The sequence below is a fragment of the Brevibacillus sp. NRRL NRS-603 genome, from assembly GCF_003013445.1.
Lineage (GTDB): Bacteria > Bacillota > Bacilli > Brevibacillales > Brevibacillaceae > Brevibacillus > Brevibacillus formosus.
Genome location: NZ_PXZN01000012.1, coordinates 403,701 through 634,386, shown reverse-complemented (window position 1 = coordinate 634,386; position 230,686 = coordinate 403,701). Strand labels below are relative to the sequence as shown.

The window sequence follows — 230,686 nt, the reverse complement described above, 5'->3', positions numbered from 1 at the left end:
AAGACGCACTTGCAACGGTATCCGATTTAGATAATATACAATCGGTATCGATGGAAGGCGCTTCGCAGGTTATTCTCATGTTTAACTGGGGGACAGACCTTGATCAGGCGACTCTCGACATGCGGGAGAAGGTAGATCAGGTTCGTGGCTCTTTGCCTGACTCAGCTAGAGCGCCACGCGTACTGCGCATTGACCCGAACAGTACACCGATTATTGAGTTTGCGGTGACGGGTGAGCAAGATATCAACAAATTGAAAAAGATGGCAGAGGATATGATCCAATCACGCCTGGAGCGTATTGATGGGGTCGCATCTGCTTCCATCAGCGGCGGACAAAGCCGGATCATCGATGTTACAGTCGACCCAGCCAAACTGGCGGCATATGGATTGTCACTTGACCAAGTTCAGCAAGCTCTACAGGGCAGCAACTTGTCAGGTTCTGGTGGAGCGGTACGCGAGGGTGATGCCAAGCTCAACATCCGTGTACAAGGTGAGTTTGCCGATGTCGAACAAATCGCGCTGACACCAATCTCTGTTGGAGGAAACTCCATCAGGCTAAGCGATATTGCCGAAGTAAAAGACACGCATCAAGATGTAACACAATTGAGCTACGTCAATGGAACACCAAGCTTGGGTATTAAAGTGACAAAAGCTTCTGGCGGAAACACCATTGAGGTAGCAGATGATGTAAAAGCTGAGCTGGAGAAAATCAAAAGCGAGCTGCCAGAAGGCGTAAAAATCATTACGACTCTGGATACATCCACTTACATCAAGGATTCTGTTTACACGACCGCTGAACATGCCCTGTTGGGTGGCGGTATCGGTATGATCTTGCTGTTCTTCTTCTTGGGCAGCTTGCGATCCATGGTAATTGCGGTCATCGTTCTCCCTGTATCGATCGTTGCTACGTTCTTGCTGATGTACATGTCTGGACAGACGATCAACCTGATCTCCCTTTCTGGTTTGACATTGGGATTGGGATCATTGATTGACTTTGCGGTTGTTATGCTCGAGAATGTTTTCCGTCATCGAGAACAGGGAAAAGGTATGATGGAAGCCGCATTGGATGGTTCCAAAGAAGTAGGTACGGCAGTAATGGCTTCGGCTTTGGCGCAAATTTGCGTATTCTTGCCGATTGCCCTCACGGAAGGTATTGCTTCTGAGTTGTTTGGACCACTTGCATTGACGGTTGTTTACTCACATATTGCAGCGCTTGTATTCTCTATTTTGCTCGTGCCGATGCTGAGTTCGAGAATTTTAAACAAAATTCCGTCGCATACGCATCATGAGAACTATCGTGGAATTAATCCAGTTACTTGGTTCAACATTGGATTTAGCAAAGTAGAAAAAGGCTACCAAGGATTGTTAAAATGGTCATTGGGCCATCGTAAAACAGTCATGATTTCTTCGGTTGTCCTGATGGTGGGCTCTCTCGCATTAACGCCGATGATCGGGGCAGAGTTTATCCCGGCCATGGACCAGGGTCAGGTGAATATCTCCATCAAAATGCCGAATGGTACTGTTCTGGCTGAAACAGAAAAAGTAACGAAACAAGTAGAAGAAATTGTCAACACTATTCCGGAGAAAGATATTGTTGCGACTTCGGTTGGTAGCAATGTTTCACCAATCGCTAGTACCTTGTCTTCCAATCAAGGAACGATCACCCTGATGCTTGTAGACCTCAAGCAGCGAACTCGTTCCTCCAATGAAATTGTGATGGATCTCCAGGAAAAACTGAAGCATATTGCTGGACCGGAAATTAAGGTAAGCGCACCATCCGGTATGTCTACTGGTTCCCCCATTCAACTGAAGGTTAGAGGGGATGACTTGACCGTACTGAAAGACATCAGTGGTATCATTAAAGGTGAAATTGAGAAGGTACCTGGTACGAGTAACGTAACAACCAGCTTGGAAGAATCAAGACAAGAGCTGGAAGTGAAGATCGATGCTGAGAAAGCGAGCCTGTACGGATTGACGACAGGACAAATTCTCTCCAGTGTTCGCACTTCCTTCCAAGGTCAAACCGTAACGTACTATCGCACGGGTGATGATGAGATTGACGTCAACCTGAAGCTGCCGAAAACGTATCAGGAAGATATCAACTTCTTGAACAATATGCGAATTTCTGCTCCTGGTGGGGCACAGATCGCACTCACCTCGGTTGCGACTATCAGTAAGGTAGATGTGCCAGTGTCGATTAACCGTGCCGACTCAAGCCGTGAAGTTCAAGTAACGAGTGATTTGGCAGGGCGTGACCTGAGCTCTGTTACACGGGAAGTGCAAGAGAAAATTGCGAAGCTGAATCTCCCGGATGGTTACACAGTCGATTTTGGCGGGCAAAGTGAAGAAATGATGGAATCATTCGGTAGCCTTGCTCTCGCGATTGTACTGTCAGTCGTGTTGCTTTATATGGTAATGGCAGCGCAGTTTGAATCGTTATACACTCCATTTATCATCATGTTTTCCGTGCCGCCAACCGTTACAGGCGTTCTGCTTGGACTATTGGCGACAGGCACAACGATCAGCGTTGGGGTTTTGATCGGGTACATCTTGTTGATCGGTCTGGTCGTGAACAACGCGATTGTATTGATCGACTACGTGAACCAACTGCGTGCAAAAGGTATGGAGCTGTATGATGCGATCCTGCACGCTGGGCCGATTCGTCTTCGTCCGATTTTGATGACGACACTCACCACCATTCTGGCGATTGGACCGCTCGCATTCTCTGGCGGTGCCGGTTCTGAGACGAACGCACCAATGGCCGTGACGGTTATTTTCGGTCTTGGATTCTCTACATTGATTACCCTGGTTCTGGTTCCTGTCGTTGCTTCTTGGTTTGATGATGCAGGGAAAAAGAGACGCTTGAAGCGCAAGTTGAAACTGGAAAAGAAGCTTGAAAAGAAACAAAAGAAAATCAATCCCGCTTTGGAATCGTAAGACGTTTGTGGGAAGAGGAGGGACATACATGAAACTAAGTAAAAAACCCGTCATTTTGGCATTGCTGGCCATCACGCTAGTGGCAGGGTGCTCCAGCCCGCAAGCAGAAACGCCGCCTACGGAAACGGTGGAAGCGGCAACCCCTGTACAGGTTGAAACGGTTGCTACGGGCACAGTAGTATCAGATTCTGGTCTCACGGCAAAGCTGGCGCCGAGTGAGGAAGTCCAAGTCTCCCCGAAAATGGGTGGGAAAATTTCTTCCCTGCCAGTGAAACTGGGCCAATACGTGACAAAAGGTCAAGTATTGTTTAAGCTCGATGAAAAAGATCTGGTGAACAGTGTCAAGCAAGCAGAAGCAGCCTACAACGTATCAAAAGCCAGCTTAAACCAAGCAGGCAGCAGCTCTGATCAAGGCTTGGTTCAAGCAAAAAATAGCCTGAAGCAGGCAGAAACTGCCCTTCAGGATGCAAAAGTAAACCAGCAGCGGATGCAACAGCTCTTTTCACAAGGAGCGATCTCCGCACAGCAGATGGAACAGGCAAACTCCCAACTGACAACGGCACAGACTTCTTATGATAACGCGCAGCAGGCATTGCAATCTGCTGGGCAAAAAACAAGTGTGCAAGTGTCCGAAGCATCTGTGCAGCAAGCACAAGTAAGTCTGCAAAATGCTCGTGAGCAATTGGCGAACGCGACTGTGACGTCTCCGATCAATGGTTATATTTCCAGCGTAAACGGCGCAGTTGGTCAAATGACAGGTCAGCAACCGGTTGTGGTTGTCGTTAACACGAACCCACTTCTGGTAAAAGCAAATCTGTCAGAAGCAGATATTACAAAAGTAAAAGTAGGAACGGTCGTAAAAGTAAACGTACAATCGACTGGAAAAACAATTGATGCCAAGGTAACGGCGATGAGTCCAGTCATGGATACACAGCTGAAGGCATACCCAGTGGAGATTACGATTCCAAACCCATCCAATGAGCTGAAGTCCGATATGGTTGTGAACGTAACCTTCCCATCGGTTGGGGAAAGTGGAGCAAAATCAATCGTTGTAACGCGCGGTGCCGTTTTTGATCGCGATGGTAAGCAGTATGTATTCAAGCTGGAAGGTGACATTGCAAAACAAGTCGAGGTCACTACAGGCAAATCCTCCAGTGATCAGATCGAAATTTTGACAGGCTTGTCTGCCGGCGATAAGATCGTGGTAAAAGGGCAAACACTGCTTCAAGATGGCGGCAAAGTTACTATTCAATAAGAAGAGAATAGCTGGAAGGGGCGGAGTACATCCGCCTCTTTTTTTTGTGTACAATGGAAGTATTCGTGAAGGTGATCTGAATGAGCTATTATCTAAAGTAAAATGTCACGGATTTAAGACAAAGTGTCATTGCTACTTTTGAAGGGGGAAAAGATTCGATACAATGAGAAGATAGTGGAAAAAATACCCACCGGAGGTACATATGACTGGCGATATTACTGTGTTTTTGGCTTTTGCAGCAGGTTTTCTCTCGTTTATTTCCCCTTGCTGCCTGCCGCTTTATCCGTCCTTTTTGTCTTACATAACTGGGGTTACAATTGATGAAGTAAAGAAAGGGAGAGCGGTTTTTCGCAAGGAAGCCTTCTTGCATACCTTTTTCTTCATTGTCGGGTTTTCGATCATTTTCATTGCGCTGGGGTTGTCTACATCTTGGATCGGAAGCTTGTTCACTGACCAGCAGGACTTGATTCGTCAACTAGGCGGTATTTTGCTTGCTGTTATTGGTTTGGTTATGCTTGGCGTGTTTAAAATGGATTGGATGATGCGTTCTTTTAAAATCGATTTAAAATCGAGGCCATTGGGGTATACTGGGTCCATACTGGTGGGAATGACGTATGCGGCTGGATGGACACCTTGTGTGGGACCTATTCTTTCAGGCATTATCGTCATGGGCGTATCCAATCCTTCAAGCGCCTTGGCTTACACATTGGCGTATACACTCGGTTTCGCCATTCCATTTTTTGTCATGACGTTCTTCATCAGTAAGGTGAAAGCGATTGTGAAGTATTCCGACCTGTTTATGAAAATCGGAGGAGCCATTATGATTTTGTTCGGTGTTCTTCTGTATACAGATAAACTGACGGATATTACACGCGTTCTCATTCAAATGTACGGAGGCTTTACGGGATTCTAACTCAGTAGGGCAGAGGTGACAAAATGAAAAAGTTGTTGCTCGCGGTGATCGTATTGTTGGGGGTCGGACTTGCTGTTTGGGAAAAGCCTCAAGAAACAGCCGCAATCGTAGCAGAGGTTCAAAAACCGGAAGTTGGCTTTGCGGCTCCTCATTTTACACTGACCGGATTGGACCAGCAGACGTACAAGGTAGAAGGAAAAAGGGCCAAACCATTGGTCTTGAATTTTTGGGCTTCGTGGTGTGGACCATGCAAGATGGAGGCACCTGATTTACAAAAAGTCTATGAAAAATATGGCGGACAGGTTGATCTGTATGGTGTGAACGTTACGAGCAATGACAGCCCGGAAGCAGCCATGGCCTTCGTCACCAACTACAAGCTGACATTTCCGATACCGATGGACGTAGCTGGAACTGTGTCGAACCGTTACAAGGTGTTGGCATTCCCGACTACTTACTTGATTGACGCGGATGGGATCGTACGAAAGAAGATAATTGGCATGGTAGATGCTCCTACACTAGAGCTGGAACTGCGCCAGTTGTTAAGTCCAAAACCATAATGAAGACATGTAAGTCGCTGGGGTAGAATTCTCCCGCGGCTTTTTCTATGTATTGACACGTATGACAAGGCCCATTTTGCAGGTACATATCTTGATTTTGTATGCTTGCCTAAAGAGCGGGGCTGTTCTCCTTCATAGACTGGAGTGATCTAGGGCAAAGGGAGGCAAACGGATGGCCAAGGGTAAAAAGATCAAGAAGAAGGACACGCGGCAGCACCCGAATCAAATGCAGCTGAAAATCGTAACGTCCCATACATGTCAAATTTGCAAGCAGCAATGCGCGCGAGGATTGGCATATCTGGAACAGATGTCTCGGCCCGGTGCGATCGGCTTTGGTGTACCGTGCATTCTCACAAGGCAGAAGCCATAGTCCGTCCTTTCCATGTGCGGAATATTCTGTTCACGAGAGATAGCGCTCCGCGTGCAGTGAGAAGGGAGCCACTGCCAGACTCTATTTTGGAGCTGCCTACCGGTGGCTCTTTTTTAAATTTTCATTAAGAATGTAGCCGGAGTACATGTGAAAGAAGGAGATCACTAGAGCCAACATGCTACAAAGTTCCAAGGCTACCCAGTGCCAGGCTTGTTTGCTGGCAGGTTTAACGGCTGTGTATTATACTGAAGAGACTGATGAAAGCAAGGGAAAGGAGCAAAAATGACATGCGTCCATTACAAATATCACCGGAGACGGCTGTCAAGCTGGCGGAAGCGCTTCAGGTACCCTTGGAGCGTCTCATGCACATGCCGCAGCACATCTTGTTGCAAAAAATGATGGAGTTGGCTAATCAAGAAAAGGAAGCAAACGAAGTAGCGCATAAAAACCAAGAATAGGCGAGCGATACAAAAGGAGGAGAAAAGATGGGGGCAAATGTAGCACATAAATTCCGTACGGGGCTCAAGCCACAAGCGTTTGTGGAAAGCATGACGAAAAATCAGGATACATACCAAAACTGGTCGGATGCATTTTCATGGGAGGATGAACAAGACCGTGCGTTTTTTGCCTCTCTCCAGCATCGTGATGACCTTAGATGCTTGATTTTGGCTGCGGACTGGTGTGGCGACGTCGTTCGCAACTTGCCAGTCGTCTTGCATGCCCTGAAAGAAACAGACATGCCAGTGGAAATTATGGTAATGGAAGAGCACCTCGATCTCATGGATGAGTTTCTTACTATGGGCGGTCGGGCGATCCCTGTTGTTATCTTCGCGGACACGGGTGGACATGTTCTTGCCAAATGGGGTCCAAGACCAAAGCATGTCCAAGCTGTCATGACGGCATTCAAACAACAAAACCCGGACCGAAACGCACCAGAATATGAAGACAAAATCAAAGTGGCGCGTGCCGAAATGCTCGAGCAGTATGGAGATGGCACTGGCTACCAGCAAGTGATTGTCAAAGAACTGAGAGAGCTGCTTTCCTCGATCTAATCTATCACATCAATAACAGGGCGGAGTCACGGCTCCGTCCATTTTCATGCAGAAGGGCTGAATAACATGTATTACTACGGGAATGAAACGATCATGTCTTTGGAGCAGGTGCTTCGCTTAAAAGCATCGGAAGTTCGAATTTTGGAGTGGGTACGTACCTACGAGTTTTTAGAAAACAGTTATGGGATAGATGAAGCTGTTCCCTACTTCTTGGAAATAAAATGCGAAGAAGGGCAAGTGAAGATTCGCAAAAACCGCATATTAGACTTCCCAGAATACTCCTGTGAGGGAGAAGCAACCTATCAAGAAGTAGACGAAGCCCTGCGCGTTTTTCACGAGTGGGCACAGGAGATCTTGGCAAAAAAAGAGAGTCAATCTAAATGAATATATTGACGTCAAACGAAGTTCATGATAGATTAATAAATGTCGCTTCTGCTTGAAGATAGTAGACACAGAAGATCGACAGCACATATTGTGGGGAGATAGTGAAGTGGCTAAACACGGCAGACTGTAAATCTGCTCCCTCCGGGTTCGGCGGTTCGAATCCGTCTCTCCCCACCATTGATTTTATATCGATGATGTGCTATTGTATTCATAGTTTTACTTGCCGGTGTGGCGGAATGGCAGACGCGCGCGACTCAAAATCGTGAGGGAAACCGTGGGGGTTCAAGTCCCTTCACCGGCACCATATCAAAAACGAATGCACACTAACCATGTTGTTTACAGATACATGGGAGGTGTGCTTTTTTAATTTACGGGAAAATAATTCAAACAGCGGCGACCTAAGACTTGATATTCATGTCTTAGGTCGCCGCTGTTTCATTTTTGGGTAACGAAAATTCGCTTAAAAGTTCAATTCGGCAATCGTCTCGCCAAACAGAACCATACCATTTTTTTGGAATCCGAGTGAAGCGTAAAGGTTTTCAGCTGCGACGTTTGCCGGGGCATAACCAATGACAATTTTTTGACAATCTTCCTTTGCTTTCAGGATATCAATAACTTGCGCAATCGCAGCACGTCCGTAGCCTAGTCGTTGGTACTTCGCATCAATTAAGAGTCTGTAAATCCAGTAGTTGCCATCGTCAGGGTCAAGCCCATACATGACAAAGCCAACCATTGTGTCATCATGGTATATGGCCAAAGGAACAAATGTAGTTTGAAACTTTGATTCAGCGATGGAGTAGAGGTTCGGGGCAACAAACTCGCTCTGTTCGGGAGTAGGCTCCAGTTCAATACACTCTTCCCAGTTTTCCAAAGTTACTTCACGAAGTGTCACAGACATCTAATCACATTCATCCTTCCGGGTGCTTGTTTTTACCAATATATTACATTCATCCTACGTGAAAAGACAGCCAAAATCAATAGAGTTCATAAATTTTTTTCTGTTCTAAGCAACGCTCGAGAAAGGGGGGAGAAATAGAATTCATTAAATTTTCATAAATAACATTTTATGGAAAATTCATTTGACACTATAGAAGATACATCTATATAGTTGGTGATGGAAGTATTTGTCATCAAGAATATTTTTTACCATGCACGAGTTGTGATTACATCTGCACAATTCCGAAAGGGGGGATATGCATTGCGCCAGGATAAGAAGCAATCGAAGGTCGGATACCCTTTAAGTCATCCACAAAAGCGTATCTGGTATACGGAAAAATTGCATCCACAGCTTCCTATCCATACGTTAGGTGGGGTGGTGCGGATTCAAGGAAAGGTAAAACTGGATGTATTGGAAGCGGCCATTCACCTGTTCATTCAAAAGAACGATGCTTTGCGACTCAACTATCGAGAGGAAGAGACAGTCCTTCAGTTTGTTGGAGAGTATGAACCGCAGCCATTGCAGGTGTTTGATTTCAGCCAGGAACCGAATGCCCCTGATCGGTGCAGACAATTCCTGCAAGCTTTGTTTGCAAAGCCATTTTCGATCGGACAAGAGCCTCTGTTCTACTTTTGTCTGATTCAACTGAGTGAGGAAGAAGCAGGGTATTTTGTAAAGCTGCACCATTTGATTGCTGATGGTTGGTCCATCTCAATCATGACAGAGCAAATTGCTCACTATTATGACACGTTGCTGGCTGGCGGTACCGTTCATGTTGGAGATGAACACCCTTATCAAGCTTTTGTCGAAAGGGAGCATGCCTATTCTCTGTCTGAGAGATTTGAAAAGGACAAGCGGTACTGGCGGGACAAGTTTCAGAGCTTGCCTGTGATTACGACATTACAAAAGGCAACAGATACTACCGAAGGCAAGCGCAAAGTTTATGCATTTAACCGGGAAGATTCGATAAGAATACGCCAGTTTGCAGACCAGATGAAATGCTCGCTAAATTCCTTGTTTGTGGCTCTCGTCAGTCTTTACCTTCAGCGCTGTACGAGGCAAGAAGAAATTGTGATCGGTACTCCGCTTTTAAACCGTTCAGGAAAAGTGGAGCGCAAAATATTCGGGATGTTCACCAGCACTATGCCATTTCGTCTGGCAGTTCCGATGGAAATGGATGCCTTCGATTATGTTAAATATGTCAACAGGGAACTCACCTCCTGTTTTTTTCATCAGAAATATCCGTACGATTTGCTGGCTCAAGAGTTAGAGCTGAAGAAACATGGCTATGACAGCCTGTTTCAGATTTGTGTGAATTATTACAGCACGCAGCTGCCCTTCACCCTCGGCGGGTACTCCGTGACCAATGAGGAGTTTTACAACGGTCACCAATTGTATTCGCTCCAAGTGATTATCAGAGAATGGGCAACAGATGAACGATTGACGCTGGAATTGGACTATAAGATAGCCGAGTACACGGGAGAGGATATTGACCGAATAGCGGATCATCTCATAAGGCTGCTCAATCAGATGATTTCGAATCCAAAAGTTCCGCTCTCCAATCTGAACTTCCTAGCTGACGAAGAGCTGGCACTACAACTCCATACGTGGAACGATACAGCGGCTTCCTATCCTAGGGAGAAGACAGTTGTCCAGTTGTTTGAAGAGCAAGTAATACGGTCGCCACACGGGGTGGCATTGGAGTCAGAGGGGCGTACGCTGACATTTCAGGAACTGCATGATCAAGTGAATCGACTCGCTCAATCGTTGCGAAACCGAGGAGTTGGCCCTGACGTAATTGTGGCGTTGTTGGCAGATCATTCGCCAGAGATGATCATCGGGCTGTTGGCCGTCCTAAAAGCGGGCGGGGCTTACCTTCCGATTGATCCTCAACTCCCTTCTCAGCGCATTGAATATCTGCTGTCTGATTCTAAAGCGGACTTGTTGCTTCGTCACACTTCGCGGACAGAGGATATTTCGTGGTCCAGAGAAATCCTGGAGCTTGGTGACTCGTCCCTGTATCTAAATGATGGCGCAATCCTGGAATCGGTCAATCAGCCAGATGATTTAGCCTATGTCATTTATACTTCAGGCTCTACAGGAAATCCGAAGGGAGTCATGGTTACTCATCGGGGGCTCGTCAACTATATTTCGTGGGCGAAAGACCGCTATCTCTCTTGTCCTGAAGAAGCGTTTGCTTTCTATTCCTCACTGGCATTTGATTTGACAGTTACGTCCATTTTCTGCCCGTTGGTAAAAGGAAATCGGATGGTTATCTATCCGCACTCCGATTCAGAGTTTGTCTTATCGCGCATCTTTAGCGACGGACGATCCCATGTTGTAAAGCTGACACCTGCCCATCTGTTTTTGCTACAGGAAATCGCGCTTCCTGCTACCACGGTGAAGAGAGTCATAGTGGGCGGCGAGGACTTGAAGGTGAGTCTGGCTGAGGCGATTCATGCCAAATGGAACGGACAAATCGAAATCCTCAATGAGTATGGCCCTACCGAGACAGTAGTCGGGTGCATGATCTATCAATACGATCCAGAGATCGATGTCGAAGGTTCTGTGCCGATTGGACATCCGATCAGTAACGTGCAGCTCTACGTTTTGGATTCATATGGGAAACCAATCCCAATCGGATCGACAGGAGAGCTATTCATCTCGGGAGATAGTGTGGCACGGGGGTATCTTAACCGCGAGGAATTGACGCAAGAGCGTTTTCTACCCGATCCATTTCAGCCAGGTAAAGTGATGTACAAGACGGGCGATCTGGTTCGCTATCGGCCCAATGGAGTCATGGAGTATTTGGGGCGGGCTGACTATCAGGTGAAAATTCATGGTTACCGCATTGAATTGGGTGAAATTGAACAGCAGCTCCTTGGTCATTCTTCTGTGCGTGAGGCAGTGGTGATTGATCGCTTGGATACGTGGGGGCGTAAATATCTTTGTGCTTATTTGATCACGGAAACATCTTTCCGGGAAAAAGAGCTCCGCGAAGAACTGGCAGGTCGATTGCCCGCATACATGATCCCTTCGCAAATCGTGCAGCTTGAGCAGTTTCCGCTGACCTCAAATGGCAAGGTAGATCGAAAACAGCTTCCGGAACCTATCATGGAGCGAAAAGGTGCGGAGGATGAAACCAGTCCTCGTGACGAGTTTGACAAGCTATTGGTTGAAGTGTATGAGGATGTGCTTGGTCGTTCACCATTTGGTCTACATGACCCGTTTTCCCAACTAGGGGGGGATTCGATCAAGGCGATTCAGGTTTCCTATCGATTGCATCAGCGAGGACTCAAGATTCCGGTAAGAGACATCTTGATTTATGACACGATTGCAGAATTAAAAGCGAGAAGTGACTGGAGCTGGGGAGTGGAACAGATCTCACAAGAGCCGTGTACTGGCGAGCTGCCGTCATCTCCCATCGTTTCTTGGTTTTTGTCACAACAGTTCCGCAATGCTGATCATTGGAACCAGTCTTTGCTCCTTGAAAGCAAGGAAAAAGTAACGCTGGAGGAGTTTGAAGCAAGTCTGTCTGCACTGGTTAACCATCACGATTGTTTGCGACTCAATTACTCGGCAAAAGAGGGGAAGCTCTTTTACAATGAGCGCCACCTGACGAATCGAGTGTTAGTATCTTACATCGACCTCTCTGCTGTACCGCAAGAGGAACAGGAGAGCAGAATGCTTGAGGCGATGAGAGCTTGCGCTGTTAGCTTCAAGTTGGAAGAATCTTTGCTGTTTACCGGTTGTCTCTTTGAGTTTGGTCCCGATCGACCTCAGCGATTGTTTCTGACGGCCCATCATCTTGTTGTGGACGGTGTCTCTTGGCGGATTCTCCTGGAAGATTTGATGAGCGCCTTGGCTAGTCTGAAACGCAATGAGCCAATTGCCTTGCCGGATAAAACACATTCGATGCAAGCGTGGATCAAGGAAGTCTCCGCCTTTTACCAGTCAGATCAGGCAAGCAAAGAAAAAGCTTATTGGGACATGTTTTCCATCCCGGAAGACAAACTTCCGACTGACTACGATTTTGGCGAAGACTTGGTAGAGTACAGCGCTACATCTACACGCACACTTTCAGCCGAGATGACGTCGCGACTGTTGACATCGGCCAACCGAATGTTCAACACGGGTCCCCAAGACCTATTGGTTGCAGCACTTACCTGGACATTGTCTGATGTGTTTGATAGGAAGCGTCTCTTGCTGGTAATGGAGTCGCATGGGCGTGAGTCTTCTATCCATACGATGAACGTAACTAGAACAGTAGGATGGTTTACCAGTATGTATCCTGTTCTGTTCGAAACGAATCCATCGAATCGGACTGATCACCTAAAAGCAGTAAAGGAGAAATTACGTCAGATTCCGATGGGGGGGCTTGGGTTTGGCTGGCTAAAGCCTCAGCTACTCGCGGCCGAGGAAAAGTCCCATGTTCGATTCAATTATCTAGGGTCCGTTGATAATCAACTGAGTGATGATCTGGTACTAATGGGAGGAAACTTGGCGGTTGATGCCGGGGTGGGTAATCATTTGACAGCACTACTTGACGTGGCGGCTCTCATTCGTCAAGGAGAACTTCAGGTTTCTGTTACGTTCAGCTTGCGAAAGTATCGCGAGGAGACTATCGAGAAGTTACTTGCGTTGTTTTTCAATGAATTGGAGCAGCTCATTGATCATTGCTGCTGTCAGGAGGACCCTGAATTTACTCCATCGGATTTTGAAGATGTGGAATTGACGCAAAAAGAGCTGGATTTGCTGTTTGGTTAACAATTCAATCTCATGCTTGACCGAGTTTTCCGAGAAAACAAAGATGACGAGTGTTTCATAAATGACGGGAGGGATTACATTGAGTGTCAAGGTGTTAATGGGAAAAAAAGGATTTGAGGAGTTCGCAACAATTGTCGGCTTTACAGAAGCTGAAAAGGAAGAACGCGGTGCATTGCTGGAGCAGTCTTATATGCCATTCAAGGTGACTCGCTATTATGCCGAGTTGATTGCGAGTCAATCAGAGCCTTATCGTACCCAGATGATCAATATCGTGCTTCCGCCACCAGGAGAGAAACCCTATAAAGGCCGCTTTGATCCATATGGAAACAAGTCGTACCGTCAGGATGAAACAGCTTTCCTGCAACACAAGTACAAAAAGACATTGTTACTTCACATCGACGACTTTTGTATTGCCAACTGCCAGTTCTGCTATAAAGTGAATGAAATTCGCCATGAGGATATTGGATATACCAATATTATGGAAAAAGCAGAAAGGGCTGTGCAGTATTTGGAGGCACATCCGTACATCGATAATGTCCTTTTTACCGGTGGAGATCCAGCTTCCTTCCGTAAAACCTCTGACTTAATCAAGCTGATCAGCACGCTATTGAGTGTGAAGAGTATTCGACTCGTTCGTTTTGCAACCAAGGCTTTGGCCTATGATCCTGCTCGTTTTCTTGATGGAGAGCTGCTCGCGTTTTTTGACCAAGTAAGACAGACGCCCGGCAAGCAGGTAAGTGTGATTTCCCAGTTCAACCATCCTGGAGAAATAAGTGACGTTTCGATCCAAGCAACGCAAGCGCTGCTATCCGTCGGTGTACAGATTCGCGGGCAGCCTGCCATCATTCGTGGTGTTAACGATTCTGTCGAGACGTTGATCGACTTGCAGCGCAAGTTCCTGGATAATCGAATCATTTCGTATTATTTGACGGTGTTTATGCCAGTCAGGGGAGTCGAGCAGTATGCCATTCCGTTGGACGAGGCGTTCCGGAATGTGGCCGAGTCCAAGCGCAATCTGGGTGGCTTGGAGAAAAAAGGGGTACTGCTTACTTCACACGACTTTGGAAAATTAGAGATTTGTGGCTTTTATCCGACAGCCGAGCGTCCTGAAAAAATTGTTTTGAAATGGCATCAAGCAGTCGGACCAGACTATCTTCCAGAGCGGTTGAAGGAATTAATCCCAACTCGTTCAGAAGACCTGATGATTTTGGACTACAAACAGGGAGAGATGTACTGCCTCGACCATGTATTCGAACACAATGGCTTGCCGTACGTGAATGCAGATGGGGAGATCGTGGAAAACCTGCCGAGTGAAGCGGTTCGGTAAGGGAGTCAGGAGAGAAAATTGTGATGAACAAGATCGACAAAAACAATGTAGCTGACATTTTGCCGTTAAGTCCAACGCAGGAGGGCATGCTGTTTTACTACCGACTCCAAAAGGATTCCAATCTGTATTTCGAACAGCATCGGCTAACCCTTCGTGGCAAGTTTCAGCTGGAGTTGTTTACGCAGGCTGTTTTGATGGCATTTGAGGCCAATGAAATGCTTCGTACGGTTTTTCGCTGGGAGGGGCTTCAAGCCCCTGTCCAGCTCATTCTCAAGCAAAAGACATTGGAGATTCCTTATTTCGATTGGAGCGAGTTACCATCTGGAACGCGTGAAAGAAAACTGTCTGCCTTGTTGTCACAGGACAAGCAAACACCTTTCACGATTGAGTTGGGCAACACCATTCGCATTCAAGTAGTAAGGATGGAGCTGTATCGCTATGAAGTCATATGGTCATTTCATCACATTCTCATGGACGGATGGAGCTCCGGCATCCTCCTAAGAGAGATATTTACAGCATATGGACAATTATGTTCGGGGCTGACCCCTGCGATCAAACAGAAGGCGAAATACAAGGAATATCTGCGTTTTCTCAAAGAAGCATCGATAGAACAATCGTTATCGCATTGGAAAGATTCCTTACAAGGAATTAGCTCTCCTACGCCGCTTCCATATATGCGGGATCGTAACGAAGAGCGGCGGTATTCTTCCTATCATCTTCGGCTCAGTCGAACGCTTACGGAGACATTGGAGGAAACATCCAGGCGTAACCGAGTGACAATCAGTACACTGTTGCAAGCCGCTTGGGGTATTTTACTGCAAAAATATGGCGATACGCGGGATGCTCTATTTGAAGTGGCATACGCCGGACGGCCTGCCCATCTCACTGGAGTAGAGGAAATTGTCGGCCTCTTCATCAAGACGTACCCACTGCGGGTCAAACGGACTGAAACGACAACAGTCAAAGATCTGCTGAGTGTCATGATGGAAGAACAGCACCAGATGGCTCCGCATTTGTACGTGCCATCGGTTGAGATGAAAAACTGCTCTGAGATGGACGCACAAACCCCTTTGGCGCACAGTTTGTTCGTTTTCCAAAACTATCCAATCGACAAGACACTGGCCGGATTGCAACTTGACTTCGAGCTGGAGAATATCACTTCACATGAAACAACGGATTATCCAATGGTGCTAGAAGTAACTCCAGGTGATGAATGGACAGTCCATGTCAACTACCAGGCATGGAAGTTTCAAGCGAAGGATATCGAACGCCTAGCGCTTCACTATCAGAGCCTTCTCGAGCAGATTGCGGCTGATCCGGATCAAGAGATTCGTGATCTTACCCTGCTCAGTGATCATGAGCGGCACGAGATGATTGAGGAACAGATGAAGGTCGTGCCAGTTCCGAGTAACTACTGTGTGCACGAGTTGATTGATCAAGCGGCAGAAAAAACACCGGATGCAGTTGCGCTTGTACAAGGAAAGCAGACTGTGACCTACAAGGAGTTGCAAGAACAAGCCAATCGCCTGTCTTGGGCTCTGCAAAAGGAGGTGACAGATGCAGGTAAACCGATAGTTATCATGTGTGATCGTTCCCCTGAAATGATTATTGCACTGCTGGCTATCCTCAAAGCTGGGTGTTACTATGTCCCGCTTGATCCAGACTTGCCGAAAGCACGAATCGAACAGATTGTAAGCCAGATTCAGCCTATTCTGATTGTGACTGAGGGCAGCTATCTGGAGCTCGTCGCTGACTTGCAAACAAGGGTGTTTCGTCTGGATGAACAAGCATGCTGGGCACAGGAATTAACGCAAACACCACAGCGAAAAGCGGCACCTTCGAGTACGGCGTATGCCATCTTTACTTCTGGTTCGACAGGTACGCCAAAGGGTGTGCGTGTAAAGCATGATCAATTAATCAACGCACTTTGGTGGCACATTGAATTTGTCGGGTTCAAAGAGCAGACGAGAACGTTGCAGATCGCCACGTTAACTTTTGACGCATCCGTTGTCGAGATTTTCTGCACGCTGATCAGCGGTGGTACCCTTTGCTTGTTGCAACGACACGAAAACAAGTCCCCGCAAAAGCTCGCGGCTGCCATCGAGAGCCAACAAGCAAACGTGATACTCGTCGTCCCTACGATGTATCACGCTTTGCTTGACCACGCGGCTGATGGCTCGCTGGATTCGATTCAAAAAGTGTTGTGTACAGGAGAGATGCTGTCTTCTTCATTGGTGGAACGACATGCAGCCTTGCTCCCTCAAGCTCAGATGTACAACTTGTATGGCCCAACGGAAAATAGTATTTCGGCATCAGGGTATTGTGTACCGCAACAAGGGCCTTTTGAAAACCCGCTTCCGATTGGACATCCGAGTTACAACGTTCGTGTCTTTCTTCTCGACCAAGATTTTCATCTGTTGCCCAAAGGGGTAATAGGGGAAATGTACGTAGGCGGGATGGGCGTAACGGAAGGTTACATCGCTGATGAGGAAAAGACCAGAGCGTCCTATATACTGACCCCGTATGGCAGACTTTATCGTACAGGAGACTTGGCTTGCTGGACGGATGAAGGACATCTGCAATATTTTGGGCGCAAGGATTTTCAGATCAAGATTCGCGGCAACCGTGTTGAATTGGAGGAAATTGAAGCTGTCCTGCGCCGTCAGCCTGGTGTTCGGGAAGCAGCGGTAGTGGCCATTCAGGAGTCAAAGCGCGATCCTTATCTGGTTGCATGCTTGGTTGCGATGCATCCCATTGAGGAACACGTTCTGCGTGAAGCAGTGCTGACTTATCTGCCTGACTATATGCTACCAGCCTTTTTCGTCCATCTTGATGCCTTGCCTCGGACACAGAGTGGAAAAGTAGACAAGACTGCCTTGCAACGTCTGGATTACAAACAGTATCGCAAGGGCAAGGAAGAGGCCCCGGCAGATGAACTTGAGCAGCAATTGGCACAAATATGGCGAGAGCTTTTGGCAATCGAAAAAATAAGCGTGCACGATCATTTTTTCTCGCTAGGAGGCCACTCGCTGAAGGCTGCTCAACTCGTGACCAGATTGCAAAAAGAAAGAAAAACAGACATTACGATCAAGGATGTATTCCAGAATCCGACCATTCGACAATTAGCGGACCGCATCAGGGGTAGACAGCCGATATCCTACGCGCCGATTGATCGGGTCGGTCAAGCCGAGAGATACAGGGCTTCTTCCTCACAGAAACGAATTTTCGTGATGCATGGGATCGAAGGCGAAAGCACCAGCTACAACATGTCGGGTGTAATCGCGGTGAACGGTCATCTGGATGTAAGTCGAGTGAAACGTGTATTTAAGGAAATCATCCAAAGGCATGAAGCATTCCGTACTTCGTTTGCGGTACAGGATGGAGAAGTGTACCAGTACATCAGCGACAAAGTGCCATTTGAGATCCAAACCATTCATAGCGACGGCAGGACATTGGACGAACTGATGGAAGACTTCCGGCAATCCTTTGATTTGACGAAAGCACCTCTCCTTCAGGTTTACTTAGTCGAGGTCACAGCTACTCAGCATTATCTGCTCTTCAACTCTCATCATATTATTTTGGATGGCATTTCACTGAATGTGTTAATGGAGGACTTTGCCAGGCTGTATATGGGTGAAGAGCTGCCTGCACTGCCTATTCAATACAAGGACTACGCCGACTGGCAGTGGCAGAAGCGGGGTAGTGAGCAGTGGAATCAGCAGGAAAAATACTGGGTGGACACTTTTAGTGACCGAGTCCCGCTCATGTCTTTTCCACTGGATTACCCGCGTCCTTCTGTTAAGACATTTCAGGGGGATCACCATACGTTCTTCATTAATGATTCAACGTACGGTGATTTGCATGCATTTGCCAAGCAGAACGAAGTGACTGTCCATGCTGTTCTGATGTCGGCTTATTACGTGTTGTTGATGAAATACACGTCTCAGGAGGATTTCGTTGTCGGTTCACTGGTAGCTGGACGAAACCATCCCGATTTGGAGCGAATCGTCGGTGTCTTTATCAACTTCCTTCCGATTCGAAATCGTCCTCGTGCCGAGCTAGTGTATACCGATTTTGTACAAGAGGTTCAGCGCAGTCTGTTACTTGCCTACGAACATCAGGATTATCCGTTTGAAGAAATCGTTGCTCGTAGCGCCGCAGGCATCCAGCAAACGCAAAATCCACTGTTTGATACGATGCTGATCTTCCATAACCAGCGTGAGCAAGAAGTCAGGTTTACCCTTGGCGACGTGCAATTTGAAGAGGTTCCGCATGAATCGAAGACGTCGAAGCTCGACTTTAAGCTAGATATTACACCACTCGCTGATCAATTCAGGTGCGTGCTTGAATACGATACCCAGTTGTTTAAAGCGGAGACAATGGTAGGCTTTGCTGACAACTATTTGCGTGTACTCGCAGCGCTTCTGAAGCATCCAAAACAGCGATTGGATGATGTCGACATCGTACATCACCAAACAGAAAAAGAGGGCGTAATGAACCGCCTTCACCATGTCGGAGTTGCAGTTCCAGAATTGGGCCCGGCTCAAATCATGTATGGCACTCTCGGATTTGATGCGAGCGATTCCCTTCATGATCCCGAACAAAATGTCTATCTTTCGATGTGCATGAAACCGGGCTGTGTGCCAATCGAGCTGATTGCACCTGTGGATGAAACGTCACCTTGCGTTCGTTTGTTGGAAGAGAAGGGGACGGGTCCGTACCATTTATGTTATTCTATTTCCAATATTACTCAATTCTTGAAAAGGTTAGTTGATTCTGGCTTCCGATATGATTTGGTCAGCGCTCCTAAGCCAGCAGTACTTTTCAATGATAGACTCGTTGCCTTTCTCTTTGTGGAATCGGTAGGCTTGATTGAACTTGTAGAGAGCGAGGATATGAAGCATGACGAATGGCAAAGCAGTGATCAGCGATCTGCTATCCGGTTGCTTACACCAGATGCTGATCAGGCAACGTCGTTCTTTACCTTCCTGGGCTACCGTGTTCACGAGAAATATCTGGATCGGCAAACGCAAGCCAGTATCATCACACTAGGCAAAGCGGAAGAAAGCAGCATCCAGTTAGTTGAGCCTCGAATGGAGCACTCGCAAGAACAACGGGAGCTCATGAAAAGTGGTTGTGGTGTTTACCAAATCGAGGATCGGGTAGCGAATCTGACCGAACGAATCGACACTTTGATAGCGTGCGGCATCCCTGTTTCTTTTGCAGACAGAACAGGACGTAATCTGCAACTGACAGATGCCCCCTACCTACTTTTAACCGACGGAAAATCAGCCGCCCAAAGATCTAAGCCGATTCTAGGCGAGTTTCATTCGGAAACAACGCCCATCTATTCCTTCGTTCAGGAACGTTTGCTGAAGCAGGAACAAGAAAATGGGATTGTGGCTATCAGATGTTTTGACATCGAGCTCCGGAGCAGAATCGAACTGTCGTATATGCAGCAAGCATGGCAGGCTCTCGTACGACGATTTCCTCTGCTGTCGCCACAAGGCTTATCCGAACCGATTCCGCTTGCACTTTATGATTTACAGGAGAAAAGCGAGGCAGAGGCAACGGTATGGTTGCGAGATCGATTGACTGCCGAGCAGAAGAGGCCGTTTGTGGACAGAGCAGGAAGTTTGGCTCGATTTGAACTGGTAAAGCTGGCTGCTGATCGCTATCGGTTGATTGGAAGTCTTCATAGCTCCTTGAGTGATTGGCGAGGTCTCGGACTTCTCCTGGAGGAATGGGAGGCTCTATATCAGGCGATTGCAGAAGGGCATGCACCAGCTGTGGAAGAACAGCCTCGCTACGAAGCATTCGCAGTTTGGCAGAAAAAAATGCTTTATTACGGACATCTCGAGGCCCAGCGTCACGAGTGGGAGACAGCAGCGAATCTACATTATGCTCAACCATTTGGTACGGGTGGGGTAGCGAAACGACAAGTCGAGCAGTACATTGACCCGACCGGTCACGCCGATTTACTGCATGTAGCTGCTCATTCCAATCAGGAGCTGGGAGATATCTTGCTTGCCTCTTATCTGTTGTTGCTTAGACAGGTCACCCAATTGCCTAGCTTGACGCTTGGGGTAGTGGCGACGAATCGTACGCAAGATGTGCTGGAACAAATGCTAGGCAACTTTGACAATATTGTTCCGCTCACCATCGATATGCAGACGATCAGTTCGTTCTCACAATTACTGGAGCAAACGAAGCAAGTACGTGCCCGAATGCAAACACTCGCATTGTATCCGTCAGAGCACTGGCAAGCGATGACGCACATGGGATGGCCAACACTTTTTGTCAACCAGACGATACCGTTCAAAGCTCAGTCAGCTGTTTGGAAACGTGAAGTGAAACGATCTGTCGAGCCAGAAATGGCCGGAAGTCCGCTAGTTCTTCAGGTAGCGGAAACTTCGGAAGGTATCCATGTCGTTTTTACCTATGATCCATCCATGCTTCAGGCGGCATATGTTGAATCGCTTTCGGATCGCTATGTGAAAATCCTAAAAATGTTAGCAGAAAAATCCAAAATAAAGTAAAAGGGGTAGGAGAATATGGAAATCAGATCCTCAATTAATTTTCACGACGAGCGCTTTTTGATGTTTGTACTGGACCAGATGGCAAATGAGCTTGAGAGAAACGGTGGAGAAGCGATCCGTATGACTCTTGGGAAGTCAGAAATGCCGCTGCATCCCGAAATTATCAATTCCATGCAACAGGCATTGAACAGCTTTGAAAAATATTCGCTCGTTTATCCAGGTGGTCTGCCGGAGCTAAAAGATAAGCTCGCGACCCACTATAAAACAAAATACGATGTGTCAATCAAACCAGAGAATTTCGTGATTAGTGTCGGTACGAGCACACTCTTCCGCAACCTGTTCTACCTCCTGCTTAAAGAAGGCGATGAAGTGCTGCTGCCACTTCCGTATTACTCGCTTTACCATTTCTGCGCGCTCTTAGTGGGTGCGAAAGTTCGTTATTACAAAATTGATCTGGATACGTTGAGACTTGATGTGGAGTCATTTAAAGAGAATTTCACAGACAAGACGAAAGTTGTCGTGATCAACACGCCTGGCAACCCGTTGGGAAATATTCTTACAAAAGAGGAATTGTATACGATCGACAGCATCGTAGACGGCCGTGCGGCTATTATCAATGACGAAATTTATGCGAATACCTACTTCGATGACGAGTGCGAATCCGTTATGCAGTTGAAAAATACTAAGTCTACCTTCATCACAACGGATGCGTTTTCCAAAGCGTATCGGATGTATAGCAGACGTGTCGGATATGCGATCGTACCAGATGAGCTGGTGCAGCCACTGACGGTCATTCAGCACCACACACTGCTCACAGCTGACCCAGTCGTACAGTTCGGAGCAATGACTGCGCTTGATTACCAGCATGAGGTTGATCATTTGGTTCAACTGTACAAAGGTCGTCGGGACTACACGATAGATGCTTTCCAAAATGTACCGGATGTGCGTGCTCTGCCAGCGAGAGGCAGCTTCTACTTTACGATTGATTGCGAAGCCTTTATGAAAAGAAAAGGCATCAGCACCTCGCTTGAGTTGGCTACGCAAATTTTCGAGGCGACACATGTGGCGACCGTACCGGGTTCTGACTTTGGCATCCCGAACACACTGCGCCTCTCATACTCTGCCGCGAAGTATAACGAGGGAATTAACCGCTTGCGGGAATTTTTCACCACCACCTAAAAAGGGGAAGAGTCGCAATGAATGGACGTATGGAGCTCGATCTGGATCTGAATGAGTTTAACCTGCTCACTGATGATGAAGCGAACTTGTTAAGCCGGGTCAATCAGACAAACAAACCGTATCGCAACAAAGTGACAATCGCTGAACTGTTCGCCCAGCAAGCGGAAAAAACGCCTGATAGAGTCGCTGTGGTAGAGGCGGATCGAGAAAGAACATACGCAGAACTGCACGCGGAAGCAAACCAGCTAGCCCGTATCTTGAAAGATGCGGGTGTAGTTCCTTCGCAACTCGTAGGAATTCTCGCAGACAGGAGCTCCCGTATGGTAGCGGCAGTTCTTGCAATCCTCCAAGCAGGTGGGGGATACGTCCCGGTTGATCCGCATTATCCCCGAGCTAGAATTCGGTATCTTTTGCAGGATAGTCGCTGCAAGGTGCTTGTAACAGAATCCATCTATCTGGATGAGATCATACCGGATCTCCCTGACAGCATCGAAACGATCATTTGTTTGGACGATACTTCCTTCCATCACGAAGGATACAAGGTCTATACAGCGTCCGACATTCGCCGCCAAAAGGATGAAGCGATAGCCCCGGCAGGTTCAGAGGATGATGTTGCGTATGTCATCTACACATCTGGTTCGACCGGTGCACCGAAGGGCGTCATGATTACGCACAAACAGGTATTGAATACGTTGTTTTGGCTAGAGGAGACTTTTCCACTAAGCGAGACAGACGTGGTTGCCCAAAAAACCTCGATTTCTTTTACGGACTCGGTGTGGGAATTGTTTTGGCCGCTGATGGTTGGATCAAAGCTGTCTATTTTGAAAGAGGAAGACGGCAAAGATCCGGGAGCGTTGTATGACTGGCTGCGAGAGCAACGCATTACAGTCACCCAGTTCGTTCCAGCGATGATGAATGTGTTTCTGGCTCATGTGCGTTCTCGTAATGAAGAAGATCCGTTGCCCAATTTGAAGTGGGTATTTAATGGAGGAGAAGCACTGACAGCTAATCTAGTTCGCGAATGGAATCGTCTGTTCCGTGTCGCCCGAATTGCCAATATTTACGGGATGACAGAATCAGCGATATACGCTTCCGTCTATCTTTGCACAGAACAGCCTGCTGAAGAAACACTCAGAATCCCTATTGGTGTGCCCATTGCCAATACGCATATGTTCATCCTTGGCCAGACGGGGGAAATTTGTCCCCCTGATGTTAAGGGCGAGATTTGTATCGGAGGAATTGGCATCACCGACGGATATTTGGGCAAGCCTGAGTTGACCGAGAAAGCTTTTACGTATCATCCCATTACCGGCGAGCGCCTTTACCGCACTGGAGATGTTGGATTACTCAGCGAAACCGGAGTATTTGAATATCTGGGGCGAATGGACGATCAGGTTCAAGTGCGGGGCTATCGTGTGGAACTGAAAGAAGTTGAGCGTGCCGTCCTTCAGCATCCTGCTGTGAATCAGGTAGCTGTATTGGCTATCACTGATCAGATGGGCTTGACCGAACTGGCTTGCTACTATGTCGTGCAAAAGGACGGCGTTCAGCCAGATGGGCTTCGTGCGCATCTGCTGGAGTGGCTCCCTGGATATATGATCCCGAGTTACTTTATGAAGCTGTCCGAGATGCCGCTTACCCCGCATGGAAAAATCGATCGCAAAGCTTTGCCGGCCGTAAAGCCAAGCGTTAATAGTGAATATGTGCCACCGGCAAATCCAATCGAAGAAAAGCTGGCTGAGCTGTGGGCGGATGTTTTACAGATTCCAACGCCTGGTGTACTCGATCACTTTGTTGGACAGGGAGGACACTCGCTGAAGGCCATTCAGCTTTTATCGAGGATTGAAAGTGACTTTCAAGTGAAGCTTTCCATTCGCGACCTGTTTGATGCTCCTACGATTCGCGGTTTGGCGGATCGGATCACGGGCAGCCTTCAAGAGATGGAGCAAAAACCGATCGCTTTGCTCTCTGATCAGGAATATTACCCGGTCACGCGTGCGCAAGAGCGGCTTTACCTGTTGTGGCAGTTGGAAGAAGCTGCTACCAGCTATCATACACCGGGAGTTATGCGAATCACCGGTTCCCTTGATTCAGAGCGTCTTCAAGACGTTGCGGATCAACTCGTCGCACGACATGAGGCGCTGCGCACATCGTTTCATCTGATGGAAGGTCAGGTAAAACAAAAAGTACACAGTGACCTGTCTGTACCGATCGAGACATGGAAAACAGACGAGGAAGCTGTGGAAAAGACAATCGAACGGTTTTTCCGGCCGTTCGATTTAAAGCAAGCTCCTTTGCTTCGTATTGGCTTAATTGAGCTCTCATCAGAAGAGCATCTGTTGATTTTCGACATGCACCATATTATTTCCGATGGCATTTCCAAGTCCATCTTGCTTGAGGAGTTTTGTAACCTTTACCAAGGACAGGTTTTGCCGGAATTGACGGTACAGGCCAAGGAGTTCGCTGCGTGGCAAAGAGAACAAGCTGCCGAGATCGGCTGGGCAGAGCATGAAGCCTACTGGTTGGAAGCATTTTCCCAGCAGCCGCAACCGTTGGCAATCCCGACCGATTATCCTCGCCCAAAAACCATGACATTTGATGGAGACGAGTTGCTGACCGAGCTGTCTGGAGAATGGCTGGAAAAACTCGACTCGTTCACCCGTCAGAGTACTACGACCCTGTACATGCTTCTGTTGGCCGCCTATTCTGTTTTGTTATCCAAATACAGCAATCAGGAGGACATCGTCGTCGGCTGCGACATGGATGGAAGACAACGAGCGGAGTTTGCCCCTGTTGTGGGAATGTTTGTTAACACCTTGGCCTTGCGAAACTGGCCGAAGAAAGAATTGACCGTCCAGGAGTATATCGGGCAGGTACGCCAAAACGTGCTTAGCGGTTTTGAGCATGGAGACTACCCGTTCGATCAACTCGTAAGCCAGATTCAATTCCCTCGTGATCCAGCAAGGAACCCGTTGTTTGACGCCATGCTGACCCTGCATCATGCAGCGGAGCAGCAAAAGGTCACTCTCGATCAAATCGAGTTTGCTCCGTACGAGTTCAGACGCAAAGCTGCCATGCTCGATCTGGCTTTGGAAGTGGTTAAGGCTGAGGATCACATAGGCATGCACTGGCAATATAATACGAACCTGTATCACAGGAGAACAATCGAGAAGATGGCTCAAGACTTTGTCATTCTTCTGGAGCAAATGGTAGCCCACCCGAACCGAACCATCGGACAACTTCAGATCGGTCATGGAATAGTACAAGTAGCACAGGGACAAGTGGACGACGATGACTTTGCTTTTTAAGAAATACATGACGGACAGAAAAGAGGGATTGGCTTGACAACGATAACGGCACAAAACATCTTGCTGGCCAGTGGGCAGTTTGATCGCGAAAAAGACTATTGGATGGAGAACCTCTCTCGAGAGTTTCATTCACTCGACCTTCCAACAGACTCTCGGGCCTCGTTTCAGCGTCAGTCTGAGCTTCGTGAGCTGACCATCAGGTTCCCGGACGAACTCAGCAAGGCGCTGATTCATTTGAGCAATGGCTCGGATCAACGTTTGTTCATGGCTTTGCTGAGTGGATTTGGCATCTTGTTGTCCAAATACACGGGACATCAGGACATATGCGTTGGAACGGCTATCTTTCGTCAAACAGAGCCGGGTGAGTTTTTGAACAAAGTACTGCCTTTGCGCCATCAGGTACTCCCGGAATGGAGCATCAAAGAGCTGCTGCAAGAGGTTCGTCAGACCTTAAAGGCCGCTGTGGAACATCAGAACTACCCAATCTTGCGGTTGATCGAGGAACTGCAAGTACCGCAGCAGGGGAATAGCACACCGTTCTTTGAGGCCACTTGCTTGTTGGACGTCCTTCATGATCAGGACAGTCTGGAACATGTATCGAGCGAGTTGCAGCTCCTCTTTTCTAAAAAGGGGGACTCGCTCGAATTACTTGTGCGTTTCGCGGGGCAAAGATACCAACTCCCCATGATGGAACGGATGATGGAACATTTGGTCCGTATCTACCAGGTTATCGTAACCCAACCAAATCAGAAGATCGGTGAGATAGCGTGCTTATCTACGGAGGAGGTTCGGGAGTTAGTTCTTTCATTCAACGACAACCGGGTTGCTTTTCCGCGCGATCAGAGCTTTGCTCGCCTTTTTGAGGAGCAGGTAAAAAAGACGCCTCATCGCAAAGCGGTGACAGACGGAAAATCAACTTTCACCTATCAGGAATTAAACGAGCGGGCCAACCGACTTGCGCGCCATTTTATCCAGCAAGGATTACGACCTGGCACGAAAATCGGTATTTATATGAAGCGTAACGCGGATACGCTTGTTGCGATTCTTGCAGTGTTCAAGGCGGGAGGAGCATACGTACCGATTGATCCAGACTATCCGCAGCATCGGATCCTGTACATCGTGCAGAAGAGCGAGATCGCAGGGTTAATCACTCAGCCTGACTTGCTAGATGGATTGGAGTCGATTCAGGCATCCTCACCTGAACTGAAGTATCTCTATGTCTTTGGTCAATCCGACCAATCAGTAGAGTTGCTGTCGGGAGAAGACATCGGTCGGGAGAGTGCGGGAACAGACTTGGCTTACATCATTTTCACATCGGGCACGACTGGACAGCCGAAAGGCGTAATGGTGCACCATCGTGGAATGATTAACCACATTTTCGCTAAAATCAACGACCTATCCCTCTGCGAGGATGATCTTGTTGCACAAACGGCTTCTCTTTGCTTCGACATTTCTGTTTGGCAATATCTGGCTGTCTTGCTGGTGGGTGGCTCCGTGCTGGTGGTCGATACAGAGACGGTAATGGATACACAGGTCCTTCATAACGTTCTGCGATCCAACCGCGTCACCGTAGCGGAAGTGGTACCGTCCCTGCTCTCCGTGCTGCTCGATCTGGTTCAAGAATGGCCCGACTCCGATCGCAGCTTCCCTGATCTGCGGTGGATGGCAGTAACAGGAGAGGAGTTGCCAGCTCCTCTGGTTCAACGCTGGTTTGCCTGCTATACAGAAATACCATTGGTGAATATGTACGGGCCAACGGAAGCATCTGATGATATTACCCACCACATTATTCGGGAAATGCCCAGCGATCAGCAGATTGTGGTGCCCATCGGCATACCGATCCAGAACACCCATATTTACATACTCGATCAAAATCAGTGTATCTGCCCGCGAGGCGTAAAAGGAGAAATATGTGTGGCCGGTCCGGGGGTTGGATACGGCTACTACAAAGATGAGGAACGGACGCAAAAAGTGTTTGTAGCAAATCCGTATGCCAGCTGGGTAGAAGATACTGACTACCAAGTCCTCTACCGAACGGGTGATGTAGGCCGTATCACGGAGGACGGATATATTGAGTACTTCGGGAGAATGGACAATCAAGTCAAGATTCGAGGCTATCGAATCGAATTGAGTGAGATTGAACAGGTGATGCGCAGACATCCAGCGGTTAAGGACGCAGTGGTCTTGGCGCTTTCAGAGGAAACGGGTGCAAAGTACTTATGTGCCTATGTCGTTCCCTTAGAGGAATTTTCCGCACGAGATGTGCGTGATTATCTGTTTACTGTGCTTCCGGAATACATGGTGCCGATGCACTATGTAAAACAAAACGTTTTGCCGCTTACCCCTAATGGAAAAGTGGACAGAGGGGCTTTACCGAAGCCTGGCATACAGGATCGGGTCGACACATCTATTTTTGTGTCAGCTACAACCGAGACGGAAAAAGCTCTCACCCACATCTGGGCGCATGTGTTGCAGCTTGATCCAAACACAATCAGCGCTCGGGACAATTTTTTTGCTCTGGGGGGGCACTCGTTAAAAATCAATGCAGTAGCTGCGCAGATTGCACAACAGTTTGGCGTACAGCTTCCACTGCGAACCATGTTTAATCACCCAACGATTCAGGAGCTTGGCAAGGTGATTGATGGAGCAGACAAGACGATTCTGAAAAAACGTTTCCCAGTCGAAGCCAGATCGTACTATCCTGTTACGCCTGCTCAGAGCAAATTTTTTATTCTTCAGCAGGTGAATCCGACTGACACAAGTCTTCACATTACGGCTGCCCGTTTCATCGAGGGAGCTTTGAGCCGTGAGAAGGTAGAGCATGCTTTTCAAGGATTGATTGACCGCCATGAATCTCTTCGTACCTCGTTCGATTATATTGATGGGCAAGTGGTTCAAATTGTACATGATTCGCTGGTCTTCCATTTGGAAGTGAGCGAATCAAGTGCAGAGCAGCTGGAGGCCAGTCTGGCAACGTTTGTACGGCCATTCGACTTGCGTCAAGCGCCCTTGTTGCGTGCAGGACTAATCAGGATTGCACCGGAAAAGCATCTCTTGTTATTCGATATGCACCATATCGTTTCAGACGGTGTATCCATGGATATTCTTGTAGAGGACTTTGTTCGTCTCTATGCAGGCGTGACACTTCCTGCATTGGAAGTTCAGCAAAAAGAGTTTGCTGTATGGCAGGAATCTGCACTTGATTCAGGGGAGCTTCAAGCTGACCATTGGGCAGAGTTGTTTAGCAGTCCGGCTCCTCTTCTATCGATTCCGACTGATTACGAAAGGCCAGAATCTCTTACGTATCCTGGTTCGACGATCGAGTTCGATATATCGGCAGAGGAACGGCAGCGGTTGCAGGACCTGGCAACACAGGAGCAAGCGACACTTTACATGGTGCTGTTGTCGGTTTACAACATGTTGCTTGCAAAATACAGCGGTCAAGAGGATATCGTTGTCGGAACTCCAGTAGCTGGCCGTAAATTTGCAGAGTTTGATGAAGTGATTGGGATGTTTATCAACACGATTCCCTTGCGCAATTATCCAAAAGGCGAGAAAACCTATCGCGAGTTTCTTGCAGAGGTCCGCGAGCATACGCTAGCCTCTTTTGAACAAGCGGATTACCCGATTGATCTGTTCGTTCAGACTCTTGGGCTTGAGCCGAATACAGGTCGTCAGCCCCTTTTTGATACGATTTTCGTCCTTCAAAACATGGACAATCCGGAAGGGGAACTGGAGCTGGAAGACATGCTCGTCAAAAACTATCCACTGCAAAACAACACGGCTAAACTTGACCTTCATCTGTCGGCTTATCCTGTTTTCGACAGACTTGCATGTAAGCTGGATTACCGCAGTGACCTGTTCCGAAGAGAGACGATGGAGCAGTTTGTGAGTGACTTCAAAAGCTTGTTGCAGCAGGTGATGGAAGATCCTGAGCGCCTCCTGCAAGATTTTGAATTGACCCGTGAGGTAGCCCTTATTCAAGCACAGGGCGTCGATTGGGATTTTGAATTTTAGAGCAAGCGGTGAGTAAGAGGGGGAGGGCATATGGAGACTACTATTTCGCAAAACATTCTGCTAACCAGTCGGAAATTTAGCCGGGAGGAGCAGTACTGGCAAGAGAAGTTACAGGGGGAGTGGACGCTCTCCCTCCTTCCAACCGAAGGGACGGAGAAGGAAGGCGATGGGGAGAAGGAGACAAAAGAAATATCTTTTGTCCTTCCAGATGATTTGAACGCTGCCATTGCGGCCCATTGCGATCTTCATCCGATGAAGCTCTTCCTGTTCCTTCTGTCGACGTATCAAATCATGCTGAATCGGTATAAGCAGACAGACGACATGATCATTCTCACGCCCGTCTTTCAGAATCCGCTTCCCCCTAATGCTTGGAATCGGGTGCTGCCGTTGCGTGTACGGATGCATCAAGAAGCTACTTTTGCAGAAGTGGCGAAAGAGGGTAAGCAGCTGGTCAAAGAGGCAATGGAGCATCAGAACTATCCGTTTTCGCAAATGATGCAATGGCTTGATCTATCCGACACGGACCTGAAGACACTGCTGGATACAGCCTTCGTACTGGAAAACATGCAAGATATTGCTGCTTTAGAAGGTTTGTCTCTGCAAGTGGTATTTGCATTCAAGCAAACAGAAGATGGAATTACCGGACGCGTACAGTATGCGGGCGAGCAGTTCCAACAGGCTGTCATCGAACGGATGATCAGCCATTATCAACAAATTCTTCGCGAAGTGGTCGTCGATCCCAAACGGTTGGTGCACACAATCGATATGTTGACAGAAGAAGAGCGGACAGATCTGTTGTACACCCGCAATCAAACGGACGTTCCTCATTCTGCTCCCAAACCGATCCATCAACTGATCGAGGAACAGGCAGAGCGGACGCCTCATCTAACAGCAGCAGTGTTTGGCAACAAAACCATTACCTACGCTCAACTTAATGGCAAAGCCAATTGCCTTGCACGCATGCTGAAGGAGAGTGGCATTGGAAGAGGAAGCTATGTTCCGGTCTTGATGAATCGTAGCTTGAATTTGGTCATTTCCTTGCTAGCTGTGATGAAAACAGGTGCGGCATTTGTCCCGCTAGACGTGCAAAGTCCGAGTGAACGGAAAAAGCAGCTTTTGGATGAATTGGATTGTCCGGTGACGCTGATTGGGCCAGAAATACGCCAGGAACCGTCATTCGTGCAATGGACACGTGCTGTAATCGTCGATGCGGACGATATCCGGGAAGAAGGGGACTTAAATGTCCAGGTAAATGTGGACGATCCGATCTATGTGATCTATACATCTGGTTCCACTGGCAAACCAAAAGGAGCAGTCGTACCTCATATCGGTATTTTCAATCGGTTTCGTTGGATGGATGAACATTACGGTTGCACGGAACAGGACGCCATTTTCCAGACGACTCCCCATCACTACGACAGTTCGGTTTGGCAACTATTCTGGCCGCTCTTGCATGGTGGCCGTACGGTACTGCCGATACCTGAATTCGAGATGACGCTCGATCAAGTGTTGCAAGCCATTTCTACCTATCAGATTACAATTACGGACTTTGTTCCGTCGGTATTTAACCTGCTGGTGGATCAAATGGAAACACGGATGGACATACATGATTCACTTTCTTCGATTCGCCACATGATCTTGGGCGGAGAGGAAATCACGGCTCACACTGTTCATTTGTTTCTTCAGCGGTTTTCCCACGTTCGTATCACGAATCTGTACGGTCCGACGGAGACGTCTATTGGGGTCATCTACTTTGAGATCGACCATACCCATGAGGGACCGATACCGATTGGAAAGCCGATAGCCAATACGAAAATTTTGCTGCTGGATTCAAATCGCAAACTTGTTCCTGCGGGACATCAAGGGGAGATTTATATAACTGGCTTGTGCTTAGGGCACGGTTACTTGCACAATCCTGAGAAAACGGCAGCCAGCTTTGTTGACAACCCTTATCCTGAAATTGGTTATCAAAAGCTTTATCGGACAGGCGACCTTGGGCGCTATCTGCCGAATGGCAATATCAAGTTCTGCGGTCGCATCGATCATCAGGTAAAAGTACGCGGGCATCGAATTGAGCTGGGCGAGATTGATGAGGTTCTGTTGTCCCATCCGCTAGTTAAAGAGTGTGCGGTGTTATTTCAAGAAGAGAAGGCTCGATTGTGCGCGTACTACGTATCAAATGCTCAGGAATTGACCGCAAGTGACTTGCGTGGTTATCTCAGCGAACGGCTTCCCGATCACATGATCCCATCCTTTTTTGTCAGCATTGAAAAAATGCCTTTGACAGCAGGGGGCAAGATCAATCGCAAACTACTGCCAGAAGTGGATGAGCAACAGGCGTCCGATGCTGAATATGTAGCCCCACGAAACGAGATGGAAGAACAGCTGGTTACCATCTGGAAAGAAATTTTGGGAATTGAAAAAGTGGGGGTACACGACAGCTTTTTCCAACTGGGAGGGAATTCCCTGCTGTTGCTTAAAATGCATGCGCAAATTGTCAAACAAGTGGATAGCGAGATAAGTGTTGCGCATTTGTTTTCCTACTATACGATTGCCATGTTTGTGGATTTTCTCGAACAAAGAAAACAGGACCAGTTTGCATCTATGGAAGATCAAAGCGATGATGATGAATCCCTTCTGGAATTGCTGAGGGAGGTCAAGGAGGGAGTTCTCTCCGTAGACAAGGGTGCCGAACTGATCGATAAAAGGAAGGGGAACTAGGATGAGTTTGCTAAAAAAATACATCTTGGAGCAAGTGGCTGCTCATCGACTGCAAGAGAAGGAAGCACTTCCTTTACTGAAGGAACTGTCCTCTGCCAACGTAAATACGCGCCAGGATATCGCGATCATCGGTATGGCTTGTCGTTTTCCCGGAGCCAGCAGCCTCGAAGAATACTGGAACAATTTGAAACAGGGACACGATTCAATCGGTGATATCCCTGCTGCAAGGCGTCCAGACGTCGAGAGGGTAGCGAGAGAATTTTTTAACGGCAAAGATTTTAAGTATGAGCGAATGGGATATCTCGATCACGTGGATTTATTTGATCATGCGTTTTTCGAGATCTCACCTGCAGAGGCTCGAACCATGGATCCTTATCAGCGGATGTTTCTCGAGTTGGCATGGGAAACATTTGAACATGCCGGGTATAGCGAGAAGATGATCAGCGGTTCACCTACGGGCGTATTTCTGGGATATTGTGACAATGAATCCCAATACCAGCGTGTGTTGAAAAACGTTGATTCGTCTTCGCTGGCTGGCAACGTTGCAGCAATTATCGCTTCACGAATTTCCTATTTGCTGAATCTGTCAGGTCCGAGCCAATTGATTAATACATCTTGCTCTTCCTCCTTGGTCGCTCTGCATCAAGCGTGTCAGGCCATTGGAAATAACGATTGTAGAATGGCTCTCGTAGGCGGAGTTAATCTTTCCCTGTTTCCGATTCAACAAGATACAGACTTTGGCATCGTTTCCGTAGACCGCAAAACCAAAGCATTTGATGACTTTGCTGATGGAACAGTATGGGGAGAAGGTCTTGGCGCTGTTCTTTTGAAATCCTACGAACAAGCAGTCAAGGACAATGATTATATTCATGCGGTGATCAAAAGCACCGCGGTCAATTGTGATGGTCGTTCTACCAGTATTACAGCGCCCAATGCGATTTCTCAGTCTGCTTTGTTGCGAACAACGTGGGAGCGGGCGCGAATCAATCCAGAAAGTATTTCCTATATTGAGGCACATGGGACAGGGACAAGATTAGGCGACCCTGTTGAGATTGAGGGCATCATGCATGCGTTTCAGAAAGTTTCAAAACGTAAGCAATTTTGCGCAATAGGCTCGGTCAAAAGCAATATCGGGCACACGATAGCGGCATCAGGTGTGGCCGGGATCATTAAAACGGTTCTGATGATGAAGCATCGCCAGATTCCGCCGACGCTGCATGTGAAACGGCCGAATACCTTGATTCCTTTTATTGATTCGCCTGTTTATATCAATGATGTGCTAAAGGCTTGGGAGGTGGAGGCAGACCAACCAGTGAGGAGAGCCGGCGTAAGCGCATTCGGTCTGAGCGGGACAAACGCCCACGTCATATTGGAAGAGCCTCCTGGGCCCGAAGCGACAACCGTTTCAGAATCTGGCGATTACCTCATTACGTTATCTGCCAAAACAAGTGAGTCACTATGGGATTTACTCGAGAAATACCAAGGATTTTTATCAACGCCTTCTGAACATTCCCTTCTTGATATATGTGCTACTGCCAATATTGGGCGCGGACACTATCGGTATCGGCTTGCGTTCATTATCAACAGCAAAGAGGACTTTTTGCAGAAGATCCATCGCCTTTGCGCGGGAGAACGAACGCAGGATGGCGCCCCGCTCGTTGGTGACGACCGGGTGTTCTACGGGGAGTTGAAATCCCGAGGCGAAAGCTCTTTGCCGATCAGCATGCAAATGGACAGCTCTGATCCAGTAGAATTGGCCAAACAGTACGTGACAGGGGCGGCTATCAATTGGCTTGAATACTATCGTCCTGTCAAATGGAAAAAGGTACCTTTGCCAACCTATTCCTTTGCCAAAACCCGTCACTGGGTGCAATCAGATCAACCTGCAAACGACACGGTTGAACGGTCCATTGCTGTTGCATCTGAGACCGCTCATGCGGACGAAACAGCTGATGTGCATAAAATTGCTTCCACCTTCTTTACTTTTGGGGAAACCTTACTAAATCAGATGAATGTCAAAAAGCAAACAGGTCTGGAAGAGGATGAGACTTTTTATTCCGGCTTGCTATCGCTTGAATGCTTTACTCAATTAGGCGTGTTCCACAAGCAGGATCAAACGTATACGCTGGAAGAATTGCGTGAAGCTGCGGGGCTTGATGGAAAGAATGAACATATCTTCCAATCCATTCTTGGACTTGTTGTTAAGACCTCTCTGGTTAAACACGTTGAAGGAACATACCGTCTATCTGCACATGCAGAGGGTCTTGATACGGAAGCGTTTTATCGGGATTGTCTGGATCGCTATCCGAATGAGCGTGATACGTTCACCCAGTTGAAAGCGTGTTTTGCCCATTACTCAACCATCATGACAGGGCAGAACGTACTCGTGTCGAATGACGGTTCTCCTGACTTATATAAGTCATATGTGGATCGCATTACTCTTGGAAATCCTTCTGGTCTGATGGCTGTGGAAACAATTGCCCAATATATCCATTCGTTTAGCCGTCCCGTTCGCATTCTGGAGCTCGGAGGCGGTTCCAGCAGTCTTACGCGCTTATTGCTGCCGAGGATTGAGAAAAAAGATGTCACCTATCTGTTTACGGATGGTGCGCAATCGTCTCTCGCAGAGGCAGAAAAAGAGTTCAAAGAAGTGTACCCGTTTGTGCAGTTCCGCTCGTTCAACATGGAGCTGGCCCCAGCCGAACAAGGCTTCGATCTGCACGCATACGATGTGATCATCGCTAATAACGCTATACACAGGGCTAGGGATGTTCGGGCATCCTTATCGATTTTGCATCAGTTGCTTGCAGAGCAAGGCGTGCTATTTGCGATCGAGCTCGTGAAAAATCGTTCAACGGCAAATGTGATCGGGGGGCTTGCCACAGACTGGTGGCAGCACGAAGACACTGATCTGAGACCGCAAGCCAGACTGATGGATGCCTTACGTTGGGAAAAGGCGCTTCGAGATACGAACTATCAATCCGTTGCCATTTATCCGTCGTCAACGTCGCTGGGTGATCTGTCTGATTCAGCGTTATTGATCGGACATTCAGCGTATACGCCACAAGAATATCGGGAGTGGCTTTACCAGATCCATTGGCAAACAAAAGAGCTGACAACCAATTCTCAGACCCAGCGTCCAGGGATCTGGCTGGTGTTTCAAGATGAAGGCGGTGTAGGAGAAACACTGGCTGACGCGATGGCATCGGAAGGACATGAAGTGTTCAGACTTCGCAGCGGTGAGGCTTTTGCCTCCGTTTCTTCTCACGAGTTTATCCTAGATCCCAGCCAGCCAGAAGATCTGCGGCGTGTGTTCGAGAGACTTGGAGACAAAAAGGAAAAGCTGACTGGAATTATCCATTTATGGAGCTTGACCTCGGGTGCCCAGCAGCCGAATGATCTCGGACAGCTTGAAGCTATTGAGGCAGCGCAACACCCGGGAGTTTACAGTCTGTTTCATTTGACACAAGTGTTGCTTGAGCTGGATCTAAATCAGGTGCTAGATTTACGGATCGTCTCGAACTACGCACAAGGAGTAGATGATAACGGACCTGTTTATCCTGAAAAAGCACCCTTGTTCGGTCTAGCAAAGGTTATCTCGCAGGAAAATCCAAAACTGCAATGCTTTAGCCTGGATCTAGCAACAGAGGGGCTGTCAGTCTCGCACTTGGCTGGTCAGCTTCTAGCGGAAATTCGCTGCAATCGGGATGACACATTGGTTGCCTATAGAGGAAATCGCATCGTACCAGAGATGAATCGCTGCGATATCGATAAAATTCCGAAGCGGCCCGTAGAGATACGCGAAAATGGCGTTTACTTGATCGCCGGAGGTACAGGAAAACTGGGACTGGCATTTAGTAAGCATCTGGCTGCTCAAAAAAATGTGACGCTCGTGTTGATTAATCGTTCGCCACTTCCTCCTAACCGCGAGTGGCAACAGCGGTTACAGCATCCAGACTGTAGTGCTGCTGAGGCGCGAAAGCTGAAAGCGTTGCTTGAGCTAGAGGAAATGGGAGCGCAGGTAGTCTGCTATGCAGCCGACGTGTCCAACCGTCAGCAAATGGAGGATATTTCCGAGCAGGTACGAGCCCTTTACGGACCGATTAACGGCATTATCCAATCCGCGGCGCATATCACCTTCGAGACGATTCAGACGAAGAAGTTTTCCGATTTTCAAAATGGTTTGAAAGCGAAGATGGCGGGCACAGTCATACTCGATCAGATAGCTGAACCGGAGCATTTGGATTTCTTTGTGATCTTCTCATCACTTGCTTCGATTTGGGGTGGAGCGACTGGAAGCGACTATGTCTCATCAAACTGCTTCCTGGATGCGTATAGTGCAGCTCGCAGTCGCACGGGAAAACCAACGATAGCTTTGAACTGGTATGCGTTTGAAGGGATAACAGGTCCTGGTTTTATCGGATACATGCCGATGGATGGAGCCATTCAAGCATTTGATGCATCGTTGTCTTGCCAAACTGAGCACCTGATCATTGGGCAATTTGATTTGAAAGTGCTGAAGGAATGGGCACCATCTCTGAAAGTAAAGCTAGGAGATTCGATATTTGCAAGCGGAAAGTCTCATGAAGAACGTGAAGCACCACCCGCAGTGACCATGCAAAACTGTGTTGTTTTGTCTGGCAGGGAGGAAGGCGATCACTATACTTCGCTGGAGCTAGCTTTAGGTCAGATTTGGTCTGATGTGTTGGGTTACACCGAACTGAGCATCGACGACGACTTTTTCAGACTGGGTGGCGATTCTCTTTTGGCAATCGGTATCGTTTCCCGTGTCACCAAGCAGTTGCAAAAGGAGATGACGATCACCGATCTCTTTCAGACACCGACGATTCGTCAATTGGCGGTGTTGATGACTCCGAACGAAGAAACAGCTGTTTTAGCGATTCCTGTAGCAGAGCATCGGGATGCTTACCCCGCCACCTCGTCTCAGCAAAGAATTTATGTGCTGGAACAAATGCAGGAAGGGGCAGTTGCCTACAACATCCCTACAGTCATGATGCTTGAAGGAGAGCTGGACAGAGAGGCTTTCGAACGTGCATTTGTCTCGTTGGTTCAGCGTCATGAGTCGTTGCGAACCTCATTTTCCATCGTGGATGGAGCTTTGATGCAGACCGTTCACCCGAGCGTAGATTTTATGTTGGCGTATAGTGAAGTCGACGAGAACGAGGCCAGAAGAACAGTCGAACAATTCATCCAACCATTTGACTTGTCAAAAGCGCCGCTTGTTCGCGGTATGCTCATTCGCATTGATGTGAACAAACATTTGTTGCTGTTCGACATGCATCACATTGTTTCCGATGGTGTATCCATTAACATTTTGATCCGCGAGTTTTTCCAATTGTATCAGGGACTCGAGTTGCCCGAGCTCCGGATTCAATATAAAGACTACAGCGTATGGCAAACAGAACAACTTGGCAATGGGGTATTGGCAGCGCAGGAGAAATTCTGGCAGGGAGAACTGGGTGGAGAGCTTCCTGTGCTTAATCTGCCTACTGACTACCCTCGACCGTCTGTTCAGAGCTTCGAGGGAGATGTCCTGACCTTTGAGATTCCTCAAGAGATGACAGAGAAAATACTGGCATTGGCAAAAAACAATGGGGCGACCCTGTACATGACGTTGCTCGGAGCGCTCACCATTATGTTGTCGAAATACGCTGGCGAAGAAGACATTATCATTGGATCGCCAGTGGCTGGCCGTCACCATGCAGACCTGGAAAACATCGTAGGTGTCTTTCTGAACACACTGGCGATGAGAAACTTCCCGCGAAGCGATCGAACCGTGTCAGATTTCCTTCAGGAAGTAAAGGGACGGGCATTGGCTGCACTCTCTCATGCCGACTATCCGTTCGAAATGCTGGTGGATCGTCTGACGCTGCCGAAAGATACGGCGCGAAACCCGCTGTTTGATGTGATGTTCATTTTGCAAAATACCGGCGACGCGAAGGGAAGCATGAGTGCGGATGGGTTGACGCTTTCTCCGTATCCTTTTGAACAACGCTCTGCCCAGTTTGATCTGACCTTTGACATCATTGAACGAGAACAGCGCCTGATTGTCGATATCGAATACAGCAGCAAGCTGTTCAGCAAAGAGACGATCGCGTCGATGTCCACGCACTTCCAGAAGATTCTGGAGCAGATGGTGGAAGATCCTGAACAGTTAATCGGCAAGGTGTCCATGCTAGCAGCAGATGAACGCTCGCTGCTGGTTGAGCAGTGGAATGACACGAGTGTGAAATACTCTCGTGAAAAAACAATCGTCCAGCTCTTTGAGGAAGTAGCGGAAGCTCACCCGAACGCGGTAGCTGTATCGTGCGGAGATGAGAAAGTCACTTATGCAAATTTAAATAAGCGAGCAAACCAAGTAGCCCGTTTGATCAAGCAACACGGTGTCACTGCTGATACTTGCGTCGGTCTTTTAATGAATCGCTCTGTGGAAATGATGGTTGGACTTCTGGCGATCTTGAAAGCGGGGGCTGCGTTTGTTCCGATTGATCCGCACTATCCAGAAGAACGTATCTCCTATGTTTTGGAAAACAGCATGACTCGCCTCGTCTTAACCCACGATTCTCTGGCAGAGAAGCGGTGGGGAAGTGTTGTCCGATTGGACGTAAACGATTCTCGGGTGGAGACGGAAGATGACTCGAATTTTCCGCCACAGGCTGCACCTGGCGATCTCGCCTATGTGATTTACACATCGGGTTCTACAGGCAAGCCTAAAGGCGTGATGGTTGAGCACGGCAATTTGATGAACTTCTGCTCAGGGATCGGGGAACACATCGATTTTGCCAGTGAAGATAAAATGCTTGCTGTGACGACGATTTCGTTTGATATTTTTCTGCTTGAAACAATTGTACCGTTGACGAAAGGGATGACCGTGGTCATTGCAACCGAACAGCAGCAAGCAGACCCGCAGGTGCTCAAGGAGTTGATTTTGCAGGAAGAAATCACGTTTCTTCAACTGACTCCATCCCGCCTACAGCTCATGCTGGAAGAGAAGAGCAACTTGCATGCGCTTGACTGCCTGAAAGCGATCCTGATTGGAGGAGAAGCCCTTTCAGCGTCTTTGTTCGAACGGCTTCGTACACAGACCAAGGCAAGACTTTACAATCTGTACGGTCCGACTGAAACAACGATTTGGTCTACGGTGCAGGACTTGACTGACGCAGAGGAAGTATCGATTGGTGCGCCGTTGCCCAATACACAAGTCTACATCCTTGATGAGCATCTGCAAGTACAGCCGATGAAGATCACTGGCGATCTTTACATTGCAGGAGATGGGGTCACGAGAGGCTACTTCGGTCAGCCAACACTGACGGCTGAGCGCTATATTCCTAATCCGTTTCAACCTGGTCAACGTATGTACAAAACAGGTGATCTCGCGAGATGGCTGCCGGACGGGCGTATGGAATACGTGGGACGATCTGACTTTCAGTGTAAAGTACGCGGTTATCGAATTGAATTGGGTGAGATTGAGAGTGCCCTTTGTCAGCATCCGGATATTACGGAAGCGGTGGTCAGTGTGCGAGATACCGCCAGCAATCCTTACCTGGCTGCCTACTATATGGGACCGCAAACGTTGGACAGTGATGAATTGCGAGCGATGCTGAGCAAAAGTTTACCCGATTACATGATTCCACATTTCTATACGCATATGAGTATGTGGCCGCTGACACCGAACGGAAAACTGGATCGCAAATCATTGCCAGAGCCTGATGCTCTCCAAGACAAGCACACCGAATATCAAGCCCCGGCTACCAGATTAGAAGAACAGGTGGCAGGCATCTGGCGGGAAGTGCTTAAACGTGAAACGGTCGGTATGCAGGATAACTTCTTCCAAGTAGGCGGTAATTCGCTTTTACTGGTGCAAGTTCATGCCAAGCTTGAAGAGCTTTACCCTGGACGGGTTCGGATTGCCGATTTGTTCGCCCATCCTACGCTGTTTGGCCTAACCAACTTCTTGAAGAATACCGCTTTAGTTTTGGCAGATGAACAAGAGGAAACCGATACGACCACTTATTGGTTGAAGGAGTTGGATGGTGTCTCGCTGATAGAGTTGCCGCCTCAGTATTGGGCTAGTGAAGAAGCGAATACAGGTATAAACTGGGTGCAATTCTCGCTTACTGATGATCTGTTTGAAAATGTCCAGCAGGTAAGTCAAATGGAGGCTGTTGAGGTGAGAGACGTTCTTCTTTCGATGTATCTATACCTCATGGCGGAATTGACAGGGCAGCAGGATCTTTATGTGGAAGTGGCTGTCGCCAAGGAACTGCAGATGAATGCCTATCCATTCCGGGTGAACATGTCAGCGGTCCACACCTTCTTTGATCTCTTCAAGCAGGTGCAGCAGAAACGACAGTTCCTCGAAATCATGACGGGGGAAGCCTCGTTGTGGCTGAAAAAATTGCGGATGGATCGCAACCACGGAACCATCATTCCATTCTTCGGCAGTGTCAATGAGTTTACCGATGCATCATTCACACACCACGAACATGAGCTTACCTTCTGGATCAAGGAAGGAAAAGACGTGATTGATATCGTGTGTGTATTCGACCCTGATTGCCTCCGCGTAGAAAAAGTCAGGGAGATGACGCAGGATTACCAGCAATTGCTCAGGATGCTAGTGAATGAATACATGACGTAAAGAAGGGTGATCAAAAATGGACAAAATCGCACTCTTATTCCCGGGACAAGGTTCGCAATATGTTGGAATGGGCCAAGCATTATGTGAGGCCCATCCCATTGCGGCTCGCACCTTTGAAGAAGCAAGTGATGCGCTTGGATTTAACCTGCAAACACTTTGTTTTGCAGGGGATGTACAAGAACTGACCAAAACAGAGCACGCACAGCCAGCAATCCTGACGGCAAGTGTCGCAGCCTTCCGTGTTTATTCAAAGGAAATGGATATCGAACCACAATGGGTGGCTGGTCATAGTCTGGGCGAGTTTACGGCCCTGACTTGTGCCGGTGCCATCCAGTTTGCAGATGCCGTCCGCCTAGTCTATCGGCGAGGTCAGTTCATGCAGGCGGCCACGCCGCAGGGTGTCGGAGCCATGTCTGCAATCTTCGGGTTGAATGCTCAACTTGTAGAGGAGATTTGTCGGGAACATTCTCGTGACGGTGCGATCGTCGTGGTCGCCAACCATAACTCCGCTGATCAGATCGTCATTTCCGGACATGCACATGCGGTGCGGCAAGTTGAAGAAGCGTGCAAGCAGCATGGCTCGACTTCCGTCGTCAGCCTCAAGGTGAGCGCGCCTTTCCACTCGCCACTCATGGTGCAAGCAGCCGAACAATTAAATGAGGAGCTGAAGCGATACAAGTACTGCGATCCCAAATGGCCTGTGATTTCCAACGTGACAGCACAACCATATGTCCATGCTGATCAAATTGTTGATTTGCTCACAGCCCAGACAACCAGTCCTGTTCGCTGGCAATCCACGATGGATTACTTGGTAAAACAGGGAGCGAATACCGTAATTGAGCTCGGTCCCAAAAATGTGCTGACAAATTTGGCCAAAGGATATCCCCTTCGCGCCTTTGCCTTTGACAAGCAGGGGGAGATCAATCGTTATCAGCAGGAGTTTCAGGATGCCAAAGCCCGTAATCAAGCAGCCATTGCCCAACTGGTCGATTCTTGCATTGCGATTGCCGTTTGCACGAAAAACCGCGGTCTCGATGAAGAAGCGTACCAGCAAGGGGTGATTGCTCCCTATCAAGCACTACAACAACTGAGGCAACAGCTGGAACAAGGAGAAAAAGAGGGGGGCTATGGGGATGTGCGCGAAGCTGTTTCTCTGCTTCGTTTGATCTTGCAAACAAAAAAAGCTCCAGACGCGGAACAAGCCATGCGCTTTGAACAGCTGACCAGCAAACCGGATCTGCAAGAGCGATTTCCTGAGATCAGCAACGAATGGCAAGCAAGCTAAGCCGAATCAGGTGAGCAGAGGACCCAAGGAGGAAGAATGCAGTGAGCAAGCCATTAGGACTTAACCGAGTCAAACTGAGTAAACAGCAGACGGATGCTCATTCAACAGCTAGCAAACCCAATCAACACGATATTGCGGTGATTGGTGCTGCCTGCCGATTCGGAAGCGCAGAAAACCCGGCAGACTTTTGGCGTCTGTTGCAAGCTGGTCAAGATTGCGTGCGAGAGCTTCCTAAAGAGCGCCAGAACGATTTGATTCCATTGTTACTCGCCAAAGGGTTGACAATGGAACAAATTCAATTTCGAGAAGCTGCCTACCTGAATGAAATTGATAAATTCGATCCGCAATTCTTCGGTCTTTCTCCTAAGGAAGCCAGCCAGATGGACCCAAATCAGCGCTTATTTTTGCTGACATGCTGGGAGGCGATTGAAGACGCCGGGTATGGTGGAACAATGCTGGCGGGCAGCCGTACGGGTGTTTATCTGGGGTTTAGCAGTGATTTTGGTGAAGAGTATAGACGAATGATTCGGGAGATAGAACCAGATGCGCTGTCCACCTCAATCATTGGCAATATGAAATCGGTGATCGCTTCTCGCATTTCCTACCTATTGGATCTCAAAGGTCCAAGCATGCTTGTGGATACTTCATGCTCCTCGTCGCTGATGGCTGTTCATCTGGCATGCCAAGCGATTCGTCGAGGAGAATGTGAGATGGCGCTGGCCGGCGGTGTCAAGCTCATCTTGCTGTCCTTACAAGATGGAAGCAATGATTTGGGAATTTTATCACAATCTGGGCGCACTCGTCCTTTTGACAATGATTCAGACGGTACGGGTGTCGGTGAAGGCGTTGGCGCCGTTTTGCTGAAACCGTTGACAAAGGCTCTTGCAGACGGGGATTCGATTTATGCCGTAATCAAGGGGAGCGCCGCCAATCAAGACGGCCATTCTTTCGGTCTGACAGCGCCAAATTCATTGGCACAAGCCGAAGTGATTCAGCAGGCATGGAAAGACGCGCAGATTGATCCCGGAACCCTTTCCTATATCGAGGTGCACAGCATAGGTACCAATCTGGGCGATCCGATGGAGATGGACGGGCTGGAGAGAGCGTTTCGCCCGTACACAAACCGGCGCCAATTTTGCGGGATCGGCTCCGTAAAGACGAACATCGGTCACACCGATCACGTAGCGGGGATGGCTGGTCTTTTCAAGGTGATCCTGTCTCTTAAACAAAAGCAGATACCACCGCATTTGCACTTTCAGAGCGCGAATCGGATGATTCCTTTTGAACAATCTCCCATTTACATCCATGACACATTGACAGAGTGGGAAGCAGAGCAAAGCGTGCGACGGGCTGGAATCAGTTCGTTTGGGATGAGTGGAACGAATGTGCACCTCGTAGTAGAGGAAGCTCCACTCATACAGCCTCCCAAGCAAGACGAAGGGATTCAGGCTATCGCTCTATCCGCTAAAAGCAAGGCGAGCTTGCTCAACCTGTTGCTCCGCTTTCAAAAGTGGACCAGCAAGCCTGTGGAGGAACTCCCGACTTTGGAAAGTCTCAGTTTTACGGCAAATACGGGCCGCAGTCACTACGGCTACCGATTGCTGCTGATTTGCAGAGACATGGACGATTTTGCCGCAAAAATCTCCAAGTTGTGCACGAACGACTGGACAACACTTTCTGAACCCGATATGTTCTTTGGCTGGCACAAGGTTATCTCGCAGGAAAAAGCTGATAGAGAGCCTGGGATACTGACTGAGGCAGAACAACGAGAGATGAATAAGGCTGCCAATGCGCTTTTGCAAAAGCTTTTGTTGGCGCAATGCAAAGAGTTGTCTGATCTGAAAGAGCTGGGCGAATTGTATGTGAGCGGGGCAGATGTACGCTGGAGTACCATGTATACGTTTAAAAAGCCGCGCCGCGTGCACCTCCCTGTTTATCCGTTTGAGCGGAAACGTTGTTGGCTGAACATCTCTTCTCTTCCTTCCCTTGGCAAGGATGCTGGGAGAGAAAAAGACAAGGTTGCACCGCAAAAATCTGGAGAAGCGAAGCTGCCAAACGTGGTGGTACGTGGGAGAAAACATGATACCTACACGGTTTTAGAGCAAGAGCTTGCTCAGATTTGGGGATATGTTCTGGGGCTTGAAGAAGTAGATGTCCATGACAATTTTTACGAGTTGGGCGGGGACTCGATCATCGCGATTAAAATGATCAGCGAAATTTCAAAGCGGATGAATCGAGAAGTAGAAGTACAAGACCTGCTTACCCATTTGACGATTTCCGATTTTGCTGCCTATCTTGATGCGGTTGGGCATGAAGTAGAACAGGTTGCGAAAGCGGAGGCAGCTGCTACGGCAGTCGAAACTGTTCAACAACGAAGCGCAAAATCATGGCAGGGTAAGCAAATCAAACGCAGCTCGTATGCCGATGTCAGTCATTTATCCTGGCGTCAATGGAATTGTTATGATCGCGGTCTCGCTTTATTAATGGAGGAGCAGGATGCCCATCTGATTCCGTATTTTAAGCTTTTTCTCGGGTTGAAACGCGGCTATCAGCTTGACGCTGAGGGGTACCCCTATTCGTATCGGGAGCATGCTGAGGTTATGGGATATTTGTCGGATGAGGAGATGCTCTACAAATTTGGCTATCGGGTCAAGCTCGTGCCTGTCGCTCATCTGGATGAATTGCATGAGTCGATCATTCGCCAATTGGATCAAGGCAAGCCAGTAATGGTTGCGTTTGACGAGTACTACACCTTTTACACACCACAATACCAGAAGGAACATACCGATCATCTCACCGTCATCACTGGATACGACCATGACAAGCAGGTTTATACGATCATTAATCACAATCATTTGACGCGCGGGCAAGCTCAACGAATCCAGTACGATAAATTTGTCACAACGTATCAAACGCTTGAGGAGATTTATGCAAATCTAGAGCCTCATTCCCGGCTGATCATGGTGCTCGATCGCGTTTCAGATGACGAAGCAAGCTTGCGTGCGAGCGCGGAGCAGGAGTTGCTGCGTTTACTAAAAGCGGTCGAGAGTAAACAGCAAGTTGGCCGTGAGCTTACGCTGCTACTGTCACTCACGGAGCAGCCAGACACCTATTTTGATGAAGCCAATTTAAACGAGCTCTACGTTCAATTAGGCGGGAAAGAACTGTGGATCGAAACATTACTGGACTGGTACATTCCACAGGCGGATCAGTCTGTACGCGAATTGGCGGAAGACATTTTGCAGACATCCAATAACGTGGTGAATCGCTATGCCCTCAGCTTATACAAAGAAAAAATGTTGAAACGATCCGATTTGGAAGCCGCTGGCGATAAGTTGAGGTCTCTCACTAGTCAATTTCTGCAACAAGTATTCGCCTTGCGAGAACGTGATTCGGATATCCGATAGTCGCATGTGTTTACCATTACGATAGACAGGAAGGAGAGTGCTCATGTCACTCGCCGAGATCCAACCGAGCAAGCATCCGAACCTGGATTGCATTGGCGCTTCTATCTTCACGGTTCTGAAATACCTGAACTATTCCGCTTTGGAAACAGCCTGGAAGCAGTGCGGTGCCATCTATCTAAAAACGGAGGATTCTCCTTATGGAGATGTAAACGGTCAATACATGAGAACAGTCGCTGAGCTATCGTGGATTCACAATATCTGCGTGGAAGGCCGGGCTGAGCCGGAGAACGACCTGTTTTTGGCAAATATACAAGAACGTTTGGAACGGGGGGTACCGACAATTGTCCTCTGCAATATGGCAGAGCTCCCGTACAACCCTTATTATCAGGACCTGCCTGAAATGCATAGCATCATTGTCACAGGAAGAGAAGATAACCAGCTTCTCATCGTCGATGATTACTACCGCTACAAAGGTCTGTTGCCCATCAAGCAATTTTTACAGGCGAGTAACTCCTCCTACCGGGATGCAGGCACAGGCGAATGGTATCCACTTCATAATCGATCATTTGAATTGGTACTCTCAGATTCCCTTCATCCGACGCCTGATCAGTTGCTGGAAGCAGTCAGGAGCAATCTTAGCGTACTAGAGGGTCGTTGCGACATAAGTCAAATCAAGCGGGAGTTGGATGTACCTGACGATGTCAGCGTTGAGGTGGGGCTGAAATCCCTCGATCCTTTTCTCAAAGACGTTGAGGCTTTTCTCGCGAGCGGAGTGGAGATTACAGACGATCATCTCGATATCCTTAACCACAGCTTGATCAGCATGGCACAAACACGGGCGATGTATGCCAACGTGCTGCAGGTGATCAGTGAGAAGTACGAAAACATTGCAGATCTTGCCGAGCTGTATCGCAGTATGGGCCACCAATGGAAAATAACGACCAATATGATTTTGAAGGCTTTTGACAGTAATCGCAGTGACATGGTTCATCGCGTTCTGCAAAAAATCAACAGCATAAAAACGCTGGAATTTGAGGCGGCGACAAAAACAAGAGATGTGCTGGAACGGGTTGGCGTTGTTGTGTAAGCATCTACCACATGGAGGGACTCAGATGGAAAAGGAAAACGAAGTATACGAGACGCTCCTACAGCTGTTTTCTGATTACGTGAACGAAAGCGGAGAACTTACGGAGTACATTGATTCATTGACCTTTATCAAGTCGGTCGTAAAGGTTGAAAAAGAGTTTGGCATTGAGTTCGATGATGACATGCTTCATTTGGAAAACTTTCAAGATATGAAAATGCTGGCTGGTTACATCCAGCAAAAAATGGATGCAAAATCTGCCTGATCGAAGAGCCAAGAAGGATACGGTCGATCGGACGAAGACGGGAAAAAACGGGAGAGAGGGCTCACCATGCTAACGAAAATGATGGCCATAAGTCACATGATTGGCAATACGCCTTTAATCAAACTTGAGCATGAGCACATCAATCTGTTTTGCAAGCTGGAGTACAACAACCTCATGGGAAGTGTAAAAGTGAGGCCTGCCTTTTACATACTACAGGAGGCGATCAAAAGAGGAGAGATTACGCAGGAAACGACCGTAATCGAGTCTTCTTCGGGAAATTTTGCTATTGCTTTGGCGACTTTATGCAAGCGAATCGGAATTAAATTTATTCCAGTCATTGACCCTAATATTAATCCTGTATATGAGAACTTGCTCAGGGCGTTTTCCCATGAGGTCGTAAAAGTAACGGACCGTGATGAGACAGGAGGATTCCTCCTAACGCGCATCCAAACGGTCAATCGTCTGCTTAATGAGACGCAGAGCTCGTTTTGGACGAACCAGTATGGAAATCCGGATAGCGCTCGAGCCCATTACTTCGGACTGGGAGCCGAGATCGCAGACAGCTTCGAGACATTGGACTATGCGTTCATCGGCGTTAGCTCTGGTGGTACGATTACTGGAATTTCGCAGCGATTGAAAGAACGATACCCGAACATAAAGATCATTGCTGTCGATACGGTAGGATCAGTGATTTTCGGACAAGAGCCACAAAAACGATACATCCCGGGAATTGGATCGAGCATGCGGCCTGACATACTCAAGGGGGCGCTCATCGATGAGGTCGTTCATGTTTCGGAGGAGGACACAGTCAAGGCTTGCTATCAGCTGTACGCAGAGCATGGCATTTTTGCTGGAGGATCCTCTGGGACTTCCTACTGGGCGATTAAAAACTATTTCAAAGATCAAAAACATGTAGTCAAGCCTAATGTCGTCTTTTTATGTCCTGACGGTGGTATGCCATATGTCAATACCATATACAACCAGGAATGGGTTCAGTGGTTGCATCAGCAAAAGCATTCTTTCGTTGGCAATTAAGCAGTGTCCAATAAATCTACTACGATAAGCAGGGTGGGCTGCACGATGTTATATCTAAATACGAGTGATATTGAAAAGGTCGGCAAGAATTGGAAGGAAACCATTGATGTCATTGAACATGCTGTGCATTCCTTACACAAGGAGGATTATGCACAGCCGATTAAACCTTACTTGCGATACCATGACATGTCAAACCGCATTATTGCCATGCCAGCATTTGTTGGCGGAGATACTTACATGGCGGGAATTAAGTGGATTGCCAGTTTCCCGAAAAACCTCCAAGAGGGTATCCAACGCGCGCATTCGATTACCATCCTGAACGAAGCCAGAACGGGTAAGCCTGTGGCAACGATTAATACAGCCCTGGTCAGCGGAATTCGAACTGCTTCTGTTTCCGGTCTTCTCCTCAAGCATTACGAACAAGTACGTCCCTTGCAAAATGTAACGGTCGGAATTATCGGATTTGGTCCGATTGGCAGACTTCATCTGCAAATGGTAACAGCCACGTTAGGAGAGAAAATCGACAAGGTGGTTCTCTATGACATTGCGGGTATCCAGCAGGAGCACATTCCGGCTGAGATAAAAGAGAAAACGGTTATCGCGCAAACGTGGGAAGAAGCATATTGCGAGGCAGATGTGTTCATTACGTGCACGGTATCACCGCATGGTTTTATTGACAAGCAGCCAAAACGTCATTCTTTGTTGTTAAATGTGTCGTTACGCGATTTTACACCAAAAATTCTCGACTATACCCGCTCCATTATCGTAGATGACTGGACTGAAGTATGCCGTGAGAACACGGACATCGAGATCATGCATCTAGAGAGAGGATTGCAAAAAGAAGATACCAAATCCATTACAGATATCGTCTGCCTTGACCAAATGAAAGAATTTCCACCAGATGAGCCCATCATGTTTAATCCTATGGGGATGGCGATTTTTGATATCGCCATTGCTGCCTACTATTACAAACAAGCACTCTCGCAGGGGATCGGAACTCACTTGCAAGACTAACTGGAGGTTACCATTTTGTACGATGTGCTGGCAAATCTAAAACTGGTAGAGTCATCTCGTATTTGTTTGCACGAGTCACATGAGAACAAGCGACTACACAAGACCAGACAGATCATTGAGGAGGAAGGGATTTTGCGCCATCCTCCGCTGGCGATTCTTATGCAAAACGGCCAGTATTTGATCATTGATGGTGCACATCGGACCTTTGCTCTTCAAGCGCTTGGGTGCAAACATATCCCCGTACAGGTAGTGGAACATGAGGATTTTCACTTGGATATGTGGGATCATATTGTGCCAGTCGCTGCATGGTTGCAGTCAGTGGAGCAGGATTCTGTGTTTCGGTGGGAAACAGAGCGCTTAGGCGAAACGCCTGTGGCAGAAATGAAGATAGGGAACAAGGAACGCTTCTATCTGTATCCAAATGAGAATCGGCAGGATGATGAGTGGCGAATGACGCTATGGCGTCAATTAGTGGACAGTTACAACTATAGCCATCCTGTGCATCGTCTGCCCACAGGGATGCTCGAATGGCCAGAGACAGGAGCAGCCTTGATACGGTTTCCGCCTATCAGTCTGGCGGAATTGGAGCGTATCGTATCGGAAGGGCATGTTTTGCCTGCGGGTGTTACCCGTTTTGAAATAGACGGGCGTTTATTAAACTTGTGTATTCCAATTAACCTATTGAAACAAGAGCAAATCGAGCAAGAACAGTGGGAGCGATTGGTTAAAAAATGGAGAGAAACCTTGCGCCTCTACTCGAAACCCGTGTATATGTGCGATGCGTAATAAGAAACCGTGGCGAGTTTGATTCGCCACGGTTTCTATCCAATCCCAATTACATCACGTACTGGTTGCGGTCTTTCCCACAGACGCAGTGCCTAAAAGGAGTGGATCATTCTGCAAAAGATCATAGATGAGTCGAGACGAAAACTAGCGTTCTTGCTGATGTGTCTGGTTCTCGCACTTTCCAGCAGTATGGCCGTGTACGCCGAAACGAACGATCAACAGGATACGGAAATCGCAAGGGAAATCGAGCACCTGGTCAATAAAACCATGGAGTCGGAAAAAATCCCGGGTGCAGCCGTTGTGGTTGTCAAAGAGGGGAAAACCATATACAAGCAATCGTTTGGTTTCTCTGACACCCAGAAGCAAGAGCCGGTTACTTCTGACACCTTGTTTGAAATCGGATCGAACTCCAAAGCATTTACAGCGCTAGCCGTTCACCAGCTTGTCGAGCAAAAACGACTTTCGCTGGACGACCCGGTTCAGAACTATATTCCGTGGTTTGGCGTTACCTATAAAGGACAACAGGAAACGATCCTGATTAAGCATTTGCTGTACCATACCAGCGGAATTCCGTTTGAAAGTATTGGCTCCATCCCTATTTCTTCCAGTGAAAAGGCGATCGAAGAAACAGTGCGAGCCATCAATCATACTGAACTGGTCCGCAAGCCGGGGACTGAGTATGAATATGCCACCATTAACTACGATATCCTGGGCAATGTCGTCGAGAAAATCACCGGAGAGACCTATGAGCAGTATGTACAGCAACAAGTCATTGCCAAATTGGGACTAACCCATACTTTTTTGAAGGCACAGGCACCCGTGGAGGAGATGGCAAGAGGGCACAAAATCGAGTTCTTTTCCCCACGTGTGTATGATGCTCCGGAATATCGGGGAAATACGCCAGCGGGTTATGTTGTTTCTAATATAAACGATATGGAACGATGGTTGCAGATTCAGCTGGGGGTGGAAGCATCTGCGTTACGTCCCGAGCTTGTGCGTGCTTCCCATCTTCCTGATCGTTCGGTAGCTCCTGCTTCAGACGGTTTCTCGTATGCGTCAGGCTGGATGATTTATCAGGATGGTGGAGGGCAAATTTCGCATGGTGGCAATAACCCTGCATTTTCTTCGTACATGGTATTTCGTCCAGAAGAAAAGCTGGGCGCCGTCGTTTTAACCAATATCAACTCGTTGAACGCATCTGTTATTGCAGAAGGGGCCGTCAATCTCGTACTAGAAAAAGAAGCCCCCGTAATCGTGTCTGACACCAATCTGCAAGCGGATCGACTGGCAAGCATTTCTCTCGTGATCCTTGGTATCCTTTTGTTGCTACTTGGTGGGGGAATCGTGCAGATTTTCGTGCAAGTCTATCGAGGTGAACGCAAACTCGCCGCGAATGCGGGGCGAATTTGTTTTGCTTCCTTTGTTGCATTTGTTGTCATGGGAAGTGTTTTGACTGCCGCCTTATACTATTTGCCGGATGTTTTTTTTATGGGCTTACCATGGCCGTTTATCGAGGTTTGGCTTCCGATCACCATTTTTTACGCCATGTACGCGTTGGTGGCAGGACTCGCTCTGTTTAATGTCTACATCACACTCATTCGCTTGTTCCCGAAATCACAAGAAACGTCCATGACGTCTATTGTCATACAGGGGCTCATCAGCGGATTTGGAAATGCGCTGATTATTTTTATGATTAATCTGGCGCTCACTTCTACGAACAAGTTTCATGCATCGATTTTCCTGTATTTTCTCCTGGGTATCTTGTTGTATATCGTCGGGGAGAAAATGATGCGTAGCCGACTGATTGTGATCACAAATGAAATCGTATACGAAAAAAGAATGGAACTGATCCGCAAAATTTTTCGGACCCCTTATCAAAAGTACGAGACACTCGATAACGGTGAAATATATGCGGGGTTGAATAACGATACGGAAACGATCAGTACGTTCGCCAATAGTGTCGTTGTGGCGTTGACGAGTGCGGTTACACTCTTGTTTTGCTTCATTTATCTGGGCTCGTTGGATCTATACGGATTCTTATTTTGTCTGGCTGTCATTTTTGTAGCTGTAGGCTTATATACGCTGGCAGGTCGCTTTGCAAATAAAGTATGGGAGGAAACCAGAGACATCCAAAATGTGTTTTTCTCCTATATTACCGATATGATCGGCGGCTTCAAGGAGCTATATCTGACGCAGGCGCAACGAAAAGAATTCGAAGCAGACATGGAAAGAAGCTGCTCTGACTATCGACATAAGAAATCAGCGGGCCAATTTAAATTTGTGAACGTGTACTTGATAGGGGAATTGCTTTTCGTTGTGGTAATCGGCACAGTTGCCTTTTTATTCCCGGTTCTTTTCCCTTCGCTTCAAAAAGAGATGCTGATTAGTTATGTGTTTGTCTTTCTGTATATGACAGGGCCCGTTCACGGTATTTTGAATGCAGTACCGGAGCTGATTCGCATCAAGATCAGCTGGCAGCGACTGAATGCGTTGCTTGATTCGTTATCAGTGGAGACGAGAAGAGAAGAGGAAAGCTTGACTGAGCGGAATGCGCAAGACTTTGAGACGTTTTCAACGGAACAAGTGCGTTTCCGATACAAAAACAAGGAGGGCGAAGAGTTTTCCGTGGGGCCGCTGGACTTCTCCTGCCGAAAAGGGGAAATCGTCTTCATTGTTGGCGGTAACGGCAGCGGGAAGTCAACATTTGCCAAGCTGATTACCGGATTGTACGAGCAGGATGAAGGCGAGTTTTTCATGAACGGCCAAAAAGTGAATGCTGATCAACGCTGCGAATTCTTCTCCGCGATCTTCAGTGATTTCTACTTGTTTGAGAAGATGTACGGAATCGATTACCAAGCAAAGAAAGAAGAAGTGAGCAAATATTTAGAGGTGCTGCGCATCGCTGACAAAGTAGAGGTGGATGAAACGGGAACGTTTAGCACGACGAAGCTGTCTACGGGTCAACGCAAGCGCCTTGCCTTAATGCTCAGTCTGGTAAGAGATCGGCCCATTTTCCTCTTTGACGAGTGGGCAGCGGACCAAGATCCAGAGTATCGACAATTCTTTTACGAATCCTTGCTGCCAGAAATGAAAAGACAGGGCAAATGTGTCATCGCGATCACACACGACGATCGTTACTTCCATCTTGCTGATCAAGTAGTGAAAATGGAGAGTGGGCGAATTATTTCGCAGCAAACACTTGCGCATGCTTGATGTCAAAGCAAGTAGAGAAGACCGAACGGGGAATGATGCCCGGGCGGTCTTTTCTTGCATGATTGGCACGGCTCCATTTGATTGGATACGCTAGACAAATAATTCAGACAGCTATATAATTGGAAGCAGTTGGAATGAAATACACGAACATCATGCGGGTGTAGTTCAATGGTAGAACTCCGGCTTCCCAAGCCTGCGGCGTGGGTTCGATTCCCATCACCCGCTCCATACGAGATGGTAGAAAAGCCTTTGATTACAAAGGCTTTTCTTGTTTTTGCAGAAAAACACGATTGGAAGCGAAACTTTTAAGTAGTTCGTGAGTATTTTCATATAGATAAACCCAAAGGAGGGTGTACGATGAAGGAGATGAATTACGGTCATTAACTTCCCAAAAAGGAGGTTAGTGATGAGTAGAAGTTATAAATGCTTGATAGAGTCGATTTTTCTTACTCTCGTTACTAAGTTTCCGAAGTAAGGTTGACGGTAGAATTTTACCCTCCTTGATTGACAGAACTACCTGTAAGAGATCTTTCCAATGGGTTTCAAGTAAATCCCAATCCACAGTATCACTGAATAGTGGATCTATGTGTTCGTATACGGTGTCTTCACTTGGCCTGAAAAATATGAGATCCTTCCAATTTCGAATTCTAGGCATTAGGCTGATCCCTAACAGGTACGCTAATGCGAAAACAGGAGTAGATTGTCCTTGGGTATCAGCGTGCAACGTATCAGGTTGGATGTGTGATTTGTTCTTTAGTAGGCCATCTATTATGTAGACAGCTTCCCATACTCCGCAGGGAATGAAGTGACTAAATAAAGCAATGTAGGTATCTGAAATATGATGATAAGCAATTCCGCCATACCCACCATAACGAATATGATATTCAGATAACAAATTTTCTTTGGCTGCATCGATCTTCTGGGCAGTTACATGTCGGCGGTTTACAAATGAGAGCATATGGGGTGTAACTAAACTTCAGGAAAATGTCCCATGCGTTCGCGCAGGTGTGAGTTATAACGTAAATTGAGACTGTTTATAAGATAGTTTGAGACTGTTTATCTCGGACATTCCGTCGCGGGCAGAGGAAACGGTCGGGGCCGAGATGGCAGCAAGCTGGCACCGGAATAGGAAATTTCCGGTGCCAGCTTGCTGGTGTTCTTAATGTGATGAAGAGCCAATGAGTTGCTCGGCAATGCTTTTGGAAAGAGTCAACGTATTAATTTCAGAAGGCATCGCATTGATATTAAGGGTTTGTACATAATCCCCGCCGCGAGTTCCACCTGCGAACGTTGCGAATCCTGGACAGTTGCCGCCATGCCCCCAAATCGTAATACCATTCGTCAGCTTTGTTCCAACGATCCCCAAGCCGTATTCACCTACTGGAGTTTCAACCCCAGTTAACATCTGATCTAAAGTAGCTGGTTTTAATAGCTTGCCACTAAGTATAGCACTGAAGAATGTATTCATATCATCCGCTGTGGAGATCATAGATCCCGCAGCATCTGCCCAAGAGGGATTCATTTCGGTTCTGTCTATGAATTGACCGTCGAGTACGAAGTATCCTCGTGCATGTTCACCTGGAATAAACGAGTAGTCGTCGGGTACATAAGTGCTCGTTAGGTTAAGGGGAGCTATGAAACGTTTCCTAATATGTTCCCCGTATGTTTCTCCAGTAGCCTTCTTAATAATCATCCCTGCCAGTACCGTATTCGTATTGGAATAAACCCATTTCTCTCCAGGCTTAGAGGTTGCCTTCATGTTCAGTCCAGTACGAACTAATTCGTCAGCAGTAAAGGAATGTAACGGGTTTGGGAGTAATTTATCGAGAATATCCTTGTGTTCTGAATAGTCAGGAATACCGCTTGTTTGGTTTAATAGTTGCCGAATCGTGATATGATCCCCTTCATATTCAGTACCCTTAACAACATCAGGCAGCCATTTTTCTATCGTGTCATCCAGGTTCAGTTTTTGTTCATCAACAAGCTGAAGAACGACCACTGCAGTAAACGTCTTTGTTAGACTACCGATCCGGAAAGTAAAGTTCGTCTTAACCGGGTCAGTACCGTAAATGCTTGCTTCACCGGAAGCATATGCCCATTTTGATCCTTTGTTTGAGGAAGCTACAATTATGCCCGGTATATTTGGATGGTTAGCAGCTTCATCGATAAGTTGCTTGGCTTTGGTCTGCGAATCTTGACTGTAAGTAGTAACGAGGGGATCCGCCTGCTTTGCAAAACCAGTTCCTTGTAATGGCAGTAATAGAGTCGCGGTAATCATTGTCGATACAGTGAGCATAGAAATTTTGTTCATTTCGTTTCTCCTTTTATTAAGGAATCGTATTATTCATTCATTTGTGATGGAGTGACCTTTTTGATATAGAAAAAAATGTCAAATGTCTTACCGAATGCAGCGTCTACAAACAAAGGTATAACCGGCCAAACTTATACTACATATTGTAGTAAGTGCCAGATTTGTTAATAATTTCTTGTTCATTTTTTTCCTCCCCAGGGTTATTGTTTGACATTCGTTGCGAAGCGATTTGTCTCCCCGAGTATTGCAAAGTAATTGTCATACTGCCAAGATGCCATTATGTCACCATGATGCGTTTTTACTGTCATATGACGGTTTATCGCCCGATTAGGACGGGATTATGATTGCAAAGTAATTGTCATACTGCCAAGATGCCATTATGTCACCATGATGCGTTTTACTGTCATATGACGGCTTATCGCCCGATTAGGACGGGATTATGATGGTATCATTAGAGAATGGAAGAAAATCACAGAAAGTTAATGGAGGATCAATTTTTAAGCCTTCTTTCCTACGTAGCTGAACAGGAACGAAAAAAAATAAGCAACGGCAGGCGGAAGGAATAGAAGTTGCCAAAAATAACGGAGTGAAATTCGGACGACGTAAGCACGAGATTAATGGAGAGTTCATTCAGTTGTATGGGGAATGGAAGTCCGGATCAATCACAGTCACCGAATGTATGAAGCGCCTTAACCTAAAATCCAATACCTTTTATCGACGTGTAAAGGAATATGAAAATCAGATAGATCTTATGAGGAGAGGAACACATGGCATCTATTGAACGTACTGCCTACCCGCGATTTAAAAGAAACCCTACTTCAAAAGAGCTCCATAAAGTATATACACCCACATCGGAAGAAATGCAGTTCGCTCATTCAGTAGCCAGTTGATCAGCCCCGGTTATGAGTCTACTGGTCATGATGAACCGCCAAATTTCCTTTCTAAATCACTATATCGACATCAAAGCGCGATCCGAGAATACTTGAAGGTAACTCCTTACGGAAAGCATGCGCTACGCACTGCCTCCAGCGCTATCTATAGAGCTGCCCAAGTAATGGACAATCCAGCCGATCTAATCAATGTAGGTATTGCGGAAATGATTAAAGAACGGTGTGAGCTAAAAGCTTTTAGTACCTTGGATCGTTTAGCACGTCGTATCCGCACAATGGTAAATCACCAGTTTTTCCATGTTGTATTGAATCGCCTCACTAGCGATGATAAAAACACCCTTGATCAACTACTGATGATTCCAGAAGACAACCATCACTCTCCCTATAACGATCTTAAAGATGTACCTAAAAGTCCAACAAAAACTCATTTTCAGGATTTACAGACAAGATTATCCTGGCTATCGACTCTAGGTGACGTCGAGCGATTATTAGAAGGAATCCCTCCTGCTAAAGTCAAGCATTTTGCTGCCGAAGCACGTGCATTAGACATTGCAGAAATAAAGGATTTTTCTCCGCCCAAGAGATACATCATTTTGTTAAGTATGATCTATCGGGCCCGAGTCACTACCCGTGATCATCTTGTTGATATGTTTTTAAAACGAGTAGCTTTGATTCATAAACGTGGCAAGGAAGATTTAGAGTTGCTGAGAGAGCAGCACCGGTCAAAGACGGAATACTTGATTTCAGTTTTTACAGAGGTGCTACAAGCATCCGGTGGAACTGAAAATGATGCACGATTGGGGAAACAAGTCAGAGAACTCTTAGTCATTCGTGGCGGAATTCAATCACTACTGGATGTATGTGATGCCGTTTCCCCCGATAACGGTAATAATTACTTGCCCCTGCTGTGGAAGTTTTGTCGACAAAACAGACATTGGCACGACGAATGTCGACCGAATGAAAGATTGCGTGAAAGAAACACATATTCGCTTGACGCGGGAAGAGTGGTATGATATCTATCGATCTGCCGGAAATGTGTTGCGATAGCTGCTTCCATTTACGAAAATACCTGATCGATCTTAGCTCTGTCATAATCTAAAATCCAATGCGAGTAGCTTTCATAGATCCCTCTGATTGTTTCAGGAGAAGTAGCTAATAAATCACAGCCTCGATCGTCATAGATGTGAAAGATGGTTTGTTTGCTCGTATTGATAAAGTAGACCCGATGACAAATACGTGGTTGTAATCCCATATCCTGACGGCAGATTGCTTTTATCATCGGAACAAATGCAAAGTCTGATGTCTTACACTTCAAGACGAATCGATGCGTTAGATAGGCTTCATTTTCATCGTCTTCTGGAAAAACATAAGGGATAGTATGTTGTTGCAGGTTATACAAAAGGGATTTGTTCTTCACATACTTGGAAAATACGTTCAATTTGCGCTTGAAAGCTCTACCGTCTCCAAAATCGTTTACATCCACTACGATATAGATGTCATCGGTAGGTGCATGTAAAGTCTTACATAAAGTAATCGCTCGCGTATAAACCCCCTGTAAATAGGGGCCATTTTCATAAACGTTATGGTAATTGTAGTCCACACCCAGCTCAAAACGAATTCCGATATCCCAGCTATAAAACAAAGGTGGTCTAAGCATTAACGTTGGAAATGTATGATGTAAATACTCTTGTAGCGTCATCAAAGCACCTCGCTCTACTCGAATGGATTTATCCTATTCCTGTAAAAATTCTTTTTGTTTCCACTCTTTGTATAAAGTAAGGTCGCTGCTCACTTGTCGAAACACCAATCCAATGATTGTCGCGTCATCTAATAAACCAGCAACAGGAATAAAATCTGTGATGGCGTCTATGGGTGAAACAAAGTACAAAATCCCGCCAATTATCATTAAAATGGATTTGACGGGGATTGTTCGATATTTTCCACTCGTCCAATCACCGAAAATTTGAAAGAGTAGCTGTAAATTCTCCCAAACATCTCCGATCGCTTTTTTATCTGCTTTTTTCATTGCTTTTTTTAGGAGATTAGATGCTTTTTCTTTATCGTTCAGATATTCAGAGGCTTTTGATTCATAATTTTTAAGAAATCTCTTTTCATGAATAGCCATAGTACCTCCTATGTTTCGCCGAAGCCAAAAAGGGTAAGGAAACGCTCATTTTTGGCTTCGGTGTTATTAAGTAAACTACTTGTACATCCCTAGAGAACGAGGAGCCGTATAGGCACAGTACCATCTACATTTTCGCTACAGCGAGAGCTTATCATTTATTTTGCTCGTCGAAAAGTAGCGATTAAGACGTACGAATCCATCCAAAGTAATTACACCAAGATGATTTTTCCCGTACGATGACGGCTCTCCGCAAATTGCACCGCCTCTTTTACCTCATGCAGGGCAAATTTCGCTCCAGGCTCTGCTAAAAGGAGCTTCCCACTCTGAACGAGATCGATAACTTTCTCAAACGTTTCGTGCCAGGTAGACACGGAAACTCGTTGATTCCAGTGGCGCAATAAAAACAGTTGAGGGAGAACGCCAAGCTCTTTCGAGATAATCGACCAATCCACTTGAACTCCCGATAAAAGACCTAACGACAAGAAAATCCCGCCGGCACATGTAGACTTCGCCAGCTCTAAACCATCTGGCCCGCCAATGGAATCAATAGACGCATGAGCACCTTGTCCGTTCGTGACACTCATGATGGACTCATAAATAGACACATGCGAACTGTCGATGACATGCCAAGCCCCGAGTTGCATCAGCTCCCCGGTATATCTTGCGTTTCGGACGATGGCAATCACCCGAAAACCGAAAAGAGCGGATAGCTGAATGAACAAGCGGCCAATGGCTGAGTTGGCTGCATTGACTAACAAAACCTGTTGAGAAGACAGTTGAAGAGTCTCATTGCAGATGACCCAGGCAGTGATTGGGTTGATGTACAACTGACAGGCAATATCATCTGGAATGGGATCGGGAACCACAATGGCTAGTTCAGCTGTCGTTTTTACGTATTCTTGCCACGTACCCTCACCGCGCAAAGGCAGAACACGCTTCCCGATAAGAGAGCGGGGAGCAAAAGGACCTGTGTCAATTACGGTACCAACCCCTTCATACCCAGGAATGGCGGGGAGGTTGATACGATGCTTGTAAGCACCACGAATCGGGATGACGTCAGAAGGATTAATTGGACGTGCGCTCATTTTTACCAAAATTTCATCCAGCTTCAGAGGTTCAATCAGCCGTTGTTCAACCTTCAATACTTCACGGGGTTCTCCAAATTGATCGTAACGTACTGTTTGTGCATACATGGTTGTGCACTCCTAACTATGTCAACCATAACTGGCGAAGGAACGTTCTCCGTCATTGTATATGGAATCGGAATGTCTTTATCTTAGGTATAAAAAATAAACCCCGTCAATCAAAACGAGAATTTGGTATGCAGCTACAAAAAAGAACTGATACGCGATAGAAGCGCTTTTCAAAATTATAACAACGTTTCTATGAGGAAACAATTTGACATAAAAAGCGATCGATAAAAGAAAAAAGAGCGCATCTGCGCTCTTTCGGATCATGATTTTGCTCGTGGTGCACTTTCAAAACCTACATTTTTATGCGTGCCATCACAGAACGGTTTTTTCTCGGATTGACCGCATCGACAGAGTGAAAAAGATGAACCGACATCATACTTGTCACCTGCTCCATCCAGCAACTCAACTGCACCGGTAACACGAATTGATCCATTGTCGTTAATCTTGATGGTTACTTTTTCTTGATCCACATGACATCCCTCCTTTTTTACTATCTTTACCTACTATGATTTCGGGCAGAAGGGTATGTGATAAATAATTGCTGCTCTACATGGGAAGAGCTTTCCGAAGCGATCGTGAACTGGCTGGCAGAGCATGGTGAATTCGTGCTAAAATCAGGACAAGGTACCGTCATTTTTAGCAGGGAAAGGGTTTTGTCTCAAGACGATTTCGATGGATGACTTAGAGCAATCCTGCTGGGAATGCGAAGGCAAGGGAGCGATTCTTACCGCACAAGGTCAGACCCTCCTATACTTTATAAAAAAGCACTTGTAAACGAGCGAGCTCGAAGAAAAAGCGGGAGGCCGTCAGATCCTCACCTGGTTACGGGTAGGAACTGGCGGCCTTTTGAGCGAGCCATAAGATTAAGTCGAGGTGGCTTGATTCGGCTGTTTTTTGCTACCACTCTGGCGACCGATCAGTAAGAAAACAAGGAGTAAGACAAATGGAATCGCTACAGTAGTCGTATCTCCGTGTATAAGAAGAGTGATTGTAGCACCAAGCATGATCACTGCGAGCGTAAAGGCGGCGTAACGCGTATACTTTTTTATCAGTAAGCCCAATCCGCCGAGCACTTCGCCTAAACCGATCACAACTTGGAACCAATAGGGAAACCCGAATGCTTGGAAAGCGATTGTGGTCTCTGGATGTCCAATCAGCTTATCAATACCAGCTGAAAGAAACATCAAGCACAACCCTACGATCAATACCCATTTTGCAAAAATACGCAGACCTATCATACTGAAATCCTCCAATCGTTTCGTTGATGGATTCAGTATAAGCCGCCCATTATGACATCTTTTGTCATATAGCAATGACTGAACGATCTGTAAAGGATCGTGTATTTGTGTGACGCAAGCTATATTTTAACTATCTGAACGATGGTTTGAAACCAAAAACTGATGTGAGAACAAGAGATAGTCGGGAGGATTAACATTGAAGGTTTTAGTAGTAGAAGATGACAAGACCATTGCAGATGGTTTGCACTATTCGCTTTCCAGTGAGGGTTATGAAGTCGTTCTTTGTGAAGGAAAACATACGGCCATTGAAACAATCAAGCAACAACGTTTTGACATTTTTTTACTGGATCTGACTTTGCCAGATGGTAATGGCTATGAGATTTGCGAGTATATAAAAGAAAATCAGAATGCACCTGTCATCTTTTTGACGGCGTGTGATGATGAAATCAATGTGGTTCGGGGGTTAGATATGGGAGCAGACGACTATATCACAAAGCCGTTTCGTATCCGGGAGCTGATTAGCCGAATGAAGTCATCCCTTAGGCACTACCAAAAAGAACCCAACCTGACTGACAAAGTGAAGATTGGAAATGTTGTCGTACATACAAAACTGGCTAAAGTGTACAAAGGAAACGAGGAAGTGATGCTGACTGCTTTAGAATACCGTTTGCTGTTGGCATTCATAAATAGCAGAGGGCAAGTTTTGTCCAGAAATCAGTTGTTAGAGGGCATTTGGGATTTAGATGGTAACTTTATCAATGACAATACCCTTTCGGTCTACATTAAGCGGCTTCGAGAAAAGTTGGAGGAGGATAGCCAGAATCCCAAAGTGATAGAAACCGTACGCGGACTTGGCTATCGAATGAGTGGAAGCCATGCTTAAAAACAAAGAAATCCGGAAGTTATGTATGTTCAGTGTGGTTATATCCACCATTGGGATTACTATTCTTTGGATAATCGATTGGAAAGCAGGGATTGTGGCGCTTGCCATGGTATTTCTGCTCCTTTCCTGTTTTTTCTTGTTTACCCGCAAACGTTATCAGGACATCAGTAGGCTCGCTTATTATTTGGCTTCTGTGTATTCAGGCCAACCCACGATGGATATTCGGGATAACGTTGAGGGTGAGTTGAGCATTCTGAAAAATGATATTTATAAAGTGACATTAACGTTGTCCGAGCAGTCTACTCTCCTGAAAAAGGACAAACAATACTTGGCAGAAACGCTTTCGAACATCTCCCATCAACTAAAAACGCCACTTGCCTCCATGTTTGTCATGGCTGATTTGTTAAACAATCCTAGTCTGCCAAAAGACAAGAGGGAGGAGTTCTTGGGCAAGATTATCAATCAGTTGAAGCGTATTGAATGGCTCGTGACCTCCTTGCTCAAGCTGTCCAAAATCGATGTACAGAGCGTTATTTTCAAGAAGGAATTGGTATCTGTCAAAAAAATGATAAACAAGGCATTAGAACCACTCCTTGTCCCTATGGAATTAAAAAATCAGGAGCTTTCTTTCTCTTGTAAAGAAGATCTTCTCGTGTATGCGGATGCAAACTGGACGGTTGAAGCGATTTTGAATGTGATTAAAAACGGGATAGAGCATACACCAGTTGGAGGACGTATTGCTATTTCATGTGAGGAAACACCATTGTATACACAGATTGTCATTACCGACAGTGGCGAGGGGATTAGTCCAGAAGATGCTCCACATATTTTTGAACGATTTTACAAAGGGAAGAATGCAGGAGTGGATAGTATTGGAATAGGGCTAGCGATGTCTAAAACAATCTTGCAAAGTCAAAACGCCGATGTGTTTATGGAAAGCCAAAGTGGTGTAGGCACAACATTCAAAATCAAATTTTACAAGCAAATCATTTAGATGACAAAATTGTAAGAATGAATGTCACCGACGAGACATGTTTGGCAGCTATTCTAAACGTACTAACTTATCTGGGAGGATCATGATGGAGATTTTGCGAGTAGAGAACCTGTCAAAGACGTACGGTGACGGCGAAACAGCTGTTACTGCATTGAACGATATCTCATTTTCCGTACAAAAAGGGGAGTTTGTGGCGATTATTGGACCTTCTGGTTCAGGTAAGTCTACCCTTTTGCATATTCTTGGGGGAGTTGATACGCCCACATCCGGTAAAGTGATCGTTGACCAGACTGATATGTACGCGATGGATGAAACTGCATTGGCCATCTTCAGACGCAGACAGATTGGGCTTATCTATCAATTTTACAATCTGATCCCTGTCCTTACTGTGGAGGAAAATATTACCTTGCCATTGCTGTTGGACGGTAGAGAAGTAAATCAAGATATCTTTTCCGGTATCGTAGAGACTCTAGGCCTTCAACAGCGATTAAAGCATCTGCCAAACCAGCTTTCTGGAGGACAGCAGCAGCGTGCGTCCATTGGCCGTGCCTTGATTAGCAGTCCCGCCATTGTATTGGCTGACGAGCCTACCGGGAATCTAGACAGCAAAAACAGTGCTGAGATTGTGAAGCTCTTGAAAAAACTACACAAAGAACGGCATCAAACTCTGATTGTTATTACACATGACGAAAACATTGCCTTGCAAGCGGACCGTATTATTGGCATTCAGGATGGCCGGATTTCTAGAGATGAGGTGATCCGGCGATGAATATCGTAAATCAGCTTACTCTACGTTATATGAAAAAGAATAAAAGCCGTACCCTTGTTACAATCATTGGGGTTGTCATCTCTGTGGCAATGCTTACAGCAGTATTTTCGATTAGTAGCTCTTTCATGGATATGATGCAGAGAAACGCGATTGCCTACGCTGGTAAATGGCAGGCAGCTTTTCTCGATGTTGCAGGAGAAGATGTTGCGGCTATTACAAATTCAGAAGCAATTGAAAGATACGACATTGACCAGAAACTCGGATACGCACGACTTTCTAACTCTCCAAACAGCGTGCGGCCTTATTTGTATATTACTGGACACAGTAATCATGATGTAATAGGGGTGAGCTTAATTGATGGGCGTTTGCCTCAGAATGAAAAAGAACTCGCACTTTCCTCGCAGTTTATTCAAACCGCCGGGGTAAGCTGGAAGGTTGGAGATGTAGTTACATTAAATTTTGGTAACCGTAGCTTGAATATAGATGGTGAGAGCGAGACATTGGGCACCGATTATGTCTATCAATCAAAGGAAGTCTTTACGCCTACAAAGACAAAAACATACACGATTACCGGGATTGTTCAAGCACCAGCTAAAGAGCAGGAAGCGATGGCTGCATACCGTGCATTTAGTGGTCTTTCCGAGGGGGATTTAGAGGAGGGCTTTCCCTACACGGTAAGTGTTGAATATAAGGATTTTAAAGGTTTAGGAAATAACATTTATGAAACGAGTAACACGATTGCTAGTAAGGTAAGCGGAGTAAAGGATCAAGTTAAATCGAACGGAGTAAAAGTCAAGTACAACCGGGATCTTTTGCTCTATTCCGGGATTTCGAATGATTCCCACTTTCTTAACACCATGTATCTGGCAGTCTTATCCGTTGGAATTATCATTCTGATTGGATCTGTCTCACTAATCTACAACGCATTTGCGATCTCACTTTCAGAGCGTAGTCGCACTTTAGGAATGTTATCTAGCATAGGGGCAACCAAACAGCAAAAAAGGGCTTCTGTATTTTTTGAAGCTGCTGTGATCGGGGTCATAGCTATTCCAGCTGGGTTGTTTTTTGGGTCCATTGGCATCGGTGTTACTCTCCATTTGCTCAGCCCATTCATTCAAAAAATGTTTGTCGTTAGTGAACCGATGCGATTGGTGATAGAGCCGTACAGTATGATTGCTGTCATTTTGTTTTCCATTTTGACATTGCTCATTTCTGCATGGTTTCCGGCAGTGAGGGCATCGGGAATTACCCCGATAACTGCGATCCGCCAGACAAAGGATATCGAAATAAAAGGAAAAGATGTTCGTACATCTAAAATGATCCGGAAGTTGTTTGGATTTGAAGCTGAACTAGGATTAAAAAATCTGAAAAGGAATAAACACCACTATCGCTCAACTGTCTTTTCTCTTGCGATCAGTGTAATCCTGTACCTAGCAGCTTCTTCCTTTTCGTTGTATATGGATAAGTCCTATAATATGGCACAAGCACCGCTACCCTATGATCTGTCCGTATACGCAAGGGGAGCCGATCTGGAAAGGGTAAGGTCATTAACGAATGAATTGATGTCTGTCCAAAACGCAACAACAAAGGTGAAGACCCAACATATCGGTGCTGGCCTATTACTCAACGAAAACGAGGTTACCACAGACATCTCCAGTCGCCATACCCTTGATTCAGAAGGGAAATACTTCATGACTGCAAACATTGTTTCTCTTGATGAGGCCTCTTTTGCAGCGTACCTGCAATTCGTGGGGATTGATGCAAAGAAATGGAAAGGTGACGAGATTTCTGCAATACTTGTCAATCGGTTCACCTTGAAAGAAGAACATAATTTTACAGATATCACTCAACTAACAGTCCAAGAGGGATCAGAAATACCTCTCACGAACACTCTGATTGAAGGAGCTAAAGTCCGAATTGCTTCTATCACGGATAAACGTCCACCGTTTATGCTACGCTACCAAGAAGATGCTCTTTCGGTGACATTTGTTGTTTCTGAACGAGACTTTGATAAGCTGCGAGAACGCGGTAACGAGGAGTTGTCTGAGCAAATTTTCAGTGAGGTTCAATTTACAACAGAGCAGTCTGCGGCATTGGAAAATGAAATAAATCCGATTATGAACAGATATCCAGATCTACATGTCTATACGACCAATCTGATTGAGGAGCGTCAGGATTCAATGAATCGCGCCACAGTCATATCCGTATTCCTTTATGGGTTTGTGGTTCTTATCGGACTCATTTGTATGGCAAATATCATCAACACGATTTCGACAGGGATGGCCTTGAGAAAACGTGAGTTTGCGATGCTGGCTTCCATTGGCATGACGCCAAAGGGCATGAAGAAAATGCTACGCTTCGAAGGATTTTTTTATGGAATGAAGTCGCTTATTTACGGTTTACCCATTAGTTTATGTGTGATGTTTTTCATCTACAAGAGCCTTAGCCGTAATTTTGAATTTGCTTTTTCGTTGCCTTGGGCGGATATTTTCATTGCAGGGATAGGTGTGTTTTTTATTGTGGGTACATCCATCCTCTATGCGACTAGAAAACATAAAGAACAGAATATCGTTGAATCGCTGAAGAACGAAAATATTTAATATAGAGGGTCTGTGAGCACATAATCAACCGGTTACATCAAAGGGTGTAACCGGCTATTTTTATGACGAAAGCTCCTTAGCGTAGAAAAAATTCGTTATTGGGAGATCGACGGCGAGCCCTCGGAAAAAAGGTACAACCTGCTTTCATCACTTGTATTTTTCAGCGTACTCGGCGTAATCTACTTCTTCAATGACACTCGACCAACGGAGAACGGTTCCTACAAGCCGTTTAATGTCTAAACCTTGCATGCCGTATGATTCGGCGGTATTGGTTGTTCCAGTCGCGTCCTTAATGAACGTCACTTTATATCCCCGATCATAGGCTGCGATCGCCGTAAACATACAACAAAATTCCGTCTCAAAACCGATCATAAAAAGATGATCGACCCCTAACTTTTCTAAAGTCTGTGTGAGTTCTGTTTGAAAGAAGGCGCTAGGGGTATGCTTTTCGATTATGTAGTCAGAATAGCCTTTTATTGAAGGGTGTATTTCAGAACCGATAGAGCTTCTATTCAGTGGACTTTCTTCTGTATCATCGATATGTCTGATGAAAATGACAGGACTATTGCTCTCTTTAAAATCTTTGATTACCTGTTCCATCAAAAAAAGTTCCTCTTTGTAATCCCCACAATTCACAATTCCATTTTGCACATCAATGACTAAGAGTGCGTTCATTGCTTCACCTTCCTTTTACCATGTTGAGAAATGATTCGGAAAGAAGGAGTGTACTTCCTGCTAGGTAAAAACCATGAGACATGTTCATCGGTTCAAATTCGCGACGTTGATCTAGAAGCCGCTCCTCTAAAATATCTCTAACGGCCTCGAATGATACAGTTCGAGGCTTTTTATATGCAGTTTGACCTTTTTGTTTTTGATATGATAGAAAGGTGTTAGTTTTGTACGAATACTTGATCAGTAAAGATTTTTGGAGGCTACTATGCGCTATCAAGTCATACTATTCGATGTAGATGATACACTTCTTGACTTCAAAACGACAGAAGAAAATGCTTTGCAAAAAACGTTTTCCCAGTTTGGATTCGCTACGGGATCGTCTGATTATCGAGCGACTTACAAAGAGATCAGTAAAGGATTGTGGGAGGATTTAGAAAAGGGGCGGATCACTCTTGCGGAGCTGGGCGTAGAGAGATTTCGAAGACTTTTCAAAGCTGTTCAGCTGGACATCGATGCAGAGGTGTTCGGCAGCGCTTATCTCGAATCTTTGGGCAAAGAAGTGCATTTGGTCCCGGGAGCGGTTGAATTGTGCAACAGTTTGAAGGATTGCCGCTTGGTGATCATTACGAATGGGTTCGCCTCTGTGCAAACGACAAGAATTGCCGCTTCACCGCTTTGCAACGCTTTTGAGCACCTGATTATTTCCGAAGAGGTCGGGTATAAGAAGCCGGATCGGGAAATTTTTGAATACGCGTTTTCCAAACTGCAATGGACGGAGAAGGCGAGCGTATTGATGGTGGGAGATTCGTTGACCTCTGATATACAAGGGGGAGCCCATTCCGGGATCGATACGTGCTGGTTCAACCCTTTGGGAAAGGAAAATCAGACGAGCATTCAGCCGACGTACGAAATCAGAGAACTGAGCGAGCTTCAAGAAATTGTGCGGAAGGGTAACGTGAATTTGTAGGATCTTTCCTGTATGATGAGAAGGTATTGATCTACAGGTAAATCTAGAATCTAGTGATTGGAGCCCTATAGATATGTATCAGAATTTAGAAGAGTGCATCCTTGACTTGGAAAAGCACGGACATTTGGTCCGTATCCGCGAAGAAGTAGATCCCTATCTGGAAATGGCCGCGATTCACTTGAAGGTGTACGAAGCGGGCGGACCAGCATTGCTGTTTGAAAATGTAAAAGGCTCAAAATTTCGTGCAGTATCCAATCTATTTGGCACAATTGAGCGCAGCAAGTTTATTTTCAGAAGCACCTGGCAAGCCGCTGAAAATATCATCGCCATGCGCAATGATCCGATGAAAGCGCTAAAGCAGCCATTTAAAAATATCGAGAACGGCTTTGCCGCTCTGAAGGCGTTGCCTGCCAAAAAATCGACTAGCATGCCGGTAACTGCACAGGAAATTAACATAACCGATCTGCCACTGATCCAAAGCTGGCCGATGGATGGCGGAGCTTTTGTCACGCTGCCCCAAATCTATTCGGAAGATCCGGACAAGCCTGGAATCATGAATTCCAATTTGGGTATGTACCGTGTACAGCTTACAGGCAATGAGTATGAAGTAAACAAAGAAATTGGCTTGCACTATCAAATTCATCGTGGAATCGGCGTCCACCAAGCGAAAGCAACCAAAATGGGGATGCCGCTGAAAGTAAGTTGTTTCGTTGGCGGTCCGCCAGCACATACCTTATCGGCTGTAATGCCGTTGCCAGAAGGCTTGAGCGAAATTACTTTTGCCGGTTTGCTTTCTGGACGCCGTTTTCACTACAGTTATATAGATGGCTACTGCATAAGTAATGTTGCTGATTTTGTAATCACAGGAGATATTTATCCTGGAGAAACAAAACCAGAAGGACCATTCGGTGACCATCTGGGCTATTACAGTCTGATCCATCCATTCCCTGTAATGAAGATAAAGAAAGTGTACGCCAAGCCGAATGCCATCTGGCCATTCACAGTTGTGGGCCGTCCGCCACAAGAAGATACGTCGTTTGGTCAGTTGATTCACGAGTTAACGGGTGATGCGATCAAGCAAGAAATCCCAGGTGTAAAAGAAGTCCACGCTGTAGATGCTGCCGGTGTGCATCCGCTGCTGTTTGCCATCGGAAGCGAGCGCTATACTCCTTATCAGCAGGTCAAACAGCCGACAGAGATGCTCACGATTGCCAACCGCATTTTAGGGACTGGACAATTGAGCTTAGCCAAGTATTTATTCATTACCGCAGAAGAAAATCGACCGTTGACCACACATGATGAAGTTGATTTTATGACCTATATTCTGGAAAGAATCGATCTTCATCGCGATGTTCATTTTTATACCAACACGACCATAGATACGCTGGATTATTCGGGAACAGGCTTAAACAGCGGCAGTAAGGTTGTCCTCGCTGCTTACGGGGATCAAAAACGAGAGCTGTGCAAAGAGGTGCCGGATGAACTGAAGGATTTGCGAGAGTTTGAGAATGTCCGCTTGATTATGCCAGGTGTGGTGTCGATCCAAGGCCCTGCATTTACCGATTACGCGAGCGCCCAGCAGCAATTACAGAATCTGTGTGACGCGATTCAAGCGAGAGGGCCGATCCCGTCTTGCCCGATGATCATCCTTTGTGATGACAGTACCTTCATGAGCGCGTCACTACAAAACTTCCTGTGGGCAACCTTCACACGCAGCAATCCATCCCACGACATTTACGGCGTGAACAGCTACTACGAGAACAAGCATTGGGGTTGCGATAATCTGATTATTGATGCCCGTACCAAGCCACATCAGGCACCGCCATTGGTACCAGATCCAACTGTCGAGAAAAATATCGAACGACTGTTTGTCAAAGGTGCGAGCTTGGGTGGAATCCTATAAGCAGCTCCTAAAAATAGAGGTCCGTAACCTTCCGTTGCGGATCTTTTTTATATAATGGTAAAATTCGGATGGAGTATCACCAAAAAATGGTTGGAGGGATATGGAATGTTTTTCATGAAGCGAAAGCAGCCTTCGTGGATTTATTTCCCCATGAGTTGGCTTGTAACGTTTGCCTTGCTTGTCACATGGTCACCAGCAGTCACCTTGGCATCCGAAGAAATAGAAGAGTCGATACCTGTTGAACTAAAAATAAGTCCAGACAAAGACAGGTATTCTCCCGGTACGAAGATTCAGATAGAGGCAGTTACGAAAAAAGAGGGGAAATCATTCGAAGCGAAAATCGTGATTAAGGCAAAAATGGATAAAGAGCATACCATAACCATTGAGCCCGAGACGAAAATAAAAGGAAAGAATTATGTGTCAAAGGCGACATTTACACCGGAGGATATCATCGGTAACAATGCGGGAAGCTTGGGTATCGAGTTTGAGATCATTATGAGCGATACAGATAAAAGATGGGTAGGAAAAACGAATAAGAGGATTAATGTAGACAACATGCCGGAAACGGTTCCTTCTGTAGATTCGGAATTTTTTATTTCGCCTGAACAAAAACTTAAAGTTGGTGAAAAAATAAAATTTACTGTTCATACTCCTTATAAGGGAATCATTCGAGAAGACGCGAAGTTTTTATTTTTTTCGTTTAATTCAGTAGATACGACCCAAAAGGTGGAAAAAGTAAGAACCATACATGATCGTAAGAAGGGGATGTATGTAACGACAGGCTATTTTACTCCACGTAAAGAGGGAACATACACTCCTTTCTTTTTCTTGGAAATGTATGATAAAGAAAAAGATGAGGATATAAGTGGAAGTGGAGTAATAAAGTTTGACGTGTTCGCCAACCCCAAAATCGAAACTTCTTTAAGCCCACAAACCGCAACAATCAAATTTGGTGATGAAATCTACTTGCTGTTAAGCTATCAAGCAACCGGAATGGATTCGGCAAAATTTAGCAGAGAGTACAATTATGACGTGACTGAACTCAATGAAGAATACGACGAAGAAAATAAAACGTATAAAGTACTGCTAAAGTTCAAGCCAGAGCAAAAAAAGACACATAAGTTTGAGGCAACCGTGAAAAACATCGAAACGGATACAAAGGCAACCGCAAAAACGACGATCTATGTGAAATAGGTGATAAAGAGAGGATGGCTCCCATTTTTAACCGGGGTCATCTTTTTTAGTGGTGTCGAATCGAACTGATAATTGCAAAAATTGCACGATTGATGGGGAAAGGAATCGTTCTTTACCACCGAGAAAGCGTTTTCTATAATGAATCTCAAGCAAGGACACAGCTTTTTATGGAAAGGAGAAAGGAATGGTCTTTTTAACCACACGTTCCCATGCATTACTGAAGGTGATACTCGACAGCTACTATCCGCTGAAAATTAAGGACGTCGCGCGCGATTTCCAGGTAAGCGAGCGGACCGTCAAGTACGATCTTGAGAACGTCAGGCAATGGCTAAAGGAACGAAATGTCATCCTCCATTCTCAACCGAATAAAGGGCTGTGGATCACGGAAGAACAAGAGCATCGAAATGCTTTGAAGGAAAATTTGCAAAGTGATGACAGCAAGACGCTCATTCTGCCACAAAAGGATCGGGTTAAGCACTTTTTGTTCATTCTTCTGCTGTCGGAAGGGTATCAGCGGATGAACGATTTGGCTGACCATATGGGAGTCAGTCGAAATACCGTCGTTGCCGATGTCAAGGACGCGGAAAAACTGCTCGACGGCTGGCGTCTTGAGCTCGTCACGAAGCAAAGGTACGGTGTACGTGTGGACGGGAGTGAGCGGCATAAGCGGTATGCTCTCGAAAACTTGATTCACGATTTGTTGGATGGAATCGACATGTATCGGATGGTACAGGGGATGTTTTTAGAAAATGGACAAGAAGCGAGAACTGGTCCGCTATTGGAGAAATGGCTGATCAGCCGGACACAATTAGGGGAGATCATTCGCAGCATAAAAGCATGGATGGATGCCGCTGCGGAGACGCTGGCAGACCGAGCGCTGATTAGTTTACTGATACGCTTATGCATTGTCGTCCATCGTGTACAGCGGGGCCAATTGGTCACTGCGGATGATGCCGAGATGGGGGAGGCGAGGCATTGGAGCGGGTATGAGCTGTTTTCACACGAGGTTCGAGCATTATGTCAGCGATTGAACGTCGATATTCCCGAACACGAGATTGCGTATGCGTGTCTTCCGCTGTTAGGGACCGACCAGGTGCCAAGAGAGGCGAGAGCAGGGAGGATTGTTTTGGACGTTTTCCAGGCAACTAAGGAGCTGTCGGAAGCGGTTAGTAGAAGGATGCTGGCACCGTTGTACGAGGATCAGGAACTGGTCAGACTGCTTTTTGCTCACCTGGATGACAGTTTGAACCGTTATCGTCAGGGAGTTCTTTTTGCGAATCCACTGACGGAGGAGATTCGCCGTTCATACGCACGCATGTTTGATGCTGTCAAACGCTCTTGTGAAGAAGTATTTTGGCATCGCGGGGTCTATTGGCTTGACGCCGACATTGCTTACTTTGTCCTGCATTTCCAAGCAGGCTATGATCGCTGGCTGGAGCAGAAAAAGGCAGATGCGCTCGTCGTTTGCGGAACTGGCAGAGGTACTTCACGGTTCTTGAAAACGTATCTGGAAAGCGAATTGCGTTCACTTCGGGTCGTAGGCCTGTGTTCCAGCACAGAGGTAGAGAAGTATTTGGCGAGTCGTCGCGTGGATGTCATCATCAGCGTACTGCCGATCAAAGCCGAGGTGCCAGTTGTGATCGTCAGTCCTCTTCCAACCCGCCAAGATATCAACCAGATTCAGAACTGTCTGGAAGCTTTGCAAGTGGAGGGAGGCAATCGACAGCAGGATGTGAATGCTCGCAAGGAAGCCTGGTTTCCCACGCTGACTGTTGAACTCAATCCGTCAGATTTGCCCGTGGTGGAGAGACTGTCCCAGGATGTCATCTGCAAAGGGTATGAGATCAGTCAAAAAATCGTGACTGCTTTCCGGGAGTACGTAACGGAACAAACGGCAAGCGGACTGACGCTGCACCTGCTGCTGATGGTGAATCGATTAGCTTTTGGTTCGCCCTATCAGGAGGAGTGGGAATCGTCGGCTGAGGCGGAATCAAAAGAATGGAAGGCATGGCGAGAAAAGCTGAACCAATTGATGGCTGAGGCAAACCTCCAAGTTCCGCCTAGTGAAGTGACCGCCATCATGCGCTATTTTTCAGGAAAGGGGACGATAGAGAGTGAAAGTGGATCTACTCATACGCAACGGACGGGTCATTGATCCTTCCCAGAACCTGAACGGGCACTATGATCTTGCTATTCGGGAAGGGCAGATCGTTGGGTTGTATGAGAAAGGGAAGACAACCGATGATCAAGGGATGAATCTGGAAGGCAAGGAGATGATTGATGCAGAGGGATATGTGGTGACACCTGGTCTGATCGATCTGCACGCACACGTTTTTCCGACAAAGACGAATTTGGGCGTACCCGCGGATCAGGTCGGGGTAGAGCAAGGAGTAACAACCGTCGTAGATGCTGGCAGTGTCGGGCTATGGTCGTTTGATGCTTTTCTTGAAGAAGCAGTGTACCCTTCTGTTACTCGTGTTCTGGCATTTCTGAACATTTCGGGGGATGGCTTGTGCACAGGCGGCGGGGAGCTCGCAGACATGTCACGGCTAACCCCGAGAGAAGCGGCTGCCCTCATAAGAAAACAGCCGATATTACGAGGGATAAAAGCCCGCATGAGCGGTTCTGTCGTTAAGCAAAATTGCATACAACCATTGCTCATAGCCAAGGAAGCGGCGAGGGAAGCGGGCGTACCTATGATGGTGCACATCGGAAACGCTCCGCCAAAACTCACGGAAATATTGCCTCTGCTAGACCGAGGAGACGTGGTGACACATGCGTTTCACGGAAAAAAAGGAGGGATGTTCGACGAACGAGGCGAGTTGATTCCAGAGGCGCAAGACGCGTTGGAGAGGGGAGTCTTACTCGATATCGGGCACGGTGAAGCGAGCTTCAGCTTCCAAACACTGCGTCATGCGCAGGCTCAAGGCATCATGCCGCATGTCATTAGCACGGATGTTCACCAGCGCAATATCGACGGTCCTGTGCACAGCTTGACGCACACACTGACGAAGTTTCTCGCCATGGGCTACTCGCTCGAAGAGGTGATTGCGGCGAGTACGCTTGCTCCTGCACGAATTCTCGGGCTGGAAAACGAAATCGGGACGTTGAAGGTAGGGGCATGCGCGGACGTATCCATATTGCAGATCAGAAAAGAGACGACAATGTTGACGGACAGTGAACAAGAAACGTTGGAGACAAAGGAAAGAGTAGCGGCTTATCAAGCGATTACTTCGGGAAAGGTACTGACATGCAAATGATTGATGATATTCTAAAGGAACTGGCTGAGACAATACCGGATTATTTATCTGAAATTTCTGAAACAAGGCAGATTCTCCGGAAGATTGAGGAGGAGTTCCGCCTCATGGAGACTCATATACCGCGAGATCGCTGGCTGGCCATCGGTGCTCATGTGCTAGCATTTGTACGCCGGATGACAAACGGTGAAAAGCTGCCCGTGATTGAAGCGGAGTTATTCGCCGAAATTCATCCTGATATGGTTACGCTCTCGCACAAAGTACTCGCGGAAGAAAAGAGTGCGTGGCAGGCAGATGATACAGAAGCATTTCTATTGGCTGTTCATTTTGAAGCCATCCGTGCCATGCAGATGGGGCCATCTTAAAACATTGCTGTGAATATAGGGAGGTTTTGTATATGTCTAAAGTAAAAATCGTGATTGGTGATCGTCTGGGTAAGGGACAGAATATCGCAAAAGGAATCGAAGCCGCAGGCGGAACCGCGATCGTCATTCCAGGTGTTGGCGCGGATATGAAGGTAGGAGATGTCATGGTCAGTGAGAGTGCAGATCTTGGGCTGTCTTTTTGCGGAAGTGGCGGGGCTGGGGCACTGACTGCCAAGACCAAGTATGGTTTTCCGGTCGAGTATGGCTTGCGCTCAGTGGATGCTGGTATTACTGCCTTGCGCAGTGGCAAAAAAGTGATTGGCTTTGGCTTTATGGATACAGAAGAGCTGGGCAGACGGATGGTGGAAGAATACATCAAGCTGGGAGGGAAGTAATCCATGTACACGGAGATGACGCAGACCTTCCGATTATCCGGCAGTGGCGATACCAAAGAGGGAGCCTTCAACAAGATTTTTTCCCAAATCAAGCATGTAGTGGCGAGACAGACGAATGATTTGGTCGTGAGAATCGAACCTGTAGGAGTTTCCATAGTGTCTGCGACAGAAACAGTGAAGCATGAGCGATTTTTGGGTTTGTTCTTCCCACGCAAACGGACGCGGTATGACATCACCGTAGATATTCAAGTGAGGCTAGGTCTGGTACAGGTAGAAAACATAACGTTTCAGCAACAGACCGAGCAAACTGCGGGTATAGGGCAGTTGGTTCGTCAGCGATAGAAGCAGACAGGGGGTAGGTTCATGGTTACTTTGATGATTGTGTTGAAGTCGATCGTCATCGGGGCATTGGTCGGCTTCGGTGTTGGTGCGGGGGCAGCGAGGATGTTCCATGCACCCAATGTCCAAGGGATGGGAGCATTCCGGACTTTTGGAGAGCTGAACGCGTGTGCGGGCGATCCCATTTCTCACTTTTCATTTGGTCTTGGCTTTTTGTTTAACTCGTGGGCGTCTGTTGTTGGTGCTGGTGCGTTGACGCAAGATGTGGATCATCGCGTCATCCCGAACTGGGCGGCGGCCGTGTTGCTCTGGCGCAACAAGAATGTTGCAGAGACGCTGCACAATCCGAAGCAAATGGCGATTGCCGGAGCAGCAGTTGGTGTCGTTGTGGTTACCGTGTTGAATTCCACTGCAACGGCGATTCCCGAATCAATGCAGCTCGTAGCGACGAAGGTACTGGTCCCGGCTGCGAACTGGTTGATCAACCCGATCATGCCGATTGTGTTCTGGATGGCGGCGATGGATGCAGGAAAACGGACAGGGATTTGGGGAACGGTCTTGGGCGGTTTGTCGCACTTGGTCATGGGAAATGCGGTGCCTGGAATCGTCTTGGGTATTTTGATCGGTAAAGGTCTGGATGACAGTGGTTGGAACAAAATTACGAAATCCATGTTTATTGCAGTCATTCTCTTGTTTGTATTCAGTGGCTTCTTCCGAGGTTTTGATGTCGCGCTCTTGAAGAGTATGTACGTTGAAATTCCACAGTGGTTGATAGAGCTTCACGAAACATTCGGATCGGTGGTGAAAAAGTAATGGGTGAATTGCAGGCAAAAGGATTTTGGTATTCAGAATGGGCATTTCCCCTCTTTGTGGCATGCTTGTCTTCAGGAATCTTTGCGGGTACTCATCTTTACTATGTATATCATGTCGGTGCCTTTAACGATATCGCCATCGTTGCGATGCTGGAGGCGGGGATCAAGGGTGGCGGATACGGTGCGGCAGCCGCGTTTGGTGCGAGCTTTTTGTTTGCTCGTATTTTGGAGGGACCGCTGGTTGGGATTCTCGATATTGGCGGCTCGTTGCAAACAGGGATTGGGATTGGCGTTCCAGCGTTAATGCTGGGGGCAGGCTTTACAGCTCCGTTGACTTCTTTTCCTTTGGCGCTGGCGACAGGTGCATTCTTGGGCTTCATCATTGGTACCGTGATTATTTTGATTCGGAAGTATACGATCAACGCATCGAACTCCACCTTTGGCGCAGATGTCATGATGGGAGCTGGAAACGCAGCAGGTCGTTACTTAGGTCCATTAATCATCATCTCTGCGATCATGGCTTCGATTCCAGTTGGACTCGGCGCAACAGCAGGAGCAGCGATTTTCTACTATTACAATAAACCAATTGCGGGTGGTGCGATTATCGGAGCCATGATCTTCGGTGCCATTTTCCCGATTCCGACACAATGAGGATAGAGAGAAGCGTTTTCACAGGAAGGGTGGGCAAACCATGGGTATCTATCAGCAATTAGGCTTGAAGCAAGTCATTAACGCAAGCGGCAAGATGACGGCACTGGGTGCAAGTGCCGTCCATCCTTCTATCGCACAGGCCATGGGAGAAGCTGCCATGGATTATGTAGAAATAAGCGAGCTGATGATTGTGGCAGGTCGTCATATCGCAGAGGCAACCGGAGCAGAAGACGGTTGTCCTACCTCAGGAGCAGCTGCAGGCATTGCCATCAGTGTAGCGGCGGTTATAGCTGGTTGCCATCTGAGTTTGATCGAGCAGCTTCCTTACTCCGAAGGGTTGAATAACAAGATCATCATCCAAAAAGGACACGCGGTGCATTTCGGCGCTTCCGTTCAACAGATGATTGCTCTGGGTGGTGGGAAAGTCGTAGATGTCGGGCATGCCAATCACGTAGAAGCAGACCATTTGCGAGAAGCCATTGATGATCAAACCGCAGCACTGCTCTATGTTCAATCTCACCATGCGATCCAAAAAGGGATGCAGTCGTTAGACACAATGATTCAACTCGGGCGGGAGTTTGGACTGCCGGTAATAGTCGATGCAGCTGCGGAAGAGGATCTGCGGCGCTATGTAGCGATGGGTGCCGATCTCGTCATCTACAGTGGCGGGAAAGCAATTGGTGGACCAACGTCTGGGTTTATCGCAGGTCGTGCCGATCTGGTTGCCGCATGTCGCGCGCAATATAAAGGCATTGGTCGTGCGATGAAGGTGGGAAAGGAAGCCATTGCGGGTTTGCTTGCAGCGCTTGGGCAGTACGATCCTGAGAAACAAAATGTTCCGGAGCAGCGCAGGCGAGTGGAGTGGCTGACAGGGGAACTGAACAGCTTGCCCGGTGTGAAAGCATTGATCGCACAGGATGAGGCAGGCCGGGCGATCTATCGTGTGCAAGTCCAGCTTGACGAACGAGTGACGGGAATGACAGCTCGGGAGCTTACATGCCAACTGGAGCAAGGAAATCCGGCTATTTTTACCCGTAACCATTACGTGAATACGGGCGTGATTGCTTTTGATCCACGACCGTTTCACGAAGGGCAAGAACACATTATTGCAGCGCGAATGAAGGAACTGCTGCAAAAACAGGGAGAAGGAGAATAACAAAAGTGGGCACACCGAAAATTCGTTTAAACGTTTTGGCAAGGGATGTAGAAAACGCAAAACAAATATGCTCCGTGGCTGATGGCCGCGCTCTGATCGGGATCTTGGTCAAAGGATTTGCGTCCGTAGAAGCAGCAATAGCTGCTGTTGAACAATACCAGCAAGCAGGTGTACCAGTGTCCGTAGGGCTGGGCGCAGGTGATCCTACACAATGGAAAAAGGTCGCTGAAGTTGCGGTGCAGACACAACCGGATCACGTCAATCAGGTATTTCCGGCAGCAGGCTACACGCTCGGCGGGCTTCAAGCAGTTGGCAACACACATACCATCGTGAATGCATTGGTCGCCCCCGGTGGACAATCAGGAAAGGTTCAAGTCACCACGGGACCCATGAGCAACAAAGTGTCTGAATTGCTCTCTTGCGATGCAGCCGCCGCGATGCTGGCGGAGATTGGCGTACATTCGGTCAAATTTTATCCAGTAGACGGGCTGGAAAGGCTGAATGAAATCAAGGCGATGGCAGAAGCAGCCGTACGTTACGGGATTCCCGTTTTTGAACCGACTGGCGGGATTGATGCAGCTTCGATTCGTCCGATTGTGGAGGTATGTCTCGAAGCAGGTGCAAGACAGGTCATTCCGCACATTTATACATCCATCGTCGACAGGGAAACGGGATTGACTCGTTTGGATCAGGTAGAAGAACTGCTGACGGCTATAGAAGGCCTGTAGCTATATTACAAGAAAGGGATAGGAGTGAATCAGATGAGAGAGAGACAGGTCATCGTTCAGCTGGCACAGGGATTACACGCGCGTCCGGCTACAGTGTTTGTGAAAGTGGCCGCTTCGTTTTCCAGTGAAATTGAATTGAACAAGGATGAGAAGAAGGTGAATGCCAAGAGTATTATCGGCGTCATGTCCCTCGCTGTGTCGAAAGGACAATCGGTCGTCTTGACTGCGGATGGTGCCGATGCGGAGCAGGCACTGAATGCGTTGGAGCGCGTTTTGGCAAGCGTGGAATAAAGGGATGAGTGTAAAAGAAAAAGGGATGTCTCAAGTGAAATCTTTGAGATATCCCTTCCTCTATTGTTACGCTCTTTAGCAATAGAATACTCATTTTAATTGGTTACAGAATCCTGTTTCATGGGGTTGAAACCTCTAATGATTAGCCATATAGCCAAAATCAATTGTTGAAAGGCTATTGGAATGTTCAAAACCATATAGGTTGTATCCAGACCGATGAAGCGAATCATAAATAACAAGCTTGCCAATATGGACAATGTAGACCCAATAAGACCCCAGACTGACAACCAGCGTGGAACTAATTTTGTTTGGTAAAATATGTAGTTGAACAAGAACATAGCCAAAACGAATGCCAGTGTCGTTGCGACATGGTTTACCAAATCACGTCCTTCCCGCAACAATCCACCCAGGGTCTGAAAATACGATACATGCAAAGTGCCAACTTTTACAAATTCGTGGCTTACTGTCAATAGCAACAGAAGAATGATTACACCAAGAATAATGAACACACCTGCAATGATGCCAAAAGCAACAGAACCAAGAGCGAAGCCTTTGTTATGCTTACTTAAAATCGGATACAGCAAGATTGGAATACCAACGTATGCAACCACCATCAACAATTGGGAAAATGCTCCGATTAGTACCTGGTTCTCATTTGGAGAAGCCATGACAAGGTAGTCTGCCCCATCTATTACAGGAACAACACTACATATACCTGTAATCAACCCCGCTATTAATAACACCCCAGTCATTATTGCAGACCTTCTACCTGCATTTGTACTCTTCCTCAACATAATTTGCCTCCTTCTTTTACACTGCCGTTAGCGGATGAAGGAATGCTGCCTCCTTCGGCATTTTTTATCGCGTATCAAGTCTAGAGGGTGAAGACGAGTATATTACTCAATAATAGGTACGTGAACGAACGGGAAGGACTGGTTAATGACGCTGTCTATAACATTACTATTCAGTTGAGATCCATGTTTTGCTTCATTTTGACGTTGAGTCTTTTATTTCTGTCTAACTAGTCACTGCACAATGAACATCACTATTTATAGCTTGTTAGTCTGATTCGTTACTGTGTAATGCTGTAAAAGTTTTTGGGAGAGTTTGATTATACGATCCACGATCATCTCTGGCTCTATTACTTTAGCTTCAGTACCTAACCGGAAAAAGTACTGGGAGACGAATTCGATTTCCTTGTGATCAATAACCGTGTCTAGATAACCAAAATCCTCATTCTGCATGACGATATGTGGTTCCAGCCCAGGCTGGCTTCGGCACTGACGAAGTCCTTCTCTGGATAGCTCAACATAAAGCCGTACAGATGTAGCTGGTTCTAGTTCGGTATGGCTAAGCAGCCAATCCTGAAGTGAGATCGTCGGAACAAAAATCCGCTCTAACTTGTTGAGTGTTACAATTCGGTCCGTACGAAACAGTTTTACCTCGTTGGTGTCCATATTGAAGGCAGGCATATACCAAAAGCCATCATAGGCGTAGACGCCAATTGGAGCCACTTCTCTCAAAGAAGTACTGTCTTTTGAGATATATTTGATTTGAACGACTTGGTGCTCGGTGGCCGCTTCCACGATCTCTTTCAGATATTTAGACGGGATGCTTCTCTTCTGGTTCCAAAATGAAAAAACCTCTTCGAGGCGATCGATCTTCTTTCTCGTATCTACGGGCAGGCTCGTATAAAGCTTCTTCGATACCGAGTTGATGTCAATCTCAAAGGGCAGCGATGAGTAATATTTCAGTGATTGAAATGCAAAGAAGATGGAAAATGCTTCGTTCTCGTTAAAGAGAATGGGGGGTAATATCCGATTATCCAGTACGCGATAACCACCGCTGCGGCCAGGTTCTGTATAGAGCGGAACGCCCATCTCACTTAATTCAGTCAGATACCGATGAGCCGTCCGTACAGAAATATTAAATTCGTGAGCCACATCTTGGGCCGTGAAACGGCGACTGGCATTCACATACATAATAAGGTCGAACAGCAACTTGGCTTTGGACATCACTGATACGCTCCTTCTTTATTAACCATGACAACTATTGACATGTTATTATGGTAGATTCATTTATGCAAGATAACATGGGATGATTTGAGGAGGTATTCATGAATAAGGTTCCAGATAAGATGAAGGCTGTAGTGCTGAGCAGATTTGGGGGGCCGGAAGAATTGCGGCTGCAGGAGGTCGATATGCCTAAAATTGGTTCGGAGGACGTGTTGATTCGATTAGCATATGCCGGTGTGGGAGAATGGGACGCATTCGAACGACAAGGCGGATACGCGGAAATGCTGGGTATGAATCCGCAATTCCCTTATATTCTCGGTTCCGAAGGATCAGGCACGGTTGTTGCACGAGGGGAGAAGGTTTCAAATGTTGACTTGGGAGATCTGGTCTATGCACCTGGGTTTCTGAATCCCAAAGGCGGCTTCTATGCAGAGTACGCAGCTGTTAAATCCCAATATGTGTCGCGTATTCCGGAGGGATTAACCAGGCAGGAAGCAGCGGTCATATCCGGGGTCGGGATTACCGCTTTACGCGGACTGGAAGATGTATTACAACTTCAACAAACAGAGTCTGTCATGATTTTCGGAGCAAGCGGAGGGGTTGGTCATATGGCGGTCCAGCTCGCGAAAAGCCTGGGAGCCCGTGTATTTGCGATTGCTTCAGGTGAAGACGGTGTAGCGATGGTAAAGAAGCTAGGCTGTGATGCGGTCGTAAATGGAAAAGATGGGGATATCATTTCGATGGCAATGAAATTTGCCCCAGATGGATTCGACGCGGCTCTGTTCACTGCAGCAGGAGAGGCCGCAAATCATGCATTAGGCTGTATCCGTGCAGGAGGACGCGTCGCTTATCCTTATGGGATACGCCCTGAATTACGGATATCCTCAGGAATCAAATTAGAAGGATATAACGGCGAACCGGATCCTGAAATCATTGGCAGACTTCATAGGTACATTACACGCGATCGACTATCCGTTCATGTCAGCCATTTATTTGCTCTAGAAGATGCCTCTGAAGCTCATGCTACAATCGACAGCCATTACTTGGGGAAAATCTGCCTGAAATTAACGGTAGCTGAATAAAGATAACAAAGGAAGCTGTCCATCTATCATACAAAGGCCGTCCAATCGCATTACTTAGATTGGACGGCCCTAAAACGTGCATTTTGTTGCCCAAACAGTCAATAATTTGCTGGTCGATCTCGCCCGTCTGCCATAATTTCTATAATGAGGGCAACACACGCAGATAAACTAGATTTAGGCAAAAGATTTTCCAAGATGCCCATCTCGAAGTACGTCCAAGCTTTTTGTGTCTCGGTTATTCCCGGCACCCCTTGTACGGTCTTCTTCAAAAATGCTTCCAAGTAAAATCAATACTCAAATACCCAATCGATTTCTCCTTGAAGGTCAGCGGTTCCTTCGTCGCCAATTCCGGTTTGCGAAAACAAACAAGGTCTTTGTGATATCCAAAAGCGCGACACACTTCCGGTCGAGCGCTATAAATGCCACACTGATCTTTTTTCATGTCGTAGAAGATACAAGTCCCAATCATTCTCGGTTGATTCTTCAGATCGTCGCGGAGCTTTGTTGGAAGCGTTTTCAACTTTTTGTTTATCATTTTAAACTCCTTCTCTGTTATGGGAACAGGTCCACAGCACAATCCTTTACAGCCTTGACAAGGCAATGTTTCCATCTCATCTACAACCTTTCGTCATGTGATGTTTGCTAGAAAGAACAAAAAAGATGATCCTCGTTGATTCCGGAGATCATCTTTAGAACTGCTGCATTCAATTGTGTGGGTCATACAAAAATTCGGTAAGAAGTGAATACTGTTCTTTTATTATAACATATGTAGGAAGATTTTGACGAATGCTTTCGAACGAATGGCTTGTTTATTTCGTCAAAACATACAACCACTCACCGTTGCAGTCCTCGTCATCCCCAGATAGGCCCTCTAAGACACGTTCAAACGTGAAGCCGAGCTTCTCAATGATGCGCCGCGATGCTTTGTTGTCTGGGTGTGCTTTTGCGTACAAGCGATCCAATCCGATTACATCAAATGCGTACGCAGTAAGAGCGGAGGCAGCTTCAAAAGCGTAGCCGTTCCCCCAATAATCCCGTCCAATTAAATAATAGAGCTCTTTTTCCGGAGCCAGAAAATCGAGAACGCCAACACCACACCAGCCAATAAACCTGCCAGTTGCCTTTTCCCGTATGGCCACAGAATATTTAAAAGGCTGGTCAAAAGGGGTGTCATAACTGCTTCGTAGCCAGTGAAATAAGCGTTTGTAGTTTTCCAGTGGCATTACGTCCATGTGCAGGTAGGTGAACAACTCTGGGTTTTGCATGAGTTCAAAAGATTCCATTAAATCGTCCTCTGTGTAAGGACGAATGATAAGGCGTTCTGTTTCTAAGTGCATGGCAGATATCGTTGCTTGCATGTAGGATATCCCTTTCCGGTTAATAAATGATCGGCTGCATAAAAAAGAGGAGAGTCGCTCTCGGTAAGCGGCTCTGACCTCATGTGTGTTTGATCAGAATGAGTTCTTCCACTTCTTCGCCTCGTACTTCCGAAAACGCTCGATCGACACCGAACGGCTGAAAACCGTTTTTTTCTAAAACACGAATGGATGCGATGTTGTCATGAGCGACACGCGCATAGACAGGACGTATTCGGAGTTCCTCTAAAAAGAGAGAAAGTGAATTTGTCGCGATTCCTTTGCCCCAAAAGCTTTTGTCAATCCAGTATCCAATCGTAGGCAAGCCAAACAGCTCAAAGCACAAAACATTACCGACAATCTGCCCATTCATGACAATGGCTCTTTTCACAATCGAATCATTGTTTAAAATCATTGTCCAATGAGCGGTGAAACCGTCTATATCTTCAGGGTCCTTAACAGTAAAGGCCGCCATCTCATGAGCATATTTGTCCAATTGCTGAGTGAAAAATATAGGGAGATCTGCCTCTGTTACTTCACGTAAATCAAGGGACCGATCACGCAATGGCTCCAAGGAAAAGCACCTCCGAAAAACATCAGCTATTCTCTCTTCACCAACACTTTGATAATCATCGATAGTACCGTGAGAACCAAAATGACATTAGCGATGAGCATAAAGCTAGGTAAACAAAGCCTAAACAAGATGTACACACTCCTACTCGTTACAACCTTTGAAAGTGAAAAGGACTAATTCTCCCCGGTGACAAGCATGATCGCAAAGCCATCATAGCCCTTGCTGCCAACTGTCTGTACAACAGTTCCACTGACACGCTGCTCTTCAGCTGCCATCTCGGTGAATTGACGTACACCGACAATATTGGGATCTGTGCTTGTTTCGTCCACGACTTGACCACTTCGTACAACATTATCCGTAATAATCACAGTACCTTTGCGAGAGAGCTTTAATGCCCATTGAAAATAGTCGGGGTTCCCTTTTTTATCTGCATCGATAAAAATAAAATCAAAAGGCCCCTGATTTTCTTTGTGCAGTTGGATGAGAGAATCAAGGGCGAGTCCGACCTTCACTTCTACGATCTGATCCAGTCCTGCGCGGGTAATGTTAGATTGTGCAACTTCTGCATGTTTCGGATCATATTCGAGAGTAATGAGACGACCGTCTGCAGGAAGTGCGCGGGCTAACCAGATGGTACTGTATCCACCGAGAGTGCCAATTTCCAAGATCGAACGAGCGCCTTGGATCCGTGCTAACAGATGAAGGAATTTACCTTGATTGGGTGCTACATCAATAGCTGGAAGACCCGCAGCTGTGTTCACTTGAAGAACTGTGTCTAGAACGGAATCGGCTTCCAGTAATTTATCCGTAAAATAGTGATCGACCGCTGTCCATTGCTCTCTATTCATGATCTCAACTCCCTCAAGAATTTACAGGGATATCATAACACGACTAGCAACTTCTGGCTGGCTTTTTTATAACAATTAACACTTTTCAGCCGGAGGTTTCTAAGGTAGATCAACCCTTATAGGTAAGATTTTCACCTGTTACCATTATTTTCGCATAGCGTGATCGTTGAATTTTCATGATAATAGAAAAGTAATCCAAGCTAGCTAGTATAATCCAACCTTGGGGATTCTATTCCACGCGTCCGACTAAATGATGCAGTCTAAGTCGGCGCCATTTTTTTATTCCATCTATAGGCAAATGTACCTATTATTGTTCGTTGTCAACAGAAAACAAGTCCTATATGATTATATCATTCACGTATGACATTACGCGTACTACCCCGTACGCCCCAACCACTTTTTGTTGGTTGGGATTTTTTTTGTTCCATTTCATATCCAGTTATCTCCTATCGCGTTTCGATGCGATTTTTTATATCCTTGTACATAGGACTCGTAATGTTCTTGGGGTCCGCGGTGACTCAAATTATGCAGAGGAGTCACCGCTTTTTTTCTTTACATACTTCCTCCGTTCAAGGTCAAGCTAGTAACAGGTGATTTTGGTCAGGAGGTGTTTTAACGTGCGGGCAACTTTTGTGGTGCTGACACTGGCTTTTGCTTTGACCGTAACGGGATGTACGAAGCAATCTGGTACCGAAACGAAGCAAAAAGCGGAAGCGGAGCCGTTGTGCATGCCTGTACCCGTCAGACATTATCAATGGGAAGAGCGAGCGAGGTCGATTACAGCTAGCGTGAAGGGCATAGACAAAATCGTGGCTGTGCAAATCGATAAAGAGCTCGATGTGGCTATTCAAGTAACGAATTTTAATCGGTTCAAGCTGGAATCGATTCAAAAAGAAGTCGGAAAGAAATTAAAAGAGGCCTTCCCAGACGCCAATATTCACGTGACAGCTGACAAGCGATTGTTAAAAGATTTGCAAAGGCTGAGTGAAGAACAGTGGCCAACCGATGTAAAAGAGGCATGCCAGAAGAAGAAATCCTTAAAAGAAATTGAAAAGAAAATGAAGGGCTAGCCGATCTCCCAAACCTCACACACTACATAGGTAGAGTGAGGTTCTTGCTCTCTTTTTGACTGAACAATGAAAACGAAATGAAAATTCTGTAATTATCAACGAAGAAGAACTCCCTGATTGGGAGTCTATATAGCCTAGTGATGATCATGATCGTAATGATGCGCGCGCTCTCGATCTCGATGGAGGTCAATGCCGCGTAATTCACCCTTGGCCTTTTCCACGAGGACTTGATAATCTCTTACTACTTCCGTCAAGGTTGTAACGGATTCCTTATAGTCGGGATCATTACAGATTCCATCTATCGCTCGATGGAGGTGATACATCTTATCTTCGGTTTTTCGGATAAATTCTACCCAATCCATTCCGTTCATAAAATACCTCCTTTCCGTCATAGGCTTTACCCCCATGTGCGAAAGTATGCAAGGTGAAATAAGAATAAATGATGCGTATGCAATCTAATAATGAACTTTGGTCTTGTAACAATAATCTGTTCATGATAACATACCTCACATTAATAGCATCAAAGGACGAGACTTGAGGTGTATCAAATGAACGGGTTAGCCAAACTGAATCGATCGCTTGAGAAAATCATGCCCATCCTAACGCCGAGCAGTGTTGCTATTGGCGTAATAGCCGGGACACATTTGCAGCCGTATGCTTTTTTGTCTCCTTGGGTGTTTGCCTTCATGACATTTACCGGCAGTTTGGGTTCAGGATTTAAAGAATTTGCTAAGGTACTGACCAGACCGCTGCCATTAATCGTCAATTTGATGATTCTTCATGTACTTATGCCGCTAGTTGCTTGGTCAATGGCTCGGTTGTTTTATCCGGATGATATCCATGTCATCACGGGCTTTTTGTTGGCGGCCTTAATTCCCACAGGGATCACGAGCTTTTTGTGGTCATCGATTTATTTTGGGAACATCGCACTGACGCTATCTATTATTTTGTTGGATACGATGCTCTCTCCATTGATTGTTCCGTTGGGGATGTCCTTGTTTTTAGGGGCAACAGTCGAGATGGATTTGGCTGAACTGATGAAAGGTTTATTTTATATGATCGTGCTGCCGTCACTTGTCGGTATGCTGCTCAATCATTTGTCAAAAGGGAACGTCAAAAAAACGCTGGCACCAAAATTAGCGCCATTTTCTAAGATGGGAATGGGTGTAGTCGTCGCAATCAACAGCTCGATGGTCTCGTCTTACTTTCATATGATGGACGCGAAACTGGTGGGGATGGCGGTACTCGTACTGGTAGTAGCCATTTTAGGTTATTTAATGGGGTGGGGGATCGCAAGGCTGTTCGGATGGGAGCGTGATGTGATCGTCACGTTAACCTTCAACAGTGGAATGAGAAACATTAGCGCAGGGGCAGTTATGGCGATCACGTACTTCCCAGCGCCTGTTGCTCTTCCCGTTGTTCTCGGTATGCTTTTTCAACAAATACTGGCGTCTACCTTCGGGAAATTTTTGGAGCTGGTCGAGAAAAGACCGCAGCATCAAGCGCAGGAACTATCAAGCTAAAAGTAAAAGCCGTTTTCCAACACCAATGGGAAAACGGCTTTTTTCTTACAGATTCTTATGCGCGACTTGGCAGAACGAACCTTTCATAGGCTGTCATGCGGTTCAACTAAAGAAATCGGAAAAAAGAGTTGCGAACTTATGTTCGTATTCACTATAATGTAATTACAATTTCCCACACAGGATGAGGATCTGGATAACAAATGTTCGTAAGTAGGCGGGTGGAAAAGCGTGGCTAACAGCAATCTTGAAGTAACGAACGAAGAAAGAGAGGCATTTATGTATATGCTGCGAGATTCGGCAAGAGAGAATTATCCCTTGAATGTGAGCTGGTGTGTGTCTTTTGAGGGGGAGCGGGGGAATACGTGCAGCATGTGGGGTGTGGTCAAATGGGTAGACCCGAAGGCGAGACGTGTTCAATTAGCAAACCAAACGGGTAGCCAATGGATAGAGATGGAGAAGATTATTAATGTACAAGCATAGGTGTGTGTGTAGAAACCTTACATGAAAACCATTCATCGTAAGGCTTCTTTTCTTTTTTGCACAAAGGAGGAAGTGTAATTGTCATAAAACCTGACATAAAAACACGGAAAATTCGAAAGTTTGATTGACGTTCGTTTTTATTATGTTAGAATATATTACATAGCATGCATTCTCTCCACTTCCTATTTTGACCCAATCATTGGGTCCTTTTTTTTGCCTATGTACCATTCTTCGGATATGGCTTCCCATCTGCTTGAAATAACTTGCTCACCATTCCATAAAGACGACCTGACATGTTAGGAAAAACGAAGGAGTATTCATTCGCTCCTTGATTTAGCAAGACGATCGGTGCTTCCACGGTGTAGGGGATTTTCATTAGATCGAGCATCTTCTTATATTCCTCTACTTTGGAATGGTCGACCGTATAATAAAATGATTTGGAAAAATTCATGCGAGCACGCTCCTTTTCCTTATTGTAGCATATCCATTGTTTACCGTATAAATGAACATAATAAATATTATGTAAACAAAGTGCAATTTCCTTTCTCCTGAGGAAGAGAGAAGAGTAGCTTCACAAAGAGTTCCACCTATGATAAAATAAAGGACCAAAATTTTACCAATAGGAGAAAAAGGATGATAATCAGCCAACAACTACTTTCTGTGAATGGGTTATCCTACACGATTCGCTCTGCAATACAAACAGATGCACAGCAGTTGTCGGACCTGCGACTGCAAATCGATGGGGAGACTGAAAATTTGGACAGAGAAAGAGGAGAGGCTTTCATCGATGTGCAAGGATTCGAACACATCATCAATACGGATGCAGAAAGTCCAAGAAACTTGTTTTTAGTAGCTGTTGTGCAGAAGCGGATTGTCGGGTTTTCCAGATGTGCAGGTGTTTACTTAAACAGATTTGCACACAAAGTAGAGTTTGGTGTATGTGTATCAGAAGAGTTCTGGGGTTATGGCATTGGGAAGAATCTCTTGCAAGAATCGGTTGCCTGGGCAGACGCCAACCACATTACCAAAATGACGTTGAATGTGATGGAAACGAATGAGAAGGCAATTGAGCTGTACAAACGGTTTGGCTTTGAAATCGAAGGGGTACTCAAAAACGACAAAGTTCTTTCCGATGGCAATTACTACAACACCGTTATTATGGGAAGATTCAAAAATCAATAAATCGTTTCGTAGAACTCATGTCTCATTAAATGAAAAAACTCCGCAATCGTTAGCGGAGTTTTGCTGTCTGATCGGTGGTTAAGCTGTTGTTTAGCTGCTGAAGAAGCTACGGCTGGAGTGCTTTCTTTTATAATGAGAGCTGCCGTAATGCGAATGTCCGTACCGATTGCTAGAGCTGTATTTTCTGCGATGTTTGTAATCGCTGCTGCTGTATTTTCGGTACTTGTGCGAAGATGAGTGATTACCGAGTAAATTTTTCAAAAGCTTCTTGAGCATATCAATCACTCCTAGTTAGGTTGGAAGTCTATTCCGTATAAGTATATACGAATATGTTGGAGAACCGTTTCATTATTTTTCTACGTTTTCGTGAAAAGCCGGACCAATCAGATCGATCCGGTTCGTCCATATTCCTCCTGTAAAGCTTTCTGGCACTCGTTTTAAATCAGTCGGAACATCAAAGCCTTGCGACACATCTCCGCTGCCCGCGACTAGGATCACGCGGGTGTCTTTTGCTTCCATTCTTGCCATGAAACGATTCGGCCAACCCCAGAGCCATGGGGCAATTTGATCGGGAATATGCAATTGGGTTTGTGCACAGGCTTCCGGTACATATCCGGACCAACCTGCTGCGATGTACGGAATTAGGCAACTTTTCATTGTCGCCATAGACATCACACGCAGCTGTGGCAGTTGTTGCTTCAATGTCTGGATTGGCTCGTCACCGCCATAAACAGAGAGCTGTGCTAGTCGTTTTGCAGGCAATCTTGCCAAAACATCCGCCAACGCGTTCCCCTCGAGTGGGTCATTGCTTTTGATATGGATAAGCAGCGAGCGATCAGGGAATGTTTGTAGCACGTCATCGAGAGAGGGCATCATGCCAATCCCTTTTCCACGGAAGGGGAAGGTTTTCCCTTCATCCGCTGTATAATGGTAGCCAATGTCGAGCTGTTGTAATTCGGCCAAGGTATAATCTCTCGTGACACCGGTGCCATTGGTCCGACAGTCAAGCGTCCAGTCATGAAACACGGCAAATCGATTGTCTTTGGTCCATTGTACATCCAACTCGACAACGTCCGCGCCTGCATCAAAAGCAGCCTGCATGGACGCAAGCGTATTTTCCAGGTACGGATGCTCTGGTGGGTAAATCCGTTCCGCCGTACAAGTTTCATTGGTGATGTTTTCCATATGGAAGGTTTGTGCCATCCCGCGGTGAGCGAGTAAGAAGGGCTCGCCGTCAGGCTCCTTTGCGAGATACGAGCTGTTGCCCAGAAATAGAAAAGCAATGAAAAGAAGGGGAAGCCAGATGCGTTTTCGCCGGAACCATTTCTTTCGTGGTTGATTTCGTTGTTTTGCCATGATGGAATACCGCCCCTTCATTAAAATGCTCTGTTCATTGTAACAAAACGCAAGGGAGGAGGGTACATCCTTTGGGAGTAGGGCTAGGGGCTTGGCATCATTCGAAAAGACTGGCACAATAGACGGAAGATAAGATGTATCCCATGAAGAGCAAGGGGAGGTTCCATGAAAATAGCTTTACACCAAATCGCTTATCAGATCGGCATGCACCCAACCGAGATGGCGAAGCTTGTCTACGATGGTGAGATAACGGGAGAGGTACCTGACCGCAATCCGCAAGCAAAGGATGCCTGGGTGGATTTGCACTCTCTGCGTAACTTCATTCAATGGCGACATGATCAGGGGCGTATGGACCAGATGTTCTATGATAAAGCTATGCGTCACCTGAACAAAGCAATGCCAAAAAAATAATCGAATTCGGAGGAGAAACATGACAGACTCTATCATTTACTGCATGGTACCAAAAGCATACTGGGAAAAGTGGATGGACAAGGATCACTATTTACCGCGCGATTACGAGCAGGAAGGCTTTATTCACGCGACAAAAGGGGACGAGCTGCTTGAAAAGGTAGCAAACCGCGTCTACGCACAGTTTGACGAGGAGTTGTATGTACTCGTTGTCGATGAAGCGAAAACGACTTCGGAAGTCAAATACGAGGCTGCGAAGGATGGATTGCTGTATCCGCACATCTATGGACCGCTGAATCAAGATGCAATCGTAGATATGAAGCAAATGAATCGGATAGACGGCCAGTGGCGTCTGGGAACGTCCATCCGCTAATCGCTACCAGTTAAACCATTTAAGTAGCGCAAGCACTTCTTGACGCTTGGCCTCAGGTAGCTTGTCAAGTCTGCGCAAGAGAAGATCGATTCGCATGCGCTGTTCCACTTCGGATTCAGGTGCCTTTTGCCCCTTTACCCATTGTCGTTTCAGGCGGACAGGATCGATATCAGAGATGATCCGAAGCAGCTTTCTTTCCAACAAATCTAAGGAAGCCATAGGTGAAACCCTCTTTTTCGTTTAATCCGTGTTTCTTCTATTATAACACGGGTACATAAAGAAACCATGATTGGCGCACAATGGTAAAGGTGTAGAATATAACCCTTTGTAGGAGGCGTATCGATTATGGCGAAGCCGGATGACCGTTCTGACAACGCAGAAAAGCTCCAACAGATGATTTCCAATACGGAAGTGAACATTCGTGAGTCCGAAGATTATCTGACGGCTCATGCTGGAGAGATTTCTGCAGAGGAAAAAGCAACCCTCGAAGCGAAAAATGAGCGTCGTGAAGAAAGCATCGAGGGATTTCGCGCGGAAATCAAGGATGAATCTTCGCAGGCATAACCTTTCAACCAAACGTCTGGCGCCAACTTTGCGTCAGACGTTTTTTCATTCTCTCGGGCAAAAGTGCAACAAAACATGATTTGTTTTGCGAAACATGGTAATCTGTAAGGGTACAAATTGAATAAGAGGAGAAAGACTTATGAAGCGACCAGAAGATACACGCGTCGTTGTCGGCATGTCTGGCGGAGTCGACTCCTCCGTGACGGCTTACCTGCTTAAGCAACAGGGATATGACGTCATCGGCATCTTCATGAAAAACTGGGATGATACCGATGAATTCGGCCACTGCACGGCGGAAGAAGACTTCCAGGATGTCCGGCGCGTCTGTGAACAGATCGGCATTCCATATTACACGGTAAACTTTGAAAAAGAATACATGGACAAGGTATTCCAGTATTTTTTGGATGAATATAAACGAGGACGCACACCGAATCCGGATGTCATGTGCAACCGTGAAATCAAGTTTGGTGAGCTTCTTGCCAAGGTGATGGATCTAGGGGCGGATTATATTGCTACCGGCCATTACGCGCAGGTCAAGTACATCGATGGCGAGTACAAGCTGATTCGTGGTGCTGACAACAACAAGGACCAGACTTACTTCTTGAATGTATTGGGCCAAGAACAGCTATCCAAAACGATGTTCCCCATTGGTCATCTTCCAAAACCTCAAGTAAGGGAGATCGCAGAAAAAGCGGGACTCTATACAGCGAAAAAGAAGGATAGCACAGGGATTTGCTTTATTGGCGAACGCAACTTCCGTGAGTTCCTGCAAAACTATTTGCCTGCCAAACCAGGAAATATCGAGACCGTAGATGGAGCAGTCATCGGTACGCACGACGGACTGATGTACTATACACTGGGTCAACGACAAGGCTTGGGGATAGGTGGAGGTCATGGCACAAGCGGACAACCTTGGTTTGTTGTAGACAAGGATCTGGAACGGAATGTCCTGATCGTTGGCGAAGGCTCTGATCATATCCGTCTGTACTCGAAGAGTCTCCTGTCGACCAACGTTAGCTGGGTGAGTGATAAGAAACCATCCGAAACGTTTACTTGTACAGCCAAATTCCGTTATCGCCAGCCAGATCAGGGAGTAACTGTTCACCTGCTCGAGGATGGCAACGTAGAAGTTGTATTTGATCAGCCGCAAAAAGCAGTGACACCTGGTCAGGCTGTTGTTTTCTACGATGGAGAAGTATGCTTGGGTGGAGGTACGATTGACAAGGTACGCTTAGTCGATAAAGAGAACTAAGATAGACGGGGGAAGCACTCGGTGGATGCTACGAAAAAATCAAAAGTGATTATCGTTTCGTTTTTGGCGGGAGCGGTTCTCTTGGCGATCATCTCTTATTTCGGGATGGCCTCCATGGGTAAAGAGCATATGGCGACGATCCAAAACGTCATCAAGGAGAACGGCGGGATTGTAAACGCGGATGGAGTGACAGCGGTTCCGCTGGAGGAAAGTCCTTTTCCCAACGGCGGAAAAGGCAATACTATCTACCGAATCTACTATACAAAAGATGGGCAAACGTTGACGGCTTGGTATCGTGCTGATAACGAATCCTCCATTAAGAAAGAGCCGGAAGCATGGATTCTGCCGTAAAAACAAGGATAAACCTGACTGGGAGAGTGAAGGCATCACATGACCCAATATGCTGGACTGCGTGAGCTGGCTGAACTGATTCGAAGACTCGAGCCAGAGTTAGCGGGTGCACAATTAAGTATTCTTGCTCATGAAAATAAAGAGGAAATCGCAACAATGCTAGTGGAAGGACTCGGGACGAAGGTTCCTGTCCAACACAGCTCCGGCGAATATGCGAATCATTTGGCGATTTTGCGTGTAGGAGCGAACAAGTACACCTTTGCGCAGGACTGGAGAGAAGTGTACATCAGTGAAGTAAATTACTGCGCGTGTCGCATACCTCCAGGGGCCCATGGATTGTTGGTTCACCATATCGATTATCCAGGCGTGATTTATGATGTCTCACGAAAACTGGCCGAGTATCAAATCAATGTTTCCAAGTTGAATGTATCGCGCGAGCAAAAAGGGAAGAATGCCCTGCTTATCTCTGTGACTGATGAAGAGATTACACCGACGATTGTATCCGCCATCGAAGAGCTGCCCCAAATCACCAAAGTGTTATCTCTCCAGTAAGCGAATCATGCTAAACAAAAACTGCCCGTTTTTAGCGGGCAGTTTTTTTCGTAGCGAATTTGAGTCCTTGGCTAATGAGGACTGGTAAAACGGACGAATGATTTTCGTCAGCAAATTCTTTAAAGGAAGCTTTGATTTGACCGTTGCCCATGGAGGACAATCGTTCGACCAGCGCCAGAGATTTTTCTTTGACCAAGAATCGCCCATCGTTTTCCAGCTCCCCAATGGTGAGGAGCGCATGAACGTCGAGGTCATCTGTCAGCAGCTTCGGCAATTGACTCTCCTTCGCAAGCAGGACACTCTCATTCCAATGAATCGAGGGACTCCCAGCTATATAACGTTGAAAAGCATGTGGTTTGGTCAAAAGTACATGCAAAACAAACAACCCGCCTAGCGAATGTCCAAAAATCGCTTGCTGCGTCCGATCGACGGGGAAGTCGTTTTCGATGCTGGGCTTGAGCTCCTCCTCCAAAAAGGTGAGGAACTGCTCCGCTCCTCCCATCTGAGGCCACTCTGCACCTTTTGGGTTGCCAGGAAGCTCTGAGAAGGGAACTTCATACGTGTAATCAAAGAAACGGGCAGGATGGTACGGTCCGTCCGTTGGATACCCAATCCCGACGACGATAGCAGGATACACGCCAGTTCGTTCAGGGCCACGTGATTGTTTCCGTATCGCTTCGGTCATGGTGGCAAAAACAGAGTTGCCATCTAGCAAATATATGACGGGAAAGCCTGATTCCGGAGGGGGATCGGCAGGTACACTTACGAAAATGTGATAGTCTCGTTCTTGATAAGTCATGATTTTACTGTAAGAACGAGGAATGACGACCGGTTGATAGTCGGTGCTTTTCATGACGGCTACTCTCCAATCTCTCCAAGGCTAACCAACACGCACAAAATCTATTATATGAACGGGAACCAGAGATTGGCAATAGCCGAAAAAGGAGAATAGTTAGTTTTCGAAAAGAGCCCATACTGAGCTTGACTCCTACGATATATTGAGGTAAAGTAAGTTTTACCAACTACATATTGATGCGGTAAGGTGTTTACCAGCTAGATTTGGTAGACTTAATAGGGAAGTCGGTGAGAATCCGACGCGGTCCCGCCACTGTAATGAGAGAGTTCCATTTACGAGTGAATGCCACTGATCTTGAAGGATCGGGAAGGTGTAAATGGAGCGATGATCCAAAAGCCAGGAGACCTGCCTAACCGCTTGCACTGTTTACCCTACGGGAGATAGGGAAGTGTTCGAGCGCTCAATTCGCATTGGCGAATTGCTAGATGGAAGTCATCACGCGCATTCGGCATGTAAACGTCGGATGCGCTTTTACTTTGGCTAAATAACATACATACAGAGTAAAAATAGTAGGATAGGATGAGGGACATGCTAATCGCTTACGATTCAAAAACAGGAAACGTCCGAAGATTCGTCAATAAAATTAATTTGCCACATGTGGAAATTGATCAAGATATGGTGCTGGACGAGCCATTCATTTTGATCACATACACGACAGGATTCGGACAAGTGCCGGAGAAGGTGGCGACGTTCCTGAAGCGAAATCATGTCCATCTGCGCGGAGTATCCGCTAGCGGCAACCGCAACTGGGGAGCCAGCTTCGCCAGAAGCGCGGATACGATCGCGAGCCAATATGGCGTTCCGGTAATTTCAAAATTTGAACTGTCCGGTACCGGCCGGGATGTGGAACAATTTACGAGTGGGGTGGCAGCAATTGCGGCATATTGAATTGAACAACGAACTGATGCAGCGTGGCAACGACGGATTTTATCAACTGGAAAAGGATCGGGAAGCGGTTGCGGTCTTCATGGAAGAAGTGCAGTCCAATACGATGACTTTTGGCAGTGTCAAAGAACGCATGGACTATTTGATCGAGAATGACTTCTATGAAAACGTCTATGAAACATACACTGTTGAGCAGGTCGATGAAGTTTTTCGTTTGGCCTATGACGCTGATTTTCAATTTGCTTCGTACATGGCTATCTCCAAATTTTATAAAGATTACGCTTTGAAAACGAACGATAAATCGATGTACTTGGAGCAGTATCCAGACCGGGTGGCCGTTGTGGCACTGTCCCTTGGACAAGGTGACTTTGAGCTCGCCAAGCGTTTAACAGTCTCCATGATGGATCAACGCTTGCAGCCGGCGACACCTACCTTCCTGAACGCAGGCAAAAGCCGCCGTGGAGAAATGGTCTCCTGCTTCTTGCTAGAAATGGATGACTCACTGAACTCCATCAACTTTATTTTGGGAACTTGTATGCAGCTATCCAAAATTGGCGGCGGTGTAGCGGTGAACCTGTCCAAGCTTCGCGGACGAGGAGAGCCGATCAAAGGCGTCGAGGGCGCAGCAAAAGGTGTCATGCCAGTTCTCAAGCTGCTGGAAGATGCGTTTTCCTACGCAGATCAAATGGGGCAGCGCAAAGGCTCAGGTGCAGCATATTACAACATCTTCGGCTGGGATATCAACGAGTTTCTCGATTGCAAAAAGATCAATGCAGATGAAAAGGCACGCATCAAAACGTTGTCCATCGGCCTGATTGTACCAAACGTTTTCTACAAGCTGGCTGAGGAAAACAAGCCATTGACTGTGTTTGCTCCATACTCCGTGTACAAAGAATACGGCGTGCATCTGGATGATATGGACCTTGATGAGATGTACGAGGAGCTATTGGCAAACGATCGCATTAAGAAAAAGACCGTGATGAGCGCACGCGAGATGCTGACCAAAATCGCGATGATCCAAATGGAATCGGGCTATCCGTACATCATGAACAAAACGAATGCGAACAACAACCATGCGCTGAAAGATCTCGGTTCGGTGAAAATGTCCAACCTGTGCACGGAAATCTTCCAGCTACAGGAGACTTCCACGATTACCAATTACGGCGAGATGGATATCATTCGTCGCGATATTAGCTGCAATTTGGCATCACTCAATATTGTCAACGTGATGGAACGCAAAATGATCCGTGAATCCGTCCACGAAGGAATCGAAGCCATTACAGCCGTGAGTTATATGACGCGTGTAGAAAACGCTCCAGGCGTTCAAAAGGCAAATCGCGAGCTGCACTCAGTAGGTCTCGGTGCGATGAACCTTAACGGTTATCTGGCAAAGAACAAAATCGCTTATGAGAGTGAAGAGGCGAAGGATTTCGCTCGTACGTTTTTCATGATGATGAACTTCTACTCCTTGGAAAAAAGCATGGAAATTGCCAAGGAAACAGGCAAGACCTTCTTGGGCTTTGAACAATCGGAATATGCAAAAGGCACTTATTTTAACAAGTACGTGACGAACGATTATAGCCCGCGAACGGAAAAAGCAAAGCTTCTCTTCGAAGGAATGCACATTCCGACGCCAGAGGATTGGGCGCAACTAAAGCAAAAGGTGCAAAAGCATGGCGTTTACCATGCGTACCGTTTGGCAATTGCACCGACACAGAGCATTTCCTATATTCAGAATGCGACTTCTAGCGTGATGCCAATCGTTGAGCATATCGAAACGAGAACGTATGCCAACTCTACGACGTATTACCCGATGCCATACTTGTCGCAGGAAAACTATTTTTACTACAAATCGGCGTATGTAATCGATCAATTCAAAGTGATTGATCTGATTGCCGAAATTCAAGAGCACATTGACCAAGGAATTTCGACCGTGCTGCACGTGAACAGCAATATTTCAACCAGAGAACTGGCTCGCTATTACATTTACGCAGCGAAAAAAGGTCTGAAGTCACTCTACTATACGCGTACGAAGCATTTAACTGTAGAAGAGTGCATTAGCTGCGCAGTTTAGTGAACTCGATTCATATAAGGAAAAGCATCAAGCAAAAAGAGAAGAGGAACGCCATATGAAAGCAGTCAATTGGAACAGGCCGGACGACGATTTTACGATGACGTTTTGGAATCAAAACATCATGCAGTTCTGGACGGATGATGAGATTCCGCTGTCAGATGACAAGATGGCCTGGATGGAGCTTAGTGAGACTGAACGGGACACGTATAAAAAAGTATTAGGCGGTCTTACCTTGCTGGATACGGTTCAGGGTGGAGTAGGGATGCCGAAGATCATGGAGCATGTCGATGGATTGCAAAGAAAAGCAGTTCTCGCCTTCATGGGTATGATGGAGCAAATCCATGCCAAATCGTACAGCAGTATTTTTACAACGCTGGCATCGACAGAAGAGATTGACGGTATTTTTTCGTGGGTAGAAAACAATCCACATCTGCAAAAGAAAGCGGCCCTCATCTCGAAGCGCTATCAAGAAATTGAGAAACCGAAAGACTTGTACATGGCGATGGTAGCGTCCGTCTTCCTGGAAAGCTATCTGTTTTACAGCGGCTTCTTTTATCCGCTCTATTTGGCGGGTCAAGGAAAGATGACAAGCAGCGGGGAAATTATCGACCTGATTGTTCGCGATGAGAGTATCCATGGACTCTATGTCGGCGTTCTCGCACAAGAAGTCTATCAGGGTCTAAGTGTGGTCGAGCAGACCGCAGCAAAAGAGGAGCTGTATGCTCTTTTGCATGAGCTGCAAGAAAATGAAGAGGCCTATACGACTTCGTTGTATACGGAAATCGGATTGGCTGACGAGGTTCATGCGTACGTGCGCTACAACGCGAACAAGGCATTGATGAATCTGGGGCTGGATCCGCTATTCCCAGAGGAAGAAGTGAACCCGATCGTACTGAACGGTATTCGTACGCAGACGAAGCAGCATGACTTCTTCTCGAAAAAAGGAAATGGCTATGTCCGCACCCTGAACGTAGAACCGTTGACCGACGATGATTTTAGATTTTAATATGACATAAAATGGATTTTGTGTTACTGTATGAACAGTATGCTGCCCTGCTCGTTTATTGGGGCACTTCACAGAACCATGACAATTTCATAGGAGTGGGAACAGGTTCTTTGGTCATCAAGATCGACCAAGGATGAAAAGGGAAGTCGGTGAGAATCCGACACGGTCCCGCCACTGTATGAGGGGAGTCGGTACATTTATTAGCCACTGATCCAAACGGATTGGGAAGGCATGTGCAGATGATGATCCCAAAGTCAGGAGACCTGCCTGTTTCGACGACACTGCTTAACCTACGGGAGATAGGGAGGTGTTAGGATGCTGTGATCTCAGTGCTTATTTGGCATTTCTAACGTTCTTTTTGATCGTTGGAGATGCCTTTTTTTATTGGGCGGATTCAAGTCAAGATCGGATGAAGAATGGAGAGGAAGCTCATGAAAAGCAGCAATTTGGGATATCCACGGATCGGGAAGAACCGCGAGTGGAAAAAGGCATTGGAAGCATTTTGGGCTGGCACCATCGATGAGGCAAGCCTGGTCCAGCAAATGGAGCAAATCCGTCACCAAAACCTGTTGCGTCAGCAGGAAAAAGGGGTCGAGCTGATCCCTGTGGGTGACTTTACGTACTATGATCACATGCTGGATATGGCTGTGATGTTTGGAATGGTCCCCAAGCGTTATGAGTACGAGGGAGGCCCGGTATCATTAGCCACATACTTCGCCATGGCTCGGGGTTCGAAGGAAGCTGTCGCCAGCGAAATGACGAAATGGTTTAACACGAACTACCATTATATCGTCCCGGAATTCGGTGAACGACAACCAGCCATAACCGAGAACAAGCCTCTCCAGGCATACTTGGAGGCCAAAGAAAAGTTCGGCATCATCGGAAAGCCTGTTATTGTAGGCCCATATACGTTTGTCAAATTGTCCAAAGGATATGAGAAAAACGAATTTGAGATCGTCGTGGATCAACTCGTTCCGCTCTACATAGACGTTCTCCGGGAGTTGGAGCTGCACGGCGTGGAATGGGTGCAAATCGATGAGCCTGCATTTGTACTGGATGTCTCGGAGCATGATCGCGCCATCATCAAACGTATCTATGCGCAAATCGGTCAAGCGCTACCGCATCTACAGTGCATGCTGCAAACCTATTTTGAAGCGGTGGATTGGTACGAGGAGCTGGTTTCCTTACCGGTAAAGGGAATCGGTCTTGATTTTGTACACGGAGAGAAGCGCAATCTGGCCAATCTGAAAAGACACGGGTTTTCAGCAGATAAGATTCTCGCAGCGGGAATCATCGACGGTCGAAACATATGGCGTGCGTCCATTGAGGAGAAATGGGAGCTGGTCAAAGAAATTTCCGAGATCGTTCCACTCGAAAAGCTGTGGCTGCAGCCGTCCAGCAGTTTGTTGCACGTACCTGTAACGGTTGAAGCAGAGATCGACTTGCCAGAGGAAGTCATTCCTGTATTGGCGTTTTCCGACGAAAAGTTGGAGGAAGTACAGCTCTTAGTTAAAGGATTCCGATATGGTAAGTATGTCATTTCGAAAGAGATCGCCCAAAATGAAGCGGATTTACTCAAGCTGGCACTATCTCCAGCGAGGAATCGTCAAGAAGTGAAGAATGCTTTACGTCAAATCGCTGCTGCAAAATCTGAAAGAAGTGTTCCTTATCTCGAACGTCGAGAGATTCAACAAAATACGTGGAAGTTGCCACTGTTGCCAACTACCACAATCGGGAGCTTCCCGCAGACGGCAGAGGTTCGCCAAGCCCGACAGCAGTTTAAAAAAGGGAACTGGACAGTGGAGCAATACGATGCTTTCATTCAGGCGCAAATCAAGGAATGGATTGAAATACAAGAAGAGCTCGGTCTGGATGTCCTCGTCCATGGTGAGTTCGAACGAACCGATATGGTTGAATATTTTGGCGAAAAGCTCGATGGCTTTTTGTTCACGAAAAACGGCTGGGTGCAGTCGTATGGCTCGCGCTGCGTGAAGCCACCTATTATTTACGGAGATGTGGAGTTTGTGGCACCGATGACGGTCAAGGAAAGTGTGTATGCAAAATCATTGACCGCCAAACCAATGAAGGGCATGTTAACAGGTCCAGCAACCATTCTGAATTGGTCGTTTGCCCGAGTCGATATCTCCGGGCAAGAAGTGTGCGAACAAATCGCCTTGGCATTGCGGAAAGAAGTAGAAGCCTTGGAAGAAGCGGGGATTCTCATGATTCAAGTCGATGAACCAGCACTGCGCGAAGGGCTTCCGCTCAAAAAAGAAGAGCAGGCCGCTTATCTCGAATGGGCTGTCAGAGCGTTTCGTCTAGCGACCTTTACCGTTGCGCCGAGCACCCAGATTCATACACATATGTGCTATTGCGAATTCCATGATTTCATGGATGTCATCAGCGCACTCGATGCCGATGTGATTTCGATTGAAACTTCACGCAGTCACGGAGAGCTCGTGTCTATGTTCGAAACAAGTACGTATGACAAAGGCATCGGGCTCGGCGTATACGATATCCATAGCCCTCGCGTTCCTGCTGTCTCAGAAATGGAAGATATGGTAGCACGAGGTGTACAAGTACTTCCATCGGATCAATTTTGGATCAACCCGGATTGCGGGCTGAAGACGAGAGGAAGAGAAGAAACCGTTCACTCATTACGAAACATGGTTGCGGCAACGAAGGCGATTCGGAGTCGTTTGACAGCCCAGTAGGGAAGGTGCACACGATGAGAGGAGCCACACAAATGATGACAGAAGCGCGACCGATCCAACAATCGAGAAGCTTTTTGACTGATCTCGTCTTGCCACCGGATACCAATCATCACCATACCATTTTCGGCGGGAAAGTCATGGCATATGTAGACAAGATCGCCTGCATCGCAGCCATGCGACATTGCCGTAAGCCTGTTGTCACTGCGTCCAGCGACTCCTTCGATTTTCTCGCGCCAATCAAGACAGGGGAAGCGATTAACCTAGAGGCATATGTCACCTGGACTCATAAGACATCGATGGAAGTATTCGTGAGAGTGGAGTCGGAGAACTTGTTGACGGGGGAAAAACGCATGACAGCACGCGCGTATCTCACGATGATCGCCCTCGACGATCAAGGAAAGCCGACGAGCGTACCTGGTGTCATTCCTGATACAGAAGAAGAGCGCATACAGTATGAAAAAGCGAAGGAACGTCATGTATTGAGAAGGAAGCGGAAGGTAGAGATGTAAGGAGAACACCCTGCTACAGAGAAGCCTCCGGTAAACTTGCTTGCGACAGGTTACCGGAGGCTTCCTTATTTTATTCGCATACATACCCATTTTCAAAAATTCATCCCTCGCCGTAGCCTTTATCCGTCCAAAGGTACGCGGTGAGCCAGTGTACAAAAAGAGACAAAAGGAGACAAAACGAGACAGGTGTCCACTTTTGTTCCCCGCAAAAAGTAAAGCGGTTACAAAAAACGGCAATGTGACCTGCTTCGGAGGTTGGCATACTTTTTGCGATATCCATTGTGTCAAAGGCTAGACCTCAATAAAACATGTTCGAGGAGGAGACACGTAAATGACGAAAGTGGATCAGCAAGTCAAAGGGATTCCGTTGTCCCGCGAAAAGGCCGCTTGGATGTACCAAAAAATGCTGGAGATCCGGAAGTTCGAGGACAAGGTGCACGACCTGTTCGGCCAAGGGAAAATCCCCGGTTTCGTTCATTTATACGCGGGGGAGGAGGCCATCGCGGTCGGGCTTTGCGCGCACCTGGACGACAGCGACACCATTACCAGCACGCATCGCGGGCACGGACACTGCATTGCAAAGGGGTGCGATCTGAATGGAATGATGGCGGAAATTTACGGCAGAGCCACCGGACTTTGCAAAGGGAAGGGAGGCTCCATGCACATTGCGGATTTGGACAAAGGAATGCTCGGGGCAAACGGCATTGTCGGGGGAGGCTATCCGCTTGCTTGCGGAGCCGCTTTGACTGCCAAGTACAAGCAGACAGGCGCTGTAAGCGTATGTTTCTTTGGAGACGGAGCGAACAACCAGGGTACGTTCCATGAGGGGATCAACCTGGCAGCCATTTGGAAGCTGCCAGCCGTGTTTGTAGCTGAGAACAACGGATATGGGGAAGCCACGCCGTTCTCGTACGCCTCCAGCTGCAAAACCATTGCGGACCGTGCGATCGCCTACAACATTCCTGGCATCCGAGTGGATGGCAAGGATGTGCTTGCCGTTTATCAGGCTGCACAGGAAGCGATCGAGCGTGCCCGCCGGGGAGAGGGGCCGACTCTGATCGAGTGCGTGACGTACCGCAACTACGGCCACTTTGAGGGCGACGCTCAGAAATACAAAAAAGAAGAAGAGAAGAAGGCGCATCTGTCGGAAATAGACGCCATTAGGAAATTCCGGAACGATCTGCTCTCTGGAAAGCTGTTTACGGAAAATGAGCTGGATGAAATCGAAGCTGCGGTTGACAAGGCGGTCGAGGAAGCAGTCGCGTTTTCGGAAAATAGTCCGTACCCGGAGCCGTCCGAGCTGCTGACAGACGTATACGTATCGTACTGAAAAAACGATAGCAAAGGGGGAAGGGAACATGACAAAAAAAATGACCATGTCGCAGGCAATCAACGAGGCGATGAAACTCGCGATGCGCAGAGATGAAAACGTGATTTTGATGGGCGAGGACGTAGCTGGCGGGGCACAGGTCGACCATTTGCAGGATGAAGAGGCATGGGGAGGCGTTCTCGGAGTAACGAAAGGCCTCGTTCAGGAGTTCGGCCGAGAGCGGGTGCTGGATACCCCGATTACCGAAGCGGGCTATATCGGGGCGGCGATGGCTGCTGCGGCCACTGGTCTTCGCCCGATTGCGGAATTGATGTTCAACGATTTCATCGGGAGCTGCCTGGATCAGGTGTTAAACCAGGGGGCCAAGTTCCGGTACATGTTTGGGGGCAAAGCACAGGTGCCGGTTACAATCCGCACGACACACGGCGCCGGATTCCGGGCGGCGGCGCAGCATTCGCAAAGCCTTTATGCGCTATTCACGGCCATTCCGGGCATCAAAGTGGTGGTTCCGTCCACACCTGCTGACGCGAAAGGGCTGCTGCTGGCATCCATCGAGGACAATGACCCCGTAATCTTCTTTGAGGACAAGACGCTATACAACATGACAGGGGAGGTGCCAGACGGTTATTACACAATTCCGATCGGCAAGGCGGACATCAAGCGTGCAGGTTCGGATTTGACGATCGTCGCGGTCGGTAAACAAGTGCATACAGCCTTGGAGGCGGCGGAGCAGCTCGCCAGGAAAGGAATTGAAACGGAGGTCGTCGATCCGCGTAGCCTGTCGCCGCTCGATGAGGATGCGATCTTGGGGTCCGTTCAAAAGACGAATCGGCTGATTGTCATCGACGAGGCGAATCCACGCTGCAGCATTGCGACCGACATCGCGGCCTTGGTCGCGGATAAAGGCTTCGACAGTCTGGATGCGCCAATCAAGCGGATTACGGCACCGCATACCCCGGTTCCGTTCTCGCCTGTGCTGGAGGACCTGTATTTACCGACGCCGCAAATGGTGATTCAAGTGGTATCCGAACTGCTTGGCGATAAATCGCTGTTGAGCGTCTGATTCAGAAAGATAGAAGAAAACGGAGGGAAAACCGATGGCAGTCGAGGTGCTCATGCCGAAGATGGGAATGGCGATGAAAGAAGGAACGGTTTCCCATTGGAACAAACAAGTCGGAGATCTGGTATCCAAAGGAGAAGTGATCGCTAGCATCAGCTCGGAAAAAATCGAGGCGGATCTGGAAGCACCGGCGAACGGCGTTTTGTTGAAAATCGTTGTTTCGGAATGGGAGGGTGTGCCGCCTGGAACGGTCATTGGATATATTGGTCATCCAAACGAGCAAATCGCGGAGGAAACGGCTGCAACGGCGACGTTCGAGACGGCTGCTCCCGATAAAAAGCCGGAGGAGCCCGTGGCTTCGGCGAAGTCGGCCACGATAGCGGCAAGTCCGGCGAATGCGAAAGAAGTGAAAATTTCCCCGGTCGCGCGCAAGTTGGCCGAGGCGGCCGGGCTCCCCATGGAATCTCTCATCGGCACGGGACCGGTGGGCAGGATCACAAAGGAAGACGTAGAAAAGGCGATCGCTGACCGGGAGGCGAAGCAGGCGGTAGCAAGGGAGGATGATCAGCCACCTGCCGTTGCCGTGGAGGAAACGATAGAGCAATTGCCTGTCACAGGCATGCGGAAAGTGATCGCTTCCCGGATGATGGCCAGTTTGCAGGAAAGCGCCCAGCTTACGATCACCACTCGGGCAGATGTTACGGACTTGATCGCTTTGCAAAAGAAAATGAACGAAGTCACTCAAAAAGAGCACGACATGAAGCTGACCCTAACCGATCTCATTGCGAGGGCGACGGTTCTCGCTCTCCAAAGGCACAAGCAAATAAACAGCGCCTATATCGATGACCGGATTCATCGGTACGGGCACGTTCATCTAGGAATAGCCGTGGCGCTCGAACAAGGGCTGGTAGTTCCGGTCGTTCGGTACGCGGAATCAACATCGGTGCTGGATCTCTCCCGCCGGATCAAAGCGCTGGCTGCACAGGCGCGGGAAGGGACGCTCGGCATGGAAGAAATGCAAGGGTCTACCTTCTCCATCACGAACCTTGGGGCATACGAAATTGATTTCTTTACGCCGGTGCTGAATCCGCCGGAGGCAGGCATTCTCGGCGTAGGGGCCGTGCAGGAAACGCCTGTCTTCATCGGTGAGGAAGTGCAGCGGCGGAGCATTCTCCCGCTCAGCCTGACGTTCGATCATCGTGTACTGGACGGAGCACCGGCAGCCGAATTTTTGCACACGCTGAGAAAATACCTGGAAGAGCCGTACCGGATGCTCTTGTGAAGGACGTGATGAGATGAGTGCGATTGCAGTGATCGGAGGGGGACCTGCCGGCTACGTTGCGGCGATTGCCGCCGCTCAAAAGGGCAAGCAGGTCACCCTGATCGAGCAGCGGGTGTTGGGTGGGACCTGTCTGAACGAAGGATGTATGCCAACCAAATCACTCCTGGAGTCCGCCGAGATGGCCGAGAAAATAAAGCATGCGGGCCGTTTCGGTATTCGCGTGCCTGAACAGGAAGTATCGATTGATTGGCCGGGAGTGCAGAGCTACAAAAACAACATCGTGCAGCAGCTCGTCATGGGAATCGGATTTCTCATGAGAAAAAACAAAATCAAGGTGCTTACGGGCAAGGCTCGTTTTGTCAGCCAACGCCAAATAGTAGTGGAGAAGGATCAGGGAGAAGAAATCGTTGAAGCCGATAAAATCATCATCGCTGCGGGATCGGAGCCGATTGAGCTACCGTTTGCGCCGTTTGACGGTCGCTGGATCATCCACAGCGGACACGCGATATCGCTTTCGGCGATTCCCGAGACATTGCTGATCATCGGCGGAGGCGTCATCGGATGCGAGTTTGCTAGCATTTACAGTCGCATGGGGTGCGACGTGACAGTGATTGAAATGGCGGATCAGCTTCTCCCCGGCGAAGATGCGGATATTGCGGGTGTTCTGCAAGATCAGCTGGAACGAACCGGGGTGAAGATCTTGACCTCCACGTCGTTGACATCGGTCGACCAGCAGACGAAAACCGTTCGTTTCAAGAGCCCGGATGGTAGCGGGGAAGTCGCAGCAGAGATCGTGCTGGTTGCCGTCGGAAGGATGCCGCGGACGGCTGAACTGCAACTTGATCGGGCGGGTGTAGCATTCGGCAAGCAAGGTATTTCCGTAAACGGGCATATGCAAACGAACGTGCCACATATTTACGCATGCGGGGATGTTGTCGGGGGCATCCAGCTCGCCCATGTCGCTTTTCATGAGGGAACGGTAGCAGCCTTGCACGCGTGCGGTCTGGACGCCAAAGCCAATTATCGGGCTGTACCGAGGTGCATCTACACGTCGCCGGAAATCGCTGGTGTCGGCCTCACCGAGAAGCAAGCCAGATCGCGGTACGGAGACGTGCGAATCGGAGAATTCTCGTTTTCCGTTAATGGCAAGGCAATGATTCTCGGTGAAGCGATCGGAAAGGTGAAGGTCATCACGGAACCGGAATACAACGAAATACTGGGTGTGTCCATCGTAGGTCCGCGTGCGACGGAGCTGATCGGGCAAGGAACGGTCATGATCCACGGGGAAATGACGGCGGATATGATGGAAACGTTCATTTCTGCCCACCCGACGTTGTCAGAAGCCGTTCACGAAGCTCTGCTGTCTGCCATCGGTCACGCCGTGCACGCATGAAGCATCGGCCCAATCAAAAGCCCCCTGGAACCCAGGGGGAATTTTGATTTGCGGCCATTGTAAACGCTGCCATTATTGATTAGAATTTAGACAAAGAGAGACGACCTCGCATACATTCTGGCAGGAGTTACTTCAGGCGAGTTACTGAGGGAGGGAATGTATCTTGTTTGAATTCGCATTAAGTTCGCAGATGTGGAAGCGGTTCGTTCAGGAAGGCGTACTGGATTCTTCCCGGATTCACCAATCCATCATCGAATCCTGGTATCGCTCCCGGAACGCCCAAGTCAGCCCGTACTTGGATCGGGGAAGGCACATTCTGAGCGGGGAATCTCTTAGGCACCAACAGCAAAAGAATGCTTTGCTTATGGACGTCGCTGCCCCTTTTCTCGAAAAAATGGATCGAATCGCAAGCGAAATGGGAATGATCGCGCTTTTAATCGATCCGGAAGGCTACGTGCTCTGGATGAAGGGAAGCAAAAATGTCCGGAAGGTAGCTGAAAAAATACGATTCGTAGAGGGCGTGCGCTGGACGGAAGCCGAGATGGGGACAAATGCAATTGGTACGGCGTTGTCGCTGGGGCAGCCGATTATGGTAACCGGCTCGGAGCACTATTCCATAGCTTCCCATGGTTGGAGCTGTGCTGCCGCTCCAATACGCAGCGATGACGGGGAGGTCCTGGGTATCCTCGACGTTTCGTGCCCGGTCGATCGAGCGCATCCATACATGCTGGGGATTGTCACCCAGGCCGCATACACGCTGGAGAAAGAAGTGAAGATCCGCTCTCATCGTGATGAGATGGAATTGATTCAGGGTTCGATGGAAGTACTGGAAAAGGAACAGCCGCTCATCATTTGCACCCCACGTCAAAACATTGTCGCGGCGAGCAGGTTGATTCGTCAGAACATTCCGAACTGGCGCGGAATGCGTGCCGAAGAAATATACATACGCGGGTACCGAAATCGGATGGAAGTGCCGATTTACTCTGCGGAGCACGGTGGTTTCATCGGCAAATGTATCTATCTTCTGAATGCAGAGGAGCAACGGGAAAGGCAGACCGTCTATCAGGACAAGGGTTCCGCCAAGCCGTTTCGGTTCCTCGGCGAGGCTGGCACAAGCCGTGTATTTCGAAAGACGCTGGAAGAGCTTGAGCGGGTAGCTTCCGCGGACATCAATGTCTTTATCCTGGGCGAGACTGGCACCGGAAAAGAAGTGATCGCCCGTTCGATTCATGAGAACAGCAAGCGGGCAAGCGGGCCGTACGTTGCGGTGAACTGCGGCGCGATCCCGAGAGAGCTGCTAGAGAGCGAACTATTCGGTTATGTGGAAGGGGCGTTCAGCGGGGCGAAGCGAACCGGAGCGAAGGGGAAATTCCAACTTGCTCACCAAGGAACTATTTTCTTGGACGAAATTGGGGAAATCCCGCACTCCATGCAGGTGGCACTGCTCCGTGTCTTGCAGGAACGTAAAATTACTCCGCTGGGCGGCAGCCAAGAGATACCCGTCGATTTTCGCGTGATTGCAGCCACGCACCGCAATATCCATCGACTGGTCAAAGAAGGTAAGTTCCGAGAAGACCTTTTTTATCGTCTGTACGTATATCCCGTGCATGTTCCGGTACTCAAGCAGAGGGCAGAAGACATCCCGCACCTCGTTCAGCATTACTGCGAAAAGCATGACTGGGATGCTGTTTTCCCTCCAGAATTCTTTGCTGCGCTGATGGATTACACCTGGCCAGGAAACATTCGCGAGCTTATGAATGTGCTGGATAAATTGCGGATTCTTTCTATGAACAGATGCGACGACCTCTTGCATCTTCTGCATTCCTTGCTTTATCAAAACGCAGAGCTGAGCAAAAGCGTCTCCTCCAGTCTTAGCTTTTCTGAACAGAGGATGGAGGAACACCGGGCTTCTCTTTCGTTTCGCGATAAGATATTGCAGCAGCAAATGGTCGAGGCGCTGCAAAAGACGAACGGGAATGTGTCGAAAGCAGCAAAACTTCTGGGAATCCCCAGAAGTACGTTCTACAAACGAATGCATCGGTTTGAAGAAACGGCAAAACCCCCTCGCAGTTGACGGTGTCTGAGGGGAGCACTACAGGATAAGTCTTCCTCTCTGCCAACAGAGAAAATGGAAGAGTAGGTACGCGAGCTTTTCAAGGGATACTAAGACAGTAAATCAGCACTTTTTTTAATCGGGCTGATTTTTTAGACTTAAACAATTGGCATCAACCTGGGTCAGACAGAACGGGCATAGCATTGAGGGGGGATAACTTCTCAAAGCGAAAATTGCGCATAATTCTAGTATGTGTAAGTAATAGATCCGGTTTCATTTAGAATTTATGTTACCTCAGTGCGCACCAAGAAGATGACGGCTGGTTTTATTTTGATGTTTGCAATGTAGAGTGGTTACTTAACACGTCCTCGCCGATTAACAGCGAGGACGTGTTTTTTTAAAGGGGTAAGGGATTATCTGAAAATAATGGAATAATATGTGACACAAACAATTGCCCCTCCGTCTTACCATTGGAGGATAGGTCAAATCGAACTTATCCGCAAATCTGAACACTTTTTGGAGGTGCCCTATGAAACTCAATCCATCCATGATGACGGTTATAGCGGCGTGCTTACTTGCCTCTGCACCTGCATGGACTACCCATCAACCAACGGTACAAGCTGCAAGCAATGTGAAAATGGAAGAGTCTCAAAAAAATGATTATTCCCAAGATGTTCAGAATTCTCTGGACAAGCTACTTGAGGCGATTCCAGAGTTGAAAGAGTATAGGCTAATTAATAAACATTATAAGGAAGACAGCTTTCGCCGTTATCCGGCACCGATCTGGATCTTGAAATTCACCAACATGCCAAAAACTGCTGAAAAAGAAGATTATGACGCATACTCATCCGTTAGGCTTGAGCTGGATGCGCATACGGGCCGACTGCTCTTCATGGATATCCGGAATCCGGCATGGGCTTCAGCCAATTACCCGGAAGAAAAACTTGCCCGAGACAAGGCTGCAACTTTTATCGAGGACTTATTCGGTACGGAAGCAAAACAGTTGAAAGCCGAACAAAAACTCGGCAGAGGAAAAGCAGGATCAGGTGACGGGAAAGGCAACAAGCTGGAATGGGCCTACACCACCATCGACTACCACTCTCTCATCAATAACCTCCCTCTGACTAGCAACTCTCTCTCCGTATCCGTTGATCATGCTGGTCATATTATTAGCTACGAAGCGTATGATTTCATCGATCCTAGTAAAGTGAACTGGCCTGATCCGAAAAAAGCGATAACACTTGAGGAAGCTAGCAAAATCTATAAGGACAAGCTTAAGATGGAGCTGGTATACGTATCGGATCAGCCGATTTCCTATGCTCAAAATGGAAAACCGGCGGATAAGAAACCGATGCTTATTTATCAACTGAATACCATTGGTTGGATCGATGCTCTAACCGGCAAAGTTATAGGGGAAGAAGCCGAACTGGCAGGAGAGAGTGTTAATGTAAAAGGAGAAGGGAAAAGCATCAAAATAGCTTCCCGCGAACAAGGAGAGAAATGGCTGAAAACACAGTTTGGTATTGATGTGTCTGGTGCGACCTTTGAATATGATGATCACAAGGACAATCTTTTAGAAGGAGTTCAGACAATCGAATCCTATCGTTGGATGAACGATTCAAATAAAGGTACCCCTGCATTTGAGCTGGTTAGCCTTACGACAGATGAACAGAGTGATCAGCTCATCGACTTCGATCTGAATTTTCCAGACGAACGAAAAACAGAGCAGAAAATCAGTGTAGAGGAAGCGAAGAAAAAAGCGATTGCAGCACTCGTACCTTATCTTGACCAGGAGTTAACGGAGCTATCGCTTATCGTAGAGACTCCTGAAGAAGATATTCCGGAGTGGGTAGACAAGAACAAGCTAAATAAGGAAGAGGATAAAGAGTATTCATTCAATTTTCTTGGAAAACGCAACGGGATCGAAGTATCTGACGAGTCTTATATGGTGGGTGTAGACAAGGCAACGGGTACGATTACAGAGTTAAACCTCCACCCTCTCAACCCGGGCATTACCCTTCCAGATTCCAAGAAGATTGTAAGTGGAGCAGAAGCAAAAGACACGATCCAACAAGAAATTGACTTGGAACTGGTCTACGTGTGGGAGCAGTATGATGGTCAAAGAGCCCCCGAACCGCAGTTGGTCTATCAGCGCAAATGGAAGAATGGCTATAGCTTTATCGATGCTTCGACAGGGGAGCTCGTCAAGGTGTCCCGCCAATAAATGACGTAACAGCCGATTTGCTCTTGCAGCAATATCGGCCTTTTTGGGTGCGCCTAACATGGGCGTCGTCTCAAGGGTGAACAGCGTGAGGTGGAATCTAATGAAAGGCAAGGTACATATAACCAATTTGATGCTAGGATAGTCGGATGAGCCTTCCAAATTAGACGGACATTGGTCATTGCCGGGATCAGATTATCTCGTCGATTCACAGATAGAGAATGACTAATTTGTCCTACAGAAAAATTCCGTTACGAACTCCAAGAATTTTCTAGCTGCTACAGATAAATATCGTGATTCAAGCCAAATGAACTTATAATTACGTTTCATACTGTGGTCATGAATCTTTAATAAAGTGAGTGGAGAGTCAGAGTTTCGTCCGCACTCACCTACAAGAGCGACACCAACGCCGGCCCGGACAAGACTCGCAATAGCAGAAGGCTCATTTACCCTGCATATATAATTAGGATGAATTCCAGCCTCTCCAAAAAAGATATCGTTCAGTGGTTGATAAAATTGCCCCTCATTGTAACCAATGAAAGCTTCAGTAGCAGCTTCTGCCAAAGAAATGCTCTGTCGGTCTGAGAATCGATGGTTAGGAGAAACAGCAAGGTATACTTCTTCCTCCAAGACATGGGAGGAGCACACTCCAGCATTTTGCGTAGGTAACGCTGTGAGACATATGTCCACTTCTCCACTCAGAAGAAGAGGCTCCAGTTCCATCATAGAAACTTGGGTTATTCGGAAATCGGTATTCGGGTATTGGGATAGAAAGTCAGCAAGTGGCCTAGACAGGAGCTCGACGCTCGTAACCGCTAAGTGAACACTGCCCGAATACAACCCAGAAAGTTCTTCAATTTCTTTCCTTCCATCTTCCAATGCGTTTAAAGCAATTTCTACCTTTCGAAGGAACGTTTTACCAAACGTGTTTAATCTAATATTTCTCCCCTGTCGGTCAAAGAGGGGAACACCAAGATCATCCTCAAGTCGAGCGATTATTTTGCTTAATGCGGGTTGAGCAATTTGCAGTTCTTCGGCTGCTTTGGTCATATGTTGAATTCTAGCGATAGTACGAAAGTAATGTAAATGTGAAGTATCCATGATTACCTCCATTTATATACGATTTAGCATGATACTCATGAAATTTATGTATTAGATATTATTGATATTATGTTATAGTATCAGATTTAACAATGAAGTAAGCAATAAAGGGAGGAATTTCTATGGTATACAAAGAAGAGGAACCATTGGAGCATGATCGCGAGCTTATCAAACATGTAGTTAATGAAATGGAGGCAGCGTTTAATCGGCATGATGCAGATGCGTTAGACAGCCATTTCACACAAAACGCCACTTGGGTGAATGTAATGGGTGAAAAGTTGTCGGGTTGGGATGAAATAAATAAAGTGCACAAAATCGTCTTGACAGGTCCTTTACGTAATTCTTATAGCAAATATACTGTTGACAGCATCTCGTTCATTAATTCCAATGTAGCTGTTGTTCATGTCCGTCAATATTCAACAACTTCCGATGGTAAACGAATTGGCGGAGGGCAAGAAAGCATTGCTATCTACGTAATGGTCAAGGAAATGAAAGTTTGGAGGCTAGCAGCAGGACAAAACACACTTCTAAAATCCGTCCAACTAGATATTGTGAGTTGAGCTAACGCGTTCGATAGCATAAGAAAGCAGCGGTGAGTCTAAGACTTTATTTTCTGGTCTTAGGTCACCGCTGATTCATTTATTGGGGGAAGTAAACATAAATATATTAAGGTAGAGATTTTTTATCTAAGAACTGCGTTGGATCAATAACTCCAGTCTAAAACTTTTTTTACTTAGAACACAAAGCCACTTGTTTAGTTAAGCGGCTTTTTCATATATGGCCTTCATGGACGCATTATATGATAACGGGTTGAACTATACCCACAGATGTGTAGATGTATATAAGCGTCGCAATGAAATTTACGCATAACAACAGTTATGTGAACACAATTCGTTCCCGGCATTCGGATCATGTGGAGTGGTTGCTAGGCTCGATCGTTGATATAGCAGATTAATCTGGTACCTGAGCAAATCATTGAAAAAGACGGGGAGATTGGGATTTTGACCACCGCTTATACAGCAAAAGAGCTAAATGTGGACGCTGGTGATCGCGTAGTCTTTATGCATGAGTGGAATGGATGGAGCTGGTGCGAATTAGAGAGCACAGGTGAATGCGGCTGGATTCCAAATGAATGTCTTCGTACAGAATAAAAAAGAGAGGAAAAGGGGCCTTCCAACTGTGGAGGTCCCTTTTTACAGACTGCCATACACCAAAATGAAGTATATACTACATTTTCTTAGAAGTATTGAAGTGATTTATCGCAAGAGATATACTATTCTCAAAATTAAAACAAATCAGAATGATAAAGGAGCTTCAGGCATGGCACAACTCGTAAAAGAACGGATACGAAAGCAGTATGGAAAGCTGACAGCAAGCCAAAAAATCATCTGTAAGATCGCGATTGAAAAGCCAAGCTTACTTGCGATCCATACCGCCAAAAAAATCGCGGAATTTACGAATACCAGTGAAGCGACCGTCATTCGCTTTTGTTATGCATTGGGTTACTCCGGATACACAGAGCTTCAGGAAGAAATCAAAAAGTCTCTTTTGATAGGAGACCAAAGGAAGGGGCCGATCCAGAAATATCGAGACACGGAGGTTACGCTCGATCTGAGCAATTACGCACACCAAGTGATGGAGAGTGATATTGCGTATCTCCAGCAAGGCTTGGAGCAAATTGACTACACGTTGCTCCAAGAGGTGGTCAAAAGCATCGTGCAGGCAAACCGAATCGTAGTGGTAGGGTTTCGTTGGTGCCATATTCCTGCAAAATGGCTGTTCTCGGCGTTAAATGCGATCAAAGGAAACACACATCTGTATACGGGAGCCGTTGATAACGCCGATTATTTTCTCACCGAACGGGATCAAGAGTGGCTGGTCATCGCGATTTCTTTTCCTCGTCATCCGAGTGAGACGGTTGCAATGGTTCATTCAGCAAAAGAGCTGGGAGCGAAGATTTTGGCGATTACGGAAGGCGAGTTCTCTCCTATCAGCCAAGTCGCAGATCATCTTCTGAAAATCACCACACCCCAACCCGTTGCCACTAGCGGTATGCCCACTTTATTCTCCATGCTAAATGTCTTGATCAAAGGCGTCATGCTCCACGACGCGGAAAATGTCCAGAAACGATTGCAGCACTATGATGAAATTAGTTCGAAGCTATATTCGTTTGTCGGAGAGGAAGAGGAAGACTTCTCGATCTTTTGAAAGCAGAAAAAGGAAAAAAGGTGAAAAGGGAAAGGGGAATCCTGCCAATGACCAAGCCGATTTGGTTCACAGCGACTGGCGACAGCTTCATTACACGCAATCTTCCCTACAGGGACCAAGCTTTTGAAGAGATATCCAGCTTGCTGCACCGTGCGGACATACGCATTGCGAATCTGGAGACGACCGTACACGATAATGAGGGTTATCCCAGCGCGCAAAGCGGAGGCACGTGGGCGATGTCACCACCCTCCGTTTTGCAAGTCATGAAAGATTACGGCTTTAACATGATTGGCTGGGCGAATAACCATACGCTTGATTATTTGTATGGGGGACTAGAAGCAACCGAACGATATCTCAATGAGTATGGCTTCGTCCATGCTGGCGCAGGCAAAAATCTCGCTGAAGCGGGAGCGCCGCGTTATCTCGAATGCGAAGGAGCCAGGGTAGCCTTAATCGCAGCGACGTCAACTTTTCATCCATGGTGGGCGGCAGGAGATCAGCGTTCGGATTGTATCGGCAGACCAGGGATCAATCCGATGCGCTATGTCATGACCCACCACATTACGCAAAAAAAGCTCGCTGATTTGCAAGCCATTGCGGAGTCGACGGACATTAACGCCTTCAACAAGCTTCTCATCGAGGAAGGCTTCATGAACGATCCGGGCAAGGAGATCTTTCTCTTCGGAAATGCACGCTTCATGGTAAGCGACGAAGAAGGGACGACTACCCACCCGCATCCGCGCGATCTGAACCGAATCGTCAAAACGATTGAGCAGGCAAACAGGCGGGCTGATTACGTCATCGTGAGTATTCACGCTCATGAGATGAAGGGGGATGCGAAAGAGGTTGCGGCTGATTTCTTGCCCGTATTTGCAAAAGCGTGCATCGATGCGGGCGCACACGCAGTGGTGGGACATGGCCCCCATTTATTGCGGGGAATTGAAATCTACAACAATCGGCCGATCTTTTACAGCTTGGGAGATTTTATTTTTCAGACAGAAGCCGTTACCAGTCAGCCCGCTGATTTCTACGAGCACTATGGTTTAGACCACACGCATAATGTGGCAGATGCGTTGGAAGCGATGAGTGCCAACTACACACGTGGACTCTGTGTGCACAAAGAGGTGTGGGAGTCGGTTATTCCCTTGTGGAAAATGCAAGACGGTGAACTGCTCGAATTGGAGCTGCATCCGATTGAATTAGGTTTTGATCTGCCCGTACATCGTATGGGATGGCCGAAATTAAGCGGGGATACCTCAATCTTAGAGGGACTCAAAACGTTGAGTGAATCATATGGCACAGTGATTGAGATCACGGATGGAATTGGGCGCGTGAGACTTTCAAAATAATGGAGTGATTCACATGATGGCCAGAATCACCATGATTATGTTGTTTGTGCTCTACATGATCAATTATGCGGATAAAACAATTGCGGGATATTCTGCTGTACCGATTATGTCTGAATTTTCATTGAACGAGAAAGAATGGGGACTTGTTGGGAGCAGCTTTTTCTGGTTTTTCTCCATTGCCGGGATTGTAGGCGCGGCATTGTCGGATCGCATCGGGACGAAAAAAATGCTGGCGATTATGGCACTGTCCTGGACAATCATCCAATTCGGCGCTTATGCGATCGCGGGTTTGCCGATGCTTGTCGTAGCACGGGTATTGCTTGGAATAGGGGAAGGTCCATTTTGGGCAACGGTTGTTAGCCATTTGAACAAATGGTTTCCTGAAGAAAAGCGCGGGCTGGTTTATTCTACCGTGAACTTCGGTGCTTTCGTCGGTGCGGTTGCTTCCGCACCGATGATTGTCGCGCTGATCGATAGCTATGGATGGCGATTTTCCTGGGCGTTTATGGGCGCACTCAGTCTGATATGGCTCTTGGTCTGGTTGTGGATGGGAAAAGAAAAACCACTAGTCACTGTCGCTCCTTCAAAAGTCGCAGCTCCTACCTTGCCAAAAGCGAAATGGTCGGATATATCCGGCGTCTTGCTCTCATCCACGTTTTTATTCTGTTTTTTAATCTATTTCGCACAAATATGGGGGACGACCTTTGCAACCGTATGGGAGCCTGTCTATCTCGTCAAGGTCTTCCAGTTTACGAATCAGGAAATGGCCTATGCGATTGCTGGCACGGGACTATTAGCCGGACTGATGACCATACTGATTTCTTCGATGGGTGATCATTTCTTTAAAAAGCATCGCAGCTATCGCAAATCATACGTTCTGGTTGGCGGTGTTTCGATTATTTTAGGGGGTCTGTGCTTTTACAGTGTTACTCTTGTTCAATCTACGGTACTTGTTTTAATCTTTCTGTGCCTAGGAAAAGGGTTTGCTTTTTCTGTTGGTACAGCTGCCTCTGTCATTGTCAGCAGCTTGTTGCCGGAACGCACGGGACTTATGGTAGGGGTGTTGTCCAGCCTAGTTACATTGGCAGGGATCATCTCACCGCTGGTCACGGGCTCTATCGTTCAGTCAGCCAAAGATATTGGCACAGGTTTTGGCAACGCAATGATTGTTAACGGATTGCTCTTTATCATTTGCGGCGTGCTTTTCCTGCTCTTTGTGAAACGCAATGAACAAGTAACTCAATCAGCACCGCCAATCTCCCATGTTTCCTAAAAGTATTACTTTATAGGCTTGGTTTCAGATGTTAAAATTTTCTGAAAAGGGGGTAGATGTGTGATGTATCATTTGAATGAAAGCCTCATGCAGAGCGCGAAACAGTTTGCAGGGCGTCCAGCCTTCATCTATATGGGAGAAACGACGACGTATGCACAATTCAATCATCAGGTCGAACATCTCGCAGCAGGACTTGCCCGGCACGGGATTGGAAAAGGGGATGCTGTCGCCCTGCTCATGGATAATCGGCCGCATTTTGTTAGCGCTTACTATGCGATACTTCGCGTAGGAGCTGTTGTTGTTCCTATGAATCCGATCTATACGGCGCGCGAGATTAGCTTCATTCTATCGAACAGTAAAGCAAAGGCAGCCATTGCGTTATCCGCATTGCAGCCGGTACTAACCCCGATGAAGGATCAAATAAAAGATTTACAGCTTCTCATCTACACGGAATCCATTGAAAATGAAATAACGATCGATCAGCTTGTACAAGAAGGGCAAGAGTCAGAGGCAGGGTATGCGGAGCCGGAGCGAAACGAAGATGACCTCGCTGTAATCCTGTACACATCAGGTACGACTGGCCAGCCAAAAGGAGCGATGCTCTCCCACCGTAATATGGCATCGAATGCGGATGCGATGGGGATATTGTTCGAGCTGGTGCCAGAAGATCGCATGGTCGCGGTACTTCCGATGTTTCACGTCTTCTGCATGACGGTGTGCATGAATGGCCCGATTCGTACGGGAGCAGCCATTATCATCGTGCCAAAATTTCATCCGGCAGATGTCCTCCAAACGATTCGTGAGCAAAAAGCCACATGTTTTGCAGGTGTTCCGACCATGTACAACTATCTGCTTCAGCTGCCGACTGCGACAAAAGAAGATTTCTCCTCCATCCGGATATACTGCTCGGGAGGTGCATCCATGCCCGTCGAGCTCCTGCACAAGTTCGAAGCGAAATACGATGCCAAGGTACTGGAGGGTTACGGTTTGTCCGAGGCAGCCCCAGCTACAACATTCAATCCATTGCACGGGACAAGAAAGCCAGGATCGGTTGGAGTCGATATCCCGCTTGTGAAGAACAAGGTCGTCGATCCAGAAGGAAACGAAGTCGCACGTGGAGAAGTGGGCGAGCTGGTGGTACAAGGGCCCAACGTTATGCTGGGGTATCTCGGCTTGCCAGATGATACGGCAGCAGCGCTTCGAAATGGTTGGCTGTATACGGGAGACATGGCGCGTATGGATGAAGAAGGATATGTGTACATCGTTGATCGCAAAAAAGACATGATTCTCGTTGACGGCTATAATGTGTACCCGCGTGAGGTAGAAGAAGTGCTTTACCAGCATCCTGCGATTATCGAGGCGGCTGTGATCGGGATTCCTGACGAGGTGCATGGTGAAGCAGTCAAGGCGTTTGTGGCATTAAAGGAAATAGCGGTTTCCCAAGAGGATATCATGGCATTTTGTCGTGACAAGTTGGCGAAATACAAAGTTCCTCGTCAGGTCGAGTTCGTGGCGGAGCTTCCCAAAAACAGTACGGGGAAAATTTTGCGTCGCTCTTTACGCACCTCTTAAACGATCGATGACAGGATATGGGAGGTGTTTGGATTGCTGAGTTTGGTTCATGCAACGGAGGATAATGAATACAAACAAGCACGTGAACTTTTTTGGGAGTATGTAGATTCATTAGGAGTTGATTTGAGCTTTCAAAATATTGCGATCGAATTGCAAAATATACCGGGCGAATACGCACCCCCAGACGGTTGTATTTTGCTGGCGTTAGGTAACGAACAGCCAGCAGGATGTGTTGCCTTGCGAAAAATAGATGAACAAGTTTGCGAAATGAAGAGATTGTACGTGAAGCCTGAATGGAAGGGAAGAGGAGTAGGGAAAAAATTAGCCTTGGCGATCTTAGACGAAGCGAAAATTAGAGGCTATTCACTCATCCGATTAGATACGCTTCCTACGATGGAACCAGCGATTCAGCTTTACCACTCGTTGGGATTCTATCCAATTGAGCCCTACCGTTTCAATCCGATTGAAGGCACGCTGTATATGGAAAAAAAGCTTGAATAAAACATTTTCAAAGGAGCCTCCCAACGATACAAACCTAGAATCTTTAGGGCGTGGGGGCTTTTTTCTGTTCTTTACACTCACCTTTATGTAAGTAACTGAAATAAATGTGCATACTTACAAATTTGCAGCCATCATTTTATACTCATAACACATCAAACCTTCAAGGAGGACCCTACTTTGAAAACACTTGTAATCGTCACACATCCAAGCATCGAAACATCCGTTATCAATAAGCGATGGGTAGAAGAACTCAAAAAATATCCAGAAAAGTATACCGTACACGAATTGCATAAAGCATACCCAGATGGAAAAATTGATGTGGAAAAAGAACAGCAATTAGTTGAATCGCATGGGAATCTTGTTTTACAGTTCCCGATTTACTGGTTTAATTGTCCCCCTCTCCTGAAAAAATGGCTGGACGATGTTTTTGCATATGGGTGGGCATACGGTTCAAAGGGAGGCGATAAATTAAAGAATCGCAAAGCTACAATAGCGGTATCTGCGGGAATTAGAAAAGAGGATTATCAAGAAGAGGGAAGATATCGGTATACTCTTGAGCAAATATTGACCCCTTTTGAAACAACCTTTCGCTACTGCCACGCGGATTATCGTTCGTTCTTTGCGTATTATGGTACGGAGACCGAGTCAGGGGAAAATGTACCTGGTCAAGAACTTGAGCCGACCGGCAGCGTATTGGATAAGAGCGCCCAAGATTATTTGAAGTTCGTTGATAACCTGTAAAAAGCCTCAAAGAAAAAAGAAGTATTTCCTCGTGTTAGGAGATACTTCTTTTCCTGTTAGACACAATCGTTATGCCTGCTGCTTTACATCCTCCTGAGGCGGTAAGCTGTTTTTCTCTCCCCAGTCGCACATCATATTTAACAAGGGGATGAGAGAAAGACCACGCTCTGTTAAGGAATATTCCACTTTGGGAGGGACTTGGGGAAATTCCTTGCGGATGATCAAGTCATCTGCTTCCAGCTCTTTTAACATTAAGCTCAGCGTTTTAAAAGAAATGGTACCGATACTTCGCTTTAGCTCATTATGCCGCATCACCTTATTTTCAGCTAGCCAATACAAAATGATCATTTTATATTTACCGCCTATTAAAGACAATGTATATCCAAAACCAGTGTCTTTCAGCTCCACACCAGTCGGAACACAGGTTTCACGCATGAAGCACACTCTCCTTTGGGAAGTATGGGTTGTAAATGCATATACTTTACCATACAGCATACTGTCATTTTTAGAAAGTGATGCCGAGCAAGAAACCCGTGGACCTTTATGATTCGACACTCTGCTTATGGCGCTCAAGCTTGCCAGGGCCTGCGTATAGTACGGAAAAGAAACCAATAACGGCGAAAATCAACCCCACGATATAACCATGATTGATGGCACTTCCTAGAGAATCACTCAGAAAAGAATGTATACCTGGCTCGATTGTTACAGGTTCACGCATGAGTACTTCAGGGTTTAGCAGATCAGCTGCTTTCTCCAAGGAAATGCCATGTAATGACGCCCCCGTAGATACGATACTCGCATAATTTTGGTTCACAACAGCAGCCGTGATCGAAGCACCGAGTACGCCGCCCATGTTCCGACAAAACCCAACGATTGAGGAAGAAATACCCATATATTTTTTGTCGACCGAATGCACAATCGCGTTTTGTGCAATGCTCATTAACGGCCCGATAGCAGCAAACCCGAACAGAATCATCAAGAGCGTTAAGAAAAAGAAGGAAATGCCAGATGAAACGTACATAAGCAAAATCGAACTTACTACACAAGCGAGCATAGAGAACGCCATGAGAGATCGAAAGGAAAATTTTGTTTGCAACATTCCGAATACCACGGCACCTCCCGTCAAAGAGAGCATCAACGGGGTCAAAACACTATTGGAGTTCGGATACCCAAGTACGGCCACAGCGAAAATAGGCAAATAAGTGATAGCAGCAAACATGATCGCACCTTGAGAAAGACAGGCGATACAAGTCGCGACTACCATACGGTTTTGGAAAATCTGGAACGGAAGGATCGGTTCCTGTGCATGACGTTCTACCATAATAAAAGCGATCCCCACTATTACGGACAGTGCAAACAGCGAGATGATTTGCCACGAAGACCACTCATATGCTTTTCCTCCCCATTCAAGCGCCAGCATGACAGCTACACAAGTGACGATTAACGTAATGGTACCCAAATAATCAATCTTTGGCTTTGTATGAGAACGGGATTCTTTCAGGGAAAACAGAAGAGTTAAGAGAGACAACAAACCGATCGGAACATTGACATAAAAGCACCAACGCCACCCTAAATAATCAGAGAGCAAGGTCCCGACTTGAGGTCCGGCGATAGATGAGAGGCCAAAGATACCAGCAAACACGCCAGAGATTCGTGCCGTAAATTTCGGATCAGAGGAAAGTGTAAACAGGATTGTGAAAGTAATCGGAAAGAGAGCTCCTGAACCAATTCCTTGAAGGGCACGGAAAGCAATTAGCTGTTCGATACTTTGGGCAACGCCGCAAAGTGCCGAGCCAATGAGAAAAATAGTAATGCCAAGTAAGTAAAACAACTTGCGTCCAAAAAGATCGGACATTTTCCCGAAGATGAGCATTGTACTGGTCGCGGCTAATACGTACGAAGTGAAAACCCAGCTCATGCTTTCAAAGCCACCGATATCTTTGATAATGTGACTAATGGCTGCCGAGGTGATGGTATTGTCGAGGGAAGACATCAGTAAGCCCAGTGCCATTGCAAGAATAATGAAGTGATTACGTTTTTCAGATTGTGACATAAAAAGCGAACTCCTATCTCTTTTTCTATTCATCTAGCAAACTTCGCTATAACACTATTATTTGTGTTTTCGTTGCCAAGAAATAGGGAAAGTACAATTGCAAATCAAACTTTACAGAGATTTCTTTGCGTTGACTTTGCCCTTAGGGGAAGGGGTATAAGTAGATTATCGATACAGAATGGAGATGGAGGTGAGCCTGTGCTATCAATCGGAGAATTCTCAAAGATATGCGGAGTGTCAACCAAAACGCTTCGTTATTATGCTGAAATCGGACTAATGAACCCGGACGAGATTAATCCTGAGAATGGCTATCGGTATTATTCTATCAAGCAACTGAAAAAGATGCTCTTCATCAACCGCTTGAAATCGTATCATTTATCGCTGGATGAAATAAAAGACATCATGGAAGGGGAGGAAGATCAATCGGAAGAGAAGCTTGTTTCGGCGCTTCTTCGCAAGCAAAGGGAAATGTATGAAAAACGAAACGCTTTGGACTATACCATAAAACAGCTGAACGATGATCTTTCGAAAATGGAGCAGGGTATCCCCATGATGGCATACCTTGACAACATAGAGGTACAGCTTGTGGAGACCCAGCCAATCTATATTCTTTCGTTACGCAAGATGATGACGAGTGATGATTATGCAACAGGATATGGCAAGTATTTTAGTAAGCTGTATGAAAGAATTGCGACTGAAAAGCTCACCTTGCTCGGTACGCCCATGACGATTTATCACAGCCCTGAATTTAATCCTGCCGGAAACGATACCGAGTTTGCACTCGCGGTCGCGGAGGCTGTAAAGGGAACGAGAAATTTGCCTGACGGACTTTGTGCAAAGTCTGTATGTAAGGGCCCTTATTCAGAATTGACTGCTGTCTATGCCAGATTACGGGAATGGGTAGAAAATGAAGGCTATGAATTGGTGAGATCACCTTACGAAGTCTATGTAACTGCACCCGATCATGCCAACCTTCCTGAGGAGCTTGTTACGGAGGTGTTTTTTCCAGTCAGAAAAAAATGACATTCTCTTGTAGAGGAGGGGATTATCATGAAGAGAAGCGATTTGCCTACTACAGAATGGCCAACAGGAGACCCGGCCCTCTTGAGCATAGATGCTGAAAAACTAGCAGAACTAGATCCAATCATTAAATCTGCGTACAGCAACATAAACGGGATCGTGATTGTGAGAAATGGTTATCTCGCTCATGAAAGCTACTATCATGGCTATGGACCGGAAGATAGGCACCATGTGGCGTCAGTGACAAAAAGTATTTTATCTGCTCTCATTGGTATTGCCATAGAGGAACGGTTTATCAAAAATGTCGACCAAAAGGTGCTGGATTTTTTCCCAGAGGATGCATCCGATCATACTGATAAGCAAAAACAAGCAATCACCATACGTCATCTCCTCACGATGACAGCTCCCTATCCTTTTGAGGACTGGCACGAACCATTGGACAAGATGTGCATGCAGTCCGATTGGGTCAAATATACGCTGGATATGCTCGGGCAAGGGGGAAAGATTGGAGCGTTTAAGTATTCGACGGCTGGGGCGCATTTGCTTTCCGCCATCCTTACACGCAGTACAGGTAAAAGTGCCCGAGAATTCGCCAACGAACGCTTGTTTACACGCATCGGCATGGAAGAAATCCCTGATTATGAAATGAAGGCGTTTGCGTTTGAGGATTTATTCGGGAAAGATGTGAGAGGATGGATAAAAGATCCAAACAATAACTCCACAGGAGGGTGGGGTCTTACGTTAACTCCCCGTGACATGGCACGTTTTGGCTGGCTCTATCTGAATCGTGGCTGTTGGGGCAATCATCAGATCATTCCAGAGGCTTGGATAGATGAATCAACCGCGATGAATCCCAATCAATACGGGTATCTATGGTGGTTGCGTGAAGAAGACGGTGTTTTTGCATACGCTGCACTGGGCGATGGCGGTAATGTTATCTGTTGCTTCCCAGAAAAAAACCTCGTCGTAGCCATTGCATCGGTGTTCATGCCGAATTCTCGTGATCGATGGACACTGATCAAGGAGCATATTATCGGGGCGGTAATCTAAGGCATCGAGTAGAGATTGAAACAATGAACCGGGGAGTTGCAGCTCGCCCGGCTTCACTGTTAAACGATCGTTTAACTACACTTTACTTGGAAGCGTAATTTTCGGCAGCAATGCAAATGTAGTAGCTTAATCCTGTTTGCTGTTCTTCCAACATAGCGCGGTGGAACTCATCTGATAGGAAAAATCTTGACTGCTCGGCAAAAGCTCTCGCATCAATTTGATGGTCTTTTTGTAAAAAAGCAAGATGGCTTTCGATCGCAGAAACTACTGCCTCATCGTCGACACTTCTGTTGTCTTTCAGCGCGTTTGCCATAACCGTCATGAAAGCCTTCGCTTCGGCAGCTTTTTCATTCAGGGAAGCCACGTCGAGATTCTCTGTATCCAATTGAAAATCGTACGCTTTCTGCAAATGCTCATTTTGTTGAGTGAATGCCTGCTTCCATTCTTCTTCGTTCAATCCATCAAACATGTTTTCTGTGGACATATTTCCTCGCTTCCTTTCGTGTTGAATCGTTTCTTCGAGAGTATTCAAGATGCGCTCCAATCGAAGCTGGCGTGCCTTTAACATCGTTTGCTGTTCACATAAGCAACGCAGTCTGTCTGGTTCGTGATCAAGTGCAGCTTTAATACTGTCCAACGAAAAATCAAGCTCACGATAAAACAAGATTTGTTGTAACCGCTTGAGTTCATTCTCACCGTAATAGCGGTACCCATTTTCTGAAACGATTTCTGGCATCAGCAAACCAATCTTTTGATAGTGGTACAGTGTCTTGATTGTAGTACCAGACAATTTTGCTACATCGTTAACGGTGTACAACATGGCGATTCACCTCCTGAAGCTGAGTTTGCGGTCTGACCTTAGGTTGGAGTCAAGCGAAAAAATAGCGTATGATCGATTTATTGAGTTGGGGGGATTCGTATGACGAAGCTATTTCAGTTGAATTCCGAAGATGATATGGAGAAGGTTGTGGCCCTTTTCCAGCAAATCGCACAAAAGGCGCTCCAAGAATACGAATTGGATGGGGAGCATATTCGATTCAACCAACTTTCTGACACTTGCACGTTTGTCATAGAAACGGAGAGGGACGGCAATTATTTACTCCGCATTCACGCAAACAAGAACAGAAACGAAATTGATTCCGAGCTTGCTTGGCTCGGCTATTTGCATGAAAAAATAGAGGTAGAGATTCCAACGGGAATAGAGTGCCGCAATGGTTCCAAGACAGTGAGCATCGATCTTGCGAATGGTGACTGTGTCTTCGTATCCGTCATGCGTTGGATCGAAGGGAAGCATGCAGATGAAAAAATTGCAGAAGACCAAGTGTACAAAGAGGGTGTCTTATTAGCAAAGCTTCATACTGTATCTCAGGGTTTCCAATTGCCCCCTGAATTTACGCGTCCGATTTGGGGAGAGGATAGCTTCAAGCGATCTATGGCTCGTTTGAGGGAGCATTCCCATCGGTTTCTGACAGATGAAGAATTCATGCTGTATCAATTGGCGGCGGATAAAATACGCACTTGTCTTGCCAAATTGGACAAGAATAGCGGCCATTATGGAATCATTCACGGCGATCTGCACCAAGGTAACATCGTTTTTCACAACGGAGATCCTCGGCCGATTGATTTTGGAAGATGTGGGTTTGGTTACTATCTATATGATATCGCCCATACCATTTTGGGGTTATATCCTGCACAAAGAGAGCTAGTCATAAAAGGCTATGAGAGTTTGCGGAAACTAGGAGGAGACTGGCTCCCCGCATTAGAGAGCTTCACGGTGATGGTCATGATTGAAAATTATAGTCATCATTCTCCTGATCCCAGGGAAACCGAGGGGCTAAAAGAAGAGCAGCCCTATGCCATACCAATGATCAAAAACTACTTGAATGGCAAACCATTTCTTTTTCCTTCAACGGCAGAGAAGGAGGGAGGTATTGGTTGAGCTCAGCAAAAAGCCGCCGAAAAAACGGCGGCTGCTTTATTTATTTGAGTGATTCAGCAAGAATTCCAGCGATCTGCTCGCTGTCCTGTTCCCTGTATACAAAATCATGATCATGCGGGTGGTGAATGCCTATCCAGCCGTGCTCAATAGCCTTTTTATAGTAATGCTTTGCCCGGTCCTCTTCACCACTCAGATAGAATAGGCAAGCAGCATTCCAATACAAGGCAGGATCGCCATTCCAATCCCAGCCTTTATCAAGTGCTTGGGCATAACTCCATGCGGCCCGGGCGTAGTCTTTTTCCACGCCATATTTCAGATCGCCACGCATATAGTGGTTGCCGTTGACAAGGAAATTGTTTAACGGAAGGTTCCATCCGAACAGAACCGGAAAATCCGCGAGCAGCTCGAAACCGACAGACAAGGCTGTTCTCTGCGAACCTATATTATTTGACCAGCATTGCCATCCCACTCTTTTCATTCCACGTTGTTTGGCAATTGAGAGAGCCCCCAATGCTGTCTTTCGAGCCCATCCGTTACCCTGATAGTCTTCATCGGTTTCTATACCCAATTCACATTCGTCTTCTACTACCCAATCTGTCATGCACCAACTAATAATGGTCGGCCCCTCATCGGTATCTTGAATCGCGGCACAACCGAAGCCTTTGTTTTCATAGGCTTCAATGGATGGCCAGTTCTCTGCTATTTCATCGATAATATCCTCAAGCCCTACCAATTCTTTCCGCTTCAACAAGGTGCTGTCTATTGGGACAATATGATCGTCAAGAGGAAGGGACAGATCCTGTAAATGGTGCGTAAAGATCATTCGGCCGCTTCTCATGGGAAAAACATCTTTCATTACAATATCGAGAATGTCATCCCACTTCTCATCCGTAGGATAAAACAGGACGTAGTCAAGCTGTTCATCAGCAGCAAGCTGCGGTAATAGCTCCTCTTTTATCAATGTATTGACTTCTTCAAAAAAGAGGGGATTATCAACACTGCCTCCTAGAAAAATACCTTGAGGACTTGTCAGCAGGGCTGATCTCGCGTCATTTGACAGGAATACCCTACCAGGAATAATACCTGCAATGACCCCTTTGATAGATACATGATGCTTCAACGCTTCAAAAAGATTGGCTGCGCTATGGAAGCAATCGGTTGTGAGTTCCGTTCCTTGAACCATTTTTTGAGCAAACATTTCGTTCATTTCCTCCCATAGCATATGAGAGAAGGGGTGAAGTTATCGTTTGGAACCTCTCATATGCTTTTCCATTTGTTTTTGCGAATCCAAAACATCATCACTCCTTTACTAGTAGTAGGGCGCGAGTCTCTGGGGTGTTTAGTGCCTGATGCCCCCATGTTCATTATGGATGATTATCCAAAAATTACAAGAGAGAAAATGATTTACATAATATAATTATGGTAAACAAATATTCGATAAGACGTAAGCAGACTTTGCTAACAAAAAAGGCAGCGGTAGTCTAGGACCTTTTCCCGTTCAAAGCTACTCCTGCCTTTTTCGATTTAACCTTCCTGGCGCAAATGACAAGCGAGCTGTAATTTCAGCAAGTCTTCCGGATTTCGTAAATCGATATGAAGAAGCTCCTCAACTTTGCGCAAACGTTGATACAGCGTATTGACGTGAATGTGCAGTTCTTTGGCGGTCAGTTGAGGGGATTGACTGTATTTCATATAAGTTATGATTGTCTGTTCCCATTCCTGATATTTTTCCGGGTCTTGCCAGAAAGGGGCAAAGACATCCTGAATGAATGCATCAATATCGGCCTGGCTCTGATTCAGCATGAGGCGATTGACACCCAGGTCTTTATAGTAAACCACACCAGAACGGCCGCGGTTGGTCAAATAGTGTGCGGCTTTCTTGGCTTCTTCGTAGCTTTTGCTGATTTGCTCAATCCCGCTTGCCATACTTCCCACGCCAATGGATAACGATGCTTCCTTGCCAAGTTCCCACTCATCGGACGCCTGTTGGAGTCTCTCCCGGATGTCCTTTCCATCTCGAGAGCCCAGGGACTGGATGAGAAGCGTGACATGGTTATGGAATCCGTAGACAAGCATCTGTGTCTTACTGAACTCCCATTTCCAACGGGTAATGAGCCGGTGAATATTTGCTTCTAGCAATGCCAGGTCGTGGCACTGTGTCAGATGGGCATAAATCACGTAGTACTTTGCTTGCGGCTGTAACCCCATCGAACGAGCGCGGTCAAATAGTTCATTTCCTTTGCTTGCCAGCAGCTCTTGAAAAAGATCGTGTGCTCGCTTGTACAGCACGGAGCTGATCGATTGCTTTTTCACCAAATCGAGTATGAGCACAGCACTCCCTTGTTCGACCGTCATACGTGCGAGATCAGATAGTCCGCGTTTGTCTAAGGGAATGATGAGACATCCGAGAAAAATGCTCCCATTGATTAGTGGATACAAACAGAACAGTTGATCGACACCAGAAGCGGGAGAGAACAGATTGACGGAAATAGGCTGTCTTCTTTTGTTCAGCAATGTATACAGTTCATCCCAGCTAAAAAATACAGCACTCTTTTCAGGATACATTTTCTGCTCAAGCCAGTCGGCAAAATAAATGGAATGGCCTGTCATTTTGTTGAGGGTTTTTACGATTGTTTCCGCCCCTTTATTTTGCAAGGACAACTGCTTGATGGATTCATGGATATGATTGCGTTGTATCAAATCATCGTGTTTGGCTTGCAGTTGAGCGCTAATGGCAGCCAATTGCTCATACGCTTGCTTGACTTCAGCATAGAGCTCGGCATTTTGCAGAGCGATGGAGGTTTGGTCTGCGAAGCCTTGGAGGAGGTCGAGATCGTACTCCGTAAACACATTTTCTTGATGAAACTGATGCAGGACCAGCACGCCGATACGCTTTTCATCACGTGATATCGGAACGCATAACAACCCATTCAAGTCTCGCAATGCTTTTGCGTGGTTCAGAGAGTGAAAGTTGTCAGCAGAGATATCCTTCATCGCATGGGTTGTATCTTGGCTAGTTTTGTACATGCGTGGGACTCCGTCTTCGAACACTTTACCCGCGATGGATTCTCCAACTCGCATTTTGAGATCCTTGAACACCGTATCTTGAAAACCAACGGTCGCTTTCGGAATCAATCGGTTAATAGTGGGATCATACAGGTGCAGGAGGCCTGCGTCAGCTGCCGGGATAACAGCCAGTGCATTCCCAATGATGCCACGGATGATTTGATGAACGTCGAGGGTAGCAGATATCGAACGAATCCCTTCAAAAAGCTTCTTGCTTTCCTCCGCTTTGGCTGTCATTTTTTCTTCTGCCAACAATAGACGAATCCCGAACCACAGCAGTTCCGATTGGTCAGTGGTAAGGATAATCGGTTGGTTAGCTTTATGTGCAAGGCAAATAACGGCTTGTCCTTCGTTTTCGTAGAAAAAACGGTACATCTGCTGGGCGGGAAGAGACTCAAAGGTATAGCGCATGTGGCTAGTATCAACGTCACAGCAAGGTACTGTCATAGGGGGACTATTCGTGGCAGCGTTTTCATGAAAAGAAGAGAAAACAAGCCGAAAATGTCGATCACGCGAAAATTGGAACCAAATCGAAAAGGGCTGATCGCCAAACCATTCATGCAGCTTTTCAAGCAGGAGCGAAAAAGAATTCATCCACGTGTCCTCCATGTAGAGAAATACACAATAATAGTTGGGAATAAGTGTCTGTATATACATTGTATTCATAATTTTTGCTATATACAATACTCCTATAAGATACGGAAGGTGGGAGACGATTTGACAGCAACCTACAATAACTACATCGCTGGAGCTTGGATGGCGAGCCATACCGGACAAGTTTTTCCAAGTACCAACCCTGCCAATACGAATGAGGTTCTCGGTTATTTTCAAAAATCGGACGGGCTGGATGCGCGTTCTGCCATTGAAGCCGCTGCCAGTGCTTTTGGTGAATGGTCACAAAAATCGGCTCCCACACGTGGAGAGTTCTTGTTTTCCCTCATTCATTTATTGGAAAAACACAAAGAAGAGCTCGCAGAAACGATCACCCGTGAAGTCGGAAAAACATTGCGGGAAGCAAGAGGCGAGGTTGCCAAGACAATCACTTCTATGAAGCAGTTGACTGGGGAAGCCACTCGTTTGACAGGTCAGACGGTGCCTTCCTTTGATGAACGGGTAATCGGTTACACAGTGCGAGAGCCAATCGGAGTTTTCGCGATCATTGCCCCATGGAATTTTCCGCTGGGGATTGGCTTGTGGAAAATCGTCCCGGCTATCCTCGCAGGCAATACGGTTGTGTTCAAGCCAGCCAGCAACACTTCCTTGATTAGCGTAAAGCTGGTAGAGCTGCTGATTGAAAGCGGCGTTCCGAGTGGCGTAGTGAATTTGGTAACAGGACCGGGTGCGGTAATCGGGGAAGAATTAGCGAATCATCCACTGGTCAAAGGGATTTCATTTACGGGCTCTTCTGAAGTGGGACTTGCTTTGGGGAGAGCAGTTGGAGCCAGAGGAGGCAAGATTCAGGCGGAGATGGGCGGGAAAAATCCGGCGATCATACTCGCGGACGCTGATATTGATCTTGCTATCGATTCCATTGTACTGAGTGGATTCTTCGATAATGGCCAACGTTGTACGGGGACCAGTCGCGTATTGGTTGTTCCCGAAGTAGCCGAACAAGTAAAAGCAAAACTGATCGAGCGGGCGAAGGGCTTGAAAGTCGGGAATGGCTTCGATCCAGACAATCATAACGGTCCAGTAGTGGACGAGCATCAACTCAATTTGTATCTTCACTATGTGCAAAAGGGGATTGAAGAAGGCGGCGTACTGGAATGCGGGGGGAAGCGTCTTGTAGAAGGCGATCTCGCACAGGGGTACTTTGTTGCTCCGACAGTGTTTACCGGCATAACGCAGGAGATGACGATTGCCAACGAAGAAATTTTTGGCCCTGTGATCGCCGTAATCGATGTGGATTCTTTCGAACATGCAATGCAAGTGGCGAACCAGGTGGAATTCGGCTTGTCTTCCACCATTTTTACAAACGATTTGCAAAAAGCTTTCCAATTTGTCAAAGGTATTCAGTCAGGTGTTACTCATGTCAATATGCCATCGACTCATTTTGAATCACAGTTTCCGTTTGGTGGCAAAAAGATATCTGGATTGGGTCCGAGAGAGCAAGGGGAGTCAGCGCTCGATTTTTACGTCGAGACAAAAACGGTTTATATTCGGCCATAAGTATAGGGAAAGCAGGAGGAGCGAAGATGGAAGCGATTGGTGTTATCGGCATTGGTGCAATGGGTAAAGGGATGGTCTGCAATCTGTTGCAAAAAGGCTACCACGTGTATGCCTACGATCCTAGTCCAGCAGCAAAAGCCTGGGCGAAGGAAAGAGGAGCGATAGTTGTCGAGTCTCCACAGGCTGTGGGTAGCGTAGCACGTGTCGTTTTCACTTCGCTTCCGGGACCTGCGATTGTAGAGGAAGTCATGCTGGGGGCGGAAGGACTTTTCTTATCATTAGGGGCTGGCAGCTTCGTATTTGATACGAGTACGATCGATCCTGCTACAGCAAAACGACTGAATCAGCGCGGCGTAGAAAAAGGGATCTACTACTATGATTGTCCGGTGAGCGGGGGACCTGCGGGTTCTGCGGCCGGAACGTTGACCATTATGGTCGGCGGTGATGAGGCCAAGCTTCCGGAAATCATGGACTATCTCAGGGCAATTGGGAAGGAAATTTTTTATCTGGGGGAATCCGGCTCTGCACAAGTGGCGAAGCTTTGTCACAATTCTGTCGTTGCAGTCATTACAGCAGCGTTGGGAGAGGCGTTCAGTGTCGGGGCAAAAGCAGGAGTCGATCCACACAAGCTGGCAGCCGTCATGGACAAGGGCTCTGCCCACAATCGTGTGCTCTCCGTATTTGGGCCTAACATCTTGTATGGGACGTATGAAAATACGGTCTTTTCTTTGGATCATATGCACAAAGATTTGCAGTTCTATGCGCAAACTGCACGTGAACAGCAAGTGCCTGTTCTCGTTGGAGGCACGGTTGCGCAAATGTATGAGGCAGCAAAAGCACAAGGCAAAGGTAGCTGGGATTCGAGTGCGGTTTGTACCGTAACGGAGGAGCTGGCTCATACAACGATTGCGCGTTAAGCGATCCATGTAAAAGAGAAAGTAGACTACAGCAATATTGCTTGTAGTCTACTTTTTTGTAGGCTGCTGTTCAATGAAAGCATGTTCTACTATCTGCGATCAAAAGCAAGACTCGCAGCCATGTTGGGCGTGTGCCAAACCACACAGCACCTCTTCTTGCTACAAGAACAATAAGCAGGTTAACGGTAAAGCTGACGGCAGTTACAAATTATTATATATCTCACGTCCAGTTTTGATAGCATTTTGAACAGCTTCTCGGCACCAGACATTTACTCACTCCCTTTATTCATTTGTGCATAAGACCGTTCAATCACATACAAAGCTTCATAGTGCTTCACGACATTGTTGCCCAACGTCACAAAGACGAACAATAGGATGATACCAAGCAGTGCCTTCTTTACTTTCACGTGGCGCAGGTGCATGATGAACCGTGCGGCGAGCAGGAAGAAGGCGAACAAGTAATGTCCAGCATACAAGTACAAATCGTACGTAAATGTGGCCAGACCGAATCCTATTACAATGTGGAGCACGAAAGCAAACCCGATATAGGCGGCGAGCGACCAGGCTTCTTGCGAACGAATCCCTTTGATGAAACCGAGTACAGCCAGGGTGATCAGCGTCAATCCAATGACATGCACATACCATGGATACGGCAACGTGAGGTTCGTAGCGAATGCGACCATCCCCGGTTTTGGATCAATGAGCGCAATGTCTGGGGTCAATACAGGACTGATAACGAGCATATACAGAGCTTTCCAATGCTCGCTGAACGAGAACGGAGCCGTGTAGATGAACCCTCCGGCATGAATTGATTTGTACCAAGTAGAAAACCAGGATTGCCCGAACATCAGATGCTGCAAAATCGTGAAGCTAATAACAAATAAGAGAAATACGAACGCGATTCGCACCAGCTTCTTAAAAATGCTCTTGCTTTCTTTGTGAAACAGATTGACGGCCAAAACGCTCATAAATGGAATGATGTTCGTTGAGGTGACACCGAAGTTGACGAGGGCGAATGAAGCGTTTGGCCACACAGCCAATTTCTTTTCTGCCCTGCTGTACTGGGTATAAAGTACCGACAATAGAATGACGAATTGGGCGTACGGATAAGAATCGGGAATCATCGCCGTGAAAATTTGATAAGAGGCCGTCCCGAAAAATACCGCAAAAAGCAAGGGGGTATAGAAGCTTTTGCATCCCTTGCACAGGTAGTAGTAAACCATAACAACGCCGAGCGCGTTCATGATCGATTGAACCACCGCAAAGAAGAAGTTTTCTGTGAAAAATTTCGATAAATAAGCCAAAGGAGAAGAAATCAAATTTAGAAATGGATGGATCACCGTCGGGTTGTTCGAGCTATAGTACATCGTCGGGTCAAAATTAAACAGATTAAGCGTAAACGGAACGCCGTAAAAAGGGCTGATTGGGGCAAGAACAGCGATGTTTTGATTCATATAAGTGAGAAAAGGCACATTCATCCACAAATAAAACACGAAAAAACAGGCAAATAGAAGAAACGCTCTGACATTATCTTTCCGATCATGAAACAAATAGCTGAAAAAACGCATACTAATCCACCATTCAAAGTAGTATTGAGATTAACTTAACGAATTTTAGCTATATTATACAAAAATAGATGAATTCCGCACAAAATTTTACATTCCATTGGCTATCCATTTTTACGAAGCCAGTGCATCACGCTGTTGACATCCACAAACAGTGGGTCTAGCATGAATGATCATGTCCGATGTGAGGGAAAGGAGTGAACGACTTGCAAGAACTCACCTCAACAGAACTGATCCAATACCTGCAAGAAAAGGAGTCGGTCGCTCTTCTTGTCTATACACCGATGTGTGGGACATGCAAGCTCGCAGCACGTATGCTCGGCATCATGCAAGAAACGCTGCCTACCGTTCCGCTGTATCAGATCAACATAAATACGGCGCCTACATTGGCAGAACAATGGCAAGTGACCAGTGTACCCGCCTTGCTTATTTTTCAACGAACCGAATTGTTAGAACGGTATTATGCCATCCAGTCCGTTGGATTTTTATACGATGTATTGAAACCTTTGGCCTAGACATACACCCATTCCCTTCGCCATGAATATGACAAAGAGAGAAGAAATGCGAAGGAGGGGGCGTATGCAAATCCACGTGGTGGAAGAAGGACAAACCTTAGCGAGCATCGCCGAGACTTATGGAACCACACCTGAGGCGATAACTGAGGCAAATGAACTGCCTGATCCTAATAAGCTGGTAACTGGACAGGCGATGGTGATTCCGATTGTGGGAAGCTACTATTGGGTTAAGCAAGGAGATACGTTGTATACCATCGGTCAGCGCAACCAGATCAGCGCCGCAGAGCTTGCACGCATCAATAGGATTCCGCAATATAGACCACTTGAAGTCGGGCAACGCCTTTACATCCCGCCCCGTCCGCGGCGAGCAGCAGATTTCAATGCTTATGTGGAACCGAGACGCACCGTTACACCAGCTTTGGAAGCCGATGTTCGCACGGCTGCACCGCATCTGACGTATTTGGCTCCGTTCAGCTTTCGTATTAGACGGGATGGTACCCTCGCACGCCCGACAATGAACAATTTTCCGCAAATTGCAAAAGAAAACCAGGTCCTGCTCATGATGGTCATTACGAATCTGGAAAGAGAGCAGTTCAGCACGGAATTGGGCGAAATCATCCTCAACAATCAAGAGCTTCAGGATACCTTGTTGAACAATATTCTTCAGACTGCACGAGAGTTGGGAATGGGAGATATTCATTTTGACTTGGAAGCATTACCCACAACCGGTGCAGAAGCGTATGCCAACTTCTTACGAAAAGCGAGAGACCGTATCCATGCTGCAGGACTGATGATGTCTGTTGCGCTGGCACCGAAGACAAGTGCCGAGCAGGCAGGCAAATGGTATACCGCCCATGATTACAAGGCGATCGGTGCTATTGCCGATTTTGTCGTGATCATGACATATGAATGGGGCTATAGTGGCGGTCCTCCTATGGCAGTTTCCCCGATTGGTCCGGTACGACGTGTCTTGCAGTATGCGATTACTGAGATGCCTGCTGATAAAATTTTGATGGGTCAAAATCTGTACGGATACGACTGGACCTTACCGTACGAGCGAGGGACGACAGCGCGTGCATTGAGTCCACAGGCAGCGATTGCACTGGCTTCCCGGCATAATGCCGTCATTCGGTATGACTATCGGGCGCAGGCTCCGTTTTTTACGTACACCGATGATCAAGGTAGGCAACATCAGGTGTGGTTTGAGGATGCGCGGTCGATCCAAGCCAAGTTCAATCTGGTTAAACAGCTCGGTTTGCGAGGCGTCAGCTACTGGAAACTCGGTTTGCCATTTCCGCAAAATTGGTTGTTGATCGAAGAGAACTTTCGCGTCCGCAAGCGTGCATAGTCATCTGGCGTACATTCCATTGCGGATTGTACGCCTTTTTTTCGAATGAAAAATCATGGTATGATGAAGAGGTCAGGAAGGAAAAGGGGAGAAATCATGGGAGAATGCAAATTGGATCACAGCCATGAGGACGTACTCAAAAAATTGGCAGAACAAGCTCCACATCTGTCGGAGTTGCGTGTGAGTCAATTCAAAAATCAGTTGAATGGCGAACTCAGCCAAGAGCGTCTAAACGAGCTGTTTCATTTATTGAAAAAGTATGACCTGGCAAGCCCAGAGGAGCGCCAAGAGCGCGAAAAACAAATGGATCACTTGTTTGGCTAAGCTTTTTACATACATTTTTCGTTTTACCCCTATAAGGGAGAAACAGGCTGGAACCATGTTTCCATGCAGCGAGGAGTAAAGATGGACGACAGACTCTATTATCAGGATGCCTATACAAGAACGTTCTCGGCTCAGGTGACGAGGACTGGTGTCGAGCAAGATGGGACACCTTACGCAGTACTGAATCAAACGGCTTTTTACCCTACCGGAGGCGGACAGCCTTCTGATCTGGGCGTATTGGAAGAGATTCGTGTGGTAGATGTGGAAGAGGTAGATGGTGAAATTCGACATCGACTGGAAGCACCCTTGTCCGAAAGCGTAGGGGAAGTAACGGGTCACATCGATTGGGACCGTCGTTTTGATCACATGCAGCAGCATGCTGGTCAACATATTTTATCCGCGTCCTTCCTGGAAGTGGTGCAAGCGGAGACCGTCGCCTTTCACTTGGGCAAAGAACGTGTCACCATTGATGTGCGACTGGATGAGTTGACAGCAGATGTATGGGAGAAGGTAGAAAAGCGAGCGAATCAGATTGTTCTGGAAAACCACCCCATCATTGCGCGGTTCGTTGATGACGAGGAATTGGCAACACTGCCCTTGAAAAAACAGCCGACCGTTACCGAAAATATTCGCGTCGTGATGATACCTGAGTTTGATTACAACCCATGTGGAGGAACACATCCAGCGCGTACGGGCGAAGTTGGGATGATCAAGATCTTGGGCTGGGAGCGACATCGCGGGAACATTCGTCTTGAATTCATCTGTGGCTGGCGAGCTTTGCGGGACTACAACCAAAAGCAAGCTGTCGTTCGTGATACGGCGAAGCTGCTCGCTACCAATGAAGGGGAACTGATCGCACAGACGGAACGCCTCCTTGCAGAACGCGACACCTTGAAGGCAAAATTGGCAGAAGTGGATAAGCAGCTCTTGGAAGTGGAAGTCAATCAACAACTCGCTGCTGCTAGCCAACTCGGTCATTCTCGCCTCATTATGTGTACCTTCACAGACAAAACCATTCAACAGCTTCAGCAGTTCGCACAGCTCGCTACTGCTCTGGCGCCAGATGCGATTTGCCTTTTGGCTGCTACTACCGAAGACAAAGTGCAAGTCATGTTTGCTCGTGGACAAGAAGTCAACGTAGCCATCAATCAAGTGTTGAAAGAAACCTTGCCAGTCATCAACGGAAAAGGTGGAGGAAATCCTGCAATGGCGCAGGGTGGCGGTCAGTCAGTTGTGGATGCGGAAGAAGTATTGCTGCATGCACGTAAACTGTTGGAAGCCTCGCTGATGTAAATGCATTCGATTCAATAAAAGGAGGAAACTGCGATGAACTGGAATCCGGGAGATATCGTTCGCGTTTCGCAACGAACTGGTGAATATATTGCAGAAGTATTGGAAATCCACGATTCGAAGTTGCTGGTAAAGGTGTTGGCAGTAACCAAATACCCGACGCAAGGCGATTTGCATTCTTCCTACGAAGTAGATGTGCCGCTGTTTCACCAGCGTCCTGCACTGTCGTACATGGAAAAATTCATGACGCCTGTCCAAGGGGTTATTCGTTATAATGGAGCGATTCCAGACTACAAGGAATCTGTGCGTCAGGCGATGGAGAGAGAAATGGAAAAGCTTGCGAAAATGGCAGCTTGGGCAGAGCGCTGTCTCGTTGAGCTGGAAAAGATGCATAAGGAAGCCTTTACAAACACGAAATAGAGTGGTACTGTAATACTCGAATGTACGACAATTGCATAGCATTACTACCAAACGGGGGCCAAGCAACGTTGGCTGAGATTGTAACGAGTGTGTTACTGACCGTTGAACCTGACCTGGGTCATGCCAGCGGAGGAAGAGGTATTTTGGAATCAGTATCACATGTCGCATCCGAGCAAAACTATGCTTGTTTGTGCACATGCATGATAAGATGACACTCAACCATCCGAGGCGGATGGTTTTTTTATGCCATTCGTCCGGTGAGATGAGATGGATATACGGCTTCTTCTGTTTGTCTGAACCGACTCAGGCAGGTGGGAGAAGCCGTTTTTTTTTCCAGTAGAAGGAGGTAATCAATGATTGTTCAGCTGAATGGGAAAAAAGTAGAGTTGGCGGAAGAGATCACTACAGTGCGGGCCTTGCTTGCTTCTTATTCCCTGCAAGAGAAGATTGTCGTCGTTGAGCGAAATGGTGACATTATTGATCGCTCTGCGTACGAACAAACACCGATTGCAGACGGAGATCGCATAGAAATCGTTCATTTTGTCGGAGGAGGATGATCATCATGATGGATACATTGAAAATTGGACCTTACGAGTTTCGCTCCCGCTTGCTGCTGGGGACAGGTAAATTCGCTGATTTGGATACACAAGGGAAAGCAGTAGAGGTGTCAGAAGCAGAAATTTTGACCTTTGCGATTCGTCGCTTGAATTTGGAAAATCCGCAAGAACCGAACTTTTTGGAACAACTCGATTTAAAAAAATTCACCCTGCTACCAAATACAGCAGGTGCCTATACAGCGGAAGAAGCAGTGCGTATTGCGCGTCTGGCTAAAGCATCTGGACTGTGTGACATGATCAAGGTCGAGGTTATTGGAGACCCGAAAACACTTCTGCCTGACCCGATTGGCACGCTCGAGGCATCGAAAATCTTGGTGGAAGAAGGCTTTATCGTGCTGACCTACACCAATGACGACCCGATTCTTGCTAGACGTCTGCAAGAGGTTGGCGTACATGCGGTTATGCCAGGTGCGTCACCAATTGGTTCCGGGCAAGGGATTGTCAACGAAAACAACCTCCGCTTTATCATCGAGGATGCGAAAGTACCGATTATCGTAGATGCAGGAATTGGCTCGCCAGCAGACTGCGCAAAAGCAATGGAGCTGGGTGCTGATGGAGTCTTGTTGAATACAGCGGTCGCACTCGCTGACAATCCTGTCTTAATGGCAGAAGCGATGAAGCTCGGGGTGGAAGCAGGGCGCAAAGGCTTCCTGGCAGGCCGAATCGCGAAAAAGCGTTACGCATCCGCGAGCAGCCCGACCGAAGGGATGATTGAGTAGCGTGGATCGACTGACAGAAGCGGTAGAATCGATTGCCAGCCGCAAAGAAGAGCTGTTCGCTCTATTGGCAGAGCTCGTTTCTCATCCGACTGTGAGTCCTCCCGCGCGAAACAGCGATGCCGCACAAGGAGTAATCGCCAACAGACTGCAAGCGATGGGATTCGAAGTGGATCGCTGGACGGTATATCCGGGAGACGACAATATCGTAGGACGGTTATCAGGGCGTGCCTCAACCCACGCAAACAGCTTGATTATCAACGGACATATCGATGTGGCTGAAGTCGGAGATGATACCGGGTGGACCTATCCACCTTTTGCTCTGACGCATGGCAAGGATGGCCGCCTGTACGGCCGGGGAGTTGCAGATATGAAAGGCGGACTCGCGGCAAGCTTGTTTGCGATCGAAATGCTGCGCGAACACGGAGTGGAGCTCCAAGGTGATCTGCTCTTTCAATCCGTCATCGGAGAAGAAGCAGGTGAAGCGGGGACATTGGTCGCCATCGAGCGTGGCTATCAGGCTGACTACGCCGTTGTAGTGGACACGAGTAATCTCCATATGCAAGGGCAGGGCGGGGTCATTACAGGCTGGATCACGATTGAGAGTCCGACGACGCTGCATGACGGAATGCGCGCACAGATGATTCATGCAGGCGGACGCGTTCGGGGAGCTTCTGCCATTGAAAAAATGGCGAAGGTGATCACTGCACTACAGGAGCTGGAGCGTGACTGGGCTGTCATGAAGTCCTATCCCGGCTTCCCGCCAGGCAGCAATACGATCAATCCCGCAGTCATCGAGGGAGGTCGTCACGCTGCGTTCATCGCAGACCGTTGCGCTCTCTGGATTACTGTTCATTTTAATCCGAACGAATCCTACGAAGAGATTATTCGAGAGATTGAGGATCACGTCGGGCGTGCGGCAGCAGCCGATCTTTGGTTGAGAGACAATCCTCCAACATTCCGCTGGGGTGGACGTTCGATGATTGAGGAGCGCGGTGAAATCTTCCCTTCACTGGAGTTGGATACGAAGCATCCGGGGTTGGCAACGCTGAAATCCGCATATGAGAGCCATATGCATCAAACGCCTATCATTAATATGTCGCCTACAGTAACGGATGCAGGCTGGTTTGCGCATGCAGGCATTCCGACTGTCCTATTCGGACCCGGTGAGCTCACGCATGCACATGCCGTAGATGAATCCATTGATCCTGACCAGCTTGTTCATTTTGCCCAGATCATGGCCCGTTTCATCGCCACCTGGTGCAATACCCCAAAGGAAGCGAAGGAGTGAGAATAGCATGGCAACCTTTACTGATCGTTTGAGAAAAAGTGTAGCCCCGATCTGGGAGCGTGTTCATCAACATCCTTTCGTCACCGGACTTGGAGATGGCAGCCTGCCCGTTGGTGCATTCAAATATTACATGAAACAAGACTACATCTATCTGATTGATTACGCGAAAATGTTCGCGATTGCGAGTGTGAAGGCGTACGATCTGGAAACAAGCTCCAGATTCGCTGCTTTGCAAGAATCGACGCTGAACACAGAGATGGAGCTGCATCGTCAGTATGCCGAGCGTTTCGGCATCTCTCGCGCGGAGCTGGAAGCAACCGAGCCTTCGTTTGTGATGTTGGGATACACCAGCTACATGCTGCGTGTCGCTCATCAAGGGTCGTTGGCGGAATTGGTGAGTGCACTACTCCCATGCACGTGGAGCTATTGGGAAATCGGCAAGCGCTTGGCACAAGTAGAAGGGGCACTAGATCACGAACTGTATGGCGAATGGGTGCGCATGTACAGCTCCGATGAGTTTGGGCAGTTGGCAATCTGGCTGATTGATATCATGAACCAATTGGCGGAAGGTAAGAGTGAGCAAGAACTGGCCAAACTGGAAGAGTATTTTGTCAACACCTCCAAAATGGAGTACATGTTCTGGGACATGTCCTACAGAGAGGAAATGTGGCCGTGGGAGAACAACTAGCTTTCGCCGACGTCAGCTTTTCGTATGGCGACAGGCAGATTCTCGATCATTTTGATCTGCGTGTGGAAAAAGGGGAATTCGTCAGCTTGATCGGTCCGAGCGGGATCGGGAAAAGCACCTTGTTTCAGCTCATCGCAGGTCTTCTTGAGCCAGGACAAGGCGATATCAGGCTCGGCGGAGTACCTGTGGCAAATCGTTTGGGGCAGGTCGGCTATATGCCCCAACGCGATTTGCTCATGCCATGGCGTACGATTGTCGAAAATGCAGCTTTGCCGCTGGAAATCAAAGGTATGACGAAAAAAGAAGCGCATGAGCGTGTCAGACAGGAATTGCCAAGGTACGGGCTTCAAGATTGGGCTGACAGCTATCCCGCCCAGCTTTCCGGTGGGATGCGCCAGCGGGTTTCCTTTTTGCGCGCATTGTTTTCGGGTGCAGAGATGATGCTGTTGGATGAGCCGTTTAGTGCGTTAGATGGAATAACGAGAATGGACATGCAAGAGTGGCTGATGGAAAAGTGGCAGGAAACTGCCAGTACGATGCTGATGATTACACATGACATCGACGAAGCTATTTTACTTGCAGATCGGATTATCGTGCTTTCAGGGAGTCCGATCACCAAGCCGATCGAATTAACCGTTCCGGTGAGCAGACCGCGAACGGCGAGCAGCCGCAACCAAGCCGGATTCCTGGCATTGCGTGAACAAATTTGGGAACTGCTTCGACAGGAGCGCCAAGCAGCAATGAAGCCGTTAAGGAGAGAAGCATGATGGGGAGAGGCATTTGGTTTGGTATCTCCATCGCTATTTTTCTTCTGGTGTGGGAAGCTGGATGCCGCTTCCTCGGAGTGCCGCCATTCATTTTACCACCACCTAGCGCTGTGGTTGTGTCTTTGTGGGAATTACGTGCCTCTCTAGTAGGTGTACATCTTTGGGCGACGTTAAAGGAAGTATTACTGGGGCTATCGATTTCGATTGTATTTGGAATCTCCCTTGCATTTGCAATGATTCGCAGTCGGATTGTGGAGCGCTTGGTCTATCCGTATATCGTCATCTCCCAAACGATCCCCATTATCGCGTTATCACCCGTATTCATTTTATGGTTCGGGTATGATTTATCTGGAAAAATCGCTGTTACGATTCTGTTTACTTTCTTTCCGATCGTCGTGAACACGTATGATGGGCTTCGCTCGACGGACAAGGAAATGCTCCAGCTGTTAAAGACAATGGGGGCAACAAACGGACAAATTTTCACCAAGCTGCAACTCCCGTCGAGTTTACCCCATTTCTTCAGTGGCCTAAAAGTGGCAGCTACCTACAGTGTGGCTGGGGCAACCATTGGGGAATGGCTGGGAGCGAGCGAGGGACTCGGGTACTTTGGCAGACGGGCATCCGGCAATTTTCAGGCTCCAGCGTTGTTTGCCTCGGTCCTGTTGCTCTCGATTCTCGGCATGCTGCTGTTTTGGCTGGCTGGACGAATCGAACGTCATCTTTCCCCGCATATGAAAATAAAAGGAGAACAACAATGAAACCTTTCAACAAATGGACGAAAGCATTCATGGCACTTACATTGGCAACAGGTCTTGCTGCTTGCGGCAATCAGGCGAGCTCGGATGCTGGTCAGATGCAAGCCCCTGCTGATAAAGGAACGGAGCCTACTGAGCTGACGATTGCGCTCGATTGGTATCCGAATGCTGTACATTCCTTCTTGTATGCCGCTGAGGAGCAAGGCTATTTCAAAGATGAGAACCTCAAGGTGACCATGCAAATGCCTTCAGACAGCAATGATCCGTTGAAGATGGCGGCTGCGGGCAAAGTGGATTTGGCCATCAGCTATCAACCACAGCTCATCCAAGCTCGTGCAGAAGGCGTTCCTGTCGTATCTGTAGGTGCACTCGTTCGTCATCCGTTAAACGTGATCATGACGCGCCAAGACAGTGGGATCGATACTCCACAAAAGTTGGCAGGAAAAAATATCGGTTATCCATCCCTTCCCCTTGATGAGTCGATCGTACGTCAAGTTGTGAAGTATAATGGTGGCGATGATTCCGGACTGACCTTCACGGATATCGGCTTTGACATCGTCCCAGCGTTGACGGCCAAAAAGGTCGATGCAGTGGTGGGTGGCTATATCAACCATGAACAACTGATTTTGGAAAAGCACGGTATTCCAGTCAATGTGTTCAAGCCTTTTGAGTTTGGTGTTCCAGACTATTATGAGCTCGTATTGGCGACAAGTGATGAGACTTTGGGCAAAAAGCAGAAAGCTGTAGAAGGTTTCCTGCGCGCGATTGGCAAGGGCCAGGACTATGTGAAAAATAATAAGGAAAAGGCACTCGATCTGTTGCTTGCCAAACAGGCTGCCGATTTCCCGCTAGAAAAAGACATTGAGACCAAGAGCTTGGATATCCTGATTCCATTGATGGATGCGGGGGAAAAGCCTTTTGCATACCAGACGGCCGAGTCTTGGCAAACACTGATTGATTGGATGAAAAAAGAGAAGCTGATAACAGCTGACATCAAAGCAGAAGAGATCATGCGCGATCTCGTGAAGTAATTGACCCTTTAAACAGTCAAAAAGCACCCCTTTGCACGCTTTTGAGAGTCTACTCTCCATAGGCGAGACAGAGGAGGTGCTTTTTCTATCATGTCTTTCTTTTAGGAGAAGAGGGGGAAACAAAGTTCTGCTGTCATCCCTTTTCCTGTATCGCTTGTTAACAACAGGTTTCCATGATGAGCGGCAGCAATACGTGCAACCATGGGCAAACCGAGACCATGACCATTGTGTGAGGGAGATTTTCTTTTTGATGAATAAGGCAATTCCACCAAGTCAGGCAGCATGGCTTGCTCAACGCCTTTTCCGTTATCTGTGACAATCAGGAGAGCATTGCGCTGGTTGGGTGACAGAGTCGTTTGCACGTGGATGTGACAGCCTGATGGGTTATGCACGATGCTGTTTTGGACCAGATTCGTGATGGCGCGGACAAGAAGTTTTTCATCGCCCATCACGAAGCATTGCTCAGTCGTGACATCCAGCTCAATGGTAAACGACTCTGCCAAATCATTGTTCAAAAAGTCAGTGACAATTTGTCGCGCTAGTGTCGATAGCCGAATCGGTTTGGTATGGATGGGCTGCATTTCGTATTCCAGCATGGAAACGAGATTCAAGTCGCTGACCAAAGACCGGAGCTTTTCCCCTTGCTTTCGAATAATGCTTGCTTTTTGCTGCTGTTCGTAAGGCACCACGTCGCTCTCTTCCAATTCACTGGCATACCCGAGCACCATCGATAATGGCGTTCGTATATCGTGGGAAATTCCTGCAATCCAGTTCGAGCGTGCTTCGTCTCTGGCTTTTAGCAAAGCGTTCTTCTCTTGCAGAAGCGACGATGCGTGATTGATGCTTCGGGCAATCCCGCTGAACATTCCTTTCGCCTCGAGATGTGTATGCTGATCTTCTGATAGAGCGTGAATCCCGCTAATCAGTGGGCGGATGGCCCGAATGAGTCGGGAGCCGATGAACAGCGAGAGTAGAGCGGCGAGCAGTATATTTCCGAAAAGCAAAGCCAGTAATCGATAAGGTAAATCACTAATCCAACTGATCGGGAAATGAATCTGGTACTTGGCGAGACTGTCCTTCGGGTAGCCTACGACGACTAGCCCCATCTCATGCTCCCAAACAAAAACGGGATAGTCCTGTAAGTAATTTCGCGAGAACTGCGCCACTTCTGCCAGAGAGTACGTGCGGGGCAATTGGTCTGGTATGGCGTAGTCCCAGATGACCTTCCCATTGTTCGCAATCAGCATGGCCCAAGCTTGGCTTTTTTGCAACCATTCTTCGGCATCTGGTTCCAAAGTATAGTGGGAACCGTTCTTGTGGAGACCTTCTGCAACAGTTTGTGTGACTTGAACGGGAGGAGCTCCTTCATTTATACCTTTGAAAACAAATGTACCGAGAATGATGTAATTGACGATGAGCAAAAAGACGGCGATCAGGATAGAAGCAGCTGTATAACGACGTAAAATTCGTGCGGCTCCATCCATCTATAACTCTTCCTTTACGAGTAATTTGTAACCGAGTCCTCTTACCGTCAGCAAATATTCGGGAGTAGACGGACATGGCTCGATCTTTTCACGAATGCGCCGCATATGTACCATTAACGTATTTTCATACCCGTAGTAATCGTCGCCCCATACGTATTGGCACAGGGCATCACTCGTGACGATTCGTCCCCGATTTTCATAGAGTTTTCGCAAGAGGGCGTGTTCCTTGGCGGTCAACGCGTATTCGTGGTGGTCTCTCGTCACGATTGCCGCCTCCAAATCGATCGTACTGTCACCAAGCTGGAAAACGGGCAGACGATCGATTTGGGGAGGAGCGTAAACGCGTCGCAAAATGACCAAGAGACGGAGAACGAGCTCGCGCGGCAAAAATGGCTTCACGATGTAGTCGTCAGCGCCCAGGCCAAGTCCGAGCAATCGATCTTCATCTTCCCCTCTCGCTGACAGAAAAATGACAGGGATTTGCGAAAAGCGACGGATCGAAGTCAAAAGTCCAAATCCATCGCCATCAGGCAGCATGACATCCAGGATCGCGACATCTGGCTTGTCCGAAACACATATCCCTAACGCCTCTTTACAACTACCTGCATGAAAAATACGAGAGAATCCTTCCTTACGCAAAAATCCATCGATCATATTTCTGATTTCAAGCTCATCTTCCACAATGAGCACTTTTTTCTGTTTCCACTCTTCCATATTGAATCACCCGTATTCATTATACTCGCTCGATTTGTGTGTTCTACCCATTCGGAGTCAATTTAAGGTTGTCGTAAGGTTGCTGTCAGCTTAGCGACGGGTTGGGACTCTATGATTTCGTAGAAGAGACCAACAGATAGGAGCGAGAAACGATGAATACGGTGATTCGAACAGAAAACCTTTCAAAACGTTATGGAGGAGCCTATTGTGTCCAGCGGGTGAATCTTGCGGTAGGAGAAGGGGAGGTCTACGGCTTCCTCGGTCCAAATGGTGCAGGAAAATCAACGACTCTGAAAATGCTGCTAGGATTAGTCAAGCCGACTGAAGGGAGTGTATCTGTATTCGGGAAGGATTTTAGCAGGAACCGACTTGAGATTTTGAGTCAGACGGGTTCCTTGATCGAGGCTCCTTCCTATTACGGCCATCTTACCGGCCTTGAAAATATGCGCGTCCTGCAGCGGTTGCGAGATGTCCCCGACAAACAAGTAGAGAAGGCCTTGCAAATCGTCCGTTTGGAAAAACAACAGAACAAAAAGGTAGATCAGTATTCACTCGGGATGAAGCAGCGATTAGGAATTGCCATGGCTTTGCTGCATTTTCCAAAGCTCGTCATCCTCGATGAACCGACAAACGGCCTGGACCCTGCGGGAATCGGTGAAATTCGGGAATTGATTCAATCATTGCCACACCAGTATGGAATGACCGTCTTGCTCTCCAGCCATCTACTCTCGGAAATCGAGCAAGTGGCCACATCTATCGGCATTATCCACGGGGGGAAACTCTTGTTTCAAGGGAGTATGGAGCAGCTGCAACAAAAGAATCAGCCTCAGGTTTGGTTGAAAACACAGGATAATGAAAAAGCAAGAAGGATTCTTCAAGATATAGAGCTTTCTCCAAGTCTCCAAGATGGCTTTCTTGTTATGGAAGGCATGGGAGACAGAGAGGCAGCGCAGACAAACCGGACGCTAATTATGGCGGGCATTGATGTTTATCGCATTGAAGTGCACAAACAAAGCTTGGAGAGTATTTTCCTTTCCCTTACAGGCAAGGAGGGGAGTTTGTAATGAGGACGCTTTGGCTGGAGTTTTATAAAATTCGACATAAGCGTTTGTTTCTCATGCCCGCCGTTCTTTTGAGTATCGAACTGGCATGGGGGTTTATGGCTGTCAGTATCTCCATGACAAAAAATCCGGATGCCGCAACGTGGAGCGCTATACTGGTTACGATTACAGCCATGAACGGATTGTTTTTGCCGATCGGTTCGGCTGTCATTGTTTCACGGATTTGTGATATGGAGCACAGAGGGCGTACATGGAAGCTGCTGATGGCTGCCTCTGTCAGTAGGAAAGCTGTTTATGCGGCAAAATTCGTCTCTGCGGCTGTTTTGATGGGGGGTGCCGTCATTCTACAGGTTTTCGCGATCATGGCATTTGGCATTGGCTTTGGATTAGCAGAGCCAGTCCCGATTGGCCTATTACTCCGCTTTGTAGCAGGGACCATGCTGACAAACCTCGTGGTGATTGCTCTGCAACAATGGGTCTCTCTCGCCATCAAAAATCAGGCATTTAGCCTATGCCTCGGGATGATCGGGGGCTTCATCGGCATGACAGCGAGCTTGTTTCCGCCACAAATCGGACGTCTTTTCATCTGGTCGTACTATGTAGACTTTTCGCCAGTTACGTATCAGTACGTGAACGAAACGATGCTGTTTACTACACGTGAAATCGGGATTCATTTGCCGATCATCGTCGTACTCATGGGCATCGCATTTTTCCTTGCTGGGAGCATTCACGTATCCCGGCAAGACGTATAGGGAGGACCTTGTATGCTAATTAGATGTTTGGGAGCAGAATGGGTAAAACTGCGTCGTTCTCGTATATGGCTCGTTTTGCTTGTGCTTCCTGTTTTCAGTACGCTGATCGGTTTCGCCAACTACTGGATGAACCAAGCGATCCTGCAAAATGGCTGGTATAGCCTGTGGACGCAGGTGAGCTTGTTCTACGGAGAATTTTTCTTGCCCATTCTGATCGCGATCTGCTGTTCGTTCGTGTGCCGACTGGAGCATGGAAACCGTAACTGGAATGTGATACTGACAGCGCCTGTTTCGACTCCAACGATTTTTTTCGCGAAGCTGGTGGTGGTTGGCGTTCTCCTTTTTGTTGTGCAGCTTTTCTTCTTCGTGCTGTACATGTGCGCAGGATTCATCGCCGGATTACCAACACATTTTTCGTTTCCACCGGAAGTGTTCGGATGGATCATGCGAGGCTGGCTGGCTTCGCTCACCATCATCGCCTTCCAACTATGGCTTTCTACCCGGCTACAGAGCTTTGCTGTACCTGTCGGCATTAGTGTTTGCACTGTTTTTGTAGGGTTGGGCTTGTATGTGTCTGGGCTCGGTATGTTTTTTCCTCTGTCACTTTTGACGATTGGCATGGGCGTGCTCAGTCAAGAGAGTTTGTCGCTAGGAGAGCTGGGGACTTTTGTCGTCATGTGTGTACTGTTTGTGACGAGCGGCTGTGCGCTGGGGATTCGTCAGCTAACGAGAGCAGGTCTTTAACAGTTTTCGCCACATTAACGGTTTCCCTTTCCTGTCAAACAACCTTATAATAGAAGGTGAATGCTTGAATGAGGAGAAGTTTCCATGGACGACAAACACATAAACAAGACGAATAGCAAATGGGTGATCTGGGGTTTTATTCTCAGTGTACTCGCTTGTGCTGTGTCTATGGTGATTTTTATCTACGTGATGCGCAACTGACAGCACATGATGGTAACGTCAAAAAACCGCTCGTTTACGAGAGCGGTTTTTTGCTGTGTTGTTAGCGGGATATCGCTGTTATCTTTCGGACAACTTCTTCTTGGGACAGCTGGTTCAGCTCGGAAAAGCCGAGGTTGGTAAGAGCAATGGTTTTTCCTTGGGAGATTGGATAAACGCCTTGCCAGAGACCTGCTGTACTGTACAGCTGTGATCCGCTCACTTTTCGTAAAAACAATAAATAATTTCCCTCCGCCAGCGGCCCAGGATATTGCAGGTTGAGCGGACTGGAGGCATCGGGAAGCGGTTCTACGCCAGTGCTAATCACAGTTAATCGTCTGGATGACGAGCCTTTTATGGCTGTTGTTACATGGAGGCTTTGTGTGTAGTTTACGATCTTGCCTTGGGGAATGGTGCGTCCCGTTGGATAAGCTCGATGGTTACTGTCAATCTGCCCGATGACGATCAAGTCGCACTTTTTAACGAGCTCCTTAAGAGAAGAATAGGGGGAGGGATCTACTTGTACACGCCCGATGTCGGTTTGGGCATGGACGGGGAATGAAAAGGCGCAGAGAATTGACAAACTGAGAAGCAATCGATAGAACATGAAACGATTTCCTCCAAACAAAAGAAGTCTTGAAGGTAGTATGAACGGAATGGGTATCGTTCATGCTTGTTGACTTTTAGTATAATGGTAATATTCCGAATAAATAGAATACTCGCTATCATGATGGCGTACTGTGATTTGTTGGTGGAAATCGCCCAGACTATGACAAGGAGGTTATCATGAATCATTTGTTTGCTTTTCGACGTGTCGGTACGTGGTTTTTCGTGTTGGCTCTCTTGTTGCAGGTAGCAGCTTCGCCTGTGCTAGCCAAGGAAGAGGCCGCTTCTTCTAGTCCTCTTGCACTCAGCATCGAAAAATTCCTCGCCGATTTGAAAAACGATGAGAATAGCAAGGGGATGTACGCTGGAATCGCGGTCTACGATCTAACCGACAAAAAGTATGTATATAAGCACAATGCCAAACGTAATTTTATCCCGGCTTCCAACATGAAGCTGTTTACGACCATTGCGGGTCTGGATAAGCTGGGGCCGGATTATCAGTGGAAGACCGAGGTGTTTGTTTCAGGAAAGTTGAATAACGGAGGCATTTTGCAAGGAGATCTGATTTTAAAAGGCTATGGGGACCCTAGTCTGAAGCCAGACGATTTGCAGCAAATGGCAAAAGCTATCAAAGATTTGGGGATCAAACGAATTAATGGAAACCTGCTTCTCGATGATAGCTATTTCGATGAGACCAGATTGGGTACGAGCTGGATGTGGGATGACGAACCGTATGGGTACAGCGCTCAGGTAAGTGGATTAGCCGTAAATAAAAACTTTACAACCCTAACCGCAACCCCTGGAAAAACGGTGAACGATGTCCCCGTCTTGACCATGAATCCGGCTACCACATACATAACAGTCACAAACCAGTTGAAAACGACAGCGGGTAAGGAGAGCAACGTGCTCGTCGAGCGTCCGCGCGGGAAAAATGAAATTATTGTATCCGGTACGATCGGGGTGCAAGCAGCTCCTTATGATGAGGATGTCACAATGGAAGATCCGGCTTTTTATGTGGGCGACCTATGGAAGGATCAGTTGCTGAAACAAGGGATTGCCTTACATCCGAAGACAGAAGTGAAAAAAACAGTGCTGCAAAGCGGAGTACCGCTCTATACCCACTTATCCAAACCATTGGGTGAAATCACGGTGGAGCTTAACAAGGATAGTGACAATTTTTATGCGGAGATGCTTCTAAAGACGCTGGGCGTTACTCAGAAAGGTGAGGGCAGCTTTGAAGCAGGCAGTGAGGCGGTAGCGGAGGTGATGAAGCGCGCTGGCATTGAGTCAGGCTTCCGTCAGGTCGATGGCTCGGGGTTATCGAGATTTAATATGATCACGCCAGAGCAGATGATTGAAACGCTTGTCTTTTTGCAGGAGCAAGAATATCGAACGGAATTGGAAAAATCACTCCCAATCGCAGGAGTAGACGGCACCTTGAAAAACCGCATGAAAGGAACCAGCGCGGAAAAGAATTTGGTTGCAAAGACAGGTTCGTTAAGCGGAGTCAGTACCATGTCGGGTTATGTAACAGCAAAAAATGGTCATAAGCTGGCTTTTTCGATTTTGATCAACGGCATTTATAAATCGAAGTATGCAAGGGAGCTACAGGATCGAATCGGAATTTTGTTAACAACCTACCCGGATATCGCAGCACCGGAAGGATTCAGCCCTCCAGAGGAAAAGACATACCCCCTTTCTGCTTTGATTGATCCCATCCTCGATACGCCGGAAGCTGCAGGGGTAACGGCTGGAATCATGATCAAATCGTTGGATTCAACAGATGACCCTGTTTTATATGAGCGTGATGCGGACACACTGCTTACCCCAGCTTCCAATCTGAAGCTGCTGACGACTGCCACAGCGTTGAACCAGCTTGGTTCGGACTACGTATTCAAAACGGAAGTGTATGGAGACGCTCCGATCACCTCTACGGGCATCCAACAAGGCAATCTGTATGTGAAAGGTTACGGCGACCCTACCTTGCATACGGAGAATGCGCTAAAAGTGCAGGAAGGTGTGTCAATTGAAAAAATAGCAGGGTGGCTCAAGCAACAAGGAATCACGCGTATCAATGGGAACCTCGTGATGGATGACAGCTACTTTGACCAACAACGGCTGGGTCTCGGCTGGGCATGGGATGACGAGAGCTACTACTACAACCCGACCATAGGGGCTCTAGCAATGAACAGAGGGACGGTCATGATCGAATTCAAGCCGGCTAACGATGCTGGCGAACCAGTGGAAATCAATTTGCTTCCCAAAACAGCGTATGTGCAAGTAATCAATGAAGCCAAGACCGTACAGAAAGGGGAAGCAAATACGTTTGCTATCCTGCGTGACCGTGGGACAAATACCATCAGACTGTCAGGGAACCTCCCACTTGATCACGAAGGGGATTACGAGCGTGTACCGGTAGAAGAGCCGGCGAAGTACGTGGGGTCTGTTCTGAAGGAAACGTTGGAGCAGCAAGGAATTGCGTTTGCTCCGAAAAGCGAAGTGATGATTCAGCCAGTTCCTTCAACAGCAGTGAAATGGACACAATTTGAGTCAATGCCACTCAAGGAAATCGTTCAGTACCTCAACAAGCGAAGTGACAATTACTACGCAGAAATGCTCCTCAAGACACTCGGAGCCGCAAAGAAAGGCAAAGGGAGCGCAGCCATTGGTGCAGAGGTCGTTCAGGAAACCGTAGCTTCGCTCGGCGGGAATACCACCTTCGACATGATGGATGGCTCAGGATTGACCCGCTACAATCTTATTTCTGCTCGGCAGATCGCCTCCGTACTTGAGGGGATGACCAAAGAATCGACATTTGCCGCTTATGATGAATCTTTACCCATAGCGGGAATAGACGGGACACTGAAAAACCGCCTAAAGGACACAACTGCCGCGAATAATCTTCATGCGAAAACAGGTTCGATGACAGGTGTAAACACGCTGTCGGGCTATATCACGACCAAAGGCAAAGAGAAGCTCGTTGTTTCGATTATGTTCAATGGGTATGTCGAAGATGAAGAGTTGTTTATCAAGATGCAGGATCAGATTATTGAGATACTGGCCAGTTATGAATAGGAATCACGCAAAAAAGGAGCCCCAAAACCGGGAGCTCCTTTTCTATTGGTATCGTCTCTTGAACTGGGTCAATGCCTGTAGCGGTCAATCAGCGGGCGACATATCTATATTCAGATTAGGAAGCAGGCGAAGTATAGAACAGCGGTGAAGGAGGGGAAAAAGAGAAGATGTACCCTGCACTCTTTCATTGGAAGCGTTTGGAGCAAGTCGTAACAGGAGTGCTTGTACAGGCAGGTGCCAGACATGAGCATGCAAGGCTTGTCGCAGAATCCCTCGTCCATGCTGATTTACGCGGCATCGAATCCCATGGTTTGGCGAGGCTGCCGATCTATATCCAACGAATCGAAGCAGGCTTGATCGAATTAAACGATGAACCAGTGGTATGGAAACAGGAGGGAGCAACAGCACTGGTAGACGGCAAAAACCAACTGGGTGCGGTGGTCGGGGTTGCGGCATTGGAGGAAGCGATTAAGTTGTCGGGGCAGATGGGAATTGGGGTAGTTGGTGTTCGTCATTCCAACCACTTTGGCTCCTGTTCGTACTATGCAGAACGAGCGATTGCAGAAGGAAGGATTCTTCTGGTCCTTTCCAATGCCCCTGAAGCTATGGCGCCAACAGGAGGGATTCGCCCTTTTTTCGGAACGAATCCGATTGCGGTGGGAATACCGGCAGGGAAAGAACCATCTTTTTTGCTAGATATGGCTACAAGTGTCGCTGCCAGAGGAAAAATCGCCTTAGCCGCTAAAAAAGGAGAATCCATTCCTGCCAATTGGGCCATCGATCCCAAAGGGAAGGAAACGACTGATCCCACACAAGCCTTGCTAGGATCACTATTGCCGATTGGGGGAGCAAAGGGTTATGGATTGGCGATGTTCATCGATATCATGTGTGGGCTGCTAACAGGAGCAGCAACGGGACCACATGTAAAAAGCTTATATGACAATTGGCAAGATCCACAAAACGTCGGACATCTATTCTTGACAGTCGATATTGAACGATTTATGCCCCTCCCCGATTTTTGCGCCAATATGGATGCATACATTCGTGAGGTGAAAAGCATTCCTACGAAAGAAGATGTATCGGAAATTTTTATACCTGGGGAGATCGAGAGTCGAAAAAAGCAAGAACGCATGGAAAACGGTATTCCATTCGAACCGAATTTGACAAAAGAACTCGGCCAACTATGCCTCGCCTATGGAGTCGATTTGGAGGCTGCGTACCATCTCCCCTAACCAGATTTCCTTTCGCAGGAGGTTTCATGGACAATCCATCGCACATAGACTAATGTCATCGGTTTGGAAAGGAGTGAACCGCCTATGCAACGACACATGTGCAAAGGCAAAATTCACAGGGCGACAGTTACGCAGGCCGAACTGGATTACGTGGGGAGTATCACAATTGACGTTGCTCTCATGGATGCGGCAGATATCAAGCCGTATGAAATCGTGCAAATAACCAGTTTGCGTAATGCCACGCGCTGGAAAACATACGCGTTACCCGGAGCATCGGGTAGCGGAGTCATCTGTCTGAACGGTCCACCTGCCCACCTATTCTCGCCAGGAGATCTCGTCATCATTTTGAGTATGGGCATGTACGATGAAACCGAGATCGAACAGCTGGTTCCCAAGGTCGTGTTTGTAGACGAACAGAATCGTATCACGAAAATAGAGGAGCATCATCTGATAAAGAATGGAGAGACACTGCCATAAAACCGCCAAACGTAGGAAAATGGGGCAAGCATAAGCACATGGTCAAAGACGAACTTTTGCAGGAGTATTTGCCCAAAACCCGCGTGTACTCTCCTGAAGAGCTGTGGCAGTATGCAGAAGCGTTTACTCACGTGATGCTGAAGCCTTCGGGAGGCGGCGGTGGGGCAGGGATTATTCAAGTAACGGCGCGAGGAGAAGAGAAGTATTTGGTCCATAGTGGGAGTCGTCAGCGTCTCGTAAAGGGAAAAGAGGCCACGATCCGATACGTGGAATCGTTGTTTCGGCCAAAAACATACCTGCTCCAGCCACGTATCCCACTCGGACGAATCAACGGCAAGCCTTTTGATGTGCGTGTCATGATCCAGCGCAGGAGCAACAAGGAGCCTTGGGTGATAACAGGGTGGTGCGCAAAGCTTGCAGGTCCGGGCTATGTCGTGACAAATGTGGCTCGCAGCCGTGGAAAAGTGTTGCCCATCCAGACGGCAATCAAGCTGTCGAATATAGAGGCAGGCCCGCATCTCTTGAGTGATATCCGCATGATAGCCGCAGCGGTAGCTAAGCGATTGGGAAGAGCCTATCCGACACTCCGGGAGATTGGTTTGGACTTAGGAATCGATGTGGACGGCAAACCGTGGATTATTGAGGCCAACTTCAGACCTTCTCTTTCTCTTTTTCAAAAGCTGGAGGATAAGACCTTCTACAAACGAATTGTTTCCATGCGAAAACGATAGGAGGAAAACCACTTGTCGATGTTGCTCAAACGGTAAGCTATGGGCAGGTGGTTTCCTCTGTTTTTTTACTCCTAATAAAAGTGGGAAAAATCTTTCAATTACAACAATGGCGCTGCTACTAGCGAAGGAACGCAAAAGTTGATAGAATGCCTCTCAATAAGATGGGAGGTAATATACACGTCGATGATAAATTTGTCTAAGAAAGAAATGCTGCTGGTCAGTTTTATGCTGTTTTCGATGTTTTTTGGTGCAGGAAACCTTATTTTTCCACCCTATCTGGGTCAAGAGGCTGGTTCCCTTGTTTGGCTGTCGATTACAGGCTTTGTATTATCTGCGGTTGGTCTGCCCATTCTTGGTGTGATTGCCATCGCAAAAGCAGGGAGCTTTTACCAATTGGCAAGTCGTGTTCATCCAAGCTTTGCTCTTATTTTTCCTATTTTGATTTATGTGTCGATTGGACCCGCACTTGCCATCCCACGTGCAGGCAGTCTCGCGTACGAGATGGGAATGGCGCCGTTTTTGCCGGCACAAGCCGCTGATTCCACCTGGAGTCTTTTCCTCTATACGATCGTATTTTTTGGCATTGTCTTTTGGTTCAGTCTGACCCCTTCCAAATTGATTGATCGCTTTGGAAAAATACTGACTCCTACCCTGTTGACTATGATTGCTTTGATCTACGTCAAGAGCTTATTCACACCACTTGGTCCAACGGGAGTACCAGCAGGAAAATATGCTACCAATCCCGTTGTGCAGGGTTTTCTAGACGGGTATTTAACGATGGATGCTTTGGCTGCACTCGTATTTGGTATCGTGATCGCCAATACGCTGCGGAGCAAGGGAATTGAGGACAAAAAGCAGCTGTCTGCGAATATGATCAAAGCAGGCATCGGAGCAGGTATGTTGCTGACATTCATCTACGTCATTTTGGGATTGCTGGGTTCATCCGGTGCCTCTTTAGGAAGGCCGGAGAATGGCGGGCTACTCCTTACAGCAATCATGAGGCAGTTATTTGGGACAAGCGGTACACTGATTCTTGGTGTCATCTTTACCGTTGCCTGCCTCTGTGTATCAATTGGCCTCGTAACTTCCTGCAGCCAATACTTTCATGGACGATTTAAAGGGTTGTCCTACAGAGGATGGGCGATTATTCTCTGTGTCCTGAGCATGGGCGTCGCAAACTTGGGTCTATCGGAGATTTTAAGTGTATCTGTCCCAATTCTGGGTGCTATTTACCCGATTGCTATCGTGCTCATTTTGTTGGCGTTGCTAGAGCGCTGGATCCCTACGCATTCTTCTGTGTATATGACGACTGTTGCAGTTGTTACCGTTTTTGGTGTCGTGGATTTGATGAATCTTACGTTTTTTAATCAGAGCTGGAACGATATCTTGGGTGTCCTTCCGTTTTATAAGGAAGGCGCTGGTTGGATCATGCCAGCAATATTTGCTGGTTTTGTCGGTGTTCTGTTCGACTTTCGGAAAAGGACAGACCGCACAGGAACAGAAACAAAGACTTCCCCATCCAAATAAGGTAGCACGAAAGAGAGGGCTTCGTTTTCGCGAAGCTCTTTTCTTGTGAAGGAAGCATTTTGTTACTTTTTTCAAGGTTCATTCGTATTAAAAGTGTTAAAGCCTAAGGAGCAGTTGAGGAGGTTCATTGACGTGAAAGTAGCACCTGTTTCGGAAGGTGAGCGAATTCGGCAGCTAGATGGGATTAGAGGCTTTGCCCTTTTGGGGATCTTGCTAGTGAATATGCACTCATTTTTGTATCCCATCATGTTCTTACCAGATGCAGGGATGGTCAATACCCATTCGGAAATGGATGGTTGGATACGGCTTTTGTTTAACATGTTTGTACAGACGAAGTTTTACACTATCTTTTCGTTTTTGTTTGGGGTAGGCTTCTTTCTGTTTATGCATCGCGCTGAGAGCAAACAGTTGCCTTATCAAAGCCTTTTTACTCGCAGACTAGTAGTTCTGCTGATTTTCGGGATGACCCATCTCGTTTTCCTCTGGTATGGAGACATTCTTCATACGTACGCCCTAGCTGGTTTTCTTCTGTTGCTGTTTTACCACAGGCAAGAGAAGACGATCAAAAGATGGGCGTGGACGCTCTTGATTGGTATGCAGGCCCTGTCTGCTATGATGCTGACTGTTCCTGAGGACCTCGTTTCTATGCCAGATCAAACAGCGCTCATTCAAAAGGCTATTGATGCCTATACCAATGGGTCGATTATCGAGAGGTTGCAATTCCGGGTTGGTTACGAAATTCCGGTAGTTCTTTCCTTTGAGTTTTATGTCATCCTATCGGTATTTCCTCTCTTTTTATTCGGATTCTTGGCAGCCAAGCGGGGCGTATTTGAGAGAACGGAAGCATTTATTCCAGCCATTCGCCGCGTATGGTGGCTGGCGCTGGGCTTGAGTGTTGTGCTTGTACCGATGATTCCGCTTGTTCAATTTGGCATCGTAAAATTTCCTGCCTCGATCTCGATCGCCGTTCAGACATTTGTTACCTGGAGCGGTCTTAGTCTGTGCGCTTTTTACATCACGTCACTGTTGCTTCTTTATCGGAAAGAGAGAGGCAAGCGCATGCTGAAGCATTTGGAACCGGTCGGCAGAATGGCCTTAAGCAACTACTTGAGCCAAACGATTATCACTGTATTGGTTGTGCGTGTTGGACAGTTGTACGGAACGCCTGAGCTGGCTCTCGGTTTGGTGTTTAGCTTAGTGATCTTTACTGCCCAAATCTTCGTTAGTCGCTGGTGGCTCGCCAATTATCAGTTTGGTCCGGCAGAATGGCTTTGGCGCTGTTTAACATACGGCAAACTCGTACCAATGAGACGAAAAGGAGGTTCTCATGCGATTTGACACGCTCATGACAATGGCTGTCGTGCTTGTGCTGACGTCCTGTTATTTTTATTTGTGGAAAAGGCTTCGCTCGAAAACGTCCAGTTAATTTGGGCGTTTCTTTTTGTTCCTTCAGCGTAAGCGCAGAGCCTCGGATAAAAGTGGCATGATTGGGGCAAAATTTTCCTATCTAACAAGCCGAGTAACAAGCAGCAGCGCTCTGAAAGTAGGAAGGAGAAAGAGGATGGCGGGCAACTGGATTCCGTTTTTGATCGGCTCCTTTGTAGGATCAATGGCAGCACTCATCGTGGTGGGACTGCTTTTGATCTGTCTTTTTCGCCCTCTTACCCAGTGGGTGCTCGCCAAGTTCATGAAGCGCCTTATGTCAGACCGCTATCCGGAAAATATTTTTGAGATGGTCTCCGCAATGACCAAAGTCAGTCCACGCTACGTTCTGGAGAACAGCTTGCGAGCAGCTACTGGACAAGCCATTGAGCGTCCTTTCGGAAGTCCACGCAAGTTCTTGAACTTCGATAGCTTGATATTTTCTCCTGCACAGCTAGCCAAGATGCCTTCGAGTGAGGATGCAGAAGTGGATATGCGAATTACGATTGGACCTATGGCAAAAAAGCCGTTAACCTTGGACATTCCGCTCATGGCAGGGGCAATGGGATACGGTATTGGCGTAAGTGCCGATGTGAAAATCGCGATGGCAAAAGGAACGGCCGCAGTGGGGAGTTTGACGAATACGGGTGAAGGTCCGTTACTGCCGGAAGAAAGGAAATATGCCAAACATCTGATTCTCCAATACAACTCGGGAAAGTGGGCAAAGGAGCCGGAAATTTTGCGACAGGCGGACGCCATCGAAATCCATTTTGGGCAGGGGGCGACTGCAGCTGCCGCGAGCTTTATCCCCGCTGAATATATCCAGGGAAGAGCTGCTGAAATTATGGGGGTTCAGGATGAAGAAATGATCGTCATTCCCTCGCGGCACCCGGAAGTATCGAAGCCGGAGGAACTCAAGAAGCTCGTAGACAAGTTGCGCACCATAACAGACGGCGTTCCGATTGGCGTCAAAATCTGTGCCAGTGCCATTCTTGAAAAAGACTTGGAGATTGTAATCCAAGCCGGTGTAGATTTTATCAGTATTGATGGCGGACAAGCGGGGACAAAAGGAGGACCTCCCATTCTGGAGGATGATTTCGGTTTGCCGACGATTTATGCCCTGACCCGTGCCGTGCGCTATTTGAAGAAAAAAGGTGTGAAAGAACGAATTACCTTATTGTCTGGGGGCGGATATAATACCCCGGGTGAGTGCTTGAAAGCGATTGCTCTGGGAGCAGACGGCATCTTTATGGGGACGGCTGTTTTGTGGGCGATGACTCATGATCAGGTGACAAAAGCAATACCGTGGGAACCGCCGACAGAGCTGATCACCTATCCAGGGAGCTTGAAAAACAAATTCGACCCCGATTCAGCCGCGAAATACTTGACTAACTTTTTTCTTTCGTTCGTGGATGAGATGGAAATTGCCATCCTCGCACTGGGGAAAACGTCTCTTCGTGAAGTGACCGCAGCGGATCTCGTCTCACTCGATGAGATGACGAGCAAAGTGACGAAAGTACCCCTTGCCTATCATTCATCCTCTTCCAGTTAAAATCGCTTGATCGACGTACGAATGGGAGGGATTCGTATCGAACAGAGGATCATCCAAATCAAGTCGCCTGCACAGTATAACGGATGGACCATGACGCAGACGTGGGAGCATCTTCTTTTTTTACATTGGGCAATTTCCCCGGCGTCTATCAAAGCGCTGATTCCAGCAGGGCTTGAGCTCGATACCTATGATGGCAAGGCCTGGATCAGTATGATCCCGTTTTTGCTGAGTGGCGTACGTCTGCGGCGGATGCCATCCGTACCATTCACGACGACTTTTCCTGAAATCAATGTTAGAACATATGTGAAGGCGAAAGGGAAGACGGGCGTGTATTTTCTTTCGCTAGATACGTCGAATCCTTTAGTGATTAAGATTGCGAAATTTTGGTACCGACTGCCCTATTATCGGGCCCAAATGACTTTTCATCGCCAAGGGGATGAGATCGATTTTACCTCTCGACGTCTGTCTGGTCTACCTCAGTCTCCCTCGTTCGAAGGCAGCTACCAGCCTCTCGCTGACAAATTTTTAGCCAAAGAGGGAACGCTGGTGCATTGGCTGACGGAGCGATACACGCTCTTTTGCAGCTGTAACAGAACGAAGCAAATGATGTTTGCGGATGTGGTACACGAGCCGTGGCAGCTACAGGAGGCAGCCTTTCATATTCGTGAAAACTCGATGACCGAAAACCTGTCGATCCCACTTACGGATTCTCCGCATCTAGCACTGTATTCACGTGGGGTACAAAGTCTGATTTGGCCGATTCGAAGTCTAGCGGATCTATCTGCGGATCAAGATGGGTAGTAGCGACTGATACCGCTCCAACGGGTATCAGTCTTTTTGATTTGAGGCTTGCCAGACTGACTTTTGGTCGGTAAGATGGAAGGTAGCACTTTTTTTCGTAAAAACAGGAAGGATATGGTATTTGGTTATGGCTCGAAAAGAACGAATTGGTGAGTTGGATCTGATCCGGGCCTTTGCATTCTTGGCTGTGGTTTATCAGCATGTCATTGGTGTGTATATTCGGGAGCCGGGACTGACAGAGCAGGTGTCGATCATCTACGGAATGCTGTTTCATTTGCTAAAATTCGCGGTACCAGCATTCATTTTCATCACGGGTCTTGTTTTGTTTTACAACTACTCTGAAAAAGTGAACTACATTTCCTTCACGCGTAAACGAATAACCGAGATTTTGGTTCCGTATGGAATATGGTCGGTGGTCTATCTTTACTTGATGGAGAAGCCTTTGGGTGAGGGAGCAGCGTTCGTCTGGAATGTAAGCAAAAATTTTCTGACAGGGACATCCTCGTATCATCTGTGGTTCGTCGTGATGATTTTTCAGTTCTATCTTTTGTATCCGTTTTGGCAAAAAGTATTTGAACTTTTCCGCAGATTCGTGACAAGCCGTTTTCGTCTCATTGTCGCCCTTGGTGTCACCGGATTGATTTATGGAGGTCTCATGTGGTTTTCAGCGCGGTACATCCCGGCCCACGGCTTTCGATTCGATATGAATTGGCTTGATACGTATTTCATCAAATACCGCGATCGAAATGCGTTCTATTATTTCTATTACTTTTTGTTCGGTGGCTTAGTTGCCTTCAGTTTGCCTGCATTTCGTGCCATCCTGAAAAAATACTGGCAATGGATCATTGCTTCGGTTGCTGTCCTGTACGCAGTCATTGGTTATGAACTTTTCCGTGATTCAGGGCAAGGCCAGATCAATATAAACGTAGCGACATCCTTGAAACCGTCCATGTTCCTGTATACGATGGCTTGCTTACTGGCTGTGTACGCGCTCTGCCTATGGATGAGCAAAAAGCAATCCAAATGGACACATTGGCTAGGACTCATTGGGAAATATTCGTACGGAGCGTATTTGATTCACGCGCTGATCTTGACATACTTGATGAAGCTTTTGCGCGAGCTTCAGCTTTTTCACACGGGCGTGTGGGGAAGTATGGTAGCATTCGTCTTGTGCTCCATTCTTTCTTTTGCCATATCCTATGGGCTGGGAAAAGTGCCGTTTGGTTCCTTGTTAGTGGGGGCAGCAGAGAAAAAGACAAAAAAGATCCCGTCCTCTCAAAAGGAATGGCAAAACGCAGGTTAATCGCAAGCAGTTTGGCCAGATGTAGAGAATTGCAGGAGGTTGAAGGGAGAAGCGAACCGTCATGCTGTTAGCTTACATTCAGTTAGCCTTGGCTATGGCCTTGGTCGGAAGCAACATCTCCATCGGGAAAGAAATTGTTTCCCATGTTCCTGTGTTTTTGTTTTCGGAGCTGCGCTTTTTACTCGCGATCGTCATCCTATTGCCGTTGGTTGCTATGCGTGGGGAATGGAAAACGTCTTGGAGCCGTGAGGAAGGCAGGGTGTTATTCTGGCAGTCGTTTTTCGGCGTGTTTCTGTTTAGTATTTGCATGCTGTACGGCGTTCAGTCGACGACCGCTACGGCAGCCGGTATCATTACAAGTACGGTACCTGCCTGCATTGCTTTGTTTTCATTCTGGATTCTCAAGGAAAAATTACAGGCCAACAGCTTAGTGGCAATCGGTCTTTCAGTGGGCGGCATCGGATTCATTACGTTCACAGGAAGCGGAGTGGAGCAGAACTGGGTAAGCATGCTAGGCAATTTGCTCATATTTTTTGCAGTTGTTAGTGAAGCGCTTTTCACGATTTTCGCCAAAAGACTGTCAGGGAAAATTACCCCTTTTCAAATGACGGCTGCGATTAATGTCATCAGCTTTGTCTTGTTTCTTCCGTTTGCGATCTGGGAAAGCTTGCGGTTTGATTGGGGTACCGTACCAGCAAATGTATGGTGGCTTCTTGTGTACTATGCGTTTACGGCCAGCGTCTTATCCTTCTTTCTCTGGTACAAAGGAGTGGAGAAGGTGGAGGCTTCCAAAGCGGGCTTGTTCACCGGAATGATGCCGATAAGTGCTGCTCTCGTGGCTGTCCTTTTCTTGAACGAAGCATTTACTTGGATGCACGGAGTAGGGATGATTCTGGTGCTCGCCTCCATTTTTATTGGTACACAGCAGCCTCGACTCATACGTTCGTCGATAGAAAGCGAATAGAAATAGCATGATGGAAAGGTCTCGGAAACCCTGGTATTTATACGTCTTGGGTAGCCGGGGCTTTTTTTGAAAGAGAACGAAAAGCGCCCTGACACGAGGTCAAGACGCTTTTGCAGTAGAGCTAGTTACATTTATTTGGTCGCTGCATTTTCCAGATCTTTTACACCGCTGTAAACCAAGTCGAACAAGTCCGCAATGTTTTCTTCTTCAATGCAGGAGAAGGCAATGCGCAAATCGGTTTGACCGAGAGCGATCGTACCCACGCCATATTGTTCCAGCAAGTGCTGGCGCAATGTTTCCGCTTCGACAGTCTTTAGCTTGAGGCACATGAAGTAGCCGGAGTTGAATGGATAGTAGGTCCACACGTCATCGTATTTACCGCTGTCGAGCACTTCCTTGGTGCGGTTGGCGCGACCTTTCATGATATCGAATTTCTCCTGCTTCTGTGCTTTGTACTCCGGGGCAGTGATTGCTTGCAGGACGAATGTTTGGGAAGGATGCGATCCGCTGGAAAGTGTAGCGCGGATGATTCCCATAGTCTTCTGCTCCAAAGCGCTTAGCAAGTCGCTGGATGGCGATGCATACGTAATGAAGCCAACACGGAAGCCCCATACGTAATCCTCTTTGGTAGCCCCATCTACTTTTACAGGCAGAATGCGAGGGTGAACATCGCACAGGCTAGCGAAGAGAGATTCGTGCATCGAATCTTCGAAGAACAAGCCGAAGTATGCGTCATCTGTCACCGCAACAATGTTGATTCCAGCCTCCGCGCCTTCTTTGAGTGCAGCGACGATTTGTTTTCCTTCCTCTGGACCTGGTGTATAGCCCGTCGGGTTATTCGGGAAGTTGAGTACAACGATGGCTTTGCCTTTGTCTTTTTGAGCGAGAATGGCATCACGCAAAGCAGCAGCATTAAATTTCATCTCGTCGTTATACAATGGGTAGTAGACCATCTCCGCACCACGGCGGATCGAAAACGTAAGCTCGTAGTTTTCCCAGTTTTTATCCGGGATGATAACACTATCGCCACTGTCAGCGAACAAGTCCGACACGATGCTCAGACCATGGGTCAATGCGTTTGTAACGATTGGGTTACTAAACGTATGAGTAGCCAGTGCAGGCTGTTCCTCGATCATTTTTTTACGCCATGCTGCACGCAGCTCAGGTTTTCCTGCTGGGGGAGCATATTCGTAAATGTCTTTTGGCTGGTAAGCAGACAGGTTATCCTGGATGACCTTAAGGTGCATCGGTTGACCGTTTTCCAGGGCAATCCCGATAGTTGCGTTGTACTTTTTCGCTTTTGCTTTCGCTTCTGCCGACTGGCTGAGAATCCCCTCTTTCGGGAAATAAATCAGCTTGGCGATATTGGACAGCATTTCATATACGTGTGGGTTTTCGCGTTGGATGGTTTCGTTCAGCGTTGATGCCAATGAATGCATGGTAGCCTCCCTTTTCATATACAAACATCTATCTTTACCAATAAAGATAGCGTATCTACATGCATTTGTCACCCTTGCCCAGGGGATATTTCAGATTTTGCGAGGTTCCTTTTGACATAGAGGACCGGATTTGCTACCTTGATATCGAAAAATGAGTAATGCGGGAGGGAGAAATAAATGGCTGAACGCATGATCGTTCGCCTGGGAGACCCTATCTTGCGTGAAACTTCAAAAAGAGTACCATCCATTACTCCGCAGGTTGAAAAGATATTGGATGATATGACCCAAACGATTTACGCTGCGAAAGGTCGGGCAGGCTTGTCCGCGATCCAGATTGGCATCCCCAAACGTTTAGTCGTGATGGATTGCGGCAGCGGCTTGATTGAACTAATCAATCCGGTGCTGATGGAAAAGTCAGGTGAGCAGGTAGGGCAAGAAGCTTGTCTTTCGATACCAGGTGTTTTTGGAATCGTTCGTCGGGCGAATTATGTCAAAGTTCAGACGTTGAACCGCCAAGGAGAAACGAAGACGATTGAAGCCGAAGATTTCCTTGCTCGGTGTATTCAGCACGAGATGGACCATTTGGAAGGAATTTTGTTTATTGATCATACGGAAGAGCTCTACTCAGCAAAAACAGGAAAGAAACTGAATCGTAAGGATTTGCACCGGCTACAAGCTAAGAGTGGGAAAAAATGGTGGGAATAACCGGAGCATAAACAACAAGGAGATTGACTCATGAAGCGTTGGAATATTATGTTAACAGGCTTTGGAACAGTTGGGCAACAGGTAGCCAGACTGCTGGAGCAGCGACGGGAGCGGTATCGCGAGCTATATCAAGCGGATGTCAGACTCGTGGGAGTCGTTCGTTCAGCTTCTGGCCTCTATGATGAGAATGGAATCGATTCAGGAAAATGGGAAGACTATGCTCATACAAAACAAGCAGGGAATCCATCTTGGAACGCGCTGGAATTTATCAAGTCAGCTCAAGCAGACGTGCTCATCGAGGCAGGTCCATCTGAAAAAGAGGGAGGACCCGGTCTGACTTATATTCGTTATGCATTGGAAAATGCTATGCATGCGATCGCAATTTCAAAAGGCGCGCTTGTTGTCGATTATGCTGGCTTAGCCGCTCTAGCCAAAAAACATGGCGTCGCGTTGAAAGTGAGTGGAGCAACAGCAGCAGCCCTGCCGACGATTGATCTTTTGCAGTATAACTTGGCAGGCTGTGAAGTAAAGCGAGTCGAAGGTATTTTTACGGGAACGACGAACTTCGTGCTCACAAAAATGATGGAAGAGGGGCTCACCTGTGCAGAAGCAGTCGAGCTCGCTCAGAAGATGGGGATTGCCGAACCCGACCCTTCTTATGATATCGATGGTTGGGATACAGCTTCGAAGCTCACGATCTTGGCAAACGCTGCTTTTGGCGGGCAAGTAAATCTAAAGGATATCGCACGTGCAAGTATTCGCGAAATAACCTCGTTACAAATCGAGACGTGGAAAAAGCATACGAAGATTCCCAAGCTGATCGGAACGATCCAAAAGGATGCGAATGGCACGCTTACTGTAGCAGTTGAGCTGTGTGCGGTGGATTTTACCCATCCGTTTGCATCTGTATCAGGTACGACAAAAGCCATAAGAGTAGAAACAGATGTCATGGGGGATTTATTGGTCGTTGGAGGAAAATCAGATCCTGTCGCGGCAGCAGCGGCTGCCTTAAAAGACCTTGAACATATTATGAGCAGATAGGTTCATTTGCATGTGCTTCCAGTGTTCCTTAGGAATGAGTCGTTTAGAACCGCGTGCATACTAGGGATGTACCACCAAAAACGGCGAGGGGGCCATACGGATGAAACAATCGTCTGATGTCAATGCCGAGCTACAGCAAGTATCTGCTTACCCCACCAAGCAAGAAATGGATCAAAAGGACGTTGCTTTGCTAGATGAGCAGGAAAGCTGCTGTACCCCCAAAAAACAGGCAACAGAAGCGCAGCGGAAGTAACGTCTACACGAAAAAAGCCGGGTCTCTATTACGAGACACCGGCTTTTCGTTTATCAGGCGGTATGTTTACCCGATAAATTCTTGTACCCAGTAGCCATTTGTGAAGCCTACACCAATTTTTGTGAACGCAGGGTTCATAATGTTTTGGCGGTGGCCTTCACTGTTCATCCATTGCTGCATGACTTCTTGTGGACTCTGTTGACCCATGGCGATATTCTCACCTGCAGTCGAGTACTGAATGCCATACTGCTTCATCATGTCAAATGGGGAACCGTACGTTGGGCTGTTGTGGTCAAAATAGTTGTTAGCAGACATATCTTGTGCTTTTGCCAACGCTACTTTGGACAGTGCTGCATCCATTTGAACAGGCTTGAGACCTGCTTTTGCACGTTCTTGGTTTACTAAATCCGCGACTTGTTGCGCAAAGTCACCAGCTTTTGCTTGATCCGCTTGATTTACTGGAGCAACAGGCTGAGTGAAGTTATTGCTAGGTTGCGCTGGTGCAGCTTGAACTGGTGCTGGTTGAACCGGAGTTGGTTGTACCGGCTTTGCAGGTTGCATCGGTGTCATTGGCTGTTGTATTGGCATTGGTTGTCCAGGGGCAAAGCCTTGGTTTTGTTGATAGAAGTTCCAAAATGGTTGGGAATTTGGAGCTTTTTGGAATTGTGGCATATAATATTGGAATTGTCCGCTAGGAACAGGGCAATTAGAAGCAGCCGAAGCAGAAGAAGCAAACCCTGTCAAAGCCAAGCCCAGACCAAGAGTCATCGCGATTGTAACAGAACCAAAACGTTTCATTAAACAAATCTCTCCTTTTTTTTGCCTACGAGGTTAGTTGTCGGATTCGGATTGAGGAAACAACCCTACGCCAGTCGGCGATTCACCCCAATGTGGAATAGCTCATCCACAAAAAAGTCCCCCGCACTTCCTTTTCACGAGGAAGTCTCGGCTTATTTCGTTTGGCATGAACAACGATATCAGACAATCCCAATCGAAATAAAGGAGTAATATATGGCAAACAGCTAGAAGCGTTGATAAATTAGGCTCATTTCGTTTCGCTTGATTGTTCCTTCCAGGCGGTTAAGCCGCCTTCCAATGCATTTGCATGAAAACCATGCTCACGAAGCAGAGCGGCAGCTTTTTGAGCTTTGTTACCTGTTGTACATAAGGTAACGATCTGTACATTTTGCGCGAGCTTTTCGGTTTCTTCATCGAGTGGTTTGTCCTGTTCTTTCATTAGAAGATAGGGGACGTTTCGCGCCGATCCGTTTTCGTGAACAAGGCTGCCGGAAATAAATTTTTCAGCGTCACGCACGTCCAATAATAGTACAGGCACTCTTTTTTCAAGCATGTCGGATAATTGAATGGTTGTTAACGTATGATTTTGCAATGTAATCCCTCCCAATCCTATTGTAACAGAGTACCGCCTCGTCCAGAATAAGGATGAACGGTTGCTTTTATTGGACAACCATGGTAGAATGAGGTTGCTACTTGAAAAATTGATACCTATCATTCATCGAGGTGTATGCTGATGGATAACATTTTTGAATCCCCGATTCACACTGGCGCGGTCATCGGAGCCGCAAGGATGGAAGAGAGGAAGGGCTTTCATTGTTTTAGGTTTTCAAAAGGTTTAGTTTTTTATTTTGCAGTTCCGTCCTATGACATTCATTTATTTGCCGAGTAGGTAAAATTCACATATCATGAAGGCGTATCATAGCACATGATCTGGTATTTCTTCATGATATGTGAGCTTTATTTGCTTCGGTAAATATGACTAGCATATTCAAATTGAATTTTTGGAGGTTTTTTTAAATGCAAACGAACGGAACAGTAAAATGGTTTAACGCAGAAAAAGGTTTCGGTTTCATTCAAGTAGAAGGCGGAGACGATGTATTCGTACACTTCAGCGCAATTCAAGGTGACGGTTTCAAAACTTTGGACGAAGGTCAAAAAGTTCAATTCAACATCGTTCAAGGCAACCGTGGCCCACAAGCTGAGAACGTAGTAAAACTGTAAGTCTCCTTTTAAAAGAAACTGTCCTTTCAGGGGCAGTTTCTTTTTTGTCAGAGGACGTTGAAGCAAAAAGGCGTTGGGATCGTTCCCGGCGCCTTTTCCTGCATGCGAATCAATAAAAAAGGAACTATGGCGTCCCACCATAATTCCTCATTTTCATTCTGCAAAATAGTTAAATACAAGTTTCGATTTCGACAGTTTGGAATTGACTGTCAAGAACGGAAAGGCCGGCCACTTGACCGCCACCGATGGAAGTACGGCCATAAGTGGTGAGAAGGACATTTTCATTGTTTTCTGCTACGGTAAGGCGAACTTCATAGTGGAAAGAAGCGGGGACCAGCGCATTGAAAGCAGTGCGAGTATTCGCTGGTATAAATTGCGTGATGTCAAGCAAGGTGCTAACTGGATTCGTTTGCGTAACTGCGTTACCCCAGTTCAATACTTGCACACGTACTTCAACATCTTCTGTATTCAGATTTACTAGGTCGAGGTGAGCGGTGATAGCAACTCCAAGGTTGTTTTGCAAAATACCAGTTGTTCTCACAGTATTTCTTTTTGGGCGTCTGTGACTTCTTCTTTCAGTATTACCTTGATCGTCGTCGTGTTCGATTTCAGACATCCATGTTCACTCCATTCTTGTGTAATCTAGTGGGACAATAATACGATATTGTTTCTTGTCTTGATTTGTAACGGCGAACGTAAGGGGACGAGTAACTATTTTTGATAGAGGACGGTGGAGGGCTTGGGAGAAATGCCTGTATGCAAACAACTAGACTATACGGCTCGATTTGATTGGGGGTACGAAGGGGTGGAACAGGTCGGGGCAGCATCGGATATGATCGTCATTATCGATGTGCTCTCTTTCAGTACGTGTGTCGATATCGTAACGGGACGTGAAGGTATCGTCTATCCTTATCAGACAAAGGATGAGTCAGCCATTGCATTCGCCATACAAAAAGCAGCGTTGCTCGCTGGAAAACGCGGGGAACCGATCTCCCTTTCACCCGCTTGTCTAAAAACAATACCCAGGGGAAGTAGGATGGTGTTACCCTCGCCAAACGGATCGACCTGTACCATATTGGCAAAGAAAACAGGGGCAAAGGTTATCGCCGCGTGCTTGCGAAATGCGCCATCCGTCGCCAGATACATACAGCAGCAGAAAGGAACAATAACGGTCATTGCTTGTGGTGAGCGGTGGGGAAATGGAGCATTGCGACCTGCTATTGAAGATATGATTGCGGCAGGTGCGCTGCTTCACGAATTGGCGGGGTATCGATTGTCACCAGAGGCAGAAATGGCAGTGGCTGCCTTTCGATCTGCCCAAGATCATCTTCCCGCTTACTTGCAGAAATGTGCTTCCGGCCAAGAACTGATCAGCATGGGGTACCCCGAAGATGTCGCACTTGCAGCAAAATGGAATCAGAGCTGCACGGTTCCAATGCTTAACAATGATTTTGCTTACGAAGCGATTTAGTCTTTTCGCATAAAGAATCCCTCATTCGGTAACCATGGTTATGAACCACACATGAGAAAAACTGGACAGGGAGGATTCATATGGATGACAACAGCAAGTCCATTAACCAGTCAGAAGAAAATATCCTGACGAATCGCCAAGGCCATCCGATCACAGACAACCAGAACTTGCGGACTGTTGGAAATCGCGGGCCAACCGTTCTGGAGAATTACGACTTCCTTGAAAAAATCACGCATTTTGATCGTGAGAAAACACCTGAGCGTGTCGTGCATAGTCGAGGTGCAGGAGCACATGGCTATTTCGAAGCGTATGGAACCGTAGGTAATGAGCCGATTTCTACGTACACGAGGGCAAAGCTGTTTTCGGAGCGAGGGAAAAAAACACCTGTGTTTGTGCGGTTTTCTACGGTTAATCATGGTACACATTCTCCCGAAACATTGCGCGATCCACGCGGGTTTGCAGTGAAGTTTTATACAGAGGACGGGAACTGGGATCTGGTTGGCAATAACCTCAAAGTTTTTTTCATTCGGGATGCGATGAAGTTTCCTGATCTTGTACATGCGTTCAAGCCTGACCCTGTCACAAATATTCAAGATGTGGAACGGATCTTTGACTTCATCTCGAATACGCCTGAGGCCATGCATATGATCACGTTTTTGTTCTCCCCGTGGGGAATACCAGCGAACTATCGGCAAATGCAAGGCTCTGGCGTAAACACGTACAAGTGGGTAAACCATGAAGGAAAAGCGGTCCTGGTCAAATACCATTGGCAGCCGTTAGCGCAAGGGATTAAGAATTTAACACAAAAACAGGCGGAAGAAATACAAGGGAAAAACTTCAATCATGCCACGCAGGACTTGTATGAAGCAATTGAGCGAGGAGAATATCCGGAGTGGGAAATGTGCGTCCAGATCATGAGTGATGACGATCATCCTGAGCTCGATTTTGATCCGCTTGATCCTACGAAAATATGGCCTGAAGATCAGTTCCCTTTTCTTCCGGTAGGCAAAATGGTTTTGAACAGAAACCCGGATAACTATTTTGCTGAGGTTGAGCAAGCTGCTTTTGGGACAGGTGTTTTAGTGGATGGACTTGATTTTTCTGATGACAAGCTACTGCAAGGAAGGACCTTTTCCTACTCTGATACGCAACGTTACCGGGTTGGCGCCAACTATTTGCAGCTTCCGGTCAACGCTCCCAAAAAGCATGTAGCTACGAATCAGGAAGGCGGTCAAATGCTGTATCGAGTCGATCGGACCCAGCGGCATATTAACTACGAGCCGTCAACGATTGGCGGATTGCAGGAAGCCAGGCAAGCAGCTCCTGATCATCAGCCAGAAGTGGAAGGGAAGGTCGTTCGTCAAAGGATTGATCGAACCAACGATTTCAAACAAGCGGGAGAACGTTATCGCCTCATGGAAGACTGGGAAAGAGAAGACCTCCTTGCCAATCTAACGGATGCACTCCTCTCCTGTGATCCTCGCATTCAAGAGAAAATGCTTGGCTACTTCTCGCAATGTGACGAGGAGTACGGTCAGCGTTTGAAAGCTGGAATCGCACAGGGCAATGGCGGAAACAGCAAAGAGATGGGCGGACCGATGGGCGCAACGAATCCCGGAGCGGCTGTCAAGGAAGCCGAACAGGAGTCTCGCCCGTCTAAGCCTTACTGATGACCCAATAAACAACAGAAATGAATGAACAGCGGAGCTTTGCCGAATCCATGGTAAAGCTCTTCTTTGTATCTGGTTGCAATTTTACTTAACAATCAGTAGGCTAAAACGTATCGGATCGATTTACCAAAGGAGACGACATTCATGTCAAAGGATAATAAAACACATCAACATATTGTAGATGCAGCCTTTCAATTGTTTGCGGAGCATGGGATTGAAAAGACGAGTCTGACGATGATTGCTACAGAAGTAGGGATCACGAAGCCGGCGATCTACTACCACTTTGCATCAAAGGAAGCACTTCTCGATTATTTGTTTGATCAACTGTTTGGAAGTTATACATTTTCCCATTTTTTCACGATAACGCATTTTACAGCTGATAATTTCGCGGAACTCCTTATCGAAAATGGGTTGAAGCTATTGCCGAGCGAGGAAGAGGACTATGCTGTTTTACGTGTCTTCAATCAATTTCTGCTGTCTGTCAGTCAAAAAGAGAAGTACCGTGACAAGCTGCGTCTGATGCAAGAAGATTTTTTGCAGGGCTTTACCTCCTTACTGGAGCGAGGGATAGAGTTAGGTGTCGTCAAGCCTGATCGTGTCGTAGCAAAAGCTCATATTCTAGCACTCGTCGTCGATAACATCAGTAATTACATGCTGATGGGGATTGAGCTCGATCAGAGGGATATCTGGACTGAAACAGTGAGAAGCGTGCTAAAGTAATCGAAAAAACAGTGACGCAATTCGAGTTGCCAGCGTCTTACAATTGTTTACATTAGACGATGGCGAGGAGATTCATGATGGTACGAACACAGAAATGGGTAGCATTATTGAGCTATACCGCGGTACTCTCCCTATTGACGATGGGTGGGGTCGTTGCTGCATCCCCTGCAAAGGTAGCTACCCAAAAAGTAGAAGCATCGGTTGGCGCGACGGGCAATACCGAGGTGAAGCTACAGGCTTGCAGTCAAAATAATGCGAAAGCGGATCTTTCGAACATGACACCAAAGCCGTGGAAGGAATTGGAAAATAAGCCAGTGCTGGAAGGGATTACTTCGATTGCAACAGGCGTCATTTTTGATGAAGCAGGCTATGGATGGAGGCCAGGCATTTCTTATGCCTTCACCGAGGATGGTCAAGTGTGGAAATGGGGCTTTCAATCTGACAAGAAGTATGAACCGCACAAGCTAGCCGGGATCAAAGATGCCAAGCAAGTCATGACGGATTATGTCCTCACGAGCACCGGTGAAGTATGGCGGATCGATGAGAAGAAAGCACCAGAAAAACTGGCCGGTCTGGATAAAATCAAGAACATTCAACAGCTCGACCTTCATGAAGGCGTACTCTTTTTACTGAAAGAAGACGGTACTGTACTGAAATGGGAAAAAGGAGCGAAAGCAGCCGAAAAGGTGACGAAGCTCTCGAATATCCGTGACATGCAGAGCTCAGCCTTTTCCTTGTTTCTGGTAGATGACCAAGGGAAGCTTCTTTATCTCGATGGCAAATCCGGAGAGCTGAACACTGAAAATCTGCAGGTAATGGATATCCCCGGAAAAGTCAAACAGGTAGCCGTGGATTACAAGGATCGCGCCTTGATCCAAACAGAAAAGGGCGAAGTGTACAGCTACGATGCAAAAGAAAATGAAAAAGTAGTGCGTGCTGCTGATGCTGATGGTGCCACGCGGATGGCAGTTGGCGGAGAAGGATTGTACTTGATCGTAAAAGCGGACGGAACTGTTTGGGGCTGGGGACATAATACACTTGGAATGCTCGGTGCGAATCTGGAAAATGAGATCGAGAAGCCTGTCAAAATAGCAGGTCTTGCTGATGTTACAGACGTAAAAGCGGGTACCGACCATGTGATTGCTCTCGATAAAAAAGGGAACGTCTATTCATTCGGCAGCAATATGACAGGACAACTGGGGCGAATCCCTGTTACCTTTGACAAATGGACAGAATTGGGCGAATTACGTGATGTAAAACAGGTAGTAACCGAGCTGGATCGACCGTACTTCGTTCGTAAGGATGGTTCTGTATGGGGTTTTGGCGCCGATCGTGTGCCATATGAAGTGAAAGGACCTGCGAAAGTAAAAACAATGGATAGCATCCTGGATTCTCCGGTTACCTTGAATGAGAAGGGACAAATCCAGTTGTGGACAAGTGAATTTAGCAGCTGTGACACATTGGCGTTGCCTTCTCGCATCAAGGATTTTGTTGGTGGAGAGAAGCATCTCTTGTTGCGTACGGAAGATGACCAATTCCTGACTGTGGAATTCCGTTATGATTCCGCAGAACGCGGTGGGGGATATATCATTAAGAACTTGCGCCCCAAAAAAGTAGAAACCCTGAAGATCGATCCAAAAATGGCTGCGGACGTAACCAAGCTTTATGCCAATCTTTATACGTTCTTTGCTGTGACGAAAAATGGTCAGGTATTGTACGCAGAACAGAAGAATGATGAACCGTTCACTTCATTTGCGCCAATAGCTGGTTTGGAAGGAATTCGTGAGCTTGCGCCTGAATATTTTGTCCGTCATACAAAGGATATCGCATCCGTTTGGGCAATCAATGATGCAGGCAAGGTTCAGGAAATTCAGGTTTACCCTGAGAACGAAGGAAATGACGCTGGAGCCATCAAAGCGAAGCTGGAACCCAAAACGGAGGAAGGCATTGCTATGATAAGCGGACGTTTACGGATTACTAAGGATGGGCAAATCTTCGAGCATGATTGGGAACCACTTCAAAAGCAAAAAGTGGCGGCTCCCGTTAAACTGATTTCCTCCTCGTATAACTATGCGATTGAAGGACCAGGCTCGCATTATCATGTGCTGGTCACCGAAGATGATAAAATCGTATTGATCGGCGGTAATCCATACGGAAAAGCTGAGCTTCAACCAGGTATGGTCAGACAATAAAAAACGGGAAAGAGACGGCACGGTGGAGCATTCATTTCCACTGTGCTTCTTTTTTGCCGTTTTTTGAATGCTTGGAAAAAGATGGTTGACAGTTTGTATTTACAATTGTAATATTTTATCAGAAGTTAAATTTACAACTGTAAATCTAAGAGGTGACAACGTGATGAGCAACATGCCGAAAATATCGGAGGCTGAGTGGGAAATTATGAAGGTGATTTGGCGAGACCACCCAGCGACAGCGGAGCAAATCATAGAGCGCTTACCAGCCGATATCGAATGGACAGAGCAAACGGTACGCACGTTTTTGAACAGGCTGCTCAAAAAGAAGGCAATCAGCTATGAAAAATCTGGCCGCAGCTACCGATATTTCCCACTCGTCCAAGAAGATGAATGCAAACGTGCGGAAAGCGAATCCTTTTTGAAACGAGTATTTAACGGGGCAGCAGGCACGATGATGACCAATTTTCTCGAAGATGTGCAGTTATCCAACGAAGAAATCGACAAGCTGCAAAAAATACTGACAGAAAAACAAAAGAAGAAGCAGTGATGAGGGAGCAGTAAATGGATATTCTAGGGAATGTTTTTTTGTGGATATGCTATGCTTCGCTGGGGGCGAGCCTGGTAGCTATTTTGCTGGTAGCCATAAAAAAAGGAGTTCGCCAAGCGATCAGCTGGCGCATGCATCATTTGTTATGGTTCATCGTTTTGGCTCGCCTAATGATTCCTGTGCTGCCGGAGAGTTCATTTAGCCTCTTCACTTGGATTTCCTGGGCGAGTAACGGGTTGGCAAGTAACGGGATATCGGTCGCCCAGCCGCTCTCTGCCTCTACCGCACCAGAAGTGATACAAACGGAACCTCGTGGCGTTCCAGCTAACACTGGCTTGGCTGTACAAGGAGAGAATGGCGGGGGCATGCAAGTCGAAGCTGCCGAGGATAATAAAATGGGCACTGCATCCACTCATGCTGCCTATATTCAGATTTTGGCGGTAGTGTGGCTTATCGGCGTAGTCATTTTGTTAGCGAGACTATTCATTTACCTGTATGACATGCACACCAAAGAACGCTTTTTGATGCGGGTGACAGATGAAAGAGTAACGACCATCATGAATGCGTGCAGAGAGAGGTTTGGAGTAAAAAGGGAAATGCCCGTCTATACAGGAACACTTGCGAAGGGACCGCTAATCTCGGGGATCTTTTCACCATGGGTTTATTGTCCGCGGGATGTATACCAATCGTTGTCAGATGCTGAGCTGTATCACGTCTTTGCACATGAGCTCGCTCACCACAAACGAAAAGATTTGCTGTGGAGCTTCCTCGGCTCCCTCGCACTCGCGATCCATTGGATGAATCCGCTAGTATGGGTATGGATTCGAAAAATGAAGGCAGATATGGAGCTAGCGTGTGATGAATATGTTTTGGAGATTCTGGGGGAAAAAGAATCGATTCCCTATGGCATGACACTGCTTTCATTTGCGAGACAGATTTCAGAGAAAAGACCCATGCCGTATCCACTCTATTTTCACCATTCCCATCATTCTAATCAAATGAAAAGGAGAATTCAAATGATTTCCACGTTCAAAAAAGGCTCCGCAAAGTTATCAGCAGTAGCCATTGCATGCGGGCTAGTTATTAGTGCAGTCACACTTACAAACGCAGCAGAGCCGTCAACACTTCAGATGCCTGTAAAACAAGAGGATAAAATGCGCCCCTTGTTTGGGGAAACACCCGTCAAGGGGACGACTCGGCTGGAAAAAGCTGAAAAACTTGCTGGTTTTACTTTCAAAGTTCCGTCTTATTTGCCACCAGAAGTTACCTATCAAAACAGCATTATCTATCGCTCGGAGGAATCTGAACCTTTGGATAACAGCGTGCTCCATTTTTTTCAAAGTCCCGACACCCGGCTCAAAATAGAAACGAGCACAGTCGAAAGGACCCGGGAATCTTTACAAGTAAGATCGGAAGACGGTAGTACCATCTCCACACTCTCAGCAGAAGAAGACCTATCCGCGAATGGAAAAACCGTAAAAGTTATCATAAGAAAGACAACTTCTGGTGAAGGTTCTATCGATCAAGAAGTATTATATTTCTGGAGTGATGAAGGTCTCTATTATTCTATCGAAGTAGATGGCCACTTAGAAAATGAGGAGATCGTAAAAATCATCGGATCGTTTCAATCGCCAAATGAAGAACTGAGAAAAAGGTACGTCAATTACAACTTTATGAATAGCGACATCCTTGATTTAGAGGATCTGGAGTATTTCTCAGAAATAATCGGCTTTGCTCCCGTTTTTCCTTTGGATTTGCCATCCGGTTATAAAGCGACAGATGCTTATGTCAGTAAAAAGCTCAATTTTAGTTACCCTGAAAACGAAGAGGATAAACACAAGCGCACCATTCATATCACGTTTGAAAATCCTGAAAAACCAAAAACGATTGTGCTGTTTGCCCAAATCAAGGACAAATCCATTGTGGAAAACATGAGAAAAACAAAAAAGGTCCCTTTTGAGAGAATAGACGGGGTAAAATTTGAAGTTCCTGTCACTCCTTTGAACATCAGTGGCCAAGAAGTATTCCGCACAGCACCGTATAAAATCGATGATACAATGAGTACCCCAAAAGAGAAATTCAACCATACTTATTTTTGGCTAAAAGAGGATGTCTGCTATAAAGTGACGTTCAAAGAAGTGGAAGAGGAGGTACAACAGCAAGTGGTAGCAGCTCTGGTAAAGGAAAAGGCGATTGAAATGCATTTCTAAACAGTCGATGGAATCATTTTGAAATTATTGATACAATGATGAGAGTCCCTTCGGGGGCTATTTTTTTAAGGAGGGTTTTTCCGATGAAGAACATTACGTTCATCAAACATGTTTATGAAAAGCAACTGGGGGGTGAAATCTACTATGAACCCTAGTATTTTGAATGGCACCAGAAGTCATCTGATCAACCAGCTGGTCTTTTTTGACGAGCAGTATTCTCTTTTTTACGATCAATATGTACGCAATTATGGGAAAGAAAAGCAAGCCATCGATGAGATTGTCGAGCGTTACAAGCAAACACTTGAAAGCCTTCTGGCCAAAGAAGACAGTGCACTCTTTCAATCACTTAAAGCAATTACGTTATTAGGCAGCAGCGTAAAAGTACTATTTGAAGAAGATCAATTTGAGGAGTCATTTACGGTGGTTTATCCCACAGACATTGACCCGGATAACAACAGAATTTCATTCTTATCGCCCATAGGCAGGCAGCTACTGCTAGCGGCTCCACACGATTCTGTTGTGCTGGAAAGTCCGGTTGGCAGGCAACAGGTGCAGGTTCGGGAGATAAGCTTTACATATATGGGGGGATTCTCGTCACCTTAGGAATCTACCCATTGCATCGATTACATGAGAAGGCACTAACACGGGTTAGTGTCTTTTTTTGTGCATTCTAGTAAAATGCAAGAAAAGGAAGCTGTGCGGACAGGAGGGAAAGACGATGAAAATCATTGCATGCCCAACATGTGAGCAAGACGTGCAATGGGATATGAAACGCCTGCAAAAGTTAGAGGATCGGTGGGTGATGGCTTGCAAAAAATGCGGTGCCCCGTTTTTCAGCGTGTCAAAAGAAGAAAAGGAAATGATTCTTGAAGGCATTCGATTGACGGAAGCGTATGTACCGGATATCATCCATGCTTATCATAGTGAGGATGTAAAGAATCTCCCTTCCAGGGTTGGCTTCGAGAAACATGGAAAAAAATAGAGTGATAAAGAAGGGATTTCATGATTGTTTTTGGGATGATAATTTGCATTTGGTTGTTATCTCTCTGGATGCAGCCGATCCTACAACCTTATGTGGAAGGTTTTTTGCTCTTTTTTTATGGGGACAGATATGAAGCGTACATTCCTTATGAAATGACAGCCTTACATTATGTGGTGAATGCCATGACACTTGGTTTCATCCTTGGACTGCCACTTGAAATCAAATACAAAAGGGCAAAATCAAAAGGGCTTAAAAAGCTCAAGTTTCGTGAAAGCCTCGAGTCTGAGAACATCCTGTTTATTCTTTCCCTTGCGCGTGATCAGCAGGGCTATGTGACGGCAGCGGATATCGCGTCCCAATCTGCGCTTACGATACAAAAAGCCCAAAATATTTTAAGTAAGCTTCAAAAAGACGGTTTCGCTGACCTAAGTGTAACCGAGAAGGGTGACATTCTTTATTATTTCGCGGGTTTTACTGAAGGTGAGGAATGAGGGGCGAATGAATAAATTTTTAGGGAGCTTGGTGATTCTTTTTGTTATTGGCGTTTTTCTCATACTTGGCTTGTTTATCGGTTATTTTGTCATTGATGGCATCTATCAAATCTTAGACAACACAATCTTCTTAGCAATTTTCATGAGTCTCATTTCCATTAGCTACGCGTTCTTTTACATGGAAGGAAAAAGACTGGCAAAAAGGCAAATGCAACGAACACAGCAAGCCGTTGCAATGACGGTCGCCAATCGTAATCATGGAGTCGTCACTGTTGCATCGTTTGCTCTGGAGTCGCAGTTGCCGCTATCGCAGTGTGAGCAAATTCTGAAAGAGATGGAACAACGAAAGGTTCTGAGGACGTCCTCCTTACCTGGCAAGATGGCCGTCTATCAGTTGGATGATCACGTATACGGACAAATGCCTTATGAAAGTGACGATAACGAGGAGGCTGATGATGAGGAAACACTAGAGCTCGAACGAACGCAGCGCATACGCAAAAAAAGAATCGTTCGTGGTGTCTTACTTACAGTTATTGGCACATTGATTATGATCTCCGAAGAACAGATCTTACTAAACCTGAGCGAGTATCTCTATGCTGCAATTACTGCACTCATCTTTCTCGTTTTTATCGGACGTTACCTATTGTCCTCCCATCGAAAGGCGGATCAACGCCATTCGGAACACGATGTTTTGACGTATGTCATGGATAATGAAGGGGAACTCAATCCGAAAGAGATTCCTTATTATACGCATGAAAGCTATCAATCGATGGAGCCTATGATCGATAAATGGCACAAAAGAAATTACTGCTCGATTACGCATCAAGAAGACGGGGGAATCATCTATCTCTTTCCCAATTATACGGATGAGTCGGAAGTGTACGAATACGACGAAGAGTATAATCCGATCCCTGCATGGATCGATAAAAGGTCGAAATTTCTTCTGTTTAGCTGTTTAGCATTTGTCTTCAGCTATGTAGGCGGCTATGCCCTTGTACATTGGAACAGCCTTATCTTCATTCTCGCTTGTACCATCATAGGAGGAATCTACGGTTATTTTGCCTTCTCACAAAAACCGGAGCTAGAGAGAATCGAGCGAATCGCACTGCAAGTAGCTACGAAGAAGGGCGGTGCTGTAGCTGTTTACGAGTTGGCTTACAATGCCAGGATCACCATGGATGAGGCAGCAATGTTATTAGAAAAATGGGAGCAAACGAACATTGCCAGAAAAGTGTATTCGGAGGAAGGCGCGCCAGTTTACGTGGTGAGTGGTGTCGTTTCCAAAGAACAAAGACTGCGGTCGGAGCATGTTTGAATACACTCCCATAATCTGCACATACTACCATCACTCAATCAATGACAACCAGAGGTGAACAGCAATGGCACGTTCGAATTCCTTGGTGTATGGACAAGCTCGTGCAGCATTAGATCAATTAAAGTACGAGATCGCTGCTGAATTTGGAGTCGAGTTGGGCGCAGATACGTCGGCACGTCAAAATGGCTCTGTCGGCGGAGAGATGACGAAGCGTTTGGTACAATACGCGGAACAGCAAATGTTTCGTCTGTAGTCCCTCCTTGTGAGGGATTTTGCTTTCGCTTACATACACTGCAGAAGAATATGTGGCTCATGTACGGAATGCTTCCATGGAGCCGGCAGGAAAATAGTCGGACACGAGAGACGATGAGAAAGTTTTCATCGTCTTTTTGATGTTACTTGAAGTGGTTCTGGGTGCCCCAGCAAAAACCCTTGACCAACAGGTACCCCAAGCGCCAAAGCGACAGCTAAGTCCTCCGGCTCTTCGATTCCTTCCAGTACAAGCTGCGTATGATCTTGGCAGTATTGGACGAAAAGCGAGACGAGCTTTTGCTTATTCGGTATGGAGGACAATTGCTTGCCAAAGTACCTGTCGAGCTTAACGATATCTGGTTCATACTCCACGATCTTTTTTAAAGAAGCGGCACCCGAACCGACATCATCTAATGCGATCAGAAATCCATGCTGACGCAGCTCACGTATTTTTTGCCCCAACAATCTTATCTCCCACATCTTGTCTTCTTCATTGGCCTCGTTAATTTCCAAGACAACTCGTCGGTTCCACGATCCAAACAACCCCTCCGTAATAAACGATAGGAAGGAAGGGTTCAACAACGTAGAAGGAAACACGTTGATGAACAAGAGCGGGACGTGATCGTGAAAAGTCACCCTCGTAAAGTATGAATCCATTGCTTTTTTCATCGACAGCGTATCCAATTCATATAAGCATCCTTCTGCACGAGCCTTTCGAAAAAGGACTTCTGGTGTACGGTGTGAAGCTGAGCGAAGAAGTGCTTCATATCCGAAAAATTGTCCTGTCGTCAAATGCACTAGGGGCTGAAAAACAGGATATGGAGGTTCCTTTTCCAATACAACGTTCATGGAATCATATTCCTTCCTGTACTAAAGATTTGAATAGAGGAAAAATTGTTTCCTTTAGGAAAGATAATTTGTCGATATTTTACAACAGAGCGGTATGCTTTGCAATGCAAGCTTCCCACATAATTATATTTTGCATTAAGGAAACATTTTTGGCTATGTACAAAATATTTTTCATCTTGTAAACTAGGCTTGTAACCGACAATCAAGATTGGAGGAGAGAGGAAATGGAAGCCTATACGTTACCGGAACTGCCATATCGCTATGATGAGCTGGAACCCTATCTGGATGCGAGAACGATGGAAATTCATCACGGAAAGCATCACGCTACGTATATAGCCAACTTAAACAAGGCCTTAGAAAACTACTCGCAGTTCAGGAATGCGTCAGTCGAAGAACTAATCAGTAACTTGGAGGATATCCCGGAAGACATCCGCATGGCAGTTCGAAATCATGGAGGCGGGCATTATGGACACAGCTTGTATTGGTCGATCATGAGTCCGACTGGCGGCGGGAAACCAACAGGGGATATTGCGAAAGGGATCGAGAAGTATTTCGGAAGTTTTGAGCAAATGAAGGATGAATTGACAAAAGCGGCTGTGAGTCGTTTCGGATCAGGATGGGGATGGCTTGTAGTCAACGGAGACAAGTTGGAAGTGATGAGCACGCCTAATCAGGATACTCCTTTTATGGAAAAGAAAACGCCCATATTGGTCGTAGATGTGTGGGAGCATGCTTATTACTTGCAATACCAAAATAAACGTCCTGATTTTGTCTCGTCGTGGTGGAATGTGGTCAATTGGGAGGAAGTCAATCGTTTGTATAACAAAGCAATCCGTTGAGGCAGGTCCAACAATGAACAGACATGCGGTCTATTTTCAGGAACAGGAAAAACGGCGTGAAATTTTGATATTGCTTAAGAAGCGCCGTTCGGTCGATGTCCAAGAACTGTCAAAGCATCTCGGCATAACAAAAGTCGCGGTGCGTAAGCATTTAGATGTTTTGCATAAAGAGCGGTATATTGAGTCTCGAATCGTTCGTAAGCGAACGGGCAGACCAGCCTATGTGTATCATCTGACGAATACTGCGGAATATTTATTTCCACGTCACTACAGCGATTTGGCTACAGAAATGGTGGCAGGCATTCAGGATTTGTATGGGGAAGCTTTTGTCGATCAACTATTTGAGAAGCGGATGGCACGTGTGTTACAAAACTATCGGGAGGTAATGAGAGGACAAGGTTTTGACCAGCGAGTGAAAATATTGGCGAGCATACAAAATGAAGAAGGATTCATGCCTCACTTGGAAAAAATCAGGGAGGGTTTGTATACGCTTGAAGAAGCAAATTGTCCTCTCTTACAAGTAGCCATTCGCTTTCGCCAAGCATGTCAATGCGAGCTCTCCTTGTTTGAATCGCTAGTAGACGCGCATGTAGAGCGTACCTCGTGTATGGCAGAAGGACAAGTGAAATGCCGTTACCTAATAAAAGAAAAGCTGAGCAATGAAGAAACGTAGTGAGCGAGACATCCGTTACAAGGGCGGGTGTCTTTTTGTTGTAAGCAAGGGGGGGTGATCTGTCGGAGATACATAATTTTGGCAAGGCGGGCAACTGCGGAAGACGAATTGTTTGCCGAAAGGGCAAGTGTCTATACAACCAGACGGGCGATCACGTATGGATAAAGAGAGGTGTATTTTGATGGAAAGGAGTGAGGACATGCCAAACGTCAAGAAAAATCCTAAGAATAGAAGACCAATCCTTAAACAGCGAGGCTCCTTGAAAAAGTCAAGTGCATCACTCCCGCTCCTCTTTGTCACACCGAAGGAACAGATGCAGCCTCAGACAAGTGCCATGGATAAGCAGAAAATGTATCGGTCCAAGAAACCTAAGGGCAAGCGAAACCACGTATCTACGCCTCCGGTCAATCAGACAGCTACCGAACAAGTCTCCCCGCATCCCACTACCACCCCCACCCCTATGGATGCCAAGGAACATAAACAAGATAGCAACAGTGCTCAGCAAGAACCCATTCAAGCAAAAGTAGTCTACGTGGAACGTGCGAGTCAATCGTTCATGCAGGTTGCTTTCCTAGAAGAAATTTGGGACGTCGAGTGGGCCCATTCCTTACGTGTACCCTGGAAGCTTGAGTGGAAAGAGGTGGAATGCCAAATTAAGATCGATGTCCAGCACGTTCGCCACGATGATAGCAAAAAGATCGTCTGGCTGTCAGGTGAGTTGGAAATCAAGGGTTTGGGGGTCACTGTTCATTCGGAAAAATTAGAGCATGAGACGATTCGCATTCCATTTACCTCGACAGTATTACGACCATCCTTACCGCAGGCAAATGTAGGAACAAGCGCACTTGTCCTCACAGCACCATCTTGTCCAACGAATAGATGGGTAGAGACGGGAGAATGGCAAATCAACATCATGGCAGATCCGCTCACCCATTCGCAATCGGAATGGAAAGAGTTCAGCGGCTTGGCAACCATTAGCGGTCGTGTATGGTGGTATCGGAAACAACTGGTTCCCGTTCCGCCTCCATACATAGCGAAAAAGGTAAACAGTCTTTACTAGAAAAAAGGGCAGATAACGCTTGGCATCAGCCAAATCCATATTGAGTCTAGTCCATATAATATAAAGAGAACAGGTTGGTGATAAAGGGGAGTGTAAAGATGGGTATACATGGCGAAGGCTGTAATTGTGGCCAAACTCAAGTTACGCAAAATAGCTGCACGGTGGAAAACGCCCGTGTGTTTGGAATGGCTTCCACCGAAACCATTTTTCCTAAAACGATTAAAGTACCTGTAACGTTGGCAGAAACGGCTGTTGTCGTATGTGTGGAGGCTAATGTCCATTTGGAGAGGCCTGCACTTGAGATCATTCGGGTATTGAAGAGTGTCATTCTGGAGCAATGTGAGCTGGTTCCTACATTCAACCCGTTGTCTGCAAAGTTGTTCGTCAGTGGTTTTATTCGCAAAAATATCGAGTACACCACAGTCGATCAAGCCACAGGAACTGCTGTATGCGGTGATGTACGACATACAACGGCGCTGATACCATTCGATTTCTGTACGGATTTGACCTTTCCGGCTACGGGACCGACGTTGCAACTGGCACCAGATTTCGAGTCACACGGAGAATATTTGAATAAATCAGGTCATGCGGCCAAGATTAACGTAGGTTTGTTCGGCAACCGAAAATTTTACAACGAGAGACCGTATTGTGAGCTGGTATTCACGGAATTCACCGAATTAGACATCGGTTTGGAAAGTAAGCGGTGCAAAGACACAACCAAAACTTTCTCGACCGTCCGTGAAAAAATCGTTCTGCGTCTTGGTCTAAAAGTTTTGCAGGATCAACAAGTTCCTATTCCAACGACCCCAGCACCGACCCCACCACCAAAACCGACATTTCCGCCACCAATATGTCCACCTAAGAAAAAATGGTAGTTCGAAAAAGAGAGCGTGGATGAGACACTACAGGGATACTGGGTGTCTCTTTTTTTCATAAGGAAGTCATCGGTTTCACGTAAACGCGGTGAAGACGGAACACGGACGGCAACTTTTCACGGACTTGGATCCACTGTAATAGCATGCGGAAAAGATTTAATCAAGCACAGCGACAAACAAAATCCGTTTCGGGGCATAAACTCTCCGTTCTTAGGTAGTAGCGATCACGTATTTCTCTTACGATTTTGATAAAAAGCGTGCGCTATGGAAGGAGAAGGATGTGCGATGTTTCGAATCCGTTTTAGTATATTTTTGAGTGTATTTGTCGCGATGGTGGGCTTGATGATTATTGTCCCTGTAATGCCACCGCTTATCCGTGAATTAGGCCTTAGTGAAATTCACTCTGGCATCATTATTTCACTCGGTTCAATTGCAATGGCTGTGATGGCGCCTGTCTGGGGGCGGTTAAGTGATCTTAAGGGAAGGAAAGCGGTCATTGTCATTGGTTTCCTCGGAATGTTTGTGAGCTATGTTTTGTTCACAGCGACCATGTATGCAGGATTATCGCAGGTACTTAGTGGCGGGCTTCTCGTTGTATTGCTCATTGTGGCACGGGGATTGATCGGTATGTTTATCCCGGCGGTTCCATCTGCCGCGCAGGCGTATATAGCGGATATTACGAGCGAAAATGGCAGAGCGGCAGGAATGGCTTTAATCGGTGCAGCCAATGGGATGGGTCTTGTTCTGGGTCCAGCGATTGCTGCAGCCTTTGCGCTGATCGGTCTGATCTGGCCGTTATACATTGGTGCACTGTTGCCGCTTGTCGCATTAGGCATCGTATGCTTCTTGATTCCGGCTCAAAAACCCATTATTCACGAAAAACCTCCCAAGGTAAATCCTTTTCAAAAGGGTCTCCCCTTATATTTGTTTGCCGGTTTGGCAACGATGCTCAGCATTATCACCTTACAAGTCGTTGGAGGGTTTTATTTTCAGGATCAGTTGTCTTTGACAACAAAGGAAACCGCCAGAATGTTATCAGTAGGTCTTATGATTTCTGGCGTAGCGATGATTGTCACACAAGGACTGCAAATGAAAAATCCAAAATGGCAACCGAGATCGCTCATTCTTTGCGGGGCAGTGCTCTTAATAATCAGCTTGTCTCTCTTTCTTTTCTTCATCAATGTGATCATCTATTACGCAGCCTTTTTCTTGTTTGGTGTAGGAGCTGGGCTCATGATGCCTGGGTTTATGGCAGGGGCTTCCCTTGCTGTTGATCGTGAACAGCAAGGAGGCGTTGCGGGGCTTGTTGCATCGGTTCAAGGAATCTCCGCTGTCATCGCACCGATTCTCAGCACAAGTCTTTACCAGCTGAACAAGTATTTGCCTTTTGCCGTAGTAGCATTATTTGTGATGCTGATGGGAGCAACGTTGCTTTTCGTCAAAAGCAGGTCAAAAATCAGCGAAAATACAAGGATCGATTCGTAATCAAATCGATATGGATACCCTGACATTTTGGCATATAATTGGGATAGCAATCTCATACGAGGAGGACCTTTGCAGCGTGAAAATAAGCGAATTATCCCAATTAACCAATGTCAGTACCCGGTCAATCCGCCATTATGAAGAAAAGGGCTTGCTACAGGCAGAACGACTGGAAAATGACTACCGTTATTTCAATGAATCGGCAGTCAACCGTGTTAAGATGATTCAACTGTATTTGAAGCTGGGCTTAACAGCAGATGAAATCAAAACGGTGTTCAGAGGGGAAGTGGCATCACCCGACGATTACGAATATTGCGAGGAAATGCTGGCGATTTATGAACAAAAGCTCAGCAGAGTGAACGAACAAATTGAGGCACTCCAGGAGTGGAAGAAAACCCTGGAGAGGCAAATTTCCATTACCCGTGGAAAAAAGGTTACGAGCTAGTTCATGGTCATGGTCACGGCCCCGAAGCGATCAGTTGCTCCGGGGCCGTCTTTTTACAAGGAATGCAAGTTTTGACCGATGCCACCATCCACAGTTAGCCTCGCACCAGTCGTAAAGGTAGCGTCAAAGGCGAGGAATAGAACAGCTTTGGCCACTTCTTCTGATGATCCATGACGTTTCATTGGTGTAACCTTGTCGCCAAGCTCCTGAAAGGTAACGCGTTCTGCATCCGTAAAACCGGCAACTCCCATAGATGGCGTATCAATGAAACCGGGACTCACAACATTGACGCGAATCCCCTTGTCCAGCAGCTCCACCGCAAATCCGGAGGCCAAGGAACGCAATGCCGCTTTGGATGCGCTGTATACGCTCATGCCGGGGTAGCCGCCTTCATCTGCTACGGAAGATGTAAATACAATCGAACCGCCTTCATGAATAAGCGGCGTCAAGCGCTGGACGGTGAAAAATGCCCCTTTCGTATTTACCTCAAAAATCTGATCGTAAGTCTCCTCAGTGACTTCCAAAAAAGGCTCCAGAATGGAAGTGCCTGCATTCACATGGAGAAAATCGATCTTGCCAAAATGCTTTTCAACATAGTCTCCGAATGCTTGCACATCCTTCATACTCGATACATCAGACACCACAACATGTGCCCGTTCGCCCAGCTCACGTTTTGCATCTTCCGCATTTTTCGGATTGCGACCAGAGACGATGACCTCGGCGCCGCCTGCCAGCAATGCTTTTGCCACGGCCAAGCCCATACCATGTGTACCTCCAGTTACGACTGCTTTTTTCCCTGTATAGTTGTTCATTTCTGTTCCTCCTTGAGTGAATGAGTTATCTTTCTGAACGTAGTCTAAACGTTCACGCTAATGTGAAAGTCAAGGGCTCTCCAAAAATTAGGTAAACGGTATACCGAAAGAAAATTCTGTTGTAAAATTTTTGAAAAGGAGTGTGTGGAATGTTAAAACAGAAGCAGATTATCGAAGCGGTTCAAGAAGCTTGTAAGCAAGATACCCAAGTCACATCATGTATGATGTACGGCTCCTTTACGAAGGGAGAGGGAGATCAATATTCAGATGTTGAGTTTTATATTTTTATAGAAGACCCTTCTTTTGAGACTTTTCAATCCACACAATGGGTCGCCAATATCGCTCCATACGATTTGATGTTTTTCAATGAACATGGAACCGAAGTCGTGATTTTTTCCAACTTAATCCGAGGTGAGTTTCATTTCTTGCCAGCCTCAAAAATCGAAATCATAAAAAGCTTCAAGCCGACGGGAGTTTTCCCTGATACAAACTCCATGTTTATTTACGACAACACAGGAATGCTGCGAGAATATCTGGATTATTTAGGGGGCAAAGGTCCAGAGAGAATGACAGATGAAAATGTTTCCTTTGCTTTCCATAACTTTGTTAACGCTTGGTTGTTGGGAATAAACGTGTTGAGAAGAGGAGAACTCGCACGATCTTTAGAGGTGTTAACCTATGTGCAAAAGTATATGTTGCAGCTCCTTAGAATCAATGAGCAGAATGTAGAGCGGTGGCTAAACAGCACGAAGAATTTGGAGAGAGACTTGAGTCCTGAAGCCTACAAAGAATACGCATTGATCACAGCAAGGTTACGGAAAGAGGAGTTGGAACAAGCCTATACGCATGCGCTGATGCTGGTGGACAAATTGAGGAAAGAATTGGAGCCTCACTATGTTTTTGACATGGATGAGAAAATGATCGGCAAGCTTCGCGATTATTTGAGTCAAACCGAATAATAGAGGATGGTCGAAGAAAAAAGTGAAATTTGGCCCGCGTATGTAAAAGCTAGGTTTATACGGCAACATATTGGATTAAAAAGACACTAGAGTCGTTCTACTAGTGTCTTTTTGTATGGGTATCTAACGCAAGCTGCTGTCCTTAGAGGGATAAGTCAAACAAGATTGGGTTCGGTGTCGAATGGGGTGGTTATTTTTGGTATAATTCAAGGGCATTGAAGCTTTGGGGTTGAATCCAACATGGAAGTGAATGTATTAGATGATCAATCTGGGGCAATATCCTCATAGCAAAGAGAGTCTTTGTCAACTACTTGAACGTTCAAGAACGAGAACACTCTCCCATGAAGAAGTCGCAAAGTGGTGTTGGCTGTTTTGGTCAACAAAGTATGGAGTCCAAACAATCATTTTCGGGAATGAACAGATAGATAAGTGGATTGGCAGATTACAATAATCGGTTAGAAAAGCACGATAGATTTGGAGGGGAATACTTGGATACTCAACTAACGCTAAATTTTTTATCTGCTTATGTCCACCACCATAAGTACTATCTGGATGTGTGGCGTACAAAAGGGTTCTCATGGAATTGGGGAGCTGCACTTTTTGGAGAAGCATGGTTTGCCTACCGAAAGATGTATCTGCTTGCAATTATTATTTATTCTGTGAATCTATGTGTAGGTTTGCTATTGGGTTTCGTTGGACTTGATGATGCTACTTTTTATGAAATATACATTGTCTTCGCAATTACTCAACGAGTGCTTTTTGCATTGACAGCCAATTTTTTGTACTATGTTTCGGCAGTGCAAACAATTAAAAAAGCTCACAGTAAACATACAACGCTTGATATAGAAGAGATAAAGAAGCTGGGTGGGACTAGTGTCCGGGCTGTTATTGTGGTGGTGCTGGTCAATTTGTGTTTTAGTCTGCTGGATCGATTCTTAGCATAGTGAAAAAGTTTCCTCAATAGAGGGGGGAAATAGTGTGGGAGAAGCTTATAAGCTGCTTTGTCAGCATTGTTCCTATAACCAAAAAATATATGTTGGCGTTGGATTCAGATATATTCGATTGCCGGAAATATGGGAATGGTTCGAGGATGAAGCTGGCAAGGAACGCATTCGTGAATTTATGCAGGACAGTAGCACGAGACATAACTGCTTTCAAGGTCTATATATTTGCGAAAAATGCAATTACCTGCTAAATGCCACATTTTTGCAAATGGAGTCTGATACCGATACATATAAGAACAGCTATGATTGTCCCCGATGCTCAGAGAAAATGCCGTCTATGCCTATCGATGAGGAGCTTGATCACGGTTCTTCGTTAGCTTGTCCAGATTGTGGCAAGGAAAAGCTGTCCGTGGAGTGTTTTTTGCATTGGGATTAAAAAGGCATCTCTTATCTACAAACATAAAGGAGAACCTATTATGAGCATTTGGCCTAAGCCTTTCTTGGAGCCCGCAGCATTAAAACAGCGTCTGCTTATCCTGAGCGCATTGGATATCGTATTGTGTCAAGAGGAATGGCTGCGCAGATATCAGTTCGACCCAGAATGGGATGGAAACACAACATTCGCGAGCGTTAGCAACGGTTCAGGCGACGATCTTTTCATTCTATTCACCCCCGAGGGCGTCATTGTAAAAGGATTCGATCACGAATCGGAAATGAGTCCTCATGCCAGGGAAGAATACGAGGTCTGGCCTGGTATCTATGAGCAAGTCCCACCAGCGTTGCTTGATCGACTCGATGACGAAGCGTTAACCAAGGAGGACGTTACATTTTGCCTTTGGCAAGAATCTACCGATCACGTGTGGAAGACGGGAGACGTACATAATCCGCAAGGGCTGAATGACGGATCAGATTTTTTGCTTGGGATGATATATGATAATCCAGAAGACTATGTAGAGTGGGCAGAGGATTATTACGAGGTGAAGGTTTCGCTTGATGTAATTGGTCATGTATTTACAAATACTGCTATTACCAAAGAAATGATTATGGAGCTGAATCCGGAAGTTGATCTGGAAATCGCGATCAAGGAGCTCCAAGCGATTGGGTTTACCGTTACGTAAAGTACGCCATGACTCATAAAAACACATTGGAAAGAAGATGACGATATGCCAAAAGGTATGTATTCTCAAGGAGTTGCCGTCCTGCTGTCAACGGCGGTTTCGATTCACAAAATTGCAGACATGCTCAAGGTTCAATTCGAAATTGCCAACATCATAGAAACATTTGACCAATGGGTGTTCAGCGGCCCTAGCTTGCTTATTCCATATCGTCCAGAAGTAAACGGATATATCCAGGTCGATGTCGTCGATAAGCCTTGGCCGGATAGTATGGGAGACCCGGCAGAAGACACAATGCTGTTTGGCGCTTGGTCGATGGGCTTTTTCGGTCCGTTTACGTTCTCGAATAGCCTGGAGCGGGCAGCTCAGCAGTCGTGGGGATTTCCAGAAGGGCAGCAAGCCACATCCGAGCACGGAGCATTTATCCGGATTCGTTCCTCTTTCGTGTTGGGAGAGTCGGACGATCAGGCTCCTGTACTGCCTGAGGATTATCAATCGCTCCCTGAATTGATGACGGTCACTGCTATTGCTGAGTCGCTGTTGAAAATGCCAGAAGCCCTTTGCTTTTTTAATCCGAATGGGGAGTGCCTCGCGTCTGCCGAGATGATGCAAGAGCTGAATCAACGTTATGAGCAAATACAGCTCCTCCCGCTGGAGCTGTGGTCCAATGTCCGGTTGTTCAACCTTCCAGAGGGATGGCTCTTGATGGATACCGTCGGCATGCAGCAGTTGGATGTGATCGATCATGAGGCGGTCTTTAATAGGGATGCCTACGATCCGAATGAGGTTGCGAGTTTCCTGCGTAATATATCGAACTATGTATACGAGAATGGTCCTGTTATTAATGACGGCGATACAACCGATGGGCCGGGTGAAGAAATTTGGAAGTGTGTCTTGTTGGAGGAAGGGTTGGCAAGCCCTCCGCGTGATGTGCTTCGCTGGTATCCGTTGGATGGAAGGGAAAAGCCTGCGGGATTGGAATAATCACATGGGAGTACAAGGAACTTAATAGGAAAAAGCACGACCATCCCACTGTTTCAGGGCATTGTCGTGCTTTTATTTATGAGTATGAGAATGTAAGAGAATTCAGGCTCACTGGTACCTACTTATTTGATAATCTCCTCATAGATCAGCTTTCCGTCATGCGTATACACGCCGATCTTTTTGGTCCCCGAGATGGTGTACTCGATGGCGACTGTCTCATTCGTAGGTGTGATCAGCAATTGATGTGGAAAGTTGAAGCTTTGATTGTTAGCTGTGTTCGCAATGATCTGGGTATCGGTATGGAACAATTGTCCCGTCTGCTTGAGCTCTTTCATTAGTTCTGGCTTATTTAGCACATATTGTTGCGGTGATACGACTTTATCTGCCGCATTAATTTTGGTAAAGGTATATTGCTTGTTGGTTTTCGTCACAGCGAGAAAGTGACCATCGGATGTCGGGCGGATAAACGCATACTTTTTGGAAACAATGAGTCCCTTTTTATTCATGAGCACATAAAATTCTTCGTTCCCCAGCTTGCCTGAGACAATAAATGCTCCACTGTGCATATTCGATTCGACTTTATAGTTACGGGAAGGCTTCAGCATAATTTTGCCTTCATTGCTGATAAAATGTGTCTGGCCATTTATTTTCACACGATGCCAGCCTTCACCATACCCGAAATATTCATCGAAAAATGGCTTGCTCAGTATTTTTCCATGAATATTTCGCATGCCCATCTTGTAGTATTCGTCCCCTTTTGCGTCTTTTACCATTTCACCATAGGGCAAGTAGTACGGTTCAAACGATTTCGCAGTCGGTTCGGCTAAGTAGATTGGATGATCCGCGTCGGGAAACTTCTTGGTAATTTTCCCTGTTTTGGCATTGTACAGATACGGCAGGTTTCCCGGATAGTCCGTGCCCGTAAACCATTCCCCATGTATCTGCTTGAAAGCAACATCGCAACAGGTACCCATAGGTGAAACGTTGCCCTGCTTATCGTAGACCAAATATTCCACATGCTTAAAAAAGCTGCCATTATAAAAATAGCCGTACCCATTTCGGAGCGGGTACACTTCACTTTTATAAGCGAGGTATTTGCTTTTTATTACTTTTCCAGACGGTGAAACCAATGACATGGTGTAAACCTTTGGAGGTGAATCGTGCTTGTAAAGTGGTTGCTTCGTGAAAAGAAAGAATGGCTCTGTCAAATGAGAAGGGATTTGCAGGTTTTGATACACCACTGGTAATTGCGGTTCGCTTGATGGGTCTTGCTGCTCTTCAGCCTTGATTGGCGAAGTAGAGAAGAAGGTGAGTAACAAAACGAGCATGGTTTTTAATAGGGTTGAAAAATTCACGATAGGAATTCCTTTCTAGTAGGTTGATGAGTTAGCCTTAATCTATGACGGTTCAGCCGTGACAAATGTTACCATGCGTTTGTAAAAAATGAAAGAGTTACAAGAAGGCTCCGTATTTGATTCAACTTATGGAACAAAGATTACGAAAAACAAATCAGTTTGTGTTTGTATTTTCCGTACGATTTATTATAAATAAATATATTCGTTCGTTTTTAATGAAGGGCTTTTGCTCGTTGTTAAAAAAATTACGGGGGTAATACTTTTGGACGGCCCATTTGATCACCTTAAATCCGAACAATCTTGATATAAATGAGTTGTATGAAATATTTCATGGTTATCCAATCAAAACCGCTTTCTGATTACATTCCCTGGAACCGAAATCCGACAAAGCGTAGACAACCCCAAATACCCAAACAACGGATACAAAAACATCAGCAACTGACTATACCCAATCAGGCACAATACGAAAGCAGTAGAGAACAAATACAAGTAAAGCCGCGATTCCGGAACGTCCAATAATTCCCGCAGCTGCTGACCAATCCCGAACACGTTGGAAATCAATGTGGTAAAAATCTCGGAATAGAGCACGAAAACAAAGAATAGCTGGAGCCACTCGTTCCATTGGTCCGTTACAAAAAGTATCGGGATATTCATGAGACGGACATCGTCCCAGTTGGCCAACATGGCAGTATGGACGACGAGGAGCATGAAGCCAAGCACGACTCCGCCAATGACGGCTGCCCGAAACAAAACAACCTTATCGCGGATCGCATAGCCGATCGGGATGAGAACGGATTGGGCCATGGCTAGATTAAAGGACACGTATAAGACTGTTTTCCATAAGAAGGAGTAATCAGATGGGGTCGAGAGAGGCATGGGAGATTCTGCGGTGCCATCGAGCAAAATGAGCAAAGCGAACAATACCATAGATGGAACGACGATCGCATTCACGACGAGCAGCTGCTCCAACCCTTTTCGCAGAATCAGCAGGGCGAGCAAAGCAGTGGCTATGGTCCCGACCAAATACGGAATGTCGAACTGTTCCTCCAAGACCGAGCCCGCTCCTGCCAACATGACTGTCGTTACGCCAAAAAGGGTGAGAAATACCAAAATATTCATCGTACGACCGATCATCGGTCCAAACAGTTTTTGATTAAAGGATTCATAGGAGGGTGTGCGCAAATGATGAGCGATTAGCATCATCTTGTAGCCCAGCCAAACAAAAAGAGAGGTGGCGAGCAGGATGCCGATTGTTCCGGCATGGCCGTAGGCGGTGAAAAACGCGAGTATTTCTTGACCGCTCGCAAACCCTGCGCCTACGACGGTTCCAATGTACGTTGCTGCGACCTGAATACTTTTTCCCCACAACTTCATACTGTTTTTTTCCTTTCTCATCCAATATAGAGGCTAGTACAAGTGTATGAATCTCGGAGAAAAACAGAATGAAAAAACTCGTCTATCTCATAACCTAATCAAGGAAAAAGCGAATGGCACGTGACCATTCGCTTTTTTGTATGGATACCGACATTTTACAGAAGAAACATCGCCACGATTGTCGTCACCAAAAGCCCAATCGCCACGGGATACAAATTTCGTCTCGCCAGCTCAAAAGGGTCTACTCCGCAAATCGCCGCAGCAGGAATCAATGCCCAAGGAATGATCGTTCCACCGCCGACCCAGATGGCGGCAATTTGTCCTAGCGCTGTTAACGTAGCTGCACCGGCACCCAAAGCAGTTGCGAATAGTTGAGCCAAAGAGCCAGCTAGTGTAATCCCGGAGAAGCCTGAGCCATCCAGCCCTGTAATGACACCTACTGCGGATACAGTGAGAGCGGCTACTTCCTTGCTAATGGGAATCGTCTGTGCAAGCGCCACGCCAAGGTCGTTCACGATTCCGTGTGAACCCAGCGGCAGCACCTCCCCAAACACCTTGATAAACCCACTGTCGCCCATATAAAAGAAAGCAGCAATCGGGATAACCGGACCAAATACCTTAAACCCGAATTGAAAGCCTTGAATCAGATGTGTGGTTACCTGCTCGAGACCGCTTTTCTTGTGCGCGAGCATCGTTGCGATGATGAGAATGAGCAAGGCGGTTCCGCCCACTAGCGCCGTTGCATCGCCTCCGCGTAAATCAAAAGCAAACATGGCCACGACATCGAGGATAAATAACACCGGTACAAGTCCAGCCAACGTACGCCGCACGCCATCTGACAAAGGGACTCGTACGGAAGTAAAAACGGCATCGGGCACGACTGTCTCTTTGGAAGAAGCAAGAACGCCGAGCTTCATGTCTTTTTTCAAATACCAGAATGCGATTGCAGTTGTCACGACGCCCATAATAATAACGAGAGGGACACTGGCCGAAATTACGTCTGAGACAGGAATTCCTGCGGCTTTGGCCGTTAAAGTTGGAGCGCCTTGAATAATATAATCACCGGACAGTGCAATCCCATGTCCAAACAAGTTCATCGAAACGGCGACACCCATCGCCGGCAGGCCAGCGCGCAATGCCACGGGCAACATGACAGCACCGATTAGTGCGACAGCTGGAGAAGGCCAGAAAAACCAGGAAATGACCATCATGACGATCCCAATAACCCAGTAAGCCAATGCAGGATTTCGAACCAAATGGGTCATCGGCCGAATCATCGTTTCATTTACACCCGTATCGGTCAAAACGTGACTCATTGCAACAATGATGCAAATAACTAAAATCGTCGGCAATAGCTCGGTAATCGCATAGATGAAGCTGCCGAATATTCCGCCGACGGCTGTTGTCACAGAGCCTGTCGCAACGAAACCGAGGATTGCTATGCCCACGATACTGATCAGACTTGTATCTTTACGTAAAACCATTACGAGAATAATGCCAATCACGAACAAGACATACACACCATGTATCCACAAAAGCTCAATTCCCATGTCGCACCCTCCTTTTTCGTTACTCCTATGAACGTACCTTGATGTCACAACATATGCGAAAAATGGCCCATGGGTGAACGCACATTCGAGTGCAGACGAGTGAAGCGACTGGAAAACTGGCATTTTTGTCCATGATATGCCACTATTAATGAATGACGTATATTTGGGTTCCAAGCAAGAGAGGGGGATCGGCACATCGACGTACGTAAACAGTTCGTCGTGAAGCCAACTACGATGAATTCAACTACACCCATCCAACGTAAAATGGACCAGGCAATTGAGCTTTTGGAGCGCCGTTTCCTGGAAAGAAGTGAACTGATTCGCCTTTTAATGCTCGGCATCATGAGCGGGGAAAATGCTTTGTTAATTGGCCCGCCGGGAACAGCCAAGTCCCAGCTAGCACGGTCAGTCGCTCAGCTTTTTGGATCGGAACATTGGTTCGAGTATTTGCTCACCCGTTTTACGACACCTGATGAGATATTTGGTCCAGTCTCCCTTCAACAATTGAAACTGGATCAATACGTACGAAAAACAACAGGCTATTTGCCCAATGCTCAGTTTGCGTTTTTGGACGAAATTTTCAAAGCGAACAGCGCGATTTTGAATGCGCTGCTTTCTATATTGAATGAACGAATTTATTTCAATGGCAGAGAAAAAGAGGAGGTTCCATTGCAGTTTTTAATCGCTGCATCGAATGAACTTCCCGATGACGATGATCAATTGACTGCTCTGTATGACCGCTTCCTATTCCGGTATGAGGTTCACTATTTGAAGCATGCTTCCAGCTATGAGCGCATGTTTTCTTTGCCAACGACGCCTCTTCCCGTTGTGTTCTCTCTGTATGACGTGAAGGATATTCAAGCGGCAGCGAAGCAAGTGGTCATTCCAGAAACTATCATTTATTTCTTGTACCGCCTCAAACAAGACCTGGAAGCAAAAGAGTATGTTCTCTCCGACCGTCGCTGGAGCAAAATCGCACATGTATGGCGTACTTCTGCTGCATTGCATGGACGTGAGCAGGTGACGATCTGGGACACGGTTTTCACTCCGCATATGCTGTGGAATGTCCCTGAGGATTTGACAGTTATGCAGGAAGCGTTTGAACAACAATTTACGGAAATGCTGAAGAATGAAATGGAGAACGAATTGCCACTCCAGCGCTTCGGCCAAATTGCGGATAAATGGAAGGAAAAAGAATCGGAGCTGCATGCGTTCCAGTTTAAAAAGGAAGTGGGCGCAAAGCTGGGCAAGGAAGCGACGGAGCGCAATGTCCGGTTGTTAGAGGAGAGTCGCGAAGAGGTAGAAGAGACGGCGCGAGACTTGCGTAATCGTCTTATTCAGTGGGAGAAGCGGGAGCACGATCTGCATGCCTATGTCCTGGAAAAAAACCGCTTGATTCCCCATGTAGAAAAATACGCGGTCAAATATTCATATCTGCGAATTGAAGGAGAACGGATTTTGCAGCAACTCCAGCGCACGTATCGGACGATTTTTGACAAGGAAATCCCCGGGACGGATTATGATTTTACGTTGTAGGGGGTAGTTCGTATGATCATTCGCGCTAGCGGTGTTGATCGCTATGTATTTGAAGCGTACCTCGCCTCTTCGCGCACCGCTCAGGAATGGGTTCATGAGGCGCGGGCACGAGCAGCATGGTTTGATTTGGAGCTCTTGGCTGATTTTTTCCTCGTCTTTTATTTAGAAAAGCCGGAGATCGATCTGACGCAAGAATCCACTCCTTTTCATCATTGGATGATTCGTACGCTCATGAAGCAGTATTTTACACGCATGATACATCCTCGTACGGTCGGGCAGGAAAGTGCGTCGTTCAAAACCGCGATCAAGGCCTTGCTGTGGCTGACGGAGACGTTTTCCGAGGAAGTGAAGCAGCGGGAGAAGGATCAACGGCTTTCCCCGCTCTTAACTGGCTTGAAAGATCAGCAAGGTCAGGAAGGAAGCCAACAAGCACAGCTTTCCGAGCTGTTGACCGAAAAACAAAAGGCCAAGCTCGAGTTAGTCGGTTATACTCTCCAGCAGGGGAAGCGGATCGTAGAAGACAAGCAAGAGGCCATGGACACCAAGCCGTTAGTACGGGCAGAGGTACTGTCTTTGCAAAATCGCATAACTGAGCTGCAAGAAGAAATGAAAGTGCAGTTCACGAAACGGACCAAGCTTCTGCAAAAGGTGAAAAAATTGGAGGGAGAGCTCTCTCAGCGAGAAAAACAGCTTGATCGACTGCAAAAGCAAGAGAAGGAAGCGATCGCCGCTTTTGAAAAAGAGCTGGGACAATGGCTGGAGCAATCGTTGAAGGCGACGCTATCTACGGAAGAACTCGATACGCTTTTTGTCGAAGAGGTATTTACTGCCAGTCAGCGTTTTGCTAACCGAAGCTGGGGTCATGAGCTGGGCAAGCTGCGGAGGCAAAGCTTTGAGCAGTATTTGAAATGGATTGAGAAATTGAAGCGCCATCCTGATCTGGTCGCTTTTCTCAACGAGGTAGGTAGGCAAGTCCATCGCTTCCGTGTAAAGCGCAAAGAAATTCGCTCCAGGCATTTTCCTGAGGAATACTATGATTTGCGACAGTCGGGCGATATTGCTCACATGCTGCCTGGTGAAGCTGTGCTTCTCGCTGATCCGGACTTCGAGAATTACTTCATGCTTAAATGGCTAGAGCAAAAGCTCATGACCTACGATACCTCAGGATGGGTAGAAGAACCGCCAAAAGGTCCGGTCATTTGCATGCTGGACACATCCCATTCGATGCGCGGAAGTAAGCTGCGGCTTGCGCAAATTTTTATCATGACGTTTGCCGCCCTCTCGATGCTGGAAAAGCGTGATTTTATTCTCCTCTTGTTCGGGGCCAAAGGCGAGATTAGAGAGCAACCGCTCTATTACAAAAAGCCAGATTGGGCTGCCTTTTACGGCCTGGCGCAAATGGCGTTTGGCGGTGGGACTCACTTCGATGCCCCGATGAAGCGAGCCATCGAGCTGGTTGAAAAGGAACAAGCATGGCGTGGTGCAGATTTTGTTATGGTAACGGATGGAATTGGGGGAATTTCTCCTTATGTCCAAGAAAAACTCATCTCTTTGGGTCAGCAGAAACAAGTTCGCTTGCACAGCTTGATTGTGGGTTCTGCGAGGCAGCATCTTGTGCAAGCATATGATTTGCTGGGCGTTTCTCACCGTGTCAAATTTGCGACGAGCTGGGAAGCGGATGGGGAGGAGAATACAGGACTGCTCCTGGATGTATTTTAAACAGCCAAATAAGTAATTCGGCGTGTCTTTTCCAAATCTCGTCTCTCGTGGGACGGGATTTTTTAGTGAAGCTTTAGAAAAAATTTATCTCTTACCCACTTTTTTCTTTAATTGTTTCTCCTATGCTGAGCGTAACCAGGCAACCTGTTCAAATGATGGATGCTGCAAAAGGAGGACACCATGAAGGAACTGATTAAGCTGGCCAAGCTTATAAGGGGAGCCAATGTCTTGTTTTCAAATATTGCGCAAAAAGAGTTAGAGACAAATGAAATCAATTGGCAACAAGTATTAATTATCGAAATTCTTGAAAACGGGCCAAGAACAATGGGGGACATTAGCAAAGCTATTGATTTGTCAAACAGTACAACATCGGGCTTAATTAGTAGGCTGGAAGAGGAGAACTTGGTACGAAGATACCGAGACCAAACGGATCGTCGAATCGTCTGGGTTTCACTGACGGAACGATTATGCAGTGCATAAAGAAATCGGCTGAAAAAAGTGGATAGACCGCTTCTTATCAGCCGATGATTATGACCCTAATTACCCAACTCTCGCTGCCATCGTACGTCCGAATTCAAGCTCTTCGAATTTGTTCTGAACGACTTGACGATCGTATTCCCATAGGGCATCTTCCAGTGAATACTCCACCGGAACATCCCGGATTATCGTAGCGAGCTTTCTGCTCAAGTACACCTGATCGCGATTTTCTTCCAGCTTGCTGCGCATTTTAGGCGTGCAGCTTGCCAGATTTACATATAGGTTGTCCAGATCACCATGCTCGGTAATCAGCTTTGTCGCTGTTTTCTCACCAATTCCTGGGCAGCCTGGAATACAGTCGGAGGCATCACCCATTAAAGCTTTGACATCGACGACCTGTTCTGGCGAAATTCCACGCAATGCCAAGAGACTCGCTGGATTATAATGCTCGTGCTTGCCGCCATTTTTCAGGATTTTTACGCTGACTCGCTCAGATACGAGCTGCAAGCTATCGTAATCACCAGTGGCAATGATGACCTCGTGTCCTTCTTGGGATAGGCGTGTGGAGAGCGTACCCAATACATCATCGCCTTCAAAGCCTGGGCAACCCAAGTTCGGAACGGAGAACGCATCCGTCACTTCTTTTACCAAATCGAATTGTGGAATGAGCTCATCCGGTGCCGCTTGACGATTTGATTTATAGCCGTCATACCATTGACTGCGCACCAAAGACTCGCGCGAGGCAACATCCCAGCCCACGACGAGATGAGTAGGACGTGTCAACTCAGCGTAATCGAGCATCATTTTTGTAAATCCATAAACCGCATTTGTGTACACACCTGATGAAGTCTGGCGATAGGCTCCACCCCAAGCAGAACCATAAAAGGCGCGAAATAAAAAGCTCATGCCATCGATGAGCAGTACTTTTCCCGAATCACTCACAAAACCTTGCCCCTCTCACTACCAAACTATACGCACCATTATAGCATAAAGGAGCGGGACAACCTTGTCAGATTTTACAACAGAAATATCGTGAGAAAACGTGCATGTACTTTTTTTGCGGTGGGATGATAGTACCACAAGAGGTCAGCAACCACCTCTTGAATATCAACTTCCGGTCTCAAGGTGAGAAGCAAAAAACGCTAGACGGTTCAACTCCGTCCCGGGAGAAAAAAAGCGTTGGGAGGAATCAATCATGGCAAACAACGGTGGAAGCTCCAACAACCTGCTAGTTCCTCAAGCGAACCAAGCTTTGGATCAACTCAAGTATGAGATTGCATCTGAATTCGGTGTAAATCTCGGACCAGACACTACTTCTCGTCAAAACGGTTCTGTTGGTGGCGAAATTACCAAGCGTCTGGTGAGCTTTGCTGAGCAACAAATGGCTGGCCGTCAAGTCTAACGTACTGACAAGTAAATAGCTGGATGATGAGAGGTCCCTTCAATGGGGCCTTTCTATTTTTTTCAATCGCCCTTTTCTGCCACTTGTGTGCAAACACACAAGCACAATCGCGGACTAGTCATATGGTGTAACGAACAGTTAACTATCCTCGTTTGTCCAGTGGAAAGGAGCGACGTCCGGCTATGAAGAAAAAAGAAATCAAGCAGCTTTTAAAAAAGCATCCCGAATTTGAAGCGTGGGTCCTCGAAGATTCCATGCGGATTAGAGCGGTCCGTAGCAACCCCAGTATGGCCGAAGAATTGTTTAAAAGATGGAATGATCGTAAAAAAGGGGTACTTAATTTTGAGGGCATCTCGCAAAAAACCAAACGTGCAAGCGAAATGCTGACAGGCGTGCAATCCATTATGGAAATGATGTCGGATTATTCGAAGAAACAGTAAGATTACATTTGGAATGATTGGAGAAGGCTAGCTCATTAGCCTTCTTTTTCTTTTTCCTTTGAGGGTGTGTTTTGTTATACTAGATAATGGGAGGGAGCATGTCTATGTTCAAATCAATGGTTAGTCTCATGTTGGTCACAGCATTGACGCTCGGCTCTGGGACAAGCATATTCAGCCAGACAGTAGAAGGGGTTTACGCCCAAACAACAACGAAACAACAACCAGCGATCGGCGTAACACCAGCCAAAACATATCCTGGAGACGTTATTTTTGTACGCAGCAAAGAGCCACAAACCGTAACGGTATTCTCTCAGAACTATCGTTTGCAAAAGACACAAGATGAGTATGCCCGATTTATCCCAATTCCTTTTAACATGAAAGCAGGAACCTATAAAGTTACATCTGCTGACAAAAAGCTTTCTGTAACGGTGACAATCGAACCGAAAAAATTTGCAGTAGACAAGCTCACAGTAAGCAAACAGCTCAACAAAATGCGCCAGGATTCGAATCGAATCAATGCCGATCAAAAAAAGATCAATGCAGCCAGATCAAACTCGAGAGCGATTCCATATTTCTCGGAGCCTTTTAAACAGCCAGCAGTCGGAAAGTTAACGACTCCATTCGGCTACCAACGCGTAGTAAATGGTGTACCAGCCAACCGGCACGCGGCGATTGACATCGCGAACAAAACAGGAACGCCAATTTGGGCGAGCAACCATGGGAAAGTGGTTCTGTCCGACTCTTTATACTTAACGGGCAATACCATCATCATCGATCACGGGTTAAATATTTTTTCCATCTATGCTCACTTGTCCAAGCTAGATGTAAAGACAGGGCAAGAAGTGAAACAGGGACAGGTGATTGGACAAATGGGTAGCACCGGTTTTTCTACAGGTCCTCACCTTCATTACGGTATGTTAGTGGGTAATACTTACGTAAATCCGCAGCCGTTTTTTGATGCATCACCTTTCCTCTGGAAGTAATTTGGAGGTGTCTTCATGAGAGTCACAAATGTGCCAAGCAAAGTGCTCAACAACATGGTTCATTTCTTGGCGCCGTATGAACAGGCAGTTGAAGAGCTAAAGTTAAAACTAAAAGGAATTAAATACGGCTTTCAAAAAAGCGGCCGTTATTCTCCTATTGAATTTGTTGTCGGACGAGTGAAAAAAGTCGACAGTTTAGTAAAGAAGGCGAACGAAAAAGGAATCGACTTTCTGGGAGATCATTGGCAAAGTGATGTCGCCAAGGAAGTCCAGGATATCGCGGGCCTTCGAGTAGTATGCCGTTATGTAGACGACGTCCGCGAGGTGCAGCAGTTGTTGCAGGAGCGGGAGGATATTGTCATTCACGATGTCAAAGACTATATAGCAGCACCGAAGGAATCAGGCTACAGAAGTATTCACATGATCGTTTCGTATACGGTCTACCACGGCAGCGAAAAGAAAACGCTTTTTTGTGAGATCCAAATCCGTACATTAGGAATGAACTTCTGGGCGACAAATGAACATGAGCTGCGCTACAAATATGCGGGCAACATTCCGACAGACGTGTTGGAGCAGCTTCATGAAGCGTCCGTGATCACACATCAGCTCGATGTGCTGATGAACAATTTGCGTCAAGAAATTCTAACGCCGGCAGAAGTTGATACGACACTGGAAGAAAAATTGGAAGAGATATTTTCTTTATACGTCAAGCAGGATTTAGATTCCGCCGCAGCATTGTACAGAGAGCATGTCAGTGGTTTCGAGGAGGCTTTTGCGGACAATCCTAAGTTTAAAATGATTCACGATTTGTTGGGGATCCGGTTGAAATAACGTCTTTTATTGTCTACAGACCAAATGTAACCTGAAAAAACGCGACAAAGTAGGAAAGGATATAGACTAACATGCGCTTTTTACTAACGAACCTACTCGTTGTGGTGATGGTTTTGTTCAACCTAGGCATGCCTTCCGCTTTTGCCGAGGAGTCATCAGGCCTGGAGCCTAACGCTCTTACTGGACAATCAGCCATTCTGATTGATGCTACAACGGGACAAGTCTTGTTTGAAAAGAACCCTCATGAGAAATTGTACCCTGCTAGTATTACGAAAATCGCAACAGGTATTTACGCGATAGAAAAAGGGAATCTGGATGACACTGTCACTGTCTCAAAAAAAGCACGCCGTGAAGAAGGTACACGCGTCTATTTGGAAGAAGGAGAACAGATTTCCCTACGCAATTTGTTATACGGATTGCTCATGAATTCAGGTAACGATGCTGGTACAGCGATTGCTGAGCATATGAGCCAGACGACAGAGCGTTTTGCAATGGATTTGAACGCCTATTTGAAAGAAAAAGTTGGTGTCACCGAAACGAATTTTGCCAATCCACACGGACTGCATGACCCGAATCATTACACGACTGTCGCTGACATGGCCAAAATTTCGCAGTACGCGATGAAAAACCCTGTTTTCAGGGAAATTGTCGGTACGAAGCGGCTGCCTTGGCATGGACAAACGTGGGAGACAGTGCTAGTAAATCATAACAAGCTCCTGCGCGAATACGAAGGGGCGACTGGCATGAAAAACGGGTTCACCGATCAGGCGATGCATACGCTGGTAGGCTCCGCCAAACGTGGAGAATTGGAGCTCATCGCTGTGACGATGAAGGCCTCAACTAGTGCAAATGCATACAAGGATGTAAAAAAGCTACTGGACTTTGGCTTTCAAGGATTTGAGACCAAACCAATCGCCAAAAAAGGTGATTCTTTTTCAGAAGTAGCTGTTCCTGGCAACAACTCAGTTGTGACTTTTACAGCCAAGGAGGACTTGTATGCAACGGTTCCCAAAGGTGTGGAGCCGTTGGTAGAGCTGAAAGCAGACGGGAGCTTGTCTGTCCAGGCTGGTAAGCTTGCTGTCTCTTATCCGTTGCTCCGCCATGATCCGCCCGCTCCAGCTCCTACTAGTGTATTTGGGGATTCAGAAAGTAGCAATGCACATCCACTGGCCCGTTATAGCGTGTTAATCGTCTGGTTAGGAATGAACCTTTTCTTAATCCTGTATACGATTTCCCGTGCGCAGAGGAATAAACGAATTCGTGAGCGCAGTCTTCAACGGCGGTTCTACTAATCCAATAATGACAATCCAAACAGGACGTGGCACTATGCGCGTCCTGTTTTTGATGTTCCCAGTAGGTCATCTCTTGTTGAGTTGTGAGGGATAGATGCCGTGTCCAATCGTGGAAAATGAGCGTACATTAGTGTAAGAACTTATTTCTGGTGAGGGGGAGTAAGATGGACAACCGAATCTATGATCGCCCTGCCGTGTCCGTCATCATCCCAATGAGTGATAACGCCAGGAATATGAAGAAACTGCTCTCTGTTGTCAAAAGAATAGACCCACACACGGAGGTAATCGTCGTGTGCAACGGAGTGAGCTCCCAAGAAGCTATCCTGTCCGATGAATGGGGAGCACAAGTCATCTCAACCGGTTTGGAAGCAGACAGCCATGAGGCAAGAGCGATCGGCTCTGCTCACGCGAGGGGAGACGTCGTGCTTTTTATCGACGAACGCCTCGCCATGCCTCTCTTATACTTGAAGAAATATGTCACGCTGGTCAAAAAGGGATCGGATGTCGTTATCACGACATACTCCGACCACTGGGCATCCAAAAGAGGAAAACATTCAGCGCGCAGTGCCTATTGCCTGTTGAATCAGCTTCTTGGTCAAAAAAGAATGGGATCCGCTTCCTTTGAAAATATTCCTTTTGCCTTGAGCAGAAATGCTCTGGAGGCAATTGGTTCCATGACCTTATGCAAACCGGCAGTTGCTTTGGTTCAAGCGTCAGTCTTGGGACTCAAAATGACATCAATTGCCCCGTTTGCCGCAACGAAGCAACCAACCGGCACTCGTGATATTGTGCGAAAAGACATCCGGACGATTTATTGGGAGCACGCGAAGGCAATCCAGTTACTAACGGGTGGAACGAAACTGCGACGCGCAGAGCAGGATGGACAGCGACACCGCGACTTGGCGCATTCATCGGACGTTTTGCATTTGCGCTCGGTCATACATCTAGAATCGCGTGTTAAGGAGGGCGGTGGATGGGGTGGCAAACGCAAAGCGAAATATGCGAGATCCCACAAAAAAAGGCAGAGAAGAGCACATTAATGGCAAGGAAAAATGTCAGAATGTAAATCGATTAAGTGTCATCCTCTCTGTTCACTACGAGCAGACGATCAAAAAAGTACTCAAACAAATTGAGAAGCTCCGGCCCATGGAAATCGTGCTCGTTGTAGATGGCTGCCCGGATCAATCAGCGAAAAAGATACTCACGCATTCCTCTTGTCCACTCACAGCGCTTGTGTATCCATTTCCTCTCGGGGATGATGTATGGAGAGCAATTGGTGCCAAGGAGGCTACAGGAGATGTGTGGTTGTTTGTCGATGCGGATCACGTTGTAGCTGCAAATGACATGCAGTCCTTTGTCAGAACGTGTTACCGGGGAGCAGACATCGCCTTGAGAAAGAGCATGACGAACCTTCGACAACCTTCAATGGAACCGGATGCCATAGTGCTAGCGAAGACATTTCTCAATAACTTGGTTTCACGACATGAACTAGGAACTTCTTCGATGTACGATTTACCTTTTGCCATGACGCGACAGGCTGCCTCTATTATCGGCGTTCAACATTTAGTCGTACCTGCCGTTGCGCACGCCATTGCTCTGCACAATCAATTGAGAGTCGTACCATCTCATTCCATTGCATCAGCAAAGCTTACGAGAAAAAGAGTGCCACAAAGAAAGAATAAACCGAGCGTTAAGCAGACGATCCTGGGAGATCACCTGGAAGCAATGGATTACGTGATGTCCCTTAAATGAATGAAACCGTTGACGAGGCGATGCCTTCTGTAGGTATCGCTTATTCGTTATGTTCAAAAGCCTTGTGCAAAGACGCCATCAAAAGCAGCTGGAATCATTTGATCTCTTGACTTTGCATTGTTCGGTTTTTGTAGTACGATAGGCAAGTAGGTCATTTTTTCTTGATAAAGGAGCAAACAGATTATGAGTATCCATATTGGAGCGCAGCAAGGTCAAATTGCTGAAACCATCCTGCTGCCGGGCGATCCCCTACGGGCCAAATACATTGCTGAAACATTCCTCGAAGGAGCAGAGTGCTACAACAACGTGCGTGGCATGCTCGGCTTCACAGGTACATACAAAGGTAAGCGCGTTTCTGTACAAGGAACGGGCATGGGAGTTCCTTCTATCTCGATCTACGTCCATGAACTCATGCAATCTTATGGCGTTCAAAACTTGATCCGTGTAGGCACTTGCGGCGCGATCCAGGAAGACATCAAAGTACGTGACGTGATTATTGGTATGGCTGCCTCATCCGATTCCCAAACGAATCGTCTCCTGCTCAATCAGGTTGATTTTGCTCCTACTGCTAACTTTGATTTGCTGTACAAAGCGTATCAAGCAGCGACAGAGCGCAATCTGTCTGTTAAAGTGGGCAATATCTTTACGAGCGACAGCTTCTATCGCGAGAACCTCGATTTGTACAAAAAATTGGCTTCCTATCAAGTGCTTGCTGTTGAAATGGAATCTTCCGCGCTGTACACATTGGCTGCAAAATATAAACGCAACGCATTGTCTATCCTTACCGTGAGTGATCACATTCTAACTGGTGAAGAAACTTCCGCTGACGAACGCCAAACGACCTTCAATGAAATGATTGAAGTGGCGCTGGACGCAGCTCTGATCAAGTAAATTAGCATGCAGACGACATCCCACTGGCAAACTATCGTCAGTGGGATTTTATGTAGAGAGTGGATAAAGGGGATGAAATCATGAAACATAATTGCCCTGCCTTTTTTGAAACGGCATTTGACGAAGAGTATACGATAGAGCAGGATGGCTATTTATATCGGTTGTTCCGCCAAGATATGGGCAAGCTTCAGGTGAAAACAGGAAAAATCGTGGCAAATGATCCGTTTGTCATGTTTGAGACGGAACCGTTTATGGAGGTTTTCCCAAAGGGGAGCTTCTCCGTACAGCTCGCTATCGCGCAAGTTCAATCCCTGTCAAAGGATGAGCAATTGGATGACGCTCTGGAGCCAGATGAACGGGTTGCATTGGCGCGGATTGTCTTCTCAGATAAACCTGTCGTGTCTTGGAAAATGGCTGTTTGGCCGGAGTCAGATGTGTCACAGCTTGCCGAAGGTGAATTTTTTGGCTATGGTGTGGATGCGGGTACAGGCTCGTTCATGGATGCAGAAGCTTGCACGCTTTTGGAACGGGAAATGGAGAAGGACGAGATGTTCTATGGGACGTTGACAAAGAAAATGGATCAAACGTATAAACACACACGGAGTTGGGGGCTAATAGATTTAGCGGACGGCTGTAATGTTGCCATGTTTTCAACAGGGTGGGGAGACGGCAGCTACGCGAGCTATATCGGTTATGATGCTGAAGGACAGATCGCCCGTCTAGTGACAGATTTTTACTTGTTGGATTGGATGGGAAGCGCAAAAGAGTAGAAGTCGCGGTAAACGGGGAAGGGAGAGAGAAGAAAAGCTTTATAGACGCCAAAGTAGAGTGCCTCCAGTGGCACTCTTTTTATTGGTTATTTTTTCTTATTTCGTTCGAGGTATTGTGCCAAGTTATTCAAGGTATTTTCGTACGATCTTTTTTTCGGTGTAGTGGTGATCGTTTTGGATTTTGGGATTACTTTGGTCATTTCAGGACCTCCGAGCGTTTTTAGTTATAGTGATCTTAATTATAATATATATGAATTTACAATAAATGTAAATCACTATTTTTTGTTTAAAATGAATTTTTTTATTTTTATGAAACTTAAGTAACTTATGTGGACCGTTGTTAAATGTCTGATTGACCTTATTAGATGATCGAGATGGTTCAGACAACCATTTTGTTGCTGGTTGTTAATGACTTGCAGTGAAACTGACAAATTTACTGGAATGGTTCTGGATTACTAATTAGGTTTTATGAGCAAGTTATATTTTGCAGGATCATCAATTAGACCCATGTAAGAACGAGTTAGTGACATAAAACTTATAAACAGGTGAGTACCCCTCTCAGAAATTATGCATTTCATTTTGAGTCCGATAATATATATTATGTAAACTGATAAAAAGAGCAAGTGGGAAAATAACTAAAGGTTCTTGGTTTCTGATAATCATCAGTTGCGTCCGGATAAGTTTCGGAGCCGTTCCAATAAGTTTCGTGGATGGTCCATAAAAATCGGTTGCGTCCTTATAATCGATTTATTAGGAGGATGATTAAGTTTGCAGGTGAAACAAGCGATGGATGAATTCTTGTTTTATATGGAGGTTGAACGCAATGTATCTGTGAATACGATACGTAGTTATGCGTACGATTTACATGTATTTGAGGCTTTTCTAACGAGGGTCCATGGTACATCGGTACTGGAACAAATTCGTAATTGGAGAATGATCAGCATAAGTTATCGTTACGGAATCATTTGATGTTTAAGCTATTGGCAACAACCGGGATGCGTCGCCAAGAATTAGTTGATTTGTCTTGGGGGCAAATTGATTTGGAATGGAATTCCATACGGATTCATGGGAAAGGTAATAAAGAGCGTATACTCCCGCTGCATCCGATGGTGATTCCTCTCATCAAGCAATACCAGGAACACTTGGAAACGTTTCAATTACATACTTCCGAGCCGGTTTTTACGAATTACATGGGTCAACGGATAGATCCTCGGGGCTTACATCGGATCTTTAAGGAAGTCCTTCAAAATGCGGGCTTACCCCCTCGCCGGTTTACACTGCATCATTTGCGACATACCTTCGCGACTCTGCTCTTGCGTTCCAATGACGGTCCTTCAAAGGTAGATATTCGTACTCTACAAGAGCTTCTTGGCCATGAAAGTTTAGCGACTACGTCAGTTTATACCCATGTTGACTTGGAGCAAAAGAAAAAAGCAATCGAAACACTAAAGTTTGAAAGTTAACCAAATAACCGCACCTCTAGTTTAAAGAACATAGAAGTGAGGTTTCTTAATTGTCATTTCAGTTCATGAAATTGCTATTTCATGAACCAAACCTATAAACAAAGTGTATTTAAAGGCCAATTATTCAGAAATATGTATATTTTCCTTTTCAACAGTTAATTACATATGCCTTAATCCTCGTTGAATTAAACTAACCGCAATGTCTGGATCTGCCTGGATCAACTTCAACAGTACATCTTTCGAGATTAAATCTAAACCTCTATTCTCCCCTATCTGCGATTTATCTTCATTATAAGTATTTTTTAAAACATGACCATTCGTAGTTCCTTGTATCAATTCATCTTCGATTTGGGTCAATGACTTTTTTAATTGGTTAATGTGTCTTTGAAAACGCCTAATATAATACTGTATATTATCCCTCTCAGAATGCCCTAAAAGAAACTTCATTGCTGAAATATCTACCCCTCTTTCAGATATTGTGCTAATAGTAGCCCTAAAACCGTGCGGTGTAATACGCTCGTTATCATTCCAGCCAAGCTCTATATTAATCCGATTAGTAAGTCTATTGAGTGCCTTTGGCTATTGCAGTGAGTCTAAATGTTTATTTAACACTTTATTTTCCGAGTCTAATACAGTATTTCAGTGACCAATGCTTATCGCCAAAAGTAAAAAGAAATCCCTTAGTAATAGGAGTTTCACTAAGGGATTTCTGAACTAATCCAGCAAAGTAAATTGTAAATTAACTAAGAATTCTTGAATGTTGAGGGACTCTAGTTCTGCAAAAGATTTAAGGTCTTGTAGTAACGCCCATTGAATACTTGCCGGCTGAATATATATATGGAGAGGTCGCTCTTCAGCATCGATTAAGATAACATTTGTATGTCATTCCCGTAACCATTATTTTATTGTTTTTCCCTGTGCTGTTTCTTACTGTGATCTCCTCATCATGTTTGTCGATCCACAGATTTTTGAGCTTATCAAACAAATCAGGCTCCACTATATTTAGAATTTCCCGGGACCTCTTTCTGGTCTCCTCCTTGCATGGATAATCATTTTACTGTACCCCGTTAAGAGACGAGTATGTAGTTATTGGGTACTTGAAAAAAGAACTCGCTTCCTTTAGGGCAAGCGAGTCCTCCTTAAACCCGAGAGTTAAATGTATCCACATGTTATAGGTTATAAGAAAAAATGCATTCGTATGGCTTAACCACTCAACACTCTACTATAAATCCTTTGAATCTGCATCGTGATGTAGACCAATTCCATCTCGGGGAACTCAAAATCATATTCTTCTTGCGCAAATTCACCTACTTTTTGTGCACATAAATAAGATTCCTTGTACTGTTCTTTTATGATCTGGGACATTTCCGGTTCTATATCTTGAAACGATTCGCCAAACTCCGCCCGTTGTACTGCAAAGCGCAAATGTGTGACTAATCGCTCATAGGAAACCGTTTTCTCCTCAATCTTGATTTTCAAACTGCTTTCGATCAGATCGATCATATCCCGTATCATAGTGGTCATATCCATTGTTTTTGCCATATCTCCCGCGTTTATCCTGGCAGTGTGGATATGCAATGCAATATAACCGACCTCATCTTCGGGAATTTCTATCCCTAGCTTCTCTTTTATCAATGCTTTCGCCCAGCAACCGATCTGAAATTCTTTTGCATACAAAATTTTGATTTCGTTCAGCAAGGTATTTTTAATGACCATTCCCTTCATTAATCTTTCTAGGGCGAAGGACAAGTGGTCGGTCAAGGCGATATGAATATGGTCATGCAAGGTTATCCCTAGTTCTTTTTCCGTATGGGAGATAATTTCCTCAGCCACTTGGATATGTTCTTCAGGAAGTGTTATTAATATCTCTTCGAACTTTCCGTACTCTTGCCATTCATTCATGACAAATACTTTTTCTATCTTTGAAATGTCTACCAGATCATTCTTTTTTTTCTGGAAAGCGATCCCTAAGCCCATAACGATCTTTTCTTCTCCCTGATCCTGGACTACAACCGCGTTGTTATTTAAGATTTTTTTAATTTTCATGGTATCCCTCCTGTCTATCCTCCCGTCACCTTCCCCATTTACTAGGTGAACCATGATGAGAAAAATTACATCTGTGAGGAGTTCCATTACCTTTCATTTTACCGTAACCGTCCCCCATAGAACGCATCCAATTTGGACCAGGGAAACCCTTCTCCCGGGTCATCAGAATGATTTATTCCTCTTCGGTAAATCTAAGTATCCATGTCGAGGTGAAAGCGGCAGTAACCGCAATAGCTAGACCAATAAGATAATGGACTGCGTTTGATATTCCTAATGGAGTCACGATCGCAAGCATGGGGATTCCGGTTAAGCCATATGCGTTGGCAACCACGTGAGCACCTACGACATATGCCCCGCCCAAGCCCCCTCCAATGGCCGCTCCTATAAATGGGGTGACTAACCTCAAATTGATGCCAAACATCACGGGTTCAATAATGCCAAAAAAGGACGAAAGAGCAGCAGGTATCGCAATCTTCTTCAGTTTGTCATTTTTCGATTTGAAAAAAACGGCTAAAGCAGCTCCACCTTGGGCCACGTTAGCCATGGACCAGATCGGCAGCAAAAAATTGACACCAACCTTCGGATCGGCTAGCAACCCCACCTCAATGGCGTGCAAACTATGATGCAATCCAGTAACGACGAATAGCGCATATAATCCGCCAAACAGGAACCCTGCCACCAGTCCAGCATACTGATAGACATATTCCAAGCTACTAGAAATCATCTCCCCGATCATCATGCCCAAAGGGCCAATCGCTGCGAGGGAGACAATCCCGGTAAACGTAATGGTGATAAAGGGGATGAGCAATAAATCTAATGACTGGGGTATGAATTTTCGCAGAACTTTTTCAAACCTGCTCATTACGTATACCGACAACAAGATAGGAATCACCGTACCCTGATACCCGATCAACGCGATTTCAAGCCCAAACAAATCCATATATTCCGGGGTGCTGTTCCCCAGCTCTGCAGGGTTTAATAATGACGGGTGGGTTAATATCCCCCCAATCACTGCACCTAAAATGGGATTGCTGCCAAATTCCTTGGCTGCGCTAAAGCCAATTAATATCGGAAGAATAATGAACGATGAGCTGGAAAACATGGTGAGCATCTTCATCCATGCGCTATCCATCGTGATCCAACCAAAAGCCTTCACCATACCAAGCAGCCCCATGAGCAAACCGCTCACTACGATAGCGGGAATAATCGGTAAAAAGATGTTGGATAGTGTCTTTACAAAATGAGTGAATGGATTCATCTTTGGCGCCTTCTCCATCCGCTCTTTGGATGGATTTGTCTGTGCGATCTCGATCGCCTCGACAAGTGCTGTGTACACTCTGTTTACTCTGCCGGTCCCAAAGATAATTTGGAATTGTCCGTGCCTGGAAAATACCCCTTCTACGCCATCCATTTTTTCGATGGCTGATATATCCGCCTTTTCTTCATTTCGAAGAAGCAAGCGCAATCGAGAAGCACAGTGGGTAGCGTCAGCAATATTTTCCTCACCCCCTACCAGAGGCAACAACTCTTGAACAAACTCTTTTGATTGCATCAGCTTTGCTATTGTCTGTTCCTCCTCTTTTGTATAAATAAGGGAATCGACTACGCCCCGCTTATCATTCCATGAAAGCGAAAGAATCATGAATGGATGTCCACAAGAATAAAGACGCTCAGCAACTACTGAACGCCAAAAACTTTCTATTGCCAACCTCTCTTGTTTTTTAACGGAACACGCCTTGCTTTTTCTCATGAAGAATCCTTGTCTTGTCGTCCGCCATGGAGATTTTTAGAGATGGTGCCAGCATTCCACCGAAATGATCCTTTTGATAGTCTGGTGTTTGTTCGCCAATTTGCTGGATGTCTTTACCCTCTACATGGACATAGTTGACAAAGCTAATAACCGTACCATTTGGCATGACCATCCAAGAGTATGCTTGATACGGATTGTCTTTTGGATTTGAAATCACCAGTCCGCTTCCGTTCAGAGGTTTATACCCGCTCAATAAGGACCCGGACATAAAACCGTATAATCCTTCCGGCGCATCGAGACCTGGTGCGAACTTTTCATGGTGGGTTTTAGCAAAGAGATAATATTGATTGCCTTTTACAATGATGCTTGGACGCTCCAGCTCGTCATTTACACAGTTTGCTTCCAGTAAAGGGGGAAGAGCCTCAAATTCCGTCAGACTGTCAGAAGACGCTTTGGCGATGCCTATACTCGCATTATAAGGTTTTGAACTGTCAGGCTGACAAGACCGCTCTGACAAGGTTCCTGCGGAGTTGGCCTCAAATAAAATATATTCTTGTCCGCTCTTTGGGTCTTGGAAGAAGTAAGGATCACGGAAGGCGTAAGAAAATTCACCTTGGTTGGACTGACTTTCTGTTTGATAGTATTCTCCATCCGGTTCCAGGATGATTTTGTGTTCAGACCAATTTTTAAACGCCACAGAGGCATTGGTAGTTACGATATCAGCGGCAGCCGTAGCCAATCGCTGTTCGTATGTAAGTTTATTTTCATTTTTTCGTCCGGTTGCTGTATAAAAGATATGGACTTTTCCATCTTTGTCAATCATGGCAGAGCCTGCCCATTGCCTTGAACCCAATGCTTTTCCGTCATCAAACAAACGTCCGCCCAACTGCCAGCTCTTTCCGTCCTTTGCGTAGAAATAGCGGATTTCCGCCGTATCGTGGCGTTTGCCAGGAATCACGTCACTTGGCACCGTCAGAGCAAAAATAACCTTATGGCCATTGACAACTGCTGGATGGCCATTCCGGTCTTGCAGCGGCCATGTATCCCATACCAGAAAGTCCTCTGAAAGTTCCTCAAGCTCCTCCTTGTTGATGACAGGTGCTGTATTCTCTTCATTCATCTTTATTTTGCTGACATCTTCGCGTGTCCAATCGAATGTAGCTGCGGTTTCTTGGGCGAAGACGCTTGAACTGATAACAGGGGCTAGAATAGCCGAAAAACCGATAACTGCTGCTGAAAGCATTTTCCCGGCATTTTTTGTGTTCCAAAACATGTGTATGCAGCCTCCTACCGTCACTTGTTTTTAGAAAAGAATAGAAGGTCAACCGACAACTTTCGGTTGACCATTCTTATTTATTGCTTGATCCAACCTGGCTCGTACTCTTGTTCCAATTTTGTGCGATCGTCTTTGATCGACAGCTTCACCGTCGGAGCCAATGTTCCGCCAAAGTGGCTGAATTGGAATTCCGGAGTCTGATTGCCGACATCGCCGATGGTCATGTTGCCCAGATCGCCAAAATGGGCGAAACCGACCACGTTCAAGTTCGGAAGCACCAACCAGGAATATGCTTGGTATGGATTATCCGCCGGATTGGCCAAGACCAAACCACTTCCGTTCAGCGGCTTATATCCGCCGATCAGCTTGTCTGAAACGAATCCGTACAGTCCGTCCGGTCCGGTGAGTCCATCCGCATATTTATTGATGTGGCTGTCGGTAAACAGATAATACTTTTTATCCTTCACCACAATATGCGGGCGCTCCAGTTCTTCATTTACGTAGTTGGCTTCTACGAGCGGAGGAAGCATTTTGATTTTGGAAAAATCGCCGCCCTCCACCTCAGCGATGCCGATGTTGCCGTTAGCGTGTACGGCACCTAGAGGCACGTTTTGCTGCCCGGCAAATTCAGGGCTGCCGACATATTCCGGTTTCAACTTGCGGTCGGCAGCAGAGCCTCCAGAATTCCCTTCAAACAGCAGGTATTCTTTTTTTGTTTGCGGGTCTTTGAACCACATCGGATCGCGGAAAGCGTAACCCCCGCCTTCACCTTGCTGCGCTTGTTCTTTGGTCTGATAGTGTTTTCCGTCCGGCTCCAAAATGATGCGGTGATCGCCCCAATTTTCGAATCGGACTCCACTGTTGTCCGCGACGATGTCGCCGGTAGCCATGGCCAAACGTTGTTCATAGGTCAAACGCTCTTCGCCTTTGTGTCCGGTTGCGGTGTAGAACGCATGGATTTTGCCGTTATCCATCATAGCCGATCCAGCCCACTGGCGGGAACCAAGCGCGGATCCGCTCGGGAACAGTTCGCCACCCAGCGTCCAATCTTTTCCGTTTTTCGAATAAAAGTAACGGATCGTGGCAATGTCGTGCACTTTACCCGGCAACACATCACTCGGTGCGGTAAGGGCGAATATCACTTTCCAGCCTTTGATCGAGGCTACATTCCCGTCACGGTCTGTCAGTGCCCACGTATCCCACATGTGATAGCCTGGCGCCAACTTTTCCAATTTGCTGATGTCGGTGTACGGCAAGGTATTGTCTTGATTCAGCTCGATTTTCGATGCCTGCTCGCGCGTCCAGTTGACCGTTTGCTCACCGCCCTCGGCATACGCCGATAGCGCAGTGAGGCCGGAAGCGACAACGCTTGTTGCCAAAGCCAGCGCGGTCAATGCTTTCTTGTTTTTGCGGATCATGTTACCGCCCCTTTCTTTTATGGCTAGATATGCTTAGCGATTCGGGCCGAACGGTTTGATTTCACCTTGTTTTCCCTCTTTGGTAATGACCGATTTGTCGCCTTCCAGGTTTACCTTCAAGGTTGAAGAGAAGGTACCGCCGAATTTCACTTCACCGTTCTCATCTTTTGGTTCGTTAATGAAGCTGATCACCTGTTGGTTCGGAAGCACCATCCAGGAATACGCTTGGTACCCGTTTTCCGCCGGGTTGCCGATAACCAAGCCGCTTCCGTTCATCGGTTTGTAATCACTACGCAGACCCTTCCCGACAAAACCGTATACACCGTCCGGACCTGTCAAGCCAGGCGCGTAGGTGAAGGTATGGCTGATCGTGAACAGGTAATAATCATCGCCATTTACCACGACGTGCGGACGTTCCATCTGATGGTTGGTTCCAACTGATTCGAGCAGCGGCGGCAGCAGTTTCAATTTGGTGATGTCGTGGTCAAGCACTTCCGCGATGCCGATATTGCCGTTGTACAATTCCGCCCCTGCCGGAACCGAATGGGTTTTGCGGTATTCTTCGTCACCGATGTTTTCCGGCTTCAATGAATAGTCACCGCCGGCCTGTCCTTCGAAAATGATGTACTCTTTGCCGGTGTTCGGGTCTTGGAAGAAGAACGGATCACGGAACGCCGTGATGATATTGCCTTTGAACTGTTCAATCGTTTCGTAATAATTGCCGTCCGCTTCCAGAATGATCTGGTGTTCACCTTCGTTCGTGAGATGCACGCCATCTTTGTCGGCGCCGATATCGAACGTCGTCTTTGCGATGCGCTGCTCAGCCGTTTGAGCCCATCTGGATTCGTCCCAATTGTTTTTATCCCCGGTTGCCGTATAGAAGAGGTGGACTTTGCCTTTCTCATCTAGCATGGCTGTTCCGGCCCATTGCATATGACCTAACGCTTTGTCTTTGTTATAGGGAATCCCGGCGTAGGTCCAGTCTTTGCCGTTTTTCGAGTAGAACATTCCGATGCTTGCTTGCGTATGACGTTCGCCCCAACCCAGAGAGCGCGGAGCGACCAGTGCGAACGCGATTCTGTAACCTTTTACAGTAGCAAGGGAACCGTCTCTGTTTTGCAGGGGCCATGTGTCCCAAACCCATTGGTCCGGTGCGACGAGCTTGAAGTCCAAATCGACCGGCGGAGCGGTTGTCTCTTTCGTGAGAGCAACCTTTTCCGCTTGCTGGCGCGACCAAATCGAAGTGTGATCATCACTGACTTCAGCTGCTAATGCTGGGATGGCTGCAAGAAAACTGGCAGCGATCGCTGTGGATAAAGCTAGATTCCTAAACTTAGGTTTGCTGGATTTTCTCATTTTCTTAAATCCTCCCTTTACATCATGAATTGCAGCAAAGTTACCTATTATGAGAATATTGAGAGATTGAAAACTCTGCTCTTCTCCATTTACAGGACACAAAAAAGACCTAAAACGCGAAAGGGACTGTATAGCGATAGCCATACTTCGCCCATCTCACGTCTCAGGTCTTGCCTGCTTAGCAGTAACAATCCTGCGGTATTTTGTTCGCATCCTCATTCTATTCTCTGCGAATTACGATTTCAATAGTCAAAAATACCCTTTCCTACAGATCGAAACAAAGGAGAATATTCCCGGACTGTAAATAGCACCTTTCTAATTGGAACCTTAGTTAATCGTCCGCTTGAATCGGATATTTTTTCTTTTGCAATTACTCTGGATCTACATCTCTTCCTTAATTCTTAACGGTTCAGCGTGACCTCTGTCCTATACTCTTGCCTCCCTCGGCAGTTCCTTTCACTAGCATTAAAGCAAGGGAATAAATAAAATAAAGACGGGGTTCACCATATAGTTATAGGCGACTACTTTACCGAACCATATATGTATTTGGAGCCTTGTTTTCAAAGGTATCCTTGCACATTTTATTGGAGTTCCCTACCTCGGAAGAGGTCTTAAAAGTTAGGGAATCTGAATTGACAGAACGAATCGCAGCAATATGTATCAGTCGTTCCAACGCTTGGGCCCAAGAAAAAGCAAAAAAATAATGGATGCAGCAAGCCGCAATCCAATTCAAATAGCCATGTACGAAAGTCATTTGATTAGTCTTGAGATGTATATTCGTATTGTCGGAACATTGCCTCCATTTGGTTTCGGAAAACCGCGCTTCCCTTGCTCGTCAGCATTATGGAATAGAAAGAAGCATGCTGCTCCAAACGTGCGCAGTAGCGCGGTTTTGGAAGTGATATGAACCAAGCCCTCTTCAGACATACAATTGCGCAGTAACTGGTTATTGACATTCGCTTCCTCCGCAATTTGATTGATCGTCATGCTCTCGAAGTCCTTTTCTGACATCAGCCTCATAAAAGCATTCATAATCGCTTACCTCGATTTTTGAATACGTCTGTCCATATCGTTCTCCCATTTATCCTATATAAAATGAACATATTGAAGCCCTCTGTTGAAAAATCAACAATCGGGCTTGTTTTAACCATTGAACATCATCTATCGCTCTATTACGATTTTACTAGATAAAACTTATGTTGAAAATTCAACGTATGTTCTTAATTTAAGAGGAGGCATAATCATGAAAGCTATTGCTTTGATAAGCCTTGGAATCCCCGAAGTACTAGAGGAACTGGAAGTGCCAGTTCCCACACTCACCGATACACAAGTTCTAGTCGAAATGCGCGCCTCTTCCATTAATCCTGCGGATATTCAAATGCGCAGCGGCGCGATTCTTCAGAGTCCGATGGCTGATAAATTTCCGGTTCAACTGCCGATCGTCCTTGGTTTTGATGTAGCCGGCATCGTAAAAGAGGTTGGCGAAAATGTGCGTCATTTCAAGCCGGGGGATCGTGTCATGGGCTTGGTTCCGATGGGTTCCTACATGGACTACGTTGCGGTGGAGGAAGATCATCTTGCCGTTATCCCGGAAAGTCTTTCCTTCGAAGAGGCAGGTGCCGCGCCTGCGGTTGCCCTGACAGCTTGGCAAGCGCTGTTTGAGCACGGCCGTCTCCAACCGAGACAACGCATCCTTGTTCATGCCGGCGCCGGAGGTGTGGGACATGCGGCGGTCCAGTTGGCCAAGCAACATGGAGCATATGTTATCGCAACCGCGAGGGACTATAATCATCATTTCGTCAAAGGACTCGGTGCGGACGAGGTGTTCGACTACACGAAAGTCGACTTTGCCTCCAAAATAACCGATCCTGTCGATATCGTGTTGGATTCCGCTATGGACCCATCCACCTTCGGTACCGGGCTACCGGGAGATATGGGAGAGAAAAACTTCTCGGTCATCAAGGATGGCGGCACCTATATTTCAGTGGTGGCATTTACGATCAATCAATATCCAAAGGTCCGGGGCATTGACGCCCATTTCTTCCAGGCAAGACCCAACCGTGCCGATTTTGAATTTATTGTTCACCATATGCAAAAGAACAAGTTGAATATCCACATCAGTGAGACCTATCCCTTTACTGCTCAGGGCCTGCTTCAGGCGTACCGCAAAAGCGAAGAGCTGCCGAAACGGGGGAAAATCGTCATATCGAAAAGCATGGGATAAACATCTTGCTTAGTGATATGGGATGTCTCAAAGTAAGTTTTCGCACTTGACGGATAGCTTGCCTGATCAAATCATCTTGCAAAAATAAAGCGGTGCTGGGTTCCCCCTCACTGCCATTGCTTGCTTCCGTCTTTTTGAGCAGATAATATTACGATTACAGTTATTGATATGTTGCGTTAAACTGCCCGTTAGTTTAACTTGGCCCCAGTCTAGAACTTTATTATCCAGTCTAATACTTTATTTTCTAGTCTAAAACATTATTTTCTCGGAACAAAAGGATACGTCTTAATTTGAGATTTGCCTCAAACCTGTCTTTTATAACACGCTATCCAAGCATTCTCATAGAAGATAGCTTCATTGCCTGAACTCGTACTCATTGTCGATCACCCTTGGACAATTTCTTTTTTAAGAACATTACGCCTGTCTAGTTAATTTCCAAGTTTAAAGCCGATACTTTTTACGGACGTAAAAAGCCCGATAATAAACATTATCGGGCATAGCTGTACAGTTTTTAGTTTAGTAGGCGACTAATGTCGTCTTTTTCGTAATTCACTATTTGAGCATCCCATCTCTACTGAACAAGGTCGACCAAACTGGCTGTTTTGGGATCATAGACCACATTGGTAATGGGGCCATCCCTAATACGACTCACCGCTTCGTCAATCACGTGCAGCGGCACGAGGAACCATTCCCTCGGCCGTACAGGGCGGCCAAAGCGGTCATGGATGGTGAGGTCGATGAGCCGGTGCAAAGATGCGGTGGAAAATACCTTCTAGCATCGTGCGCCGCATCGGCGATACGGGTTCCCAGTGTCATCTTTGTATAGCGCGCGCTGTAAAGACCTGAATAGCAAGACTACCGATTCTTGCTGATGTGATTGGAGACTAGTAAACCGCATTCCAACTGAATACGTACCAATTTCTGAATGGGAATAACTGTATAGTTTAGTTCTCGTTCCAGCTCATCCGTATACTGTCGCAATTGGCGAAGCCCTTCTTGCAGCACTGCTTTCAGTTTTGTGATTGTTTCTTGGTCGTTTGAGCCTTCCTTTGCTAGCCGCTCTAGCTCAAATTCGCAAGTGCGGACCGCCAGTCCTAAGCTCAATCCTCGATAAAACTTCGATACCACGAAACTGCTGAAAACTTGGGAACCCTTTGCCGGCTTTTCAAATTCTGGATCGCTCATTGCCCATTTTCTCTGTGCTTCGTTCCTTTCTTTGCGTGCCGGGGAAGAGGGATCCATCAAATTGAAAAACGGGTTATCCTGCGAAATATAGGACCGTATGCCACCTATAAGTCTCTCCAGCATTTCAAAGAAAGCCTCACTTTGATCTGCTTCGGTCAGAAGTGCCTCTCTGCGGGAGATATCTGAGTCACTCTGATCCTCTATTCGTGGATCAAAAAAATATGGCAGCTCGGTGATTAATGTTACACAATCCGCTTTCGAAGAGGCGTATGTGTGGCTGTCTGCCCCCACATCAAGTGTCGGTGGTTTTCCTGTATGTTTCTCCATATAATCATAGTATTCGTCTTGCCCGTTTAAACTGAAGATGGCCGGAGCAAACTCCGTCGCAAATGGCGTCTCTGGTTCTCCTAGATCTAAAGGCACATCTTCCTTCCTTGCTGAATTGTGAAATCCCTCGTATAATTCTGGCAAATCGTGCGAAATATACCAATAAGCCCCGCATAACCCCCCATTGTGTAGAGAATACATAAACTCAGGTCTAGTCTCGTCTATGATTTTCATGAGCACTTGCGTTTCAGGCAATGGTTTGTCAAAGCGATATCCTTTATATTCAAACGGAAAAGTCCATTCCACCTGCTCATAGCCGACAGGTCTATAGTAATTTCTAATGTAGTTAAAAATATTGTATGGCCCTTTAAACCAATTTTCATTTAGTCGCGTACCATCAGGGTCAGCACATTTAATGATGTACCACGTGAAGCCCAGCTCGTCGCGCAGAGCCTTGTCCTCTGCCAATGCGCGTGAGAGATATTCCATCGTCATCGCGCCAATCGGCTCGTTAGGATGCGGGCAGGCAAAGCATAACGCATTTTTGGGCCCATCTCCGATTTTGATACATTGAATGGGGTGTCCATCGCGAGACTTTCCCGCCTCAAATACGGTTACAGCATCAGGAAACTCTTCGGCCAGCTTTCTGGTGCTTTCATCCATCTCATCTACTGTTAGAAAAACCTTGTAGTCTGGCACCTTATCAATCACATGTTGAAAATTCATCGATCATTCCCTCCTCGTCTGATGCAATATTTTAATCTTGTCTCGATTGCAATCTTCCAAGTCATTCTAAAAAAGATGCTATTCCTATAGCGTATCGATTAGGCTCTTGACGTAGACGTAAAGACTCCATTTATTTTTCTACCCAGCTATCTTGGAAATTGGGAGAATAAGATGTCCATTTCACGCCTTTTACTCGCGAGCTTACTACCACAAAGAGCTTGTCATAATAGATGGGAACAACATATGCTTGCTCAAGGAGATGTTTTTGGGCATCTACATATACCTGTTTTCTGGCTTCCGTTTCAGCGGTTGCACGTCCTTTTGTTAATAAGGCATCCAGCTTGCCGTCTTTTAGACCACTTATGTTAAAACCAGCTCCAATTTGGCTAGAGTGGAAACTATGGTATAAAGCATCAGGGTCATCGTAACTATAAGTCACCATCGTCACATCAAAATTTCCTTTCATTTGTCCATCACTAAACGCTGACTCCTCTAAATTTTGAATGGTAGCTTTGATCCCCACCTCGCCCAGCATAGCTTGCAACAACTGAGCTTGCATCTCAAACCTAGCCGAACTCAAAAGGGAAAGGGTAAATACTTTTCCATCCTTTTCTCTCAGGCCTTCTCCGTTTACCTTCCATCCAGCAGCGTCAAGGAGCTTCTTTGCTTCTTCCACATTGTATTGGTACCCGTATTTTTCCAATGACTTATCATACCCCAATGTAGAAGGGGATAAAAACGATTGGGCAACTTCTCCTTCACCCATTAAAACCGCTTGAACCATCGCTTGTTTATTAACCAGCATATTGAATGCTTTTCGGACTTGGATATCCTGGAACTCCGGTTTTGTCAAGTTCATATATAAACTAAGAGGTATCCCAGCCCGTAAGAGTTCTAGAACCTGATAATTTGGGTTATTTCGATACTTCTTGATATCTTTTGCGGGTACATCAAATGCAACATCGATGGTACCGTTTTCCAAAGCGGCCAACACAACACTTTTATCTGGTATTGTTTTGATCACCAGTTTATCAGGTCTTGGCGGTCCTTGATTTTCATCGAGCGGCATGGCCCAATTAAAGGCTTCATTACGAACCAATGTAACCCCCTCGCCAGCCTTCCAGCTCTCAAACTTCCATGGACCCATTCCCACAGGATTTCGTCCATATCCCTCACCATATTTTTCAATAGCCTTCATGGATAGCGGTTGAGTTACACCAGTGCCTAAATCTTCAAGAATCGACACATTGGGTTCATGTAATTCAAGGATGAGGGTTTTATCATCAGGGGCACTGACGCTCTTCACCGGCATCATAACTATTCCCGCCAGTTTTGCTTTAGTTTTCGGATTCTTAATGCGTTCAAAGGTATCCTTAAAACTCTTGGCAGTCAGAGGTGTTCCATCGTGAAACGTAACATCAGAACGAATGGTAAAGGTGTATGTTTTTCCGTCCTCTGAAATCTTGAATTCACTTGCAAGATTAGGTTTGAATTCTTTTGTAACAGGGTCCTTGTAGACCAGCGATCCACCCATATTCCAAGTAACACCCATATCGTTGCCAACTGACTTGTGAACATCTAAGGTATCTGCTTCACTTGCGTAAGCCACAGTGATGGTTCCGCCTGCCTTCGGTTTGTCAGTCTCTGGCTGTTGATTTGGTTCAGGTGTCGTGGATTGTGTGCTGCATGCAACCACCAACGACGTACATATCATAATTAGTAATCCTAAAATAATGCCATGAAATCTCTGTTTCTTCTTCTTTACCATGTTACAGCTCCCTTCTTCTGTATTGTTTTAAAAATTTTGCAGGTGAATCCAACGCATCAGCCCCCCTAGGTCCCGATTATAAAACCTCCAGCAAGAGGAGATTCAATCGTTAGTTTTCGACAATATGTTTCTTCAAAAGAATAGGGAGCTTGTTTAAGAAGCTCCCTGCGCATGCTGAAATTCCTGCTCAATCTGTATTGTTAGAGTGAGCGGAGCGTTGGAGATGGGACCTTTATTCGATAAAGACTTCCTGAATACTGTAGATCTGTTCCATACGCCCCTGCCGCGTTTGCATCGTTTCTCGGTTCGTTATCAGAAGCCCCATGCTGCGCATATGCAAAATACTGTAGACGGCCGACATCGCCATTTTTCCCATTGTTCTCTTGCAACATCCATACTCAATCGAAGAGTACAAATTTACATAAATTAAAAAAAGGCAGCCGTTATAGAGGCTACCTCCGAAAAAAGAAAAACTTAATCAAGTTCCGTTGGATTGAACTGACTAATCTTTGTCGTCTCCCTTGCCCATTTTATCGAAAGGAGTGCACTCACAGCATGAAGCTTTGACTGACTATAGAAATCATATATATGAATTCCACTGATAGAATGAATCCCCACAACTACGTTAATCCGATCTGGTCTGAGTTGTTTTCAAGCGGTTTCTATGTTTTAAGAAAAACTGCTTCTTCTTGTTTTCACTACTCTGCTCGGAGGAATCAGGCCTTAATTGATCAGTGTCATCCTCGCTCGGAACCAATAACGAGTCCATAAACTCTTTTGTCGGGATATAGGGTTCATAAGCAAGAGGAACTTTTGTTACCTTGCTCGTCAATTCATCAAGGGCTGCAAGATCATCAACGCCAACTTGATGAATAGATGTTTTTCCCAATGCAAGAATCGCGACTTTCATTTCTTCCACAAAAGACGTAAGAAAGTTCTCTAAATACTTTGCTGCTTCTTGCTCATCAAATTGAGCCGTTAAACTTCCTGGATAAAAAACAAGTTGAGTAGGAGGCTCCCAAGGAATTGCTTTTGTTACCTGATCATGCGTCATTGCCCACAAGAGTGCCGTTCCCATATAAACACCATCAACGCCTAACGCAAAAGCTTTCAGGCAATCACTTGGCGAGAAGTATCCTCCTCCGCTTAATAAGGTAATTCTTTCCTTCACCCCGCGTTTTTGTAAGTAATGTACGGCACGAGAAACGGCATAAATGGTGGGGATTCCAAAATCGTCTTCCAGGATGGGAGGTCCGCCCTTAGACCCTGCCTGTCCGCCATCGATGCTTACAAAATCAACCCCTGCAAAAATGGCGACTTCCAAATCGGCTTCAATCTTTGGGCTTGCACATATTTTAACTCCAATGGGGATTCCACCAGTAAGGTCGCGCAGATAATCAACTACTTTGCGAAGATCCTGCGGTTTATTGATATCTTTATGCCTCGAAGGAATGACGACATAATCATCGTTCTCCACTTTCATGATTTTCCTAGCTCGTCCCTGAACGTACTCCGAAGGGATAAAACTCCCCGCACCAGCAATAGCTCCTTGCCCGATATGGATTTCGATCGCATCGGCCTGTTTCAGAATTTCTGGTTCTTTTGACCACTTACCGCTATGGTATTGAATAATCAAATGCTTAGCATTTTGTCTCTCTTCAGGTAAAAATCCCCCTTCACCCGTATTTGTTAGAGTTCCGACCGCAGCAGTTCCTCTTGCAATCGCTATCTTTGCTTTCTCTGATACACCAATCCCATATCCCATTCCTCCTGCCATAATGGGTATTTCCAGCGACAAAGGTTTTTTTGCATGGGGCCCGATCGTAATCCGCATATCTACATCAACATCTTCTGGGGTGACTAACGTGGCCAGTTGTGCAGGTGAAAAGATAAGTCCGTCGTAAGTAAGAAATTTACGTGGACTCCCAAACGGTCTTTCAATGACTGCCCCTTCTGCAGCTCGCAAGCTATTTTCAATCAAAATTCTGGGTGGCAGGCGAGTCAAAGCCGTTACCATTTCCCAAATGTTTTCGGGATACCGTTCATTCATGAGCCGCTTCGTGAACCGGCCAATGATCCATTGCAGCAACGACCTAGAAAAAATAAGCGCTAGAATTCCTGAAAATAGAATGGCTGTCATTGTACCCGTAAATGATCCGATATCAAAAGACATCCATTTACTTCCCATTATACTTCTCCCCTTCGATAACGTTAGCAATAGCGTACATGCATATAAGAATGATCCATGCGCAGGTTAGCGATAGTGGCAGGATATTCAGGAATTTTGTGATTTACCATCGTTTGGTTTACCGCAGTATCGTATTCTTTTTTCTCCTGTAGTATAAGGCAGTTAGACAAGTTTATTCCCACAAAAACGTCGTTGAACAATAGTCTTAATACTTCATCAGCACAATAGCTGCCATGCAATGGTTTTGATCCATGTATGCATCATGGTTGGAGTATTGTGGCAAAGGTTGGTTGAATACCTGGCTGTATCCTGAAACTCTTTCGCCCTATGACCTGGGTACTCAACGAGAGAAAAATTCGGGTAATACATACAATCGGGCTTAAATCCGAATCGTTAGCACAATGAGCCATTTTGCTAAATGATATGGTTTAGCTTTACGGGGCTATCGGCGAAAAATGCAAAAGGAGCTGTCGCGGCGCGACAAGCTCCTAGAAATCCATTTGAATACAATTTAAATAATCGAAGACAATGCTTTGGCTAGCAAGTAAACCGGTGCTATGTCACCCAGAAGTAAACCTGCCGCTCAATATGCAGATGAATGCTGTATAGCTCTTCTCTGTATTTTTCGACTTCGAAATCCGGAATCTGCCACGGAATGGTTTTCAAATAATAGATGACACCTTTTTGCTGAAGATCGATCACTTATTAATCAAGAATGAGATACCAATAAATCGCTATCTCATCACTATTTTTATCTAAACCTCTGTAGACGTAGGAATCGAAACCTCCGATGACAAAACCACAACTTTCGTAAAATTTACATGCGCGGACATTATTATTTTGTGTCTCCAGCATGATTCCTGTCATCCCGCCATCCATCGCCCAGCGTTTAGCCTGTTCGATTAGTTTTTTACCGACACCGTAACCTCTATATTGCTTATCAACTTTGATATCTTCCACATAGGCATATTTGTTCCAATTTCTTTTTAAAACAATTTGACCCACAACTTGATTATTTGCGAGCGCTACATAAATGATTTGATCGGGATTGTCGATATAATTCGAATAATCCCCTACAGTATCTTCCTCAAGCTGTTCATCATCGTAGCTTTTAATTCTAAGAGGGATCTCCTTCACCGTATATCCGATTCGCTGTCCCATTAGTTGCAAGACCAAGGTAGAGTCCACGATAAAGCTCCCATCAATGTTTGTACCACATTCTTCGTCCCCAGCTCTCAGTTCTCTAATGAAAATATCCATATTCGTCCTCCTATATTTTTATAAGGTGAGAATAGGGATATAAAGGAGGACCACGGACTTAACGGAATACATATTGCTCCGTCATATTTATAACCTCCTGGTATTATTTAGGGCTTTCTAGATAATTGTACAATCATTGCTTGGCAGGTGCTACAACTTATTTATTGTTAATCCCGTTAAAGTAATAGGTCATGGAGCACGAACTGTACTATATTGCAAAATAACCCAACATCTGGTTGTATCTTCTTTCATATATCCAATCGAGAATATACAATCTAAAAATGGGAGGGATGGAAAATGGATAAACTAATAATTGAACCTATGAAGGGAATTGGCAAAATACTACTTGGTATGACTAAAACCGAAGTAGACGAATGTCTGTAATATTACACGGAAAAATACGAAATAACATATGCGAAAAATCCACTATGTTATCATACGAAGGGTGCTATTCAATCCTTTTTTCAATTGGAATATGATTTTGACGGTAAGGTCAACTTTATTCAAATACCATCTGCTATAAAGGATGTACTTAACTGCGTATTTCATAATTTGGATGTATTTAACACAAAAACCGAGGAACTGGTAGAAAAAATTGATAAGATATCGAACTATGACCGATATCACCGTGAGCTTGGTTGGACTTATTATTATCCTGAATTAGGACTTTCTTTTTGGAGACCAAACATACTTAAGGAATCTGACATGCAAGAAGAATGGTTCAAGGAACTAGAACCATCCATTCAAGAGGATGAAAAAAGGAATTTATACTTTGAATGTGTAAGTATCCAGTGTATTAAGTAAAATACAATGTCCGTAAAGCCTTTCAGATCCGGTTGTCCCGGCAGAAAGGTTTTTTTGACTTTAGTTTTACGGTTCCTTTTGTGGAATTCCAATATGATGCCCCCCGCTCAGCTCCTTCTATTCCTACTTGAGCAGCTTGTTCTTAAGCTCTTCAGCCGTGTCCGGCTTCCAATAGCTTATTTTTAATTTCTTCTCCTGAACCAATTGTCCAACCTGTTCAAAAAGCATTGCTCTCCTCTGAGCTGGCCAATGGGTAAAGGACTCCAAATCACTGGACACATTCCAAATAGAGGTTGCATTTTCCATTTGGGACCATTTTTTCATAAGAATCGATTCAACATCCTCATAACCTATCCGATACAAAATGCCAACGTATGTCGCGCCAATTCCATCATCTAGAATGGCTCTTTTCAGAAAATACGATTGCACCTTTTGGCAGCAAATTTCATTATGGAGCGGAAGCAGGTCACCCAGAACGTCATCAAATTCTCCAGTTACTTTTCCTACATAATAGCTCGTTTTGATAAGACCGCTTAGCTTTTTCTCCTCCGGATCAGCTGCCAAAAGTTCTATCCAGCGCATATCCAAATCCTCAAACAGCAGCGGTGTAAGTGAAAAATATGTATCATCCCGAAGCATATGACCCCAGCCAAACATAAACGTATGCCGATTTTGCTTAGGATCAAACTTCACCGTGCCTAGCACGTTCAAAATAAAACGCTGCGCTACCGGATCTTTGTAATACGGTGAAAATGCCTCGAAGACATCGCTAGCTGGCTTGGTTAGAAGCGCGGAAGCGAATACAGGAGATAGCCAGGCACCGCCGTATTGTTCATATAGCTTGCAAGCCAGCGCTTGCAGCCTACTATCTCCATCCATTAAAACAGATCCAACTAAAATCATAGGAAAGGCTTGTTCCAAAGTCACCCCATCCAAAGTATCACTTATATGAAAGATAGAAGTATCTCTGTAGGTTAACTTTAGCACCTCGCTGTCGGGCTTAAATGATGAAATCTTCTGGATATGCTCTGCTGCAAGCTCATACACCTCGCACATCTTCTCACTTGCTTTGCCCGGCACCATGCCAAGAAAGGCAAGCAGTGTTTCATGCTCTTCCCAGCTGATCTTGCTGCCAGGCTTCTTCTCCAGAAACGTCTGCAAAAAAACTAGAAGTCGATCAGCAAGCACTTCCGACACTGTATTCGAAAATGTGTGGTTTAATATTTTTTCGCATTTTTGAGGCGACTTTAATAGCTTTTTCCAATAAGCTGCAGCAGGTTCATAATCAATCTTAGCCAGTGCCCTCTGGGCGGCAAGCTTACTCTTCCCGCGCTCTGTACTGGCCAAATGCAATAGCACAGGAGCCTCACTAGGTCCGAGCTCCGAGATAGCCTTCTCTCTGCTACTCCCTTTGGGCGGCAATGCATCGAAAATTAGCTGATTATAATCTGACATTACTGGGTTCCCCCTCATCCTGACTATTTCTTTTATAGTAGCACGCCAAATTTTGAGGATAGGAAGTTAGGGACTAAATATCCTAAGTTTGTCGCTGTTTGATTAGAAGTAATCATTGTATAATTCTTGCTGCTGTTCCTCTGCTATGTTCTGTAAGTCATATGCATTAATTCGAAACAACTGATAATCGCCAATATCCGCTTTTTTTTCGGCTAGCTTACTTAAAAATTTCGGGGAGCCTTCGTTTTCTTCATCGTAAACTAACAAGATACCGTCTGAATTGGATAGCAAGAATTTGTCTTTCTCTCCAAGCTGCCAAACTCCCTGATAAGGTGTTTGATAGACACTATTGATATAGTCGGCTTGCATCACGATATTTCGGTAGTAATCCTGAGTTTCTTCTTTCCACTTCTCCTCTTGATTCAAAAATGGAGTAATTACTGCCAGTTTTAGATGTGGATACTCCTTTTTTAATTCCAGAACAGTTTCGGCTGCCCACATTTCGACCCCAAGTTGACCTGATATGATGACCCATTCCAATTCTTCTTCAAGGAATCTTACGAGTTCCCGCTTCAGTGCTTTCTTAATAATCGCTAATCCCGGATTTTTTTCATTGAAAATGCCAAGCTCGTGAGCCTTGTATCCTGAAACAAATAAACGTTTTAACATGTTGCCACCTCTAATTTAAAAGAAATCTAGCAGAAAGTAGATTTCTTTTCACTTGCTGTCTATTCTTAATGTTTGTCTCATTTTTCCTTATAATATCACAAATTTGAATGCCTCAGGATAAAGCGGAGGATTCGTTTCTCTTTCCAAAACGGCATTGGGTAGAAGTGGCAATCGCCTTTCGGTAAACGGAAATATCAATCATGGCTCGTTCTAGGTGTTAAACCGATCAGTCTTTTGAAAAAATTAGAGAAGTGACTTTGATCGCTAAAAGTTGAACGCTTTAAAGTTATAAGCATACCCCTAATCGATGTATAATACCACCACGCGCCAACATGAAGCTGTCGCGTGGTCCAGCCCTTAGACGTGGGGAGAGTTATGCGGAATAGCGGGGTATTTGTTCAAAGCATCCATTCAGTTTTCAGGATTTTTGCCGACCCCTGGGATTTCCTTTCTCATTTCAGCGTTTTTATTTTCGGGTTCACTCTGTACTTTCTTTGCACTTTTGGCGAAGCCCTCTGCTTTCAGCCTGTCCACTAATAACTCTTTGTCGAGCATCCTATCACCAACTTTACATAGCGTAGGGGTAAAATATTCCCCTCGCCTTTTATAATGAACCGAGACCCTTACATCTATATGCTACTTTTCTTCTTTCATTTTTTTGGAACAAAAGATCAGCCATTCAAATTTTATCTAGGTGGACAGCAGCTTTTCTGTATGAACCAGTTTTCGTAACTCAGGGATAACTCGCTCCTTTTCTTGATTGCTATCCCATTCTTCTTCAATAGCGCTATAAAACCGTTCGTATTCTTCCACCGTAATAACCTTTCTCATTAACAACTCATAAAAACAATCCAGTTTGTCCTGCGTCCGCTTCACAATTTCTTTGTAGGACAAACCCTTTCGCATCATACGCTGATTATAGATAACATGGCCTACCTCATGCGCCAGTATGTCAGAGAACGTATCGAGGCTGATGTCCTCCTTGTCCGCCAATATGTATATAATGTTTTTTCCGTTTCGAAATTCCACAAAGCCATTTGCTTGCCTAGGCTGCTCTAAAAAATAAACTTCACAATCATAATGGGCTTCAACCCAGGACATCATCCGTGCGAACGTTTCATCTTTCCTCGATTGTTGTGGACTGTTCATCATGTCATCTCCCATTCAATCAAATAAAGCGATCTGTCCACGTACATAATAAGCGAGACTTAAGAGTGCAGGAGGGCTTGTATCGTGGAAATTGATGATCGTATTACAGTTGAGGATGAGCAAGGTAATGAAAAAGAGTATGCAGTTGAAGCTTTATTCGATATGAACGAAAAATTCTACGCCCTTTTAACATCAGATAAGGATCGCATTCTTATGCGAGTCGTAGATCCGGAGGGGGAAAACCAATATCTGGTGGGGATTGATGATCCCGAGGAAGCAGCATCTATATTGGACGCGTATCAAATTGCATTGGAAGCAGATGAAGAAATTCCAGATTGATTATGGTGTTTTCCATTCGATGTAAAAAGAAGCCGAGAGAATACGAGATAACCCCACGCATTCTTCTCGGCTTTTCTCCTTACGAACCTATCCCGTTTTTACCACAAACTCAATGCTTCCAAGGCCACCCCATTTGGCACTAACGACATCACCTTCTCGTAGCTGGTGGGAACCGGTAATGCCCCCAGACAAAATCAAATCTCCTTTGTGCAGCTTGCGCCCTTCGCGAACAAGCATGTTCGCCAGCATCGCGACCGAGCGAGCTGGATGACCAAGAACGGCCGCACCAGCCCCCAAGTCTTTGAGCTCGCCATTGATCGAAAGAGTAACGCCAACCAAATCGATTTCAAGTTCATTAGGCTTTCTCCATGTCGATCCGAGAAACATACGGGAAGACGATGTATTGTCGGCAATAACATCCGGCAAGGCAAACTGAAACTGCACGTACCTGCTGTCGATAATCTCCAATGCGGGAACCACATAGTCAGTGGCAGCCAGGACATGAGCCTCCGTAATGCCGGGTCCTT

General features: G+C 46.5%; 199 protein-coding genes, 3 tRNA genes, 5 pseudogenes and 4 riboswitches (2 of these 211 only partly in view). Of the genes and pseudogenes, 149 read left to right on the top strand and 58 right to left on the bottom strand.

The window, feature by feature from the left end; all coding sequences use genetic code 11:
- The 10 genes from C7R94_RS10070 to C7R94_RS10025 form a co-directional block, all read left to right on the top strand.
- On the top strand, window positions 1-2,936 hold the 3' portion of the coding sequence (locus tag C7R94_RS10070; protein ID WP_106780591.1) for an efflux RND transporter permease subunit. It extends 202 nt beyond the left edge of the window; 2,936 of the gene's 3,138 nt are visible here — the last part of the coding sequence; its start codon lies off the left edge, out of view; its stop codon occupies window positions 2,934-2,936.
- A 28-nt stretch (window positions 2,937-2,964) separates the two neighbouring features.
- Entirely contained in the window at window positions 2,965-4,191 is a 1,227-nt protein-coding gene (locus C7R94_RS10065) for an efflux RND transporter periplasmic adaptor subunit (protein ID WP_106780588.1), read from the top strand.
- A gap of 202 nt (window positions 4,192-4,393) precedes the next feature.
- Complete coding sequence (locus tag C7R94_RS10060; protein WP_047067492.1) at window positions 4,394-5,104, top strand: cytochrome c biogenesis CcdA family protein; 711 nt, start codon at window positions 4,394-4,396, stop codon at window positions 5,102-5,104.
- Between the two features lie 23 nt (window positions 5,105-5,127).
- The gene (locus tag C7R94_RS10055; protein ID WP_047067490.1) at window positions 5,128-5,661 is read left to right on the top strand and encodes a TlpA family protein disulfide reductase; all 534 of its coding nucleotides are present in this window, start codon (window positions 5,128-5,130) and stop codon (window positions 5,659-5,661) included.
- Window positions 5,662-5,833: 172 nt separating this feature from the next.
- A complete protein-coding gene (locus tag C7R94_RS10050) occupies window positions 5,834-6,031 on the top strand; it encodes a hypothetical protein (protein ID WP_106780586.1) in 198 nt (65 codons plus the stop codon).
- Between the two features lie 287 nt (window positions 6,032-6,318).
- Window positions 6,319-6,489 (top strand): YycC family protein, encoded by a 171-nt coding sequence (locus tag C7R94_RS10045; RefSeq protein ID WP_106780583.1) that lies wholly within the window; start codon window positions 6,319-6,321, stop codon window positions 6,487-6,489.
- 27 nt (window positions 6,490-6,516) lie between these two features.
- Window positions 6,517-7,083: a thioredoxin family protein gene (locus tag C7R94_RS10040; protein ID WP_106780581.1), complete on the top strand. Its 567-nt coding sequence runs from the start codon at window positions 6,517-6,519 to the stop codon at window positions 7,081-7,083.
- Between the two features lie 66 nt (window positions 7,084-7,149).
- Complete coding sequence (locus C7R94_RS10035; protein ID WP_106780579.1) at window positions 7,150-7,467, top strand: hypothetical protein; 318 nt, start codon at window positions 7,150-7,152, stop codon at window positions 7,465-7,467.
- A 92-nt stretch (window positions 7,468-7,559) separates the two neighbouring features.
- Window positions 7,560-7,644: transfer RNA gene (locus C7R94_RS10030), tRNA-Tyr, on the top strand.
- Between the two features lie 45 nt (window positions 7,645-7,689).
- Window positions 7,690-7,771: transfer RNA gene (locus C7R94_RS10025), tRNA-Leu, on the top strand.
- A 156-nt stretch (window positions 7,772-7,927) separates the two neighbouring features.
- Here C7R94_RS10025 and edeQ read toward each other — a convergent pair.
- Window positions 7,928-8,365 carry an edeine self-resistance N-acetyltransferase EdeQ gene (gene edeQ, locus C7R94_RS10020; RefSeq protein ID WP_106780576.1) on the bottom strand — a complete coding sequence of 146 codons (438 nt, stop codon included), beginning with the start codon at window positions 8,363-8,365 and terminating at the stop codon, window positions 7,928-7,930.
- A 300-nt stretch (window positions 8,366-8,665) separates the two neighbouring features.
- On the opposite strand from edeQ, the gene edeP reads away from it, so the two are divergent.
- From edeP to C7R94_RS09935, 17 genes are all read left to right on the top strand, one after another.
- Complete coding sequence (gene edeP / locus C7R94_RS10015) at window positions 8,666-13,171, top strand: edeine non-ribosomal peptide synthetase EdeP (protein WP_106781270.1); 4,506 nt, start codon at window positions 8,666-8,668, stop codon at window positions 13,169-13,171.
- A gap of 79 nt (window positions 13,172-13,250) precedes the next feature.
- Window positions 13,251-14,498, top strand: coding sequence for a lysine 2,3-aminomutase (locus tag C7R94_RS10010; RefSeq protein WP_106780573.1), 1,248 nt, complete (start codon window positions 13,251-13,253; stop codon window positions 14,496-14,498).
- A 23-nt stretch (window positions 14,499-14,521) separates the two neighbouring features.
- Window positions 14,522-21,037: an edeine non-ribosomal peptide synthetase EdeN gene (edeN, locus tag C7R94_RS10005; RefSeq protein ID WP_106780571.1), complete on the top strand. Its 6,516-nt coding sequence runs from the start codon at window positions 14,522-14,524 to the stop codon at window positions 21,035-21,037.
- Between the two features lie 15 nt (window positions 21,038-21,052).
- Window positions 21,053-22,216, top strand: coding sequence for a pyridoxal phosphate-dependent aminotransferase (locus C7R94_RS10000; RefSeq protein WP_106780568.1), 1,164 nt, complete (start codon window positions 21,053-21,055; stop codon window positions 22,214-22,216).
- 17 nt (window positions 22,217-22,233) lie between these two features.
- A complete protein-coding gene (gene edeL, locus C7R94_RS09995; RefSeq protein ID WP_106780566.1) occupies window positions 22,234-25,524 on the top strand; it encodes an edeine non-ribosomal peptide synthetase EdeL in 3,291 nt (1,096 codons plus the stop codon).
- A gap of 33 nt (window positions 25,525-25,557) precedes the next feature.
- On the top strand, window positions 25,558-29,541 hold the full coding sequence (gene edeK / locus C7R94_RS09990; RefSeq protein WP_106780564.1) for an edeine non-ribosomal peptide synthetase EdeK: 3,984 nt from the start codon (window positions 25,558-25,560) through the stop codon (window positions 29,539-29,541).
- Between the two features lie 30 nt (window positions 29,542-29,571).
- Window positions 29,572-32,262: an edeine non-ribosomal peptide synthetase EdeJ gene (gene edeJ / locus C7R94_RS09985; protein WP_106780562.1), complete on the top strand. Its 2,691-nt coding sequence runs from the start codon at window positions 29,572-29,574 to the stop codon at window positions 32,260-32,262.
- A gap of 1 nt (window position 32,263) precedes the next feature.
- Window positions 32,264-40,921 carry an edeine biosynthesis hybrid PKS-NRPS EdeI gene (gene edeI, locus C7R94_RS09980; RefSeq protein WP_106780559.1) on the top strand — a complete coding sequence of 2,886 codons (8,658 nt, stop codon included), beginning with the start codon at window positions 32,264-32,266 and terminating at the stop codon, window positions 40,919-40,921.
- A 16-nt stretch (window positions 40,922-40,937) separates the two neighbouring features.
- Window positions 40,938-42,206: an ACP S-malonyltransferase gene (fabD, locus tag C7R94_RS09975; protein WP_106780556.1), complete on the top strand. Its 1,269-nt coding sequence runs from the start codon at window positions 40,938-40,940 to the stop codon at window positions 42,204-42,206.
- Window positions 42,207-42,247: 41 nt separating this feature from the next.
- Complete coding sequence (edeG, locus tag C7R94_RS09970) at window positions 42,248-45,613, top strand: edeine polyketide synthase EdeG (RefSeq protein WP_106780554.1); 3,366 nt, start codon at window positions 42,248-42,250, stop codon at window positions 45,611-45,613.
- Between the two features lie 43 nt (window positions 45,614-45,656).
- Window positions 45,657-46,700 carry a BtrH N-terminal domain-containing protein gene (locus C7R94_RS09965; protein WP_106780551.1) on the top strand — a complete coding sequence of 348 codons (1,044 nt, stop codon included), beginning with the start codon at window positions 45,657-45,659 and terminating at the stop codon, window positions 46,698-46,700.
- Window positions 46,701-46,725: 25 nt separating this feature from the next.
- Window positions 46,726-46,962 (top strand): phosphopantetheine-binding protein, encoded by a 237-nt coding sequence (locus C7R94_RS09960; protein WP_106780548.1) that lies wholly within the window; start codon window positions 46,726-46,728, stop codon window positions 46,960-46,962.
- 66 nt (window positions 46,963-47,028) lie between these two features.
- The gene (sbnA, locus tag C7R94_RS09955) at window positions 47,029-47,997 is read left to right on the top strand and encodes a 2,3-diaminopropionate biosynthesis protein SbnA (protein ID WP_106780546.1); all 969 of its coding nucleotides are present in this window, start codon (window positions 47,029-47,031) and stop codon (window positions 47,995-47,997) included.
- 45 nt (window positions 47,998-48,042) lie between these two features.
- A complete protein-coding gene (sbnB, locus tag C7R94_RS09950; RefSeq protein WP_106780544.1) occupies window positions 48,043-49,011 on the top strand; it encodes a 2,3-diaminopropionate biosynthesis protein SbnB in 969 nt (322 codons plus the stop codon).
- Window positions 49,012-49,035: 24 nt separating this feature from the next.
- On the top strand, window positions 49,036-49,797 hold the full coding sequence (locus C7R94_RS09945) for a ParB N-terminal domain-containing protein (RefSeq protein WP_233220530.1): 762 nt from the start codon (window positions 49,036-49,038) through the stop codon (window positions 49,795-49,797).
- 153 nt (window positions 49,798-49,950) lie between these two features.
- Window positions 49,951-53,010: a cyclic peptide edeine export ABC transporter EdeA gene (gene edeA, locus C7R94_RS09940; protein ID WP_199197929.1), complete on the top strand. Its 3,060-nt coding sequence runs from the start codon at window positions 49,951-49,953 to the stop codon at window positions 53,008-53,010.
- A gap of 154 nt (window positions 53,011-53,164) precedes the next feature.
- Window positions 53,165-53,238, top strand: a tRNA-Gly gene (locus C7R94_RS09935).
- A 193-nt stretch (window positions 53,239-53,431) separates the two neighbouring features.
- On the opposite strand, the pseudogene C7R94_RS09930 reads toward C7R94_RS09935, so the two are convergent.
- Window positions 53,432-53,980: pseudogene (locus C7R94_RS09930) on the bottom strand (Tn3 family transposase); the annotation flags it as partial.
- A gap of 189 nt (window positions 53,981-54,169) precedes the next feature.
- Window positions 54,170-55,321 carry a serine hydrolase domain-containing protein gene (locus C7R94_RS09925; RefSeq protein WP_106780538.1) on the bottom strand — a complete coding sequence of 384 codons (1,152 nt, stop codon included), beginning with the start codon at window positions 55,319-55,321 and terminating at the stop codon, window positions 54,170-54,172.
- Between the two features lie 423 nt (window positions 55,322-55,744).
- Here C7R94_RS09925 and C7R94_RS30570 point away from each other — a divergent pair.
- Together C7R94_RS30570 and C7R94_RS30970 are read left to right on the top strand one after the other, a co-directional pair.
- Window positions 55,745-56,102: pseudogene (locus tag C7R94_RS30570) on the top strand (recombinase family protein); the annotation flags it as partial.
- Between the two features lie 105 nt (window positions 56,103-56,207).
- Entirely contained in the window at window positions 56,208-57,224 is a 1,017-nt protein-coding gene (locus C7R94_RS30970; RefSeq protein WP_158264664.1) for a DUF4158 domain-containing protein, read from the top strand.
- 44 nt (window positions 57,225-57,268) lie between these two features.
- Here C7R94_RS30970 and C7R94_RS09905 read toward each other — a convergent pair whose 3' ends face one another.
- From C7R94_RS09905 to C7R94_RS09885, 4 genes are all read right to left on the bottom strand, one after another.
- Window positions 57,269-57,910, bottom strand: coding sequence for a DUF3885 domain-containing protein (locus C7R94_RS09905; protein ID WP_106780532.1), 642 nt, complete (start codon window positions 57,908-57,910; stop codon window positions 57,269-57,271).
- A 33-nt stretch (window positions 57,911-57,943) separates the two neighbouring features.
- Complete coding sequence (locus C7R94_RS09900) at window positions 57,944-58,336, bottom strand: YkvA family protein (protein WP_047067445.1); 393 nt, start codon at window positions 58,334-58,336, stop codon at window positions 57,944-57,946.
- Window positions 58,337-58,545: 209 nt separating this feature from the next.
- A complete protein-coding gene (locus C7R94_RS09895; RefSeq protein WP_106780530.1) occupies window positions 58,546-59,529 on the bottom strand; it encodes a zinc-dependent alcohol dehydrogenase family protein in 984 nt (327 codons plus the stop codon).
- Window positions 59,530-59,789: 260 nt separating this feature from the next.
- Entirely contained in the window at window positions 59,790-59,999 is a 210-nt protein-coding gene (locus tag C7R94_RS09885) for a CDGSH iron-sulfur domain-containing protein (RefSeq protein WP_106780524.1), read from the bottom strand.
- A gap of 202 nt (window positions 60,000-60,201) precedes the next feature.
- Here C7R94_RS09885 and C7R94_RS09880 point away from each other — a divergent pair, with 202 nt between their 5' ends.
- Window positions 60,202-60,303, top strand: coding sequence for a hypothetical protein (locus C7R94_RS09880; protein WP_106780522.1), 102 nt, complete (start codon window positions 60,202-60,204; stop codon window positions 60,301-60,303).
- Window positions 60,304-60,392: 89 nt separating this feature from the next.
- On the opposite strand, the gene C7R94_RS09875 is transcribed toward C7R94_RS09880, so the two are convergent.
- Window positions 60,393-60,767 (bottom strand): DoxX family protein, encoded by a 375-nt coding sequence (locus tag C7R94_RS09875; RefSeq protein WP_106780519.1) that lies wholly within the window; start codon window positions 60,765-60,767, stop codon window positions 60,393-60,395.
- 196 nt (window positions 60,768-60,963) lie between these two features.
- Between C7R94_RS09875 and C7R94_RS09870 the strand changes: the two genes are divergently transcribed.
- From C7R94_RS09870 to C7R94_RS09855, 4 genes are all read left to right on the top strand, one after another.
- Entirely contained in the window at window positions 60,964-61,650 is a 687-nt protein-coding gene (locus C7R94_RS09870; protein ID WP_106780516.1) for a response regulator transcription factor, read from the top strand.
- Complete coding sequence (locus tag C7R94_RS09865; RefSeq protein WP_106780515.1) at window positions 61,643-62,644, top strand: sensor histidine kinase; 1,002 nt, start codon at window positions 61,643-61,645, stop codon at window positions 62,642-62,644. Before C7R94_RS09870 ends, C7R94_RS09865 begins: the two co-directional genes overlap by 8 nt.
- Before the next feature lie 85 nt (window positions 62,645-62,729).
- Entirely contained in the window at window positions 62,730-63,413 is a 684-nt protein-coding gene (locus tag C7R94_RS09860) for an ABC transporter ATP-binding protein (protein ID WP_106780512.1), read from the top strand.
- Complete coding sequence (locus C7R94_RS09855; RefSeq protein ID WP_106780510.1) at window positions 63,410-66,013, top strand: ABC transporter permease; 2,604 nt, start codon at window positions 63,410-63,412, stop codon at window positions 66,011-66,013. Before C7R94_RS09860 ends, C7R94_RS09855 begins: the two co-directional genes overlap by 4 nt.
- 147 nt (window positions 66,014-66,160) lie before the next feature.
- Here C7R94_RS09855 and C7R94_RS09850 read toward each other — a convergent pair whose 3' ends face one another.
- The gene (locus C7R94_RS09850) at window positions 66,161-66,688 is read right to left on the bottom strand and encodes an isochorismatase family protein (RefSeq protein ID WP_106780507.1); all 528 of its coding nucleotides are present in this window, start codon (window positions 66,686-66,688) and stop codon (window positions 66,161-66,163) included.
- Between the two features lie 262 nt (window positions 66,689-66,950).
- Between C7R94_RS09850 and C7R94_RS09845 the strand changes: the two genes are divergently transcribed.
- From C7R94_RS09845 to C7R94_RS09785, 13 genes are all read left to right on the top strand, one after another.
- Window positions 66,951-67,652: a YjjG family noncanonical pyrimidine nucleotidase gene (locus C7R94_RS09845; RefSeq protein WP_106780505.1), complete on the top strand. Its 702-nt coding sequence runs from the start codon at window positions 66,951-66,953 to the stop codon at window positions 67,650-67,652.
- A 73-nt stretch (window positions 67,653-67,725) separates the two neighbouring features.
- Window positions 67,726-69,555 carry a UbiD family decarboxylase gene (locus C7R94_RS09840; RefSeq protein ID WP_106780502.1) on the top strand — a complete coding sequence of 610 codons (1,830 nt, stop codon included), beginning with the start codon at window positions 67,726-67,728 and terminating at the stop codon, window positions 69,553-69,555.
- A 204-nt stretch (window positions 69,556-69,759) separates the two neighbouring features.
- Complete coding sequence (locus C7R94_RS09835; protein WP_233220515.1) at window positions 69,760-70,749, top strand: hypothetical protein; 990 nt, start codon at window positions 69,760-69,762, stop codon at window positions 70,747-70,749.
- Window positions 70,750-70,933: 184 nt separating this feature from the next.
- Complete coding sequence (locus tag C7R94_RS09830; protein ID WP_106780497.1) at window positions 70,934-72,904, top strand: BglG family transcription antiterminator; 1,971 nt, start codon at window positions 70,934-70,936, stop codon at window positions 72,902-72,904.
- Window positions 72,864-74,009 carry an amidohydrolase/deacetylase family metallohydrolase gene (locus tag C7R94_RS09825; RefSeq protein ID WP_106780495.1) on the top strand — a complete coding sequence of 382 codons (1,146 nt, stop codon included), beginning with the start codon at window positions 72,864-72,866 and terminating at the stop codon, window positions 74,007-74,009. Before C7R94_RS09830 ends, C7R94_RS09825 begins: the two co-directional genes overlap by 41 nt.
- Before the next feature lie 104 nt (window positions 74,010-74,113).
- Entirely contained in the window at window positions 74,114-74,371 is a 258-nt protein-coding gene (locus C7R94_RS09820; protein WP_233220514.1) for a hypothetical protein, read from the top strand.
- Between the two features lie 32 nt (window positions 74,372-74,403).
- Window positions 74,404-74,766, top strand: a complete 363-nt coding sequence (locus C7R94_RS09815) for a glycine-rich SFCGS family protein (RefSeq protein WP_007727312.1) — start codon at window positions 74,404-74,406, stop codon at window positions 74,764-74,766.
- Window positions 74,767-74,769: 3 nt separating this feature from the next.
- Entirely contained in the window at window positions 74,770-75,108 is a 339-nt protein-coding gene (locus C7R94_RS09810) for a DUF4312 family protein (protein ID WP_106780490.1), read from the top strand.
- A gap of 21 nt (window positions 75,109-75,129) precedes the next feature.
- The gene (locus C7R94_RS09805) at window positions 75,130-75,918 is read left to right on the top strand and encodes a DUF4311 domain-containing protein (RefSeq protein WP_047067408.1); all 789 of its coding nucleotides are present in this window, start codon (window positions 75,130-75,132) and stop codon (window positions 75,916-75,918) included.
- The gene (locus C7R94_RS09800) at window positions 75,918-76,568 is read left to right on the top strand and encodes a DUF4310 family protein (RefSeq protein ID WP_047067406.1); all 651 of its coding nucleotides are present in this window, start codon (window positions 75,918-75,920) and stop codon (window positions 76,566-76,568) included. Before C7R94_RS09805 ends, C7R94_RS09800 begins: the two co-directional genes overlap by 1 nt.
- 40 nt (window positions 76,569-76,608) lie before the next feature.
- Window positions 76,609-77,724 (top strand): DgaE family pyridoxal phosphate-dependent ammonia lyase, encoded by a 1,116-nt coding sequence (locus C7R94_RS09795; RefSeq protein ID WP_106780488.1) that lies wholly within the window; start codon window positions 76,609-76,611, stop codon window positions 77,722-77,724.
- A gap of 5 nt (window positions 77,725-77,729) precedes the next feature.
- On the top strand, window positions 77,730-78,452 hold the full coding sequence (locus C7R94_RS09790; RefSeq protein WP_047067402.1) for a KDGP aldolase: 723 nt from the start codon (window positions 77,730-77,732) through the stop codon (window positions 78,450-78,452).
- Between the two features lie 33 nt (window positions 78,453-78,485).
- Complete coding sequence (locus C7R94_RS09785; RefSeq protein WP_106780486.1) at window positions 78,486-78,743, top strand: HPr family phosphocarrier protein; 258 nt, start codon at window positions 78,486-78,488, stop codon at window positions 78,741-78,743.
- 95 nt (window positions 78,744-78,838) lie between these two features.
- Here the strand turns inward: C7R94_RS09785 and C7R94_RS09780 are convergent, their stop codons facing one another.
- Entirely contained in the window at window positions 78,839-79,537 is a 699-nt protein-coding gene (locus C7R94_RS09780; protein WP_106780483.1) for a DUF4386 domain-containing protein, read from the bottom strand.
- 255 nt (window positions 79,538-79,792) lie between these two features.
- Window positions 79,793-80,758: a helix-turn-helix transcriptional regulator gene (locus C7R94_RS09775; RefSeq protein ID WP_106780481.1), complete on the bottom strand. Its 966-nt coding sequence runs from the start codon at window positions 80,756-80,758 to the stop codon at window positions 79,793-79,795.
- A gap of 101 nt (window positions 80,759-80,859) precedes the next feature.
- Between C7R94_RS09775 and C7R94_RS09770 the strand changes: the two genes are divergently transcribed.
- A complete protein-coding gene (locus C7R94_RS09770) occupies window positions 80,860-81,840 on the top strand; it encodes a quinone oxidoreductase family protein (RefSeq protein ID WP_106780479.1) in 981 nt (326 codons plus the stop codon).
- Window positions 81,841-82,105: 265 nt separating this feature from the next.
- On the opposite strand, the gene C7R94_RS09760 is transcribed toward C7R94_RS09770, so the two are convergent.
- The 4 genes from C7R94_RS09760 to C7R94_RS09745 all read right to left on the bottom strand — a co-directional run bounded on the left by C7R94_RS09760 (window position 82,106) and on the right by C7R94_RS09745 (window position 84,617).
- Window positions 82,106-82,450, bottom strand: a complete 345-nt coding sequence (locus C7R94_RS09760) for a YkgJ family cysteine cluster protein (protein WP_106780473.1) — start codon at window positions 82,448-82,450, stop codon at window positions 82,106-82,108.
- A gap of 199 nt (window positions 82,451-82,649) precedes the next feature.
- Window positions 82,650-83,198 (bottom strand): GNAT family N-acetyltransferase, encoded by a 549-nt coding sequence (locus tag C7R94_RS09755; RefSeq protein ID WP_106780471.1) that lies wholly within the window; start codon window positions 83,196-83,198, stop codon window positions 82,650-82,652.
- A gap of 79 nt (window positions 83,199-83,277) precedes the next feature.
- Entirely contained in the window at window positions 83,278-83,769 is a 492-nt protein-coding gene (locus tag C7R94_RS09750; protein ID WP_106780469.1) for a GNAT family N-acetyltransferase, read from the bottom strand.
- 173 nt (window positions 83,770-83,942) lie between these two features.
- Complete coding sequence (locus C7R94_RS09745) at window positions 83,943-84,617, bottom strand: O-methyltransferase (RefSeq protein WP_106780467.1); 675 nt, start codon at window positions 84,615-84,617, stop codon at window positions 83,943-83,945.
- Between the two features lie 617 nt (window positions 84,618-85,234).
- Between C7R94_RS09745 and C7R94_RS09740 the strand changes: the two genes are divergently transcribed.
- Window positions 85,235-85,687 (top strand): YhcN/YlaJ family sporulation lipoprotein, encoded by a 453-nt coding sequence (locus C7R94_RS09740; protein WP_047067386.1) that lies wholly within the window; start codon window positions 85,235-85,237, stop codon window positions 85,685-85,687.
- Window positions 85,688-85,821: 134 nt separating this feature from the next.
- On the opposite strand, the gene C7R94_RS09735 is transcribed toward C7R94_RS09740, so the two are convergent.
- A complete protein-coding gene (locus C7R94_RS09735; RefSeq protein ID WP_047067384.1) occupies window positions 85,822-86,058 on the bottom strand; it encodes a hypothetical protein in 237 nt (78 codons plus the stop codon).
- A 177-nt stretch (window positions 86,059-86,235) separates the two neighbouring features.
- Between C7R94_RS09735 and C7R94_RS09730 the strand changes: the two genes are divergently transcribed.
- Together C7R94_RS09730 and C7R94_RS09725 are read left to right on the top strand one after the other, a co-directional pair.
- Window positions 86,236-87,210: a bile acid:sodium symporter family protein gene (locus C7R94_RS09730; protein WP_106780464.1), complete on the top strand. Its 975-nt coding sequence runs from the start codon at window positions 86,236-86,238 to the stop codon at window positions 87,208-87,210.
- Window positions 87,211-87,438: 228 nt separating this feature from the next.
- A complete protein-coding gene (locus C7R94_RS09725) occupies window positions 87,439-87,690 on the top strand; it encodes a YolD-like family protein (protein ID WP_047067380.1) in 252 nt (83 codons plus the stop codon).
- Between the two features lie 217 nt (window positions 87,691-87,907).
- Here C7R94_RS09725 and C7R94_RS09720 read toward each other — a convergent pair whose 3' ends face one another.
- Window positions 87,908-88,141, bottom strand: coding sequence for a hypothetical protein (locus C7R94_RS09720; protein ID WP_047067379.1), 234 nt, complete (start codon window positions 88,139-88,141; stop codon window positions 87,908-87,910).
- A gap of 182 nt (window positions 88,142-88,323) precedes the next feature.
- Between C7R94_RS09720 and C7R94_RS09715 the strand changes: the two genes are divergently transcribed.
- Entirely contained in the window at window positions 88,324-88,872 is a 549-nt protein-coding gene (locus tag C7R94_RS09715; protein WP_106780462.1) for a GNAT family N-acetyltransferase, read from the top strand.
- A gap of 90 nt (window positions 88,873-88,962) precedes the next feature.
- On the opposite strand, the gene C7R94_RS09710 is transcribed toward C7R94_RS09715, so the two are convergent.
- Together C7R94_RS09710 and C7R94_RS09705 are read right to left on the bottom strand one after the other, a co-directional pair.
- Window positions 88,963-89,148, bottom strand: a complete 186-nt coding sequence (locus tag C7R94_RS09710) for a hypothetical protein (protein WP_083994995.1) — start codon at window positions 89,146-89,148, stop codon at window positions 88,963-88,965.
- A 72-nt stretch (window positions 89,149-89,220) separates the two neighbouring features.
- Entirely contained in the window at window positions 89,221-90,228 is a 1,008-nt protein-coding gene (locus C7R94_RS09705) for a glycerophosphodiester phosphodiesterase family protein (protein WP_106780460.1), read from the bottom strand.
- Between the two features lie 165 nt (window positions 90,229-90,393).
- Between C7R94_RS09705 and C7R94_RS09700 the strand changes: the two genes are divergently transcribed.
- On the top strand, window positions 90,394-90,639 hold the full coding sequence (locus C7R94_RS09700) for a hypothetical protein (protein ID WP_047067373.1): 246 nt from the start codon (window positions 90,394-90,396) through the stop codon (window positions 90,637-90,639).
- A 19-nt stretch (window positions 90,640-90,658) separates the two neighbouring features.
- Window positions 90,659-91,009 (top strand): DUF952 domain-containing protein, encoded by a 351-nt coding sequence (locus C7R94_RS09695; RefSeq protein WP_106780458.1) that lies wholly within the window; start codon window positions 90,659-90,661, stop codon window positions 91,007-91,009.
- A gap of 3 nt (window positions 91,010-91,012) precedes the next feature.
- On the opposite strand, the gene C7R94_RS09690 is transcribed toward C7R94_RS09695, so the two are convergent.
- Entirely contained in the window at window positions 91,013-91,228 is a 216-nt protein-coding gene (locus C7R94_RS09690) for a hypothetical protein (RefSeq protein WP_106780456.1), read from the bottom strand.
- A gap of 126 nt (window positions 91,229-91,354) precedes the next feature.
- On the opposite strand from C7R94_RS09690, the gene tlp reads away from it, so the two are divergent.
- From tlp to C7R94_RS09670, 4 genes are all read left to right on the top strand, one after another.
- On the top strand, window positions 91,355-91,573 hold the full coding sequence (gene tlp, locus C7R94_RS09685; RefSeq protein WP_106780453.1) for a small acid-soluble spore protein Tlp: 219 nt from the start codon (window positions 91,355-91,357) through the stop codon (window positions 91,571-91,573).
- A gap of 139 nt (window positions 91,574-91,712) precedes the next feature.
- Window positions 91,713-92,825: a tRNA 2-thiouridine(34) synthase MnmA gene (mnmA, locus tag C7R94_RS09680; RefSeq protein WP_106780451.1), complete on the top strand. Its 1,113-nt coding sequence runs from the start codon at window positions 91,713-91,715 to the stop codon at window positions 92,823-92,825.
- A 21-nt stretch (window positions 92,826-92,846) separates the two neighbouring features.
- Window positions 92,847-93,176 (top strand): hypothetical protein, encoded by a 330-nt coding sequence (locus C7R94_RS09675; RefSeq protein WP_106780449.1) that lies wholly within the window; start codon window positions 92,847-92,849, stop codon window positions 93,174-93,176.
- A 39-nt stretch (window positions 93,177-93,215) separates the two neighbouring features.
- The gene (locus C7R94_RS09670) at window positions 93,216-93,728 is read left to right on the top strand and encodes an ACT domain-containing protein (protein WP_047067363.1); all 513 of its coding nucleotides are present in this window, start codon (window positions 93,216-93,218) and stop codon (window positions 93,726-93,728) included.
- A 31-nt stretch (window positions 93,729-93,759) separates the two neighbouring features.
- On the opposite strand, the gene C7R94_RS09665 is transcribed toward C7R94_RS09670, so the two are convergent.
- Window positions 93,760-94,581: an alpha/beta hydrolase gene (locus C7R94_RS09665; protein WP_106780447.1), complete on the bottom strand. Its 822-nt coding sequence runs from the start codon at window positions 94,579-94,581 to the stop codon at window positions 93,760-93,762.
- Between the two features lie 170 nt (window positions 94,582-94,751).
- A riboswitch (cobalamin riboswitch) is annotated at window positions 94,752-94,951 on the top strand.
- Window positions 94,952-95,112: 161 nt separating this feature from the next.
- Here C7R94_RS09665 and nrdI point away from each other — a divergent pair.
- From nrdI to C7R94_RS09610, 11 genes are all read left to right on the top strand, one after another.
- Window positions 95,113-95,472 (top strand): class Ib ribonucleoside-diphosphate reductase assembly flavoprotein NrdI, encoded by a 360-nt coding sequence (nrdI, locus tag C7R94_RS09660; RefSeq protein WP_106780445.1) that lies wholly within the window; start codon window positions 95,113-95,115, stop codon window positions 95,470-95,472.
- On the top strand, window positions 95,459-97,543 hold the full coding sequence (gene nrdE / locus C7R94_RS09655; protein WP_106780442.1) for a class 1b ribonucleoside-diphosphate reductase subunit alpha: 2,085 nt from the start codon (window positions 95,459-95,461) through the stop codon (window positions 97,541-97,543). Before nrdI ends, nrdE begins: the two co-directional genes overlap by 14 nt.
- A gap of 55 nt (window positions 97,544-97,598) precedes the next feature.
- Window positions 97,599-98,549 carry a class 1b ribonucleoside-diphosphate reductase subunit beta gene (gene nrdF, locus C7R94_RS09650; RefSeq protein ID WP_106780440.1) on the top strand — a complete coding sequence of 317 codons (951 nt, stop codon included), beginning with the start codon at window positions 97,599-97,601 and terminating at the stop codon, window positions 98,547-98,549.
- Window positions 98,550-98,635: 86 nt separating this feature from the next.
- Window positions 98,636-98,834: riboswitch (cobalamin riboswitch) on the top strand.
- A 146-nt stretch (window positions 98,835-98,980) separates the two neighbouring features.
- Window positions 98,981-101,263 (top strand): 5-methyltetrahydropteroyltriglutamate--homocysteine S-methyltransferase, encoded by a 2,283-nt coding sequence (gene metE / locus C7R94_RS09645; protein WP_106780438.1) that lies wholly within the window; start codon window positions 98,981-98,983, stop codon window positions 101,261-101,263.
- A 14-nt stretch (window positions 101,264-101,277) separates the two neighbouring features.
- Window positions 101,278-101,772: an acyl-CoA thioesterase gene (locus tag C7R94_RS09640; RefSeq protein ID WP_106780435.1), complete on the top strand. Its 495-nt coding sequence runs from the start codon at window positions 101,278-101,280 to the stop codon at window positions 101,770-101,772.
- Window positions 101,773-102,103: 331 nt separating this feature from the next.
- Window positions 102,104-103,102 (top strand): thiamine pyrophosphate-dependent dehydrogenase E1 component subunit alpha, encoded by a 999-nt coding sequence (locus C7R94_RS09635; RefSeq protein ID WP_047067350.1) that lies wholly within the window; start codon window positions 102,104-102,106, stop codon window positions 103,100-103,102.
- A gap of 28 nt (window positions 103,103-103,130) precedes the next feature.
- Window positions 103,131-104,165 (top strand): alpha-ketoacid dehydrogenase subunit beta, encoded by a 1,035-nt coding sequence (locus C7R94_RS09630; RefSeq protein ID WP_106780433.1) that lies wholly within the window; start codon window positions 103,131-103,133, stop codon window positions 104,163-104,165.
- Window positions 104,166-104,199: 34 nt separating this feature from the next.
- Window positions 104,200-105,444, top strand: coding sequence for a dihydrolipoamide acetyltransferase family protein (locus tag C7R94_RS09625; RefSeq protein ID WP_106780430.1), 1,245 nt, complete (start codon window positions 104,200-104,202; stop codon window positions 105,442-105,444).
- Window positions 105,445-105,457: 13 nt separating this feature from the next.
- Window positions 105,458-106,837 carry a dihydrolipoyl dehydrogenase gene (lpdA, locus tag C7R94_RS09620; protein ID WP_106780427.1) on the top strand — a complete coding sequence of 460 codons (1,380 nt, stop codon included), beginning with the start codon at window positions 105,458-105,460 and terminating at the stop codon, window positions 106,835-106,837.
- Between the two features lie 190 nt (window positions 106,838-107,027).
- Window positions 107,028-108,911 carry a sigma-54-dependent Fis family transcriptional regulator gene (locus tag C7R94_RS09615; RefSeq protein WP_146142797.1) on the top strand — a complete coding sequence of 628 codons (1,884 nt, stop codon included), beginning with the start codon at window positions 107,028-107,030 and terminating at the stop codon, window positions 108,909-108,911.
- Between the two features lie 508 nt (window positions 108,912-109,419).
- Entirely contained in the window at window positions 109,420-111,114 is a 1,695-nt protein-coding gene (locus C7R94_RS09610) for a YcdB/YcdC domain-containing protein (RefSeq protein WP_106780421.1), read from the top strand.
- A 222-nt stretch (window positions 111,115-111,336) separates the two neighbouring features.
- Here C7R94_RS09610 and C7R94_RS09605 read toward each other — a convergent pair whose 3' ends face one another.
- Window positions 111,337-112,212: a LysR family transcriptional regulator gene (locus C7R94_RS09605; protein ID WP_106780419.1), complete on the bottom strand. Its 876-nt coding sequence runs from the start codon at window positions 112,210-112,212 to the stop codon at window positions 111,337-111,339.
- A gap of 116 nt (window positions 112,213-112,328) precedes the next feature.
- Here C7R94_RS09605 and C7R94_RS09600 point away from each other — a divergent pair, with 116 nt between their 5' ends.
- The 8 genes from C7R94_RS09600 (at window position 112,329) to C7R94_RS09570 (ending at window position 119,856) form a co-directional block, all read left to right on the top strand.
- Entirely contained in the window at window positions 112,329-112,772 is a 444-nt protein-coding gene (locus C7R94_RS09600) for an SgcJ/EcaC family oxidoreductase (protein WP_369834996.1), read from the top strand.
- Between the two features lie 441 nt (window positions 112,773-113,213).
- Complete coding sequence (locus C7R94_RS30000; RefSeq protein ID WP_158264663.1) at window positions 113,214-113,363, top strand: SH3 domain-containing protein; 150 nt, start codon at window positions 113,214-113,216, stop codon at window positions 113,361-113,363.
- 169 nt (window positions 113,364-113,532) lie between these two features.
- Window positions 113,533-114,420: a MurR/RpiR family transcriptional regulator gene (locus C7R94_RS09595; RefSeq protein WP_106780413.1), complete on the top strand. Its 888-nt coding sequence runs from the start codon at window positions 113,533-113,535 to the stop codon at window positions 114,418-114,420.
- Window positions 114,421-114,467: 47 nt separating this feature from the next.
- The gene (locus C7R94_RS09590) at window positions 114,468-115,769 is read left to right on the top strand and encodes a CapA family protein (RefSeq protein ID WP_106781267.1); all 1,302 of its coding nucleotides are present in this window, start codon (window positions 114,468-114,470) and stop codon (window positions 115,767-115,769) included.
- Between the two features lie 13 nt (window positions 115,770-115,782).
- Window positions 115,783-117,042: an MFS transporter gene (locus C7R94_RS09585; RefSeq protein WP_106780411.1), complete on the top strand. Its 1,260-nt coding sequence runs from the start codon at window positions 115,783-115,785 to the stop codon at window positions 117,040-117,042.
- Between the two features lie 63 nt (window positions 117,043-117,105).
- Complete coding sequence (locus C7R94_RS09580) at window positions 117,106-118,614, top strand: fatty acid--CoA ligase family protein (RefSeq protein WP_106780408.1); 1,509 nt, start codon at window positions 117,106-117,108, stop codon at window positions 118,612-118,614.
- A 24-nt stretch (window positions 118,615-118,638) separates the two neighbouring features.
- Entirely contained in the window at window positions 118,639-119,115 is a 477-nt protein-coding gene (locus C7R94_RS09575; protein ID WP_233220513.1) for a GNAT family N-acetyltransferase, read from the top strand.
- Window positions 119,116-119,292: 177 nt separating this feature from the next.
- On the top strand, window positions 119,293-119,856 hold the full coding sequence (locus C7R94_RS09570; protein WP_106780402.1) for an NAD(P)H-dependent oxidoreductase: 564 nt from the start codon (window positions 119,293-119,295) through the stop codon (window positions 119,854-119,856).
- A gap of 69 nt (window positions 119,857-119,925) precedes the next feature.
- On the opposite strand, the gene C7R94_RS09565 is transcribed toward C7R94_RS09570, so the two are convergent.
- Complete coding sequence (locus C7R94_RS09565; protein ID WP_047067331.1) at window positions 119,926-120,291, bottom strand: winged helix-turn-helix transcriptional regulator; 366 nt, start codon at window positions 120,289-120,291, stop codon at window positions 119,926-119,928.
- A 106-nt stretch (window positions 120,292-120,397) separates the two neighbouring features.
- The gene (locus C7R94_RS09560) at window positions 120,398-121,909 is read right to left on the bottom strand and encodes an MFS transporter (protein WP_106780400.1); all 1,512 of its coding nucleotides are present in this window, start codon (window positions 121,907-121,909) and stop codon (window positions 120,398-120,400) included.
- A 198-nt stretch (window positions 121,910-122,107) separates the two neighbouring features.
- On the opposite strand from C7R94_RS09560, the gene C7R94_RS09555 reads away from it, so the two are divergent.
- Window positions 122,108-122,932, top strand: coding sequence for a MerR family transcriptional regulator (locus C7R94_RS09555; RefSeq protein WP_106780398.1), 825 nt, complete (start codon window positions 122,108-122,110; stop codon window positions 122,930-122,932).
- Between the two features lie 27 nt (window positions 122,933-122,959).
- On the top strand, window positions 122,960-123,979 hold the full coding sequence (locus C7R94_RS09550) for a serine hydrolase domain-containing protein (RefSeq protein ID WP_106780395.1): 1,020 nt from the start codon (window positions 122,960-122,962) through the stop codon (window positions 123,977-123,979).
- Between the two features lie 82 nt (window positions 123,980-124,061).
- On the opposite strand, the gene C7R94_RS09545 is transcribed toward C7R94_RS09550, so the two are convergent.
- On the bottom strand, window positions 124,062-124,799 hold the full coding sequence (locus C7R94_RS09545) for a MerR family transcriptional regulator (protein WP_106780393.1): 738 nt from the start codon (window positions 124,797-124,799) through the stop codon (window positions 124,062-124,064).
- A 99-nt stretch (window positions 124,800-124,898) separates the two neighbouring features.
- Here C7R94_RS09545 and C7R94_RS09540 point away from each other — a divergent pair, with 99 nt between their 5' ends.
- On the top strand, window positions 124,899-125,918 hold the full coding sequence (locus C7R94_RS09540) for a phosphotransferase enzyme family protein (RefSeq protein WP_106780390.1): 1,020 nt from the start codon (window positions 124,899-124,901) through the stop codon (window positions 125,916-125,918).
- Between the two features lie 40 nt (window positions 125,919-125,958).
- On the opposite strand, the gene C7R94_RS09535 is transcribed toward C7R94_RS09540, so the two are convergent.
- Both C7R94_RS09535 and C7R94_RS09530 read right to left on the bottom strand, forming a co-directional pair.
- On the bottom strand, window positions 125,959-127,125 hold the full coding sequence (locus C7R94_RS09535) for a GNAT family N-acetyltransferase (RefSeq protein WP_369834992.1): 1,167 nt from the start codon (window positions 127,123-127,125) through the stop codon (window positions 125,959-125,961).
- Window positions 127,126-127,442: 317 nt separating this feature from the next.
- The gene (locus tag C7R94_RS09530; RefSeq protein ID WP_106780384.1) at window positions 127,443-129,578 is read right to left on the bottom strand and encodes a helix-turn-helix domain-containing protein; all 2,136 of its coding nucleotides are present in this window, start codon (window positions 129,576-129,578) and stop codon (window positions 127,443-127,445) included.
- 162 nt (window positions 129,579-129,740) lie between these two features.
- Between C7R94_RS09530 and C7R94_RS09525 the strand changes: the two genes are divergently transcribed.
- Window positions 129,741-131,153, top strand: a complete 1,413-nt coding sequence (locus C7R94_RS09525) for an aldehyde dehydrogenase family protein (RefSeq protein WP_233220529.1) — start codon at window positions 129,741-129,743, stop codon at window positions 131,151-131,153.
- 26 nt (window positions 131,154-131,179) lie between these two features.
- Window positions 131,180-132,070 carry an NAD(P)-dependent oxidoreductase gene (locus C7R94_RS09520; protein WP_106780381.1) on the top strand — a complete coding sequence of 297 codons (891 nt, stop codon included), beginning with the start codon at window positions 131,180-131,182 and terminating at the stop codon, window positions 132,068-132,070.
- Window positions 132,071-132,179: 109 nt separating this feature from the next.
- On the opposite strand, the pseudogene C7R94_RS30965 reads toward C7R94_RS09520, so the two are convergent.
- Together C7R94_RS30965 and C7R94_RS09515 are read right to left on the bottom strand one after the other, a co-directional pair.
- Window positions 132,180-132,266, bottom strand: a pseudogene (locus C7R94_RS30965) (LysE family translocator); the annotation flags it as partial.
- Window positions 132,267-132,339: 73 nt separating this feature from the next.
- Window positions 132,340-133,638: a DUF6080 domain-containing protein gene (locus tag C7R94_RS09515; RefSeq protein WP_106780379.1), complete on the bottom strand. Its 1,299-nt coding sequence runs from the start codon at window positions 133,636-133,638 to the stop codon at window positions 132,340-132,342.
- Between the two features lie 194 nt (window positions 133,639-133,832).
- Between C7R94_RS09515 and C7R94_RS09510 the strand changes: the two genes are divergently transcribed.
- The 12 genes from C7R94_RS09510 to C7R94_RS09455 all read left to right on the top strand — a co-directional run bounded on the left by C7R94_RS09510 (window position 133,833) and on the right by C7R94_RS09455 (window position 143,397).
- Entirely contained in the window at window positions 133,833-134,150 is a 318-nt protein-coding gene (locus C7R94_RS09510) for a thioredoxin family protein (RefSeq protein WP_233220512.1), read from the top strand.
- 64 nt (window positions 134,151-134,214) lie between these two features.
- Window positions 134,215-135,498: a glycoside hydrolase family 18 protein gene (locus C7R94_RS09505; protein WP_106780373.1), complete on the top strand. Its 1,284-nt coding sequence runs from the start codon at window positions 134,215-134,217 to the stop codon at window positions 135,496-135,498.
- A gap of 96 nt (window positions 135,499-135,594) precedes the next feature.
- Window positions 135,595-135,822, top strand: a complete 228-nt coding sequence (locus C7R94_RS09500) for a hypothetical protein (RefSeq protein WP_041749457.1) — start codon at window positions 135,595-135,597, stop codon at window positions 135,820-135,822.
- An 81-nt stretch (window positions 135,823-135,903) separates the two neighbouring features.
- Window positions 135,904-137,115 (top strand): alanyl-tRNA editing protein, encoded by a 1,212-nt coding sequence (locus tag C7R94_RS09495; protein WP_106780368.1) that lies wholly within the window; start codon window positions 135,904-135,906, stop codon window positions 137,113-137,115.
- A gap of 33 nt (window positions 137,116-137,148) precedes the next feature.
- Window positions 137,149-137,532 carry a kinase-associated lipoprotein KapB gene (gene kapB, locus C7R94_RS09490; RefSeq protein ID WP_047067317.1) on the top strand — a complete coding sequence of 128 codons (384 nt, stop codon included), beginning with the start codon at window positions 137,149-137,151 and terminating at the stop codon, window positions 137,530-137,532.
- Between the two features lie 41 nt (window positions 137,533-137,573).
- A riboswitch (TPP riboswitch) is annotated at window positions 137,574-137,684 on the top strand.
- A 201-nt stretch (window positions 137,685-137,885) separates the two neighbouring features.
- On the top strand, window positions 137,886-138,089 hold the full coding sequence (gene thiS, locus C7R94_RS09485; RefSeq protein WP_016743632.1) for a sulfur carrier protein ThiS: 204 nt from the start codon (window positions 137,886-137,888) through the stop codon (window positions 138,087-138,089).
- 5 nt (window positions 138,090-138,094) lie between these two features.
- Entirely contained in the window at window positions 138,095-138,868 is a 774-nt protein-coding gene (locus C7R94_RS09480; protein WP_186380573.1) for a thiazole synthase, read from the top strand.
- Window positions 138,861-140,156: an acetylornithine deacetylase gene (locus tag C7R94_RS09475; RefSeq protein ID WP_106780365.1), complete on the top strand. Its 1,296-nt coding sequence runs from the start codon at window positions 138,861-138,863 to the stop codon at window positions 140,154-140,156. The genes C7R94_RS09480 and C7R94_RS09475 overlap by 8 nt, the downstream gene beginning before the upstream one ends.
- A gap of 7 nt (window positions 140,157-140,163) precedes the next feature.
- On the top strand, window positions 140,164-140,844 hold the full coding sequence (gene tenA / locus C7R94_RS09470) for a thiaminase II (protein WP_088907749.1): 681 nt from the start codon (window positions 140,164-140,166) through the stop codon (window positions 140,842-140,844).
- A complete protein-coding gene (locus tag C7R94_RS09465) occupies window positions 140,829-141,611 on the top strand; it encodes an ABC transporter ATP-binding protein (protein WP_106780363.1) in 783 nt (260 codons plus the stop codon). Before tenA ends, C7R94_RS09465 begins: the two co-directional genes overlap by 16 nt.
- Window positions 141,611-142,369 (top strand): ABC transporter permease, encoded by a 759-nt coding sequence (locus C7R94_RS09460; protein WP_106780360.1) that lies wholly within the window; start codon window positions 141,611-141,613, stop codon window positions 142,367-142,369. The genes C7R94_RS09465 and C7R94_RS09460 overlap by 1 nt, the downstream gene beginning before the upstream one ends.
- Window positions 142,366-143,397 carry an ABC transporter substrate-binding protein gene (locus C7R94_RS09455; RefSeq protein WP_106780357.1) on the top strand — a complete coding sequence of 344 codons (1,032 nt, stop codon included), beginning with the start codon at window positions 142,366-142,368 and terminating at the stop codon, window positions 143,395-143,397. Before C7R94_RS09460 ends, C7R94_RS09455 begins: the two co-directional genes overlap by 4 nt.
- A 101-nt stretch (window positions 143,398-143,498) precedes the next feature.
- Here the strand turns inward: C7R94_RS09455 and C7R94_RS09450 are convergent, their stop codons facing one another.
- Together C7R94_RS09450 and C7R94_RS09445 are read right to left on the bottom strand one after the other, a co-directional pair.
- The gene (locus tag C7R94_RS09450) at window positions 143,499-144,881 is read right to left on the bottom strand and encodes a sensor histidine kinase (RefSeq protein ID WP_106780355.1); all 1,383 of its coding nucleotides are present in this window, start codon (window positions 144,879-144,881) and stop codon (window positions 143,499-143,501) included.
- Window positions 144,882-145,595 (bottom strand): response regulator transcription factor, encoded by a 714-nt coding sequence (locus C7R94_RS09445; protein ID WP_106780353.1) that lies wholly within the window; start codon window positions 145,593-145,595, stop codon window positions 144,882-144,884.
- Window positions 145,596-145,747: 152 nt separating this feature from the next.
- On the opposite strand from C7R94_RS09445, the gene C7R94_RS09440 reads away from it, so the two are divergent.
- Genes C7R94_RS09440 through C7R94_RS09430 form a run of 3 tightly spaced genes read left to right on the top strand, consistent with a single transcriptional unit; the run spans window position 145,748 to window position 148,152 of the window.
- Window positions 145,748-146,659: an ABC transporter ATP-binding protein gene (locus C7R94_RS09440; RefSeq protein WP_106780350.1), complete on the top strand. Its 912-nt coding sequence runs from the start codon at window positions 145,748-145,750 to the stop codon at window positions 146,657-146,659.
- Window positions 146,659-147,408 (top strand): ABC transporter permease, encoded by a 750-nt coding sequence (locus tag C7R94_RS09435; protein WP_106780347.1) that lies wholly within the window; start codon window positions 146,659-146,661, stop codon window positions 147,406-147,408. Before C7R94_RS09440 ends, C7R94_RS09435 begins: the two co-directional genes overlap by 1 nt.
- A gap of 12 nt (window positions 147,409-147,420) precedes the next feature.
- On the top strand, window positions 147,421-148,152 hold the full coding sequence (locus C7R94_RS09430) for an ABC transporter permease (RefSeq protein WP_106780344.1): 732 nt from the start codon (window positions 147,421-147,423) through the stop codon (window positions 148,150-148,152).
- A 262-nt stretch (window positions 148,153-148,414) separates the two neighbouring features.
- On the opposite strand, the gene C7R94_RS09425 is transcribed toward C7R94_RS09430, so the two are convergent.
- On the bottom strand, window positions 148,415-148,957 hold the full coding sequence (locus C7R94_RS09425) for a hypothetical protein (protein WP_106780342.1): 543 nt from the start codon (window positions 148,955-148,957) through the stop codon (window positions 148,415-148,417).
- 179 nt (window positions 148,958-149,136) lie between these two features.
- Between C7R94_RS09425 and dacB the strand changes: the two genes are divergently transcribed.
- From dacB to C7R94_RS09375, 10 genes are all read left to right on the top strand, one after another.
- Complete coding sequence (gene dacB / locus C7R94_RS09420) at window positions 149,137-152,031, top strand: D-alanyl-D-alanine carboxypeptidase/D-alanyl-D-alanine endopeptidase (protein WP_106780340.1); 2,895 nt, start codon at window positions 149,137-149,139, stop codon at window positions 152,029-152,031.
- Between the two features lie 167 nt (window positions 152,032-152,198).
- Window positions 152,199-153,263, top strand: coding sequence for an Ldh family oxidoreductase (locus tag C7R94_RS09415; protein WP_106780337.1), 1,065 nt, complete (start codon window positions 152,199-152,201; stop codon window positions 153,261-153,263).
- Window positions 153,264-153,347: 84 nt separating this feature from the next.
- Window positions 153,348-153,740 (top strand): aspartate 1-decarboxylase, encoded by a 393-nt coding sequence (panD, locus tag C7R94_RS09410; protein ID WP_047067291.1) that lies wholly within the window; start codon window positions 153,348-153,350, stop codon window positions 153,738-153,740.
- A 38-nt stretch (window positions 153,741-153,778) separates the two neighbouring features.
- Window positions 153,779-154,471, top strand: coding sequence for a YheC/YheD family protein (locus C7R94_RS09405; RefSeq protein WP_106780334.1), 693 nt, complete (start codon window positions 153,779-153,781; stop codon window positions 154,469-154,471).
- Between the two features lie 183 nt (window positions 154,472-154,654).
- On the top strand, window positions 154,655-155,998 hold the full coding sequence (brnQ, locus tag C7R94_RS09400) for a branched-chain amino acid transport system II carrier protein (protein ID WP_106780332.1): 1,344 nt from the start codon (window positions 154,655-154,657) through the stop codon (window positions 155,996-155,998).
- A gap of 132 nt (window positions 155,999-156,130) precedes the next feature.
- Window positions 156,131-157,336 carry a DUF418 domain-containing protein gene (locus C7R94_RS09395; RefSeq protein WP_106780330.1) on the top strand — a complete coding sequence of 402 codons (1,206 nt, stop codon included), beginning with the start codon at window positions 156,131-156,133 and terminating at the stop codon, window positions 157,334-157,336.
- Between the two features lie 223 nt (window positions 157,337-157,559).
- Window positions 157,560-158,972, top strand: a complete 1,413-nt coding sequence (locus tag C7R94_RS09390; protein WP_106780328.1) for an FMN-binding glutamate synthase family protein — start codon at window positions 157,560-157,562, stop codon at window positions 158,970-158,972.
- A gap of 21 nt (window positions 158,973-158,993) precedes the next feature.
- The gene (locus C7R94_RS09385; RefSeq protein WP_233220511.1) at window positions 158,994-159,773 is read left to right on the top strand and encodes a YqjF family protein; all 780 of its coding nucleotides are present in this window, start codon (window positions 158,994-158,996) and stop codon (window positions 159,771-159,773) included.
- A gap of 127 nt (window positions 159,774-159,900) precedes the next feature.
- Window positions 159,901-161,076: an acyltransferase gene (locus C7R94_RS09380; protein ID WP_106781259.1), complete on the top strand. Its 1,176-nt coding sequence runs from the start codon at window positions 159,901-159,903 to the stop codon at window positions 161,074-161,076.
- Window positions 161,077-161,137: 61 nt separating this feature from the next.
- Window positions 161,138-162,040 carry a DMT family transporter gene (locus C7R94_RS09375; protein WP_106780322.1) on the top strand — a complete coding sequence of 301 codons (903 nt, stop codon included), beginning with the start codon at window positions 161,138-161,140 and terminating at the stop codon, window positions 162,038-162,040.
- 131 nt (window positions 162,041-162,171) lie between these two features.
- On the opposite strand, the gene C7R94_RS09370 is transcribed toward C7R94_RS09375, so the two are convergent.
- Window positions 162,172-163,479: an aminotransferase class I/II-fold pyridoxal phosphate-dependent enzyme gene (locus C7R94_RS09370; RefSeq protein ID WP_047067278.1), complete on the bottom strand. Its 1,308-nt coding sequence runs from the start codon at window positions 163,477-163,479 to the stop codon at window positions 162,172-162,174.
- A 177-nt stretch (window positions 163,480-163,656) separates the two neighbouring features.
- Between C7R94_RS09370 and def the strand changes: the two genes are divergently transcribed.
- From def to C7R94_RS30235, 3 genes are all read left to right on the top strand, one after another.
- Window positions 163,657-164,184 (top strand): peptide deformylase, encoded by a 528-nt coding sequence (def, locus tag C7R94_RS09365; protein ID WP_106780319.1) that lies wholly within the window; start codon window positions 163,657-163,659, stop codon window positions 164,182-164,184.
- 30 nt (window positions 164,185-164,214) lie between these two features.
- Complete coding sequence (locus tag C7R94_RS09360; RefSeq protein WP_106780317.1) at window positions 164,215-165,225, top strand: homoserine dehydrogenase; 1,011 nt, start codon at window positions 164,215-164,217, stop codon at window positions 165,223-165,225.
- Between the two features lie 100 nt (window positions 165,226-165,325).
- Window positions 165,326-165,478 (top strand): hypothetical protein, encoded by a 153-nt coding sequence (locus C7R94_RS30235; protein WP_197244705.1) that lies wholly within the window; start codon window positions 165,326-165,328, stop codon window positions 165,476-165,478.
- Window positions 165,479-165,544: 66 nt separating this feature from the next.
- Here the strand turns inward: C7R94_RS30235 and C7R94_RS09355 are convergent, their stop codons facing one another.
- Window positions 165,545-166,276, bottom strand: coding sequence for a CAP domain-containing protein (locus C7R94_RS09355; RefSeq protein WP_106780315.1), 732 nt, complete (start codon window positions 166,274-166,276; stop codon window positions 165,545-165,547).
- A 7-nt stretch (window positions 166,277-166,283) separates the two neighbouring features.
- Window positions 166,284-166,439, bottom strand: a riboswitch (cyclic di-AMP (ydaO/yuaA leader).
- 84 nt (window positions 166,440-166,523) lie between these two features.
- Window positions 166,524-166,868: a rhodanese-like domain-containing protein gene (locus tag C7R94_RS09350; RefSeq protein ID WP_233220510.1), complete on the bottom strand. Its 345-nt coding sequence runs from the start codon at window positions 166,866-166,868 to the stop codon at window positions 166,524-166,526.
- Between the two features lie 425 nt (window positions 166,869-167,293).
- Between C7R94_RS09350 and C7R94_RS09345 the strand changes: the two genes are divergently transcribed.
- The gene (locus C7R94_RS09345; protein WP_007729289.1) at window positions 167,294-167,497 is read left to right on the top strand and encodes a cold-shock protein; all 204 of its coding nucleotides are present in this window, start codon (window positions 167,294-167,296) and stop codon (window positions 167,495-167,497) included.
- Between the two features lie 169 nt (window positions 167,498-167,666).
- Here the strand turns inward: C7R94_RS09345 and C7R94_RS09340 are convergent, their stop codons facing one another.
- The gene (locus C7R94_RS09340) at window positions 167,667-168,113 is read right to left on the bottom strand and encodes a hypothetical protein (RefSeq protein ID WP_106780311.1); all 447 of its coding nucleotides are present in this window, start codon (window positions 168,111-168,113) and stop codon (window positions 167,667-167,669) included.
- Window positions 168,114-168,245: 132 nt separating this feature from the next.
- On the opposite strand from C7R94_RS09340, the gene C7R94_RS09335 reads away from it, so the two are divergent.
- The 11 genes from C7R94_RS09335 to C7R94_RS09285 all read left to right on the top strand — a co-directional run bounded on the left by C7R94_RS09335 (window position 168,246) and on the right by C7R94_RS09285 (window position 179,348).
- A complete protein-coding gene (locus tag C7R94_RS09335) occupies window positions 168,246-168,968 on the top strand; it encodes a 2-phosphosulfolactate phosphatase (RefSeq protein WP_106780309.1) in 723 nt (240 codons plus the stop codon).
- An 80-nt stretch (window positions 168,969-169,048) separates the two neighbouring features.
- Window positions 169,049-170,638: a catalase gene (locus C7R94_RS09330; protein WP_106780307.1), complete on the top strand. Its 1,590-nt coding sequence runs from the start codon at window positions 169,049-169,051 to the stop codon at window positions 170,636-170,638.
- 144 nt (window positions 170,639-170,782) lie between these two features.
- Window positions 170,783-171,358: a TetR/AcrR family transcriptional regulator gene (locus C7R94_RS09325; RefSeq protein WP_106780304.1), complete on the top strand. Its 576-nt coding sequence runs from the start codon at window positions 170,783-170,785 to the stop codon at window positions 171,356-171,358.
- 77 nt (window positions 171,359-171,435) lie between these two features.
- Window positions 171,436-173,550 (top strand): RCC1 domain-containing protein, encoded by a 2,115-nt coding sequence (locus tag C7R94_RS09320; protein WP_106780302.1) that lies wholly within the window; start codon window positions 171,436-171,438, stop codon window positions 173,548-173,550.
- Window positions 173,551-173,713: 163 nt separating this feature from the next.
- Window positions 173,714-174,097, top strand: a complete 384-nt coding sequence (locus C7R94_RS09315; RefSeq protein WP_106780300.1) for a BlaI/MecI/CopY family transcriptional regulator — start codon at window positions 173,714-173,716, stop codon at window positions 174,095-174,097.
- Window positions 174,098-174,111: 14 nt separating this feature from the next.
- Window positions 174,112-176,307 (top strand): M56 family metallopeptidase, encoded by a 2,196-nt coding sequence (locus C7R94_RS09310; protein ID WP_106780297.1) that lies wholly within the window; start codon window positions 174,112-174,114, stop codon window positions 176,305-176,307.
- 144 nt (window positions 176,308-176,451) lie between these two features.
- Window positions 176,452-176,910, top strand: coding sequence for a GreA/GreB family elongation factor (locus tag C7R94_RS09305; RefSeq protein ID WP_233220508.1), 459 nt, complete (start codon window positions 176,452-176,454; stop codon window positions 176,908-176,910).
- A 115-nt stretch (window positions 176,911-177,025) separates the two neighbouring features.
- A complete protein-coding gene (locus tag C7R94_RS09300) occupies window positions 177,026-177,289 on the top strand; it encodes a hypothetical protein (RefSeq protein ID WP_106780293.1) in 264 nt (87 codons plus the stop codon).
- 20 nt (window positions 177,290-177,309) lie between these two features.
- Window positions 177,310-177,780, top strand: coding sequence for a MarR family transcriptional regulator (locus C7R94_RS09295; RefSeq protein ID WP_106780290.1), 471 nt, complete (start codon window positions 177,310-177,312; stop codon window positions 177,778-177,780).
- Window positions 177,781-177,787: 7 nt separating this feature from the next.
- A complete protein-coding gene (locus tag C7R94_RS09290; RefSeq protein ID WP_106780288.1) occupies window positions 177,788-179,095 on the top strand; it encodes a DNA primase in 1,308 nt (435 codons plus the stop codon).
- A gap of 64 nt (window positions 179,096-179,159) precedes the next feature.
- A complete protein-coding gene (locus C7R94_RS09285; RefSeq protein ID WP_007729278.1) occupies window positions 179,160-179,348 on the top strand; it encodes an alpha/beta-type small acid-soluble spore protein in 189 nt (62 codons plus the stop codon).
- Window positions 179,349-179,473: 125 nt separating this feature from the next.
- On the opposite strand, the gene C7R94_RS09280 is transcribed toward C7R94_RS09285, so the two are convergent.
- Window positions 179,474-180,196, bottom strand: coding sequence for an EAL domain-containing protein (locus C7R94_RS09280; RefSeq protein ID WP_106780286.1), 723 nt, complete (start codon window positions 180,194-180,196; stop codon window positions 179,474-179,476).
- Between the two features lie 224 nt (window positions 180,197-180,420).
- Between C7R94_RS09280 and C7R94_RS09275 the strand changes: the two genes are divergently transcribed.
- From C7R94_RS09275 to C7R94_RS09250, 6 genes are all read left to right on the top strand, one after another.
- Window positions 180,421-181,035 (top strand): superoxide dismutase, encoded by a 615-nt coding sequence (locus tag C7R94_RS09275; protein WP_106780284.1) that lies wholly within the window; start codon window positions 180,421-180,423, stop codon window positions 181,033-181,035.
- Window positions 181,036-181,048: 13 nt separating this feature from the next.
- Complete coding sequence (locus C7R94_RS09270) at window positions 181,049-181,708, top strand: helix-turn-helix transcriptional regulator (RefSeq protein ID WP_106780282.1); 660 nt, start codon at window positions 181,049-181,051, stop codon at window positions 181,706-181,708.
- A 199-nt stretch (window positions 181,709-181,907) separates the two neighbouring features.
- A complete protein-coding gene (locus tag C7R94_RS09265) occupies window positions 181,908-182,768 on the top strand; it encodes a hypothetical protein (RefSeq protein WP_233220507.1) in 861 nt (286 codons plus the stop codon).
- A 98-nt stretch (window positions 182,769-182,866) separates the two neighbouring features.
- Window positions 182,867-183,643, top strand: a complete 777-nt coding sequence (locus tag C7R94_RS09260; RefSeq protein ID WP_106780277.1) for a CsxC family protein — start codon at window positions 182,867-182,869, stop codon at window positions 183,641-183,643.
- Window positions 183,644-183,928: 285 nt separating this feature from the next.
- Window positions 183,929-185,128: an MFS transporter gene (locus C7R94_RS09255; protein ID WP_106780275.1), complete on the top strand. Its 1,200-nt coding sequence runs from the start codon at window positions 183,929-183,931 to the stop codon at window positions 185,126-185,128.
- Window positions 185,129-185,204: 76 nt separating this feature from the next.
- A complete protein-coding gene (locus C7R94_RS09250) occupies window positions 185,205-185,570 on the top strand; it encodes a MerR family transcriptional regulator (RefSeq protein WP_106780273.1) in 366 nt (121 codons plus the stop codon).
- A gap of 53 nt (window positions 185,571-185,623) precedes the next feature.
- Here the strand turns inward: C7R94_RS09250 and C7R94_RS09245 are convergent, their stop codons facing one another.
- Window positions 185,624-186,382 (bottom strand): SDR family oxidoreductase, encoded by a 759-nt coding sequence (locus tag C7R94_RS09245; RefSeq protein ID WP_106780270.1) that lies wholly within the window; start codon window positions 186,380-186,382, stop codon window positions 185,624-185,626.
- 149 nt (window positions 186,383-186,531) lie between these two features.
- Between C7R94_RS09245 and C7R94_RS09240 the strand changes: the two genes are divergently transcribed.
- The 5 genes from C7R94_RS09240 to C7R94_RS09220 all read left to right on the top strand — a co-directional run bounded on the left by C7R94_RS09240 (window position 186,532) and on the right by C7R94_RS09220 (window position 190,384).
- A complete protein-coding gene (locus C7R94_RS09240; RefSeq protein WP_106780268.1) occupies window positions 186,532-187,341 on the top strand; it encodes a nucleotidyltransferase in 810 nt (269 codons plus the stop codon).
- Window positions 187,342-187,829: 488 nt separating this feature from the next.
- Entirely contained in the window at window positions 187,830-188,285 is a 456-nt protein-coding gene (locus C7R94_RS09235) for a DUF2628 domain-containing protein (RefSeq protein ID WP_106780266.1), read from the top strand.
- Between the two features lie 34 nt (window positions 188,286-188,319).
- Complete coding sequence (locus C7R94_RS09230) at window positions 188,320-188,721, top strand: hypothetical protein (protein WP_106780263.1); 402 nt, start codon at window positions 188,320-188,322, stop codon at window positions 188,719-188,721.
- A 40-nt stretch (window positions 188,722-188,761) separates the two neighbouring features.
- On the top strand, window positions 188,762-189,403 hold the full coding sequence (locus C7R94_RS09225) for a hypothetical protein (protein ID WP_106780261.1): 642 nt from the start codon (window positions 188,762-188,764) through the stop codon (window positions 189,401-189,403).
- Between the two features lie 45 nt (window positions 189,404-189,448).
- The gene (locus C7R94_RS09220; protein ID WP_106780259.1) at window positions 189,449-190,384 is read left to right on the top strand and encodes a DUF4261 domain-containing protein; all 936 of its coding nucleotides are present in this window, start codon (window positions 189,449-189,451) and stop codon (window positions 190,382-190,384) included.
- 122 nt (window positions 190,385-190,506) lie between these two features.
- Here the strand turns inward: C7R94_RS09220 and C7R94_RS09215 are convergent, their stop codons facing one another.
- The 3 genes from C7R94_RS09215 to C7R94_RS09205 form a co-directional block, all read right to left on the bottom strand.
- Window positions 190,507-191,739 (bottom strand): hypothetical protein, encoded by a 1,233-nt coding sequence (locus tag C7R94_RS09215; protein WP_106780257.1) that lies wholly within the window; start codon window positions 191,737-191,739, stop codon window positions 190,507-190,509.
- A 342-nt stretch (window positions 191,740-192,081) separates the two neighbouring features.
- Complete coding sequence (locus tag C7R94_RS09210) at window positions 192,082-193,113, bottom strand: YkvI family membrane protein (RefSeq protein ID WP_106780254.1); 1,032 nt, start codon at window positions 193,111-193,113, stop codon at window positions 192,082-192,084.
- A 155-nt stretch (window positions 193,114-193,268) separates the two neighbouring features.
- On the bottom strand, window positions 193,269-194,663 hold the full coding sequence (locus C7R94_RS09205; RefSeq protein WP_106780252.1) for a hypothetical protein: 1,395 nt from the start codon (window positions 194,661-194,663) through the stop codon (window positions 193,269-193,271).
- Between the two features lie 234 nt (window positions 194,664-194,897).
- Between C7R94_RS09205 and C7R94_RS09200 the strand changes: the two genes are divergently transcribed.
- The 3 genes from C7R94_RS09200 (at window position 194,898) to C7R94_RS09190 (ending at window position 198,398) form a co-directional block, all read left to right on the top strand.
- Window positions 194,898-196,199, top strand: coding sequence for an AAA family ATPase (locus tag C7R94_RS09200; RefSeq protein WP_106781256.1), 1,302 nt, complete (start codon window positions 194,898-194,900; stop codon window positions 196,197-196,199).
- A 12-nt stretch (window positions 196,200-196,211) separates the two neighbouring features.
- The gene (locus C7R94_RS09195) at window positions 196,212-197,918 is read left to right on the top strand and encodes a VWA domain-containing protein (protein WP_106780249.1); all 1,707 of its coding nucleotides are present in this window, start codon (window positions 196,212-196,214) and stop codon (window positions 197,916-197,918) included.
- Between the two features lie 180 nt (window positions 197,919-198,098).
- Window positions 198,099-198,398, top strand: coding sequence for a MarR family winged helix-turn-helix transcriptional regulator (locus tag C7R94_RS09190; RefSeq protein ID WP_106780247.1), 300 nt, complete (start codon window positions 198,099-198,101; stop codon window positions 198,396-198,398).
- Between the two features lie 60 nt (window positions 198,399-198,458).
- On the opposite strand, the gene C7R94_RS09185 is transcribed toward C7R94_RS09190, so the two are convergent.
- A complete protein-coding gene (locus tag C7R94_RS09185; protein ID WP_106780245.1) occupies window positions 198,459-199,337 on the bottom strand; it encodes a 5'-3' exonuclease in 879 nt (292 codons plus the stop codon).
- Between the two features lie 253 nt (window positions 199,338-199,590).
- Between C7R94_RS09185 and C7R94_RS09180 the strand changes: the two genes are divergently transcribed.
- The 11 genes from C7R94_RS09180 to C7R94_RS09135 all read left to right on the top strand — a co-directional run bounded on the left by C7R94_RS09180 (window position 199,591) and on the right by C7R94_RS09135 (window position 208,219).
- The gene (locus C7R94_RS09180; protein WP_047067213.1) at window positions 199,591-199,797 is read left to right on the top strand and encodes an alpha/beta-type small acid-soluble spore protein; all 207 of its coding nucleotides are present in this window, start codon (window positions 199,591-199,593) and stop codon (window positions 199,795-199,797) included.
- Between the two features lie 182 nt (window positions 199,798-199,979).
- Window positions 199,980-200,237: a hypothetical protein gene (locus tag C7R94_RS09175; RefSeq protein ID WP_106780242.1), complete on the top strand. Its 258-nt coding sequence runs from the start codon at window positions 199,980-199,982 to the stop codon at window positions 200,235-200,237.
- 104 nt (window positions 200,238-200,341) lie between these two features.
- Entirely contained in the window at window positions 200,342-201,220 is an 879-nt protein-coding gene (locus C7R94_RS09170; protein WP_106780240.1) for a M23 family metallopeptidase, read from the top strand.
- 15 nt (window positions 201,221-201,235) lie between these two features.
- On the top strand, window positions 201,236-202,051 hold the full coding sequence (locus C7R94_RS09165) for a GTP pyrophosphokinase (protein WP_088907679.1): 816 nt from the start codon (window positions 201,236-201,238) through the stop codon (window positions 202,049-202,051).
- A 71-nt stretch (window positions 202,052-202,122) separates the two neighbouring features.
- Window positions 202,123-203,343, top strand: a complete 1,221-nt coding sequence (locus C7R94_RS09160; RefSeq protein ID WP_106780238.1) for a D-alanyl-D-alanine carboxypeptidase family protein — start codon at window positions 202,123-202,125, stop codon at window positions 203,341-203,343.
- Window positions 203,344-203,507: 164 nt separating this feature from the next.
- Window positions 203,508-204,383, top strand: coding sequence for a glycosyltransferase (locus C7R94_RS09155; RefSeq protein ID WP_106780236.1), 876 nt, complete (start codon window positions 203,508-203,510; stop codon window positions 204,381-204,383).
- Window positions 204,343-205,095 carry a glycosyltransferase family A protein gene (locus tag C7R94_RS09150; protein ID WP_106780233.1) on the top strand — a complete coding sequence of 251 codons (753 nt, stop codon included), beginning with the start codon at window positions 204,343-204,345 and terminating at the stop codon, window positions 205,093-205,095. Before C7R94_RS09155 ends, C7R94_RS09150 begins: the two co-directional genes overlap by 41 nt.
- Window positions 205,096-205,278: 183 nt before the next feature.
- Window positions 205,279-205,986, top strand: a complete 708-nt coding sequence (deoD, locus tag C7R94_RS09145; protein WP_106780231.1) for a purine-nucleoside phosphorylase — start codon at window positions 205,279-205,281, stop codon at window positions 205,984-205,986.
- A gap of 80 nt (window positions 205,987-206,066) precedes the next feature.
- Window positions 206,067-206,756 carry a DUF4241 domain-containing protein gene (locus C7R94_RS09140; protein WP_106780229.1) on the top strand — a complete coding sequence of 230 codons (690 nt, stop codon included), beginning with the start codon at window positions 206,067-206,069 and terminating at the stop codon, window positions 206,754-206,756.
- Between the two features lie 774 nt (window positions 206,757-207,530).
- A complete protein-coding gene (locus C7R94_RS30555; RefSeq protein WP_233220528.1) occupies window positions 207,531-207,725 on the top strand; it encodes a site-specific integrase in 195 nt (64 codons plus the stop codon).
- Window positions 207,725-208,219 (top strand): tyrosine-type recombinase/integrase, encoded by a 495-nt coding sequence (locus C7R94_RS09135; protein ID WP_233220506.1) that lies wholly within the window; start codon window positions 207,725-207,727, stop codon window positions 208,217-208,219. Before C7R94_RS30555 ends, C7R94_RS09135 begins: the two co-directional genes overlap by 1 nt.
- A 159-nt stretch (window positions 208,220-208,378) precedes the next feature.
- Here C7R94_RS09135 and C7R94_RS30960 read toward each other — a convergent pair.
- The 7 genes and pseudogenes from C7R94_RS30960 to C7R94_RS09095 all read right to left on the bottom strand — a co-directional run.
- A pseudogene (locus C7R94_RS30960) lies at window positions 208,379-208,777 on the bottom strand (hypothetical protein); the annotation flags it as partial.
- Between the two features lie 645 nt (window positions 208,778-209,422).
- Window positions 209,423-210,265, bottom strand: coding sequence for a PRD domain-containing protein (locus C7R94_RS09125; protein ID WP_106780225.1), 843 nt, complete (start codon window positions 210,263-210,265; stop codon window positions 209,423-209,425).
- A gap of 172 nt (window positions 210,266-210,437) precedes the next feature.
- Window positions 210,438-211,817, bottom strand: coding sequence for a sucrose-specific PTS transporter subunit IIBC (locus C7R94_RS09120; protein WP_106781254.1), 1,380 nt, complete (start codon window positions 211,815-211,817; stop codon window positions 210,438-210,440).
- Between the two features lie 169 nt (window positions 211,818-211,986).
- Window positions 211,987-213,288 (bottom strand): glycoside hydrolase family 68 protein, encoded by a 1,302-nt coding sequence (locus C7R94_RS09115; RefSeq protein WP_106780223.1) that lies wholly within the window; start codon window positions 213,286-213,288, stop codon window positions 211,987-211,989.
- A gap of 80 nt (window positions 213,289-213,368) precedes the next feature.
- A complete protein-coding gene (locus C7R94_RS09110; RefSeq protein WP_106780220.1) occupies window positions 213,369-214,709 on the bottom strand; it encodes a glycoside hydrolase family 68 protein in 1,341 nt (446 codons plus the stop codon).
- Window positions 214,710-214,742: 33 nt separating this feature from the next.
- Window positions 214,743-216,065, bottom strand: coding sequence for a glycoside hydrolase family 68 protein (locus C7R94_RS09105; protein WP_106780218.1), 1,323 nt, complete (start codon window positions 216,063-216,065; stop codon window positions 214,743-214,745).
- A 782-nt stretch (window positions 216,066-216,847) separates the two neighbouring features.
- Window positions 216,848-217,097 (bottom strand): annotated as a pseudogene (locus C7R94_RS09095) (TetR/AcrR family transcriptional regulator); the annotation flags it as partial.
- A 211-nt stretch (window positions 217,098-217,308) separates the two neighbouring features.
- Here C7R94_RS09095 and C7R94_RS09090 point away from each other — a divergent pair.
- Window positions 217,309-218,289 carry an NADP-dependent oxidoreductase gene (locus C7R94_RS09090; protein ID WP_106780216.1) on the top strand — a complete coding sequence of 327 codons (981 nt, stop codon included), beginning with the start codon at window positions 217,309-217,311 and terminating at the stop codon, window positions 218,287-218,289.
- 855 nt (window positions 218,290-219,144) lie between these two features.
- Here C7R94_RS09090 and C7R94_RS09080 read toward each other — a convergent pair.
- The 8 genes from C7R94_RS09080 to C7R94_RS09040 form a co-directional block, all read right to left on the bottom strand.
- Window positions 219,145-220,527 (bottom strand): M14 family zinc carboxypeptidase, encoded by a 1,383-nt coding sequence (locus tag C7R94_RS09080; protein WP_106780213.1) that lies wholly within the window; start codon window positions 220,525-220,527, stop codon window positions 219,145-219,147.
- A gap of 130 nt (window positions 220,528-220,657) precedes the next feature.
- Window positions 220,658-222,295, bottom strand: coding sequence for an ABC transporter substrate-binding protein (locus C7R94_RS09075; protein ID WP_106780211.1), 1,638 nt, complete (start codon window positions 222,293-222,295; stop codon window positions 220,658-220,660).
- A 232-nt stretch (window positions 222,296-222,527) separates the two neighbouring features.
- Window positions 222,528-222,656: a hypothetical protein gene (locus C7R94_RS30815; protein ID WP_255576636.1), complete on the bottom strand. Its 129-nt coding sequence runs from the start codon at window positions 222,654-222,656 to the stop codon at window positions 222,528-222,530.
- A gap of 264 nt (window positions 222,657-222,920) precedes the next feature.
- Window positions 222,921-224,483, bottom strand: coding sequence for an FMN-binding glutamate synthase family protein (locus C7R94_RS09070; RefSeq protein WP_106780208.1), 1,563 nt, complete (start codon window positions 224,481-224,483; stop codon window positions 222,921-222,923).
- 705 nt (window positions 224,484-225,188) lie between these two features.
- Entirely contained in the window at window positions 225,189-225,743 is a 555-nt protein-coding gene (locus C7R94_RS09060) for a GNAT family N-acetyltransferase (RefSeq protein ID WP_106780206.1), read from the bottom strand.
- Between the two features lie 927 nt (window positions 225,744-226,670).
- Complete coding sequence (locus C7R94_RS09050; protein ID WP_106780204.1) at window positions 226,671-228,002, bottom strand: hypothetical protein; 1,332 nt, start codon at window positions 228,000-228,002, stop codon at window positions 226,671-226,673.
- A 102-nt stretch (window positions 228,003-228,104) separates the two neighbouring features.
- Window positions 228,105-228,671 carry an SLOG family protein gene (locus C7R94_RS09045; RefSeq protein WP_106780201.1) on the bottom strand — a complete coding sequence of 189 codons (567 nt, stop codon included), beginning with the start codon at window positions 228,669-228,671 and terminating at the stop codon, window positions 228,105-228,107.
- 690 nt (window positions 228,672-229,361) lie between these two features.
- Window positions 229,362-229,823 carry a hypothetical protein gene (locus C7R94_RS09040; RefSeq protein WP_158264662.1) on the bottom strand — a complete coding sequence of 154 codons (462 nt, stop codon included), beginning with the start codon at window positions 229,821-229,823 and terminating at the stop codon, window positions 229,362-229,364.
- An 81-nt stretch (window positions 229,824-229,904) separates the two neighbouring features.
- Between C7R94_RS09040 and C7R94_RS09035 the strand changes: the two genes are divergently transcribed.
- Window positions 229,905-230,159: a DUF1292 domain-containing protein gene (locus C7R94_RS09035; protein ID WP_233220505.1), complete on the top strand. Its 255-nt coding sequence runs from the start codon at window positions 229,905-229,907 to the stop codon at window positions 230,157-230,159.
- 87 nt (window positions 230,160-230,246) lie between these two features.
- On the opposite strand, the gene C7R94_RS09030 is transcribed toward C7R94_RS09035, so the two are convergent.
- On the bottom strand, window positions 230,247-230,686 hold the 3' portion of the coding sequence (locus C7R94_RS09030) for a 2-keto-4-pentenoate hydratase (protein ID WP_106780196.1). Its footprint extends 349 nt past the window's final position; the window shows 440 of its 789 coding nt (coding positions 350-789); its start codon lies off the right edge, out of view — the gene reads right to left on this strand; it ends in the stop codon at window positions 230,247-230,249.

Bases quoted from the DNA above. Each gene is read 5' to 3' on its own strand.
- C7R94_RS09855 (WP_106780510.1), top strand. From the start codon at position 63,410: ATGAATATCGTAAATCAGCTTACTCTACGTTATATGAAAAAGAATAAA.
- C7R94_RS09330 (WP_106780307.1), top strand. From the start codon at position 169,049: ATGGATGACAACAGCAAGTCCATTAACCAGTCAGAAGAAAATATCCTG.
- panD (WP_047067291.1), top strand. From the start codon at position 153,348: ATGCAACGACACATGTGCAAAGGCAAAATTCACAGGGCGACAGTTACG.
- C7R94_RS09805 (WP_047067408.1), top strand. From the start codon at position 75,130: ATGGTTACTTTGATGATTGTGTTGAAGTCGATCGTCATCGGGGCATTG.
- C7R94_RS09785 (WP_106780486.1), top strand. From the start codon at position 78,486: ATGAGAGAGAGACAGGTCATCGTTCAGCTGGCACAGGGATTACACGCG.
- C7R94_RS09710 (WP_083994995.1), bottom strand. From the start codon at position 89,148: ATGCTCAAGAAGCTTTTGAAAAATTTACTCGGTAATCACTCATCTTCG.
- C7R94_RS09245 (WP_106780270.1), bottom strand. From the start codon at position 186,382: ATGAACAACTATACAGGGAAAAAAGCAGTCGTAACTGGAGGTACACAT.
- C7R94_RS09110 (WP_106780220.1), bottom strand. From the start codon at position 214,709: ATGATCCGCAAAAACAAGAAAGCATTGACCGCGCTGGCTTTGGCAACA.
- C7R94_RS09850 (WP_106780507.1), bottom strand. From the start codon at position 66,688: ATGAACGCACTCTTAGTCATTGATGTGCAAAATGGAATTGTGAATTGT.
- deoD (WP_106780231.1), top strand. From the start codon at position 205,279: ATGAGTATCCATATTGGAGCGCAGCAAGGTCAAATTGCTGAAACCATC.
- thiS (WP_016743632.1), top strand. From the start codon at position 137,886: ATGATTGTTCAGCTGAATGGGAAAAAAGTAGAGTTGGCGGAAGAGATC.
- C7R94_RS09895 (WP_106780530.1), bottom strand. From the start codon at position 59,529: ATGTATGCACAAACAGTACGTTACGATCAATTTGGAGAACCCCGTGAA.
- C7R94_RS30815 (WP_255576636.1), bottom strand. From the start codon at position 222,656: ATGTCGGCCGTCTACAGTATTTTGCATATGCGCAGCATGGGGCTTCTG.
- C7R94_RS09275 (WP_106780284.1), top strand. From the start codon at position 180,421: ATGGAAGCCTATACGTTACCGGAACTGCCATATCGCTATGATGAGCTG.
- C7R94_RS09830 (WP_106780497.1), top strand. From the start codon at position 70,934: ATGGTCTTTTTAACCACACGTTCCCATGCATTACTGAAGGTGATACTC.
- C7R94_RS09050 (WP_106780204.1), bottom strand. From the start codon at position 228,002: ATGTCAGATTATAATCAGCTAATTTTCGATGCATTGCCGCCCAAAGGG.
- C7R94_RS09405 (WP_106780334.1), top strand. From the start codon at position 153,779: ATGGTCAAAGACGAACTTTTGCAGGAGTATTTGCCCAAAACCCGCGTG.
- C7R94_RS09925 (WP_106780538.1), bottom strand. From the start codon at position 55,321: ATGAACAAAATTTCTATGCTCACTGTATCGACAATGATTACCGCGACT.
- C7R94_RS09795 (WP_106780488.1), top strand. From the start codon at position 76,609: ATGGGTATCTATCAGCAATTAGGCTTGAAGCAAGTCATTAACGCAAGC.
- C7R94_RS09640 (WP_106780435.1), top strand. From the start codon at position 101,278: ATGAGAGGAGCCACACAAATGATGACAGAAGCGCGACCGATCCAACAA.
- C7R94_RS09170 (WP_106780240.1), top strand. From the start codon at position 200,342: ATGTTCAAATCAATGGTTAGTCTCATGTTGGTCACAGCATTGACGCTC.
- C7R94_RS09705 (WP_106780460.1), bottom strand. From the start codon at position 90,228: ATGGCAAAACAACGAAATCAACCACGAAAGAAATGGTTCCGGCGAAAA.
- fabD (WP_106780556.1), top strand. From the start codon at position 40,938: ATGGACAAAATCGCACTCTTATTCCCGGGACAAGGTTCGCAATATGTT.
- def (WP_106780319.1), top strand. From the start codon at position 163,657: ATGGCTGAACGCATGATCGTTCGCCTGGGAGACCCTATCTTGCGTGAA.
- C7R94_RS09455 (WP_106780357.1), top strand. From the start codon at position 142,366: ATGAAACCTTTCAACAAATGGACGAAAGCATTCATGGCACTTACATTG.
- C7R94_RS09775 (WP_106780481.1), bottom strand. From the start codon at position 80,758: ATGTCCAAAGCCAAGTTGCTGTTCGACCTTATTATGTATGTGAATGCC.
- C7R94_RS09415 (WP_106780337.1), top strand. From the start codon at position 152,199: ATGTACCCTGCACTCTTTCATTGGAAGCGTTTGGAGCAAGTCGTAACA.
- C7R94_RS09530 (WP_106780384.1), bottom strand. From the start codon at position 129,578: ATGAATTCTTTTTCGCTCCTGCTTGAAAAGCTGCATGAATGGTTTGGC.
- C7R94_RS09115 (WP_106780223.1), bottom strand. From the start codon at position 213,288: ATGTTTTGGAACACAAAAAATGCCGGGAAAATGCTTTCAGCAGCAGTT.
- edeN (WP_106780571.1), top strand. From the start codon at position 14,522: ATGAACAAGATCGACAAAAACAATGTAGCTGACATTTTGCCGTTAAGT.
- C7R94_RS09190 (WP_106780247.1), top strand. From the start codon at position 198,099: ATGAAGGAACTGATTAAGCTGGCCAAGCTTATAAGGGGAGCCAATGTC.
- C7R94_RS09880 (WP_106780522.1), top strand. From the start codon at position 60,202: ATGGATGACTTAGAGCAATCCTGCTGGGAATGCGAAGGCAAGGGAGCG.
- C7R94_RS09265 (WP_233220507.1), top strand. From the start codon at position 181,908: ATGCCAAACGTCAAGAAAAATCCTAAGAATAGAAGACCAATCCTTAAA.
- C7R94_RS09150 (WP_106780233.1), top strand. From the start codon at position 204,343: ATGCGAGATCCCACAAAAAAAGGCAGAGAAGAGCACATTAATGGCAAG.
- mnmA (WP_106780451.1), top strand. From the start codon at position 91,713: ATGAAGCGACCAGAAGATACACGCGTCGTTGTCGGCATGTCTGGCGGA.
- C7R94_RS09460 (WP_106780360.1), top strand. From the start codon at position 141,611: ATGGGGAGAGGCATTTGGTTTGGTATCTCCATCGCTATTTTTCTTCTG.
- C7R94_RS09635 (WP_047067350.1), top strand. From the start codon at position 102,104: ATGACGAAAGTGGATCAGCAAGTCAAAGGGATTCCGTTGTCCCGCGAA.
- C7R94_RS09360 (WP_106780317.1), top strand. From the start codon at position 164,215: ATGAAGCGTTGGAATATTATGTTAACAGGCTTTGGAACAGTTGGGCAA.
- C7R94_RS09105 (WP_106780218.1), bottom strand. From the start codon at position 216,065: ATGAGAAAATCCAGCAAACCTAAGTTTAGGAATCTAGCTTTATCCACA.
- C7R94_RS09290 (WP_106780288.1), top strand. From the start codon at position 177,788: ATGAATAAATTTTTAGGGAGCTTGGTGATTCTTTTTGTTATTGGCGTT.
- C7R94_RS09760 (WP_106780473.1), bottom strand. From the start codon at position 82,450: ATGGAAACATTGCCTTGTCAAGGCTGTAAAGGATTGTGCTGTGGACCT.
- C7R94_RS09355 (WP_106780315.1), bottom strand. From the start codon at position 166,276: ATGAAACGTTTTGGTTCTGTTACAATCGCGATGACTCTTGGTCTGGGC.
- lpdA (WP_106780427.1), top strand. From the start codon at position 105,458: ATGAGTGCGATTGCAGTGATCGGAGGGGGACCTGCCGGCTACGTTGCG.
- C7R94_RS09080 (WP_106780213.1), bottom strand. From the start codon at position 220,527: ATGAATTTTCAACATGTGATTGATAAGGTGCCAGACTACAAGGTTTTT.
- C7R94_RS09045 (WP_106780201.1), bottom strand. From the start codon at position 228,671: ATGTTAAAACGTTTATTTGTTTCAGGATACAAGGCTCACGAGCTTGGC.
- C7R94_RS09585 (WP_106780411.1), top strand. From the start codon at position 115,783: ATGATGGCCAGAATCACCATGATTATGTTGTTTGTGCTCTACATGATC.
- C7R94_RS09700 (WP_047067373.1), top strand. From the start codon at position 90,394: ATGAAAATAGCTTTACACCAAATCGCTTATCAGATCGGCATGCACCCA.
- C7R94_RS09240 (WP_106780268.1), top strand. From the start codon at position 186,532: ATGTTAAAACAGAAGCAGATTATCGAAGCGGTTCAAGAAGCTTGTAAG.
- C7R94_RS10000 (WP_106780568.1), top strand. From the start codon at position 21,053: ATGGAAATCAGATCCTCAATTAATTTTCACGACGAGCGCTTTTTGATG.
- C7R94_RS09125 (WP_106780225.1), bottom strand. From the start codon at position 210,265: ATGAAAATTAAAAAAATCTTAAATAACAACGCGGTTGTAGTCCAGGAT.
- C7R94_RS09520 (WP_106780381.1), top strand. From the start codon at position 131,180: ATGGAAGCGATTGGTGTTATCGGCATTGGTGCAATGGGTAAAGGGATG.
- C7R94_RS09335 (WP_106780309.1), top strand. From the start codon at position 168,246: ATGCCTGTATGCAAACAACTAGACTATACGGCTCGATTTGATTGGGGG.
- C7R94_RS09610 (WP_106780421.1), top strand. From the start codon at position 109,420: ATGAAACTCAATCCATCCATGATGACGGTTATAGCGGCGTGCTTACTT.
- edeI (WP_106780559.1), top strand. From the start codon at position 32,264: ATGAGTTTGCTAAAAAAATACATCTTGGAGCAAGTGGCTGCTCATCGA.
- C7R94_RS09625 (WP_106780430.1), top strand. From the start codon at position 104,200: ATGGCAGTCGAGGTGCTCATGCCGAAGATGGGAATGGCGATGAAAGAA.
- C7R94_RS09800 (WP_047067406.1), top strand. From the start codon at position 75,918: ATGGGTGAATTGCAGGCAAAAGGATTTTGGTATTCAGAATGGGCATTT.
- C7R94_RS09630 (WP_106780433.1), top strand. From the start codon at position 103,131: ATGACAAAAAAAATGACCATGTCGCAGGCAATCAACGAGGCGATGAAA.
- C7R94_RS09070 (WP_106780208.1), bottom strand. From the start codon at position 224,483: ATGGGAAGTAAATGGATGTCTTTTGATATCGGATCATTTACGGGTACA.
- C7R94_RS09525 (WP_233220529.1), top strand. From the start codon at position 129,741: ATGGCGAGCCATACCGGACAAGTTTTTCCAAGTACCAACCCTGCCAAT.
- edeJ (WP_106780562.1), top strand. From the start codon at position 29,572: ATGGAGACTACTATTTCGCAAAACATTCTGCTAACCAGTCGGAAATTT.
- kapB (WP_047067317.1), top strand. From the start codon at position 137,149: ATGAACTGGAATCCGGGAGATATCGTTCGCGTTTCGCAACGAACTGGT.
- C7R94_RS09180 (WP_047067213.1), top strand. From the start codon at position 199,591: ATGGCAAACAACGGTGGAAGCTCCAACAACCTGCTAGTTCCTCAAGCG.
- C7R94_RS09450 (WP_106780355.1), bottom strand. From the start codon at position 144,881: ATGGATGGAGCCGCACGAATTTTACGTCGTTATACAGCTGCTTCTATC.
- C7R94_RS10035 (WP_106780579.1), top strand. From the start codon at position 7,150: ATGTATTACTACGGGAATGAAACGATCATGTCTTTGGAGCAGGTGCTT.
- C7R94_RS09860 (WP_106780512.1), top strand. From the start codon at position 62,730: ATGGAGATTTTGCGAGTAGAGAACCTGTCAAAGACGTACGGTGACGGC.
- C7R94_RS09220 (WP_106780259.1), top strand. From the start codon at position 189,449: ATGCCAAAAGGTATGTATTCTCAAGGAGTTGCCGTCCTGCTGTCAACG.
- C7R94_RS09665 (WP_106780447.1), bottom strand. From the start codon at position 94,581: ATGAAAAGCACCGACTATCAACCGGTCGTCATTCCTCGTTCTTACAGT.
- C7R94_RS09425 (WP_106780342.1), bottom strand. From the start codon at position 148,957: ATGTTCTATCGATTGCTTCTCAGTTTGTCAATTCTCTGCGCCTTTTCA.
- C7R94_RS09280 (WP_106780286.1), bottom strand. From the start codon at position 180,196: ATGAACGTTGTATTGGAAAAGGAACCTCCATATCCTGTTTTTCAGCCC.
- C7R94_RS09440 (WP_106780350.1), top strand. From the start codon at position 145,748: ATGAATACGGTGATTCGAACAGAAAACCTTTCAAAACGTTATGGAGGA.
- C7R94_RS10040 (WP_106780581.1), top strand. From the start codon at position 6,517: ATGGGGGCAAATGTAGCACATAAATTCCGTACGGGGCTCAAGCCACAA.
- C7R94_RS09845 (WP_106780505.1), top strand. From the start codon at position 66,951: ATGCGCTATCAAGTCATACTATTCGATGTAGATGATACACTTCTTGAC.
- C7R94_RS09160 (WP_106780238.1), top strand. From the start codon at position 202,123: ATGCGCTTTTTACTAACGAACCTACTCGTTGTGGTGATGGTTTTGTTC.
- C7R94_RS09840 (WP_106780502.1), top strand. From the start codon at position 67,726: ATGTATCAGAATTTAGAAGAGTGCATCCTTGACTTGGAAAAGCACGGA.
- C7R94_RS09120 (WP_106781254.1), bottom strand. From the start codon at position 211,817: ATGCAATCAAAAGAGTTTGTTCAAGAGTTGTTGCCTCTGGTAGGGGGT.
- C7R94_RS09195 (WP_106780249.1), top strand. From the start codon at position 196,212: ATGATCATTCGCGCTAGCGGTGTTGATCGCTATGTATTTGAAGCGTAC.
- C7R94_RS09515 (WP_106780379.1), bottom strand. From the start codon at position 133,638: ATGCGTTTTTTCAGCTATTTGTTTCATGATCGGAAAGATAATGTCAGA.
- C7R94_RS09590 (WP_106781267.1), top strand. From the start codon at position 114,468: ATGACCAAGCCGATTTGGTTCACAGCGACTGGCGACAGCTTCATTACA.
- C7R94_RS09615 (WP_146142797.1), top strand. From the start codon at position 107,028: ATGTGGAAGCGGTTCGTTCAGGAAGGCGTACTGGATTCTTCCCGGATT.
- C7R94_RS09165 (WP_088907679.1), top strand. From the start codon at position 201,236: ATGAGAGTCACAAATGTGCCAAGCAAAGTGCTCAACAACATGGTTCAT.
- C7R94_RS09260 (WP_106780277.1), top strand. From the start codon at position 182,867: ATGGGTATACATGGCGAAGGCTGTAATTGTGGCCAAACTCAAGTTACG.
- edeL (WP_106780566.1), top strand. From the start codon at position 22,234: ATGAATGGACGTATGGAGCTCGATCTGGATCTGAATGAGTTTAACCTG.
- C7R94_RS09320 (WP_106780302.1), top strand. From the start codon at position 171,436: ATGGTACGAACACAGAAATGGGTAGCATTATTGAGCTATACCGCGGTA.
- C7R94_RS09965 (WP_106780551.1), top strand. From the start codon at position 45,657: ATGTCACTCGCCGAGATCCAACCGAGCAAGCATCCGAACCTGGATTGC.
- C7R94_RS09900 (WP_047067445.1), bottom strand. From the start codon at position 58,336: ATGGCTATTCATGAAAAGAGATTTCTTAAAAATTATGAATCAAAAGCC.
- C7R94_RS09720 (WP_047067379.1), bottom strand. From the start codon at position 88,141: ATGAATTTTTCCAAATCATTTTATTATACGGTCGACCATTCCAAAGTA.
- C7R94_RS09780 (WP_106780483.1), bottom strand. From the start codon at position 79,537: ATGTTGAGGAAGAGTACAAATGCAGGTAGAAGGTCTGCAATAATGACT.
- C7R94_RS09225 (WP_106780261.1), top strand. From the start codon at position 188,762: ATGAGCATTTGGCCTAAGCCTTTCTTGGAGCCCGCAGCATTAAAACAG.
- C7R94_RS09560 (WP_106780400.1), bottom strand. From the start codon at position 121,909: ATGTCACAATCTGAAAAACGTAATCACTTCATTATTCTTGCAATGGCA.
- C7R94_RS09285 (WP_007729278.1), top strand. From the start codon at position 179,160: ATGGCACGTTCGAATTCCTTGGTGTATGGACAAGCTCGTGCAGCATTA.
- C7R94_RS09430 (WP_106780344.1), top strand. From the start codon at position 147,421: ATGCTAATTAGATGTTTGGGAGCAGAATGGGTAAAACTGCGTCGTTCT.
- dacB (WP_106780340.1), top strand. From the start codon at position 149,137: ATGAATCATTTGTTTGCTTTTCGACGTGTCGGTACGTGGTTTTTCGTG.
- C7R94_RS09040 (WP_158264662.1), bottom strand. From the start codon at position 229,823: ATGATGAACAGTCCACAACAATCGAGGAAAGATGAAACGTTCGCACGG.
- C7R94_RS09435 (WP_106780347.1), top strand. From the start codon at position 146,659: ATGAGGACGCTTTGGCTGGAGTTTTATAAAATTCGACATAAGCGTTTG.
- C7R94_RS09340 (WP_106780311.1), bottom strand. From the start codon at position 168,113: ATGTCTGAAATCGAACACGACGACGATCAAGGTAATACTGAAAGAAGA.
- C7R94_RS09315 (WP_106780300.1), top strand. From the start codon at position 173,714: ATGAGCAACATGCCGAAAATATCGGAGGCTGAGTGGGAAATTATGAAG.
- tenA (WP_088907749.1), top strand. From the start codon at position 140,164: ATGGCAACCTTTACTGATCGTTTGAGAAAAAGTGTAGCCCCGATCTGG.
- C7R94_RS09730 (WP_106780464.1), top strand. From the start codon at position 86,236: ATGAACGGGTTAGCCAAACTGAATCGATCGCTTGAGAAAATCATGCCC.
- C7R94_RS09815 (WP_007727312.1), top strand. From the start codon at position 74,404: ATGTCTAAAGTAAAAATCGTGATTGGTGATCGTCTGGGTAAGGGACAG.
- C7R94_RS09505 (WP_106780373.1), top strand. From the start codon at position 134,215: ATGCAAATCCACGTGGTGGAAGAAGGACAAACCTTAGCGAGCATCGCC.
- C7R94_RS09810 (WP_106780490.1), top strand. From the start codon at position 74,770: ATGTACACGGAGATGACGCAGACCTTCCGATTATCCGGCAGTGGCGAT.
- C7R94_RS09820 (WP_233220514.1), top strand. From the start codon at position 74,114: ATGGAGACTCATATACCGCGAGATCGCTGGCTGGCCATCGGTGCTCAT.
- C7R94_RS09605 (WP_106780419.1), bottom strand. From the start codon at position 112,212: ATGGATACTTCACATTTACATTACTTTCGTACTATCGCTAGAATTCAA.
- C7R94_RS10065 (WP_106780588.1), top strand. From the start codon at position 2,965: ATGAAACTAAGTAAAAAACCCGTCATTTTGGCATTGCTGGCCATCACG.
- C7R94_RS09325 (WP_106780304.1), top strand. From the start codon at position 170,783: ATGTCAAAGGATAATAAAACACATCAACATATTGTAGATGCAGCCTTT.
- C7R94_RS09865 (WP_106780515.1), top strand. From the start codon at position 61,643: ATGCTTAAAAACAAAGAAATCCGGAAGTTATGTATGTTCAGTGTGGTT.
- nrdI (WP_106780445.1), top strand. From the start codon at position 95,113: ATGCTAATCGCTTACGATTCAAAAACAGGAAACGTCCGAAGATTCGTC.
- C7R94_RS09495 (WP_106780368.1), top strand. From the start codon at position 135,904: ATGGACGACAGACTCTATTATCAGGATGCCTATACAAGAACGTTCTCG.
- brnQ (WP_106780332.1), top strand. From the start codon at position 154,655: ATGATAAATTTGTCTAAGAAAGAAATGCTGCTGGTCAGTTTTATGCTG.
- C7R94_RS09905 (WP_106780532.1), bottom strand. From the start codon at position 57,910: ATGACGCTACAAGAGTATTTACATCATACATTTCCAACGTTAATGCTT.
- metE (WP_106780438.1), top strand. From the start codon at position 98,981: ATGAAAAGCAGCAATTTGGGATATCCACGGATCGGGAAGAACCGCGAG.
- C7R94_RS09745 (WP_106780467.1), bottom strand. From the start codon at position 84,617: ATGAATAGAGAGCAATGGACAGCGGTCGATCACTATTTTACGGATAAA.
- C7R94_RS09135 (WP_233220506.1), top strand. From the start codon at position 207,725: ATGTTTAAGCTATTGGCAACAACCGGGATGCGTCGCCAAGAATTAGTT.
- C7R94_RS09960 (WP_106780548.1), top strand. From the start codon at position 46,726: ATGGAAAAGGAAAACGAAGTATACGAGACGCTCCTACAGCTGTTTTCT.
- C7R94_RS09175 (WP_106780242.1), top strand. From the start codon at position 199,980: ATGAAGAAAAAAGAAATCAAGCAGCTTTTAAAAAAGCATCCCGAATTT.
- tlp (WP_106780453.1), top strand. From the start codon at position 91,355: ATGGCGAAGCCGGATGACCGTTCTGACAACGCAGAAAAGCTCCAACAG.
- C7R94_RS09545 (WP_106780393.1), bottom strand. From the start codon at position 124,799: ATGTTGTACACCGTTAACGATGTAGCAAAATTGTCTGGTACTACAATC.
- C7R94_RS09480 (WP_186380573.1), top strand. From the start codon at position 138,095: ATGATGGATACATTGAAAATTGGACCTTACGAGTTTCGCTCCCGCTTG.
- C7R94_RS09770 (WP_106780479.1), top strand. From the start codon at position 80,860: ATGAATAAGGTTCCAGATAAGATGAAGGCTGTAGTGCTGAGCAGATTT.
- C7R94_RS09565 (WP_047067331.1), bottom strand. From the start codon at position 120,291: ATGCGTGAAACCTGTGTTCCGACTGGTGTGGAGCTGAAAGACACTGGT.
- C7R94_RS09295 (WP_106780290.1), top strand. From the start codon at position 177,310: ATGATTGTTTTTGGGATGATAATTTGCATTTGGTTGTTATCTCTCTGG.
- C7R94_RS09540 (WP_106780390.1), top strand. From the start codon at position 124,899: ATGACGAAGCTATTTCAGTTGAATTCCGAAGATGATATGGAGAAGGTT.
- C7R94_RS09755 (WP_106780471.1), bottom strand. From the start codon at position 83,198: ATGCAAGCAACGATATCTGCCATGCACTTAGAAACAGAACGCCTTATC.
- C7R94_RS10045 (WP_106780583.1), top strand. From the start codon at position 6,319: ATGCGTCCATTACAAATATCACCGGAGACGGCTGTCAAGCTGGCGGAA.
- C7R94_RS09445 (WP_106780353.1), bottom strand. From the start codon at position 145,595: ATGGAAGAGTGGAAACAGAAAAAAGTGCTCATTGTGGAAGATGAGCTT.
- C7R94_RS09535 (WP_369834992.1), bottom strand. From the start codon at position 127,125: ATGAACGAAATGTTTGCTCAAAAAATGGTTCAAGGAACGGAACTCACA.
- C7R94_RS09140 (WP_106780229.1), top strand. From the start codon at position 206,067: ATGAAACATAATTGCCCTGCCTTTTTTGAAACGGCATTTGACGAAGAG.
- C7R94_RS09595 (WP_106780413.1), top strand. From the start codon at position 113,533: ATGGCACAACTCGTAAAAGAACGGATACGAAAGCAGTATGGAAAGCTG.
- C7R94_RS09390 (WP_106780328.1), top strand. From the start codon at position 157,560: ATGGCGGGCAACTGGATTCCGTTTTTGATCGGCTCCTTTGTAGGATCA.
- C7R94_RS09670 (WP_047067363.1), top strand. From the start codon at position 93,216: ATGACCCAATATGCTGGACTGCGTGAGCTGGCTGAACTGATTCGAAGA.
- C7R94_RS09385 (WP_233220511.1), top strand. From the start codon at position 158,994: ATGGGAGGGATTCGTATCGAACAGAGGATCATCCAAATCAAGTCGCCT.
- C7R94_RS09695 (WP_106780458.1), top strand. From the start codon at position 90,659: ATGACAGACTCTATCATTTACTGCATGGTACCAAAAGCATACTGGGAA.
- C7R94_RS09735 (WP_047067384.1), bottom strand. From the start codon at position 86,058: ATGAACGGAATGGATTGGGTAGAATTTATCCGAAAAACCGAAGATAAG.
- C7R94_RS09580 (WP_106780408.1), top strand. From the start codon at position 117,106: ATGTATCATTTGAATGAAAGCCTCATGCAGAGCGCGAAACAGTTTGCA.
- C7R94_RS09550 (WP_106780395.1), top strand. From the start codon at position 122,960: ATGAAGAGAAGCGATTTGCCTACTACAGAATGGCCAACAGGAGACCCG.
- C7R94_RS09200 (WP_106781256.1), top strand. From the start codon at position 194,898: ATGAATTCAACTACACCCATCCAACGTAAAATGGACCAGGCAATTGAG.
- C7R94_RS09255 (WP_106780275.1), top strand. From the start codon at position 183,929: ATGTTTCGAATCCGTTTTAGTATATTTTTGAGTGTATTTGTCGCGATG.
- nrdF (WP_106780440.1), top strand. From the start codon at position 97,599: ATGAAAGCAGTCAATTGGAACAGGCCGGACGACGATTTTACGATGACG.
- C7R94_RS09310 (WP_106780297.1), top strand. From the start codon at position 174,112: ATGGATATTCTAGGGAATGTTTTTTTGTGGATATGCTATGCTTCGCTG.
- C7R94_RS30235 (WP_197244705.1), top strand. From the start codon at position 165,326: ATGAAACAATCGTCTGATGTCAATGCCGAGCTACAGCAAGTATCTGCT.
- C7R94_RS09715 (WP_106780462.1), top strand. From the start codon at position 88,324: ATGATAATCAGCCAACAACTACTTTCTGTGAATGGGTTATCCTACACG.
- C7R94_RS09090 (WP_106780216.1), top strand. From the start codon at position 217,309: ATGAAAGCTATTGCTTTGATAAGCCTTGGAATCCCCGAAGTACTAGAG.
- C7R94_RS09210 (WP_106780254.1), bottom strand. From the start codon at position 193,113: ATGAAGTTGTGGGGAAAAAGTATTCAGGTCGCAGCAACGTACATTGGA.
- C7R94_RS09375 (WP_106780322.1), top strand. From the start codon at position 161,138: ATGCTGTTAGCTTACATTCAGTTAGCCTTGGCTATGGCCTTGGTCGGA.
- C7R94_RS09370 (WP_047067278.1), bottom strand. From the start codon at position 163,479: ATGCATTCATTGGCATCAACGCTGAACGAAACCATCCAACGCGAAAAC.
- C7R94_RS09345 (WP_007729289.1), top strand. From the start codon at position 167,294: ATGCAAACGAACGGAACAGTAAAATGGTTTAACGCAGAAAAAGGTTTC.
- C7R94_RS10060 (WP_047067492.1), top strand. From the start codon at position 4,394: ATGACTGGCGATATTACTGTGTTTTTGGCTTTTGCAGCAGGTTTTCTC.
- C7R94_RS09690 (WP_106780456.1), bottom strand. From the start codon at position 91,228: ATGGCTTCCTTAGATTTGTTGGAAAGAAAGCTGCTTCGGATCATCTCT.
- edeQ (WP_106780576.1), bottom strand. From the start codon at position 8,365: ATGTCTGTGACACTTCGTGAAGTAACTTTGGAAAACTGGGAAGAGTGT.
- sbnA (WP_106780546.1), top strand. From the start codon at position 47,029: ATGCTAACGAAAATGATGGCCATAAGTCACATGATTGGCAATACGCCT.
- C7R94_RS09075 (WP_106780211.1), bottom strand. From the start codon at position 222,295: ATGGTAAAGAAGAAGAAACAGAGATTTCATGGCATTATTTTAGGATTA.
- C7R94_RS09380 (WP_106781259.1), top strand. From the start codon at position 159,901: ATGGCTCGAAAAGAACGAATTGGTGAGTTGGATCTGATCCGGGCCTTT.
- C7R94_RS10055 (WP_047067490.1), top strand. From the start codon at position 5,128: ATGAAAAAGTTGTTGCTCGCGGTGATCGTATTGTTGGGGGTCGGACTT.
- C7R94_RS09205 (WP_106780252.1), bottom strand. From the start codon at position 194,663: ATGGGAATTGAGCTTTTGTGGATACATGGTGTGTATGTCTTGTTCGTG.
- C7R94_RS09875 (WP_106780519.1), bottom strand. From the start codon at position 60,767: ATGATAGGTCTGCGTATTTTTGCAAAATGGGTATTGATCGTAGGGTTG.
- C7R94_RS09305 (WP_233220508.1), top strand. From the start codon at position 176,452: ATGAACCCTAGTATTTTGAATGGCACCAGAAGTCATCTGATCAACCAG.
- C7R94_RS09155 (WP_106780236.1), top strand. From the start codon at position 203,508: ATGGACAACCGAATCTATGATCGCCCTGCCGTGTCCGTCATCATCCCA.
- C7R94_RS10050 (WP_106780586.1), top strand. From the start codon at position 5,834: ATGGCCAAGGGTAAAAAGATCAAGAAGAAGGACACGCGGCAGCACCCG.
- C7R94_RS09270 (WP_106780282.1), top strand. From the start codon at position 181,049: ATGAACAGACATGCGGTCTATTTTCAGGAACAGGAAAAACGGCGTGAA.
- C7R94_RS09500 (WP_041749457.1), top strand. From the start codon at position 135,595: ATGGGAGAATGCAAATTGGATCACAGCCATGAGGACGTACTCAAAAAA.
- C7R94_RS09300 (WP_106780293.1), top strand. From the start codon at position 177,026: ATGAAAATCATTGCATGCCCAACATGTGAGCAAGACGTGCAATGGGAT.
- C7R94_RS09060 (WP_106780206.1), bottom strand. From the start codon at position 225,743: ATGGATATTTTCATTAGAGAACTGAGAGCTGGGGACGAAGAATGTGGT.
- sbnB (WP_106780544.1), top strand. From the start codon at position 48,043: ATGTTATATCTAAATACGAGTGATATTGAAAAGGTCGGCAAGAATTGG.